This is a genomic window from Mycobacterium sp. NGS57, from assembly GCF_059812405.1.
In genome coordinates this window covers 1-222212 of record NZ_JCALCP010000004.1, presented here as the reverse complement: position 1 = coordinate 222212, position 222212 = coordinate 1, and the positions used below count along the sequence as shown (strand labels likewise).

General features: G+C 67.5%; 224 protein-coding genes, 2 tRNA genes, 4 pseudogenes and 1 riboswitch (1 of these 231 running past the window's edge). Of the genes and pseudogenes, 129 read left to right on the top strand and 101 right to left on the bottom strand.

The features are described 5' to 3' along the window. A protein-coding gene (locus AC5Y43_RS09935; RefSeq protein WP_008263949.1) for an NUDIX hydrolase crosses the window boundary here: on the top strand, nucleotides 1-417 show its 3' portion. The gene continues 15 nt to the left of window position 1, outside the view; the window shows 417 of its 432 coding nt (coding positions 16-432); its start codon lies off the left edge, out of view; it ends in the stop codon at nucleotides 415-417. Between the two features lie 7 nt (nucleotides 418-424). Here the strand turns inward: AC5Y43_RS09935 and AC5Y43_RS09930 are convergent, their stop codons facing one another. Next, nucleotides 425-1993 (bottom strand): hypothetical protein, encoded by a 1569-nt coding sequence (locus AC5Y43_RS09930; RefSeq protein ID WP_224097130.1) that lies wholly within the window; start codon nucleotides 1991-1993, stop codon nucleotides 425-427. 264 nt (nucleotides 1994-2257) lie between these two features. Between AC5Y43_RS09930 and AC5Y43_RS09925 the strand changes: the two genes are divergently transcribed. After that, a complete protein-coding gene (locus tag AC5Y43_RS09925) occupies nucleotides 2258-2704 on the top strand; it encodes a DUF6188 family protein (protein WP_014710938.1) in 447 nt (148 codons plus the stop codon). A 28-nt stretch (nucleotides 2705-2732) separates the two neighbouring features. On the opposite strand, the gene AC5Y43_RS09920 is transcribed toward AC5Y43_RS09925, so the two are convergent. Then, the gene (locus tag AC5Y43_RS09920; RefSeq protein ID WP_014710939.1) at nucleotides 2733-3629 is read right to left on the bottom strand and encodes an alpha/beta fold hydrolase; all 897 of its coding nucleotides are present in this window, start codon (nucleotides 3627-3629) and stop codon (nucleotides 2733-2735) included. Beyond that, nucleotides 3626-6712: an MMPL/RND family transporter gene (locus AC5Y43_RS09915; protein ID WP_024636820.1), complete on the bottom strand. Its 3087-nt coding sequence runs from the start codon at nucleotides 6710-6712 to the stop codon at nucleotides 3626-3628. Before AC5Y43_RS09915 ends, AC5Y43_RS09920 begins: the two co-directional genes overlap by 4 nt. 796 nt (nucleotides 6713-7508) lie before the next feature. Between AC5Y43_RS09915 and AC5Y43_RS09910 the strand changes: the two genes are divergently transcribed. Next, nucleotides 7509-8144 carry a TetR/AcrR family transcriptional regulator gene (locus AC5Y43_RS09910; RefSeq protein WP_014710941.1) on the top strand — a complete coding sequence of 212 codons (636 nt, stop codon included), beginning with the start codon at nucleotides 7509-7511 and terminating at the stop codon, nucleotides 8142-8144. A gap of 58 nt (nucleotides 8145-8202) precedes the next feature. On the opposite strand, the gene AC5Y43_RS09905 is transcribed toward AC5Y43_RS09910, so the two are convergent. Beyond that, nucleotides 8203-9396 (bottom strand): cytochrome P450, encoded by a 1194-nt coding sequence (locus AC5Y43_RS09905; RefSeq protein WP_014710942.1) that lies wholly within the window; start codon nucleotides 9394-9396, stop codon nucleotides 8203-8205. 83 nt (nucleotides 9397-9479) lie between these two features. On the opposite strand from AC5Y43_RS09905, the gene AC5Y43_RS09900 reads away from it, so the two are divergent. Then, nucleotides 9480-10061 (top strand): TetR/AcrR family transcriptional regulator, encoded by a 582-nt coding sequence (locus tag AC5Y43_RS09900; protein ID WP_014710943.1) that lies wholly within the window; start codon nucleotides 9480-9482, stop codon nucleotides 10059-10061. A 57-nt stretch (nucleotides 10062-10118) separates the two neighbouring features. On the opposite strand, the gene AC5Y43_RS09895 is transcribed toward AC5Y43_RS09900, so the two are convergent. Beyond that, nucleotides 10119-10430 (bottom strand): hypothetical protein, encoded by a 312-nt coding sequence (locus AC5Y43_RS09895; protein ID WP_131806047.1) that lies wholly within the window; start codon nucleotides 10428-10430, stop codon nucleotides 10119-10121. Nucleotides 10431-10489: 59 nt separating this feature from the next. Beyond that, on the bottom strand, nucleotides 10490-11863 hold the full coding sequence (locus tag AC5Y43_RS09890) for a rolling circle replication-associated protein (RefSeq protein ID WP_224097131.1): 1374 nt from the start codon (nucleotides 11861-11863) through the stop codon (nucleotides 10490-10492). 302 nt (nucleotides 11864-12165) lie between these two features. Here AC5Y43_RS09890 and AC5Y43_RS09885 point away from each other — a divergent pair. Then, a tRNA-Phe gene (locus tag AC5Y43_RS09885) sits at nucleotides 12166-12233 on the top strand. 76 nt (nucleotides 12234-12309) lie between these two features. Here AC5Y43_RS09885 and AC5Y43_RS09880 read toward each other — a convergent pair. Continuing rightward, nucleotides 12310-12759, bottom strand: a complete 450-nt coding sequence (locus AC5Y43_RS09880) for a DUF5994 family protein (RefSeq protein WP_499971917.1) — start codon at nucleotides 12757-12759, stop codon at nucleotides 12310-12312. 199 nt (nucleotides 12760-12958) lie between these two features. Here AC5Y43_RS09880 and AC5Y43_RS09875 point away from each other — a divergent pair, with 199 nt between their 5' ends. The 3 genes from AC5Y43_RS09875 (at nucleotide 12959) to AC5Y43_RS09865 (ending at nucleotide 15375) form a co-directional block, all read left to right on the top strand. Next, nucleotides 12959-13183: a hypothetical protein gene (locus tag AC5Y43_RS09875; RefSeq protein WP_499972220.1), complete on the top strand. Its 225-nt coding sequence runs from the start codon at nucleotides 12959-12961 to the stop codon at nucleotides 13181-13183. 575 nt (nucleotides 13184-13758) lie between these two features. After that, nucleotides 13759-15036, top strand: coding sequence for a DEAD/DEAH box helicase (locus tag AC5Y43_RS09870; RefSeq protein ID WP_499972219.1), 1278 nt, complete (start codon nucleotides 13759-13761; stop codon nucleotides 15034-15036). Nucleotides 15037-15171: 135 nt separating this feature from the next. Continuing rightward, on the top strand, nucleotides 15172-15375 hold the full coding sequence (locus AC5Y43_RS09865; protein ID WP_499971916.1) for a cold-shock protein: 204 nt from the start codon (nucleotides 15172-15174) through the stop codon (nucleotides 15373-15375). A 95-nt stretch (nucleotides 15376-15470) separates the two neighbouring features. Here the strand turns inward: AC5Y43_RS09865 and AC5Y43_RS09860 are convergent, their stop codons facing one another. The 3 genes from AC5Y43_RS09860 to AC5Y43_RS09850 form a co-directional block, all read right to left on the bottom strand. Beyond that, nucleotides 15471-15698: a hypothetical protein gene (locus AC5Y43_RS09860; RefSeq protein ID WP_499971915.1), complete on the bottom strand. Its 228-nt coding sequence runs from the start codon at nucleotides 15696-15698 to the stop codon at nucleotides 15471-15473. A 372-nt stretch (nucleotides 15699-16070) separates the two neighbouring features. Further along, the gene (locus AC5Y43_RS09855; RefSeq protein WP_499971914.1) at nucleotides 16071-16523 is read right to left on the bottom strand and encodes a tautomerase family protein; all 453 of its coding nucleotides are present in this window, start codon (nucleotides 16521-16523) and stop codon (nucleotides 16071-16073) included. A 46-nt stretch (nucleotides 16524-16569) separates the two neighbouring features. Next, nucleotides 16570-18297 (bottom strand): CocE/NonD family hydrolase, encoded by a 1728-nt coding sequence (locus AC5Y43_RS09850; RefSeq protein WP_499971913.1) that lies wholly within the window; start codon nucleotides 18295-18297, stop codon nucleotides 16570-16572. 61 nt (nucleotides 18298-18358) lie between these two features. Between AC5Y43_RS09850 and AC5Y43_RS09845 the strand changes: the two genes are divergently transcribed. The 3 genes from AC5Y43_RS09845 to AC5Y43_RS09835 are packed head-to-tail and all read left to right on the top strand — an operon-like array spanning nucleotide 18359 to nucleotide 20523. After that, nucleotides 18359-18985, top strand: a complete 627-nt coding sequence (locus AC5Y43_RS09845) for a TetR/AcrR family transcriptional regulator (RefSeq protein ID WP_499971912.1) — start codon at nucleotides 18359-18361, stop codon at nucleotides 18983-18985. A gap of 13 nt (nucleotides 18986-18998) precedes the next feature. Further along, on the top strand, nucleotides 18999-19685 hold the full coding sequence (locus tag AC5Y43_RS09840; RefSeq protein ID WP_499972218.1) for a M15 family metallopeptidase: 687 nt from the start codon (nucleotides 18999-19001) through the stop codon (nucleotides 19683-19685). Nucleotides 19686-19710: 25 nt separating this feature from the next. After that, nucleotides 19711-20523, top strand: a complete 813-nt coding sequence (locus AC5Y43_RS09835) for a methyltransferase domain-containing protein (RefSeq protein ID WP_499971911.1) — start codon at nucleotides 19711-19713, stop codon at nucleotides 20521-20523. Nucleotides 20524-20537: 14 nt separating this feature from the next. On the opposite strand, the gene AC5Y43_RS09830 is transcribed toward AC5Y43_RS09835, so the two are convergent. Further along, on the bottom strand, nucleotides 20538-21362 hold the full coding sequence (locus AC5Y43_RS09830) for an SDR family oxidoreductase (RefSeq protein ID WP_499971909.1): 825 nt from the start codon (nucleotides 21360-21362) through the stop codon (nucleotides 20538-20540). 68 nt (nucleotides 21363-21430) lie between these two features. Between AC5Y43_RS09830 and AC5Y43_RS09825 the strand changes: the two genes are divergently transcribed. The 4 genes from AC5Y43_RS09825 to AC5Y43_RS09810 are packed head-to-tail and all read left to right on the top strand — an operon-like array spanning nucleotide 21431 to nucleotide 25421. Further along, complete coding sequence (locus AC5Y43_RS09825) at nucleotides 21431-23008, top strand: methylmalonyl-CoA mutase family protein (RefSeq protein WP_499971907.1); 1578 nt, start codon at nucleotides 21431-21433, stop codon at nucleotides 23006-23008. After that, on the top strand, nucleotides 23009-23449 hold the full coding sequence (locus AC5Y43_RS09820; RefSeq protein ID WP_499971905.1) for a cobalamin-dependent protein: 441 nt from the start codon (nucleotides 23009-23011) through the stop codon (nucleotides 23447-23449). It begins immediately after the preceding gene. Beyond that, complete coding sequence (locus tag AC5Y43_RS09815; protein ID WP_499971903.1) at nucleotides 23434-24390, top strand: LLM class F420-dependent oxidoreductase; 957 nt, start codon at nucleotides 23434-23436, stop codon at nucleotides 24388-24390. The genes AC5Y43_RS09820 and AC5Y43_RS09815 overlap by 16 nt, the downstream gene beginning before the upstream one ends. Then, nucleotides 24387-25421 carry a CaiB/BaiF CoA transferase family protein gene (locus AC5Y43_RS09810; RefSeq protein WP_499971902.1) on the top strand — a complete coding sequence of 345 codons (1035 nt, stop codon included), beginning with the start codon at nucleotides 24387-24389 and terminating at the stop codon, nucleotides 25419-25421. Before AC5Y43_RS09815 ends, AC5Y43_RS09810 begins: the two co-directional genes overlap by 4 nt. Nucleotides 25422-25618: 197 nt before the next feature. On the opposite strand, the gene AC5Y43_RS09805 is transcribed toward AC5Y43_RS09810, so the two are convergent. The 3 genes from AC5Y43_RS09805 to AC5Y43_RS09795 are packed head-to-tail and all read right to left on the bottom strand — an operon-like array spanning nucleotide 25619 to nucleotide 27559. Next, nucleotides 25619-26884: an amidohydrolase family protein gene (locus AC5Y43_RS09805; RefSeq protein WP_499971900.1), complete on the bottom strand. Its 1266-nt coding sequence runs from the start codon at nucleotides 26882-26884 to the stop codon at nucleotides 25619-25621. Between the two features lie 3 nt (nucleotides 26885-26887). Beyond that, on the bottom strand, nucleotides 26888-27202 hold the full coding sequence (locus AC5Y43_RS09800; protein WP_499971898.1) for a hypothetical protein: 315 nt from the start codon (nucleotides 27200-27202) through the stop codon (nucleotides 26888-26890). A gap of 18 nt (nucleotides 27203-27220) precedes the next feature. Further along, nucleotides 27221-27559: a 2Fe-2S iron-sulfur cluster-binding protein gene (locus AC5Y43_RS09795; RefSeq protein WP_499971896.1), complete on the bottom strand. Its 339-nt coding sequence runs from the start codon at nucleotides 27557-27559 to the stop codon at nucleotides 27221-27223. Between the two features lie 97 nt (nucleotides 27560-27656). Between AC5Y43_RS09795 and AC5Y43_RS09790 the strand changes: the two genes are divergently transcribed. The 4 genes from AC5Y43_RS09790 (at nucleotide 27657) to AC5Y43_RS09775 (ending at nucleotide 31898) form a co-directional block, all read left to right on the top strand. Then, on the top strand, nucleotides 27657-29060 hold the full coding sequence (locus AC5Y43_RS09790; protein ID WP_499971894.1) for a class I adenylate-forming enzyme family protein: 1404 nt from the start codon (nucleotides 27657-27659) through the stop codon (nucleotides 29058-29060). Then, entirely contained in the window at nucleotides 29038-29943 is a 906-nt protein-coding gene (locus AC5Y43_RS09785) for an acyl-CoA dehydrogenase family protein (RefSeq protein ID WP_499971892.1), read from the top strand. Before AC5Y43_RS09790 ends, AC5Y43_RS09785 begins: the two co-directional genes overlap by 23 nt. Then, nucleotides 29930-31012: an acyl-CoA dehydrogenase family protein gene (locus AC5Y43_RS09780; RefSeq protein WP_499971890.1), complete on the top strand. Its 1083-nt coding sequence runs from the start codon at nucleotides 29930-29932 to the stop codon at nucleotides 31010-31012. Before AC5Y43_RS09785 ends, AC5Y43_RS09780 begins: the two co-directional genes overlap by 14 nt. 118 nt (nucleotides 31013-31130) lie before the next feature. After that, nucleotides 31131-31898, top strand: coding sequence for an enoyl-CoA hydratase/isomerase family protein (locus AC5Y43_RS09775; protein ID WP_499971889.1), 768 nt, complete (start codon nucleotides 31131-31133; stop codon nucleotides 31896-31898). Nucleotides 31899-31911: 13 nt separating this feature from the next. On the opposite strand, the gene AC5Y43_RS09770 is transcribed toward AC5Y43_RS09775, so the two are convergent. After that, a complete protein-coding gene (locus AC5Y43_RS09770) occupies nucleotides 31912-32763 on the bottom strand; it encodes a proline iminopeptidase-family hydrolase (protein ID WP_499972217.1) in 852 nt (283 codons plus the stop codon). Between the two features lie 195 nt (nucleotides 32764-32958). Here AC5Y43_RS09770 and AC5Y43_RS09765 point away from each other — a divergent pair, with 195 nt between their 5' ends. The 4 genes from AC5Y43_RS09765 (at nucleotide 32959) to AC5Y43_RS09750 (ending at nucleotide 36909) form a co-directional block, all read left to right on the top strand. Further along, nucleotides 32959-34098: a thiolase family protein gene (locus AC5Y43_RS09765; protein WP_499971888.1), complete on the top strand. Its 1140-nt coding sequence runs from the start codon at nucleotides 32959-32961 to the stop codon at nucleotides 34096-34098. 7 nt (nucleotides 34099-34105) lie between these two features. Further along, entirely contained in the window at nucleotides 34106-34978 is an 873-nt protein-coding gene (locus AC5Y43_RS09760) for an ArgK/MeaB family GTPase (protein WP_499971887.1), read from the top strand. A 58-nt stretch (nucleotides 34979-35036) separates the two neighbouring features. Beyond that, nucleotides 35037-35408 (top strand): nuclear transport factor 2 family protein, encoded by a 372-nt coding sequence (locus tag AC5Y43_RS09755; RefSeq protein WP_499971885.1) that lies wholly within the window; start codon nucleotides 35037-35039, stop codon nucleotides 35406-35408. Between the two features lie 112 nt (nucleotides 35409-35520). After that, nucleotides 35521-36909 (top strand): pyridoxal phosphate-dependent decarboxylase family protein, encoded by a 1389-nt coding sequence (locus AC5Y43_RS09750; protein WP_499971883.1) that lies wholly within the window; start codon nucleotides 35521-35523, stop codon nucleotides 36907-36909. On the opposite strand, the gene AC5Y43_RS09745 is transcribed toward AC5Y43_RS09750, so the two are convergent. From AC5Y43_RS09745 to AC5Y43_RS09735, 3 genes are all read right to left on the bottom strand, one after another. Continuing rightward, nucleotides 36910-37866: a dipeptidase gene (locus tag AC5Y43_RS09745; protein WP_499971881.1), complete on the bottom strand. Its 957-nt coding sequence runs from the start codon at nucleotides 37864-37866 to the stop codon at nucleotides 36910-36912. Between the two features lie 71 nt (nucleotides 37867-37937). Beyond that, a complete protein-coding gene (locus tag AC5Y43_RS09740) occupies nucleotides 37938-39563 on the bottom strand; it encodes an FAD-binding protein (protein ID WP_499971879.1) in 1626 nt (541 codons plus the stop codon). 26 nt (nucleotides 39564-39589) lie between these two features. Further along, nucleotides 39590-40267: an IclR family transcriptional regulator gene (locus tag AC5Y43_RS09735; RefSeq protein ID WP_499971877.1), complete on the bottom strand. Its 678-nt coding sequence runs from the start codon at nucleotides 40265-40267 to the stop codon at nucleotides 39590-39592. 136 nt (nucleotides 40268-40403) lie between these two features. Between AC5Y43_RS09735 and AC5Y43_RS09730 the strand changes: the two genes are divergently transcribed. From AC5Y43_RS09730 to AC5Y43_RS09695, 8 genes and pseudogenes are all read left to right on the top strand, one after another. After that, a complete protein-coding gene (locus AC5Y43_RS09730; RefSeq protein ID WP_499971876.1) occupies nucleotides 40404-41267 on the top strand; it encodes an alpha/beta fold hydrolase in 864 nt (287 codons plus the stop codon). After that, nucleotides 41267-42991 (top strand): bifunctional 3-(3-hydroxy-phenyl)propionate/3-hydroxycinnamic acid hydroxylase, encoded by a 1725-nt coding sequence (locus AC5Y43_RS09725; RefSeq protein ID WP_499971874.1) that lies wholly within the window; start codon nucleotides 41267-41269, stop codon nucleotides 42989-42991. Before AC5Y43_RS09730 ends, AC5Y43_RS09725 begins: the two co-directional genes overlap by 1 nt. Continuing rightward, the gene (locus tag AC5Y43_RS09720; RefSeq protein WP_499971873.1) at nucleotides 42939-43856 is read left to right on the top strand and encodes a 3-carboxyethylcatechol 2,3-dioxygenase; all 918 of its coding nucleotides are present in this window, start codon (nucleotides 42939-42941) and stop codon (nucleotides 43854-43856) included. Before AC5Y43_RS09725 ends, AC5Y43_RS09720 begins: the two co-directional genes overlap by 53 nt. Beyond that, nucleotides 43853-45590 (top strand): annotated as a pseudogene (locus AC5Y43_RS09715) (FAD-binding protein). The gene AC5Y43_RS09720 and the pseudogene AC5Y43_RS09715 overlap by 4 nt, the downstream one beginning before the upstream one ends. Beyond that, nucleotides 45587-46903, top strand: coding sequence for an LLM class flavin-dependent oxidoreductase (locus AC5Y43_RS09710; protein ID WP_499971871.1), 1317 nt, complete (start codon nucleotides 45587-45589; stop codon nucleotides 46901-46903). The pseudogene AC5Y43_RS09715 and the gene AC5Y43_RS09710 overlap by 4 nt, the downstream one beginning before the upstream one ends. A gap of 30 nt (nucleotides 46904-46933) precedes the next feature. Continuing rightward, the gene (locus AC5Y43_RS09705) at nucleotides 46934-47761 is read left to right on the top strand and encodes a coniferyl-alcohol dehydrogenase (RefSeq protein ID WP_499971870.1); all 828 of its coding nucleotides are present in this window, start codon (nucleotides 46934-46936) and stop codon (nucleotides 47759-47761) included. After that, nucleotides 47749-48741, top strand: coding sequence for a cyclase family protein (locus tag AC5Y43_RS09700; protein ID WP_499971869.1), 993 nt, complete (start codon nucleotides 47749-47751; stop codon nucleotides 48739-48741). Before AC5Y43_RS09705 ends, AC5Y43_RS09700 begins: the two co-directional genes overlap by 13 nt. Further along, nucleotides 48741-49571: an alpha/beta fold hydrolase gene (locus AC5Y43_RS09695; protein ID WP_499971867.1), complete on the top strand. Its 831-nt coding sequence runs from the start codon at nucleotides 48741-48743 to the stop codon at nucleotides 49569-49571. Before AC5Y43_RS09700 ends, AC5Y43_RS09695 begins: the two co-directional genes overlap by 1 nt. Here the strand turns inward: AC5Y43_RS09695 and AC5Y43_RS09690 are convergent. Next, on the bottom strand, nucleotides 49568-51160 hold the full coding sequence (locus tag AC5Y43_RS09690) for a multicopper oxidase family protein (RefSeq protein WP_499971865.1): 1593 nt from the start codon (nucleotides 51158-51160) through the stop codon (nucleotides 49568-49570). The genes AC5Y43_RS09695 and AC5Y43_RS09690 overlap by 4 nt on opposite strands. A gap of 313 nt (nucleotides 51161-51473) precedes the next feature. Further along, complete coding sequence (locus tag AC5Y43_RS09685; RefSeq protein ID WP_499971863.1) at nucleotides 51474-52229, bottom strand: SDR family oxidoreductase; 756 nt, start codon at nucleotides 52227-52229, stop codon at nucleotides 51474-51476. A 149-nt stretch (nucleotides 52230-52378) separates the two neighbouring features. Between AC5Y43_RS09685 and AC5Y43_RS09680 the strand changes: the two genes are divergently transcribed. Continuing rightward, nucleotides 52379-53200 carry an SDR family NAD(P)-dependent oxidoreductase gene (locus AC5Y43_RS09680; RefSeq protein WP_499971861.1) on the top strand — a complete coding sequence of 274 codons (822 nt, stop codon included), beginning with the start codon at nucleotides 52379-52381 and terminating at the stop codon, nucleotides 53198-53200. A 3-nt stretch (nucleotides 53201-53203) separates the two neighbouring features. Here the strand turns inward: AC5Y43_RS09680 and AC5Y43_RS09675 are convergent, their stop codons facing one another. Together AC5Y43_RS09675 and AC5Y43_RS09670 are read right to left on the bottom strand one after the other, a co-directional pair. Further along, on the bottom strand, nucleotides 53204-53599 hold the full coding sequence (locus AC5Y43_RS09675) for a type II toxin-antitoxin system VapC family toxin (RefSeq protein WP_499971859.1): 396 nt from the start codon (nucleotides 53597-53599) through the stop codon (nucleotides 53204-53206). Beyond that, the gene (locus AC5Y43_RS09670; RefSeq protein ID WP_499971857.1) at nucleotides 53586-53831 is read right to left on the bottom strand and encodes a FitA-like ribbon-helix-helix domain-containing protein; all 246 of its coding nucleotides are present in this window, start codon (nucleotides 53829-53831) and stop codon (nucleotides 53586-53588) included. The genes AC5Y43_RS09675 and AC5Y43_RS09670 overlap by 14 nt, the downstream gene beginning before the upstream one ends. Nucleotides 53832-53941: 110 nt before the next feature. Between AC5Y43_RS09670 and AC5Y43_RS09665 the strand changes: the two genes are divergently transcribed. The 8 genes and pseudogenes from AC5Y43_RS09665 to AC5Y43_RS09630 form a co-directional block, all read left to right on the top strand. Next, nucleotides 53942-54607, top strand: coding sequence for a TetR/AcrR family transcriptional regulator (locus tag AC5Y43_RS09665; protein WP_499971855.1), 666 nt, complete (start codon nucleotides 53942-53944; stop codon nucleotides 54605-54607). A gap of 11 nt (nucleotides 54608-54618) precedes the next feature. Next, nucleotides 54619-54813, top strand: a complete 195-nt coding sequence (locus AC5Y43_RS09660) for a ferredoxin (protein WP_067327441.1) — start codon at nucleotides 54619-54621, stop codon at nucleotides 54811-54813. Between the two features lies 1 nt (nucleotide 54814). Next, entirely contained in the window at nucleotides 54815-56056 is a 1242-nt protein-coding gene (locus tag AC5Y43_RS09655; protein ID WP_499971854.1) for a cytochrome P450, read from the top strand. Nucleotides 56057-56216: 160 nt separating this feature from the next. Next, nucleotides 56217-57278, top strand: a complete 1062-nt coding sequence (locus AC5Y43_RS09650; RefSeq protein WP_499972215.1) for an amidohydrolase family protein — start codon at nucleotides 56217-56219, stop codon at nucleotides 57276-57278. Nucleotides 57279-57349: 71 nt separating this feature from the next. Then, entirely contained in the window at nucleotides 57350-58537 is a 1188-nt protein-coding gene (locus AC5Y43_RS09645; protein WP_499972214.1) for a M24 family metallopeptidase, read from the top strand. After that, entirely contained in the window at nucleotides 58527-59648 is a 1122-nt protein-coding gene (locus tag AC5Y43_RS09640) for a M24 family metallopeptidase (RefSeq protein WP_499971852.1), read from the top strand. Before AC5Y43_RS09645 ends, AC5Y43_RS09640 begins: the two co-directional genes overlap by 11 nt. Beyond that, complete coding sequence (locus AC5Y43_RS09635; protein WP_499971851.1) at nucleotides 59645-62089, top strand: CaiB/BaiF CoA-transferase family protein; 2445 nt, start codon at nucleotides 59645-59647, stop codon at nucleotides 62087-62089. Before AC5Y43_RS09640 ends, AC5Y43_RS09635 begins: the two co-directional genes overlap by 4 nt. A gap of 306 nt (nucleotides 62090-62395) precedes the next feature. Then, nucleotides 62396-63037: pseudogene (locus AC5Y43_RS09630) on the top strand (PPE domain-containing protein); the annotation flags it as partial. A gap of 718 nt (nucleotides 63038-63755) precedes the next feature. Here AC5Y43_RS09630 and AC5Y43_RS09625 read toward each other — a convergent pair. From AC5Y43_RS09625 to AC5Y43_RS09610, 4 genes are all read right to left on the bottom strand, one after another. Continuing rightward, nucleotides 63756-64589: an SDR family NAD(P)-dependent oxidoreductase gene (locus tag AC5Y43_RS09625; RefSeq protein ID WP_499971850.1), complete on the bottom strand. Its 834-nt coding sequence runs from the start codon at nucleotides 64587-64589 to the stop codon at nucleotides 63756-63758. 11 nt (nucleotides 64590-64600) lie between these two features. After that, nucleotides 64601-65440, bottom strand: a complete 840-nt coding sequence (locus AC5Y43_RS09620) for a mycofactocin-coupled SDR family oxidoreductase (protein WP_499971848.1) — start codon at nucleotides 65438-65440, stop codon at nucleotides 64601-64603. A 37-nt stretch (nucleotides 65441-65477) separates the two neighbouring features. Beyond that, a complete protein-coding gene (locus tag AC5Y43_RS09615) occupies nucleotides 65478-66680 on the bottom strand; it encodes a cytochrome P450 (protein ID WP_499971846.1) in 1203 nt (400 codons plus the stop codon). A gap of 212 nt (nucleotides 66681-66892) precedes the next feature. Next, complete coding sequence (locus AC5Y43_RS09610) at nucleotides 66893-67543, bottom strand: TetR/AcrR family transcriptional regulator (RefSeq protein ID WP_499971844.1); 651 nt, start codon at nucleotides 67541-67543, stop codon at nucleotides 66893-66895. A gap of 219 nt (nucleotides 67544-67762) precedes the next feature. On the opposite strand from AC5Y43_RS09610, the gene AC5Y43_RS09605 reads away from it, so the two are divergent. Then, nucleotides 67763-68938 (top strand): acyl-CoA dehydrogenase family protein, encoded by a 1176-nt coding sequence (locus AC5Y43_RS09605; RefSeq protein ID WP_499971843.1) that lies wholly within the window; start codon nucleotides 67763-67765, stop codon nucleotides 68936-68938. Here AC5Y43_RS09605 and AC5Y43_RS09600 read toward each other — a convergent pair. From AC5Y43_RS09600 to AC5Y43_RS09565, 8 genes are read right to left on the bottom strand one after another with little or no spacing between them, the layout of a single operon-like run. Continuing rightward, nucleotides 68935-69198: a DUF4190 domain-containing protein gene (locus tag AC5Y43_RS09600; RefSeq protein WP_499971841.1), complete on the bottom strand. Its 264-nt coding sequence runs from the start codon at nucleotides 69196-69198 to the stop codon at nucleotides 68935-68937. The two genes, AC5Y43_RS09605 and AC5Y43_RS09600, sit on opposite strands and share 4 nt — an antisense overlap. 7 nt (nucleotides 69199-69205) lie before the next feature. Further along, nucleotides 69206-69988 carry an acyl-CoA dehydrogenase family protein gene (locus AC5Y43_RS09595; RefSeq protein ID WP_499972213.1) on the bottom strand — a complete coding sequence of 261 codons (783 nt, stop codon included), beginning with the start codon at nucleotides 69986-69988 and terminating at the stop codon, nucleotides 69206-69208. 25 nt (nucleotides 69989-70013) lie between these two features. Beyond that, nucleotides 70014-71111, bottom strand: a complete 1098-nt coding sequence (locus tag AC5Y43_RS09590) for an acyl-CoA dehydrogenase family protein (RefSeq protein WP_499971839.1) — start codon at nucleotides 71109-71111, stop codon at nucleotides 70014-70016. Beyond that, nucleotides 71108-71530 carry a nuclear transport factor 2 family protein gene (locus AC5Y43_RS09585; RefSeq protein WP_499971837.1) on the bottom strand — a complete coding sequence of 141 codons (423 nt, stop codon included), beginning with the start codon at nucleotides 71528-71530 and terminating at the stop codon, nucleotides 71108-71110. The genes AC5Y43_RS09590 and AC5Y43_RS09585 overlap by 4 nt, the downstream gene beginning before the upstream one ends. Then, complete coding sequence (locus AC5Y43_RS09580; RefSeq protein WP_499971835.1) at nucleotides 71514-72782, bottom strand: metal-dependent hydrolase family protein; 1269 nt, start codon at nucleotides 72780-72782, stop codon at nucleotides 71514-71516. Before AC5Y43_RS09580 ends, AC5Y43_RS09585 begins: the two co-directional genes overlap by 17 nt. A 2-nt stretch (nucleotides 72783-72784) precedes the next feature. Next, nucleotides 72785-73108, bottom strand: coding sequence for a hypothetical protein (locus AC5Y43_RS09575; protein WP_499971833.1), 324 nt, complete (start codon nucleotides 73106-73108; stop codon nucleotides 72785-72787). Further along, complete coding sequence (locus tag AC5Y43_RS09570; RefSeq protein WP_499971831.1) at nucleotides 73092-74369, bottom strand: aromatic ring-hydroxylating oxygenase subunit alpha; 1278 nt, start codon at nucleotides 74367-74369, stop codon at nucleotides 73092-73094. Before AC5Y43_RS09570 ends, AC5Y43_RS09575 begins: the two co-directional genes overlap by 17 nt. Before the next feature lie 4 nt (nucleotides 74370-74373). Further along, complete coding sequence (locus tag AC5Y43_RS09565) at nucleotides 74374-74889, bottom strand: carboxymuconolactone decarboxylase family protein (protein WP_499971829.1); 516 nt, start codon at nucleotides 74887-74889, stop codon at nucleotides 74374-74376. A gap of 399 nt (nucleotides 74890-75288) precedes the next feature. Here AC5Y43_RS09565 and AC5Y43_RS09560 point away from each other — a divergent pair, with 399 nt between their 5' ends. From AC5Y43_RS09560 to AC5Y43_RS09515, 10 genes are all read left to right on the top strand, one after another. Further along, complete coding sequence (locus tag AC5Y43_RS09560; protein ID WP_499971827.1) at nucleotides 75289-76587, top strand: amidohydrolase family protein; 1299 nt, start codon at nucleotides 75289-75291, stop codon at nucleotides 76585-76587. Between the two features lie 109 nt (nucleotides 76588-76696). Continuing rightward, the gene (locus AC5Y43_RS09555) at nucleotides 76697-77863 is read left to right on the top strand and encodes an acyl-CoA dehydrogenase family protein (protein WP_499972212.1); all 1167 of its coding nucleotides are present in this window, start codon (nucleotides 76697-76699) and stop codon (nucleotides 77861-77863) included. Next, nucleotides 77863-78624 (top strand): SDR family NAD(P)-dependent oxidoreductase, encoded by a 762-nt coding sequence (locus AC5Y43_RS09550; RefSeq protein WP_499971826.1) that lies wholly within the window; start codon nucleotides 77863-77865, stop codon nucleotides 78622-78624. The genes AC5Y43_RS09555 and AC5Y43_RS09550 overlap by 1 nt, the downstream gene beginning before the upstream one ends. Further along, nucleotides 78621-79448 (top strand): enoyl-CoA hydratase/isomerase family protein, encoded by an 828-nt coding sequence (locus AC5Y43_RS09545; RefSeq protein ID WP_499971824.1) that lies wholly within the window; start codon nucleotides 78621-78623, stop codon nucleotides 79446-79448. The genes AC5Y43_RS09550 and AC5Y43_RS09545 overlap by 4 nt, the downstream gene beginning before the upstream one ends. Continuing rightward, a complete protein-coding gene (locus AC5Y43_RS09540) occupies nucleotides 79441-80586 on the top strand; it encodes a thiolase family protein (protein WP_499971822.1) in 1146 nt (381 codons plus the stop codon). The genes AC5Y43_RS09545 and AC5Y43_RS09540 overlap by 8 nt, the downstream gene beginning before the upstream one ends. 105 nt (nucleotides 80587-80691) lie before the next feature. Further along, the gene (locus tag AC5Y43_RS09535; protein ID WP_499971820.1) at nucleotides 80692-81309 is read left to right on the top strand and encodes a TetR/AcrR family transcriptional regulator; all 618 of its coding nucleotides are present in this window, start codon (nucleotides 80692-80694) and stop codon (nucleotides 81307-81309) included. After that, entirely contained in the window at nucleotides 81306-81842 is a 537-nt protein-coding gene (locus AC5Y43_RS09530; protein WP_499971818.1) for a hypothetical protein, read from the top strand. Before AC5Y43_RS09535 ends, AC5Y43_RS09530 begins: the two co-directional genes overlap by 4 nt. A gap of 97 nt (nucleotides 81843-81939) precedes the next feature. Beyond that, the gene (locus AC5Y43_RS09525) at nucleotides 81940-83220 is read left to right on the top strand and encodes a cytochrome P450 (RefSeq protein ID WP_499971816.1); all 1281 of its coding nucleotides are present in this window, start codon (nucleotides 81940-81942) and stop codon (nucleotides 83218-83220) included. Then, nucleotides 83217-83411, top strand: coding sequence for a ferredoxin (locus AC5Y43_RS09520; protein WP_499971814.1), 195 nt, complete (start codon nucleotides 83217-83219; stop codon nucleotides 83409-83411). The genes AC5Y43_RS09525 and AC5Y43_RS09520 overlap by 4 nt, the downstream gene beginning before the upstream one ends. A gap of 14 nt (nucleotides 83412-83425) precedes the next feature. Beyond that, nucleotides 83426-83710 (top strand): DUF1330 domain-containing protein, encoded by a 285-nt coding sequence (locus tag AC5Y43_RS09515; protein WP_499971812.1) that lies wholly within the window; start codon nucleotides 83426-83428, stop codon nucleotides 83708-83710. 23 nt (nucleotides 83711-83733) lie between these two features. Here AC5Y43_RS09515 and AC5Y43_RS09510 read toward each other — a convergent pair whose 3' ends face one another. From AC5Y43_RS09510 to AC5Y43_RS09485, 6 genes are all read right to left on the bottom strand, one after another. Then, nucleotides 83734-83925 (bottom strand): ferredoxin, encoded by a 192-nt coding sequence (locus AC5Y43_RS09510; protein WP_499971810.1) that lies wholly within the window; start codon nucleotides 83923-83925, stop codon nucleotides 83734-83736. After that, nucleotides 83922-85124, bottom strand: a complete 1203-nt coding sequence (locus AC5Y43_RS09505; RefSeq protein ID WP_499971808.1) for a cytochrome P450 — start codon at nucleotides 85122-85124, stop codon at nucleotides 83922-83924. The genes AC5Y43_RS09510 and AC5Y43_RS09505 overlap by 4 nt, the downstream gene beginning before the upstream one ends. A gap of 107 nt (nucleotides 85125-85231) precedes the next feature. Continuing rightward, on the bottom strand, nucleotides 85232-86053 hold the full coding sequence (locus tag AC5Y43_RS09500) for an NAD(P)-dependent oxidoreductase (protein ID WP_499971806.1): 822 nt from the start codon (nucleotides 86051-86053) through the stop codon (nucleotides 85232-85234). Beyond that, entirely contained in the window at nucleotides 86050-86865 is an 816-nt protein-coding gene (locus tag AC5Y43_RS09495) for an NAD(P)-dependent oxidoreductase (RefSeq protein WP_499971804.1), read from the bottom strand. The genes AC5Y43_RS09500 and AC5Y43_RS09495 overlap by 4 nt, the downstream gene beginning before the upstream one ends. Then, nucleotides 86862-87779: an alpha/beta hydrolase gene (locus tag AC5Y43_RS09490; RefSeq protein ID WP_499971802.1), complete on the bottom strand. Its 918-nt coding sequence runs from the start codon at nucleotides 87777-87779 to the stop codon at nucleotides 86862-86864. The genes AC5Y43_RS09495 and AC5Y43_RS09490 overlap by 4 nt, the downstream gene beginning before the upstream one ends. Next, on the bottom strand, nucleotides 87776-89485 hold the full coding sequence (locus AC5Y43_RS09485) for a thiolase C-terminal domain-containing protein (protein WP_499971800.1): 1710 nt from the start codon (nucleotides 89483-89485) through the stop codon (nucleotides 87776-87778). Before AC5Y43_RS09485 ends, AC5Y43_RS09490 begins: the two co-directional genes overlap by 4 nt. Nucleotides 89486-89555: 70 nt before the next feature. Here AC5Y43_RS09485 and AC5Y43_RS09480 point away from each other — a divergent pair, with 70 nt between their 5' ends. Genes AC5Y43_RS09480 through AC5Y43_RS09470 form a run of 3 tightly spaced genes read left to right on the top strand, consistent with a single transcriptional unit; the run spans nucleotide 89556 to nucleotide 92200 of the window. Continuing rightward, the gene (locus tag AC5Y43_RS09480; RefSeq protein ID WP_499971798.1) at nucleotides 89556-90476 is read left to right on the top strand and encodes an NAD-dependent epimerase/dehydratase family protein; all 921 of its coding nucleotides are present in this window, start codon (nucleotides 89556-89558) and stop codon (nucleotides 90474-90476) included. A gap of 11 nt (nucleotides 90477-90487) precedes the next feature. Further along, nucleotides 90488-91231, top strand: a complete 744-nt coding sequence (locus AC5Y43_RS09475) for a hypothetical protein (RefSeq protein WP_499971796.1) — start codon at nucleotides 90488-90490, stop codon at nucleotides 91229-91231. Between the two features lie 12 nt (nucleotides 91232-91243). After that, nucleotides 91244-92200: an LLM class F420-dependent oxidoreductase gene (locus AC5Y43_RS09470; protein WP_499971794.1), complete on the top strand. Its 957-nt coding sequence runs from the start codon at nucleotides 91244-91246 to the stop codon at nucleotides 92198-92200. A gap of 26 nt (nucleotides 92201-92226) precedes the next feature. Here AC5Y43_RS09470 and AC5Y43_RS09465 read toward each other — a convergent pair whose 3' ends face one another. From AC5Y43_RS09465 to AC5Y43_RS09455, 3 genes are read right to left on the bottom strand one after another with little or no spacing between them, the layout of a single operon-like run. Continuing rightward, a complete protein-coding gene (locus AC5Y43_RS09465; protein ID WP_499971792.1) occupies nucleotides 92227-93402 on the bottom strand; it encodes an acyl-CoA dehydrogenase family protein in 1176 nt (391 codons plus the stop codon). A 24-nt stretch (nucleotides 93403-93426) separates the two neighbouring features. Further along, nucleotides 93427-93723 (bottom strand): ferredoxin, encoded by a 297-nt coding sequence (locus tag AC5Y43_RS09460; protein ID WP_499971790.1) that lies wholly within the window; start codon nucleotides 93721-93723, stop codon nucleotides 93427-93429. Continuing rightward, nucleotides 93720-95027: an NADH-ubiquinone oxidoreductase-F iron-sulfur binding region domain-containing protein gene (locus tag AC5Y43_RS09455; RefSeq protein WP_499971788.1), complete on the bottom strand. Its 1308-nt coding sequence runs from the start codon at nucleotides 95025-95027 to the stop codon at nucleotides 93720-93722. Before AC5Y43_RS09455 ends, AC5Y43_RS09460 begins: the two co-directional genes overlap by 4 nt. 36 nt (nucleotides 95028-95063) lie before the next feature. Here AC5Y43_RS09455 and AC5Y43_RS09450 point away from each other — a divergent pair, with 36 nt between their 5' ends. Then, nucleotides 95064-95537, top strand: a complete 474-nt coding sequence (locus tag AC5Y43_RS09450) for a hypothetical protein (protein WP_499971787.1) — start codon at nucleotides 95064-95066, stop codon at nucleotides 95535-95537. Between the two features lie 4 nt (nucleotides 95538-95541). Here the strand turns inward: AC5Y43_RS09450 and AC5Y43_RS09445 are convergent, their stop codons facing one another. The 6 genes from AC5Y43_RS09445 to AC5Y43_RS09420 all read right to left on the bottom strand — a co-directional run bounded on the left by AC5Y43_RS09445 (nucleotide 95542) and on the right by AC5Y43_RS09420 (nucleotide 100594). Continuing rightward, the gene (locus AC5Y43_RS09445; protein WP_499971785.1) at nucleotides 95542-96408 is read right to left on the bottom strand and encodes an alpha/beta fold hydrolase; all 867 of its coding nucleotides are present in this window, start codon (nucleotides 96406-96408) and stop codon (nucleotides 95542-95544) included. 15 nt (nucleotides 96409-96423) lie between these two features. Continuing rightward, nucleotides 96424-96819, bottom strand: a complete 396-nt coding sequence (locus AC5Y43_RS09440; protein WP_499971783.1) for a Rieske (2Fe-2S) protein — start codon at nucleotides 96817-96819, stop codon at nucleotides 96424-96426. A gap of 1 nt (nucleotide 96820) precedes the next feature. After that, entirely contained in the window at nucleotides 96821-97966 is a 1146-nt protein-coding gene (locus tag AC5Y43_RS09435) for an amidohydrolase family protein (protein ID WP_499971782.1), read from the bottom strand. A 36-nt stretch (nucleotides 97967-98002) separates the two neighbouring features. Further along, complete coding sequence (locus tag AC5Y43_RS09430) at nucleotides 98003-99094, bottom strand: amidohydrolase family protein (protein WP_499971780.1); 1092 nt, start codon at nucleotides 99092-99094, stop codon at nucleotides 98003-98005. Nucleotides 99095-99311: 217 nt separating this feature from the next. Continuing rightward, nucleotides 99312-100205: an NAD(P)-dependent oxidoreductase gene (locus AC5Y43_RS09425; RefSeq protein WP_499971778.1), complete on the bottom strand. Its 894-nt coding sequence runs from the start codon at nucleotides 100203-100205 to the stop codon at nucleotides 99312-99314. 8 nt (nucleotides 100206-100213) lie between these two features. Then, complete coding sequence (locus AC5Y43_RS09420) at nucleotides 100214-100594, bottom strand: carboxymuconolactone decarboxylase family protein (RefSeq protein ID WP_499971776.1); 381 nt, start codon at nucleotides 100592-100594, stop codon at nucleotides 100214-100216. A 65-nt stretch (nucleotides 100595-100659) separates the two neighbouring features. On the opposite strand from AC5Y43_RS09420, the gene AC5Y43_RS09415 reads away from it, so the two are divergent. The 6 genes from AC5Y43_RS09415 to AC5Y43_RS09390 all read left to right on the top strand — a co-directional run bounded on the left by AC5Y43_RS09415 (nucleotide 100660) and on the right by AC5Y43_RS09390 (nucleotide 107059). Then, nucleotides 100660-101292 carry a TetR/AcrR family transcriptional regulator gene (locus AC5Y43_RS09415; protein WP_499971774.1) on the top strand — a complete coding sequence of 211 codons (633 nt, stop codon included), beginning with the start codon at nucleotides 100660-100662 and terminating at the stop codon, nucleotides 101290-101292. Between the two features lie 89 nt (nucleotides 101293-101381). Beyond that, complete coding sequence (locus AC5Y43_RS09410; RefSeq protein ID WP_499971773.1) at nucleotides 101382-102728, top strand: hypothetical protein; 1347 nt, start codon at nucleotides 101382-101384, stop codon at nucleotides 102726-102728. Next, on the top strand, nucleotides 102725-104110 hold the full coding sequence (locus AC5Y43_RS09405; RefSeq protein WP_499971771.1) for an acyl-CoA reductase: 1386 nt from the start codon (nucleotides 102725-102727) through the stop codon (nucleotides 104108-104110). Before AC5Y43_RS09410 ends, AC5Y43_RS09405 begins: the two co-directional genes overlap by 4 nt. 61 nt (nucleotides 104111-104171) lie before the next feature. Further along, nucleotides 104172-104825: a nitroreductase family protein gene (locus AC5Y43_RS09400; protein ID WP_499971768.1), complete on the top strand. Its 654-nt coding sequence runs from the start codon at nucleotides 104172-104174 to the stop codon at nucleotides 104823-104825. A 76-nt stretch (nucleotides 104826-104901) separates the two neighbouring features. After that, nucleotides 104902-105900, top strand: coding sequence for an acyl-CoA dehydrogenase family protein (locus AC5Y43_RS09395; protein WP_499971766.1), 999 nt, complete (start codon nucleotides 104902-104904; stop codon nucleotides 105898-105900). Continuing rightward, complete coding sequence (locus AC5Y43_RS09390; protein WP_499971764.1) at nucleotides 105884-107059, top strand: acyl-CoA dehydrogenase family protein; 1176 nt, start codon at nucleotides 105884-105886, stop codon at nucleotides 107057-107059. Before AC5Y43_RS09395 ends, AC5Y43_RS09390 begins: the two co-directional genes overlap by 17 nt. 25 nt (nucleotides 107060-107084) lie before the next feature. On the opposite strand, the gene AC5Y43_RS09385 is transcribed toward AC5Y43_RS09390, so the two are convergent. The 6 genes from AC5Y43_RS09385 to AC5Y43_RS09360 form a co-directional block, all read right to left on the bottom strand. Then, a complete protein-coding gene (locus AC5Y43_RS09385; protein ID WP_499971762.1) occupies nucleotides 107085-107657 on the bottom strand; it encodes an Rv1363c family protein in 573 nt (190 codons plus the stop codon). Continuing rightward, nucleotides 107654-108535: an Rv1363c family protein gene (locus AC5Y43_RS09380; protein WP_499971761.1), complete on the bottom strand. Its 882-nt coding sequence runs from the start codon at nucleotides 108533-108535 to the stop codon at nucleotides 107654-107656. The genes AC5Y43_RS09385 and AC5Y43_RS09380 overlap by 4 nt, the downstream gene beginning before the upstream one ends. A gap of 56 nt (nucleotides 108536-108591) precedes the next feature. After that, nucleotides 108592-108987 (bottom strand): hypothetical protein, encoded by a 396-nt coding sequence (locus tag AC5Y43_RS09375; RefSeq protein WP_499972210.1) that lies wholly within the window; start codon nucleotides 108985-108987, stop codon nucleotides 108592-108594. 125 nt (nucleotides 108988-109112) lie between these two features. Further along, nucleotides 109113-110477: a cytochrome P450 gene (locus AC5Y43_RS09370; RefSeq protein WP_499971759.1), complete on the bottom strand. Its 1365-nt coding sequence runs from the start codon at nucleotides 110475-110477 to the stop codon at nucleotides 109113-109115. 14 nt (nucleotides 110478-110491) lie between these two features. Then, complete coding sequence (locus AC5Y43_RS09365; protein ID WP_499971757.1) at nucleotides 110492-110692, bottom strand: ferredoxin; 201 nt, start codon at nucleotides 110690-110692, stop codon at nucleotides 110492-110494. Nucleotides 110693-110702: 10 nt separating this feature from the next. Continuing rightward, entirely contained in the window at nucleotides 110703-111404 is a 702-nt protein-coding gene (locus AC5Y43_RS09360; protein ID WP_499971754.1) for an SDR family NAD(P)-dependent oxidoreductase, read from the bottom strand. A gap of 297 nt (nucleotides 111405-111701) precedes the next feature. On the opposite strand from AC5Y43_RS09360, the gene AC5Y43_RS09355 reads away from it, so the two are divergent. The 9 genes from AC5Y43_RS09355 to AC5Y43_RS09315 all read left to right on the top strand — a co-directional run bounded on the left by AC5Y43_RS09355 (nucleotide 111702) and on the right by AC5Y43_RS09315 (nucleotide 122885). Continuing rightward, nucleotides 111702-112907: a CaiB/BaiF CoA transferase family protein gene (locus AC5Y43_RS09355; RefSeq protein WP_499971753.1), complete on the top strand. Its 1206-nt coding sequence runs from the start codon at nucleotides 111702-111704 to the stop codon at nucleotides 112905-112907. A 363-nt stretch (nucleotides 112908-113270) separates the two neighbouring features. After that, nucleotides 113271-114086, top strand: a complete 816-nt coding sequence (locus AC5Y43_RS09350; protein WP_499971752.1) for an MlaE family ABC transporter permease — start codon at nucleotides 113271-113273, stop codon at nucleotides 114084-114086. A 21-nt stretch (nucleotides 114087-114107) separates the two neighbouring features. Continuing rightward, nucleotides 114108-114953, top strand: a complete 846-nt coding sequence (locus AC5Y43_RS09345) for an MlaE family ABC transporter permease (protein ID WP_499972209.1) — start codon at nucleotides 114108-114110, stop codon at nucleotides 114951-114953. A 142-nt stretch (nucleotides 114954-115095) separates the two neighbouring features. After that, nucleotides 115096-116250: an MCE family protein gene (locus tag AC5Y43_RS09340; RefSeq protein WP_499972208.1), complete on the top strand. Its 1155-nt coding sequence runs from the start codon at nucleotides 115096-115098 to the stop codon at nucleotides 116248-116250. Further along, nucleotides 116247-117269 (top strand): MCE family protein, encoded by a 1023-nt coding sequence (locus AC5Y43_RS09335; protein ID WP_499971750.1) that lies wholly within the window; start codon nucleotides 116247-116249, stop codon nucleotides 117267-117269. The genes AC5Y43_RS09340 and AC5Y43_RS09335 overlap by 4 nt, the downstream gene beginning before the upstream one ends. Continuing rightward, a complete protein-coding gene (locus AC5Y43_RS09330) occupies nucleotides 117269-118387 on the top strand; it encodes an MCE family protein (protein ID WP_499971748.1) in 1119 nt (372 codons plus the stop codon). Before AC5Y43_RS09335 ends, AC5Y43_RS09330 begins: the two co-directional genes overlap by 1 nt. Further along, nucleotides 118384-119823: an MCE family protein gene (locus AC5Y43_RS09325; RefSeq protein WP_499971746.1), complete on the top strand. Its 1440-nt coding sequence runs from the start codon at nucleotides 118384-118386 to the stop codon at nucleotides 119821-119823. The genes AC5Y43_RS09330 and AC5Y43_RS09325 overlap by 4 nt, the downstream gene beginning before the upstream one ends. Next, a complete protein-coding gene (locus AC5Y43_RS09320) occupies nucleotides 119820-121112 on the top strand; it encodes an MCE family protein (RefSeq protein ID WP_499971744.1) in 1293 nt (430 codons plus the stop codon). Before AC5Y43_RS09325 ends, AC5Y43_RS09320 begins: the two co-directional genes overlap by 4 nt. After that, complete coding sequence (locus AC5Y43_RS09315) at nucleotides 121113-122885, top strand: MCE family protein (protein WP_499971742.1); 1773 nt, start codon at nucleotides 121113-121115, stop codon at nucleotides 122883-122885. Nucleotides 122886-122952: 67 nt separating this feature from the next. On the opposite strand, the gene AC5Y43_RS09310 is transcribed toward AC5Y43_RS09315, so the two are convergent. From AC5Y43_RS09310 to AC5Y43_RS09300, 3 genes are all read right to left on the bottom strand, one after another. Then, nucleotides 122953-123474: an Rv2253/PknI dimerization domain-containing protein gene (locus tag AC5Y43_RS09310; RefSeq protein ID WP_499971740.1), complete on the bottom strand. Its 522-nt coding sequence runs from the start codon at nucleotides 123472-123474 to the stop codon at nucleotides 122953-122955. Nucleotides 123475-123605: 131 nt separating this feature from the next. Further along, nucleotides 123606-124247: an Rv1363c family protein gene (locus tag AC5Y43_RS09305; RefSeq protein ID WP_499971738.1), complete on the bottom strand. Its 642-nt coding sequence runs from the start codon at nucleotides 124245-124247 to the stop codon at nucleotides 123606-123608. Further along, a complete protein-coding gene (locus AC5Y43_RS09300; RefSeq protein WP_499972207.1) occupies nucleotides 124244-125047 on the bottom strand; it encodes an Rv1363c family protein in 804 nt (267 codons plus the stop codon). The genes AC5Y43_RS09305 and AC5Y43_RS09300 overlap by 4 nt, the downstream gene beginning before the upstream one ends. A gap of 216 nt (nucleotides 125048-125263) precedes the next feature. On the opposite strand from AC5Y43_RS09300, the gene AC5Y43_RS09295 reads away from it, so the two are divergent. Beyond that, nucleotides 125264-125659, top strand: coding sequence for a hypothetical protein (locus tag AC5Y43_RS09295; RefSeq protein ID WP_499972205.1), 396 nt, complete (start codon nucleotides 125264-125266; stop codon nucleotides 125657-125659). 3 nt (nucleotides 125660-125662) lie between these two features. Here the strand turns inward: AC5Y43_RS09295 and AC5Y43_RS09290 are convergent, their stop codons facing one another. Continuing rightward, nucleotides 125663-126265: a TetR/AcrR family transcriptional regulator gene (locus AC5Y43_RS09290; RefSeq protein WP_499971736.1), complete on the bottom strand. Its 603-nt coding sequence runs from the start codon at nucleotides 126263-126265 to the stop codon at nucleotides 125663-125665. 110 nt (nucleotides 126266-126375) lie between these two features. On the opposite strand from AC5Y43_RS09290, the gene AC5Y43_RS09285 reads away from it, so the two are divergent. From AC5Y43_RS09285 to AC5Y43_RS09270, 4 genes are read left to right on the top strand one after another with little or no spacing between them, the layout of a single operon-like run. Continuing rightward, nucleotides 126376-127161 (top strand): hypothetical protein, encoded by a 786-nt coding sequence (locus AC5Y43_RS09285; RefSeq protein WP_499971734.1) that lies wholly within the window; start codon nucleotides 126376-126378, stop codon nucleotides 127159-127161. Then, a complete protein-coding gene (locus tag AC5Y43_RS09280) occupies nucleotides 127158-127973 on the top strand; it encodes a hypothetical protein (RefSeq protein WP_499971733.1) in 816 nt (271 codons plus the stop codon). The genes AC5Y43_RS09285 and AC5Y43_RS09280 overlap by 4 nt, the downstream gene beginning before the upstream one ends. After that, on the top strand, nucleotides 127970-128566 hold the full coding sequence (locus tag AC5Y43_RS09275) for a cytochrome c oxidase subunit 3 family protein (protein ID WP_499971731.1): 597 nt from the start codon (nucleotides 127970-127972) through the stop codon (nucleotides 128564-128566). Before AC5Y43_RS09280 ends, AC5Y43_RS09275 begins: the two co-directional genes overlap by 4 nt. A 3-nt stretch (nucleotides 128567-128569) precedes the next feature. Continuing rightward, entirely contained in the window at nucleotides 128570-128851 is a 282-nt protein-coding gene (locus AC5Y43_RS09270) for a cytochrome C oxidase subunit IV family protein (RefSeq protein WP_499971728.1), read from the top strand. A gap of 1 nt (nucleotide 128852) precedes the next feature. Here AC5Y43_RS09270 and AC5Y43_RS09265 read toward each other — a convergent pair whose 3' ends face one another. Beyond that, nucleotides 128853-130148 (bottom strand): cytochrome P450, encoded by a 1296-nt coding sequence (locus tag AC5Y43_RS09265; protein ID WP_499971725.1) that lies wholly within the window; start codon nucleotides 130146-130148, stop codon nucleotides 128853-128855. A gap of 209 nt (nucleotides 130149-130357) precedes the next feature. Here AC5Y43_RS09265 and AC5Y43_RS09260 point away from each other — a divergent pair, with 209 nt between their 5' ends. Next, nucleotides 130358-131068, top strand: coding sequence for a TetR/AcrR family transcriptional regulator (locus AC5Y43_RS09260; protein ID WP_499971722.1), 711 nt, complete (start codon nucleotides 130358-130360; stop codon nucleotides 131066-131068). Here AC5Y43_RS09260 and AC5Y43_RS09255 read toward each other — a convergent pair. Together AC5Y43_RS09255 and AC5Y43_RS09250 are read right to left on the bottom strand one after the other, a co-directional pair. Continuing rightward, entirely contained in the window at nucleotides 130984-131424 is a 441-nt protein-coding gene (locus tag AC5Y43_RS09255) for an Rv2576c family protein (protein ID WP_499971719.1), read from the bottom strand. The genes AC5Y43_RS09260 and AC5Y43_RS09255 overlap by 85 nt on opposite strands. Further along, nucleotides 131421-132185, bottom strand: coding sequence for an enoyl-CoA hydratase/isomerase family protein (locus tag AC5Y43_RS09250; RefSeq protein ID WP_499971717.1), 765 nt, complete (start codon nucleotides 132183-132185; stop codon nucleotides 131421-131423). Before AC5Y43_RS09250 ends, AC5Y43_RS09255 begins: the two co-directional genes overlap by 4 nt. Before the next feature lie 107 nt (nucleotides 132186-132292). Between AC5Y43_RS09250 and AC5Y43_RS09245 the strand changes: the two genes are divergently transcribed. The 4 genes from AC5Y43_RS09245 to AC5Y43_RS09230 all read left to right on the top strand — a co-directional run bounded on the left by AC5Y43_RS09245 (nucleotide 132293) and on the right by AC5Y43_RS09230 (nucleotide 136056). Next, nucleotides 132293-132712, top strand: a complete 420-nt coding sequence (locus AC5Y43_RS09245) for a lipoprotein LpqH (RefSeq protein WP_499971715.1) — start codon at nucleotides 132293-132295, stop codon at nucleotides 132710-132712. Between the two features lie 79 nt (nucleotides 132713-132791). Next, nucleotides 132792-133982, top strand: coding sequence for an amidohydrolase family protein (locus AC5Y43_RS09240; protein ID WP_499971713.1), 1191 nt, complete (start codon nucleotides 132792-132794; stop codon nucleotides 133980-133982). Nucleotides 133983-134014: 32 nt separating this feature from the next. Further along, nucleotides 134015-135436 (top strand): FadD3 family acyl-CoA ligase, encoded by a 1422-nt coding sequence (locus tag AC5Y43_RS09235; protein ID WP_499972204.1) that lies wholly within the window; start codon nucleotides 134015-134017, stop codon nucleotides 135434-135436. After that, nucleotides 135433-136056 carry a fatty-acid--CoA ligase gene (locus AC5Y43_RS09230; protein WP_499971711.1) on the top strand — a complete coding sequence of 208 codons (624 nt, stop codon included), beginning with the start codon at nucleotides 135433-135435 and terminating at the stop codon, nucleotides 136054-136056. The genes AC5Y43_RS09235 and AC5Y43_RS09230 overlap by 4 nt, the downstream gene beginning before the upstream one ends. A 6-nt stretch (nucleotides 136057-136062) precedes the next feature. Here the strand turns inward: AC5Y43_RS09230 and AC5Y43_RS09225 are convergent, their stop codons facing one another. Beyond that, on the bottom strand, nucleotides 136063-137766 hold the full coding sequence (locus AC5Y43_RS09225) for an alpha-keto acid decarboxylase family protein (RefSeq protein ID WP_499972202.1): 1704 nt from the start codon (nucleotides 137764-137766) through the stop codon (nucleotides 136063-136065). A 35-nt stretch (nucleotides 137767-137801) separates the two neighbouring features. Between AC5Y43_RS09225 and AC5Y43_RS09220 the strand changes: the two genes are divergently transcribed. The 4 genes and pseudogenes from AC5Y43_RS09220 (at nucleotide 137802) to AC5Y43_RS09205 (ending at nucleotide 140179) form a co-directional block, all read left to right on the top strand. After that, nucleotides 137802-138245, top strand: coding sequence for an SRPBCC family protein (locus tag AC5Y43_RS09220; RefSeq protein WP_499971709.1), 444 nt, complete (start codon nucleotides 137802-137804; stop codon nucleotides 138243-138245). A gap of 4 nt (nucleotides 138246-138249) precedes the next feature. Continuing rightward, nucleotides 138250-139175 (top strand): annotated as a pseudogene (locus AC5Y43_RS09215) (CaiB/BaiF CoA transferase family protein). 59 nt (nucleotides 139176-139234) lie between these two features. Further along, a complete protein-coding gene (locus AC5Y43_RS09210) occupies nucleotides 139235-139690 on the top strand; it encodes an SRPBCC family protein (RefSeq protein ID WP_499971707.1) in 456 nt (151 codons plus the stop codon). A gap of 45 nt (nucleotides 139691-139735) precedes the next feature. After that, on the top strand, nucleotides 139736-140179 hold the full coding sequence (locus AC5Y43_RS09205; RefSeq protein WP_499971705.1) for an SRPBCC family protein: 444 nt from the start codon (nucleotides 139736-139738) through the stop codon (nucleotides 140177-140179). Here the strand turns inward: AC5Y43_RS09205 and AC5Y43_RS09200 are convergent. Next, on the bottom strand, nucleotides 140172-141362 hold the full coding sequence (locus AC5Y43_RS09200; RefSeq protein ID WP_499971703.1) for a pyridoxal phosphate-dependent aminotransferase: 1191 nt from the start codon (nucleotides 141360-141362) through the stop codon (nucleotides 140172-140174). The two genes, AC5Y43_RS09205 and AC5Y43_RS09200, sit on opposite strands and share 8 nt — an antisense overlap. 96 nt (nucleotides 141363-141458) lie before the next feature. On the opposite strand from AC5Y43_RS09200, the gene AC5Y43_RS09195 reads away from it, so the two are divergent. From AC5Y43_RS09195 to AC5Y43_RS09185, 3 genes are all read left to right on the top strand, one after another. Further along, a complete protein-coding gene (locus AC5Y43_RS09195) occupies nucleotides 141459-141779 on the top strand; it encodes a hypothetical protein (protein WP_499972201.1) in 321 nt (106 codons plus the stop codon). Nucleotides 141780-141964: 185 nt separating this feature from the next. Continuing rightward, nucleotides 141965-143176 carry an acetyl-CoA C-acetyltransferase gene (locus tag AC5Y43_RS09190; RefSeq protein ID WP_499971701.1) on the top strand — a complete coding sequence of 404 codons (1212 nt, stop codon included), beginning with the start codon at nucleotides 141965-141967 and terminating at the stop codon, nucleotides 143174-143176. Between the two features lie 18 nt (nucleotides 143177-143194). Beyond that, entirely contained in the window at nucleotides 143195-145339 is a 2145-nt protein-coding gene (locus AC5Y43_RS09185) for a 3-hydroxyacyl-CoA dehydrogenase NAD-binding domain-containing protein (protein WP_499971699.1), read from the top strand. Between the two features lie 11 nt (nucleotides 145340-145350). Here the strand turns inward: AC5Y43_RS09185 and AC5Y43_RS09180 are convergent, their stop codons facing one another. From AC5Y43_RS09180 to AC5Y43_RS09170, 3 genes are read right to left on the bottom strand one after another with little or no spacing between them, the layout of a single operon-like run. Further along, nucleotides 145351-145947, bottom strand: a complete 597-nt coding sequence (locus AC5Y43_RS09180; RefSeq protein ID WP_499971697.1) for a class I SAM-dependent methyltransferase — start codon at nucleotides 145945-145947, stop codon at nucleotides 145351-145353. A 23-nt stretch (nucleotides 145948-145970) separates the two neighbouring features. Next, nucleotides 145971-146834: an LLM class F420-dependent oxidoreductase gene (locus tag AC5Y43_RS09175; protein WP_499971695.1), complete on the bottom strand. Its 864-nt coding sequence runs from the start codon at nucleotides 146832-146834 to the stop codon at nucleotides 145971-145973. A gap of 31 nt (nucleotides 146835-146865) precedes the next feature. Then, entirely contained in the window at nucleotides 146866-148074 is a 1209-nt protein-coding gene (locus AC5Y43_RS09170; protein WP_499972199.1) for an FAD-dependent monooxygenase, read from the bottom strand. Between the two features lie 52 nt (nucleotides 148075-148126). Between AC5Y43_RS09170 and AC5Y43_RS09165 the strand changes: the two genes are divergently transcribed. Then, nucleotides 148127-149110, top strand: coding sequence for an LLM class F420-dependent oxidoreductase (locus AC5Y43_RS09165; RefSeq protein ID WP_499971693.1), 984 nt, complete (start codon nucleotides 148127-148129; stop codon nucleotides 149108-149110). On the opposite strand, the gene AC5Y43_RS09160 is transcribed toward AC5Y43_RS09165, so the two are convergent. Continuing rightward, complete coding sequence (locus tag AC5Y43_RS09160; RefSeq protein WP_499971691.1) at nucleotides 149107-149400, bottom strand: putative quinol monooxygenase; 294 nt, start codon at nucleotides 149398-149400, stop codon at nucleotides 149107-149109. The genes AC5Y43_RS09165 and AC5Y43_RS09160 overlap by 4 nt on opposite strands. Nucleotides 149401-149576: 176 nt before the next feature. Between AC5Y43_RS09160 and AC5Y43_RS09155 the strand changes: the two genes are divergently transcribed. The 3 genes from AC5Y43_RS09155 to AC5Y43_RS09145 all read left to right on the top strand — a co-directional run bounded on the left by AC5Y43_RS09155 (nucleotide 149577) and on the right by AC5Y43_RS09145 (nucleotide 152205). Continuing rightward, nucleotides 149577-149990: a Zn-ribbon domain-containing OB-fold protein gene (locus tag AC5Y43_RS09155; RefSeq protein WP_499971689.1), complete on the top strand. Its 414-nt coding sequence runs from the start codon at nucleotides 149577-149579 to the stop codon at nucleotides 149988-149990. Nucleotides 149991-150004: 14 nt separating this feature from the next. Beyond that, a complete protein-coding gene (locus tag AC5Y43_RS09150; RefSeq protein WP_499971687.1) occupies nucleotides 150005-151150 on the top strand; it encodes a thiolase family protein in 1146 nt (381 codons plus the stop codon). A gap of 149 nt (nucleotides 151151-151299) precedes the next feature. Further along, nucleotides 151300-152205 carry a type IV toxin-antitoxin system AbiEi family antitoxin gene (locus AC5Y43_RS09145; protein ID WP_499971685.1) on the top strand — a complete coding sequence of 302 codons (906 nt, stop codon included), beginning with the start codon at nucleotides 151300-151302 and terminating at the stop codon, nucleotides 152203-152205. Between the two features lie 39 nt (nucleotides 152206-152244). Here the strand turns inward: AC5Y43_RS09145 and AC5Y43_RS09140 are convergent, their stop codons facing one another. Then, on the bottom strand, nucleotides 152245-153894 hold the full coding sequence (locus tag AC5Y43_RS09140) for a DNA repair helicase XPB (RefSeq protein ID WP_499971683.1): 1650 nt from the start codon (nucleotides 153892-153894) through the stop codon (nucleotides 152245-152247). A gap of 11 nt (nucleotides 153895-153905) precedes the next feature. Further along, nucleotides 153906-156155: a helicase-associated domain-containing protein gene (locus tag AC5Y43_RS09135; RefSeq protein WP_499971681.1), complete on the bottom strand. Its 2250-nt coding sequence runs from the start codon at nucleotides 156153-156155 to the stop codon at nucleotides 153906-153908. A 98-nt stretch (nucleotides 156156-156253) separates the two neighbouring features. On the opposite strand from AC5Y43_RS09135, the gene AC5Y43_RS09130 reads away from it, so the two are divergent. The 4 genes from AC5Y43_RS09130 to AC5Y43_RS09115 are packed head-to-tail and all read left to right on the top strand — an operon-like array spanning nucleotide 156254 to nucleotide 157880. Further along, nucleotides 156254-156454, top strand: coding sequence for a hypothetical protein (locus AC5Y43_RS09130; RefSeq protein ID WP_499971677.1), 201 nt, complete (start codon nucleotides 156254-156256; stop codon nucleotides 156452-156454). Between the two features lie 9 nt (nucleotides 156455-156463). Beyond that, nucleotides 156464-156976 (top strand): cyclic pyranopterin monophosphate synthase MoaC, encoded by a 513-nt coding sequence (gene moaC, locus AC5Y43_RS09125; protein ID WP_499971675.1) that lies wholly within the window; start codon nucleotides 156464-156466, stop codon nucleotides 156974-156976. Then, nucleotides 156976-157458 (top strand): MogA/MoaB family molybdenum cofactor biosynthesis protein, encoded by a 483-nt coding sequence (locus tag AC5Y43_RS09120; RefSeq protein ID WP_499971673.1) that lies wholly within the window; start codon nucleotides 156976-156978, stop codon nucleotides 157456-157458. Before moaC ends, AC5Y43_RS09120 begins: the two co-directional genes overlap by 1 nt. Further along, complete coding sequence (locus AC5Y43_RS09115) at nucleotides 157455-157880, top strand: molybdenum cofactor biosynthesis protein MoaE (protein ID WP_499971671.1); 426 nt, start codon at nucleotides 157455-157457, stop codon at nucleotides 157878-157880. The genes AC5Y43_RS09120 and AC5Y43_RS09115 overlap by 4 nt, the downstream gene beginning before the upstream one ends. Before the next feature lie 9 nt (nucleotides 157881-157889). On the opposite strand, the gene AC5Y43_RS09110 is transcribed toward AC5Y43_RS09115, so the two are convergent. The 4 genes from AC5Y43_RS09110 to AC5Y43_RS09095 form a co-directional block, all read right to left on the bottom strand. Then, on the bottom strand, nucleotides 157890-158717 hold the full coding sequence (locus tag AC5Y43_RS09110; protein ID WP_499971669.1) for a transglycosylase family protein: 828 nt from the start codon (nucleotides 158715-158717) through the stop codon (nucleotides 157890-157892). A gap of 13 nt (nucleotides 158718-158730) precedes the next feature. Beyond that, a riboswitch (cyclic di-AMP (ydaO/yuaA leader) is annotated at nucleotides 158731-158943 on the bottom strand. A 205-nt stretch (nucleotides 158944-159148) separates the two neighbouring features. Further along, complete coding sequence (locus AC5Y43_RS09105) at nucleotides 159149-159427, bottom strand: MoaD/ThiS family protein (protein WP_499971666.1); 279 nt, start codon at nucleotides 159425-159427, stop codon at nucleotides 159149-159151. A gap of 4 nt (nucleotides 159428-159431) precedes the next feature. Then, entirely contained in the window at nucleotides 159432-160505 is a 1074-nt protein-coding gene (gene moaA / locus AC5Y43_RS09100) for a GTP 3',8-cyclase MoaA (protein WP_499971664.1), read from the bottom strand. Next, nucleotides 160502-160906 carry a YccF domain-containing protein gene (locus AC5Y43_RS09095; protein ID WP_499972198.1) on the bottom strand — a complete coding sequence of 135 codons (405 nt, stop codon included), beginning with the start codon at nucleotides 160904-160906 and terminating at the stop codon, nucleotides 160502-160504. Before AC5Y43_RS09095 ends, moaA begins: the two co-directional genes overlap by 4 nt. Before the next feature lie 150 nt (nucleotides 160907-161056). On the opposite strand from AC5Y43_RS09095, the gene AC5Y43_RS09090 reads away from it, so the two are divergent. From AC5Y43_RS09090 to AC5Y43_RS09075, 4 genes are all read left to right on the top strand, one after another. Continuing rightward, complete coding sequence (locus AC5Y43_RS09090; RefSeq protein WP_499971662.1) at nucleotides 161057-161464, top strand: cold-shock protein; 408 nt, start codon at nucleotides 161057-161059, stop codon at nucleotides 161462-161464. Nucleotides 161465-161516: 52 nt separating this feature from the next. Beyond that, on the top strand, nucleotides 161517-161918 hold the full coding sequence (locus AC5Y43_RS09085; RefSeq protein WP_499971660.1) for a limonene-1,2-epoxide hydrolase family protein: 402 nt from the start codon (nucleotides 161517-161519) through the stop codon (nucleotides 161916-161918). Nucleotides 161919-162012: 94 nt separating this feature from the next. Continuing rightward, nucleotides 162013-163941, top strand: a complete 1929-nt coding sequence (locus tag AC5Y43_RS09080) for an acyl-CoA dehydrogenase family protein (protein ID WP_499971658.1) — start codon at nucleotides 162013-162015, stop codon at nucleotides 163939-163941. Between the two features lie 2 nt (nucleotides 163942-163943). Then, nucleotides 163944-164948, top strand: coding sequence for a glutathione S-transferase family protein (locus AC5Y43_RS09075; protein WP_499971656.1), 1005 nt, complete (start codon nucleotides 163944-163946; stop codon nucleotides 164946-164948). Between the two features lie 73 nt (nucleotides 164949-165021). On the opposite strand, the gene AC5Y43_RS09070 is transcribed toward AC5Y43_RS09075, so the two are convergent. Continuing rightward, complete coding sequence (locus AC5Y43_RS09070) at nucleotides 165022-165525, bottom strand: DUF2771 domain-containing protein (protein WP_499971654.1); 504 nt, start codon at nucleotides 165523-165525, stop codon at nucleotides 165022-165024. Beyond that, nucleotides 165522-167222, bottom strand: coding sequence for an MFS transporter (locus AC5Y43_RS09065; protein ID WP_499971652.1), 1701 nt, complete (start codon nucleotides 167220-167222; stop codon nucleotides 165522-165524). The genes AC5Y43_RS09070 and AC5Y43_RS09065 overlap by 4 nt, the downstream gene beginning before the upstream one ends. Before the next feature lie 194 nt (nucleotides 167223-167416). Between AC5Y43_RS09065 and AC5Y43_RS09060 the strand changes: the two genes are divergently transcribed. Further along, nucleotides 167417-168259 carry a DUF3027 domain-containing protein gene (locus AC5Y43_RS09060; protein WP_499971651.1) on the top strand — a complete coding sequence of 281 codons (843 nt, stop codon included), beginning with the start codon at nucleotides 167417-167419 and terminating at the stop codon, nucleotides 168257-168259. Here AC5Y43_RS09060 and AC5Y43_RS09055 read toward each other — a convergent pair. After that, nucleotides 168256-168711, bottom strand: a complete 456-nt coding sequence (locus tag AC5Y43_RS09055) for an SRPBCC family protein (RefSeq protein WP_499971649.1) — start codon at nucleotides 168709-168711, stop codon at nucleotides 168256-168258. The two genes, AC5Y43_RS09060 and AC5Y43_RS09055, sit on opposite strands and share 4 nt — an antisense overlap. Before the next feature lie 22 nt (nucleotides 168712-168733). Next, a complete protein-coding gene (locus tag AC5Y43_RS09050; protein WP_499971647.1) occupies nucleotides 168734-169009 on the bottom strand; it encodes a DUF2530 domain-containing protein in 276 nt (91 codons plus the stop codon). Nucleotides 169010-169131: 122 nt separating this feature from the next. On the opposite strand from AC5Y43_RS09050, the gene AC5Y43_RS09045 reads away from it, so the two are divergent. Genes AC5Y43_RS09045 through AC5Y43_RS09035 form a run of 3 tightly spaced genes read left to right on the top strand, consistent with a single transcriptional unit; the run spans nucleotide 169132 to nucleotide 170662 of the window. Next, the gene (locus tag AC5Y43_RS09045) at nucleotides 169132-169563 is read left to right on the top strand and encodes an Rv0880 family HTH-type transcriptional regulator (RefSeq protein WP_499971645.1); all 432 of its coding nucleotides are present in this window, start codon (nucleotides 169132-169134) and stop codon (nucleotides 169561-169563) included. Continuing rightward, nucleotides 169560-170381 (top strand): TrmH family RNA methyltransferase, encoded by an 822-nt coding sequence (locus tag AC5Y43_RS09040; RefSeq protein WP_499971643.1) that lies wholly within the window; start codon nucleotides 169560-169562, stop codon nucleotides 170379-170381. The genes AC5Y43_RS09045 and AC5Y43_RS09040 overlap by 4 nt, the downstream gene beginning before the upstream one ends. Continuing rightward, entirely contained in the window at nucleotides 170378-170662 is a 285-nt protein-coding gene (locus AC5Y43_RS09035) for a DUF2537 domain-containing protein (RefSeq protein WP_499971641.1), read from the top strand. Before AC5Y43_RS09040 ends, AC5Y43_RS09035 begins: the two co-directional genes overlap by 4 nt. On the opposite strand, the gene sepH is transcribed toward AC5Y43_RS09035, so the two are convergent. Further along, nucleotides 170659-171438: a septation protein SepH gene (gene sepH / locus AC5Y43_RS09030; RefSeq protein ID WP_499971639.1), complete on the bottom strand. Its 780-nt coding sequence runs from the start codon at nucleotides 171436-171438 to the stop codon at nucleotides 170659-170661. The two genes, AC5Y43_RS09035 and sepH, sit on opposite strands and share 4 nt — an antisense overlap. A gap of 106 nt (nucleotides 171439-171544) precedes the next feature. Next, on the bottom strand, nucleotides 171545-172663 hold the full coding sequence (gene serC, locus AC5Y43_RS09025; RefSeq protein WP_499971637.1) for a phosphoserine transaminase: 1119 nt from the start codon (nucleotides 172661-172663) through the stop codon (nucleotides 171545-171547). Nucleotides 172664-172851: 188 nt separating this feature from the next. On the opposite strand from serC, the gene AC5Y43_RS09020 reads away from it, so the two are divergent. Further along, complete coding sequence (locus AC5Y43_RS09020; protein ID WP_499971635.1) at nucleotides 172852-173877, top strand: AurF N-oxygenase family protein; 1026 nt, start codon at nucleotides 172852-172854, stop codon at nucleotides 173875-173877. Nucleotides 173878-173893: 16 nt separating this feature from the next. Next, complete coding sequence (locus tag AC5Y43_RS09015; RefSeq protein WP_499971633.1) at nucleotides 173894-175603, top strand: FAD-dependent oxidoreductase; 1710 nt, start codon at nucleotides 173894-173896, stop codon at nucleotides 175601-175603. On the opposite strand, the gene AC5Y43_RS09010 is transcribed toward AC5Y43_RS09015, so the two are convergent. Both AC5Y43_RS09010 and AC5Y43_RS09005 read right to left on the bottom strand, forming a co-directional pair. After that, complete coding sequence (locus AC5Y43_RS09010; RefSeq protein WP_499971632.1) at nucleotides 175600-176052, bottom strand: VOC family protein; 453 nt, start codon at nucleotides 176050-176052, stop codon at nucleotides 175600-175602. The genes AC5Y43_RS09015 and AC5Y43_RS09010 overlap by 4 nt on opposite strands. Before the next feature lie 135 nt (nucleotides 176053-176187). Beyond that, nucleotides 176188-177309: a citrate synthase 2 gene (locus AC5Y43_RS09005; protein WP_499971630.1), complete on the bottom strand. Its 1122-nt coding sequence runs from the start codon at nucleotides 177307-177309 to the stop codon at nucleotides 176188-176190. A gap of 72 nt (nucleotides 177310-177381) precedes the next feature. Here AC5Y43_RS09005 and pdxH point away from each other — a divergent pair, with 72 nt between their 5' ends. From pdxH to AC5Y43_RS08985, 4 genes are all read left to right on the top strand, one after another. After that, a complete protein-coding gene (gene pdxH, locus AC5Y43_RS09000) occupies nucleotides 177382-178053 on the top strand; it encodes a pyridoxamine 5'-phosphate oxidase (RefSeq protein WP_499971628.1) in 672 nt (223 codons plus the stop codon). 75 nt (nucleotides 178054-178128) lie between these two features. Continuing rightward, nucleotides 178129-178365: a type II toxin-antitoxin system Phd/YefM family antitoxin gene (locus AC5Y43_RS08995; protein WP_499971627.1), complete on the top strand. Its 237-nt coding sequence runs from the start codon at nucleotides 178129-178131 to the stop codon at nucleotides 178363-178365. After that, the gene (locus tag AC5Y43_RS08990; protein ID WP_499971625.1) at nucleotides 178362-178772 is read left to right on the top strand and encodes a type II toxin-antitoxin system VapC family toxin; all 411 of its coding nucleotides are present in this window, start codon (nucleotides 178362-178364) and stop codon (nucleotides 178770-178772) included. The genes AC5Y43_RS08995 and AC5Y43_RS08990 overlap by 4 nt, the downstream gene beginning before the upstream one ends. A gap of 124 nt (nucleotides 178773-178896) precedes the next feature. After that, on the top strand, nucleotides 178897-180192 hold the full coding sequence (locus AC5Y43_RS08985; RefSeq protein ID WP_499971623.1) for a citrate synthase: 1296 nt from the start codon (nucleotides 178897-178899) through the stop codon (nucleotides 180190-180192). Here the strand turns inward: AC5Y43_RS08985 and AC5Y43_RS08980 are convergent. Beyond that, a complete protein-coding gene (locus AC5Y43_RS08980; RefSeq protein WP_499972197.1) occupies nucleotides 180179-181765 on the bottom strand; it encodes a phytoene desaturase family protein in 1587 nt (528 codons plus the stop codon). The two genes, AC5Y43_RS08985 and AC5Y43_RS08980, sit on opposite strands and share 14 nt — an antisense overlap. Then, entirely contained in the window at nucleotides 181762-182025 is a 264-nt protein-coding gene (locus AC5Y43_RS08975) for a DUF2630 family protein (protein ID WP_499971621.1), read from the bottom strand. Before AC5Y43_RS08975 ends, AC5Y43_RS08980 begins: the two co-directional genes overlap by 4 nt. 98 nt (nucleotides 182026-182123) lie before the next feature. Between AC5Y43_RS08975 and arfA the strand changes: the two genes are divergently transcribed. The 4 genes and pseudogenes from arfA to arfC (AC5Y43_RS08955) all read left to right on the top strand — a co-directional run bounded on the left by arfA (nucleotide 182124) and on the right by arfC (AC5Y43_RS08955) (nucleotide 184856). Further along, nucleotides 182124-183107: a channel-forming protein ArfA/OmpATb gene (gene arfA, locus AC5Y43_RS08970; RefSeq protein ID WP_499971619.1), complete on the top strand. Its 984-nt coding sequence runs from the start codon at nucleotides 182124-182126 to the stop codon at nucleotides 183105-183107. A 13-nt stretch (nucleotides 183108-183120) separates the two neighbouring features. Next, nucleotides 183121-183273 (top strand): channel accessory protein ArfB, encoded by a 153-nt coding sequence (arfB, locus tag AC5Y43_RS08965; protein WP_499971617.1) that lies wholly within the window; start codon nucleotides 183121-183123, stop codon nucleotides 183271-183273. Continuing rightward, nucleotides 183270-183359: pseudogene (arfC, locus tag AC5Y43_RS08960) on the top strand (channel accessory protein ArfC); the annotation flags it as partial. The gene arfB and the pseudogene arfC (AC5Y43_RS08960), both read left to right, overlap by 4 nt. A 132-nt stretch (nucleotides 183360-183491) precedes the next feature. Next, nucleotides 183492-184856 (top strand): channel accessory protein ArfC, sunset domain variant, encoded by a 1365-nt coding sequence (gene arfC / locus AC5Y43_RS08955; protein ID WP_499972195.1) that lies wholly within the window; start codon nucleotides 183492-183494, stop codon nucleotides 184854-184856. 18 nt (nucleotides 184857-184874) lie between these two features. Here the strand turns inward: arfC (AC5Y43_RS08955) and AC5Y43_RS08950 are convergent, their stop codons facing one another. The 3 genes from AC5Y43_RS08950 to AC5Y43_RS08940 all read right to left on the bottom strand — a co-directional run bounded on the left by AC5Y43_RS08950 (nucleotide 184875) and on the right by AC5Y43_RS08940 (nucleotide 188506). Next, nucleotides 184875-186215, bottom strand: coding sequence for a sensor histidine kinase (locus tag AC5Y43_RS08950; protein WP_499971615.1), 1341 nt, complete (start codon nucleotides 186213-186215; stop codon nucleotides 184875-184877). A 13-nt stretch (nucleotides 186216-186228) separates the two neighbouring features. Continuing rightward, on the bottom strand, nucleotides 186229-186939 hold the full coding sequence (gene prrA / locus AC5Y43_RS08945; protein ID WP_499963211.1) for a two-component system response regulator PrrA: 711 nt from the start codon (nucleotides 186937-186939) through the stop codon (nucleotides 186229-186231). Between the two features lie 100 nt (nucleotides 186940-187039). Beyond that, a complete protein-coding gene (locus tag AC5Y43_RS08940; RefSeq protein ID WP_499971613.1) occupies nucleotides 187040-188506 on the bottom strand; it encodes a carboxyl transferase domain-containing protein in 1467 nt (488 codons plus the stop codon). A gap of 26 nt (nucleotides 188507-188532) precedes the next feature. On the opposite strand from AC5Y43_RS08940, the gene AC5Y43_RS08935 reads away from it, so the two are divergent. The 7 genes from AC5Y43_RS08935 (at nucleotide 188533) to AC5Y43_RS08905 (ending at nucleotide 195630) form a co-directional block, all read left to right on the top strand. Then, nucleotides 188533-189267 (top strand): enoyl-CoA hydratase, encoded by a 735-nt coding sequence (locus tag AC5Y43_RS08935; protein WP_499971611.1) that lies wholly within the window; start codon nucleotides 188533-188535, stop codon nucleotides 189265-189267. A gap of 5 nt (nucleotides 189268-189272) precedes the next feature. Beyond that, the gene (locus AC5Y43_RS08930) at nucleotides 189273-190391 is read left to right on the top strand and encodes an MBL fold metallo-hydrolase (RefSeq protein ID WP_499971609.1); all 1119 of its coding nucleotides are present in this window, start codon (nucleotides 189273-189275) and stop codon (nucleotides 190389-190391) included. A 21-nt stretch (nucleotides 190392-190412) separates the two neighbouring features. Next, entirely contained in the window at nucleotides 190413-191993 is a 1581-nt protein-coding gene (locus tag AC5Y43_RS08925) for a serine hydrolase (protein WP_499971607.1), read from the top strand. Continuing rightward, nucleotides 191990-194380 (top strand): cation-translocating P-type ATPase, encoded by a 2391-nt coding sequence (locus tag AC5Y43_RS08920; RefSeq protein ID WP_499971605.1) that lies wholly within the window; start codon nucleotides 191990-191992, stop codon nucleotides 194378-194380. The genes AC5Y43_RS08925 and AC5Y43_RS08920 overlap by 4 nt, the downstream gene beginning before the upstream one ends. Nucleotides 194381-194413: 33 nt before the next feature. Then, nucleotides 194414-194596: an antitoxin gene (locus AC5Y43_RS08915; RefSeq protein ID WP_499971604.1), complete on the top strand. Its 183-nt coding sequence runs from the start codon at nucleotides 194414-194416 to the stop codon at nucleotides 194594-194596. A 4-nt stretch (nucleotides 194597-194600) separates the two neighbouring features. Beyond that, nucleotides 194601-195068, top strand: a complete 468-nt coding sequence (locus AC5Y43_RS08910) for a type II toxin-antitoxin system Rv0910 family toxin (RefSeq protein WP_499971602.1) — start codon at nucleotides 194601-194603, stop codon at nucleotides 195066-195068. 127 nt (nucleotides 195069-195195) lie between these two features. Then, nucleotides 195196-195630 (top strand): hypothetical protein, encoded by a 435-nt coding sequence (locus tag AC5Y43_RS08905; protein ID WP_499971601.1) that lies wholly within the window; start codon nucleotides 195196-195198, stop codon nucleotides 195628-195630. A 4-nt stretch (nucleotides 195631-195634) separates the two neighbouring features. On the opposite strand, the gene AC5Y43_RS08900 is transcribed toward AC5Y43_RS08905, so the two are convergent. From AC5Y43_RS08900 to AC5Y43_RS08885, 4 genes are all read right to left on the bottom strand, one after another. Further along, complete coding sequence (locus tag AC5Y43_RS08900) at nucleotides 195635-196123, bottom strand: VOC family protein (RefSeq protein WP_499971599.1); 489 nt, start codon at nucleotides 196121-196123, stop codon at nucleotides 195635-195637. Beyond that, nucleotides 196120-197634: a carotenoid oxygenase family protein gene (locus tag AC5Y43_RS08895; protein WP_499971597.1), complete on the bottom strand. Its 1515-nt coding sequence runs from the start codon at nucleotides 197632-197634 to the stop codon at nucleotides 196120-196122. Before AC5Y43_RS08895 ends, AC5Y43_RS08900 begins: the two co-directional genes overlap by 4 nt. A 2-nt stretch (nucleotides 197635-197636) precedes the next feature. Further along, nucleotides 197637-198872, bottom strand: coding sequence for an acetyl-CoA acetyltransferase (locus tag AC5Y43_RS08890; protein ID WP_499971595.1), 1236 nt, complete (start codon nucleotides 198870-198872; stop codon nucleotides 197637-197639). Between the two features lie 305 nt (nucleotides 198873-199177). After that, nucleotides 199178-199870, bottom strand: coding sequence for a dienelactone hydrolase family protein (locus tag AC5Y43_RS08885; protein ID WP_499971594.1), 693 nt, complete (start codon nucleotides 199868-199870; stop codon nucleotides 199178-199180). 132 nt (nucleotides 199871-200002) lie between these two features. Between AC5Y43_RS08885 and AC5Y43_RS08880 the strand changes: the two genes are divergently transcribed. Continuing rightward, nucleotides 200003-200629 carry a TetR/AcrR family transcriptional regulator gene (locus AC5Y43_RS08880; protein ID WP_499971593.1) on the top strand — a complete coding sequence of 209 codons (627 nt, stop codon included), beginning with the start codon at nucleotides 200003-200005 and terminating at the stop codon, nucleotides 200627-200629. A 1-nt stretch (nucleotide 200630) separates the two neighbouring features. Here AC5Y43_RS08880 and AC5Y43_RS08875 read toward each other — a convergent pair whose 3' ends face one another. Together AC5Y43_RS08875 and AC5Y43_RS08870 are read right to left on the bottom strand one after the other, a co-directional pair. Beyond that, on the bottom strand, nucleotides 200631-202748 hold the full coding sequence (locus AC5Y43_RS08875) for an Rv1355c family protein (protein WP_499971591.1): 2118 nt from the start codon (nucleotides 202746-202748) through the stop codon (nucleotides 200631-200633). 2 nt (nucleotides 202749-202750) lie between these two features. After that, nucleotides 202751-204061, bottom strand: coding sequence for a cytochrome P450 (locus tag AC5Y43_RS08870; protein ID WP_499971590.1), 1311 nt, complete (start codon nucleotides 204059-204061; stop codon nucleotides 202751-202753). A 206-nt stretch (nucleotides 204062-204267) separates the two neighbouring features. Between AC5Y43_RS08870 and AC5Y43_RS08865 the strand changes: the two genes are divergently transcribed. From AC5Y43_RS08865 to AC5Y43_RS08855, 3 genes are all read left to right on the top strand, one after another. After that, entirely contained in the window at nucleotides 204268-205134 is an 867-nt protein-coding gene (locus AC5Y43_RS08865) for a class I SAM-dependent methyltransferase (RefSeq protein WP_499971588.1), read from the top strand. A 179-nt stretch (nucleotides 205135-205313) separates the two neighbouring features. After that, a complete protein-coding gene (locus AC5Y43_RS08860; protein WP_499971587.1) occupies nucleotides 205314-206822 on the top strand; it encodes a glycoside hydrolase family 183 protein in 1509 nt (502 codons plus the stop codon). 81 nt (nucleotides 206823-206903) lie between these two features. After that, a complete protein-coding gene (locus AC5Y43_RS08855; RefSeq protein ID WP_499971585.1) occupies nucleotides 206904-207191 on the top strand; it encodes a hypothetical protein in 288 nt (95 codons plus the stop codon). 238 nt (nucleotides 207192-207429) lie between these two features. Here AC5Y43_RS08855 and AC5Y43_RS08850 read toward each other — a convergent pair. From AC5Y43_RS08850 to AC5Y43_RS08825, 6 genes are all read right to left on the bottom strand, one after another. Beyond that, nucleotides 207430-207502: transfer RNA gene (locus AC5Y43_RS08850), tRNA-Arg, on the bottom strand. A 42-nt stretch (nucleotides 207503-207544) separates the two neighbouring features. After that, entirely contained in the window at nucleotides 207545-208369 is an 825-nt protein-coding gene (locus AC5Y43_RS08845; protein WP_499971584.1) for an LLM class F420-dependent oxidoreductase, read from the bottom strand. Nucleotides 208370-208392: 23 nt separating this feature from the next. Beyond that, nucleotides 208393-209448, bottom strand: a complete 1056-nt coding sequence (locus AC5Y43_RS08840) for a poly-gamma-glutamate hydrolase family protein (RefSeq protein WP_499972194.1) — start codon at nucleotides 209446-209448, stop codon at nucleotides 208393-208395. 67 nt (nucleotides 209449-209515) lie between these two features. Continuing rightward, nucleotides 209516-210742: an Nramp family divalent metal transporter gene (locus AC5Y43_RS08835; RefSeq protein ID WP_499971582.1), complete on the bottom strand. Its 1227-nt coding sequence runs from the start codon at nucleotides 210740-210742 to the stop codon at nucleotides 209516-209518. A gap of 75 nt (nucleotides 210743-210817) precedes the next feature. Beyond that, nucleotides 210818-211894 (bottom strand): NAD(P)H-dependent amine dehydrogenase family protein, encoded by a 1077-nt coding sequence (locus tag AC5Y43_RS08830; RefSeq protein ID WP_499971580.1) that lies wholly within the window; start codon nucleotides 211892-211894, stop codon nucleotides 210818-210820. Between the two features lie 17 nt (nucleotides 211895-211911). Beyond that, the gene (locus tag AC5Y43_RS08825; RefSeq protein ID WP_499971579.1) at nucleotides 211912-212703 is read right to left on the bottom strand and encodes an SDR family oxidoreductase; all 792 of its coding nucleotides are present in this window, start codon (nucleotides 212701-212703) and stop codon (nucleotides 211912-211914) included. A 210-nt stretch (nucleotides 212704-212913) separates the two neighbouring features. Here AC5Y43_RS08825 and pstS point away from each other — a divergent pair, with 210 nt between their 5' ends. From pstS to pstA, 3 genes are read left to right on the top strand one after another with little or no spacing between them, the layout of a single operon-like run. Beyond that, nucleotides 212914-214035, top strand: coding sequence for a phosphate ABC transporter substrate-binding protein PstS (gene pstS / locus AC5Y43_RS08820; RefSeq protein ID WP_499971577.1), 1122 nt, complete (start codon nucleotides 212914-212916; stop codon nucleotides 214033-214035). Between the two features lie 12 nt (nucleotides 214036-214047). Then, nucleotides 214048-215040: a phosphate ABC transporter permease subunit PstC gene (gene pstC / locus AC5Y43_RS08815; RefSeq protein WP_499971574.1), complete on the top strand. Its 993-nt coding sequence runs from the start codon at nucleotides 214048-214050 to the stop codon at nucleotides 215038-215040. Continuing rightward, nucleotides 215037-215948 carry a phosphate ABC transporter permease PstA gene (gene pstA, locus AC5Y43_RS08810; protein ID WP_499971572.1) on the top strand — a complete coding sequence of 304 codons (912 nt, stop codon included), beginning with the start codon at nucleotides 215037-215039 and terminating at the stop codon, nucleotides 215946-215948. Before pstC ends, pstA begins: the two co-directional genes overlap by 4 nt. 18 nt (nucleotides 215949-215966) lie before the next feature. On the opposite strand, the gene ku is transcribed toward pstA, so the two are convergent. Together ku and AC5Y43_RS08800 are read right to left on the bottom strand one after the other, a co-directional pair. Next, nucleotides 215967-216896, bottom strand: coding sequence for a non-homologous end joining protein Ku (gene ku, locus AC5Y43_RS08805; protein WP_499971570.1), 930 nt, complete (start codon nucleotides 216894-216896; stop codon nucleotides 215967-215969). Between the two features lie 74 nt (nucleotides 216897-216970). After that, nucleotides 216971-217888 carry a carbohydrate kinase family protein gene (locus tag AC5Y43_RS08800; protein ID WP_499972193.1) on the bottom strand — a complete coding sequence of 306 codons (918 nt, stop codon included), beginning with the start codon at nucleotides 217886-217888 and terminating at the stop codon, nucleotides 216971-216973. 47 nt (nucleotides 217889-217935) lie between these two features. On the opposite strand from AC5Y43_RS08800, the gene AC5Y43_RS08795 reads away from it, so the two are divergent. Both AC5Y43_RS08795 and AC5Y43_RS08790 read left to right on the top strand, forming a co-directional pair. Further along, nucleotides 217936-220203 (top strand): ATP-dependent DNA ligase, encoded by a 2268-nt coding sequence (locus tag AC5Y43_RS08795; protein WP_499971568.1) that lies wholly within the window; start codon nucleotides 217936-217938, stop codon nucleotides 220201-220203. Beyond that, entirely contained in the window at nucleotides 220200-222143 is a 1944-nt protein-coding gene (locus AC5Y43_RS08790) for a fumarylacetoacetate hydrolase family protein (RefSeq protein ID WP_499971566.1), read from the top strand. Before AC5Y43_RS08795 ends, AC5Y43_RS08790 begins: the two co-directional genes overlap by 4 nt. The last annotated feature ends 69 nt before the right edge of the window (nucleotides 222144-222212 follow it).

Below are 222212 nucleotides of genomic sequence, written 5' to 3'. Positions count from 1 at the left end.
AAGCACTCGGTCAGTGTCGCCGGCATCGTAGTGCGTGACGATGATCGCGTTCTCGTGATCAGGCGGGACGACAACGGCCACTGGGAAGCCCCTGGTGGTGTACTCGAACTAGGCGAATCTTTTGAGGACGGTGTTCGGCGCGAAGTCCTTGAGGAAACCGGATTGACGGTGAAGGTAGAACGTCTCACCGGCGTTTACAAGAACCTGACCCATGGGATTGTCGCTCTGGTCTACCGCTGCCATCCGGCCGATGGGGACACTCACCCCACTGCGGAAGCCCGCGAGGTTCGTTGGATGACAAGGGAGGAAGTTCAGTCAGCGATGAATCCTGCATTCGCGGTGCGTGTACTGGACGCGTTCGACGAAGAAACTCATTCGCGGGTCCATGACGGCGTCAACCTCGTGTCGGGCTGCTAGGGGTCCACTACACGCTGTCCGGATGTAATCCGAACAGTGCTTGATAGAACACTGCTCGCTTTGGGGGCGCTGGCTCGACCTCGCCCGGACGAGCCTGCACGCATCCCAGGAACGCACTAGACGACGGCGCATTCGCCGGTTTGTTCCGGACGATAAGTTTCGTGAACGCTTCGATGTACTCGAGCGCCGCTCGGATGAGGGTGAAACCGGTTGTCGCAAGGTCGGCCACCATTGACGAACCGGTAAAGGGCGAAACAGGTTCGGTCTGCCACACTCCCAGCGCGTCGTAGTGGTGCTGAGTCATCTCATTGTCGGCACCGAGGGCTAACTCGGGAATCACACTGAGATTCAGCGCCACGTTCATCGTGTTGCCGTAGCTGCGGCCAGGGTGGGTGTCGACGGCAAGAACGCCATCGTGGATGTGATTCCTCAACTGCTTGCAGAGCCACGCATACACCCGCAGGCGCGTCACGTCACCCAAAAGTGACTGGTCGTACTGCGTTCGCACTTCCTTGTCGATGAAGGTCCGCGAGTCGAGTGATCCCCGAGCCTTTTTCCGATCAACTGACGGGTCGACCATCGCTTGGTAAGCACGCCCGAAAATATCGAAAACTGCTGCAAGATAGAGTAATTCACGGTCAAAAGCTTCAGCGGTAGCCTCGGCAACATCTTCGTTCCGCTTCCCGTCCAGCGGGTTCGACAGCGCGGCCAGCAGATCGTCGAACGCGCGCGCTGCACGTCTCAGGCGGATGCGAACCGACGTGAATGCCTCTGCGGCCTCAGGTCCACCTTTAGCGGCAGCCGCAAACATTGAAGCGGCATCGAAGTATGGCAATCCGCTGACCGTGCCCCAGTCGTAAAGATTGACGATGGTCGCAGTCGACTCCGTCGTCTCCCAGCTTCCGCCACCCACCAACATGCCGCGCTCGACCGTCACAACCGGATTGCTAGTCACCCGCAAGTAGTGACCGATGAGTGGTACAGCCGCGTCGGGTGTCACGCTGACGACCACATCGTTGTCGGCGACATCTGTTCGTCCCGCAGTGGGGGCGGTGGTGACGATGGCATCGATGCCAACAGCCCCGGCGGCGGCAGCATAGGCAGCTGCACGATGTCGCTGATCGAGCGTCAACGGGGGGAGGCCGTCCGGCGCATCGTGCTCATCGAGCTGCTGGTACGCGGCGAAGAACCGAGCCTTGGACCAGGCACGGTAGCTCTCGCCACGAGCGGTGCTGACGGAGAACTCGGCCGCGTCGCAGAACTTGCCTGCGTCAGCTACGTTCGTGAAATTGACGGTGTGGCAAGGCGGTTCATCGAGCAACTCGGTCCACCCGCTCGGAGCTTCCGTTGCCGCCGGGATCAATAGGTGCACCTCGATCTCGTCGCGCGTCAGGAACCCGGTGATGTAGCCCTCCTCCGGCGGCTCCGCGATGGTCCCGACATCAATGCCCAGCCGCACCGGGCGCGTTGCCGGCCTCAATGGGTACAGAGGCTCCAACTTCGAGTCTCTCGTCGGCGGCCGAACGTAGCGCATGAAGCGCCAGTTGGGCCGGCCGGATGGGATGGTGATCGCCATATTGGGATGGTCGCACTTGGGGATGACAACTCAGATCGGTCCGTAGTGTTCGCATTCCGACGACTGCATGCATACGGCAGGTCAACCGACCGCAGCCACACCAGAGCCGCACGGCAGGGGAGGCGCGCGAGCGCATTGATCGAGGTTTGCAGCGCATTCTTGATGCATGGAACGCCCGCGATAGCGCATAGGAATACTAATAGTATCGTTGCGCTACTATCGGTAGCATAGATGGGACTCACCGACGCGTCGAAGGGGGCGGTTATGCACACGCAATGGATTGAGCAATGCACCGTTCAGCGAGTCTCGCTGCACGAAGGGCTCATACTCGACCTCGACGGTTACAACGAATTGGTGATTTCCCGACCGCTGCGACTGACCCTCCCGCCGGCAGGAGCCTGGCCGTCGGATGAAGTGTTGATCGACCCCATCAACCTTTCGCCCGAGGAGCGGCCACTGTTGGACCTTGCCGGAGCGATCTGCACGCGCGCCTGGTGCGACGACGACGGGGCCTTACATCTCTGTTTCTCCCCCGGCCACCGCATCGACGTCGACCCGGATGTAGCGGCGACCTCGTGGGAACTCTATGGCAAGTGTCACGGATACGTGGCGTGTCTGCCGCGAGGTCGCGTCCGAGCGATTCGGCACGACCTTCCTGTCGACGAGAATGACTCAGACGCAACACAACCCAAAGCCATGGCACATCAGTAGCCCGGGTGGCTGAAGACTCGCTGGATGCTTATGTCAGGGTCCTCATGGCGCGGTCGAGGAAGTCGGTAACCGCGGCGGTGAACGCGTCGTTGTTGTCGCCGGCAACCATGTGACCGGTGCCGGTGACGTCCGTCGTTTCGGCGTGCCTGACGAGCTGGCGGAATTCGCTGACGGTTTCCTGGGAGACTACGTCTGAAAGTGCCCCGCGTACCAACAGCGTTGGGGCCGTGATTCGACGTGCTCCTTCGGCGAGGAATCCGCTGATGGCGTCGAACTCCTCGCTGCCCGTCATGAGATTGCCTTGGAGGACATCGAAGTTGGAGCTGATGAAGGCCGGGTCCCAGCGCCAGATCCATCGGCCATCGCTACGTTGGCGCAGAACCTTGTGCAGGCCGTCGAGATTTTCGGGTCGCGCGCGGCGTGGGTTGTATTCGGCGATGACATCGGCGGCATCATTGAGCGTGCCGAATCCGTCGGGGTGTCCGGCCATGAATGACAGGATGCGACGGGCCCCATGAAATTCCATTCGCGGGGTGATGTCGACCAGGACAACGGCTGCCCAGAGGTCGGGTGGGGCCAGCAGATGGGTAGCGAGGATGATCAGCCCACCCAGCGACGCGCCGACGACGGCGGGGGGACTGTCGGCGCTGACGTGTCCTCGTACCGAGATCAGATCGGACACAAACCGTTCGATGTCATATTGTCCGCTCGGGTCCCAGTCGCTGTCGCCGTGACCTCGTGTGTCGTAGGCGACGACGGTGTAGCCGTGGGAATAGAGTCGACGGGCGGTGGTGGCCCACGCGTGACGGTTCTGGCCGCCGCCATGGAGCAGCAACACGACGGGGTGAGTCGCGGCGTGCCGGTAGCAATCGGCCACGAGAGTGATCCCGTCGCTGGTGCGGATGCGCTCTCGGCCAATTGTCATGTGGTCCGGTGTGGTCGGCCGTTGTGAGTCGAGGATTTCCGTTGCGGCCACCAGCTGGCCTCGCGCAGGAGCGTAGCGATCGCGGGCACCGTGAGGGTGCGAACGACGAAGGTGTCGAGTAGTAGGCCGCAGCCGACGATGAATCCGACTTGGATCATGATTCCGACAGAGCCGACCATCAGGCCGAACATACTCGCGGCGAAGATGAGCCCGGCTGAGGTGATGACTGAACCGGTGTTTGCGACCGTGCGTAGCACGCCGACGCGAATGTTGTGAGCGGATTCTTCGCGTAACCGCGAGATCAGCAGCATGTTGTAGTCGGCGCCGACGGCGACCAGGATGATGAACGCCACAAGCGGTACGGGCCAGGCGATTTCCTTACCCAGGCCGTATTGGAAGACGAGCGTCCCAATGCCCAGTGCCGCGCCATAGTTGAGTACGACCGTACCGAGGAGGTAGAGCGGGGCCAGCAAGGCACGCAGGAGAAGGACAAGGATCACTCCGACGATGACGAGCGTGGCGATCGCCAGCAGATGAAAGTCGGCCGACAGCAGGCGCTGAATATCGGAGTTGACGGCGGGGAAACCGGCCATCGATATCGTGGCGTTGGCCAGGGAGGTGTTCGGGCGTGCGGCCCCGGCAACTTCGGTGATTTTCTGAGCGAGATCCATCGCTTGGCTGCTGTAGGGGTTGTAGCTCGATTCGATCGCGAAGCGGGCGGTCTTGCCATCGGCCGACATAAAATGTTTTGCCACATCGGCGAACTGGCGATTCTCGAAGGTGTTGGCGGGCAGGTAAAAGCCGCTGGCGTTGTCCGAACCGGCGCTGGACCGCGCGGAATTTTGTAATTGGGTGGCGACCTGACTCATGCCGGACAACATTTCGATGTTGCTGTCGGCAAGGGTGTGCACGCCGGTGGCCAGGGCTTGTGCACCCGACGCGAGCTGGCTGATGCCGTTTTGGAGGCGGCGGATATTGCCGGCCATGTCGGCGGGATCGCCGAGTGCTCCGAAAGCCTTGTTCAGCGAGGTGACCGTGCTCTGCAGATCTGCTACGGTGCCCGCCGCATTGTCGCTGCCCGGCTGGTACATGTCGCCCAGGTTGGCGAGCTGGCTGAAAAAGCCGCCATCGCGCAAGGTCACCAGAATCTGCACCTGATCGCGGATCTGGGCACACTCGGGTGTGGTGGCACACCACGGGGAGGTGTTGAGCGCACCAACCAGCGGATCGATCGTGGCGATCGCGTTTTGGGCTTGTTGAGCTTCTTGACGCAGTCCCGGCCCGGTTCGGATCGCTTGATCGATGGTTGGTGTGGTAGCCGAAAGTTGCTGCAGCAGAGGGCGAAAGTGTTGAAATTGCGATCCGCTGGACTGGGCTTGGGTAAGGACCGCGGTCAGCGGTGTCAATGCCGTGCGCAGGGTGGTGTCAAGTTGCGCCAGGCCGCCGGCGAGTTGGTCGGCGCCACTGGTGAGTTTGGCCAGGTCGTCCTTATGGGCGTCTCCCTTGGCGACCGCGCCGGCCATCTTGTTGCCGATCTGGCCGTTTTGCCACGAGAGCTGTGCCTGATCGAGGCGTGCACCGGTGGGCCGAGTGACACCGGAAACCTTGGTGACGCCCGGCAATTGCGACACTCGAGACGCCATTTCATCTAGGTCGGCTAGGCCTTTACTGGTGCGCATATCTGTGGGTGATTCGACGACCATGAACTGTGTGATGACGATATCTTTGCGGAAATGCCTATCCAGCAAGCGATAGCCCTCATTGCTGGTGGTCGTCGCCGGCTGTCCTTGCCGATCGTCGTAGCTGATGTGCATAGTCAGCGCGACAGCCGCGAGGCCTAATACAAGTGCCAGGCTGGCGGCCAGCAGTGGGGCGGGTCGGCGGACCACGGCCACGGCGATCCAGTTCCAGTATCGGCGCGTGCGGTCAGCTTTGGGTTCGCCAATGCCATGTTTCGCGGCAAGCGCCAATACCGGAGGAAACAACGTTACTGTAGCTGCGACTCCGACAAAGACAGCGATCGCGCACGCCGGGCCTAATGCGCTAAATACGCTCAGCTTCGCAAAGACCAAGGATAGAAACGCAAACGCCACAGTCGCGGCGGAAGCCATGATCACCCGCCCGATGGTGGCGGTTGCGTTAATCACAGCCAGGTCAGCCGAAATCATCTGGCGGCGCTGCTCGTGATACCGGCTGATCAGAAACACGGAATAATCGGTGCCGGCACCCAACAAGATGGCAGTCATGAACGCAATCGTGAATTGCGACACCGGCATTCCTGATTCGCCCAGCGCCGAGAGCACCCCGCGCCCGACCGCCAGGCTCACACCGATCACGAGCAATGGCAGCAACGCGGTAACTAGTGACCGATAGATGACCAGCAAAATCACCGCGATCAGACCGGCTGTCACGATGGAGATGCCAATCAAATCCTGCTCAGCCGAATCGATTAGATCGCTGAATGTCGCGGGAGGTCCGGTTACACGAACGATCGTGGACGTACCGCTAAACGACTCGGCGACAATAGCGCGCACCGCCCGAACGGATTCCGCCGCTCTAGGATCGCCGAGCGTGCCAGCTACCCCGACCGGCACATACCACGCCTTGCCATCCTGGCTCATCGCCTGACCCGCAGTAACGGGGTCGGCTAACAGATCCTGAACCAGTCGCACGTGCTGGGAGTCGGCACGCAACCGCGAAACCATCGTTTTGTAGCGCTGACGCACCGGCGCAGTCAGGCCCGTCGGGTCCTCGAATGCAACAAAGACGGTGGTCTTGGACCCCTGCTCGCCGAATGCCGTGCCCATCCGGTCAACCGTCTGCAGCGATGGAGCATCAGGGGGGACCAGATTCACCGACTGCTGTTTCACAACGGTTTCCAGCTGGGGGAACAGCATCGCCAGGACGCCGGCGGTCACCACCCACGCCCCGATGACCAGCACCTTATGTCGGATGCTGAACCCCGCCAGGCGAGCTAGTCGATCACTGTATGCGCCCTCGCCCGCCGCGACCTTGCGAAGTTGCTCCCGAACTGGGCGACTCAGCGTCGCCACCCCCGAGGAAACCCACCCGTTGTCCGCCATCCCCCACCTCCGTTATCCCAAAAGAAACTAACGGTGTCGGAACAGTACCGCTAGTACCCTTTCGCTTCGTCGCCGAAACCGCGACAGGCGTGCACCCGTCGACCGCTACCGCACTACTCACCTGGATTGGCCCGAGAGCACCCCGCAGGCGACGGACCAGCATTTCGCGCCTGGCGCGACGTGCCCCTCGGCGCGCAGGTTGATTGACCGTGACGACGCACCGTCGCCGAAATTCTGAAAGGTTCATGAACGCCGCAGACGAAAAGCCAGCCGGGAAGTTAGCCTGGTGGGATCGTCGTGCACGTGGTTGTACATTTCCCGGTTCATCAAATTGTCGTCCAGGTATGAGCAGTAGCGAGGCGGGTAATGCCGAGGACGAACGCGGTCTTGGTCCGGCGGCGTTCGGTGGATGTCACTGGTAATGGTGCGGCCGCTGAGCCTGAAACCGCGAGCCGCACTCATCCACACTTGGGTCCTGGTTAGCGCAAGCAGCGCATTCATCGCAGAACGCCATCCTCGGCGTGTGCGAGTCCCTGCCGCACAAGTTGGGAGGGTTCGTGGGATGGCCTCATGAACCGACATGCCAGCCGTGCATTGGTGGCCTTTTGGACCACGGGTTGTTCGAGCCGTTGCCTGATCACGAATCCCCCTACTACGCACAAACCCCTACGAATAACTGTACTATTGGTAGCGCTATGCTACCAACAGTAGCGTTAGTTGGGTAGTGGCTGGATCAATCGCCAATGCAGATGCGATTCGGTGCGGGCCAGGTATGCGTAGGGTTTACGGTGACCATATGGAGCGCGACGGTTTTGACATGCCGGTCGACGACGATGTCGATCCGCGCCTGGTGCGCTCCCGGACCCGGCTATTAGATGCAGCCACCAAACTCCTCAGCGCCGGCGGGATTGAAGCCGTCACCATAGACGCGGTCACCAAGGCCTCTAAAGTTGCGCGCACGACCCTCTATCGCCACTTCAGCAGCTCCACTCAACTACTGGCCGCCACATTTGAACGGCTGCTGCCGCAGGTTCACCTTCCGCCGGCGACGGGATCGTTGCGCGACCAACTCATCGAACTGTTGAGCCGACAGGCCACGCTGTTCCAGGAGGCGCCGCTGCACGTCACCACACTGGCTTGGGTCGCGCTTGGCCCAACATCAAACAGCACTCAGGAGACCTACGATCGGCACGCGCTGCGGACCCGGATCATCGAGCAGTATCGCCAGCCGTTCGATCTACTTTTGCAAAGCCCCGAAGCCTGCGCCGACCTCGATGAATTCGACCCCGAGCTGATCCTGTGCCAACTCGTGGGGCCGGTCGCCTTCGCGCGCCTCACCGGGCTGCGTGCCATCGATCGTCAAGACTGTGAGCGCATCGTCGATGACTTCCTCGCCGCGCACCGCCGCAAGGTCGACGAGCCCGCATCGTAGTGATCCCGCTCCGCGGGAATGGCGCCGCCCCAGCCGCTCTGCCTGACGCGCAGTTCGGCTAATTTGCCGACCACGAGATAGGCAAAGACATATAGCCCCGGATGAGGCCCGACCGCAGGCGCTGCGCGTTCTCTAGGTCGACTTCCCAGTTGGGCACTCGGGCCAGCAGGGCGCGCAACGCTATCCGGGCCTCCATCCGCGCTAATGACGCACCGAGACAGAAGTGGATACCTCGGCCGAACGCCACTTGATGTTCGGGTTTGCGCCCGATATCGAACACGTCGGGATCAGCAAACACTCGTTCGTCACGGTTAGCCGAGCCGAACAACAGCAGCACTGAATCACCGACGGACATCGTGACGCCATGCAGCGTGACGTCGCGGGTCAGAGTTCGTGAAAGTCCTTGCACCGGTGAGTCATACCGGAGGAGCTCCTCAACTGCGGGACCAAGCAAGTTGTCATCGGCGACTAGTCGTCGGCGAATGTCGGGATCGCTCGCAAGCACTACTGCGGCGTTGCTGAGCAGGTTCGAGGTGGTCTCATGGCCTGCGATGAGCAGCAACAGGCAAAAGCCAAGGAGGTCCTCGTCAGTAAGACGCTTTCCGTCGATCTCGGCGGACACCAAGGCCGACATCAAGTCGCCGCGCGGTTCGCGTCGACGCTCGGCGAGGAAGTCGGTGAAGTAGGCATAGACGGCCGCAGCCGCGGCCAGCCCCTCGCCCATCTCACCGCGCGCCGGATTGGACTGGACCATCGTGGTTGACCACTGCCGAAACTGTGCGCGGTCCTCGCGAGGAATGCCGAGCAAATCAGCGATCACCATGGCCGGCAGGACGGCGGCAAAGTCGGCGGCAAAGTCAACCGACCCTGCGCCCCGGTCAAGGCAATCTGATAAATCCTCCGCCAGGTCCTCAATCCCACTACTTAACGCCGCGATGCGCCGCGGGGTGAACGCCTTGCTTACCAACGCGCGCAGCTGATCGTGTCGCGGGGGATCCATCAAAATCATCATGGGCAAGAACGATGCGTGGAAATCTGAGCCCGGTGGAGTTGGAAATATGCCGTCCACGGATGAGTAGGTGTGATGGTCAAGCAGCGCGCTGACGACATCTTCGTGGCGACTGAAAACCCACGTGTTGGAATCGGCTGCGCGATACAGCGGGGCTTTGTCGCGCAGCTGCCGGTAGATGGGGTAGAGATCGTCCTGAATCGTCGCATCGAACGGGTCGTAGCGAAGTTGCACCGTCGTCATCTGAGCTCCTACCGCTGTGAATCTAATTATACGGCTGTCTAATCCAGTAGTTTAGACTGTAAGTCCAACCGAGAGGAGCGTCAATGCGCGAGGTTCCGCGAAAAATTGCCGACCGCCTGCCGCCGGCGGCGGCACTTTTCGCAGACCGCGGGCTCAACGACACCAAGATCGAAGACGTCGCCGCCACCACCGGCATCGCCAAGGCCACCCTTTACTACTACTTCGCCGGCAAAGAGGAAATACTCGCCTTCCTCCTCGAAGACGTCCTACAGCAAGTCGCGCACGAGGTCGCCGCAGTCGTGGAGGCAGAAGGCTCCGCCGCTCAGCGCCTGCACGCAGTCATCAGTGCCCAGCTGCGCGTGATGGCACAGAGACCCGCCGTCTGCCGCGCTCTCATCGGGGAACTGGGCCGCGCCGCCCGCATGCCCGTCATCGCCGACATGATCAGCGCCGCATACTTCGCACCCGTCGAGACGTTACTTCGCGCTGGCGCCGGCGACGGCTCACTCGTGACCCTCGACAACCCAGCAGTTGCCGCGATCGCGCTATTCGGTGCCGTCACGACCAGCGCACTGACCTACCTAGTGCTTGACGATGCGCTCGACGAAGATCGAATTGCCAGAACAATTCACGACCTCGTTTTTGTCGGTTTACGACCGCGCTAGCCGTCCCCCGCACCGCGTGGACGGTAGTGCGCAGCTGAGCATGGCCCGCGACTCGGACTATCCGGAGCATCCAGGCGACGCGGGGTCGTCGGAGTGAGCTACAGACAGCGCGTGACGCAGCGGATGAAGTACGGCTGGCCCACCCGTATGCACCGCCAGCCGCAGCTGCTCAATGACTGTGTGCACCTGACGTCGCTCTTCAGTGTCGGAAAGTCCGAATTCATAAAGCTCCCAACGATATTTATGATCCTCCAGCCGCAGGAGTAGCTCGTTGATCACGTTGTCCAGGTCCATCTGCTCAGCGGCCAATTCCTGATGATTCCTCGGCCGCTCACCATCCGGCAGGCGCGGCGACAGTTCGATGGTCACGTGCTAAGCGTATGTAGCCGGTTGCTGCAATGCGACGGTCAGAGGTGAATTGCGTTAGATCACTTACGGCCCGCGAGTTGTTCGTCGCGCACCGCCTTCGCCCGATCCGCCGATAACGCTGCCGCGAGCTGGGATGCGAACGCTGGTCCGTCGTTCACAAGGGCGTAGCCACCCGCGAAGCCGCCTTGGCGGCAGAGAAGTCGCCTCCGACAGACGTTGCGGTGGCGTACTTTGCCAGTCTTGGAGTTTGTTCGTTGAACTGCGACGCGGGTCATTCGCGGAACGAGTGCGGTGGGGAAGCAGTGGGTGCAATCGCTATGAATGGCCTGTGAGCGAGACCACCGACGGATGATCCTTCGGGCCGTCAGGTATGCGTCCTGGGCGATCTCAACGACTGCGGTTGCTCGTTCCAACCCGTGGACCCCCCAAAAGCGACCCGGTCCGCGGCCCGGCCGCCGCCAGGCCTCCGGAACGATGTGCTGGTATTCCTTGTCGCCCAATCTATTCGGTGATGAGTGCTTCGTGAAGTAGATCGCCAAGCGTTTGGGGTCGCAAGCACGCAATCCGTTGAGGCTGTCGATAGCCGTACCGGCGCGCAAGTGGCGTGTGCGTTGTTCAGGGTCGGGATGGGCGACGACTTCCGCCCATTCCTGCGACAACCATTCGCTGAACCTACGGCCTGATCGACCGACGGTATACGGGGGAGCCATCCATAGGTGAATGTGTGGTGCGCCGCGGCGTTGAAATTCCATCTTCCAGATGTAGCGCGCTGGTTCACCCCATTCGCGCTGAAATCGTTTGCGCCACAGCATCATATGTCGCTTTACGCTGGCTCCATCGGGTGCGACCGATTCCCAGTCGCCGGGGTAGGTCAGCGTGACCATCGCGGGTACCCGTCCGCTTTCCACCATCGGCGTGTAGTCCAGCTCGGCGAAGGTGCGGCACATCGCCGCACGCGACTTGCGGGACCATTCGGTGATCGCACGGCCCGACGGGTCAGGCACATCACGACCGGCCTTTATGCGGTCTACCTCGCCCGCTACGTCCTGCATGTGCTGGCCCACGGTCCGCTCAGATGCCTTCTCCGCGCGAACGGGATTGGTCCAGCCGAGACGGACGACGCCCGGGCCGATCGTGATCCGGAATCGCCCGCACTCAGGTTCGACATCCAGCCGGTCCCGTCCATGCGCCCATGGTTCGGCCGGTTCGAACAGCGCCGCTGCCGAGGCCACCATGTTGGGCCTCGGGAACCGCAGCCCCAAGGCATCCGAGGCCGACAGTTCCGCATCAACAATGCCGTCGACGGTGTCGCGGACACTTTTGGCGCATATAACAAGCCCGTTGGTCCCAGCCGGAACACGGTCTACGCCGCTCCCGCCGTCCGACCGACCGCTACCGCTCTCGCGCCCTGCGGCCTTGCCGGCCTCGGGCACTCGCGGTCTACCGGCGTCCGCCGCTCCGTCCGTGTTCCGGCTGGCCGTTCGGGTTGTGTCCGGCCGAAGGGTGAGTCGCTCCGCAATCGAGCTCGTTGAATGCGCGCTCGACCTCGTGATGCCGGGCATCGGGTACCTGCTCCCCGGGAGCCCCCAGCGCGCATCACTGAGTGACGGGCGATGAAGGGTCCCTTGTCGGGAGTGCTGTCACCGTGTCCGGTCTGTGTCCGATCGCCGGACGAGCAGCCTGCGTCAGACGCGCTCAGCGCGGCGTATTTGACGTATGGGAGTCATTAAACCGCAGGCCAGCGGCCGTTCCATCCACCTGAAAAGCGGAAGGTCGGCGGTTCGATCCCGCCCCTGGCCACCAAGATCGGGCTGTCGGCCGCCGGGTGCGGTCAAAGCCGCCTAGCCAATTTGCAGCGACCACTTAACAGCGAGCGCGGCTAGAGGCCGCAAGCACGCTCGCGCTGTTGTTGGGCGGCCCGCAGGATGCAGCCCGCGGTGAGAAATGCAGGCTTGTCGCGGTCCGCCGCCGCGACGGGCAGGTTTGCCGCGCAGCGCATCACCATCAGGGCGAGCGCGCTGTGGGTCGCATACGAGATGACCAGCAGGTTGACGCAAGCGTCGGTGCCCCCAAGGGTCATGACGTGCTGGAGCTTGCGCTCCCAGCCGGGCCAGTTGAGGTCGGGGGGTCGCTGCAGCGGCGACCAGTTGACGTTGATGGAAGCGATTTCGCCGAGTAGGGGCGTCAGGGTCGCGACGAGGTTCGGCAATTCATTGGTGATGCGATCGGCGCGCGGCCACCATGCGCCGTCGATGTCGTGGCCGAGCTCGCTGGCCACCGACAACCGGATGGGATTGGCCTGGCGGCGGACCCCGATCGGATAAGTCATCGCGGGCGGTTCCTTCCACGATCGGCTCGTCTGGAAAACATGTTTGCCCGTGTGCGAGTCGCGGTGGACCAGCGCTGAAAACGAAGCGGTTCACGTCAGAGGCTACGCCACCCGGCATCGCGGTTATGCGTCTGGCAGCGAAGGGCCGGAATCGGGGGTAGCGTGGCGGTCACACATATGAGAACAGGCGGGCAAAACCATAGCCATTCACAACGCCGGCGACGCATCGCAGATTCATCCGTCGAAGATCCGGCTCGGCGACATCATCGGCACGACGCACCCCATCGGCCTGCGCTACGCGGTCAAACTGATCAGCGAGCCGCACACGACTCCCCGACGCTGGACATTCTTCGGTCGCGACGACGACGGCTTGCAGCACACCACCACGTTCGGGGAAGACGACCTGGTCCGCCGCTACGGCTAGATCCCGCATCGGTTGCGGGCCAAGAGTTTTCGCGGCGGTAAGCCGCTCCGGCTTTACGAGCGCTGCCGCGCGGACCGGGCGTCCCTATCGGGCCGGTCCGAAAATGTCGGGTATTCAACCGGTTTTGCCGAGGTGTCGCGCGAAGCGACATGTTCCGGCGCGTCGGGGTGCGAGAACAGGTTCGAGTTGTCCATTGGGATGTCCTAACGATGGATGAGGTCGGCCGGCACGCACTGTTGATGGACGCACGGACGACGATCGAATCGCACGCTCAGCTCTTTCGTAATGCGTTGACAATTCGCGATGACCGCTAGGGCGGTTCGACATCGACTGTACAGGCCGCACGGACGTCGCCGCCGGGCCCCGGCCCGACCGACGGGCGGAACGACCTCGACGGGCTGCTATGCTGTTGGCAATGTTGGCCGTCTGAGTCGATGGCCAGCGCGTCGTGAAATTCTTCCCAGACTTTTATCGCGGCGATCGATTTTGCCCTCCGGCAATCTCGCCAACCTGTGCCGACCGACCGCGCGCGTGCCGTCGCCGGCTCGGCGCAACGGATTCTGAAAGACATCAAAGTGAATACTGGCAAGACCTTTGCCGATCTCGGCGTGGCCGAACCACTCATCGGAGTGCTCGCCGCCCGCGGGGTCACCCATCCGTTCCCCATCCAGATCGCGACCCTGCCCGACACGCTCGCCGGCCGCGACGTCCTCGGCCGCGGTAAGACGGGAAGCGGCAAGACGCTCGCCTTTTCCATTCCCATGGTCAGCAGGCTGGCCGGATATCCACGCCGAGCGTCCCGGCCGTCCGGTCTGGTTCTGGCCCCCACCCGGGAGCTGGCCACCCAGATCACCGCGACGCTGCAACCGTTGGCTGCCGCCAACGGCCTGCGCGTGGCCACGATTTTCGGCGGCGTACCGCAGGCCAGGCAGGTGGCGGCGTTGAAGTCTGGCGTCGACATCGTCGTGGCCTGCCCCGGCCGGCTCGAAGACCTGATGAAGCAGCGCCTGATCAGTCTCGACGCGATCGCGGTCACGGTGATCGACGAAGCCGACCACATGGCCGATCTCGGCTTCCTTCCGGGTGTCACCCGCATCCTGGCGGCCACGCCGGGCGGCGGCCAGCGGCTGCTGTTCTCGGCGACCCTCGACAACGGCGTCGACAAGCTCGTCGATCGCTTCCTGCGCAACGCGGTGCTGCACTCTGTCGACGGCTCCAACTCGCCGGTGTCCGAGATGACCCACCACGTGTTCCACGTCTCCGGGGTGCAGGCCAAGAACGAGCTGGTGCACCGGCTGGCCTCCGGCAGCGGCCGCCGAATCCTGTTCATGCGCACCAAGCATCAAGCGCGCAAACTCGCCAGGCAGCTCACCGAATCCGGTGTGCCGGCAGTCGATCTGCACGGCAACCTCTCGCAACCCGCGCGGGACCGGAACCTCGCCGCTTTCACCACGGGCGACGCCCGGGTGTTGGTGGCCACCGACATCGCCGCGCGTGGGGTGCATGTCGACGGCATCGAATTGGTCGTGCACATCGACCCGCCGGCCGAGCACAAGGCCTACCTGCACCGCTCCGGACGAACCGCCCGGGCCGGCAACGCCGGTGACGTCGTGACCGTGGTCCTGCCGGAGCAGCGCAAGGACACCCACACGCTGATGCGCCGCGCGGGCATCCGGGTCACTCCCCAGGAGGTCACGGTCGACTCGGCCGCCGTACATGCGGTGGTCGGCGAACTGGCGCCGTATCGGGCCCCGGCACCGAAGAAACCGGCCGAATCAAACCCGTTGCCGCGGCCCGGCCGCACGGGTTCCGGCCGCGGGCGTGGCCGGCGTCCGGGACGGGTAAAGCGCTGATCACCCAGCGCCACAACGGATTTCAGCGGCCTTTGGAGGCTCTCGGTGCCTTTCGCCGGGACGCCTAGGCCGTGCTACCCTGATCGCGCGGATGTTTTTGGTACATCCGCATTTTGAATGAGAGAAAGTAATCAAATGGCACAGGGAACTGTGAAATGGTTCAACGGTGAGAAGGGCTTCGGCTTCATCACCCCCGACGACGGCGCGAAGGATGTCTTCGTCCACTACTCCGAGATCCAGGGCAGCGGCTACCGCACGCTCGAGGAGAACCAGCGTGTTCAGTTCGAGGTTGAGCAGGGCGCTAAAGGGCTCCAGGCGGTAGGGGTCACCGCCGTCTAGGAACCTCACCTACGCCGAAGTGGGCTGGTGCGGTCGCGCACCAGCCCACTGGAGTTTCCCAACTTTTGTAGAACGTACCGGCCATTGCCGGGCGCTTATAGCCAGCCTTCCTCGCCCAACTCCTGTATTCGCAGCAGTATCTCCCGCTCGACTCCGTCGCGGCCCTCGAAGAGGGCGTAGCCCAAGCCGGCCAGGTAGCCGCAGATGAACGAGTCCCGCTGGGAGGTGCTGATGTCCTCCGCGTCGAGCACCATCGAAACGGCCTGCAATATGTCGCGGGCGCTCTGTGTCGAGATCGCGCCCAGCATGTCTTCGAGTTTCATGCGCCCCCCTTCCCCAGCTCCTTGATAGTACTTAGGTTACGGAACGAGTTGTCCAAGCCACGGGAAATTCGACCCGTGCCCCAATACCCTTTGTCGCGAATGGCTAAACCACGTGTAAGCCTGACCGCTGGTCATCCTCCCGGGGAAAGGGAGATCTCGACCAGCAAAGGACGTCGCCGTGGACTATCAACGAGCGCCGCGGGTGTCAAACCGTCAGTGCGACAGGAATTTTCGCTGGCGTCAAACTGTTGCGGCAATCGTCGATCGCACCCTCAAACGCAAGAGCCGGCGCGTTCGGCCCTTGGCTCCGACCGCCGCGAGAATCGACATTTTCGACGAGCGTCATCGGGCGTGGCGGGCGCGTGATCCGTCTCAGGCCGGACCGTCGTCCGGCATGTCCTCTGCCACAAGGCCTTTCACCTGCCGGTAATAGATCACCCGGCCGCCGCCGGCCCAATTGCCCTCGGGGATCTCGTGGATAAGCGTCCAGACATGAAACGCGCGTGAACCCTGTGACTCGATGCCCGCCGCGGCGCAGACCGCCGCGTGCACGTCGGCAACGAGCTGCTCCTTGCGCTGCCGGTCCAGCGCTCCGCCGAACACGGTCAGGTCGACCCGAAACCGAGGCGCGCCCGGCCCCCGACCACCGACCGAGAGCTCGTCGGCCTCCGTCGGATGCAGGTACACCCACGTGTTGTCCCGCAAGAAGGGCGTGTCCGGAGCGCGTTCGGCGCGAAGCAGCACGGTCACCAGCTCGTCGCTCAGCCGGTTCAGGGCCCCGTCGTCCAGCGAGCCACGCACGAACGTCAGGTCGATCATCGGCATCGCCAGACCATCTCCTCCGAAAAGCGCCGGGTCGCTAGCCGATCGGCTATCCGGGGCGACGATACCCGAGCGCCGGGAGCAGCAGCCGCGACGACGAGCGCACCGTGTTGAGGCTGCTGGTCCCGACGCCGGCATGGCGGAAGTTCATGATCGCGGGGACCGACGGGTCCTGATCGTCGCTGGCGAGCACCAGGCGAATGCGGTGCCCGGCGTTGAACCGTCGAGCGTTGGGGACCAACGGGATTCGGTACTCGACGTCCTCGCCCGGCGGCACCGCCTGCGGCCGGCGGCAGGGCAGCACCGGCGCGCCGGGACGGCTGGCCGCCTCGTCGACCTCGCGCAAGCTGGCGCGCAGCCAGCCGGCGGTCACGGCGGTGGCTTCGCCGTCGGGGGCGACGTCCTGCAACGTCGCCATCCATGCGGTATCGATCGCGGTCGCCGAGGCGACCAACCGCAACTCGACGTCTCCGGCCACGTCGAGGTCCTCGCCGAGTGGCCCGCTGGTCCACGTCAGCATCGACGGCGGATCGATCGGGCTCGCCTTGGCCCGCCCCAGCCCCGAGCCCAGGACCATGAATTCGCGCGCGCCCGGCTCGCCCTCGTCCTCGCCGAGGGCGCCGTCGGCGCGCAGCGCGAGTTCGCGGTGCGGGATTTGCGCCGGTGGCCACGAGTCGGCGGTGCGCCATTCGTCGGCCCCGGGCAGGAAGTAACGGATCGGTGGCCCGTCGGTGATTCCGGTGTCGCGGCCCTTCAGCCAGTGGTCGTACCAGGCCAGTGCCTCGGTGTGCATGCTTTCCCAGGGCCAGGTCAGGCCGAACTCGCCCAGCATGCCCATCCGCACACATGCGTTGTCGGACAGCCCTTTCCACGTCGCGAACGTCGAGGGAAGGTGCAGCGGCACGTTCTGCCAGTCGCAGCCCAGATACACCGGGATGTCGATTTCCTTCAGCAACGGCAGCAGGTTTCGCTCCTCCCACCATGCGTCGCGGGTGGGGTGCTTGACGGCGGCCTCCTCCCACAACTCGTCCCAGGGGTGCGGGTTGTGCGGCAGCCGGAGCAACTGGCGCAGCATGGTCACCGCGGCCTCGCCGTTGGCGGTTTCGAATTTCTTGTGCACCCGTGGGCTTTTCAGCACGCGGCGGGCCAGGCCGACCGGCTTGCTGCGCCACAGCTTGTCGCTGCGCGCGGAGGTCAGGCCCATCATCGCGAGGAACGGCGTCACGAACGACGAACTCAGCAGGCCGTGGTGGCTCGCCCCTTCGTAGAGGTCCGCGGTCACGGCCAGCGGAAAGATCGCCTTGAGGTGGGGCGGCCGCTCGACGGCGGCCTCGAGCTGGGTCATCGCGAAGTAGCTGATGCCGATCATCCCGACGTTGCCATCGCACCAGGGCTGGCCCGCGACCCATTCGACCAGGTCGTAGACGTCGCGGCGTTCCTGAGCGTCGAAGAAGGTGAAGGTGCCCTCCGAACCGCAGGTGCCGCGCAAATTGGCGATCACGTGGGCGTAGCCGCGCGGCACCCAGAAGTCCGTCACTCCGGCCTCGATGAACCCGGCCGGCGCGCCGAGATCCTGCATCTGGCGGGGGTAGGGCGAGGCGGCGAGCAGCGCGGGGAATCGCCCGTCGGTGTCGGGCCGATGGACGTCGGCCAAGAGCGTTGTGCCGTCACGGACCGCGATCGCGGTGTTGATGTCGCACCGCGACGCGTGCCGCGGCTCGCTGAGGTTGCGGTACTGCCGTCCGGTGGTCTGCGGACCATTCAGCGTGCTCACCATAGTTTCACGTTACGTTGAAACTAGTCTCAACGCAAGATGAAATTTCACGCTATGCTGAGGCGTGGCGAAACGAACCATCACCCCGGGGCCGCGCGACGAGCGGGGCGTGCTGGCGGCGCGCATCCTGGCTGCGGCGCGCGACGAATTCGCCGAACACGGTTGGTCCGGCACGGCGATTCGGGCGGTCGCCCGGTCCGCGGACGTCGACCCGGCGCTGATCTACCACTACTTCGGCTCCAAGGATGGTCTGCTCGACGCGGCGACCGCGCCACCCCAGAAATGGCTCGACTCGGTCACCAAGACGTGGGGCACGCCGAAGGCCGATCTCGGCAGGCAACTGATCCGCAACGTGCTGGACGCCTGGGCCGACCAGGACGTCGGCCCCGTCCTGCGCGCGGTGGTGCTCACCGCCGCGCACGAGCCGAGGACCCGCGAAAAGCTCCGGCTGATCGTCGAGCGGGGCCTGATCGGCGAGTCCACCCTCGGCGGCGACGAGGGCGAGCGGTTGCGGCGTAGCGGCCTGATCGCCAGCCAGCTGATCGGGTTCGCGTTGTTGCGCTATGTGTGGAAGATCGAGCCGATCGCGTCGATGCCCGACGACGAGGTGGTGGCGGCGCTGGCGCCCAACTTGCAGCGCTACGTCGACGGCGACGTCGACGTGGTTTGCACCGGCGAACCGCCACAATGAGCGGATGCGTCGGATGCGCGCGGTCCTCGCGCTCGCGGTAGGTGTGGTCGCGTTCGTCGGCGCCGCGGTCGCGCGGGCCGACCCCTACGTGCCGCCGGTGAGCGACGCGGCGCGCACGGCCGGATTCGTCGACATCCGCACCGTGGTCCCCGACGCCATCGTCGACCTGCGGTATGCGACCACCAACAACTTCACCCACACGCAGTTGTATCCCTCCGACGCCCGCTGCCTGGTCCATCAGGACCTGGCTCCGGGGCTGGCGGCCGCCGCGACGGCGCTGCGCCCGCAGGGCCACGTGCTGGTGTTCTGGGACTGCTACCGGCCCCACGACGTTCAGGTCAAGATGTTCAGCGTCGTCCCCAACCCCGCGTGGGTGGCCCGCCCCGGCGCCTACGCGCACAGCCACGAGTCGGGGCGCTCGGTCGACGTGACATTCACCACCGTGCAGCCGCCGTGCCCGTCCCAGCGGCAGGTCAACGGGCTGTGCCTGGCCGACATGGGTACCGACTTCGACGACTTCACCTCGCGTGCAACGGCATTCGCCACCCAGGGGGTGACCGCCGACGAGCAGGCGAACCGCGCCCGGCTGCGGGATGCGATGAAGTACGGCGGGCTGGCCCCGTACTCGGGGGAGTGGTGGCATTTCGACGGCCCGGGCGCGGCCGTCGACCGCCCGATCCTCGACGTCCCGGTCGACTAGGGCCTTTCACCTAGGCTTACCGACCGTGAACGACGCTCGCCCGGCCAAGTACACGCACGGCCATCACGAGTCGGTGCTGCGCAGCCATCAGCGACGCACGGTGCACGACTCCGCGGCCTACCTGCTGCCCCACCTGAAGCCAGGTTTGTCGCTGCTGGACATCGGCTGCGGGCCCGGCACCATCACCGCCGACCTCGCCGCCCGCGTCGCGCCCGGCACAGTCGTGGCGGTCGACCGATCCGGCGACGTCCTCGACGTGGCCCGCGCCGAAATCAACCGGCGCAACCTGACCAACGTCACGTTCGCGACCGCCGACGTGCACCGGCTCGACTTCCCCGATGACGCGTTCGACGTCGTCCATGCCCACCAGGTGCTACAGCACGTCGCCGATCCGGTGCGCGCGCTGCGCGAGATGCGCCGGGTGTGCCGGCCGGGCGGGATCGTCGCCGCGCGCGACGCCGACTACGCCGGCTTCATCTGGTTCCCGCGGATTCCCGCGCTGGACCGGTGGCTTGACCTGTACCGGCAGGCGGCGCGCGCCAACGGCGGCGAACCCGACGCCGGCCGGCGGCTGCTGTCGTGGGCGCTGCAGGCGGGCTTCGACGATGTCACCCCGACGGGCAGCGTCTGGTGCTACGCGACGGACACGACCCGCGAATGGTGGGGCGGCATGTGGGCGGACCGGATCCTTCATTCGGACCTGGCCCGCGACCTGCTGGACCCGGGTCTGGCCACGGTCGCGCAACTCGACGGGGTCTCCGCCGCCTGGCGTGCCTGGGCGGCGGCCCCGGACGGCTGGCTGTCGATCCCGCACGGCGAAATCCTCTGCCGCGCATAGGTCACGGCGGTCGCTCAGTCCAGGAACAGGTCGGGGATCGGCTGGTCGCCGCCGCCGTACTTGGACAGGTCCGCGACGCCGGCGGACTGCAGCACCGCGGCGTCGATATGGCAGGCGCCGGTGGCCTCCCGCGACGGCCGGGTGATGATCTCGACGGCGGCGTCGGCCATGATTTCCGGGCTGCGTGACGACGCGGCCAGGCGGTCACCGTCGGCCATGTTCGCGACGGCGGCGGTCGCGATATAGGTCTGCGGCCAGAGGCAATTCACCGCGATGCCATCGTCGGCGAATTCGGCCGCCCAGCCCAGCGACAGCAAGGTCATCCCGTACTTGGACAGCGTGTAGGAGGGATGGGCGCCGAGCCAGCGTGGATTCATGTTGACCGGCGGCGAGATGGTGAGTACATGCGGGTTGGCCGACGCGCGCAGGTAGGGCAGACACGCCTTCGTCAGCAGGAACGTGCCGCGGATGTTGACCTCCTGCATCAGGTCGAACCTTTTGGCCGACAGCTCGCCGGTCGGCTGCGTGGCGATCGCGCTGGCGTTGTTCACGCACACGTCGATGCCGCCGAACCGTTGCACCGCGGCCTCGACCAGGCGCTGCACGTCCTCTTCGTTGCGCACATCGCCGACGACCGCCAGGGCCTTGCCGCCGGCGGCTTCGACGTCGGCGGCCGCCGTGTGCACGGTCCCCGGCAGGCGGGGATGCGGGGTGTCGGTCTTGGCCAGCAGCACCACGTTGGCGCCCTGCCTGGCGGCCGCCACGCCGATCGCGAGGCCGATGCCGCGGCTGCCGCCGGAGATGACGACGGTGCGGTCGGCGAGCATACGGTTGGGCATTGGTCTCCTTTTGCCTGGTCAGAGTGCGGTATTGGCATTCTCTTTTTTTGCAAGTACGTTATCAGTCGATGGACAACGCTGCTCAGACACCGTCGGGTATCCCGCTGCAGCCCGTGTACGGACCAGGGGATATAGCCGCCGAACCGCCGCCGCCGGGGGAATATCCCTTCACCCGGGGCAACTTCGCGTCCGGCTACCGGGGCAAGTTGTGGACCTTCCGGCAGTACTCCGGCTTCGGCACCGCCGAGGAATCCAACCGCCGGTACCGGTACCTGCTCGAACAGGGCGGGACGGGGCTGTCGGTGGCGCTGGACCTGCCCACCCAGTGCGGATACGACTCCGACGATCCCGACTTCGGGGAGGAGGTCGGCCGGGTCGGCGTCGCGGTGGACACCCTCGCCGACTTCGAGATCCTGTTCGACGGGATCCCGCTGGACAAGCTCAGCACCAGCATGACGATCAACGGAACGGCGGCGATCCTGCTGGCGTTCTACGTCGCCGCCGCCGAGAAGAAGGGGATTCCGCGGGCCAAGCTCACCGGAACCATCCAGAACGACATCCTCAAGGAATACGCGTCGCGCGGGACTTGGATCTGGCCGCCCGAGCCGTCGCTGCGGCTGATCGCCGACACCATCGAGTTCTGCGCGGCCGAGGTCCCCAGGTTCAACGCGATCTCGGTGGCCGGCGCGCACTTCCGCGACGCCGGGGCCAACGCGGTGCAAGAGATGGCGTTCACCCTGGCCGACGGCGTCACCTATTGCGACACCGTGGTCGAACGCGGCCGGATGACGATCGACCAGTTCGCTCCGCAGATCTCGTTCTTCTTCTACACCCACGGCGACTTCTTCGAGGAAGTCGCGAAATACCGTGCGGGGCGGCGCCGTTGGGCGACGATCGTGCAGGAACGCTACGGGGCGAAGACGGCCAAGGCCGCAATGTTCCGCTTCGGCTGCGTGTGCGGCGGCGCGTCACTGTACGGGCCGCAGGCCCACAACAACATCGTCCGGGTGGCGTACGAGGCCATGGCCGCCGTATTGGGCGGGGTCCAGTCGATGTTCACCGCGGCCTGGGACGAGCCGTTCGCCCTGCCCACCGAGGAAACCACGACGCTGGCGCTGCGCACTCAGCAGATCTTGGCGCACGAAACCGGCGTGGCCAGCGTCGCCGACCCGCTGGGCGGCTCCTACTTCGTGGAGGCGCTGACCGACGCCACCGAGGCGCGCATCGTCGAGATCATGTCCGACCTCGAGCGGCACGGCGGCATGGTCCAAGCCATCGAGGACGGGTATCTGCAGGGCCTGATCGCCGACGAGGCCTTCCGCATGCACAAGGACGTCGAAGCGGGCACCCGCCCCGTCGTCGGGGTCAACCGATTCGTCTCCGAAGAGCCCGAGCCCGACGTCGTCACCTACGAGCTCGACGCCGAGGGGCGCGATCTGCAGCTCAAGCGTCTGTCCAAGGTCAAGTCCGAAAGGGATTCGGCCGCAGTCAAATCCGCACTCGCCGAGCTGTCCCGCGCCGCCGAAGGAACCGACAACCTGATGCACAAGCTGATCGACTGCGCCAACGCCTACTGCACGATCGGGGAAATGGTCTCCGCGCTCAAAGGGGTGTGGGGCGAATTCCAGCAACCGGTGGTGTTCTAGATGGCCGTTCGGATTCTGGTCGCCAAGCCCGGGCTCGACGGGCACGACCGCGGCGCCAAGATCGTGGCCCGGAGCCTGCGCGACGCCGGCTTCGAGGTGATCTACACCGGCATCCGGCAGCGCATCGAGGACATCGCATCGATCGCCGTCCAGGAAGACGTGGCCGTCGTCGGCCTGAGCATCCTGTCCGGGGCGCACGTGACGCTCACCGCGCGCACCATCGAGGCGCTGCGCGCCGCCGACGCCGCCGACATCGCCGTCGTCGTCGGCGGCACGATCCCGCACGCCGACGTGCCCAAGCTGATCTCCGCGGGTGCCGCCGCGGTGTTTCCCACCGGGACGCCGCTCGACACGCTCGTGCGCGAGATCCGCGCCATCACCGGAACGGCGGAATCATCCGAGAACGAACCAGCCCAGGAGGAACCTTGCGCGTCGGAGTAATGATCGGCGCCGAGCGGGGCGACATGGCCCGCAAGGTGAGCAAGCTGGCCTCCGATATCGAATGGGCCGAATCCGCGGGCCTGGACACCGCGTGGATGCCCCAGGTGCCCAACGACTTCGACTGCCTGACCATGGTGTCGCTGATGGCCGCGCACAGCTCGCGCATCGAGCTGGGCACCGCGGTGGTGCCGTTGCAGGCCCAGCATCCGATCGCCCTCGCCCGCCAGGCGCTCTCCACGCACGCGGTGGCCGGCGGGCGGCTGGCGCTGGGCGTCGGACCGTCGCACCACTGGATCATCCGGGACATGCTGGGTCTGCCCTATGACAAGCCCGCCGCCTACACCCGCGACTATCTGCAGGTCCTCAACGCCGCGATCGCCGGGCCCGGATCCGTTGACGTCGAGAACGATTCATTCACCGTGCACAACCCGCTGGCGATCGGGGCCGATGCGCCGATGCCGGTCCTGGTCGCCGCGCTCGGGCCGGTGATGCTGCAGCTCGCCGGTGAACTCGCCGACGGCACCGTGCTGTGGATGGCCGACGAGCGCGCGGTCGGTGACCACATCGCGCCGAAGATCACCAAGGCCGCCGCCGACGCCGGGCGCCCCGCGCCGCGGATCGTCGCCGGCATCCCGGTATGCCTTTGTGCCCCCGCGCAAGTCGACGAGGCCAAGGAGCGGGCCAACCGCATCCTGGGCGAGGCCGAGGTGTCGCCCAACTACCAGCGCCTGCTCGAACGCGGCGACGCCCGCGACGTCGGCGACCTGTGTGCCGCCGGCGACCAGGAGCAGATCCTCGCCCGGATGCGCCGCTTCGCCGACGCCGGGGTGACCGATCTGTCGGTGCGGCTGCTGCCGATCGGCGACAACCGCGACGAACTCGTCGCCTCCAAGCGCCGCACCCGCGAGATGATCGCCGAGCTGGCAAAGGAATTGCGGTGACGGCCGTCGGGCCGTTGGCGGGAATCCGGATCCTCGAGGTCGGCACCATGCTCGCCGGGCCGTACGCCACGATGCTGCTCGCCGACCTCGGCGCCGAGGTCACCAAGATCGAGCCGCGCGGCGGCGAGATTTCTCGGGGGGTCGGGGCAAGCTACTTCGCGAGCCTCAACCGCAACAAGTCCAGCATCTTCCTGGACCTGAGTTCCGAAGCCGGACAAGGGCGGTTGGGCGAGCTCGTCGCGGATTCGCATGCGCTGCTGGTGAACCTCAAACCGTCGGCGATCCGTCGGCTGGGGCTCACCTACGAGCAGCTGCGGTGCCACAACGAGCGGATCGTCTGCGTGGCGATCACCGGCTTCGGCCTGTACGGCGGCGACGATCCGGCTTTCGACTACGTAGTCCAGGCCGGCGTCGGCACCGCTGCGCTGACCGGCGACCCGGACGGCCCGCCGACGCTGCCCGGCTACTCGTCGGCGGACAACTCCACCGGAATGTGCGCGGCGCTGGGGCTTTTGGCCAAGATCATCTCCGGCACCGGCGGGCAGGTGGACGTCTCGTTGCGCGACGTCATGCTCTCGCAGCTCAACTATCACGCGTCGGCGTACCTCAACAACGGCGTCGAGCCGCAGCGCCGGCCGTACGGGGCGCACTCGTATTACGTTCCGGCGCAGCTTTTCCCGACGTCCGACGGGTATCTGGCGCTGTTCATCACGCATGACGGATTCTGGAAATCGTTTGCCGCGGAAGCGGGCATCGGCGGATTCGAGACGATGGCCGAGCGAGTCGCCCGACGCGACGAAGTGCTGGCCGTTGTCACCGCGATGCTGGCGACCGACACCGCCGCCGGCTGGGAAGGGCGACTGCGTCCACTCGGGGTGCCGGCCGCCGCCGTCCGCACGCTGCCCGAGGCGCTGAAGGCGACCCCGGACGTGGTGGTGACCGCGGGCGAATTCCGCCTCGTCGGCACTCCCATCCACGTGTCCGGCTATGAGCCCGAATACCGCCCGCCACCGGAGCTGCCCGAGGGTTGAGCGGCTGACGCGCGGCCACAGCGAGCGTTCGCTTGTGAGTGTGAATCCCTGGCTTTGGCTGTGAATGCTGGGCGGAAAAATCGGCAGAACGCCGCCCCCAGCACACTCTCGAAGCCAAGGATTCACAATGAAAGCCGTGACCTCACCATGGCCACGGTCGCAGCGGTTCGTCAAAGCCGTCGGTGGCTGACCGGGCGCTACGTCAGCTTGGCCAGCTGCTTTTCCTGATAGCGCCGCGCCCACTCGGCGCGCGGACGAATCGACACGTCCACGTCGCTTGCCGTGGCGCGCAGCGCTTTAACGGTCGCTTGGTCGCGCGGCGTGTGGGCGAACGGGTCCCAGCCGAAGAACCGGCAGGAGTTCTGCCAGGTGATCTTGTTGATGTCGGTGTCGTCGGCCCCCGCGGCGGTGAGCTCGGCCAGCACCTGCTCGGGCGCGTCGGGCCAGAAGCAGTCCGAGTGCGGGTAGTCGCACTCCCAGGCGATGATGTCGATGCCGATCTCGTGACGCAGCTTCAGCGAGGTCTTGTCGGTGACGTAGCACGCCAGCGAGTGTTCCCGGAACACGTCGCTGGGCAGCTTGTCGCCGAAGTCGCGTCGCAACCACTTCTGGTTGGTGTAGTGGCGGTCGCTGCGATCCAGATAGAAAGGAATCCAACCGATTCCGCCCTCGGAGAACGCGAACTTCAGATCGGGATAGTTACGCATCGCGGGGCCCCACAACAGGTCCTGGGCGCACATCGCCGAAACCTGGGTGGCGAGGATGATCAGGTTGTCGATCGGCGCGTCGGGCGCCATGCTGATCGCCCCGAACCCGGTGCCGATGTGCAGACACATCACCACGTTCTGCTCGCACAACGTGCGAAACACCGGACCCCAATAGCCGTCGTCGTGGTAGCTCGGAAGCCCTTCCAGGTGCGGCAATTCCGGCATCGTCACCGCGCGGCAGCCCTTGGCCGCGACCCGGCGGATCTCGGCGCACATGGCCTCCGGATTCCACGTCGGCAGGATGGCGATGGGGATGAATCGGCCCGGATACGAGCCGGCCCACTCGTCGATGTGCCAGTCGTTGTAGGCCGACACCATCACCAGCGTCGCCTCCTCGCGGTGCATGTTGAGGTGGCGCGCGGAGAAGCCGGTGAACGTCGGAAAGCACATCGACGCCAGAATGCCGTTGCGGTTCATGTCCCGGACGCGCTCATGGACGTCATAGACACCGGGGCGCATCTCGGCGAAACCCGCTGGGTCACGGCCCCATTCCTCGGCCGGCCACGACACCACGGCGTTCAGTCCGCTGACGCCTTGCGGGCGGCCCTGGTACATCCACTGGTCGACGCCCTTGTCGTCGGTCACGACGATCGGGGCCTCGTCCTTGTACCTGGCGGGCACGTGGCGCAGGAACATGTCCGGCGGCTCGACGACGTGGTCGTCGATGCTCACCAGGATCAGGTCGTCGACATTCATGGGTCAGCTCCCGCACTCGGTGGTGGTCTCGAGCAGTCGTGGTACGGGTGCCGGATCCAACTGCAGCGCATCGGACATGTGCAGCTGGCCGGCGTTGGCGATCATGTTGTCCAGGACGGCCTGCAGGTCGTCGCCCTCGATCTCGTAGATCGCGACATACGGTCCCTTCCCGTCGACCGGGCGCAACCGCCGCGCCGAGACGAACCCGTCGAGCGCCACGAGCTCACCCAGGTGGACCTCGTCGTACCACGTGTTGTATTCCTGCTCGCGCTCGGGCGAACTGGGGCGACTTTCCACCAGGATGATGCCCTTGGCCATCAGCGCGCCTCTCGTCGGCTACTCGTAGCGCACCGTGACCGAAGGGGTGTCGGGTACGCCCTGGCACGTCAGAATGTAGCCCTCTTCCACCTCGTCGGGATCCAGGGCGTCGTTGACCCGCATGGTCGCGTGACCCTCGACGAGTTTGGCCATGCAGGTGCCACAGTTGCCGGCCTCGCAGTTGAACGGCGGCTCCAGGCCCGCCCGTCGCGCGCTCTCCAACAGGGTCTCGCCGGGGACCTGCGGCACCGACGCCTTCTTGCGGTCCAGGTGGATCGTCACCGTGCCGACCTCGGCACCGTTCGATGCGGGATCTGTCACCCGTGGAGTCTCCTCGGTGGTCTCGGTGACCGTCACTTGACCGCCCCCTTCCCGTACTTGCATTCTTCAGTATAGAGAATACTATTCTCACAAAGCGATAGGGACTTCTCAAGGCGCTTGGAAGGAACGGGACGTGACCGAGCCGGCGGCGCTCGTGTTCGAGGAGCGGCGATTCAGCCTGCCCGACCTCGACGCGCTGGCCGACGGGATGGCCGCGACCCTGGCAAAACGAGGCGTCAGCGCGGGTCAGCGGGTCGCGGTCATGGCGTCCAACCGGCCGGAGTTCGTGGCCGTCCTACTGGCGATCTGGCGGCTGGGCGCCACCGCCGTCCTGATCAGCCCGGCGTGGAAGCGCGACGAGGTCGATCACGCGCTTGGTCTCGCCGATCCCGCACACGCGGTGGGGGACCATCCGGTGCTGGCCGGCCTGATGCCCATGCTGCACCTGGACGAACCCATTACGCCTGGAACCTCGGTATCGCGCCCCCTGCCGCCGCGGGCCGACGCCGTACTGGTGTTCAGCTCGGGCACCACCGGTCTGCCCAAGGCCGTCCGGCACACCCATGCGGCGCTGGACGAGGCCGTGGGGCACTGGCGTACCGCGCTCGAGCTGACGCGCCGCGACCGGATTCAGGTCGCCACGCCGCCGTCGCACATCCTCGGCCTCCTGAACATCCTCACGGCGCTGCGGACCGGCGCGTGGATGCGCCTGCACTCGCGCTTCGACATCGACCGGATGCTGCAGCACATCGAAAGCGACCGCGTCACAGTCGAAATGGCGGTTGCGCCCATCGCGCTGGCCATTGCGTCGCACCCCGGGCTCGAGTCCTACGACCTCTCGTCGCTGCGCTTCATCATGTGGGGGGCGACACCGGTCAGCCCACATGTCGCCGAGACGGTGACCCGGCGGACCGGCGTCGGCTGGATTCCCGCCTACGGCACCACGGAATTGCCCGTCATCGCATGTAATCCGCTGCAGGGGGCCCGGCTCGACTCGGTCGGGCGCGCGGTGCCCGGCGTGGACGTGCGGGTCGTCTCGCTGGAGAGCGGCCGGCCGGTCGGCCCGGGCGAGGTCGGCGAAATCCAGGCCCGATCGACGTCGCTCATGGCCGGCTACCTCCCGGACGACGCGACCGCCGAGGCCATCAGCGACGGCTGGTATCGCACGGGCGACGTCGGCTGGCTGGACAACGACGGCTGGCTGCGGATCACCGACCGTCTCAAAGAGATGATCAAAGTGCGCGGCTTCCAGGTCGCGCCGGCCGAAATCGAAACCGTGCTGCACGGTCATCCCGCCGTCAAAGACTGCGCGGTGTTCGGCGTGCCCGACGGGATCAACGGCGAGGCGATCCTCGCCGCCGTCGCGGTGACGGCCCCCGTCAGCGCGGGCGACCTTACCGCGCTGGTGGACGAGAAGCTAGCGTCCTACAAACACCTGAGCCGCGTCGTATTCGTGGACGACATACCGCGCCTGCCCTCGGGCAAGGTGCTGCGCCGAGTTTTGAAGGAGACCTATGGATGTACGTCTGACGCCTGAACAGCAGCAACTTCGCGACGCCGCTGCCAAGCTGTCCGACGACCTCGGGCCGGGGGCGGTTCAGGAGCTCGACGACGACGGCCGGATCGCGCGTCTTGACCGGCAGATCGAGGCGACGGGGTGGCGGTCGCTGCGCTCCGACGGCGCCTCGGGCGTCGAAGTCGCCATCGTCGCAGAGGAATTCGGGCGCCGGCTCGTCGACGCGCCGTTCCTGGGACCGGTGTTGGCCGACGACCTGGCCCGCCATGTCGGTGCCGAGGGCGCCGGCGCGACGGTGGCGGTGGACGACCGCGTCATCGACGCCCGGTGCGCCCGGCGCGCCCTGTCGCTCTCGGGTGCCACGGTCCTGGCGGCCGACGTCGACGCCGTGCGCGCCGGAGCCGACCTGACCCGCGCCGAGGCCGACATCACGGGAACCGCAACGACTCTCGGTGAGGTGTCTGCCGGCGTCGCCGCCCGGTGGCTGGCGCTCGCTCTGGTCGCCACGTCGGCGGACCTGGTCGGCGTCGCCCGCGGCGCCCACGCCCTCGCCTGCGACTACGCCAAAATCCGCGAACAGTACGGCAATGCGATCGGGTCCTATCAGGCCGTCGCGCACCTGCTGGCCGAAAGCCTTGCGCTGATTGAAGGTTCGGTGAGCGTGTCGCGGCACGCCGCGTGGGCGGTCGACGAGCTGGAACCGGGCGAGGCCATCCGGGCCGCACAGGTCGCCAAGGTCTACTGCGCGCGCGCCGCGCGCACCGTCTGCGAGACCGCCGTCCAGGTGCACGGCGGCATCGGCAATACCTGGGAGTGCCTGGCTCACGTCTACCTGCGCCGCGCGCTGACGTCGACCGAGCTGTGGCCCGTGACGCTGAAGGAGATCGACTTTGGACTTTCGTGACTCACCCGACGAGGCCGCCTTCCGGGAGCGGCTGCGCTCGTGGCTTTCGGTGCACGCCAAGGAATATTCCGGCTCGGGAGACGAATACTGGCTGCGCATGGCCGACTGGCACCGTGCCCTGTACGACAACGGTTTCTTCGGACTGTCCTGGCCCCGCGACTACGGCGGGCAAGACCTGCCGCCCGTGTACGACGTCATCGTGGACGAGGAACTGGTCCGCGCCGGCGCCCCGCCACGTCCCAGTGTGGGCTACCTGGTCTTCGGCATCGGGCGGCACGGCAGCGACGAACTGCGCAAGCGTTTTCTGCCGGGCATCATCAGCGGCAGCGAGCGATGGTGTCAGGGCTTCAGCGAACCCGGCGCCGGCTCGGACCTGGCGTCGCTGACCACCACCGCCACCCGCGAGGGCGACAACTACGTCGTGCACGGGCACAAGATCTGGACGAGCTACTCCGATGTCGCCGACCGGTGCCTGCTGCTGGCCCGCACAGATCCCGAGGCGAAACGCCACCGCGGTCTGTCGGCGTTCGTGCTCGACATGAAACAGCCCGGCGTGCAACAGCGCCCGTTGCGAATGATGAACGGGGTCACCAACGAATTCGGCCAGGTGTTCTTCGACGGCGCGACGGTGCCGGCGGACCGAATGGTCGGCGCCCCGGGCGAAGGCTGGGCCGTCGCCATGACCGTCGTCGGGCACGAGCGCGAACCGTCGACGCTGGGCTACGCCGCCAGGTACGGCAAGCTGGTCCGAAATCTCTACCAGCGCAGCGAAGGTGAGATCCCCGAAGAGCTCGCGTGGGCGGCGGTCCAGTCGGAAATGCTGACGCATCACGTCCGGCGTCGCCTGTCCGAGCAGCTCGACGGCGTCTCCCACGGCCCGGAAGGATCGCTCGACAAGCTGCTGATGACCTGGGTCGAGCAGTCGGTCGGGCACGCCGCCCTCGCGGTCACCGGGACCCGCGATCCGGACCTGCTCAGCGCCTATCTGTACAGCCGCGCGCAGAGCGTGATGGGCGGGACCTCGCAGATACAGAAGAACATCGTCGCTTCACGCATCTTGGGGTTTTAGGAGTGATCGCGAACGCGGGCGAAGCCCGGGTGAAGCGGGTCACGACCAATAAGGAGGAGTGATCGCGAACGCGGGCGAAGCCCGGGTGAAACGGGTCACGACCATCGAAGGAGTCTGAATGTACGACATGCCAGCCGAAATCGACGTCCGCGCCGACGGTCCGCTGCGGATCATCACGCTGAACCGGCCGGACGACCTCAACGCGGTCAACGACAACCTGCACGTCGGGCTCGCGCGGTTGTGGCAGCGGTTGACCGACGACGCCACGGCCCGCGCCGCGGTGGTCACCGGGGCCGGCAAGGCCTTTTCGGCCGGCGGCGATTTCGCCTACCTCAAGGAGCTGTCCGAAGACGCCGACCTGCGCGCCAAGACCATCCGGGACGGGCGCGAGATCGTGCTGGGCATGGCGCGGTGCCGAATCCCGGTGGTGGCGGCCGTCAATGGGCCGGCCGTCGGGCTCGGCTGCAGCCTGGTCGCACTCAGCGACATCGTCTACATCGCCAAGGACGCCTTCCTCGCCGATCCGCACGTGCAGGTCGGGTTGGTGGCCGCCGACGGCGGACCGCTGACCTGGCCGCTGCACATCAGCCTGTTGCTGGCCAAGGAGTACGCGCTGACGGGCACCCGGATCAAGGCCGAGCGCGCCGTCGAACTCGGGCTGGCCAACCACGTGGTGGCCGACCCGGTCGCCGAGGCAATCGCCTGCGCCAAAAAGATTCTGGAGCTGCCCCAGCAGGCCGTCGAGAGCACCAAGCGGGTGCTCAACATCCACCTGGAGCGCGCGGTGCTGGCCAGCCTGGACTATGCGCTGTCCGCCGAGCACCAGTCGTTCACGACCGAGGACTTCCGGACGATCGTCACCAAGCTGAACGAGGGCAAGAACTGACCGCTGAGGTCCGTCAAAGATCGTTGGCCCGCAGGAACTCTCGCATCACTCGATCGAAACGCTGCGGCTCCTCAATGAATGGCATGTGAGCGCTCGACTCGAACAGCTCGAACCGCGAGCCCGGTATGCGCCGGTGGATGTCCCACGCGTGCTCGGGCACACACTCGTCGTAGCGGCCCGCAAGGACCAGCGTGGGCAGTGAGATCTCCACCAGCCGGTCGAGTACGTCCCAGTCGCGGATGGTCCCGACGATGTGAAAGTCGCTGGGGCCGAACATCGTTTCGAAGATCTCCGCACCCATGCCGCGGAAGGCGTCCGCGAGTTCCTCGGGCCAGGGCAGGACGCGGCACAGGTACGTCTCGTTCCAGGTGCGGACGGCGGCCTGGTATTCGGCCGAGTACGTGGTGCCGGCCGCCTCGTGCCGGTCGATGGCGGATTGCGTCGCCGGGTCCAGCTCGGACTTCAACCGCCCCACCATGTTCGCGAATTCGGGTATCGAGGCGATGCTGTTCGAGATGGTGAGGCTGGCGGCCGAGGAGGGCGCGTCCAGGATGTACTGCTGCGCGAGCATCCCGCCCCACGAATTGCCGAAGATGTGAAAGCGGTTGAGGCCCAATTCCTTCACCACGGCGGCCATCTCGGCCACCGAGCGCTCCATCGTCCACAGCGCGGTGTCCGACGGACATTCGGAATTTCCACATCCGAGCTGGTCCCAGAAGATGACCTCGCGCTCGTTCGCCAACCGCTCCAGCGAGCTCAGGTAGTTGTGCGGCAGACCCGGACCCCCGTGGACCACGAGCAGGGGGAGGCCGCCCCGGTCGCCGACCCGCTTGAACCACACCCTGCCGCCCGGGACCGCGATCATTCCGTGAGTCATTGCGGCGGTGCCTCCTGATTGATTGGCGAGCAGACGCAGAATCGCACGAACCGGCGCGCCGGGGCGCGATTCTGCGTCTGCTCGCGAGCCTGGCTCAGCGATGCACTTGTTGCAACTCATACTCTCGGAATGAGAGAATAGGATTCTCGTATAGCGAAGTGTTCGACGAACTGGAGAAGACCCGTGCCTGAAGCCGTCATCGTGTCCGCCCTGCGCACCCCCATCGGCACCGCCCGCAAGGGCACGCTGCGCGACACCAGCGCTTTCGACCTCGCGCACCACGTGGTCGCCGAGGCGGCGAAGGACCTGGACCCGGCGCAGGTCGACGACGTGATCCTGGGTGAGGGGCTCTACGGCGGCGGGGTGGTCGCGCGCCATGCGGCCATCACGGCGGGGCTGCCCCAGGTCCCGGGCCTGGCCAACAATCGGCACTGCGCGGCGGGTCAGGCGGCGGTGCAGAGCGCGGCCGCGAGCGTGCGGGCGGGAATGGATCAGCTCGTCATCGCCGGCGGTGTGAACTCCGCGTCCACGTCGCCGCGATCGCGCATGCAGGCCGACGGCGAATGGGTTGACTGGTTCCCGCCGACCCACCCGGACCGCCCCGACGCGCCGAACATGGACATGTCGATCACGGTGGGCTGGAACGCCGCGGTCAAGGCGGGCGTGAGCCGCGAGGAGATGGACGCGTGGGCGCTGCGGTCGCACCGCAACGCGATCGCCGCGATCGACGAGGGCCGCTTCAAGGAGGAGATCGTGCCGATCGAGACGCCGCACGGGCTGTTCTCGGTCGACGAGCATCCGCGCCGCGACACCACCCTGGAGAAGCTGGCGGGCCTGAAGCCGCTGCACCCGGAAATCGAGGGCTTCTCCATCACCGCCGGCAACGCGTGCGGCGCCAACGACGGCGCGGCCGTGCTGACCATCGCCAGCGACGCGCTCGGGCTGCCCGCGCTGGCCACCGTGCGGTCCTGGGCGTCGGTCGGCGTCGACCCCGCGATCACCGGTCTGGCGCCGGTGGAGGCCATACCGAAAGCGCTTGCCCGCGCCGGGCTTTCGACCTCGGACGTGGACCTGTTCGAAATCAACGAGGCCTTCGCCGCGATGTGCGTGGCCACCATCAAGCTGCTCGACCTCGACCCCGACAAGGTCAACGTCAGCGGCAGCGGCTGCGGGCTGGGGCACCCGGTGGCGGCGACCGGAGCCCGGATGCTGGTCACCCTGGTGCACGAATTGCGCCGCCGCGGCGGCGGAATCGCCGTTGCGGCCATGTGCGCCGGCGGTGGAATGGGTTCGGCGACGGTCATCGAGGTCGCTGCGCCATAATGCGCAAATGACGATCGCCGACCTGATTGCGCGAGCGCGCAACGGATCTCCGCGCGCGGCGGGTCGGCTACTCAGCCTGGTCGAGGGCGACAGCCGCGACGAGGTGCTGTCGAGCATCGGGTCTGCGCTCGATGTCCGGGTAATCGGCATCACCGGGCCGCCGGGCGCGGGTAAGTCGACGACGGTGGGTGCCCTGGTCGGTGCCTACCGGGAGCGCGGGTGCCGGGTGGCCGTGCTGGCGGTGGATCCCTCGTCGCCGTTCAGTGGCGGCGCGCTGCTGGGCGATCGGATCCGAATGACCGCGCACATCAACGACTCCGAGGTGCTCATCCGTTCGGTGGCGGCCCGCGGCCACATCGGGGGGCTGGCCGCCGCGGTGCCGGCGGCCATCCGGCTGCTGGGCGCGATCGGCTACGGCGTGATCCTGTTGGAGACCGTCGGGGTGGGGCAGTCGGAGATCGAGATCGCCGCCGTCGCGGACCCGACCGTCGTCGTGCTCAACCCGGGGGCCGGCGACGCGGTGCAGGCCGCCAAGGCCGGCGTCCTGGAGGTCGCCGACATCGTGGCGGTCAACAAGGCCGACCGAGAGGGTGCCGAACAGACGGTGCGTGACCTGCGCGCCGAAACCAAGGCCCCGATCGTCAGTCTCATTGCCGCGCGCGGCGAGGGCTTGGCGGATCTGATGGCCGCCATCGACGATCACCACCGAACCGACAGCCGGGAGCGCCGGCTGGCGCGGGCGCGGGCGCAGATCCTGTCGCTGGCGCAGACCCGGTTGCGGACCAAGCCGGATCTGGACAAGCTCGCCGAGGCGGTGGTCGACGGGCACGACGATCCGTATGCCGCGGCCGAAAAGCTGATCTCTCCAACGTCGGAGTAGGGACCGGGCCGTCGCGACGCCTCTTGCTTTGCTCGACGTCAATGTGTTGCATGAACGCATGACGCGTTCTGCCGACGAACTGGTGACCGAATTCTGCAAAAAGTGGGCCGCACCCGATCCCGACGAGATCGCGGGTTACTTCACCGAAGATGCCGTCTACCACAACATCCCGATGGACCCGGTGCGGGGCCGCGACGCGATACGGGATTTCATCGCCGGGTTCGTCGCGGCATTCGACGGGATCGACTTCAACGTGCACCGGCAGGTCAGCGACGGCGCACTGGTGATGAACGAACGCACCGACGTGATGCGCCGCAAGGACGGCGGGACAATCCCGCTGCCGGTGATGGGCGTCTTCGAGGTGCAGGACGACCGGATCGTCGCGTGGCGCGACTACTTCGACATGGCGACCATCACCAGCGCGTTCTGATCCCTCTCGCCTTGACTTTGCGCCCATCGCGGGCTCTGCTCGCACTTCTCCTGCGTGAGCGCAGCATCAACTGCGACAACCTAATTCGGGCACGCGGTCTAGTCTCTTGAACATGCCCGATCGCACCGCTGGGCTTAACACCGCCGCGCAGCACGCGCACGCGTTCCTCAATAACCTGGATGAACGCCCGGTCGCGGCCCGCGCCGATGCCTCCAGTCTTCGCGAGGCGCTCGGAGGACCCGTGCCCGTGGAGGGCGAGGAGCCCGTCGCCGTCGTCGAGGCGTTGGCGATCGGCGCCGAGGACGGCCTGGTCGCCAGCGCCGGGCCGCGTTACTTCGGCTTCGTCACCGGCGGCGCCTTACCCGCGGCGTTGGCGGCGGACTGGTTGGTCTCGGCATGGGATCAGTGCGCCGCCGTCCATTCGCTGTCGCCGGCGGCCGCCGCCATCGAAGAAGTCACCGCCGCGTGGATACTCGAACTGCTCGGCTTGCCGGCGACGGCGACCGTCGGCTTTGTCACCGGCGGCCAGGCCGCCAACACCACGTGCCTTGCCGCGGCACGGCACGCGGTGCTGGCCCGCATCGGCTGGGACGTCGAAAACGACGGGCTGGTCGGTGCGCCGCCGATACGCATCCTTTGCGGTGAGTACGCGCACGACACCATCGGCACCGCCTTGCGACTGCTCGGACTCGGCGCCAATACGGCCCTGCGGATCGCCGCCGACGACCAGGGCCGGATGAGGCCCGAGGCCCTGCGCGACGCACTCGCGCAGGCGAAGGTCCCCACGATCGTTTGTGCCCAGGCCGGAAACGCGGCCACCGGCACCTTCGATGCTTTCGGGCCCATCGCCGACGCCTGCGCAACTCATAACGCGTGGTTGCACATCGACGGTGCGTTCGGCCTGTGGGCCGCCGCCGCACCGGCGACCCGGCACCTGACCCACGGCGTCGAGCGCGCTGATTCCTGGGCCGTCGATGCCCACAAATGGCTCAACGTCCCCTATGACGCGGGAATGGCAATCGTCGCCGACCCGGAGGCACACGTCGCCGCCATGAGGTTGGCGGGCCCGTACTACGTGCTCGATGCCGGCCAGCGCGACAGCACCGACTACGTGCCCGAAAGTTCACGCCGTGCCCGCGCCGTGCCGGTCTACGCCGCGATCCGATCGCTTGGTCGCGCCGGTATCGCCGACCTGATCGAACGCAACTGCGCGCAGGCCCGGCGCATGGCCGAGCGGTTGGCCGCCATCCCCGGGGCCACGGTCGTCAATGACGTCGTACTCAACCAGGTGCTGGTGCGCCTTCCGGGCGGAGATGACGCCAACCGGGCCGCGCTTGCCGCCATCCAGCGCGAGGGGACCTGCTGGCTGGGTGGCATGACCTGGCAAGGCCAGGTCGTGTTGCGGGTGCCGATCGTGAACTGGTCGACTACCGACGACGATGTCGACCGCTCGGCGGACGCCATAGCGCAAGCGGCACGGGCGACTTCAACGGGCGAATGATCACGCGCACCAGGCCTGTTGCGCGACCCGATGGAAGTTCCCGCCCAGGACGGCGTCGACGTCGGGGGCGCTCCAGCCCCGCCGGCGTAGGTGGTCGTCGAGCCCCAGGAACGTTTCGGGCGGCATCCACTGGATCGGGCCCCAGCGGGTGTAGCTCTCATCGAACAGGTGCGGGTTGCGCGCGAGCTCGTCGAGGAAATCGGCGAAGTCGAACGAGAAGTCGGTGCTGACGCCGACATGGTCGATGCCCACGAGTTCGACCGCGTATTCCAGATGCCGTGCCATCGTGTCCAGGGTGGGGGTGTTGGGCCCCAGAAAGATGCCGACACCGGTGATTCCGATGACGCCGCCGGTGGCGGCGCAGGCGCGAGCCTGATCGTCGGTGATGTTGCGTGGATGATCCCACACCGCGCGCATGCAGGAATGGCTGTAAATGACTGGGCCGCACGATACCTCGCACATGTCGAGACCGGTGCGCGCGCTGCAGTGTGATCCGTCGGGAACGATGCCCACGCGGTTCATCTCGGCAACGATGTCGCGCCCCCAGCCGGTGAGGCCGCCGTCGACCGAATCCAGGCAGCCGCTTCCGGCGCGGTTGGCATGGTTGTAGGTGGGCAGCAGCGTACGCACGCCGAGACCGGCGAACGTGGCCAGATTGTCGAGATCATCGTCGAGCGGGCCGGAGTCTTCCAGGTCGAACGCCACCGCGATCCGGCCGGCGCCGGTGATCGCATCGACGCCGTCGATGTCGTCCGCCAAGTCCATGTCCGGATGGACGACCACCGCGGCGCGGTAGTGCCGCAGGAGCGCGATCGCGTCGTCGAAGGTGTGCGGCGAATACCCGGCGTTCACCGACACAAATGCCCCACCGCCGCGCCGGTAGCGCGCCAAGGGGTCGACTTCGGCGTCCGGCTGCAGCGGCAGACAGGTGTGCTGGTCCCACAGGAGCACCGCCATACACCCCATAGTGCCAACCGTGCGCCTCGACGCGCTCCTCTGCATCGAAAGCGTCGAAGGGGCGCGACCGCCTACTTCAGATCGACCGTCTTTCCGGTGGCGGCGGCGTGGCCGGCACGGTAACCGAACACCATTGCGGGACCGATGGTTCCCCCGGCGCCGCCGTAGGCCCGCCCGGTCGCGCCGGCCATGGCATTGCCGGCGGCGAACAGGCCCGGTATCGGCTCCCCGTTGACGTGCAGGACCCGCCCGTCGGGATCGGTGCGCGGCCCGCCCTTGGTGCCCATCGCCCCGATGGACACCGGCACCGCGTAATAGGGAGCGGCGTCGATCGGGCCGAGGGTCTTCCCGGCGAGCGTGGTGGCGCTGTCGTCGCCCCAGTAGCCGTCGTACGCGCTGGAGCCGCGCCCGAACTCAGCGTCGGCGCCGGCGGCCACCTGCCGGTTCCAGTCGGCGATGGTGCGGGCCAGGCCGTCGGCGTCGATGCCGGTCTTGGCGGCCAGCTCCGCGAGATCCGCCGATTCGCAGAACCAGTCCGGGGCGGGCTGCCCGGGCGCGATGCCGAGAAATCCATAGCGCTGCAGGTGAACTGAGTCGAACACGATCCAGCCGCGGTCGTTGACGTACCCGCCGCGGGGGTCGAGGTAGTGGAACGCGCCGGCCATCGAGTTGTAGTCGCACGCCTCGTTGACGAACCGGCGCCCGGCCGCGTTGACGATGATGCTGCGCGGCCGGGTCCGCTCCAGGCGGACGCTGCGGCTGCGCTGTTTGCCCTCGATGGTGTCGCCCGGGATCTGCACGATCGGCACCCACCAGGCTTCGCCCATGTTGGCCAGGTCAGCGCCGTGCGCCATCGCCATGCGCAGCCCGTCGCCGGTGTTGTTGGGCGGCGATACCGACCCGTGCATCGGGCCACGTAAAAAGGCTTGCACCAGAGCGGGATCCCACTCGAAGCCACCGGTGCCCAGGATGACGCCGCGGCGGGCGCGCACGCCGATGGCTCCGTCCGGCAGCGCGACGCGCACCCCGGTGACCTCGCCGTGCTCGGCAACGAGCTGCTCGCCGCGCGCATTCACCCGCGGTGTCACGCCGGCATCGAGCAGTCCCTTGAGCAGGCCCGCGATCAGGGCGGTGCCGGCGACGCACAGGTGGCTGGTTCGCTCATCGATCGCCGCGTGCAGGCGGGCCCTGGTCTCCGCGTCGAAACCGACGTTGGACCAGTCGGCGGGAAACGACGTGATGCGCGTGCCCCACTCGCCCAAAGCGGTCAGGTCGAAGGGCGCGGCGCTGAGCGAGCGGCCCCCGCCCGGTTGTCCGCCGGGCAGCTCCGGCTGGTAGTCGGGGAAGCCGGTGGCGATCTCGAAGCGCAATCCGCTGTGGGCCTCGACGAAGTCGAGCATCGCGGCTCCGGTGCGCACGAACGTGTCGACCAGGGCGTCGTCCATCGAACCCAGCGACTGCGCGCGCAGATACCGCAGCGCGTCAGCCACAGTCAATTCCCCTGCGGGAGAACGGTTGTGGGCCGGAATCCAGGCGATGCCGCCCGACACCGCGGTGGTCCCCCCGACGGTCGCGGCCCTCTCGAAGACCTCCACTGAAGCCCCAGCGGCCGCCGCGGCCAGTGCGGCGGTCAGCGCGGCGGCGCCGCTACCGAGCACGACGACGTCGACTTCGTGGTCCCAGTGGTCCCCAGGCATGGACTGGTATCCCTTCGGCTCGATGGCTAGCTCAGGAGTTCGGACAACTGCTTCGCGGCGTTGACGACCGCGTCCTTGCCGCGCATCACGACGTCCTCCCGATGGGAGATGAGGTTGATGCACGTCGGGGGGGAGGGCGCTTGGCGGCGAACCCCCACCGCCAGACCGTAGGTGTTCGGCTCGATCTCCCCGTACGTCACCACCCACCCGCGCTCGCGCGTGCGCGCGACCAGCTCGCGCTCCCCGGGTCGCGGCGGCATGCTCGCGAGCAAGGCGATCCCGGCGGCGCCGCGGTCCAGCGGATACCGGCTGCCCTCGTGAAAGGACAGTTGATAAGCGACGTGGCTGGGCACGATCACCGCGATCGCCACCTGCTGGTCACCCTCGGCGACGAGCAGCGACACGGTGGTGCCGAGTTCGTCGGCCAGCGCGCGCAGCGTCGGCAGGCTCAGCAAACGCACGTTGCGATCGAACGACGCGCCGAGCACGGCAAGGCCGGCGGCTGGGCGGTAGCGCCCGTCTTCTCCCTTGGCCACCAAGCGGAATTGGGCCAACGTCGACAGCAACCGATAGGCGATGGTGCGATGCACCCCGACCTGGTCGGCCAGCTGTTGCACGGTCATCCCGCTGGGGGAGTCGGCCACCATCTGCAGCGCCGTGAGTCCCCTGGCCAGCGTCTGAGAACCCGTTCCGGAACCGGTCACAGCCTTGACATACCTGGACGCGAGCGCGAAGCTCTATATATAACGCACATTAGCGTGCGATATTAGCACATCATCGAGACAACGAAAACACCAATTTCCCCCAGCTTTTCAAGCGTCTGGAGGCCAGAGAGAAACCGTGGCGGAGTTCGAGAGCATCTGGAGCGACCTCCAGGGCGTCGCGTTTGAGCAGGGCTACCTCGAGGCGGGCGGAGTGCGCACGCGCTACCTGCGCGCCGGCGATCCGGGCAAGCCGGTCCTGGTGTTGTTGCACGGATCTGGCGGCCACGCCGAGGCCTACGTCCGAAACCTGGCCGCGCACGGGGAGCACTTCTGGACGTGGTCGATCGACATGCTCGGCCACGGCTACACCGACAAGCCCGGCCACCCGCTGGAGGTTCGCCACTACGTCGAGCACCTGATGGCCGTGTTGCGCACCATCGGCGTCGACCGCGCCTCCGTAAGCGGTGAATCGCTCGGGGGCTGGGTGGCCGCGCGCGCCGCCGTCGATCACCCCGACGTGGTCGAGCGGCTTGTCCTCAACACCGCCGGCGGCTCCCAGGCCGACCCGGTGGTGATGCAGCGGATCATCACGCTGTCCATGGCGGCAGCCGAGGACCCGACGTGGGAGACGGTGCAGGCGCGGATCAAGTGGCTGATGGCCGACAAGTCCAAGGACTACGACGACCTGGTCGCCAGCCGCCAACGGGTGTACCGCCAACCGGGCTTCGTCGCGGCGATGCGCGACATTATGGCGTTGCAGGATACCGAGATTCGCGCACGAAACCTCCTCGGCCCCGACGAGTACGGCGCCATCACCGCCCCCACTCTGGTGCTGTGGACCAGCGATGACCCGACCGCCGACGTGACCGAGGGCCGCCGCATCGCCTCGATGATCCCCGGCGCGCGGTTCGAGCTGATGCCGGGCTGCGGTCACTGGCCGCAGTACGAGGACGCCAAGACCTTCAACCGCCTGCACCTCGATTTCCTGCTGGGGCGGTGATGAACGCCGCCGGGCAGGTTGCAGAAGTCGAGGCCGTCGACGTTGTCGTCGTCGGCGCCGGCCCGGTCGGCCTGACCCTGGCCAACATCCTTGGCCTGCGAGGCGTGCGGACGCTCGTCGTCGACGAACGCGACTCGCTGATCGACTACCCGCGCGGCGTGGGCCTGGACGACGAGGCGTTGCGCACCTTCCAGTCGATCGGGCTGGTCGAGCGGATCCTGCCGCACACCGTGCCCAACCAGATCCTGCGCTTCGTCGACGCCAAGCGCCGGGTGCTCGCCGAAATGGCGCCGCCCGACGCGCGTTTCGGCTGGCCGAAGCGCAACGGCTTCGTGCAGCCGCTCGTCGATGCCGAATTGCTCTGCGGCCTCGACAGATTCGATCACGTCGAGGTGCGCTGGAACCATCCGATGATCTCGTGCGCGCAAGCCGACGACGCGGTCACCGTCGAATGCGGCACCGACGGCCACACCACCAGCGTGCGCGCGCGCTACGTCGTCGGGTGCGACGGCGGGCGCAGCATGACCCGCCGCATGATGGGGGTGTCCTTCGACGGGACGACGTCGTCGACGCGCTGGCTGGTGGTCGACATCGCCAACGATCCGCTGGGCCATCCGAACAGCGAGGTAGGCGCCGACCCGGAACGACCGTACGCGTCGATCTCGATCGCACACGGAATTCGCCGGTTCGAGTTCATGATTCACGCCGACGAGACCGACGAGCAGGCCGAGGATCCGGCGTTTTTGGAGCGGATGCTGGCGCGGATGGTTCCACGCCCCGATCGGGTCGACGTGATCCGGCGCCGGGTCTACACGCATCACTCGCGGATCGCCGGCGCGTTCCGCAGCGGGCGGCTGCTCCTGGCCGGAGACGCGGCCCATCTGATGCCGGTGTGGCAGGGGCAGGGCTACAACAGCGGCATCCGGGACGCGGCCAACCTGGGCTGGAAGCTCGCGGCGGTGGTGTCCGGCCGCGCCGACGACCGCTTGCTGGACACCTATGACATCGAGCGACGCAAGCACGCCCGGGCGATGATCGACCTCTCCACCATGGTGGGCCGGGTGATCTCCCCCACCGACCGCCGCATCGCCACCGCGCGCGACCTGCTGGTGCGGTCGGCGTCAATCGTGCCTTCCCTGAAGCGATACGTGCTGGAGATGCGGTTCAAGCCGATGCCGCGCTACGAGCAGGGCGCCGTCGTGCACGCCCTGGGCACCGGAAGCCCCGGGAATGCCGAATCACCGGTGGGGACCCTGTTCATCCAGCCGCGGGTGGACACCCGCACCGAGCGCGACGTGCTGCTGGACGATGTGCTGGGCGACTGGTTCGCGGTGCTGTGCTGGAACAACAACCCGCGCAAGATCCTCGGCGAGGAGGCGTTCGCGAACTGGAAAGCGGTGGGGGCGCGTTTTATTGCGCTGCGGCCGCTGACGCAGCTGCACTGGGCCGGCCACGATGATCCCGACGTCGTGGTGGTCGGCGACCGCGGCGGCGCCGTCAAATCGTGGTTCGACACTCACGCGGAGTCGGTGCTGTTCCTGCGGCCGGACCGGTGCATCGCGGGTGCCTGCATCGCCCAGCTCGCACCCGAGCTGAGCGCCACGGTGCTCGACACCCTCACCCTGACGCCGGGAGGGGGTGATCGTCAAAGTGTCACTGGCTCTGTGCTGTATGTCGCACAGCCCGCTGCTGAATCTTCCGGGGCCGTCGCGGGACCTGCTTGACGACATCGAGGGCGCGATCGCGCGGGCACGCGACTTCGTCGCGGACTACGACCCGGAGCTCGTCGTCATTTTCTCGCCCGACCACTACAACGGGTTCTTCTACAGGGTGATGCCACCATTCTGTATCGGCATGCGCGCCAACGGTGTTGGCGACTACGGCACCCATTCCGGACCGCTCGACGTGGCCGAGGGCCTCGCGGCCGACTGCGCGGCTGCCATCCTCGACGCCGGTGTCGACATCGCGGTGTCGGCGGGCATGGACGTCGACCACGGCACCGTGCAGCCGCTGGAGAAGCTATTCGGCGACGCCACCGCGCGCCCGGTGATCCCGATCTTCATCAACGCGATCGGAGTGCCCCTGGGCCCGTTGCGTCGCTGCCGCGCACTGGGAACCGCCGTGGGCGCCTACCTGTCCACCCTGGACAAGCGCGTGCTGCTGGTGGGATCCGGCGGTCTGTCGCACAGCCCGCCGGTTCCGGCATTGGCGACGGCGCCCCCGGCGGTGCTGGAACGGATCGTGCACGGACAGCCGATGACGCCGGAACAACGGCAGGCCCGCCAGGAAGCCGTCATCGACGCGGCCAAGAATTTCGCCGACGGCAATAGCGAACTGCAACCCCTCAACCCGGCGTGGGACCACCGGTTGCTCGAGATCGTCGACGACGGAAAGCTCGCCGACCTCGACCAGTGGTCGAACGCCTTCGTGACCTACGAAGGCGGCAGCTCGGCGCACGAGATCAGGACGTGGGTGGCGGCTTTCGCGGCGCTGCAAAGCACCGGCCCGTATCGGACGTCGCTGCGCTATTACAAGCCGGCCGCCGAGTTGATCGCCGGGTTCGCCATCCGAACGGCGGTGCCGATATGAGCGCAGGCTTCGACCACGAGGTCGACGTGCTCATCGTCGGGTCCGGCGGCGGCGGGATGTCGGCCGCGCTGACGGTGCACGCGTCCGGCCTGGACGCGTTGGTGGTGGAGAAATCGTCTCACTTCGGCGGCTCCACGGCGCTTTCCGGCGGCGGCATCTGGGTGCCTGGGGCGCCTGCGCAGCGCCGAGAGGGCTACGCCCCCTCGCCCGAAGGCGTCATCGAGTACCTCCTGAAGATCACCGAGGGCCTGGTCAGTGAGGCGCGGATTCGGCAGTACGTGGAGACCGCGCCGCAGATGCTTGAATTCCTCGAAAACCTCTCGGGCTGGCTCGAATTCGTCTGGAAGCCCGGCTATGCCGACTACTACCCGGAATTGCCGGGCGGATCCGAACTGGGCAGCACGATCAACGTGCCGCCCATCGACCTGCGCAAGCTCGGCGACGACGAGCAACAATTGCTGCAACCCCTGGCCCTTGCTCCCAAGGGAATCTGGCTGGGCCCCAAGGAGCTGCGCAGCTTCTACCGGATCAGGCAGTCGTGGGCGGGCAAAGGGGTCCTGCTGAAACTGATCTCGCGGATGGTCCGGGCCAGGGTGTTCGGCGAACGGATGGCCGCGATCGGACAGTCACTGGCTGCCCGGCTCCGGCTGGCCATGCGGGAACAGGGGATCCCGCTGTGGCTGGGCTCGCCGATGGCGGAGCTGCTCACCGACGCCGACGGGTCGGTGACCGGCGCGGTGGTGGAAAAAGACGGCGGGCCGCAGCGGATCCGCGCACGCCACGCGGTCATCCTGGCCTCCGGCGGCTTCGACCACGACCTGGCCTGGCGCAAGGAGCAGCTGCCCGTGGTCGACCAGGACTGGAGCTTCGGCAACCCGGCCGCGACGGGCGACGGCATCCGCGCGGCCGAGAAGGTCGGCGCGGCAACCGAGTTGCTCGACGAGGCATGGTGGTTTCCCGCGATCCAATGGCCCGACGGGCGCATGCAGTTCATGCTGAACGAACGGATGATGCCGGCGCAATTCATCGTCAACGGCGACGGGAAGCGCTTCATCAACGAGGCGGCGCCCTACATGGATTTCGGCCACGCAATGATCGACGGCCAGAAATCCGGGATCACCCACATCCCGTGCTGGCTGATCACCGACCACCGCTCGTGGAATCGCTATGTCGTCGCCGGTCACCTGCCGATACCGAAAATCCCAGGTGCCCCGGTCCCCACCGGACGCAAGGTTCCGCCGGCCTGGCTGGAATCGGGCGTGGTCGCCTCCGCAATGGATTGGAACGAAATGGCGGCCAAGATCGGCGTCCCCGCGCAGCAGCTCGCCGAAACCGCCCGCCGCTTCAACGAACTCGCGCACCGGGGCCACGACGACGACTTCAACCGCGGCGACAGCGTCTACGACAACTACTACGGCGACCCGACCCTGCCCAACCCCAACCTGTATCCGCTGGGCGACCCGCCCTACTACGCGTTCCGCATCGTGCTCGGCGACCTCGGCACCTCGGGGGGCCTGAGCACCGACGAACACGCCCGGGTGCTGCGGCCCGACGGCACCGTGGTGCGGGGACTGTACGCGGTGGGCAACACCGCGGCCCCGGTCATGGGCCGCAGCTACGCCGGCGCGGGGGCGACCATAGGCCCGGCCATGACGTTCGGCTTTGTCGCAGCGAAACACGTTGCAGCCCAGACCGCCAGGCAGACCCTTTAGTTCTCATAGGAGGAAACAATGAAAATCTCGCTGTTCTACGAATTCGCCCTGCCGCGGCCCTGGGCACCCGACGACGAGCACGTCATGCTGCAGGAGTGCCTCGACGAGGTCGAGGCCGCGGACAAGGCCGGCTTCTCCACCGTCTGGCTGACCGAGCACCACTTCCTCGAGGAATACTGTCATTCCACCGCGCCGGAGATCTTCTTGGCCGCGGCCAGTCAGCGGACCAAGAACATCCGGCTGGGGTTCGGCATCATGCACCTGCCGCCCGCCGTCAACCACCCCGCCCGGGTGGCCGAACGCATCGCCACCCTCGACCTGCTCTCCAACGGGCGCGTCGAGTTCGGCACCGGCGAATCCTCCTCCGTCGGTGAGCTCGGTGGATTCAACATCGACCCCGCCGACAAGCGCGCGCAGTGGGAGGAGGCCCTCGAGGTCTCGATCCGCTGCATGATCGAGGAGCCGTTCTCGGGCTTCCAGGGCCAGCACGTCCAGATGCCGGCCCGCAATGTCGTCCCCAAACCGCTGCAAAAGCCGCATCCCCCGGTCTGGGTCGCCTGCACGCGGCCGGCCAGTGTGCAGATGGCCGCCCAAAAGGCCATCGGCGCACTGAGTTTCGCCTACACCGGTCCCGGCCCGCTGACCGAGCGGGTCAACGGCTACTACAAGGAGTTCGAGGAGAACGGCGTCCCGATCACGCCGCGGATCAACCCGAACATCCTGGCCATCGGCGGCGACCTGTCGATGATGGTGGCCAAGAGCGACGACGAAGCACTCAAACGCCTCGGGCAGGGCGGGGGATTCTTCTCGTTCGGGATCATGCACTACTACATGACCGGGGTGCACACCCCCGGGCGCACCGGAGTGTGGAAGCGCTACCTCGAAGAGGTCGAAAAGGACCCCACGCTGGCCTACGGCCCCGGGCGCGGAGCGATCGGGTCCCCCGCCACCGTCCGCGAATTCCTGCGTGGCTACGAGGAGAGCGGCGTCGACGAGATCATCCTGCTGCTCAACCCGCGCAGCCACGAGGGCACCATGGAATCCATCGAGCTGATGGGCAAGGAGGTGCTGCCGGAGTTCATCGAACGCGACGCGAAGGCGGTGGCCGACAAGGCCACCCGGCTGGCGCCCGTCATCGAAAAGGTCGAGGCGCGTAGGCCGGAGTCGACCGCGCCGCAGTTCGACGAAAACTACTCGTTCGGTGGCCTGCCCACGGGCCGGGGCGGTAAGTTCACCGCCAGCGAGATACCCGAAGCCATGGCGGAAATCAACGAGGGTCGCGTCCAGGCGGCGCAGCGTCTCAAGGATCAGCAGGCACAAGAGCAAGGCAAGTGATACCGGAGACCCCCTGAACTAGGGAGAGCGGTGGGACGATTCGACGGGCTGTGGCGCTACGACGGCCGCCGCGCGGTGGTGACCGGATGCGCGTCGGGTATCGGCGAACACGTGGCGCGCCAGCTGGCCGAACTCGGGGCCGACGTCGTCGGGCTGGACAGGCTCCGTCCGTCTTTCGGACTCAACGAGTTTCACGAGCTCGACCTCGCCGACCCCGCCTCGATCGACCGCGCCGCGGCGTCCGTCGACGGGCCGGTTGATGCGCTGTTCAACGTCGCCGGCGTCTCGTCCGGGATCGGCGACCCGCCACTGGTCGTCACCATCAACTTCCTGGGAACGCGGCAGCTCACCGAGGCACTGATCCCGAAGATGGCCGCGGGATCGTCCATCGCGAGTGTGTCCTCGCTCGCGGCCGCCGGCTACCGCGAACATCTGCGGGCCGTGGCCCCGCTGCTCAACACCGCGACCATGCAGGAAGGCATCGACTGGTGTCGCCGACATCCCGAGGCGGTGGGCAGCGGCTACCAGCTCTCCAAGGAAGCGCTCATCCTCTACACCATGCGCAGCGCAACGCCGTTGGGCGCCCGGGGCATCCGCATCAACTGCACCGGCCCCGGGGTCACCGAAACCCCGATCCTCGATCAGTTGCGCGCGGCCTACGGACAGGGCTTCCTCGACGACATTCCCAAGCCCCTGGGCCGGGTCTCCGACCCCATCGAGCAGGCCTCGGTCCTATTGTTTCTGAACAGCCGTGCGGCCAGCTACATCTCGGGTCAGGTGCTGTGGGTCGACGGCGGAAACGTGGGCGCCGCCATCGCCCGTGAACTCGAGGAAGGACGGGCTCCGTGGCCAGTTTGAGCGACTTTCGCAAGGCCGCACGTGACGTCTCCAACTGGGGGCGCTGGGGCGACGACGACGAGCTGGGCACGTTGAACTTCATCACGGCGGACAAGGTCGCCCAGGCCGCCGGCCTGGTGCGGCACGGAAAAGTGTTTCCGCTCGGCGTCGACTTCGGCGCGTCGGGGCCGCAGGGCGCCTTCGAGTTCCGGCACAACCCCGTGCACGTCATGACGGTGGACGGCGGCGACGTGCGCACACTGGCGAAGTACGGCCCGGAGTGGGCACGAAACCCGTTGGCCAAGCAGCTGAGTGGATACATGACGGCCGACAACCCGTTCCGCTTCAACGACGACATGATCATCATGCCGCTGCAGGCGGCCAGCCAGTGGGACGCGCTGTCGCACGTCTACTACGACGACCAGCTCTACAACGGCTTCCCCGCGGACTCGGTGACCAGCATGGGGGCGTTCCACTGCGGCATCGACAAGGTCGACGTCAAGGGCATCACGTCGCGGGGCGTGCTGCTCGACCTGGTTCGGCATCGTCGCGCGGAGGTCTTTCTCGAAGCCGGGAACCCCATCACCCCCGAGGAACTCGACGACGTCGTTCACGCGCAGGGGGTGACGGTCGGACGCGGCGACGTCGTGCTGATCCGGACCGGTTGGTGGGCAAGGTTTCTGCAGACCGGAAACAAAACTGAGGGCTACTCGGGGCTGGACTGGCGATGCGCCTCGTGGCTGCACGATCACGAGGTCGCGGCGGTCGCGGCCGACAATCTCCAGGTCGAAGACCTGGTATCCGGCGTCGAGGGGATAACGTTCCCCCTGCACCTGTTGTGCCTGCGCGACATGGGGATGATCTTCGGCGAGTACTGGGACCTCACCGCGCTGGCCGAGGACTGCGCGGCCGACGGCGTCTACGAGTTCCAGCTCGTTGCGCCGCCGTTGAGAGTCGTTGGCGCCGTGGGTTCTCCGGTGAATCCGATCGCGATCAAGTGATGGGGATTCAGCGCAAGACCACGCTGGTCGACGGCCTGACCACCAGTTATCTCGAGGCCGGCGACGGCGACCCCGTGGTGCTGCTGCATGGCGGCGAGTTCGGCGGCAGCGCCGAACTGGGCTGGGAACGCAACATCGCAGCGCTCGCCGCCCGCCACCGGGTGCTGGCACCCGACCAGCTCGGATTCGGGCAGTCGGCGAAGGTGATCGACTTCGTCGACGGCCGCGGCATGCGGATTCGGCATGTGGCGCGTCTCTGCGAGGAGCTCGGCATCGACTCGGCACACTTCGTCGGCAATTCGATGGGCGCCATCAACCTGCTCACCGACATCACCTCGGACGCACCGCTGTTGCCGATCCGCTCGTTGGTGCTCATCTGCGGCGGCGGCGAGATCCAGCAGAACCGGCATTTCGACGCGCTACAGCAGTACGACGCGACTCTGCCGGCGATGCGGTGCATCGTCGAGGCGCTGTTCCACGACCCGGGCTACCCCGCCGACGAGGGCTACGTGCGGCGCCGCTACGAGTCGAGCACCGCGCCAGGCGCGTGGGAGGCCGTGGCGGCGGCGCGTTTTCGCCGCCCCGGCGCGACGCCTTCGGCGACGCCGTCGAGCACGCGGGCCTACGAGCGCATCGGTGTGCCGACGCTCGTCGTCGAGGGCGGAGACGACAAGCTGCTGCCCGCCGGGTGGGCCGCGTCGATCGCCGAGCAGATCGACGGCGGGCGCTCGGTGGTGGTGGGTGACGCCGGCCACTGCCCCCAGATCGAGCAGTCGTCAACGGTCAACGAGCGGCTACTCGACTTCTTCGCGACCGATGTCAAGGCTTAGAAAACGTAGTCCAGCCGGGTCTGCATCCCGGCCTCCTGGTGATAGGTGTTGTGGCAGTGCAACATCCACAGACCGGGGTTGTCGGCGACCAGCACGGCACGCAGCCTCTGCCTGGGCAACACGATAACCGTGTCCTTGCGCGCGCCGGGGCTGCCGTCGGCCTTGATCACCTGGAAAGTATGGCCGTGCAGGTGGATTGGGTGATACATCGTCGTCGGATTGTCGAAGGTGATGGTCGATCTCTCACCGTGCCGGATATGCAACGGATCCGCCTTGCTGCTGTAGGCCTTGCCGTTGATCGTCCAGTTGTACTGCATCATGTTGCCGCCCAGCACCACCGGCAGCTCGACACCCGGCTGCGGGCGGCCGAGGTTGACCGGCGTTGTGGCCGTGAACATTTCCACCGTCCCCACCCGCTGGTTGAGCTGGTCCGGTTGAAAGTCCGCGTCGGGTGCGGTTCCGGCCCCGGTCGACAGCAGCGCGCGCGCCAGGGCGTTCTTCCCTTCGGCGAGGGCGACCAGCGGGAACACCCCGTCGGCGGCGGTAACCATGACGTCGTAGCGTTCGGCCATGCCGATGAGCAGGGCGTCGACCCGGGTGGGCACCACGGGATAGCCGTCGGTGTGGGTGACGGTCATCGAGTGGCCGGCCAGCGCGACGCGAAATGCCGTGTCGGAGCCGGTGTTGATGAAGCGGATCCTGATCCGCTGGCCCGGCTTGGCGTTGAAGGTGGTGGGCGCCGCCGGAATTCGGCCGTTGATCAGGTAGTACGGGTAGCCGATGTCACCGGCGTCGCCGCCGAGCAGTTCGCTTTTGCCGGGCATTCCCGACATCCCGGATGCCTCGGTGGTCGGGGTGGTCGAGGTCGTCGCGGTTGTCGGGTTCGTGGTCGTAGGGGCGGGCGCCGGCGGCATGCTCGGCTTGTTCGGACTGGTGAGTTCGTTGTAGAGCTGCTGCGGGCTCTTTCCGACACCGTCGGTCCAATCATCGAGGACGACGATCCATTCGGTGTCGTAGTCGTCCTCGGTCGGATCGTCGACGATGAGCGGCAGATACAGACCCATATCGGCGTCGAGACCGGTGTGCGGGTGGGCCCAATACGTGCCCGAATTCGGCACCGAGAAGCGGTAAGTGAAGTCCTGCCCGGCCGGAATATTCGGTGTGGCGGGCGCGGCGCCGTCCATGTCGTTGCGCAACGCGATGCCGTGCCAATGCACCGACGTCGGGTGGTCCAGCCGATTCGAGACGGCGACGACGACCTCGTCACCGATCTTGGCCCGGATCGGCAGTCCCGGAATGGTGTTGCCGTAGGCCAACGTACGGACGATCGGGCCGCCGAGATCGACCTGCGACTGCTGGGGTGTCAGGCTGACGTTCACCGTGCGGCCGCTGTGCGGCCGGGCCGCCTCGGCCGTGGCGATGGCGGCGGCCAGCTGCGCGGAGGCGCCCGATGCCTGGGACCTCGATTGGCCGCAGGCGGTCAGCGCCAGTCCGCCGGCCAATCCACCGGCAAAGCCGGCGGCCAGGAAGCCGCGCCGGGTGAGCCGCGCCCGGTCGAAGGGGTCCCCGCTTGCGGGTTGAGCAGGCATTCAACGCTCCTCGTCTCCGGTCGGTTCGCCCCCGCGCCTTATACCGTGCAGTGCCGTTGGCCGGATGGCAAGGACCGGCACGGCCAAACATCGAAGAGGTTATGCATTGCGTCGACGCGAAGTGCGCCCGAGATGCCCTCGCGCACAGTGGCGTCGGTCCAACTCGCGACGGCATCGCCCTCGGCCCCGTCGAGAGCGCGCCACTACAACGATGGCGGCGATCCGCAGCGCCCGGCGAAGCCGGGCTTGCGATCGCCACTACAACGATGGCGGCGACCCGCAGCGCCCGGCGAAGCCGGGCTTGCGATCGCCACTAGGCGTTCCGCGAGGCCAACCAATCGTTGAAGCGGGTGGGGTAAATCGTCGGATCCTCGCCGTCGATGGGAACGATGGTGTGCTCGTCGAGCCGCGTGCCGAAATACCGGGCGTCGGGGTCACCGACCACCCGACGTGGATCGCCGGATGCGGCAAGGGCCGCGCGGATGAACTCGTCCATGCCCCGCTTTTCCGGGCCGGCGATGTTCGTGTAGCCGTTGGTGGGATCGCTGATCGTCGCGCCCGCGACCGCCGTGGCGACGTCCTTGGCGGCGATGGGCTGGAACGCCCCTTGCGGCAGGCGGACCGTGTCACCCTCGGTGGCCGAATCGGCGATGGCGCTGACGAATTCGAAGAACTGGGTTGCCCGCACGATCGAATACGGGACCCCCGATTCCTCGATCAACTTCTCCTGGGCGATCTTGGCCCGCATGTAGCCGCTGTCCGGGGCGCGGTCGGCACCGACGATCGAGAGCGCGACGTGGTGCCGCACGCCGGCCGCTTCCTCGGCGGCGAGCAGGTTCTGGGTCGACGCCATGAAGAAGTGCAGCACGGGCTCGTCCTCGAACGAGGGGGAGTTGGACACATCCACCACCGTGTGCACGCCCGCCACCGCTTCGGCGAGGCCTTCACCGGTGACGCTGTTGACACCCGAGCGCGGTGAGGCCGAAACCGCCTCGTGCCCAAGCTGCGCCAGGTTGGCGATGACCTGCGAGCCGATGAGTCCGGTGCCGCCGACGACCAGAATTTTCACTATCGAGCCTCCCGAGTTTGCGATGACTGGCCACCCCAGCATCGTCCCCGGCGCGCCGGCAATGGAACCCGGGTGGTACTGCGATACGGCGAACGCCAGCTTAAATCAACTGCTTGACTTAACGGAGGCGCCACCGATTAACTCGTCGTGTGGTCAACGAACTCGCGGGCAAAGTAGCGATCGTCACCGGCGGCGCGTCCGGCCTGGGACGCGGCATGGTCGAGCGATTTGTCGCCGAGGGCGCCCGCGTCGTCGTCGCCGACGTCGAGACCGACGCCGGTGAAGCCCTGGCCGCGGGACTGGGCCCAAACGCGTGTTTCCGGCGCACCGACGTGTCCGATCCCGAACAGGTCGGCGCGCTGGTGGCCGCGGCCGTCGAGACGTTCGGAGGCTTGCACGTGATGGTCAACAACGCCGGGGTCTCGAGCAAGATGCATCGCCGGTTCTTCGACGACGACCTGACCGATTTTCACCGCGTCATGGGGGTCAACGTCCTGGGCGTGATGGCGGGCACCCGAGAAGCCGGGCGGCACATGGCCGAACACGGTGGGGGATCGATCATCAACGTGACCTCGATCGGCGGGATCCAGGCCGGCGCCGGCGTGATGACGTACCGCGCGTCCAAGGCCGCCGTCATCCAGTTCACCAAATGCGCGGCAATCGAATTCGCGCACTACGAAGTTCGGGTCAACGCCATCGCGCCGGGCAACATCCCGACGCCGATCGTGTCGAAGTCGGCGCTGGACATGGATCCCGAGCAGCTCGTGCGGTTCGAGGCGCAGATTCGCCAGACGATGCGGGAGGACCGCCCGCTGAAGCGCGAGGGCACCCCCGACGACATCGCCGAGGCGGCGCTGTATTTCGCGACCGACCGGTCCCGCTACGTCACCGGGACGGTGCTGCCGGTGGACGGCGGGACGGTCGCCGGCAAGCCGATCCGCCGACGCAGTGACTCACGTCCGGCTAACTGACCATCAGTGGCCGATGACCTCAATCCGGCAACTCGGCCCATCCGCACGCGCCAGACGAGCGTCGAGCGTCAGGAGCGTCGCATCGAACGCTTCAGCCAATGCGACGTAGAACGCGTCCCAGCCTCGTACCGAGTCGCGCAGTTCCCATGTGCGCTCTAGCAGCCAACGGTGGCCGAATCTTTCGCCGGGCCAATCGCGCAGATCGGCTACTGCCTGCGCGGCGGCTGTGCCGTCCAATTGTCCGCGCAAGTGCTGAGCGCGGATGACGCCCATCACCTCAACGTCGATCACGTGGGGAGCCACCTGGTCGATGTCGCTTGCCAGGCGGGCCGCGATCTCACCTGACCGCGGAGTATCCGCGACGACTTCAAATAGGCACGATGCGTCAACGATCAGCATCGGGCCACTCGCCCCGCCACTCGTCCAACGTCGCGAGCACATCAGCCGTTGCTACAGCCGACGGGCGCCGGCCAGTGCGCGCCAACCACTGCGCGACTGACGGCCGCGCGGCCAACCGGGCGGCGTGCTGGCGAAGTAATTCGGGAACCGTGATTCCCTCTTCCGCTGCGCGCCGCACCAATGCCGCGTAGACCTCGTCGTCGAGGTCTCGGATCTGGATCGTCTTAGGCATGATCGCATCGTAACATGCATGGATGCACCACTACATGCGTTGTCGATGCAGGTGGCCTCCTTTTAAATCAAGCGCTTGACTTAATCCGCCCCGCGGGGTTGACTAGCCCAATGACCACCGCAGGCCGGGCCGTCCGCACCGAACGGGCCAGCTCCACCCAGGAGGCGATCCTGGTGGCGGCCGAGCGGCTTTATGCCGAACACGGCATGTTCGCGGTGTCGAACCGGCAGGTCAGCGAGGCCGCCGGCCAGGGCAACAACGCGGCCGTGGGTTACCACTTCGGCACCAAGGCCGACCTGGTGCGCGCCATCGAGCAGAAGCACCGCGGCCCCGTCGAGCAGCTGCGTGAACAGATGGTGGCCGAGCTGCTGAACTCCGGCGGTCCCGTTCAGATGCGCGACTGGGTGGCCTGCCTGGTGCGCCCGTTGACCGACCATCTGGCCGACCTCGGAAATCCCACCTGGTACGCGCGCTTCGCGGCGCAGGCGATGACCGACCCGGCCTACTACAACATCATCGTCAAGGGGGCGCTGAGCTCGCCGTCGCTGGTGCAGGTCGTCGACGGAGTCAACAGCTGCCTGCCCAACCTGCCGGCCGAGGTCCGTTTCGAACGCAACATCATGGCCCGCAACCTGCTGATGCACACCTGCGCCGACCGGGAACGCGCGTTGGTGGCGGGTTCATCGATGCACCAATCGTCCTGGCGGGCTGCCGCTTCCGGCCTCATCGACGCGATCGTGGGCCTGTGGCTGGCGCCCGTGACGCCGTACGAGTAAGGGGTCCGCAGGTGAAAGTGACTGTTGACCAGAACATTTGCGCATCCTCGGGCAACTGCGTCATGAACGCGCCCGAGGTGTTCGACCAGCGCGACGACGACGGCGTGGTCGTCTTGCTCAACCCGAATCCCACGGCCGAGCAGGCCGAGGGCGCGCGCCGCGCGGCGGCGGCGTGCCCCGCCCTGGCCATCCACATCGAGGAATGACATGTCGGAAACGTTGACGAGCACCGCGACCACCGAAGCCGAGGTCCCGGAGTATCCGATGGCCAGGCAGGCGGGCTGCCCCTTCGCCCCGCCGCCGGACGTCATGGCGCTTGCCGAAGCCAGGCCGCTGTCGCGGGTCCGGATCTGGGACGGCAGCACCCCGTGGCTCATCACCGGCTACGAGCAAGTGCGCGAGCTGTTTTCGGATTCCCGGGTCAGCGTCGACGACCGGACGCCGGGGTTCCCGCACTGGAACGCGGGCATGCTGTCGACCGTTCACAAGCGGCCGCGCTCGGTCTTCACCTCCGACGGCGAGGAGCACACCCGATTCCGGCGGATGTTGTCGAAGCCCTTCACCTTCAAACGCGTGGAAGCGTTGCGGCCGACCATCCAGCAGATCACCGACGACCACATCGACGCGATACTCGCCGGACCGCAACCCGCCGACGTCGTCACCGCGCTGGCGCTGCCGGTCCCGTCGCTGGTGATCAGCCAGCTGCTCGGGGTGCCCTACGAGGACGCCGACATGTTCCAGCACCATGCCAACGTCGGCCTGGCGCGCTACGCGACGGGGGAGGACACCGTCAAGGGCGCGATGACGCTGCACAAGTACCTGACCCAGCTCGTCGAGGCCAAGATGGAGAACCCCGGTGAGGACGCGGTTTCCGACCTGGCCGAGCGCGTCAAGGCCGGCGAGCTCAGCGTGAAAGAGGCCGCGCAGTTGGGCACCGGGCTGCTGATCGCCGGGCACGAGACGACCTCGAACATGATCGGACTCGGCGTGCTGGCGCTGCTGGAAAATCCCGACCAACTGGCCGTCATCCGCGACGCCGAAGACCCCAAGATCGTCGCCAACGCGGTCGAGGAGCTGTTGCGCTACCTCAGCATCATCCAGAACGGCCAGCGCCGCGTGGCCCTCGAAGACATCGCCATCGCGGGCGAGGACATCAAGGCCGGCGAGGGCATCATCATCGACCTGGCCCCGGCCAACTGGGATCGGCACGCCTTCACCGAGCCCGATCGCCTGTACGTGCACCGGTCGGGCGCGGACCGCAACGTCGCGTTCGGCTACGGCCGCCACCAATGCGTCGGGCAGCAGCTGGCCCGCGCGGAGCTGCAAATCGTCTTCCGGACGTTGTTGCGCCGCATCCCGACGCTGGCGTTGGCCATCCCGATCGACGAGGTGCCGTTCAAGGACGACAGGTTGGCGTACGGCGTCTACGAATTGCCGGTGACCTGGTGACGCAAGCTGACTACTCTCGAAGAAGCCGAGCCCGAATGGAGGGTCAAAGATGACGACTCAGACAAGCACCGTTTCGCTCTATCCGCCGGGAGGCTTTGGCGCACCGAAGGATCGGCGCGGGCACGCCAGCGGCAGCAACGTGGGACTGCCGGAAGGCACCGTGGTCTTCTCGGCCGACAACCACATCTCGCTGGCCGCCGACATCTTCTACGAGCGCTTCCCAGACGAGCTCAAGGAGAAGGCCCCGCGGATCTGGTACGAGGAGGGCGCCTATCAGGTCGGGCGCAAGGGGCAGTCGTTCCTGCCGGGTGACTTCAGCGCGGTGCTGATGCAGTACGACGACCTGCCCGGCGCCGCCAGCACCAACATCGAGGCCCGCATCCAGGAGCTGCACGACGACGGTGTCGACAAGGAACTGGCGTTCCCCAACGCGGTGCTGGCGCTTTTCCACTACCCCGACAAGAAGCTTCGCGAACTCGCGTTCCGCATCTACAACGAGTACATCGCGGAGCTGCAGGAGCGCTCCGACGGCCACTTCTACGGCGCCGGGCTGATCAACTGGTGGGACCCGGAGGGCACGCGGCGAACGTTGGACGAGCTGAAATCGTTGGGGCTCAAGACGTTCCTGTTGCCGCTGAATCCCGGCAAGGACGACGACGGCAACATCATCGACTACGGCAGCGCCGCGATGAAGCCGGTCTGGGACGAGATCGAGGCCGCCGGGCTCCCGGTCACCCACCACATCGGTGAAACCCCGCCGAAAACGCCGTGCCAGTTCAACAGCGTGGTTGTCGGCATGATGATCAACATCGACGGCTTCCGCGAACAATTCGCCAAGTACCTGTTCACCGGAATTCTCGACGACCACCCGGGGCTGCGGATCGGCTGGTTCGAGGGCGGGATCTCGTGGGTCCCCTGGGCGTTGCAGGACGCCGAACACCTGGTTGCCTCGTACCAGCACATGTTCAACCGCCCGCTACAGCACGACGTGCGCTACTACTGGGACACCCACATGAGCGCCTCGTTCATGGTCGACCCGTTGGGCCTGCAGCTGATCGACAAGATCGGGGTGGGCAAGGTGATGTGGTCCAGCGACTACCCACACAACGAGAGCACCTACGGCTACTCGGAGAAGTCGCTGGCCGCCGTCGTCGAGGCCCTCGGGCCGGCGGACGCGGCGCGGGTCGTCAGCGGCAACATCACGGAATTCCTTGGCTTGTGACGACTTTCGCTCAGCCCGCCGGTACCACCAGTAATGCTCTGGTGATCCCCGACGCACCCGACCTGGCGCGCATGCGCCGCGAGACGGGGGCGCGATTGCGCTCGGCGATGGCCGAACGCGGCGTCGACGCGATGGTCCTGCTGGGCAACAACGCGGTGGTGTACGCGACGGGAACCAGTTGGCCGCTCGGCGATGCCGGGCTGTCCTACGTCGAGCGGCCGGTGGCGGTGGTGCTCGCGGGCGACGATTCGCCGCACCTGTTCCTGCCGTTTCGTGAAGGTGCCTCGCTGGAGTCGGACCTGCCGGCCGATCACCTGCACGGGCCGGTCTACCTCGAATTCGACGAGGGCGTAGAGAATTTCGCCCGCGCGCTGGCCGACCTGATCCCCGCCGGGGCGAAGGTCGCGGTCGATGAATACACCGGCGCCATGTCGCGCGCCCACACGTCGTTGTTCCCCGGCGGCGCCCCCGCCGACGCCGGCGCCGTCGTCGCCGCCGCCAAGGCGGTCAAGACACCCGACGAGCTGTCGTGTATGCGTACCGCCATCCGGATCACCGATCAGGCGATGGTCGACGTCTACCAGGCGCTGGCTCCCGGCATCCGCCAGATCGACTTGTCGGCGCGCTTTTTGCGCCGTGCGTTCGAACTGGGCGCCACGGCCAGCATGCTGGAACCGATCTGGCAGGTGATGCCGCCGAGCAAGGCCGAAGGCGTGTGGACCACACACGGCGACCTGGCGCTGCCGCTGCTGAGCACCGAACGCGAACTCGCCCAGGGTGACGTGCTGTGGACCGACGTCAGCATCACCTACCAGGGCTACTGTTCGGACTTCGGGCGCACCTGGATCGTCGGCCGGGATCCGTCGCCGCGCCAGCAGGCGCAGTTCGACAAGTGGTTCGAGATCATGACCGCCGTGCTGGACGTCGCCAAGGCGGGCGCCACCGCCGCGGATCTCGGGCGCGCCGCGATCAAGGCCAACGGCGGCACCAAGCCGTGGCTGCCGCACTTCTACCTCGGCCACGGCATCGGCGTCAACGCCGCCGAAATGCCCATGATCGGAACGGATCTCGGCCAGGAGTTCGACGAGAACTTCGTCCTGCAATCCGGGATGGTGCTGGTTCTCGAGCCGGTGGTCTGGGAGGACGGCACCGGCGGCTACCGCAGCGAAGAGGTTTTGGTGATCACCGACGACGGCTGGATTAAATTGACCGACTACCCGTACGACCCCTATGGCTCCCATGTCTCCCATGTCAGTTGAAGTTTGCCCTGACAGTCGCGCGCTGCGCTCCGGGCGCCGGCAACGGGCGCTCGAGCAGATGGCGGCGCGCGACCTCGACGTCCTGGTCCTGGGCCGGCAGGCCAACGTCCGGTACATCACCGGCGCACCCCAGCTGTGGGTCGCCGGGACCCGGCCGTTCGGCCCGACCTGCGTGCTGGTGCGCGAAACCGGCGCGATACATCTGCTCAGCACCTGGGACGAGGGCGTCCCCGACGACATCCCCCACCAAAACCTGTACGGCATCTCGTGGAATCCGATGAACACCATCGCGGCGCTGCAGCGCATCGACGGCGCGGCCACCGCACGCCGCGTCGGAACCGACGCGCTATCACCGGCTTTCGCTCAGCTGCTGCCGACGGCGTTCCCGAACGCCGAGCTGGTCGACGGGGAGCTGGCCATGCGCGCCGCGCGGCGCATCAAGACGGCCGAGGAGGTGCAGTCCCTGCGGGAGGCGATCGCGGTCGCCGAAACCGGGCTGGCCGCCGCGGTGTCCGAGCTGCGGCCCGGGGTCAGCGAACAGCTGCTGGCCGGGGTGCTGCTGGAAGCGGTGGCGGCCGGCGGCGTGAGCACCCCGTCGAATCAGGATGTCGCGTGGGTGACGTCGCGCGAGCACCCGTGGCGGGTCAGTCGGCCCGGTCGCGACCGGCGCGTGGGCGAGGGCGACCTGGTGGCCTTTTCGGCCGGGGTGCTGGCGGGCGGTTACGTCGGCGAGGTGGGACGGACGTGGCCGGTGGGCAACACCGGCTCCGCCGGCCTCTACCGGCGCTGGGATGACTTGTGGGCCAATCTATTAGCGGCGTGTCGGCCCGGCGCCGCGTCCGACGAGCTGCTGTCCGCCTACGCCGCGGTGGGGGAGCCCGCGCCGCCGATGCCGGTGGCCCGCGGCCTGGGCATGGGGTTCGACCCGCCGGTCGTCTCCCAGCACCTTCCCCGAAGCGCGGCCGCCGAGCGACTGGAGCCCGGGATGGCGCTGGCCGTGACGGGCTACGTCTGGGAGCAGGGCATCGGTGCGGTGTTCGGCCGGGAGGCGGTGTTGATCAACGCCGACGGCCCGGAAGTGCTGACCTCGAGCCCGTCATGGCGGGCGTGACCGGAGGGCGTGTCGATCCACCCCTGACCGGCTACGCGGTGGTCGACCTGTCCACCGGCATTGCGGGCGCCTACTGCACGAAACTCCTCGCCGACGGCGGTGCCGACGTCGTCAAAGTCGAAGCGCCGGAGGGTGATTCGCTGCGGCGATGGTCGTCCTCGGGCGCCGCCATCCCCGCCGGCGCCGACGGCGCGCTGTTCAGCTATCTGTCCGGCTCCAAGCACAGCGTGGTCGCCGACCCCGACGCCGGCGACGACCTCGAGCTGGTCAACCGATTACTGGCCGCGGCTGACGCCGTGGTCTGGACCCGCGGTTCGAGACTGGCCGAACACGAGCGATTTACCCCCGCCACGATCCACCGTGACCACCCCCACCTCACCGTCGTCTCGATCACGCCGTTCGGCCTGGAGGGGCCCTGGAAAGACCGGGCGGCAACCGAATTCACGCTGCAGGCGTGGTCGGGCGGGATCGTCGGACTGGGACGCGGACTGCCCGAACGGGCGCCCGTCTTCGTCGGCGGGCGCGTCGGCGAGTACATGGCGGGGGCCTACGCGAGCGCGGCGACCATGGCGTCGCGCTTCGGCCGTGGCGACTCGGCGCAGGGGCAACGCGGGGAACTCATCGACCTGTCGGTACTGGAGACCCAAATCCTTTGCCTGACTTATTACCCGGTTACCTACTTCGAAATGCTCGGCCGGCCCTGGCGAGACGCGCGCCGGCTCACGGTGCCGGGTGTGGCCCAGGCAAAAGACGGCCTGGTCGACCTCGGCTGCGGCACCGCGCAGCAGTGGTTCGACCTGTGTGCGATGGTCGGCCATCCGGAGTGGATCGACGAGGAGTCGCCGCTGACGATCACCGAACAGGCCAACGTCCATGCCGAAGACATCTACGCCTGGGTGGAGGCCAACCTCGTCGACGAGATCCGCGATCTCGCAACGGCATTCCGGATTCCCAACGCCCCGGTCGCCAACGGCGCCACCATCGCCTTTCTCGACCACTTCGCCGAACGCGGTTCCTTTGTGCGCAATCCCCGCGGCGACTTCCACCAGCCCGGCCACCCCTACCGCATGCGGCCCGCGCAGCTGCGCCCACCGGGACCCGCGCCGCGATTGGGCGAACACACCGCGCTGCACCGGGACAGGCCGGCGTCGCCACGCCCCGCGCCGACGGGCTCGGGCTCGCCGAAACGGTTGCCGTTCAGCGGGCTTCGGGTATTGGACATGACGACGTTTTGGGCGGGGCCGAGCTGCACGCACTTTCTGGCCATGCTCGGCGCCGAGGTCATCCACCTGGAATCCGCCCGCCGCCCGGACGGCACCCGGCTCATCGCCGGGATACCGGTGAGCGAAAAGCAATGGTGGGACAAGTCGCCGATCTTCGCGGCGCTGAACACCAACAAGAAGGGCCTGGCGCTGGACCTGCAGAACCCGCGGGGGCGGGGGTTGTTACTGCGACTCATCGCGACGTGCGACGTGATCGTGGAGAACTTCACCCCCAGGGTGCTGGACCAGATCGGGCTGGATTTCGCGGCGGTGCAAGCGGTTCGGCCCGACGCGGTGATGCTGCGCATGCCCGGGTTCGGCCTCGACGGGCCGTGGCGCGACAACCCGGCGTTCGCGTACGCGATCGAGTCCGCGTCGGGCCTGAGCTGGCTGACCGGCTACCCCGACCGCCCCCCGTACGAGCCGTATTCGATCGGCGACCCCAACGCCGGTGTGCACGCGCTCAACGCTGTGCTGCTGGCCCTGGAGCACCGCCGCCGCACCGGGCAGGGGGTGCTGGTCGAGGCGGCGATGGTCGACGCGGCGCTGAGCATCTCCGCCGAGCAGATCATCGAGTACACCGCCTACGGCGCGGTCCTGCAGCGCGCCGGCAACCGGGGACCGACAGCGGCGCCGCAGAACGTCTACCGCACCGCCGACGTCGACGAATTCGGCCGGCTCGACAGCTGGGTCGCGATCGCGGTGGAAGCCGACAGTCAGTGGGAACGCCTGCGCGAGGCGCTGGGATCACCCTCGTGGGCAGCGGATCCCACACTGGCAACCGAGGCGGGGCGGCGCGCGCAGCAGGACCTGGTCGACGAACGGCTGGCCACGTGGTGTCAGCAGCGCAGCGCCGACGACGTCGTTGCGGCCCTCTGGAGCGCCGGCGTGCCGGTGGGCAAGGTGCTGCAGCCCCACCGCCAGACCGAGCTGGAGCAACTCGCGTATCGGAACTTCTTCGAGGAAGTCGACCACCCGCTGAGCGGCCGGGCAAAACTCAGCACCGTGCCGATGCGGCTCTCCGGCGGCCCGGGTCTGTTCCACGCCGATCCCGCCCCCACGTTGGGCCAGCACAACCACGAGTTGCTGTCCGGGCTCGGTTTGAGCCCGGCCGAGATCGCGGCCCTCGAAGCCGACGGCATCATCGGCACCGCACCCGCGTGGCACGCGGCGACCTGACGCGCACCGCACGGATCGCGCACGTCGCCGTTTGACTTGCGCGGAGTTTCTTGCCGGGCCCGGTTTCGCGGCGTTTGCGACGGTTTGTCCGCCAATGCAATAACTTCCGGTTTCGATCGGGCGGCAATTACCGTCAAAATCGGCACCATTAACCAATTTTTCAATGTCGCGAATACGTAAATGACGTCCGCGCAAAATGCTGACAATTCGACACGACTCTCATAAAGTCCTTGTCGTCATGGTGCGTAATTGCCGGCCGAACACCGCGAATTTCTTGGCGGAATCCAATCGGAAAGGACGGGCGTGATGAGTTTCTTGACGTCGTCGCCGGAGGTCAATTCGGCGCAGATGTATTCCGGCGCCGGCTCGGAGCCGATGCTGACCGCCGCGGCGGCCTGGGACGGGCTGGCCGGTGAGCTGGGGTCGGCGGCGGACTCGTTTTCGTCGGTGACCTCGGGTCTGGTGAGTTCGTCGTGGCAGGGGCCGGCGTCGCAGGCGATGACGGCCGCGGCCGCCCCGTATGCGCAGTGGCTCACCGTCGCGGCGACCCAGGCCGGAGGGGTGGCCACCCAGGTCAAGGCCGTCGTCTCCGCGTTCGAGGCCGCGCGTGCGGCGGTGGTGCATCCGCTCACGGTGGTGGCCAATCGCGATCAGCTGGTGTCGCTGGTGGTCTCGAATCTGTTCGGCTTCAACGCCCCCGCAATCGCGGAGAAGGAGGCCGAATACGAACAGATGTGGGCCCAGGACGTGGCGGCGATGGTGGGCTATCACGGCGGGGCGTCGGCCGCCGCCGCGCAGCTGACGCCCTGGCAGCAGGCGCTGCAGGGCCTGCCGGGCCAGGTGGCGGCCGCGGCAGGCGTTAACCCGGCGGCCACCGCCGTCGAGTACGGGCTGATCGCGTCCCTCGTTTCGGTGACCATCATCAGCGGCACCAAGGCGATGGGCTCGCAGCTGTCGACTACGTTCGGCGCGGTCGCAACCTCCATGTCCACCGGCACCGCGGCGGTCGCAAAGGCAGCGACGAGGGCGGCGACGAGGGCGGCCGGGGAGATGGCCAAGGCCGCCGCGCCCGCGGTCCGCGCCCTCACCTCCACTCCGGCGGGAGCCGCCATGGAAGCTGCCGTCAGAGAGGTTGGGACCACGGTGGGCGGCGCCGTCACGACCGTCGTGCACGCGGTCGACGGCGCCGCCACGGCCGTGGTGCACGCGGTCGACGGCGCGGCCACGGCGGTCGGGCAGGCGGCCGACGGCGTGGTGGCCCAGGGGGTCGTGGCGCTCGCCGGCAATCCGACCGCGTTTGTCGACGCGATCAGCGCGGTCTCGGCCAATCCGACCATCTTCAACGACGTCGTGACGTTGCTCGCGGGCAATCCGGCGGTGCTGAACAACCTGGTGACGGCGGTCGCGGGCAATCACGCGCTATTGGCGAGCGCGTTGAACTTATTGCAGAATCCCGCGGTATTCAACGACATATCGACGCTGTTGCTGAACAATCCGGCTTTGGTGCAAGACCTGGTGAACCTGGCGCAGAGCAATCCGGCGCTGGTGCAGGAACTGATGTCGGTATTTACGCAGTTGCCGCCGGGCCTGCAGGAGCAGCTGGAGCAGTTGGCCGCGCAGTTGGCGACCCAGGACGGGCTGGTTCCGCCGCCTAGCGAATAGGCCGCTAGTGCCGCCACCCCTCGGTGGCCTGCTCGTCGAACGTCCGGTCGATCCGCTCGAACCGGCGCTTGACCGAGCCGCGGGCCGCCTCGTGCGGCAGGATATACAGGCGGTTCGCCAGGATCGCATCGGCCGTCAGCCGGGCGACGTCGTCGACGCCGACGCTGTCGTCCTGCGCCGGCAGGCCGAAGTCGCCTGCGGCATCGGGCGCCGAGGCCAGCCCGTAGTCGGCGCCCCGGATGCGTTCCGAGTTGGACACCAGCTTCGTCTCGACCACCATCGGGCACAGCACCGACACACCGATGCCGCTGTCCTTGACCTCGCGGGCCAGCGTCTCGGCCAGGCCGACAACGCCATACTTGGCAACGCCGTACGCGCCGAGCCCGGCGTTGGGCACCAGCCCGGCGAACGACGCGGTGAACGCGATGTGGCCACCCGTGCCCTGCTCGAGCAGCCGCGGCACGAACGCCTCGACGGCGTGGATCGAACCCCACAGATCGATGTCGATCACCCAGCGCCAGTCGTCGTGCGTCATCTGCGCGATGGGGCCGGCGACGACGATGCCCGCGTTGGAAAACACGACGTCGACCTGGCCGAGGAGGCGGAATGCCTCGTCGGCCAGGTGCATCATCTCCTCGACATGGCGGACGTCGCACTGCACGCCGTGCGCATCGAAGCCCTCCCCGCGCAATTCCGCCACGGCCCGTTCCAGCGCGGGCTGATCGACGTCGGCGAGCACGAGCCGCGCACCGCGGCGGGCGAACTCGGTGGCGGTGGCCAGACCGATGCCGCTCGCTCCGCCGGTCACCACCGCCGCGCGCCCTGCAAATCCGTCCATGGGACGGAACCCTATTTCAGGCAGCTACCCGCATCGACGGGCAGGGTAACCCCGGTGACGTAGCGCGCCTCGTCGGAGGCGAAGAACAACACCGCGTTGCTGATGTCCTCGGCGTCGACCCACGGAACGGGCAGGGTGTGGAACATCTGGCAGATCGGGGCCATGTCCTCGGGGCCCGGGTTCTCCAGGTCGGGCCGGAACATCTTCCAGGTGCCCTCGTTCATGATCATCCCGGTGCTGACGTGCGTGGGATGCACGGAGTTCACGCGAATGTTGTGCTGCCCCAACTCGACAGCGAACGAACGCATCAGGCCCACCACGCCATGCTTGGCGGCGACGTAGTTGCCGCAGTGCGGGTAGGCCTTCAACCCGCCCACCGAGCTGGTGAGGATGATCGACCCGCCGTTGCCGCCCTTGATGAGGTGTGGCACACCGGCTTTCACCGTCTTCCACACGCCGGACAGGTTCACGTCGATCATTTCCTGCCAGTCGTGCTCGCTGCACTGGTCCAGGGTGTCGCCGCCGTTGCCGATGCCGGCGTTGGCCACGATGATGTCCAGCCGCCCCAGTTCCTCGACGCCGGCGTCCACCGCGGCCTTCAGCGCGTCATAGTCACGCACGTCTACCTCGGCGGTGTAGATCCGGCGATTGAGGCCCTTGACCAGGTCTGCGGTCTCGGCCAGCTCCTCCGGCGTCGCCGGCGGGATGGGGGAGGTCTCCACGATGCGCTTGCAGACGTCGATCGCGATGATGTCGGCGCCTTCCTGGGCCAAACGCACCGCGTGGCTGCGCCCCTGGCCGTGCGCCGCCCCGGTGATGAAAGCGACTTTGCCCTCAACACGTCCAGTCATGACTACCTCTCTGATTTCGGTTGTGATCGGCTGCGCCTCAACGGAGAACAGCCGGCATTGTCTCCCATCCCCGCACCGTCGAAGTCGGGGAGAGCTTGGCCTCGGCGAGGTCGACGTCCCACTCGGGGAAGCGCTTGAGGATCTCCTCGAGCGCGATGCGGCCCTCCAGGCGCGCCAGCGCCGACCCTAGGCAGTAGTGCGTGCCGACGCTGAAGGTCAGGTGTTGGTGCGTCTCACGCCGGATGTCGAAAACGTCTCCGTCCGGCGGGAATTGGCGGTGATCGCGGTTGGCGGCGCCGATCAGCATCATCATGACGCTGCCCTCGGGCACCCGCTGGCCGTAGTACTCGATGTCTCGGGTGACGTAGCGCGAGACGTGCGGGGCCGGTGGCTCGAAACGCAGCAGCTCCTCGATGGCAGCGGGAATCAGCGACCGGTCCTCCAGCAGGGCGCGCCGCTGATCGGGATGCTCGGACAGCACCTTTCCGGTCCAGCCGATCAACCGCGTCGTGGTCTCGTTGCCGGCGCCGGACACCACGCTGACATAGGTGAGGAGTTCGTCGCGGGTGAGCCTGCGAACGGTCCCCGTCTCGTCCTCGAACTCGGCATTGAGGAGTTCGGTCATGATGTCGTCGGAGGGGTGCTCGGCGCGCCAATCGATGAATTGGCCGAAGAACTCGGGGTTGACCATGCCCTCGGCGCTGGTATCCATCGGCTTGCCGGCCTCGGTGCGCATCTGGGCGTTCGCGAAATCGCGTGCGGCTTCTTGATCTTCCTCGGGAACCCCGAGCAACATGCCGATCACCCGCATGGGCATCTGCGCGCCGAGGTCGGCGACGAAGTCGAACCGGTCCGCTCCGATCAGCGGATCCAAACTGCGCGCGCAGAATTCGCGGATCTTGGGCTCGAGCTCGTTGATCTTGCGCGGGGTGAACATTCGCGAGAGCAACTTGCGGTGGATGTCATGGATCGGTGGATCCTCGAAGATGACGGTGCCGGGCGGAATGTCGATATTGGCCTTGATGATTTCCAGGATCGCGCCCTTGGCCGAGCTGAAGGTCTGGTAGTCGACCAACGCGTCGTCGACGTCGTTGAAGCGGCTCAGGGCGTAGAAGTCGTGTTCGGTGTTGTGATACAGCGGCGACTCTTCGCGCAGCCGGGCAAACATCGGATAAGGGTCGGCGTTGAGCCCCACGTCGTACGGGTCGAAGTAGACTTCGCTGGCCGCGCTGACTGTCACGGGTAATCAATCGCCTCTCGCCGGGTCCGCGCTCGCCCGGAATCGCGGATCGTGCCGCTTGTGAACTCTGTCATCGGCACCAACAGGTGTCAACGACGAATCCGTTTCGGCTAGGTCTGGTTCTAGATATTAGAGAATACGATTCTCGCGAGGCAACTAGCGTGCGCTATTTGCTCAGCTCGTTGACGGTGGGGGAGCGGATCCGGACCGTGTCAGGCGACGAATCCGCGCGAGCAGAAGTCCCACACCTCGTCGGCGGTGATGGGGTGGACCGTGGCGTCGTCGGAGCCGCCGCTGGACTGCGCGATGAACATGACGGTCTGCATGGTCATGGCGGCCGCCCGCTTCGGGTTGACCTCGGTGCGCAGCTTTCCGGCGGTGCTTGCGGCCTCCATGAGTTCGGTGAGCAATGCCAGCAGTGGAGCGTGGGCGATCTTGACTTCGGCCGGATGCGTGACCAGCAATCGCGGCGCAAAGTCGGTGAACAAGGGCCGCTTGGCCGTCGGGTCGGGTCGCGACGCCTCGTACAACAGCTCCACGGCAACCTGCAGGCGCTCCAGTGGGTCGCTGTGACTTTCGGTGGCGGCGCGGATCTGGTCGGCCGACCGGCTCAGCGCGTCCTCGAACAGGGCGAGCAGCAACTCGTGCTTGCCGTCGAACTGCAGATAGAAGCTGCGCAACGACTGTCGGGACCGGTCCACGACCTCCTGGACGGTGAAGTCGGTGCTGCCCTTTTCGATGATGATCGCCTGCGCGGCGTCGAGGAAGCGCTGAACGCGCTGAGCCGCTCGGAGTTTCGCGGTCTTGATGGATCGCTCGACAGCGCGTTGTTTCCAGGCCGGCTCTTCGCTCGGGCTGGTCACGGGCGGCTCGGACGGTTGCCGCGTGCGGAGAACATGGTTGGACTCTACCGGAGAACGCCGTGCCATCGGTGCGCTCGACCCCCTATGGACGCCGTGTCGGAGATTGTAACTTTCTCACGACGAGAATACTATTCTCTTACACGTGTGTATGGAAGCGGAATCTGCAAGAGCAGAGCGCGCCGTCCCGGAGAATCCGGAAACCACCCTGCAGGGAGTGCCGTGCAGCTGACCTTTGACGCCGATGTCGAGGCGTTCCGCGCCGAGTTCGTGGCGTTCTTGGACGCGCACCTGCCGTCCGAGGGCGAGGCGGTCGAGCGGCCGCGGTCGAGCTCGCACATTCCGGAGTGGGCCCGGCGCTGGCAACGGCTGCTGTTCGACAGCGGATGGCTGTTGCCCGGCAACCCGCCCGAATTCGGTGGCCGCAACGCGACGCTGTTGCAGCAGTACGTGTACTTGGAGGAGCTGGGGCGGCGGCGCATCTATCAGAGTTTCAATCCCCAGGGCGTGGGAATCATTGCGGCGTCGTTGTTGACGTTCGGCACCCCGGAACAAAAGCGGCGGTGGGCCGTGCCGATCCTACGGGCCGAGATCACCGCGTCGCTGGGGATGAGCGAACCCGGTGCGGGCTCGGACCTGGCGTCGCTGAAGACACGGGCGGTGCTTGACGGAGACCACTTCGTCGTAAACGGACAGAAGGTGTGGACGTCGGGAGCCCACGACGCCGACGTGCTGTTGGCCTTCGTGCGCACCGACCCCGAGGCCCCAAAGCACAAGGGCATCAGCGCTTTACTGATACCGACCGACGCCCCCGGCGTAGTCTGCCGCCCGTTCGCGTCGGTGTCCGACAGCGAGGACGTCGATTTCAACGAGGTGTTTTTCACCGACGCCCGGGTGCCGGCCGAGAATCTGGTCGGCGAGCTCAACGCGGGCTGGCGGGTGGCCACCGGTTCGCTGGGTCACGAACGCGCGATGCTGTGGCTGGACTACGCCGAGATGTTGCACGCGATGACGGTCGATTTCGGTCCGTCGGGAATGGTGCAGCGCGATCACTACGCGACCCTGGTCATGGACTGTTACGCGCTGCGGCTGATGGGGTCGGCCACGCTGGCCCGTGCCGCCCGCGGGGAAGAAGACGTGCCGGCCCAGTCGGTGCTCAAGCTGCTGGGCTCGGAGGCGCTGCAGCGCGCCTGCGAGAACGCGCTGAACGCGGCAGGCGCAGAGGGGCTCGGGTACCACGAGGTGACCGCCCCGTTCGCGCCGCTGAACCTGGACAGCCACTACCGCAGCTGGTTCGATCGCTACGCGCGGACTTTCGCCGCGACCATCGCCGGCGGGACCTCCGAGATCCAACGGAACATCATCGCCGAGCGGGTGCTCGGCCTGCCCCGCAACTAGCGGGCGTCCGACCACGCGTAGTAGCCGATCGCGACGAGCCCCGCCGCGATGGACACCGCCCCTAATACCATGCCCGCCAATGCGATTCGCGGATTGTTCGCCTCGCCGCGCTGCGCGCGACGGCGGCCGATGTCGCCGGTGATCACCGCGGCGATGCCGAATGGCACGCCGATCAGCAGCCAGCAGGTGAGCAGCGCGACCATGCCCACCAGCAGCGAAGCGACGCCGACCTCGTTTCGGGGCGCACCGGGCTCACTCATCGCGGCGCTACAGCTCGGCCACGCGGGGTGCAAATCCCCTGTCGCGCAGGGTGACCCCCGCCTCATGGGTGAGTTCACGCGCACTGCCGAGCAGGCCGTCGAGCACCAGCGACCGTTTGACGTGGTGGTGCAGCGCGTGCTCGGCGGTGAACCCGATGCCGCCCAGGACCTGCTGGCAGTGGCGCGCGGCGGTCAGTGCGGCCTCCCCGGCCGCGGCCTTGGCCAGCAATGAAGCCAGCCCGTCGTCGTCGGGGTGGCTGGCGGCGACGTTCAGGGTCGCCTCGGCTCCGTCGATGGCAACGAGCGTTTCGGCCAGCCGATGCCGGATCGCCTGAAACGAGCTGATGTGTTTGCCGAATTGGACACGATCCAGGGCGTGCCGGCGCGCCAGGGACAGCATCGCGCGGCCGGTGCCGACCAACCACCACCCCACGGCGCGCCTGCCCGCGGCCAGGGGAACCGGATCACCTTCTGGCACTCGGTGTATCGGTAGGTCGTCGAGCGCGTGGCCGGCCCGGTCGTCGCGCTCCCAGACCACCCACGATCCGCCTGCGAACGGTAGCGGGACAGTCCCCCCGGGCGCATCTCCCATCGCGCACAGGACCACATCGTTGAGCACCGGCGCGTGCGCACCCGTCTCTCCGAGCAGGCGGAACACCAAAGGGATGGCGATATCCGGTATTTCGTCCAGCATGTCGCGCCAGCCGAGATCGGTCAGCGCCGCGTCGAGCTTGCCGCCGGAGGCCGGCAAGGATTCCGTCATCGTGGTGCGCAGCGAGTCGGCCAGCATGAGCAACGCCTCGGGGTCCACGGCCTCACTCCTTCCCGAGGTCGAGCAACCGGCGGGCGATGATATTGCGCTGAATCTCGGCGGTGCCACCGTAGATGGTCGACGAGCGCGAGTACAGGTATTCCGAACGCCACGGTGTGTCTTCCAGCTCCAGCGTCCCGGGCAACAGGTCGCGGACCGTGTCGTAGAGCCGTTGCTCGGCGGTGGCCAGCAGGACCTTGTCGATGGAGGTGTCCGGCCCCAGCCGCGCGCCCTCACGCAGCCGGTGCTGGGTGTCACGCGATCGGCAGCGCAGCGTGTGCAGCGCCAGATAGGCCGAGCCCAGGGCAGATTCGTCGGCGCCGCGCGCTGCTGAAGTTTCCTTGATGAGTTCGTCGAACCGGGAGTACAGGTAGGCGATGCGCTGCCAGAAGCAGGTCGAGCGCTCATACGGCAGCAGATCCATCGCGAGCCGCCAGCCGTCACCCGGGCGGCCGAGCATCCGGCTCGCCGGGATCACCACGTCGTCGTAGTAGACCTCGCAGAACTCGTCGACGCCGTGCATCGTGCGCAGCGGCCGGATGGTGATGCCCGGGGTGTCGAGGTCGACGAAGAACGCGGTGATCCCGTCATGGCCGGGCCCGGTGCGGGTGAGCAGGACGCACCGGGTCGAGAACTGGGCGAAGCTGGTCCAGACCTTCTGCCCGTTGACGATCCAGTTGTCGCCGTCCGGGACCGCGCGGGTGGTCAGCGACGCCAGGTCGCTGCCGGAGCCCGGCTCGGAAAAGCCTTGGCACCATTGCTCTTCTCCACGCAGCAGGCGCGGCACCATTTCGGCGGCGAGTTCTGCGGGGGCGTAGTCGATCATCGTCGGGGTGAGGACTTCGAGCATCGAATACGGTCCGGGCTCGGCCAGCCGGCGACCGACCACCTCTTCGCCGACGATCGCGCGAAGCACGGCGGGCCCGCCCAGCCCACCGACGTCGACGGGCCAGCCGTAGCGCATCCAATCTGCGTCGTACAGCGCCCGGCTGATCCGGGCGAATTGCCGCATGTGGCCCTCCAGCGAGTGGTCGGGCCCGGGCGTTAAGTCGTTCTCGTCGAGCCAGTTTCGCAGGCCCGCCCGGAAGTCCTCAACATTCACGGCGTGGGACGGCCCACGGCGTGTGGGCGGCCGGAGTCGTGCACGCCGCTGCGGCGGATGAACGTCATGGCACGGGTCTTCAGCCGCCAGCCGTCGGCCGTGCGCGAGTAGGTGTCGCGGTAGTAGCCGATCCGCATGTCATGCGTGGAGCCGTCGATGAAGCACAACGGCTGGGTGCCGCTCGCCGAATCGCCGTCGAGGTTTTCGACCAGGGCCGTCCCGGTGAGGAACAGGCCCTTGGGGGCCGCGGCCACCAGTTCAGGGAATCTGTCCAGCTGGTAGGTGGAACCGAAGGCGCTGTAGGTGCCGTCGGGGGTGAACACGCCGATCAGGCCGTCGATGTCCTCCTGGGTGATGGTCACCGCGTAGCGGGCGAGCAGCTGCTGGATCTCGACCAGGTCTTCAGTACTGCTTGGCATAGACCTTGCCGCCTTTCATGACGAAGCTGACGTTTCGGGTAACGGTGATGTCTTCCAACGGGTTTCCCGGCACAGCGATGATATCGGCGAGCTGGCCCGCCGCCAGCCGGCCGCGATCGGTCGAGTTGATGAGCTCGGCCGCGGTGGTGGTCGCCGCCCGTAGCACCGCCAGCGGCGGCATGCCCCACTCGACCAGCGTGACGAGTTCGTCGGCATTTTTGCCGTGCGGGATCGCCGGCGCGTCGGTACCGACCGCGATCTTCACCCCGGCCTCGTAGGCGGCCTTGATCGATGTCTTCGCCCGGGGGAACATCTCGGCGGCCTTGTCCTGCAACTCCTTCGGAGCGCGCGACACGTCCATCGCCTCGGCGAGCCTGCGGGTGGTCACCAGGAAGCGGTCGTTGTCGACCAGCATCTGGATCGCCTCGTCGTCCATGAGGAACCCGTGTTCGATGCAGTCGATACCGCACGCGACCGCGTGCTTGACCGCTTCCGCTCCATGGGTGTGCGCGGCGACGCGCAACCCCCGCCGGTGCGCCTCGTCGACGATCGCGCGCAGCTCCTCGTCGGAATAGTGTTGTGCACCAGCCTCACCGGTCAACGACATCACGCCGCCGGAGACGCACACCTTGATCAATTCGGCGCCGTGCTTGATCTGGTAGCGCACCGCTTTACGGATCTCGTCGACCCCGTTGGCGATGCCCTCTTCGACCGTGAGCTCGAGTGCACCGGGCATGAACGCGGCGAACATCGTCGGGTCCAGGTGCCCGCCGGTGGGCGTGATGGCGTGGCCGGCCGGGACGATTCGCGGTCCGTCGATCCATCCCGCGTCGATGGCCTTGCCAAGTGCGACGTCGAGCAGGTAGCCACCGGTCTTGACGAACAGGCCCAGGTTGCGCACGGTGGTGAATCCCGCGCGCAAGGTGCGTCGGGCGTTGCCGACGGCGCGTAGCACCCGCGTCGGCGGGTCGTCCTGCACCTGGGACAGCCCGGGCGTCTCGCCGCGGCCGCCCATCAGGAGGTTGACCTCCATGTCCATCAGCCCGGGCAGCAGGATCTGGTCACCGAGATCGATGACGGTGTCGTCTGGGCCCTTTGGGGCCGCTGTGCCCGAACCGCCGACTTCGGCGATCCGGTCGCCCTCGATGCGCAGGATGCCGGGCGAGCGGATCTCACCGGCGTCGATGTCGAGCAGCCCGGCGGCCTTGAGCGTCAGCTGCGTTGAGCCGCTTGCGCGAGGAGCGCCGGGCACAGCTAGATCACCGGTTCCCGGATCAGCTCGACCCAAGCCGCGCCGCTGTCGGGCACGCGCGGCTGCTTCCACGCCTCGATCGGAAACGACACCATGACCAGCGACTGCATGATGTGCATCAGGGTACGTGCGTCGTCGGGCAGATCGTCGAGCGGGAACTTGTCGCAGTACGCGATCGCGTCATCGAGCAACGGGAACGCGGCGTCGTAGAACTCCTGCAGCTGGGCCATCGTCGAGGCGAGCCGCTTGGCGTACCGCTCGGGCTCGGTTGCCAGGTCCCAATCCAAATGAGGCTCGAGGGCCGCGAATTCAGACGGTAGCGCCATTGCGCTGGTACTCCTTCACGTAGTCACTGGTGGTCTTGTGGAGGTGACGGATCAAGACTTCCTGGTCGCACAGCAGGAATTCCTTGACGGCGCGGGTGCCGATCATGGTCTGGGTCGCTTCCAGGGTGTTGGCGTCCTGCAGCGCGTACTCCTTGAACGTCACGGCGGCCAACTCCTGGGCCAGGCGCTCCCGCGCGTTGCGCGGCGGGACGAAGTACAGCGTGGACTCGAAGATGTGCTTGTCCACCGCGGTGGGCCAGTAGTGGTAGGTCAAAAACCAGCCCGGCTCCCAGATCAGCAGCATGAAGTTCGGGTAGAAGAGCCACGAGTCGATGCCCCACTGCTTCACCCGCTTCACGTTGACACCCGGTGGCAGCTCGAGATTCTCGATGATCTCGGGCTTGTCCCACGGACCGAACAATCCGCTGCGCAACACCTGGTCCATCGGCTTGACCATGGACATGTCAGTGGGCGGCGCCTGGCCGCCCCAGGTCGACTGCAGGTTGTGCGGACCGGCCACCTCATAGTGCAGCGCCTCGTAGCCGAACTTTTGGATCTTGGCGGCTTCTTCCTTGGTGTACTGCCCCTGGTGCAGGATCGGCGCGTGGTAGAACTCGATGAACGCGTCGATGAACAGCTTCCAGTTGCTGCCGACCTCGGCCCGGTAGGAGTATTCCTCCGTCATCTCGGCGAAGGGGTAGCCCTCGATGCTCTTGGCCAGCGGTCCGAGGTAGTCGGTGAGCGGCGCCGCGTTGTCGTCGAAATTGATGAAGATGAAGCCTTCCCATACCTCGCAGCGCACCGGCACGAGGCCGTAGTCGCCCTTGTCGACGTTGAAGAACTCCTCTTCCTGCTGGATGAAGGTCAGCTCACCGTCGAGGCTGTAGCGCCAGGCGTGGTACTTGCAGGTGAACTGCCGGCAGGTGCCTGAGGTCTCCTCGTTGGGAAAGTCGTTCCACACCAGCTTGTTTCCGCGGTGACGGCACACGTTGTGGTACGCCTTGACGGACCCGTCCTTGGTCTTGACGATGATCACCGACGTGCCGGGACCCGCCGAGGGAAGTTCACGGGTGAAGTAGCTACCGGTGCGCGGCAGCCGATTGACCCTCCCGACGTTGAGCCACATGCGCTTGAAGACCGCCTCGCGCTCGGCCTCGAAGAATTCCTGGTCGATCGAGTCGGTGTAGTCGACCGGCGCGGTGCCCAGTTCGGGATAGTTTTCTGTCCAGCTGCCGGCGGCTGGCTTGGGGAAGTGGGGCAAGGCTCTAACCTTTCTCGTTCTCAAGCTGGATACCAAAAGTGTTGAAGGCCATGGCCAGCAGCGCGTAGCAGCCGACCGTGAACACGAAATCCATGCGTTGCTGGTCATCGAGTCGCTCACCCAGGGCCGCCCAGGTACGGTCGGACAACTCCGACTTCTCGTCCAACTCGTCGACCCCGGTGATCACCGCTTGGTCGAACTCGTCCAGAGCCTCCCCACGGCGCACCGCCGCGATCTGGTCGTCGGTGATGCCCTCGTCTTTGGCCATCGAGACGTGGTGGGACCACTCGTAGGCGCACTGGCGACGATGCGCCACCCGCAGGATGGCCAGTTCCCGGATGCGAGCCGGCAGCGTTGACGACGTCAACAAATGGACGTTGAAGCGAAGAAACGCCTTGGCCAGCGCCGGGTGGTGCGCCAGCGTGGACAGCGCGTTGTTGGTCTCCGCGCCCCGCATCGCCGAGAGCGCCTGCCGGGTAGCCTCGTCCCACCGGTCGGCGGGGAGCGGCCGCACGCGCATCGGTAGTGTCCTCTCGGTGAAAGAGAATGAGATTCTCATTTACAACCAACAGACTGGCATGAAACGCTCGCCCGGTCAATGCCGGCGGGCCCGGCGGGTGCGAGCGCGGCCGGCGTCGGGTTCATCCCCCCGCCGGAAGAGCTGCATGCACGGAAAACGCGGAAGGCGTCGTCGCGCCGACCTGCCGGGCGCGGGTCTACCTCACCGCATTGCCGTCCGGGGGGCTGGCGATGCGGCTGAGCACTTGGCCGCTGGTCAGGCGGGTGCGGCTTGCCGCGGCAATCGCTGGATGTTGATTCTCGCTTGACGAGAAGATAGTTTTCATTTTAGTGATCTTGGCACGGGAGAGCGATTCGCCGAGGCTGTAAAAATCCGGTGGATCCGATGGAAGGGACGGCCATGAACAAAGAAGACATGATCCTGATCAGCGTCGACGACCACACCGTCGAGCCGCCGGACATGTTCAAGAACCACCTGGCGAAGAAGTACCTCGACGACGCCCCGCGGCTGGTGCACAACCCCGACGGCTCGGACATGTGGAAGTTCCGCGACACCGTCATCCCGAACGTGGCGCTCAACGCCGTCGCCGGCCGGCCCAAGGAGGAGTACGGCATCGAGCCGACCGGGCTCGACGAGATCCGGCCGGGTTGCTACAACGTCGACGAGCGCGTCAAGGACATGAACGCCGGCGGCATCCTGGCCTCGATCTGCTTCCCGTCGTTCCCCGGCTTCGCCGGGCGCCTGTTCGCCACCGACGACAACGACTTCTCGATCGCGCTCGTGCAGGCCTACAACGACTGGCACATCGACGAGTGGTGCGGCGCCTACCCGGCGCGATTCATCCCGATGGCGATCCCGGTGATCTGGGACGCCGAGGCGTGCGCCGCCGAGGTGCGCCGGGTGTCCAAGAAGGGCGTGCACGCGCTGACGTTCACCGAGAACCCGGCCGCGATGGGATATCCCAGCTTCCACGACGAATACTGGAACCCGCTGTGGAAAGCGTTGGTGGAGACCGACACCGTGATGAACGTGCATATCGGTTCCTCGGGGCGGTTGGCCATCACCGCGCCGGATGCGCCGATGGACGTGATGATCACGCTGCAGCCGATGAACATCGTGCAGGCGGCCGCGGACCTGTTGTGGTCGCGGCCGATCAAGGAGTACCCGGACCTCAAGATCGCGCTCTCCGAGGGCGGAACGGGCTGGATCCCCTACTTCCTGGAGCGTGCGGACCGGACCTACGAGATGCACTCCGCCTGGACGCACCAGGACTTCAAGGGCAAGCTGCCCAGCGAGGTCTTCCGCGACCACTTCCTGACCTGCTTCATCAGCGACAAGGTGGGGGTGGCGCTGCGCAACGAGATCGGCATCGACAACATCTGCTGGGAAGCCGACTACCCGCACAGCGACTCGATGTGGCCGGGCGCGCCCGAGGAACTGTGGGATGTGTTGTCCCTCAACAACGTTCCCGATGACGAAATCAACAAGATGACCTACGAGAACGCCATGCGGTGGTACTCGTTCGACCCGTTCACGCACATCTCACGGGAACAGGCGACCGTCGGTGCGCTGCGCAAAGCCGCCGAGGGGCACGACGTGTCCATCAGGGCGCAGGGCCACGACAAGGACAGCCGGGGCGGCTCGTCCTTCGCGGACTTCGCGGCCAACGCGAAGGCGCTTTCGGGCAACAAGGACTAAGGCGCCGCCCGCGCCCCGCGAGAAGACGCAGAATCGCATCGCCCGGCGGGCAATCATGCGATTCTGCGTCTCCTCGCGCTGAAGAAGGAAGGTGCCACCAGTGGGTGGAATGAATTTCGAGCTGACCGAGGACCAGGAGCTGATCCGCCGGTCGGTCGCCGAGTTGGCCCGCAAGTTCGACGACCAGTACTGGATGGAAAAAGACCAGGCGCACGAATTCCCGACCGAGTTCTACAAGGCCATCGCCGACGGCGGCTGGCTGGGCATGACGATTCCCACCGAGTACGGCGGTCACGGCCTCGGGATCACCGAGGCCACCATCCTGCTCGAGGAGGTCGCCAAATCCGGCGGCGCCATGAACGCGGCCAGTTCCATTCACCTGTCGATCTTCGGCATGCAACCGGTGGTGGTGCATGGCTCCGACGAGCTCAAGGCGCGCACCCTGCCCTCCGTCGCGACCGGGGAGGTGCACGTCTGCTTCGGGGTCACCGAACCCGGCGCCGGGCTCGACACGTCGCGCATCACCACGTTCGCCAAACGCGACGGCGACCGCTACATCGTCAACGGCCGCAAGGTGTGGATCTCCAAGGCCATGGAATCCGACAAGATCCTGCTGCTGACGCGCACCCAAAGCTACGAGGAAGTCACCAAGAAGACCGACGGGATGACGCTGTTCATCACCCACCTCGACCGCAGCAGGGTCGACGTCCGCCCGATCCGCAAGATGGGCCGCAACGCCGTTAGCTCCAACGAGCTGTTCATCGACAACCTCGAGGTGCCGGTCGAAGACCGAATCGGCGAGGAGGGCAAGGGATTTCAGTACATCCTCGACGGCCTGAACCCCGAGCGGATGCTGATCGCCGCCGAGGCACTCGGCATCGGTCGGGTGGCGCTGGACAAGGCGGTCAAGTACGGCAACGAGCGCGAGGTCTTCGGCCGGCCCATCGGCATGAACCAGGGCCTGCAGTTCCCGCTCGCGGACTCGCTGGCCCGGCTCGACGCCGCCGAGCTGATGTTGCGCAAAGCCACGTGGCTGTACGACAACGGCAAACCCTGTGGGCGCGAAGCCAATACCGCCAAATACCTGTGCGCCGACGCCGGTTTCACCGCCGCGGACCGGGCGCTGCAGACCCACGGCGGCATGGGCTATGCGGAGGAGTACCACATCACGCGCTACTTCCGTGAGGCCCGGCTGATGAAGATCGCGCCCGTCAGCCAGGAGATGATCCTGAATTTCCTGGGCGCCAACGTCCTGAAGTTGCCGAGGAGCTACTGATGACCAATCCGCTGTTCGACCTCACCGGCCGCTCGGCGCTGGTGACCGGGGCCGGCAGCGGAATCGGGGCGGCGGTCGCGCGGGCGCTGGCCGCCGCCGGCGCCGCCGTGCTCGTCAGCGACGTCGATGGCGACGCGGCTTCGGCTGTCGCCCAAGCGATTTGCGACAACGGCGGCAAGGCCGACGGCATCGCCCTGGACGTCCGCGACCGCCAGACGGCCGAGGCCGCGGCCGGGCGCGCCGCGGGGCTCACCGAAGGGACGCTGCACATCCTGGTCAACAACGCCGGGGTGACGGCGCCGGCGATGTTCGCCGACCTCACCGACGAGAGCTTCCACCGGGTCCTCGACATCCACCTGATGGGCGCGTTTCACTGCACCCAGGCCGCGCTCGGCCTGCTGCCCCACGACGGCACCGGCCGCATCATCAACGTCGTCTCGTCGGCCGGGATCACCGGCACCCTGGGCCAGGTGAACTACTCCGCCGCCAAGGCCAGCATCATCGGGTTCACCAAGTCGTTGGCGCGCGAGATGGCACGCAACAACATCCTCGTCAACGCGCTGGCGCCGCTCGCGGCCACCCGCATGACCGAGACCATCCGCACCAACGAAAGGTTCGCCGCCAATATGATGACCCGAATCCCGTTGAAGCGCTGGGCAGAACCCGACGAGGTCGCCGGCGCGTTCGTCTTCCTGGCCTCCGACGCCGCCTCGTACATCACCGGGCAGGTGCTGCCGGTCGACGGCGGCATGGTGATGTGACGTCCTCCGCTGAGACCGACGAGCCGGTCCTGCTGTCCGAGGACCGCGACGGCGTTCGGACGCTGACCCTCAACCGACCGCGCCGCAAGAACGCCATCAACCCCGGGCTATGGATCGCGCTGCGGGACGCGCTCGACGACGCCGGCCGCGACCGCGGCGTGCGGGCACTGGTGATCACCGGCGCGGGCGGCAGCTTTTGTTCCGGCGCCGACATCTCGGTGCCCGACGACGTCCACCCTAAACACAAGCTGCAGCGGCTGACCGATGTCGCGCTGGCGTTGCACGAGCTTCCGATCCCGACCGTCGCCAAGGTGACCGGTGTCGCCGTCGGCGCCGGATGGAACCTGGCGCTGGGTTGCGATTTGGTGGTCGCGACCCCGGAATCCACGTTCTGCCAGATCTTTTCCGCGCGGGGCCTGTCGGTCGACCTCGGCGGATCCTGGCTGTTACCGAAACTCGTCGGCCTGCAACAGGCAAAACGGCTGGCGCTGCTCGCCGAGAAGATCGATGCCGCCGAGGCCCAGGCCCTCAACCTGGTCACGTGGATGGTGTCCGGGGCGGAGATCGACGAGTTCGTCGACGACCTCGCCGACCGGCTGGCTGCCGGCCCGCCCATCGCGCTCGCCCAGACCAAGGCCCTGCTGAACGAGGGCGCCGACCGCACCATGCGCGACGCGCTGGCCAACGAGGCCCGCGCCCAGGTCGGCAATTTCGCGACCGCGGACGCCGCGGCCGCCTATGCCGCCTTCGCCGAGAAACGCGAGCCGTCGTTTACTGGTCGGTGGGCGGTTCCAAGACCCAGTGATCGGAGCAAGGATGCGTGAGACAGTCATCGTCGAGGCCGTACGGACGGCCGTGGGTAAGCGCAACGGGGGATTGTCCGGCATGCACGCCGCCGACCTGTCCGCGGTCGTGCTCAACGAACTGCTGGAACGCGCCGGCGTCGGCCCGGAGATCGTCGACGACGTGATCTGGGGCTGCGTGTCCCAGGTGGGCGACCAGTCCAGCAACATCGGGCGCTACGCGGTCCTGGCCGCGGGCTGGCCGGAAACCATCCCCGGGACCACGGTCAACCGGGCGTGCGGCTCCAGTCAGCAGGCGCTCGACTTCGCCGTGCAGGCGGTGATGTCGGGTCAGCAGGATGTCGTCGTCGCCGGCGGCGTCGAGGTGATGAGCCGCGTCCCGCTGGGCTCGGCCAGGGCAACCGGCATGCCCTACGGGCCGAAAGTCCTTGCGCGCTATGACGATTTCTCCTTCAACCAGGGCCTGTCGGCGGAGATGATCGCCAAGAAGTGGGGATTCTCCCGCGGCTGTCTCGACGAATACTCGGCCCAGTCCCACGAGCGGGCGGCCGCCGCCCAGGACGCCGGCGCTTTCACCGATCAGATCGTGCCCGTGTTCACCGACGACGGCACCGTCGTGGCCGACGAGGGCATACGGCGCGGCACGACCGTCGAAAAGCTGGCGGGGCTCAAGCCCGCGTTCGCCGAGGACGGCGTGATCCACGCGGGCAACTCCTCCCAGATCTCCGACGGCGCGGCGGCGCTGCTGGTGACCACCTCGGAGCTGGCAATCGAGTTGGGATTGACGCCGCTGGTGCGCTACCGGGCAGGCGCCGTCACCGGCGCGGATCCGGTGCTGATGCTCACCGGCCCCATTCCGGCGACCGAGAAGGTGCTGGCCAAGGCAGGCGTCTCGCTCGCCGACGTCGGGGTCTTCGAGGTCAACGAGGCGTTCGCGCCGGTCCCGCTGGCGTGGCTGGCCGAGACCGGGGCCGACCCGGGCGTGGTCAACCCGCTGGGCGGCGCCATCGCGCTGGGGCACCCGCTGGGCGCCTCCGGCGCGGTCCTGATGACGCGCATGGCGCATCACATGCGCGCCAACGGGATTCGCTACGGCCTGCAGACCATGTGCGAAGGCGGCGGCACGGCCAACGCCACGCTGGTCGAGCTCGTCTCCTGACACCAGCCGCAAAACGGCGCCCGGTGAGACCCTTGTCACCGCAGCCAAACCAACCTACTGTGTGTTCACTAGGTTGGTTTAGTCCGCCGATCGACAAGGAGCCCGGTGGCCGTCGCACGCCGATACGACACGCTTCTCGCCAAAGGTGAGGACCGCAAGCAGCGGATCCTCGACGTCGCGCAACGCATGCTGACGCGCAACGGCTGGCGCAACACCACCCTCGCCCAGATCGCCGGCGAGGCCGGGGTCACCCCGGCCGGGCTGCTGCACCACTTCGAATCCAAGGAGCAGCTGCTGCACGCGGTGCTGGACGCGCGCGACCTCGACGACGACTCCCACGCCGACCGCGCCGGCGATCTCCTGGTGGAGATCGCCCGGGTCGCCGATCGCTTCAATCGGGCGCCCGAACTGGTGGGCACCTTCACGGTGCTGCTGGTCGAGAACATCCTCCCGGACGCGCCGCTGCACGACCGGATGCTGTCGCGGCAGCAGGAAGCGATCGACATCGTCGCCGAGCTGATCCGGCGCGGACAGGCCGACGGCCGCTACCGCACCGACGTAGACCCCACCGTCAAGGCGCTGGAAATTCTCGCCTTTGTCCACGGAATGGAAACGATATGGTTGCTCGACCCTTCGATACCTCTCGGCGATGTGTTCAAGGAGTACGCGGAGGCATTGGCCCGGGACTTCGCGACGGCGGGGACGGCCGGGACGAAGACATGAGGTACCGGCTCGACGTCGTGGCCACCAGCGTCCTCGACGTGGTGCGGTTCGCGGGCGGCTGGCTCTTCGACCGCTCGATGGCCGGGTGGGACGTCACCGTGCTGCTGACCGACGAGGACGACCGTCCCGACCCCCGGCCGCTGCAGATCCTCGGCGCCCGCACCGTCGACCTCGAGGACGCCCTGGAGGCGGTGGGGTCGCGCCCCCGCCCCCAGGCGCTGGCCGCGGCGGCGGATCTGTTCGGCTGTGACTCGCGGGTGCGTCGCGGCGTCCTGCAGGCGCTCGATCAGGGGGCGACGGAGGTCACGCTGTGGGGCGAGGCCTGGCCCGCCGAGCTCGACGACAGCCTCGGTCTGGTGCAGCACCGGCTGAGCGGGGCCGCCAAGATCTTCAAGGCCCGGGCGCTCGCGGCCGCCCTGGGCGTCGAGGGGATGCCGCCCGGGTCGATCGCCCACCCCGATTCGTTGGAGACCTTCCGGAGCGGGCTACTGGCGTGGCCGTCGGTCGCGGCCGATCTGGTGCCCGCGGGCTAGTCACCCCCCCTTCGTTGACGCCCGCGAGACCGTGTGAAAATGTAATACTCATCTGCGAGAGGCACGTTCTCACTAGCCGAGATTCGAGGAGCAGGAGATGGCGAACGAATTCTCCGAGTTGGACTTCTTCCGCGGCAGCGAGCTGATCGAGGACCCGTACCCCTACTACGAGGCGCTGCGCGCGCAGTGCCCCGTCACGCGCGAAAACCACCATGGGGTCACCATGGTGACCGGCTGGGACGAGGCGTGCGCGGTGCTCAACGACGCCGACACGTGGTCCTCGTGCATCTCGGTGACGGGGCCGTTTCCCGGGTTTCCGGTGAGCCTGGAAGGTTTGGGAGGGGGAGACATCACCGAGCTGATCGAGCAGCACCGTGACGAGCTCCCCTTCAGTGACCAGTTGCCCACGCTCGATCCGCCGACCCACACCAACCACCGTTCCCTGATGATGCGGCTGATCACCCCCAAGCGCCTCAAGGAGAACGAGGACGCCATGTGGGCGCTCGCCGACCAGGCACTCGACGATTTCCTGGCGCCCGGGCGCGGCGAATGGATCAAAGGCTTCGCCGGGCCGTTCACGCTGCTGGTCATCGCCGACCTGCTCGGGGTGCCGATGGAGGACCGCGACAAGTTCGTCAAGGGCATCGCTGAGCACGCGGGCGGCGGCATCGGAGGCACCAAGGGATCGCTGGCGCACAGCCCGCTGGAATTCCTCTACGGCCTGTTCTCCGACTACGTCCGCGACCGCCGCCGCGAGCCCCGCGGCGACGTGCTGACCGGCCTGGCGACGGCCACCTACCCGGACGGTTCGATACCCGAGGTCGAAGACGTGGCCCGCGTCGCCAGCAACGTCTTCTCGGCGGGCCAGGAGACCACCGTGCGGCTGCTCGGTGCCGCCTTGCAGACCATCGGGGAGAACCCCGAAATTCAGGAGCAGTTGCGCACGGACCGCAGCCTGATCCCCAACTTCATCGAGGAGTCGCTGCGCCACGAGAGCCCGGTCAAGGGTGACTTCCGGATGAACCGGGTGCCCGTCAGCGTCGGCGGGGTGGACCTACCGGCCGGCACCACCGTGATGATCGTGCAGGCGGCCGCCAACCGGGACCCGCGCCGCTTCGACGACCCCGCCACCTTCGATCCGGCACGCAAGAACGCGCGCCAGCACATCTCGTTCGGGCGGGGGATCCACAGCTGCCCCGGCGCGCCGCTGGCGCGCGCCGAGACCCGGGTCGCGATCGAGCGGCTGCTGGACCGCACCTCCGACATCAGGATCGACGAGCGCATGCACGGCCCGGCGAATGACCGCCGCTACCAATACGTTCCGACGTACATCCTGCGCGGCCTAACCGAGCTGCACCTGGAGTTCACGCTCTCATGAGAGTCTGGGTTGACGATCAGTGCTGCCGCGGCCACGGCGTGTGTGTGACGTTGTGCCCGGAGGTGTTCACCCTGACCGAAGACGGTTACTCGGTGGCGATCGACACCGATGTGCCGCCGGAGTTCGAGGCTGCGACCCGCGAGGCCATCCAGTGCTGCCCGGAGCAGGCAATCAGCGAGAAACCCAGCTAGCAAAGGAGATTCGAGTGCCCAAAGGCTACGTCATCCTCACCGAGGCCATCAAGGATCCCGAGGGCATGAAGGCCTACGCCCAGGCGGCGGGGGCGGCCATGGGCGGCGTCAAGGTCCTCGCGGTGGACACCGAACCCGCGGTCCTCGAGGGCGGCTGGCACGGCGACCAGACCGTGGTGCTGGAATTCGAATCGGTCGACGCGGCCCGCGCCTGGTACGAGTCGGAGGCCTACCAGAACGCGGCGAAGCTCCGGCAGGCCGCGGCCGACTGCAACGCGGTCATCCTCGGCGGTTTCTGAACCGCTTCGCCGGAACCGAACCGCTAGTCCGTGATCGACAGCGCCTGCCGGGGGCATTGACGGACAGCGTCGCGCACGTCCTTCTCGGTTTCCGGCGTGATCTCCGGCTTGAGAATTGTCAACACGTCATCTTCACCGAGATCGAAGACCTCCGCATTGATGCCCATGCATACCCCATTGGCTTCGCACAGCCCGCGATCGACTTCGACCCTCATGACAGCACCCTCACCGGTACGTGTTTCCATCCCGCGACGTTCTGCATCCGGACGCGTTCGCATGCCGCCCAGTCCACTTCGTAGCGCGGCATGAAATCGAGCAGCTTGTCCAGCGCGATCGCACTCTCCATCCGGGCCAGCGCGGCGCCCAGGCAGCTGTGAATTCCATAGCCGAATCCCATGTTCTGCGCTTCGGTCCGGTCGCGGTCGATGTCGAACTTGTCGGGATCCGTCCAGACCTCGGGGTCACGGTTGGCCGCGCCGTTGATGAGGAATATCGGCTTTCCGGCCGGAATGGTGACGCCGTGCAGGTGAACGTCTTTCATCGAGCGACGGACCTGGTATTGCGACGGCGCCTCGTAGCGCAGTAGCTCCTCGACCGCGGCGGGGATCTTGCTGCGGTCGTCCAGCAGCTTCTGCCACTGCTCGGGGAAACGGGCGAACACAACCGGCGCGTTGCCCACCAGCTTGGTGACGGTCTCGGCGCCGGCGCCGCCCAACAACGTTGCGAAGCCGGCTATTTCGAGGTCGTCCAGCTTCCGCGTTTCCCCGTTCTCGCAGTCCATCTCCGCCTCGATGAGCTTGGTGAACAGGTCGTCGCGCGGCTCGGCTCGGCGTTGCGTCACGAGGTCGTAGTAGAGCATCGCGGTGTTGATGTTGGCCTGCATGCCCCTCTCGCCGACCTCGACCTGGCCCGGTTCGCGGGTCAATCCCTCGTCGATCCAGTGGCGCACCTGCTGCGCGTGCTCCTCGGGCACGCCCAGCATGGCCGTGATCACCTCGACCGGGAACGGGCCGGAGAAGTCCTGCACCACGTCGAACCGGTCCGGATCGGCCGCCGAGAGGCACTTGTCGATCTTCTCGGTCACCATCTGCCGCTGCGATTCGATGGCCCGGGGGGTGAAGACCTTGTTGAGCAGGCTACGCATGTGGCGATGGTCGGGGGGATCCATGAAGATGATCGACTGCGGCGGCCGTTCGCCGGAGCGCACCATCGACAAGTCGATGCCGTAGGCCGACGAATAGGTTTCGAAGTCCTTCAGCCCCGCCGCCACGTCCTCGTGCCGAGTCAGCGCATAGAAGTCGTATTCCTCGCTGTAGTAGACCGGTGTCTCTTCCTGCATGCGCCGGTAGGTATCCCAGGCGCCGTTGAAAAACTCCTGGGAAAACGGATCGAACACGATCCCGGATCTGGTCACTGCATCCTCCTCGGCAGCGGGCTGACAACCGTTACAGCGGATTGCCTGACTGTAACGCTAACGGTAGCGGTTTCATGACGGGGCGAAAAGACCAAAACGCTGCCATCTCAGACCTTCCCGCCGCTATGTGTCACCGGGCCGGCGACCTTGATGACGTCGTCCAGGGCGCCGAGGCCGCTGCCCAGTGCCGCGGCGATGTCGCGCGCGACGGCCACGTCTTTGCCGACGAATTCACCGGCCACCTCGGTGAACGACGCGACCGAACCCCGGGCCGCGACGATGTCCAGCACGCGGCTGGCCGCGCTGCCGTGCGGCAGCGCGCGCAGCAGGGTCGACTCCGGCACGCCGAGCCGCTCTCCCAAGCGGACTGCCTCCGTCAGCAGCCCGATGTGACCGGCGAACAAGGCGTTGTTGACCAGCTTCACCTTCTGGCCGGCGCCGACCGGCCCGACGTGCAGGATCGGATCGCCGTAGCAGCTCAGCACCGGTCGCAGCCGTGCCACCGTGTCGTCGGCGCCGCCCACAAACAGCGTCAGCCTGCCCGCCGCGACGTCGTGCGGGCCACCGCTGACCGGCGCGTCGACGACGCCGATAGGCCCGATATGACCGGTGCGGGTTGCGATGGCCTCGATCGTCCTCGGGCTGGCGGTGGTGTGCGCCACCAGCGTCGCGCCCGCCGGCATCGCGGACAGCAGGGCGCCATCGAGGCACACCTGGCGCAGCTGCGCGTCGGTGAACACGCAGACCACCACGACGTCGGCCCCGGTGGCGGCCCCGGCCGCGTCGGCAACCGCGCGGGCGCCCAGGCCCTCGAGGTCGCGGCGCGCCCCGTGCGTCCGCCCGAGCGCCCGCACGTCGTGTCCGGCCTCGACGAGGCGGGTCACCATCGGGCGCCCCATCCGGCCCGCGCCGATGAACCCGACCCTCATCGCGCGTGTCCCATCAGACCCAGTGTCGCGTCGGCCGCGTCGAGCACCGCACCGCCGCGGGCCGCGGCCCGCTCGGCGAGTTCGGCGATCAACCGGACATCTTTTTGCAGCAGCGTTCCCGCCAGGCCGGCGAGGCGTCCCAGGCCGCCGGCCCCGCCAACCGCGTTGAGCGCGAAGCTGTTTCCGCTGCCGCGCGAGACGACCTCGACGAGCCGATCCGCGGAGACGCCCAGCGACTCCGCCAGCGACAGGGCGGTCGCCGCCGTGCCCAGGTTGGCGGTGAACAGCAGGTTGTTGAGCAGTTTTGTGGTTTGTCCGGTTCCCACCTCGCCGAGGTGAACGACGGGATCGCCGTAGGTCTCGAAGACCGGACGGCAGCGCGCGACGACGTCGGCGTCGCCACCGACCATCACCAGCAGACGCCCTTCGGACGCCGCCGCGCCGCCGCCGCTCACCGGCGCATCGACGACCGAAACACCTTTGTCCTCGGCTTTTTTCGCGAGCTCGCGGCAGGTGTCGGGGTGCACGGTGCTGTGCACCGCGATGATGCTGCCCGGCTTCATCGCCGTCAGCAGGCCGCCCTCGCCCCCGGTGATCTCCTCGACGTCGGCGTCGCCGACGACGCACAGGCAGACCAGATCGCTGGATGCGGCGAGTTCGGCCGGCGACCCGGCGACGGCGGCCGGGGTGTCGGCGAACGGTTCGAGGGCCGCGGGCCTGCGGGCCCACAGCGTCGTCTGGTAGCCGCCCCCGGCGATCCGCCTCGCCATGGGGCCGCCCTGGCTGCCCAGCCCGATGAATCCGACCTTCACCCTGTCTCCAGATCGCCTTCTGCGGCTTCGCTTTCAGCGGGGTTCACGCGGGCGCCCACGCAGTCGCTCGCGAACGCAAGGATCTCCGCGTGGTAGTCCGGGGCGCTGTAGCCGAGGCTGATGTTGTGTCCCGCGCCCGCTTGCCGGTGGACGGTGAACCGCGGCGAGCCGGAGAACAGGGCCGCGATTTCCGCCAGCGCCGAATCGTCGGTCTGCCAGACCCTTTCGTGCTCGGCGATGCTGAAGTGCACCGGGACGCGAATGGCGGGGGCGAGCGCGGGGAAGGTTTGGCGGGCCCAATCCGACACCATCTGGTCCTCGTAGGAGGGGGCGGTCGGGGAAACGGTGGCCCCGTTGAGGACCTCGGGCGGATACAGGTGCTCCGGGTGCCACAACAGCTCGCGCAAACCCGCCGGGCGCCGTTCCCGGGTCGCCGTTTTCAGGATGTCGCGGGCCGCGGGATGGTAGTGCCGGCCGGTGCCCACCAACTCGATACCCAGCAGATCGGCGCCGCGCTCGTCGGCGGCCATCCGCATCGCCAGTTCGCACCCGCCCGAATGGCCCATCACGAACAGCCCGGCGCCCCGGGGCTTTTGCCGCAGGATGCGATCCACCGCGCCGTAGGCGAGGTCGACGCGCTGTGCGGGGTCGGCCATCGCCTCGGGATACGGGGCGGAACTGCCGTAGCCGGGCCGATCGAGCGCGACCACGGTGAATCCCGCTGCCGCGCCGGCCCTCAACAACGAGAACGACGGGTGGCCCGGGCAGTCGAAGTAGACCGCGGTGGTGCCCCCGCCGTGGATGGCCACGATCACCGCACGAGGGCCCCGGGGGCCGTCGGCATCCGTGGCCTCGGCGACCAGCGCCGACATCGGCACGCCGTCGACGATCACCAGCCGGGGCCGAACGCTCATGTGTCCGCCCGCAACAGCAGGACCCCGCTGGGGGTGAGGCCCCCGCTGCTGACCACGCCGACGCGGGCGCCGGCGACCTGCCGGTCGCCGGCCTCGCCCCGCAACTGGCTGATGGCCTCGTGCAGCAGACCCATGCCGTGGGTACGGCCATGCGACAGCTGCCCGCCGTGCGTGTTGAGCGGCAGCAGCCCGTCGCGGGCGATGTTCTTGCCGCCGTCGAGAAACTCCTTGGCCTCCCCGATCCCGCAAAAACCAAGCGCCTCAATCCAAGACAGGCAGTTCATGGTGAACCCGTCGTACAGCTCGGCGACGTCGACGTCGCCGGGCCGCAGCGAGGTGCGCGTCCACACGTGCGCGGCCTGGCCCAGCACCTGCGGCTCATGGGTCAGGGTGCTCTGGTCCCAGTCGATGCGTTCGATGATCTGCGTGCCCACCGCCTCCACCAGAACCGGCGGCTTGGCCAGGTCGCGCGCGGCGTCGACGGCGGAGACGATCACGGCGATCGCGCCGTCGCACGGCACGTCGCAGTCGTAAAGCCCGAACGGGGTGGTGATGGGGCGTGCGTTGAGGTAGTCGTCCATCGTCATCGGCGTGCGGTAGATCGCCGACGGGTTCAGCTCGGCGTTGGCGCGCTGGTTCAGCGCGATCCAGCCCAGTGTCTCCTTGGTGGTGCCGTAACGGTGAAAGTGCCGCTGCGCGTTCATCGCCAGGGTGTGCGCGGCCGATGTGGCACCGAACGGGAACTGCCAACTCGCGGTGCGGCCCATCGAGGGAACGATCTTGCCCTGCTTCATCAGCTCGCCGTGGGTGGCTTCCCACAGCGTCCGGAAGCACAGCACGTGACGCGCCAGGCCGCAGGCGACCGCGAACATCGCGGCGATCACCGAGCCGCCCGGGCCGAACGTTTCCATGGCGCCGTTGTGCCACGTCGGGCGAATGCCCAGCGCGCCCTCCAGGGCGGTGACGCCGCCCTCGCCGAAGCCGGCGACATTGATCGCGCCGGGGTAGGTCGACAGCCCGTCGATGTCGGCGTAGGTCAGGCCGGCGTCGGCGATGGCCGCCTCGCACGCCTGCACCGTCAGCGCCAGCGGCGGCTGCATCAACCGGCGCCCGATCGGCGACATGCCGATCCCGGTGAGCGCGACCTTGTCCTCGAACTTCTCCTCGGTCAGCATGGGCCGGACGTGTTCGCCGATGCGCTCCGGCGCGATCTCGTCGGCGGGCAACCGACCGGGTTCGGCATCGGGAACCGGCCGGAACAGCGGCAGCCAGACGTCGTCGATCTGCTCGAACGTGACCTGCACCTGCTGGCCCAGCTCGAGCCGATCGGGCTCGGCGTCGACGATGTTGGTGGTCAGCCGGACCCGCGGATCTTCGGCGATCGCCACCTCGGCGACCACGTACGGCGCCGGCATCCCGGGCAGGCTGAACCGCTCGTTGAGCGTGAACCCGGCCAGCGTGGCCCTGCCGGAGACGGCCCGCACGCCCATGTCTTGGGAGCGGCAGTACCGGCACACCGGGGCCGGCGGATGGATCAGGGACCGGCAGCTCGCGCACTCCTGGAACCGCAGCGTGCCGTCGGCCCCCGACGTCCAGAAGAACTCGTTGTCCAGTGTGATCTGGGGCAGCGGTCGTCCCGGTGCTGCGGACACGTCACCTCCGGAGGCCGGCTGGCTCGCCAGGAGCCAAAATGATGGTAGGCCCATTATACAAATCGGAGAATTACGTTATCATCCGCAAGCAGGCACGATCCAGGCCGTCGACCGGGAGGGCTGGTTGCTCGACGCACAGAAAATCCTCATCACCGGGGCGACGGGCAAGATCGCGTTTCCCATCGCCCGGACCCTGGCGGCGGCGGGCAACGAGGTGTGGGGCGCCGCGCGGTTGAAGGATCCCGCGGCCCGGGAACGACTCGTCGGCGCGGGCATCAAACCCGTCCCTCTGGACATCGGATCGGGCGACTTCGCCGATCTTCCGCGCGATTTCGACTACGTCTTTCACGCGGCCGTCGACCCGGGCACCGACGACTGGGGCCGCTGCGTCGAAACCAACGCACAGATGTCGGGCGAGTTGCTCTACCACTGCCGCGCCGCCAAGGGTTTCGTGTTCTGTTCGACCGGCTCGATTTACGCCTACCAGGGACGGCGACCGCTGACCGAGACCGACCCCCCGGGGGCGCCGCTGCGCGCGAATTACAGCTTCTCCAAGGTTGCGGCGGAGGCCGTCTGCACGTGGATCGCCCGGCACCATCGGATTCCGCTGACCATCATCCGGATCTGTTCGACGTACGGCCCCGAGGGCGGCGCGCCCGCCGACCGTTTGGATGCGATGCTGGCGGGCAAGCCGATTCGGCTGCATCCCGACAAGCCGAACAACTACAACCCGATCTATGAGGACGACTACGTGGACCTCGGCATCCGCGCCATGGAGGTCGCCGCGGTGCCGCCGGTCGTGGTGAACTGGGCCGGCAGCGAAACGGTCAGCGTCGAGGAGTACTGCGCGTTCATGGGTCAGCTTGTCGGGGTCGAGCCGACGTTCGAATATTCGGCCGACGCGCACACCCCGCTGTGGCCGGACGTCACCCACATGCACGACGTCCTGGGCGACACGAAAGTTCCGTGGCGAGAAGGCTTCCGGCGCATGATCGCGGCCCGCCATCCCGAAATCCCGCTGCCCCAACATGATCAACGACCTTAAGGACGTATGCGATGCAGCTTCCCGGAACGCCGTCGGACGACGTCGCCGCGGTCCTTGCCACCGGGCGCGGCGAGATCACCACGCTATTCGTGTCCATGGCCACTCGCCATCCCGACGGGACCGACGCCGCTTACCTGCGCTGGCACACCCTTGACCACCGCCCCGAGCAACACCGGCTGGCCGCGGTGCGCGCCTCGTTGCGGTTGGTGTCCACGCCCGCTTGCCGCGCGGCGCGTCCCGTCACCGACGGACCGTTGGACGCGGTCGACCACGTGATGACGTACTTCTTCAGCGATGCGGCCGGGCTACGCGGGTTCAACGAGCTGTCCACCGCACTCGGCGACGCCGGCCGCAAGCTGCCGCTGCTACCGCCGGTGGAGCGAGGCGTCTACGAGGTGCGCAGCAAGGTGGCCGCGGCGCGGGTCAAGGTGGGGTCGGATGTGCTGCCCTGGCTGCCGGTGCGGGGTGCGTTCGTGTTGGTCGAGCGGGGAGCGGTGGCGCCGAACCCGCTCGCCGAGGTGCCCGGCGTCGCCGGTGTGTGGTCCGCCGTGTCCCGGCACGTCAGCGCGGATCTGGCGAGCGCGCAAGGGGGACAGTCGATCACGTACTGCTTCCTCGACGACGACCCCGTCGCCACCACCGAACGGCTGCGCCCCGCGCTGGCGGCCCGCTGGGACGATACCGGCGTCGAACCCCTTTTTGCCGCACCATTTTTCGCGGTGTTGCCCTACGAGTGGGACCGGTATGTGCCCTAGGGGGCGGGCCGCATGCGCGTAGGCCAGATGGTGGGCTCCGACAAGGAACGCCCGCGCGGTGACCGACTACCCGGGTTGGTCGCCGACGCCGTGGCCGCCGAACGCGCGGGATTCACGTCGTTCTGGATGCCGCAGGTCCCCGGCTACCTCGACGCGATCACGGCCGTCACCTTGATCGGGCAGGCCACCGAGCGCATCGAAATCGGGACGGCGGTCGTCCCGATCCAGACCCGCCATCCGATGATCATGGCGCAGCAGGCGCTGACCACCCAGATCGCGTGCGGCGGGCGGTTCACGCTCGGCATCGGTCCCTCGCACCATTGGATCGTCAACGGCCAGCTGGGATTGCCCTACGATCGGCCGGCGCGATTGATGGGCGATTATCTCGACGTCCTCGCCGCCTCCTTCGCCGGGCCGGGGACCGTCGACGTCGACAACCGCAGCTATTGCGTGCACTCGCCAGTGGATGTCACTGACGCACACGGGGTTCCGATCCTGTTGTCCGCGCTCGGGCCGACGATGCTGCAACTCGCGGGCGAGCGGGCCGGCGGCACCATCCTGTGGATGGCCGACGAGCGGGCGATCGGCGACCACGTCGCCCCGCGCATCACCGAGGCGGCCGTCCGGGCCGGGCGGCCCGCGCCGCGGATCGTCGCCGGTGTTCCGGTCGCGCTCTGCTCGAACGCCGAGACCGACGCCGCCCGCGCATACGCCGGCGAGGTGCTCGGGCACGCGGAGTTCTCCCCGAATTACGTGCGACTGCTGGAGCACGGCGACGCTGACGACGTCGGCGACACCATGGCGGCCGGCGACGAGGCGGCGGTCCTGTCGCGGTTGCGTCGCTACCGCGACGCGGGCGCCACCGACCTGGCGGCGCGAATTGTCCCGTTGGGCAAGGACGCAACCGAACGCGCCGCGTCGCGGCTGCGGACCCAGGAATTCCTGTCGTCGCTGTGTCCCGATTTGTGACGACGTCACGGACCGCTTGAGCGTGATCAGCGCGACGGCAGGCCCAGCACCCGCTGGGCGATGATGTTGCGCTGGATCTCCGAGGTGCCGCCCGCGATCGTGCCAGCATAGGAGCTGATGTAGCGGCTGAACCAGCTGGCGGTGAAAATGCCTGGCGCGTAGGGGTTGTACGGGGCCGTCAGCGCCTTGTCGCGCAGCCCCTCGGGCCCGGACGCGTCCAGCGCATGCCGCAGCGCGTTCTGTTCGGCCTCCGAACCGAGGACCTTCAACACGGACAGGCCCGCCACATCCACGTCCCCGCGGGCCGCCCGGCCCAACGCCGCCGATCCGAGCAGCCGCAGCGCGCAGTGGTCCATCACGATGGTGGCGTAGCGGTCCCGGTTCATCGCGCCCGCCGGCCGGTAGTCCTCGAGCAGCTGCTCGAGCCGGTTCGCGAAGGCCATCCACATCAGGGTGCGCTCGTGCCCCAGCGAGCCGTTGGCGACGCGCCACCCGCCGTGCAGCGGGCCCACCAGGTTGTCCGCCGGCACTCGCACGTCGGTGAAGAAGACCTCGTTGAAGTCCAGGTCGTCGCGGTCGTAGACCGACGGGAACGGTCGGCACACCACGCCGGGGGTGTCGGTGGGGATGAGCAGCGCGCTGATTCCCTTGTGCTTGGGGGCGTTCGGGTCGGTGCGCACGAACGTGAGGATGACGTCGGCGTCGTGGGCGCCGGAGGTCCACACCTTCTGCCCGTTGACCACGAAGTCGTCACCGACCAAATCGGCTCTGGTCGACAGCCCGGCCAGATCGGAGCCGGCCCCGGGCTCGCTCATGCCCAGCGACGCGGTCAGCTCGGCCCGCAGGATCGGAACCGCCCAACGCCGCTTCTGTTCGTCGGTGCCGAAGGACAGCAGCGACGCGGCGATGATGCCGACGCCCTGGGGGTTGAAGCAGTGGTAGATGCGGCGCCGCGACAGCTCCTCGCGATGCACGAACTGCTGCAGGATGTTGGCGTTGCGGCCGCCGAATTCCGGTGGATTTCCCGGCAAGAGCCAGCCGTGGTCGAACTGCAGCCGCTGCCAGCGGCGCGACCACTCGGGCACGTGCGACGTCGAGGAGGGCCGTTCGGTGGCCTGCGCCTCCGGGGGCAGGTGTTCGGCGAGAAAGCTGACGAACTCGGCGCGGAAGGCTTCTACCTCGGGGTCAAAGGTGAGTTGCACGGCCCGGCCCGAAGCAAGGGCCGCTCAACGCGTGAATCCCCACTCCGCCTCGTTCTCTTCGGTTTTGAGGTGCTCGGCCGGATCCTCCGCGTCGGTCAGCGGCAGCTGCCGGGCGCGAGAGGTCCGGTCGCCGATCTCGGCGATGGCATGCACCGGGCAGTCCAGCAGAGCGCGCATGACGTCGTCGCGATCCTCCTCGGCGACGGTGCCGTCCCCGATCACGCAGGCGTAGCCCCAGTCGTCGAGCGAGAAGTACTTCGGTGCGTGCTTGGCGCAGATGCCGAAGCCGTCGCAAACCGTGCGGTCCAACCGAATCTTCATGCGTGCCTCACCGGTTCGGCCTCGTAGGGACGGTCGGCGCGGAACGCGCCGCGGGCGCAGTCCGGGCAGCCGCCACCAAGGTGCACGGCGACGTCGTCCGGGAACTGATCGAGCAGGCTGGCGGCCACATTGGTGGCGGCGTCCAGCGTCGCGCACGCGCCACGCCCGCGCAGCACCACCGACCAGCGACGCAATCGGTCGACGTCTTCCGTCGTCGCGAAGCCGTCGCGCAGCGCGCCGGCCACGGCGGCCATCGCCGCCGTCCCGTTGAAGCACGAGCCGCATTGGCCGGCGTTTTCCCGGTCGAAGTAGGCCAGCACCGATGCCGCCACGGCGACCGGGCAGTCGTCGGTGATCACCGAGATCGCGCCACAGCCCAGGCCACTGCCGAGGCCCCGCATCGTCTCGTGGTCCAGCGTGGTCTCCAGCACCGTGCGGTTGAGCAGGCCCGCGAAATAGCCGCCCAGCAGCGCCCCGCGCACCTGGTCGGGTGAAACTCCGTGCAGGGCAAGTAGTTCGGTGAACGGCAGGCCGTGCGGAAGCTCGTAGAGCACCGGCGGCCGCCCGGCGCCGGTGATGGTGGCCAAAAACGTCCCGGTCGACAGGGCCGTGCCCTGGGCGCGAAACGCCGCCGAGCCGTGGCGCTGCAGGTAGGGCAGGTTGGCCAGGGTCTCGACGTTGCTCACCAGCGTGGGGTAGTCGCCGACGCCCGCCTCGAACGGGCGCGGCGGCTTGTCCGTCGGCTTGGCCGGGCCGCCGTTGATCGCGCGGACCGCCGCGGTTTCCTCGCCGGCCACGTACCCGGGCTGCACGCTCAGCAACTCGATCGCGAGACCACCGAGCGCGCCGGGATCGAGCTCGGCGAGCGCGGTTTCGACGCTGTGCACCGATTCCGCGTCGGATACGTAGACGTAGGCGCGGTCGGCGGCGACGATCGCGGTGGCAAGCCGCAGCCCGTCCAGAATCAGGTGCGGCCGGTTGCGCAGCAGCCACCGGTCCTTGATCGACGCGGGTTCGCCCTCCTCGCCGTTGGCGACCACGACCGCGCCGGCGGCCAGGCGACCGTTGTCGCGCACCGCCCGCAACTTGACCGCCAGCGGGAAGGCCGCGCCGCCGCGGCCGACCAGTCCGCTGGATTCGACCTCGCTCAGCAATGCGTCGGGGTCGGCGAGCGGGCGGTATCCGCCGAGCCGCCGATATGCCGCTAAGTCCTCCGGGGTGTGGCCGGGCTGCTCGGGCAGTAGCCGGGCCTGGCACCCGGCCGGTGTGGCGGTCCTGATACCGGTGGATTGCGTGATGCTCACGGCCGGCCCGCCGTCGTCTTGGTTAAGCTGGCGCGCATGCGAACTGCGGTGGTGCGCATCAATGTCGACCCGCCGGGCGCGTGCACGCCGGAGCAGCTACGCGAGGGCGTGGCCGCGCTCCTCGGGCTCGCCGGCGACGCGGGCGCCGGCGTGGTGGACAACGACCTCGCGGCGCGGCCCGCCGGCCGCCGCGAAGTCGAATTGCTGATCCCGGCCGAGGACGGCGACATCGCCACGAGGGTCGCAATCGAGCTGTGCGCCAAAGCGTTCGGTGCGACCCCGGTTCCGGGCGTGGTCACATTCATCAGCCGGGGAACCGATGACGACGCCCACGGCGTGCTGTCCGGGTTCGGCCTCACCGGCGACATCGTGCGGATCCCCGACGACGACGGCTTCGACGTCGTGTACGTGACGCTGCGCGAGGAAGACCTCGAACGCGTTCCGGAAAGCCGCGTCCACACGGCCCTCGAGTCGTCGCTCAACTGCGAGGTCCACATCCGCACGGGGTAGCCCATCACGAGCCCAGGAACTCGAGGATCGCCGGCGCCGCCTGCACCCAGGTGTCGAACATGTTGAAGTGCTGCACCCTGCCCGCGGCGCGATCTTCCGACGCGCGCTCCCAGGCGTCCTCCGGCCAGGGTGGGTCGATCAGCTTCGACCCCTTGATCAGGCAATTGACCTCCAGCGACGTGCGCTTGGGGTGGTCCATGTCGTTCTCGCCGCCACGAATGATCAACGTGGGGACCGTGATCCGGTCGAACATCTCGTCCTCGACGCCCGGAATCGTCTGGCCCGGCTTGGAAACGAACGCGTTGAGCCAGCGCAGCATGACCTTGAGGAATTCGTCGCGGTCGAAGTCGAGGAAGCGCTGCTTGTTGTCCGGGTTCTCTTCGATGCGCTCCCGCCACTCCGACACCTTGACCACGCCGTCCATCCCGGTGCCGCGCACCGCGAGAATGCTCGGGACGATGTAGAAGGAGCCGAGCACGAACGTGCCGTAGATGCCGCCGACGATGTTCCACACCACGAGCTTGGTGACCATCTCGGGGTAGAGCATCGTCGTCAGCATGGAATCCCTTGCGCCCCCGGAACCCCCGGCGAGAATGCAGCGTTCGAAGCCCAGCCCCGTCACCAGCTTGTGCAGCGTCTCGGCGCGCATGTGCGATTCGCTTTGTCCGTAGAACTGCACGTCGGAGGCGCCGCAATTGGGGCGGTCCCACAGCAGCACCCGGTAACCACCGGCCACCAGCGCGTCGGCCAGCGGGCGTAGGCCCGGGATCTCCATGCTGAACCGGCCGCCCGGCGTCAGGGCGATGAGATCGCCCGAGTCGCCGAGGATCTCGTAGACGACGTTTCCCCCGTTGATCTCGATTGAAGGCACCCGATTCTCCTGTGGTTAGGCCTGTACCAAAACGTCGTTGCCGACAACGCGCACCGGATAGGTACGGATGCTCCATTCGGGCTTGACCGCGGTCGTGCCGGTCGCCAGCTCGAAACCCCATTGATGCCAGGGGCAGTAGATGAACTCCAGGTCGCGCACCATGACCGAGTCGCCCGGAGCGGTCTCGTCCACGATCGTGCGTCCCCGGGGGCGGCCCGAACACAGCGGCCCACCCTGGTGCGGACAGTAGTTCGCGATGGCGTAGAAGGTGCCGTTGACGTTGTAGACGCCCACGCCGTGCCGGCCGATCGGCACCAACTTGTGTGTGCCCGGCGGGATTTCGTCTACCGTCGCGACGACGTGCTCACGGCCCTGGGCGAGGCGGGGCCGCTTCGGGGTGTGGTCCGACAATTCAGAGCACCCGAACCTGTCCCTCGAGCACCGGAACCGTCTCCGGCAGGTGATAGGTCGCGATGCCGTTCTTGTACATCACCGCATCCCGTGCCGCCTTGGGAAGGTGCTTGACCAGCCAGCGCGGGTCGTCGAAGGTCCAGTGCGGGTAGTCCGAGGAGTACAGCAGGATCTTGTCGCACTCCATCCATTCCAGCGCGCGGGTCAGCTCGGTCTTGTCCTCGGGATAGTCCAGCGGCTGCGTGGTGAACTTGATGTGTTCCTTGACGTACTCCGACGGCTTGCGCTTGATCTCCATGCGCGACTTGCGCGCCTCATAAATCGAGTCCATCCGCCACATCAGCGGCAGGATCCAGGTGAACGCGTGCTCGACAAACACGATCCGCAGCGTCGGGAACCGGTCGAAGAGACCGTCGAACACCATGCTCATCACCTGGTTGGCGGCCAGCAGCGAGTAGGTGACCATGAAGTCGTGGTTGTAGCTGGGGAAGCCCACCGGCGGCGTTGGCAGCATCTCGTAGCAGCTGCGCGACAGGTGGCAGCTCACCACGATGTCGTGCTTGGTGGCCGCCGCCCAGATGGGGTCGTATTTCGGGTGGCCCCACGACGGCCGCGGCTCGGCCTTGACCAGGATCTGGGCCATGTACGGGTGCCCGGCCCACTTCTCGATCTGGTCGACCGCGCCCTCGGGATCCTCGATCGCGACGCAGATCGATCCGCGCCAGCGCTCGTGCCAGTTGTTGTGGCTGTCCAGCCAATGGTTGGCCTGCCAGTCGTTGAGCGCGCTGCAGTACGCCTGGTGGGCCTCCCCGATCCGCGGTGTGCGCCCCGCGGGTTCCAGAATCGCGATGTCTGAGCCCGCCTCCATGATCAGCTGGCGAAAAGCCATGTCCGGATCGCTGCCGGGGAATTCGCCGTCCGGCGGGAAGGTGTCGGTGCGCATCGCGAAGGCGTGCGCGTAGTCCGGGGCGTCGTAGTAGATCAGCTCGCCGACCCGGTGGTCCAGGAAGAATTTGCTGCGCCACGGTTCGGGGATGTACGGGGCGATCTCGCCGCGCTTGGGGACCGGGTGCACGTCGGAGTCGACGCACCGGACGGCGATCCGCTCGGCAGCGGGGACCCGCTCGTGGGTGTGGGTGAGCGTCATCTCGACCTCCTCAGTGTCCCTTTCCTCATTCTGCGACTAGCCCGCGGCGAGGTCGACCGCAATGTCGATCCCGTACAGGTCGGCCGCGTTGCGCCAGCACAGCTTGTCGCGCTGCTCGGGGGACAGCGAACCGGGCAGCTTGCGGATGTCACCGCACTGCCAGTGCGGGTAGCTGGATCCGAACATCACCATGTCCTGCTTGCCGGTGAAGCCGAACCACTCGCCGGCGAAGTCCGCGTCCGGGGGACCGTCGAGGCTGCCCTGGACGAAGTACACATGGCCCGGCAGGTAGTCGCTGGGGATGCGGGGCGCCCACGGCGTCTGCTCCAGGTGGGGCCGGCCGAACGTGTCCATCCGCCACATGAACGGCGTCACGAAGTCGGCGGCGCCGTCGGCCCACACGAACTTCAGCGCCGGGAACCGCTCGAACACGCCCTCGGCGATCATGTTCATCAGGTGATACAGGTAATTCAGCGCCATGAAGCCGACGTATTGCTCGTAGGTCTGGGTGTGCCCGGACGGCGTGGGGGGGAACCCGATTCCCTCGCCGGTCTCGATGTGTACCGCCACCGGCAGGTTGGCCTCGGCGGCGGCCTCCCACAGCGGCCAGAACTGCGGTTTGCCGTACAGCTCACGGGATTGCAGCGGGACGCCGATCTGCACCACCCGCGGGTGTGCGCGCCACTTTTGGATCTCGCGCAGCGCGCCGGCGACGTCGTCGGGGTTGACCCGGATCGTGCCGCGGAATCGGTCGCCGAATTCGCCGGAGTCCAGCCAGCGCGACACCATCATCTCGTTGTGAGCGGCGTGCAGCGCGCTGCCCAGGTGACGGTCCGGCATGATGCCGCGGCCCATCGGGTGCAGGATCGCCACGTCGACGCCGCGCTTCGAAAACAGCTCGTCGGCAACGAATTCCGGGTCCGACCCCGGATAGCGGCGGTCGGGGCCCTCGGTGTTGGGCGCGTACTCGCCGCCCGGCGCGCCGTACCAGTCCATCTCGTAGTCGGGGAAACCGCGGCTTTTGAACGGCTCACGCAAAAACGAGCGCAGGTCCTTGTTGGACCGACAGAAGATGTGCACGCTGGCGTCGATCACCGGCGTGCGCGTTCCGTCCGCGTGTTCGATCACGAAAGCCACCCTTCGGCCCCGGCAACCAGAGCAACCCCGGCCGGGCCATATGATAGATAATCTAACATTCTCGCCGGGGGCCGATCAATGGATTTTCGGTAAGCGTTTCGGTTACTCATCGCGCCTGGTAGTCGTGGGTTTTATGGATAAAAATGCAAGTGCGGTTCTTTTCTATGGATAATAGCATTCTCAGCACTTGTCGGGATGCCGCCGCGGGTTAACGAGCGGGCCGGCCCACGGTCACGCCGGCGGCGTTCTCGAGCGGTTTGACGACCGTCGTGAAGTCCGACTCCGGGCCTTGGTCGCGCGCCGTGGCCTCCCACGCGGCGGCGATCGCCTCGGCGATATGCGCCGGCACGCCGAGCGCGTGTGCCTCGTCGAGATAGAGCCGCACATCCTTGACCATCAGCCCGGTGGCGAAGCCGTAGTCGAAGGTACGCGGCAGGATGGCGCGCGGGAACTTGTCGCGGCTCGCGCTGGTGCCGCCGGATCCCGCGTTGAGCACGTCGATCATCACCTCGGGATCCAAGCCGGCCTTGACGCCCATGACGATCACTTCCGCGGTGGCGGCCAGGACGTTGGCGGCCAGCATGTTGTTGGCGAGCTTCATCGTCTGGGCCGCCCCGGCCTGTGCGCCGACGTAGAAGGGCCTGCCGAGCGTCTCGAGTGTGGTTCGTATGGCGTCGAATTCGTGGCGGGGCCCCGACACCATGAGCGCGAGCGTTCCTTTTTCGGCCCCGCCGACGCCGCCGCTGACCGGGCTGTCGATCGCCACGATGTTTTGCTGCGCGAGCAACTCATGGATTCGCGTCGCCGTCCGGCTGCCGACGGTGGACAGGTCCAGGTAGCGCTTGACCCGTGAGCCTCCGATCACGCCGTCGGCACCCGTTGCCACCTGAAGCGACGCGGCCGGCGACGGGAGGCTGGCCATGACCGTTTCGGCGCGGTCGGCGACCTCCCTCGGCGAGGACGCCGCGCGCGCTCCCAGCGCCACCAGTCGATCGAGCGCCGCACCGCGCGTGTCGAAGGCGACGACGTCGTGTTGCGCCCCGATGAGCCGAATCGCCATGGGAAAGCCCATGTTTCCCAGGCCGACGAAGCCGATCTCCATCGCGTGCCCTAGCCCTCGTCCACTTCGGCGAACGCCTCGCCCGCGATGCGAAAGCTGTCGACCGCGGCCGGCACACCGGCGTAAATGGCGACCTGCAAAAGAACTTCGCGGATCTCGTCGCGACTGACGCCGTTGGTCAGCGCCGCCTTGACGTGCGTGCGCAATTCGTTAGGGCGGTTGAGAGCCGAGATCATCGCCAGGTTGAGCATGCTGCGCGTCTTGAGCGGAAGCCCCTCGCGCCCCCACACCGCGCCCCAGCAGTACTCGGTGACGAGATCCTGCAGGGGCCTGGTGAAGTCGTTCGCGGTCGCCAGGGCGTGGTTGACGTAATCCTCGCCCAGCACCGCCGAGCGGATCTCGAGTCCTCGTTCGTATGTTTCGCGATCCACTGCTCATCTCCTTTGCGTGGGGCACTGCGCCTAAATATCTATACGGTACTGTATATTTTTGTCTCGTGGCGACGACGACCCGGCGTGGACGACCGACCCAGGCCGACGCCAAGAAGCTGCATCAGAAGTTGCGCAAGGCGGCGGTGGCGGTCTTCGTCAAGCACGGCTATGACGCGACCACCATGGAGGCGATCGCCCAAGCCGCCGGCATCACGCGGCGAACGCTCTACGCCCGCTATCCGGACAAACGCGCCGTGTTTGTCGATGTCATCCCCTGGGCGCTCACCCGGCGGACCGAACCCGACTCGAGCGACGATGTCGACGACGGCGATCTGCGCTCTGCCCTCGTCGTCATCGGCCGCGCCGGGCTCAAGCGTGCCACCGATCCCGACGTCGTGGCTCTGACCCGTATCGCCATGAACGAATCCGCCAGGTTCCCTGAGTTTGCGATCAGCGCCCACTCCATGACCTGGTCGCCGCGCCACCGCCAGGTCATGGACGTGCTCCGCCGGCACCAGGGCGCCGGGACCATCGACGTGGACGATCTCGAGCTGGCCGCCGGCCACTTCATCGGGATGATCGAACATCTGCCCGCCCGGCTGGCCGGTTGCGGGATCTACCGCAGTGCCGAAGAGGAGGAGCGTCACGTGCAACACGCCGTCGATCTCTTCCTGCGCGGCATTCTCAACCGCCGCTAATCGCGGCTGGCCACTGATGCGAAATTAATATACGGTGGTGTGTACTTAATTGATCGCCTCGTCGGCGATGCGGCAACCGGGAGCCACGGATGACATCTGCGACCGAACGTCTCATCTCTCTGGTCGGGGCGAAGGATTGCTTCGACATCGCGCCCGCCGAGTTGCTTCCCGTGCAACTGGAAGCGGCCGATGAGCGGCTGCAGAGCCAGGCTGAGAGCATTCCGCTGTTGGCCAACCGCGCGGAGTCGGGCGGGGTCAGCGAGATCAGGCGACCGACCGACCTGGTGCCGTTGTTGTTCGCGCACACCACCTACAAGACCTACGCGCAAGGTTGGCTCACCGAACGGCGGTGGGACCGCATGGGCAAATGGCTGGCGACGGTATCCACGCGTCCGGTGGATGACCTCGACACCAACGGAGTGGAGACGCTCGACGACTGGCTCAAGCGACTGGAATCCGTCGGCCACTACCTGTCGTGCTCCAGCGGAACCACGGGCAGGCCGGCCATGCTGTCGGGCACCGAAGGCGACATCGAACTCTCCGCAACGATCAACATCGAGGCCCTGCTGTGGGCCACCGGGCTCACCCGCGGCGAGGACCGCAAATTCCTCGGTCTGGGCCCGCAATTCGCGGCCCCGCGGGAGGACGCGATTCGGCAGGCCATGGTCGATTGCTTCTCTTCGCGGTACCCGCCCTACCAATTCGGCGACGGCGAACCGCTGACGGTGGGGTCGATGGTCGACATGATCACGTTGCGCCGCAAGCTGACTGACGGCAGCGCACGGCCCAGCGAGATCGCGGAGTTCGAACGCATCGCCACACAGCGGGCGGCCGACATGGACGCCTCGGCCAAGAAAGCCGTCGAGGCGGTGGTCAAAGCCCGCGCGCTGCCCCTCCTGGCTACCGGTATGTTCGCGACGCTGTACCAGATCGCGGAAGGCATCCGCGCCAAGGATCATGGCGGCGACGACTTCAACCCGAACAATGCCATGATGGTCGCCGGCGGGCTCAAAGGCGCTGCGCTGCCGGAAAATTACCGCGAATACGTGCTGGAAACGTTCAATGTGTCAGCGGACCGGCTTTATCACGCCTACAGCATGCGCGAGATCAACGCCACGTTCCCGCTGTGCCGCGCCGAGCGTTACCACATCTCGCCCTGGGTGCTCATGCTGCCGCTGGATACCAGTGGCGAACACCTGCTCGATGTCGGCGGCGGCGAGATCGAATCCAGGGCAGCGTTTTTCGACATCTCGATCGAGGGCCGCTGGGGCGGTGTGATCAGCGGCGACCGGGTCAGCGTCAGTTTCGCGAAATGCGGGTGCGGGCATCAGGGCCCCACCGTCGGGCGCGACATCACCCGGTATGCGGATCTGCCCGGAGGGGACAAGATCACCTGCGCCGGCAGCATCGACGCCTACGTGCGGGGGATCGCATGACGACCCTCGCGGCACCGCATTTTGTCCAGGGGACGCTCGTCGAGGGCGGCGCGGTCCGTCACCGATCCCGCGATCTGGGATCTGATTTCACCACGCCCACAATCGATCTCGATACTCTTGTGTTGCCGCGGGCGCAGCTGCCGCCGCTGCTGGACGTCAAACTCGACGAGATCATCGACTTCCTGGTGGAAACCGGCGAGCGCCTGCACCTGGACCGCAACCCCCACCTACAGCAGTGCCTGGAGTTGATCGCGGCCACCAACCCGTTGCCGCGAAGGGTGGTGGAAAACCTCTACCGGCAGGCGCCGTACTACCTGACCAGGCCGCTGCTGGAGAGCATGGTCGACTCGAACTTCGCCAATCGCGCCGCGCTCGACGGGTGGGTCGAGCGGGTCGACGGGTACGGCAACAAGGGGGCGATCCGTGCCTTTCCGCCGCGCATGGTGCACATGCTGGCGGGCAACGCCCCGTCGGGATGCGTGGCTTCGATCGCACAGGGAGCTCTGGTCAAGGCGGTCAACCTGTTCAAGATGCCCTCGAGCGATCCGTTCACCACGGTCGCGGTGCTACGCACGATGGCGGAAATCGACCCGAAACACCCTGTCGTACGGTCGATGTCGGCGGTGTACTGGCAGGGCGGCGACGCCGCGGTCGAACGCGTCCTGTACCGGCCGCAGTACTTCGACAGGATCGTCGCCTGGGGCGGTGGCGAGGCGATCGACAATGTGATCCAGTACCTGGGGCCGGGAATCCAGTTGATCTCGTTCGACCCGAAATCCTCGATCTCGCTGATCGGCCGCGAGGCGTTCGACTCTGAGGAGAGCGCCGCGGAGGCGGCCGAGCATTTGGCCGCCGACACCACGGTGTTCAACCAAGAGGCGTGCCTGGCCAGTCGCTACGCATTCGTGGAAGGCGCACGGGCCCAGGTTGAATCGTTCTGCGCCACGCTGGCCGGGCGCCTCGGCGTCGACCGTGACTTCGCGTCGGCGGTGAGCCCGCCGCTGTCGCGGGAGCTGCGCGATGAGATCCAGGTGATGGAGGCGATGGGCGATCTCCAGCTGTGGGGCGGCTTCGACGGCCGCGGCCTGGTGATCCTTTCCGACCGGCCCGTCGAGTTTCAGCCCACCAACAAGACATCGAACGTGGTGCGGGTGGACTCCCTCGGCGACGCCGTCCGCTACGTCAACGTCGCCACCCAAACCATCGGCGTCTACCCCTACGAGCGCAAGGCGCAGCTGCGGGACCGACTGGCTAGCGCGGGGGCTCAACGCCTGTGCCGCTTGGGAACTGCCAACGCTCACGTGCTCGGCAGTCCGCACGACGCGATGTATCCGCTGCAGCGATTCGTGCACTGGATGGGCGACGACGACGTCGCGTTGTGAGCTCCCGCGCCGCGCCGCGATATGTTCCACGCACAGGATGCCGACGCCGAAGGGAGCGACGATGGCGCGAGCAACCAGCGACGTCTGGGAAGTGATGTCGACGGCGCGGACGATCCGGCGCCTCACCGACGAGCCCGTCGACGACGCGACCCTGGCGCGCTGCCTCGAGGCGGCCCGGTGGGCCCCCTCGGGCGCCAACGCGCAGGGCTGGCGATTCGTCGTGTTGCGCTCCGCCGAGCAGCGGGCGGTCGTGGCCAGGGCCGCCGCTCACGCGCTGGAGGTGATCGAGCCGGTCTACGGGATGAGCCGGCCCGCCGCCGACGACAACAGCCGCCGCGCCCGCACCTACCGCGCGACCTACGAATTGCACGACCGGGCGGGCGAATTCACCTCGGTTCTGTTCGCCCAGCAGCACTACCCGACGGCATCCGAGTTACTGCTGGGCGGGTCGATCTTTCCCGGGATGCAGAACTTCCTGCTGGCCGCGCGCGCCCAGGGCCTGGGGGCATGCCTCACCAGCTGGGCCTCCTACGGCGGCGAACGGCTGCTGCGGGAGGCCGTCGGCGTGCCCGACGACTGGATGGTCGCCGGCCACGTCGTCGTCGGATGGCCCAAGGGCAACCACGGGCCGCTGCGCCGCCGGCCGCTGGCCGAGTTCGTCAACCTCGACCGCTGGGACCAGCCGGCAGACGGGCTGGTCCCGGGTACTCCATAGCCGCTTTTCGAGATTATTACTTCCGCGATGGAGAATGTTATTCTCGCGGAGGCGGTGACGACAGGAGGCGGCTCGGATGCTGTTGGAGTTCGATGCTGATCAGCGGCTGTGGCAGCAGACCGTTCGCGACGCCGTCGCCAAGCAGTGCCCGCCGTCGCTGGTGCGCAGCGTGGCCGAGGACGGCGTCGACCCCAGCCCGCTCTGGAAGTCCTACGTCGACCAGGGCTGGACGGAGCTGAACGATCCCGGCAGTGCCGTGGAACTGGCCATCGTGCTCGAGGAGTTGGGCCGCGCCACCGACCCCACGCCGTTCTTGGCGACGCTGAGCCAATTCGCGCCGCTGGCCGCCGACCGGTTCGACCCGCACGAGTCGGGCACGGCCGTGCACAGCGGGGTGGCGGCGCACCGCGACGCCGACGGCTGGGTGCTGCACGGCACGGCACGGCACGTCCTCGACGGCGACCGCGTCGACCAGCTGGCCGTGTCGACCGACGCCGGCGTGTTCCTCGTCGCGGCCAACCAGGTGTCCGCGCGCCGCTCGGCGGTGTTCGACCCCGTCCTGCACGTCGCCGACCTGTCCTTCGCCGACGTGCGGGTGCCTGATAGCGCCCGGCTCGCCTCCGACGCCGAGCGCGCGCACCACATGGCGTTGACGGGTATGGCGATCACGATGGTCGGCGCCTGCCAGCGCATCCTGGACCTGGTCCTCGACCACGTCCGCAACCGGCAGCAATTCGGTGTGCCGATCGGCTCGTTCCAGGCCGTCCAGCACAAGGCCGCCGACATGCACGTCGCGGTGGAACGCGCCCGCGCGCTGGCCTACTTCGCCGCGTTGACGATCGCCGCCGACGATCCGCGCCGGCGGCTGGCGGCCGCGATGGCCAAGGCATCGGCGGGGGAGTGCCAGTCGCTCGTATTCCGGCACGGCTTACAGCTTTTCGGCGCGATGGGATTCACCTGGGAGAACGACCTGCAGTTCGCGCTCAAGCGGGCCAAGGCGGGCGAGCTCATGCTCGGCGGCGCCGCGGAGCACCGGGCGCGGATCGCGGAGGAATACCGTGCAGCTGACTTTTGATTCCGACGTCGAGGCGTTCCGGGCGGAATTCGCGGCGTTCCTCGACGAAAACCTGCCCGACGCAAGCGAAACGCTGGAGCGGCCCCGCTCGGTCTCCCACATGCCGCAGTGGGCCCGGCGCTGGCAGCGGCTGCTGTTCGACAACGGCTGGCTGCTGCCCGCCCAGCCACCGGAATACGGCGGCCGCAACGCGACGGTCATCCAGCAGTTCGTGTACCTCGAGGAGCTCAGCCGCCGGCGGATCTATCACAGCTTCAACCCGCAGGGCGTGAATATCGTTGGCGCGTCGCTGTTGTCGTTCGGGAGCGACGAACAGAAGCGGCGCTGGGCGGTACCGATCCTGCGCGCCGAGATCACCGCCTCACTCGGGATGAGCGAACCCAGCGCCGGCTCCGACCTGGCGTCGCTGCGTACCCGCGCGGTGCGCGACGGCGATCACTTCGTGGTCAACGGGCAGAAGGTGTGGACCTCGGGCGCCCACGACGCCGACGTCTTGTTGACCTTTGTCCGCACCAACCCGGATGCGCCGAAGCACAAGGGAATCAGCGCGCTGATCATCCCCACCGACACGCCCGGTCTGGTGCGCCGGCCGTTCCCGTCCATCTGCGGCGCCGACGACCTGGACTTCAACGAGGTGTTCTTCACCGACGTGCGGGTGCCGGCGGAGAACCTGGTCGGCGAGCTCGACCAGGGCTGGCGGGTGGCCAACGGGTCGCTGGGCCACGAACGCACCATGATGTGGCTGGGCTTCGCCGATCGCCTCGAGAACATGATCGACGACTTTCGTCCCGGCACCGAGGTCGAGCGCGAACAGTACGCCAGCACCATCATGGACAGGCAGGCGCTGCGCCTGCTGGGCTCGGCGGCCCTGGCCCGCGCCGCGCGCGGCGAAGACGACGTGGCCGCGATCTCGGTGCTCAAGCTGCTCGGCTCCGAGGCCGAGCTGCGTGGCATGGACCTCGCGCTGACCTCTGCGGGATCCGATGGGCTCGTCCACCCGGGCCAGACCGGGCCATACGCGCACATGAACCTCGACCACTACTTCGCCAGCTGGTTCGAGCGTTACGCCCGAAGCTTTTCCGGCACGATCGCCGGCGGCACCTCGGAGATTCAGCGCAACATCATCGCCCAGCGCGTGCTGGGCCTCCCGCGCGGCTAGTTTTCCTGCGACTGCTCGCCGACGCCTAAACGGGGTCGAAGTTGGTGATCAGCCAGCTGCCGCTGACCCGGGTCAAACTCACCCGCACGCTGCTGGAGGCCATCGCGGGGTCGGGGTTGTCCTTGCTCGTGGTGCTCTGGTCGACGAGCACCAGGACGACGGCCGAATCCGGGTTTAATTCCTGAACGGCGGCCGCCACCACCCGAGCGTTGGTTTTCAGCGACCTTTGTTTGGCCGCCGGAGTCACGATCTGCTCGGTGAACAGGTTGTAGTTCTTCAGGAAATCGCCGGAGAGGTGTGACTTGGCGGCGGCGAAGTCCTTGTCGAGGGAATCGGGAGAGTAGGACAGCAGCGCGACCGTTCCGTCGGTCGCCGCGGTAGTGACCGCGGTCGCGACGCCGGGGTCGGTTTGTTTGTCCGGCCGGTACTGCTTGAAGTACAGCCACGTCGCGGCGGCGCCGGAAAGCAGCAGCAGCACAATCAGAATCACGGGAACGGCTTGCACCTTGCGCCGGGCGCGTGGCGCGCTACTTTCGCTGTGGTCGGTTTGTTCGGCAGACTCGTCGACGGTGTCGATGCTGGGCTCGTCCTCGCTCATGGAATGAACTCCACATTGGACATCTTGTATTGCCCGCCGTCGTCTTTGACGGTCACCTTGAGCCGCCAATTGCGTGGTTCGTCTTTGGCCCCCGCGGCGTTGGTGATGTGCGATGTCGCCGCGACGAGAACCGAGGCGAAATCCCCGTTGATGGCTTGCACGGCCGCCGCATTCACGGTTCCCTGGGTGACCACCTTCGACTGCTCGACGACGGTCGCGAAATCTTTTGCGCGCGCCTGAAAGTCGTCCCGGAACTGTCCAGTCGAGCTGTCGATCACCCGCTGGACGTCCTCCTTGGCCTTGTTGCAGTCCATGGAAAACAGGTTGACGACCCCCTGCCTGGCCCCCGCGATGATGCTCGCGGTGCGTTGTTTGCGCTCGGTGGTTTCATGGTGGTTCCACATCATGTATCCGCTCGCCCCCAAAAAGGCGCAGATAAGGATGATGACGGCCGCTTTCCACACCACGGACAACGGGGGCAACCGCAGGCGTCGCCGCGAGCGAGCCGACGTAGATTCCGACTCGACGTCTTCGGGAGCTTCGTCGGAGACTTCTTCCTCGGACTCGGCTTCCTCGGACTCGGCTTCGTCGGTGTCGGTTGCCTCGACGGTGTCGGAGATCTCGTCGCCGGTCTTCGCCTCGTCCGTCTCGGTTGCGTCATCGACGGCGTCCGGCGCCTCTTCGGACCTCTCGGTCTCGGTCTCTGCCTCGGCGGCGGCCAGCGCTTCCCGCCGGAGCCGGGCGGCACGGGCGCGGGCGCGCGCCGCGGCGGCCAGCGCTTCGGCCTCGGCTGCCTCGGCCTCGGCTTCCTCCAGTAACGCATCGACGTCGGCTTTCGGTGTGGCCGAATCTTGCGGCGCCTTCTTGGCCTCAGCCATCGTGCTTGCTGCCCGTCGCCCTCGTGATCGACCGACCCCCCGTACCTCTCACGCGGCTACCATCGCACGAGCGAGAACGGCCAACTGTTGGTGCCCCCCGGTCCGCCACCGCAGCCGGTGTCAAACGTCGAGTCGACCTGACCCGCCAGCGTCACCGCGTCCCACGAGTAGACGTCGTGCGAGGGAAAGAACTGGACCACGCAGCGCACGCCATCGGGCACATCAACGGCCAGAGTGTAGCGGCCGTTGGCCAGGTGAGCTATTCCCCGGTAGACCGTCGCTTGCCCATTGGGCTGCGGAGTTGCGTACACCTGCAGGCATCCCGGCGTTGGCTGGACGCATGGATTGATCGACCAAACCCAGAGGTGGCCGGGATCCCGGTCCGTGTCCAGCCGATAGTTGGCATACAGCATGTCCGCGTGCGCGGTCGGCGTCATAGTCAGCGCGGCCATGGCAAGCGCCGCAAGGCTGATTGCGAAAGTCTTCACCGATGCGTCTCCCTCTCTGCGCACGTGCCTGGCCCAAATATAAGGCGATGCCATGCCGAACAGGCCTACTCGGAAAAATTATGAGCCGCTCAGTCGATGACGGCGGCTTCCCTGCGTTCGGTGATCGGCCTGGCGAGCTCTTGCTCGTCGCAGATGCGTTGGAGCTTTTCGAGCGTCTCGTCCAGTCCGGCTCCGACCTTGCGGCCGGGCGTGAATGTGGCCGGCAACTTACGCATGCCCTGGATGACACCTATCGTCTCGTAGTGGACGGTCCCCTCAGGATCGCACTTGTAGTCGGGCATCCGGTCGAGAACCGCGGTGAGCATGGATTTGAACACGGTGCGTGCCACATTCGACCCGATGCACCGGTGGACCCCAAGCCCAAAGCTGAAGTGCCGGTTGCCTTTGCGGTCGAGGATTATCCTGTCCGGGTCGTGGAACAACGCTGGGTCGCGGTTGGCCATCGCCCACGAAATCCATAGCCGCTCGCCCTCTTTGAACTGGGTGCCGTCGAGTTCGGTGTCGTCGGCGAACGTCCTGCCGTCCCCGGACGCCGGGGTGAAGAAGCGCAGGAACTCTTCGGTTGCGGGGTCGAGCAGAGTTTTGCGCTCATCGCTGAGCAGCTGCCGTTGCTCAGGGTGTTCCGAAAGCCATTCCAGCGAGTGGGCGGTCAGGGCGGTCGTGGTGTCGAAACCACCGCCGATGACCAACCCGAGGTTGCCGAGGATTTCCAGCTCCGGTGCGGGCTCACCATCGATGCGCATCTCGAGCAGACCGTTCACGATCCCGGGCCTCGGATTCGCGCGGATCTCGATCATGTTGTTGACCATGTCGAGCCCCATCTCCCGGTGCATCGCGGTGACCCGCTCGATGTCGGGGGAGTGCTCGGGCGTGTAGACCGCCGCATGCACCGGCTCGCTGTACATCTTCCACTTCTTCAACGGGATGCCGAGCATGGCCAGGGTGAATACGGCGGGCACGATGTTGGCGAGGTCGTCGACGAAGTCGATGCTGCCACCCTCGATCTTCTCGTCGAGGCAGGCGCGCGTCACGTCGTCGATGAAGGGCTCCCACCGCTTGATCGCGGCCGGGGACAGATAGGGGTTGAGCACGGTCCGGTAGGTGCGGTGCTCGGGGTCGTCCATTTCCAGGATGCCGCCGCGAACCGCGCTGACGCGGCTGGCCGTGGGGATCGAAATGCCTTTGTAGCCACGGCGTTCGTTGTGGATGTCGTGGTCGTTGGAGACCGCGGGGCAGCGAGCCAGCTCGAAGACCTCGTGGCTACCGGCCGCCACCCAGTGCCCGCCGTAGGTTTCGCTCCACGCCATCGGGCAGCGGGCGTGCATCTCCTCGGTGACGGCCTTGAACTTCGATCGGTACTCCGCGGAGTGCCGGTCGAAGTCATACCGGTTTCGCTTGCGGTCGTTGTCGCTGACGACGTCATCGACGGTCAAGGCGCTGTCTCCCTCTAGCTTTCGTTCGTGATGATGATGGCCTGCTCGGGGCACGATTGGGCGGCCTCGCGAACCTGATCCTCCCGATCGGCCGGCACCACTTCGTCGATCGCCGACGATGTGCCGTCGATGTCGCTGAGCCGGAAGGATTCCGGCGCGATCATCGAGCAGAGGGTGTGGCCCTGGCAGCGTTCGGGATCAACCCAGACCTTCACGATGACTCCTTTACGTGTTTCTGCCGCCGTTGACACCCAAGATCTGACCGGTGATGTAGCCGGCCTCCTCGGAGATCAGGAAGGCGCACGCCGCGGCGATGTCTTCCGGCCGGCCGATCCGGCGCACCGGGGTCCGGGCGATGGTCTCCTCGATGTCGCCGAGGAAGCCCTTTTGTTCGGCGGCGCGCAGCATCGGGGTGTCGATGAACCCCGGGGGCACCGCGTTGACGGTGATGCCGCTGGGCCCGTATTCCAGTGCCAGCGATTTGGTGAGCCCATTGACCGCCGACTTGGCCGCCACGTAGTGGCTCATGTAGGGCGCGCCGGAGTGCGTGCTCGACGACGAGATGTTGACGATCCGTCCCCACCCGGCCTCGACCATGTCGGGCAGCACCGCCTGGACCATGTGGAAGACGCCGTGCAAGTTGACGTCGATCACCCGCTGCCAGTCCTCGAAGGTGATGTTGTTGAAGCGCTTGAAGCCGTCCAGGCCGGCGGCGTTGACCAGAACCGTCACCGGGCCCAGCCGGGCGCGGATCGCGGAGAGCGCGGCATCCACCTGCGATCGGACGGTGACGTCGGCGGTGAAGGTGAAGTCGGCGTCCGATGGCCTGAGGTCGATCGTGGCGACGTCGAGGCCGTCGGCGCGCAGGCGTTGCGCGACGGCTTGACCGATGCCGGATCCGCCACCGGTGACAACGGCGGTCTTCACGATCGCGACACCAGGCTGGCGTCGTCTCCAAACGGGGCCGTCTCAGTCACAAAGAATCTCCCTTGCAATTATGAGAACCTTACTCTCGTCGCCGAGCCGCGTGCAACACGGTCGCCAAACCGCTTTCGGCCTGCGCGGAGAGGACCGTCCCGTGGCCGGCGGAGCCCTAACGCCGCTGGTAGACGGGCCGTCTCGGTTCTTGAGAGTTTCTTGAATTATCGAGAGGCGAATGTAAGATTCGCCGGTGAGGAGAATGAAGTTATCGTGACGGGCACCACATCAGGGGGAGGACCAGGCATGAGGCCGCTCGAGGGCATCCGTGTCCTGGAAGTCGCGATGTACGGCTTCGTCCCGTCGGCGGGCGCGGTGCTGACCGAATGGGGAGCCGACGTGGTCAAGGTCGAGCACGCCGTGACCGGCGACCCGCAGCGCGGGCTGCGCCAGACCGGCATGCTGCGCGTGGACGGTGACCCCAACCCCAACATCGAGCATGCCAACCGCGGCAAGCGCAGCATCGGGCTCGACATGTCGGTGCCCGAGGGCAAAGAGGTGCTCTATGAGCTGGCCCGCCGGTCCGATGTCTTTCTGACCAGCTTCCTGCCCGATGCCCGGCGCAAGTTCGGCATCGACGTCGACGACATCCGGGCGGTGAACCCGAAGATCGTCTACGCGCGGGGAAGCGCCCTCGGCCCGCGCGGCGAGGAGGCCACCAAGGGCGGCTACGACATGACCGCCTTCTGGTGCCGGGCCGGGACCGCCGCCACCATCACCCCGGCGGGGATGCCCGGCATGATCGCGCCGCCCGGACCGGCCTACGGCGACACCATCTCCGGCACCAATCTCGCCGGTGGCATCGCGGCGGCGCTGCTGAAGCGCGAGCGCACAGGCGAGCCGTCGGTCGTCGACGTGTCGCTGTTGGGCAGCGGCCTGTGGTCGATGGGACACACGGTCGCGTTGACCAAACACCTGGGGCAGCGGCTGGAATCGCCGCCGCCGGGTGTGCACGGGGCGCCGAACAATCCGTTGGTCGGGCTCTACACCACTTCCGACGGCCGCTACATCTCCTTCGTGATGATGCAGCCCACCAAGTTCTGGGCCGATGTGTGCCGGCACGTCGACCTGCCCGAGCTTGCCGATGATCCCCGCTTCGCCACAGTCGAGACGATCGCCGCCAATACCGCGGAGGCGGTCGGGATCTTGACCAAGGTGATCGCAACCCGCACGCTTGCCGAGTGGAGCGAACGGTTCGCCACGCTCGCCGGACCATGGGCGCCTGTCCAAGACACCTTGCAGGCCGTCGACGACGCGCAGATCCGCGCGAACGAGTACCTGGTTCGCGCAGGCGAACTCGACCTGGTCGCCAACCCGGTCCAGTTCGATGTCAGCGCGCCGCACACCGGCCCGGCGCCCGGATTCGCCGAGCAGACCGACGAGATCCTGATGGAGATCGGGCTCGATTGGGACCGCATCATCGAACTCAAGACGGCCGGCGCCGTCACTTGAGTACTGCGGGGACCGGAGCCGTCCGAAACGCCCGACCCGAACCTGGCCCGTCACCCGATGGCCTCGCCGATAACGGTTGTGCATTTTCTGCTCCGACGAGACGCGGTATGAGTCATAATCGCCGGACGCTTCGAGACTTGGGGCCCCTCGTTTCGGAGCGTCAACTCACGCGACGAACGGAGGTCCTGGCGTGAGGATGGTAGCGGTTGTCACGCCTGAGCCGGATGCCGGAATGTGGCTGCCCGCTATGCATTTCAGTGACGCTGGCAGACCGCCGCGTCCGTCGGCCCAACCGAATCCGCAACGCCCGGCCCACAAAAACGAGACTGCCGGTCTGAAAAGTGTTGGGAGGGGCTGACGCTGATGGCGGTTAAGCGAGCCGGCCCGGAGCGGTGGACTGGCGGCATCTTCTTGGGGCGCGGCGCGAAGCCCATGCAGGCGGTCGGGGGACTGTTCGCGATGTCGGCCGACGCGATCAAATTCGTGTTTCGCCGCCCCTTTCAGTGGCGCGAGTTCCTGGAACAGTCGTGGTTTATTTCGAGGGTCGCGCTGGCGCCCACGTTGCTGGTGGCCATTCCGTTCACCGTCCTGGTCAGCTTCACGCTCAACATCCTGTTGCGCGAACTGGGCGCCGCGGACCTGTCCGGGGCGGGGGCTGCTTTCGGTGCGGTGACCCAGGTCGGCCCGATCGTCACGGTGTTGATCGTGGCCGGTGCGGGTTCCACGGCGATGTGCGCGGATCTGGGGTCGCGAACGATCCGCGAGGAGATCGACGCGATGGAGGTGCTGGGCATCAACCCGGTGCAGCGCCTGGTGACCCCGCGCATGCTCGCCTCCGGCCTGGTGGCGCTGTTGCTCAACAGCCTGGTCGTCATCATCGGCATCGTGGGCGGCTACATCTTTTCGGTCTTCGTCCAAGACGTCAATCCGGGCGCGTTCGCCGCGGGCATCACCCTGCTGACCGGCGTGCCCGAGGTGATCATTTCGTGCGTAAAGGCAGCGCTTTTCGGCCTGATCGCCGGATTGGTCGCGTGCTACCGGGGGCTGACGGTATCGGGCGGCGCGAAGGCCGTCGGCAACGCCGTCAATGAGACGGTCGTGTACGCGTTCATGTCGCTGTTCGTCGTGAATGTCGTTGTGACGGCTATCGGCATCCGAATGTCGTCCAAGGGTCACTGAGGGGGTGCAGGACAGACCGTGATCACGCTACGCGCGACCTATCCGCGCCTGACGCGACAACTCGACAAGCCCGTCGGCGCTTTGAGCCGGATCGGCGACCACACGCTGTTCTACGGCAAGGCGCTCGCCGGGGTTCCCTTCGCGGTCCGCCACTACCGGCGGGAAGTCATCCGCCTGATCGCCGAGATCAGCATGGGCGCAGGGACTTTGGCCATGATCGGTGGCACGCTGTGTATCGTCGGCTTTTTGACGCTGGCCGCGGGCGGAACTCTCGCGGTGCAGGGCTATAGCTCGCTGGGCAATATCGGCATCGAGGCGCTGACCGGATTTTTATCCGCCTTCATCAACGTTCGCATCGCGGCGCCCATCGTCGCGGGCATCGGCCTGGCGGCCACCTTCGGCGCCGGCGTGACCGCGCAGTTGGGTGCCATGCGGATCAACGAGGAGATCGACGCGCTGGAATCCATGGCTATCCGGCCGATTTCATATCTGGTGAGCACCCGGATCGCGGCGGGGATGATGGCGATCACGCCGCTGTATTCCGTCGCCGTCATCCTGTCGTTCATGGCCAGTCAGTTCACCACGGTGGTGCTCTTCGGCCAATCAAGCGGCCTGTATCAGCACTACTTTTCGACATTCTTGAACCCGATCGACTTGTTGTGGTCGTTCTTGCAGGCCGTCCTGATGGCCATCACGATCTTGTTGATCCACACCTATTTCGGTTACTTTGCTTCGGGCGGACCGGCCGGTGTGGGCGTCGCGACCGGTAACGCGGTGCGAACCTCGTTGATCGTGGTCGTGTCGGTGACGCTGCTCGTCTCGCTGTCCATATACGGCACCAACGGCAACTTCAACCTGTCGGGCTAGGGAGGGTGGTGACAGGACAGTGACGCGCAATCTCGGGCCGGGCCCCATCCACCGATCCGAAACCACCAGCGCCGCAAAGCCCGTCGCGGCGTCACCCGGGCGCCACTTCGGCGCGCAGTCCTATGCACGCCCGCTGGCAGGGTTGGCGACCATCGTCCTGATCGGCGTCATCGTCTACGTCGCGGTGGGCCTGTTCCAGGGCTCGTTCACCCAGAGCGTCCCCGTCACCGTCTACGCGCAACGCGCCGGCCTGGTGATGAACCCCGATGCCAAGGTGAAGATGCGCGGCGTCCAGGTGGGCAGGGTCTCCTCGATCGAATCGCTGCCGAACGGCGAAGCGGCCATTCACTTGGCCATGGACCCCTCGCAATTGCACTTCATTCCGGCCAACGTGCTCGTCGACATCGCGTCGTCGACGGTTTTCGGTGCGAAGTCCATCCAGCTGGTAGATCCTGCCCAACCGTCGGCGCAGCGGCTGCACGGCGGCCAGACGCTGCAGGGCCAGCACGTCATGGTCGAAATCAACACGGTGTTCCAGCAATTGGTGTCGGTGCTGAGCCACATCGACCCGCCGAAGCTCAACGAGTCACTGGGTGCGCTGGCACAGGCGTTCAGCGGGCGGGGACCACAGCTGGGCCAGTCGCTGAGTGACCTGGATTCGTTTCTTGCCAGGCTGGAGCCGAGCCTTCCCGCCTTCAGGCATGACCTTGCCGTCTTGCCGGCGGTGTCCAACGCCTACGCGGACGCGGCGCCGAATTTGGTGAAGACCGCCGCGAACGCGACGCGGATCAGCAAGACGATTGTCGATGAGCAGCACAACCTGGATGCGTTGCTGATCAGCGCGATCGGCCTGGCGGACATCGGTAACGACGTCTTGTCGGCGAACCGCGGACCGCTGACGAACGTGATGCACCTGCTCGTGCCGACCACCGATCTGACCAACGAGTACGCCCCGGCGCTCAACTGCGCGTTGGCCGGTCTCGTACAGATATCGCACGGGGCGCCGTTGTCGGAACCGAGCATCAACATCTCGGCGAGTCTCACGTGGGGCGCCGAGCGTTATCGGTATCCGACGAACCTGCCCAAGGTTGCGGCGACGGGCGGCCCGCGGTGCGTGGGTCTTCCGAAGATTCCGTTCAACACGGCTCCGCCGCAATTGATCGCCGACATCGGCGCCAACCCCGTGAACTATGGAAACCCGCAACTGTTGCTCAACTTCGACATCCTCAAGGAGTTGTTGTACGGACCGATCGCCGGCCCACCGCGCAACCCCGCTCAGATCGGACAACAAGGATGAGAACGCGCGCAACGCTAATCAAGTTCGGCATCTTTGCGGTCGTGATGGCGATGCTGACCGCCTTCCTGTTCTTCATCTTCGGCGAATACCGGACGGGTTCGACGAGCGGGTATTCGGCGGTGTTCACCGACGTGTCGCGTCTCAAGCCCGGGGAGTCGGTGCGGGTCGCCGGAATCCGGGTGGGCACGATCGATAGCGTTTCGCTGCAGCCGGATAAGAAAGTTGTGGTGAAGTTCGACGCCGACCGCAGCGTCGTCCTCACCGAGGGCACCAGGGCGGCGGTGCGCTACCTCAACCTGGTGGGCGATCGCTACCTCGAACTCGTCGATGGTCCGGGCTCGACCAAGCACCTGCCGGCCGGGGGTCAGATTCCGGTGAGCCGCACCGCGCCGGCGCTGGACCTCGATCTGCTGCTCGGCGGACTGAAACCCGTTACCCAGGGCCTGAATGCGCGCGATGTCAACGCGCTCACCTCAGGATTGCTGCAGGTTTTCCAGGGGCAGGGCGGCACTCTCGAGTCACTGTTCGCCAAGACGACGTCGTTTTCGAACGCCTTGGCCGACAACGATCAAACCGTGCAGCAACTGATCGACAACCTCAACACCGTGATCGGCACGGTTTCCAAGGAGGGCAACAAGTTTTCCGGCGCGATCGATCGCCTCGAGCAGCTTGTCAGCGGCCTGTCGGATGACCGCGACACCATCGGGACCGCCATTGACGCCCTGGACAGGGGAACCGCCTCGCTGGCGGATCTGCTGGCGCAGGCCCGCCCGCCGCTGTCCGGCACGGTAGCCCAGTTGAATCGGCTGGCGCCGATCCTCGATGGCGACAAGGACCGCATCGACGCCGCGATCGCCAAGGCGCCGAAGAACTACCGAAAGCTGGTCCGTCTCGGCGTGAACGGCGCCACCATCCCGTACTACCTCTGCCAATTCGGGCTCCGCGGCACGGACCTTCAGGGCAAGACCGTGCGCGCCAACATCTTTAGGTCAGACGCAGGAAGGTGCACGGAACCCTGATGCTCAAGTATCGCGGAGCTGGGCTCATCAAAGCCGGATTCATCGGCGTCTTCCTGGCGGTGATGGTCATCCTGGTGGGCCTGTCGCCCGACCGATTCGTCGCATGGGCGACGATGGTCAGGTACCAGGCGCTGTTCACCGAAGCCGGCGGCCTCGCGGTCGGCAACCCCGTCATCGTGTCGGGGATGAAGGTCGGCACGGTGTCGGATGTGAAGCTGCGCCACGGCGATGCCCTGGTGACGTTCGCGATGAAGGGCAACGTCCTGCTCGGGTCGGAGACGTCCGCGCACATCCGCACCGGCACGTTGCTCGGCGAACGGATGCTGACGGTGGAGTCCGCCGGCGCCGGCACGATGCATCCGATGGCCCTGATCCCCGTCTCGCGCACGTCGTCGCCGTATTCGTTGACCGAAGCGGTCAGTGACCTGACGACGGACACGGCCGGCACCAACACGGCGGCGCTGAATCAATCGTTGGACACCCTGGCGGCGACGCTCGATCAGATCGCGCCCCAAATGGGGCCGGCCTTCGATGCGCTCACCCGGTTATCGCGCACCCTCAACAGTCGTAACAAGAACCTGGGCGAGCTCTTCAAGAGCGCCGGCGACGTCACCGGGATACTCTCCGAGCGCAGCCAGCAGGTCAACAAGCTCATCCTGAACTCCGACTCCCTGCTCGAAATCCTGGTAGCGCGGCGACAGGAGATCGTGGACCTGCTGGCCAACACCTCGGCGGTCGCCAAGCAGCTGACGACGTTGGTGCACGAGAACGAGAGCACGTTGGCACCGACGCTGGAGAGATTGAATTCGGTGACAGCGATGCTGGAGAAGAACCGCGACAACATCGCCAAAGCGATGGCGGGCCTCAAGAAATTCCAGATCACGGTCGGTGAGGCGATCTCCGGTATGTACGCCTACCAGGCATTCGCCCCGAACTTCCTTGTCCCGCAACTCTTCCAGGAGTTGTTCGACTACCTCTGGGGATTCCGCACCTTCGACACGTCCAAGGGTCCGGGCTACCCGTCGCCGGTACCTCGGGCACTGACCCCCTGGCCGTACAACCTCATTCCACAGTGCCCTGGCTGCACGTCGGGCGGACGGATCGGAGGATCACAATGACAGTGACCTCCCGGATCTCCCGGATCCCCCGAAAGAGGCTGGCGGCCGTGGCGGCGGTCGCCCTCGTCGGGCTCCTCATTGCCGGCGCCGCCGTGGTCGTTCGTAACACGTTCTTCGGCCAGAAGACGATCACCGCCTACTTCACCACCGCCACCGCGATCTATCCCCATGACGAGGTGCGGGTGTCGGGCGTCAAAGTCGGCAACATCAAGTCGATTCAGCCGCAGGGCACACAGGCCAAGATGATCCTCAAGGTCGACCACGACGTGCCGATTCCGGCGGACGCGAAGGCCGTCATCGTCGCGCCGAATCTAGTGGCCGCCCGGTACGTCCAGCTCTCGCCGGCGTACCGCGACAGTGGGCCGGTCATGCGCGACGGGGCCGTCATACCGGTGGAACGCACCGCGGTGCCGGTCGAGTGGGACGAGGTCAAAACCCAGTTGATGCGGCTGGCAACGGATCTGGGACCCAAGAGCGGGGTATCGGGCACATCCGTGGGTCGGTTCATCGACAGCGCGGCCAACGCGCTCGACGGCAACGGCGACAAGCTGCGACAAACTCTCGGTCAATTGTCAGGCGTCGGCCGGATCCTCGCCAACGGCAGCGGCAACATCGTCGACATCATCAAGAATCTGCAGACGTTCGTCGGCGCGCTGCGCGACAGCAACGTGCAGATCGAGCAGTTCAACGGTCGCCTCGCGACGCTCACCAGCGTGGTCGACGACAGCAAATCCGACCTGGACGCGGCGCTGACCGATCTGTCCACGGCGGTCGGCGAGGTGCAGCGCTTCATCGCGGGAACGCGCAACCAGACCAGCGAACAGATTGCCCGGCTGGCCGATGTCACGCAGAACCTGGTCGACCATCACATGGATCTGGAGAACGTACTGCACGCGGCGCCGAACGCGTTCGGCAACTTCTTCAACGACTACAACGCCGACACCGGAACCATCGTCGGCGGATTCGGGCTCATGAACATGGCGAATCCCACCTGGGGAGGCCAAGTTCTGCTGGGTGTACCGGGATGCACGCAAATGGGCGCCGTCGACAACATCACCGCGGTCGAAACGGGCAAGCTGTGCTCCCTGTTCCTCGGTCCCGGGCTGCGAGTGACCAACTTCAACAACTCGCCGATTCCCCTCAACCCGTTCATATCCAAGTCGATTGACCCGTCGAAGGTTCTCTACACCGAACCGCGCCTGGCGCCCGGCGGCGAGGGCCCGAAGCCCGCAGCACCGGAGATCCCGCCCGCTGTGTCGGCCTATACCGGCCTGCCGGGTGATCCGGTGGGACCGCCGGGTTCGGTGCCGCCGGGGCGGATACCGGGCGCGGCGATGCCGCTGCCGCCGCCACCGTCGACACCGATGCCACCGCCACCGCCGCCCGCGTCGAACTTGTCGGACATGCTGCTCCCGACCGACGGGCCACAACAGTGATCGCCCGGGTTGCGGCTCGGCGGCTGTTCGTCGTCGGCTGTTGCGTGGTGTTGACGTCGACGGGATGCGCGTTCCACGGCCTGAATTCACTGCCCCTTCCGGGCGCGGTCGGACGCGGGCCGGGGGCGAACATCTACCACGTCGAACTTCCGAATGTCGGCACGATGGAGTCGAATTCGCCGGTGATGATCAACGACGTCGTCGTCGGCAGCGTCGGCGCGATGCGGGTGAAAGGCTGGCACGCCGACGTCGAGATCTCGGTCAAGCGCGATGTGGTGGTCCCGGCCAACGTGGTAGCCGTCGTCGGTCAGACCAGCCTGCTGGGCTCGATGCACGTGGAGCTCAATACGCCGCTGGGCCAGCAGGGCAGCGGGCGGCTGCAGCCCGGGGCCACGATTCCGCACAGCCGGTCATCGGCCTACCCGTCGACCGAGCAGACGCTGTCGTCGCTGGGGGCGGTCGTCAACGGCGGGGGACTGGGACAGATCGGCGAGGTCATCCACAATTTCTCCGCCGCCCTGTCCGGGCGCGAGGGCGCCGTGCGTGATCTGATCACCCGCCTCGACACGTTCGTGGGAACGCTGGACGACCAGCGGGACAACCTCGTCGCCTCCATCCAGGCGCTGAACCGGCTCGCCGGCACATTCGCCGACCAACGCGACGTTCTCACCCAGGCGCTGCAGAAGCTACCGGCCGCGCTCGAGGTGCTGGTCAAGGAGCGGCCGCGGCTGACGGCCGCCTTGGATCACCTGCGCGTGTTCAGCAACACCGCCACCCGGCTGGCCAACGACGTCCAGGCCGACCTGGTCAAGAACCTCAAAAACCTGGAACCGACCCTCAAAGCGCTCGCCGACGTCGGACCGGACTTCGGCGGGGCCATCGCGGCCTCGTTCGTGTTCCCGTTCACCCAGAACTTCGTCGACCGGGCGGTCCGAGGCGACTTCTTCAACCTGCATTTCGATTTCGACTTGACGATCCCACGGCTCAAGAAGGGATTGATGCTCGGAACTCACTGGGGGCAGCTGGACATGCCCGTACCGCCGGTGCCGGGGGACCCGTATCGCCTCAACTACACACTCGATCCTTTGCATAACCCGCTGAGGCCACCGTGGATCGATCCCAACGCATTGCCGCTGCCCCCTCCTCCGCCGGGTGCGGTACCGCAACCGGGACCGGGGAATTACGGACCGCTGCCCGGGCCTCCCCCCGGCGCGAGTCCGTCGCCCGATGCAGGTCTTGGTCAAGCGCCACCGCCGGCAGAGGCACCTGCGGCGGAAGGCGGCGGATAGATGCTGACACGCTTCGTTCGGATCCAGCTGGCGATTTTCACGGTCGTCGGGACCCTCGGCGTGATCGCGATGGTCCTCTTCTATATTCAGGCGCCGACCCTGCTGGGCATCGGCCGGATGACGGTGACGCTGGAGCTGCCGGCCACCGGCGGCCTGTACCGCTTTTCCAACGTGACCTACCGAGGTGTTCAGCTCGGCAAGGTCACCGCGGTGGGTTTGACGCCGACCGGCGCGAAAGCGACGCTGTCGCTGAGCACTTCACCGAAGGTCCCCGCGGACCTGACGGCGGCGGTGCTCAGTGTCTCCGCGGTGGGTGAACAGTACGTGGACTTGCAGCCCAAAACCGATTCGCCGCCCTACCTGCACGACGGCTCGGTTATCGCCGTGCGCGACACGACAATTCCGCAGCCGGTCGGGCCGATGCTCGAACAGGTCAATGCCTTGGTCCAGAGCATCCCGAAGACCAAACTCGGCCAATTGCTCGACGAGTCCTTTGAGGGCTTCAACGGCACGGGTTACGACTTGGGGTCACTGATCGATTCCTCGAAGACCTTGTCCCGCGACGCCAACGGCGTGGTCGATCGCACCCGCGCCCTCACCGAAGACACCGGGCCGCTGCTGGATACGCAGGCGCGAACCACCGATTCGATCAGGACGTGGGCGCGCAGCTTCGCCGGCATCTCGGATACGTTGGTGGACAACGATTCCCATTTCCGCACCATCTTGCAAAAAGGTCCTGACACGGCGGACGAAGCGTCACGGCTTCTCGAACAAATCAAACCGACGCTGCCGGTGTTGCTTGCCAACCTGACCACGATCGGGCAGATCGGCATCACCTACCACCCTTCGATCGAGCAGCTGTTGGTGTTGCTGCCGTCGGGGGTCGCTATCGAGCAGGCCGCTCAGGGTGAAAACCATCCCGACGGCAGGGCTTACGGCGACTTCGCGGCCACGGTCGACGACCCGCCGATTTGCACGGTTGGCTTCATGCCACCCAACACCTGGCGATCCCCGGAAGACCTCACCGACATCGACACACCCGACGGGTTGTACTGCAAACTCCCGCAGGATTCACCGATCGCTGTGCGCGGTGCGCGCAACTATCCCTGCATGGGTCACCCGGGCAAGCGCGCGCCGACCGTCGAAATCTGCAACAGCGACCAGCCATACATGCCGCTGGCGATGCGCCAGCACACCCTCGGCCCCTATCCGCTGGATCCGAATCTGCTGTCCCAGGGTGTTCCGCCCGATGACCGGATCACCTCCAATGACAGGATCTTCGGCCCGGTCGAGGGAACGCCGCTGCCGCCGGGGGCGGTGCCGCGCGGCAGCCCGGCGGGTCCGCGGGGAGAAAATCCGCCGCCCGGCACGCTGGGAGCCGCCGTTCCGCCGGTGCCGTCGTCGGGACCAGCGCTCGCGCCGATGTCGCCAATGTCGGCGGACATTCCGGCTTTTGCGCCCCTCGATGTCGCTGCACCGAGCGAACTTCCGGCGCCGCCACCACCGCTGATACCACCGGCGCTGCTGCCACCGCCAGCGCTGCTGCCGCCACCACCGGCGCCCGCAGCACCGGATCAGGTTGACGGTGGACAGCCCCAGGCCGCGCCAAGCTCGTACGGAGCCAACACATCCAAGCCCGCGCCGTCGGTCGCGGTGGCAAAGTACGATCCGCATACCGGTCGTTATGTCGGTCCGGACGGTAAGTTGTACCAGCAGTCGGATCTCGTTGCTCCGAAAGCGCCGAAGACGTGGAAGGACATGATTCCCACCTGAATCCGCCCTGAGGCGGAGCGGCCCAGGGGCGGCGGGGCGACGCTACGAGAAACCTACGACCACTGGGTCAGGAGAGCTGGTCCAGACGCAACGGCATCGTGATATCCAGCCACTGGTTTTGCCCGCAGGCACCGCTTGGGCCGACTGTCTTGTCCTTGCCCGAGAGGACCCGCGACCCGAGTTGCCATCCACCATTGTCGTTTACCGGGAAGAAAAAGAAGGTCTGCTGCCCGGGAAACGCGGTGCCGTCCTCGCATCGCTCCCAGTTCGGCACTTCGTGTTTCACCTTCCACATCTCCCCGTCGTTCATGTAAAGGGGCGCGCTCCATCCGTGGTCGCTGGTCACCGTGCCATGGCATTCCTGGGTCGAGTCGCATGTCGAGGTGATAGTCCATACTTGGTAGATCGTCGGTTGGCCGAAATACTGATCGTTTCTCTGGGCATAGTCGCCAATCGACGTGGCGCGGAAGGTCCCGTTGAGGGCCACGTCTTCCTTGGTTATTGCCTGGGCTGTGGAGGCGGTGCTCAAACCGCCGAATGCACTGGCAGCCAACAGGCTTGCTGTGGCGAGTGTTTTGACTGAACGCATCAGGTGCTCCTCGAAGCGCGTAATCCGAGAGTGCCTGTGGCACCTTATCGCCGTCGGTTGCGGCGCCCTCGAGCGATGACGTTACACCGCTTGCGCCCACCAGGTAACGGTTGGGACAAGATCTGCCGTGCTCACCCGGATGGGTCGAATTTCGCGATCAGCCAGGACCCGTCGACTTTTGTCAGTGTGACCAGAATGCTGCTTTGCGTCTTGTCGGGTTCTTTCTTTTGCGCGCTTGCGGTGGTCTGGTCGACGAAAACCAGCACGACTGCCGAATCGGGATGCAGTTCCGAGACTGCGGCCCGGATCACCTTGGCGGTTGCCGTCAGTTGTCCCTGCTGCGCCGTCGGCGCGACGGCGGCGTCGGTGAATTTGCTGTAATAGTCAAGGAAGTCGCCGGTGAGATGCGACTTCGCGTTGTCGAAATCGCGGTTCAAATGGTCGTAGGAATATGACAACACCGCCACGGCGCCATCTGACGCCGCCTGGATTGCCCTGCGCGCCGCCGCGTCGCCGACCTGCTGATCCGGCCGGTACAGGATGAAGTACACGCCGGCGGCGACTCCCATGGCGGCAACAACCAACGTTGTCGCGACGATCGAACGCCACCCTGCCAAATACCGGCGGGCCCGGCGCCGAATCGCGGGCAGCCGGCGTAAGCGTGCCGGTTCCTCGTTGACGGGCGGCGCTCCGCGCTCGTCGGCGTGTGAATTCTCCACGGCGTCAATCGCCTCGTCGGCGCCGTCCCGCGACGAGCCGTGTTCGGACGTCATCGCAGGAAATCAACTTTCGACATCTTGAGTTGGCCGCCGTCGCGGTCCATATTCACGCTGAGCCGAAACAAAGCCGGTGGCGGTTTGGCGTCATCCGGCCCAAAGGGGTTGGTTTTCGCCGCCACAAGCACGACTCCCGAATTGTCGCTCAACGACTCGACGGCGACGGCTTCGATGCTGACCTTGATACCGACCTTCGTTTCCTCGGCCTTCTTGACTATCAGGGTCGACAGCACAGATAGCTGGTTCTTCTGGTCGCCGGTGGAGGCGTCGATCGTGCGCTGGACATCCTCCTTGGCATGCTCGGGGTCAATCGACATCAGTGCCGTGATCCCTTGCCGGGCGGCTGCACTGAACTCCGCGGCGAGTTGGCGGTTATGGACCGCGGTGTGGTGCTGCCACAGCATGTAGCCGGTCGCGGCCACAGAGGCCGATAAGAGCACGGCGCCGACGCCGGCGGCCACTGTTTTCCGTTTTGGACGCCGGAGCGACTCCGGGCCCCGCAGCCGTTTCGGACGTCGGACCCGTAGCCGCTGCCGGGTCCACTTAGCGGGGCGCCGGTCGACATCTCGGACGTCGTCCGCGCCCCCGGTTTCGGCGGCCTCGCGCAGCATCGAGAGGCGCGCCCGAGCCGCCTCGGCGCGCGCTTCGGCCTTGGCAACTTCGTCTTCGGCGTCCACTCCCGAGGCGGGCGCTACGGCACTGGAACGTAGCGCCGAGCGCGACTGGGGCCCATCGGGATCGGTCCCGGCCGACCGGTCATCACCATGGTCGGCGTCGGGGCCCTCCGGATCGTGCACGGAGAAGCAGCTTATCACTTCAGCATGGGCCGGCCGTTGCCATCGCGGGGCTCCCTTGGTGGCTTTCACGTGCGGAAACGCTCGCTCAGCGCGGACGGGTACGAAGGCATCGGGTGCGGTCGACACCGGCTGCTGGCTGGCCCAAATGATCTTCTCCAACCAGGAGAATTTTACTTCCGGGTATGGCAAAGTAATTGGGTGCGATTCATCGTGGCAATGGCTGCCGCGTTGCTCGGCGCCCTGCTCAGCGTCACCGTGCTGGCGGCGCCGCCATCGTCGGCCGGCCCGACCGTCTGCGACTACCCCGCCTGCACCCCGGGCATCTTGTCGCATCGGGTCTTGGGCGCGCCGTGTGATAACACCACCTACTACGTCTTTGGTGTCGACGACAGTGTCGTTCCGCCCGCAGCGCAGCCCGGGCGCCTGATGTTCTGCGGCTCGCCGAGGAGATATCAGCCTCGATGGTTCCGGTCGCCGCCGATGGCGGGGGTCAAGGACGAAAACGCCGACTGCACCAATTATCTGAATTACGTCGCGCAGGCCCCCGATGGTTTGTTCCTGATCTGTATCGCGCACGACGGCATATCGAGTTGGGTCCGCGCCGACACGTAGCAGTCAGTTGGGCGCCTCCCGAGGCAGGCCGAGCAGGCGTCGGCTCAAATCGGTAACCCGTTCGAACAACGTGGCATCGTCGACGTCGGCGACCAGCGGGTGCATGACGGCGCTGCTGACGGCGCCGGAGAACATGGCGGCCTCGATCCGCCCGTCCAGACCCACATCGCTCAGCAGCACCTGGTACAGACGGTCCATGAACAGCTGGAACGGCTTGTGCTCGGCCAGCAGCCGGACCACGACGGGATCGAATTGCAGCGTGCGCACCAACCGCCGGTCGCGGACGGCCATCTCAATCACGCGCACCAACAAGGCATCTCGCGCTTGAGGCCCGTCGTCGTATGCCTCGGCCTCCTCGAGCGCCGGCTCGAGGCGGCCGAGTTCGCGCTCGGTGACGGCGATGACGATCTGCTCTTTGGTTCGGAACTGATGGTAGACAGCGGCTTTCGTTACGCCGACGGCATCGGCGATCATCTGCAGCGACGTTCCGCTGACGCCGTGCGTGGCGAACAGATCCAGCGCGGCATCGAGGACCCGCGTCCGGGCCGCGCTGTGCTCGATCAGCCAGAATTGCCGATCGTCGGCAGGCTGCCGTGCTGTTCCCACGCACCGAGAGTAGACGACGCTATTGACCGTGGCTAGCCGATCGGCTAGCTTCGCTGACTAGCCGAGTGTTGGCGCATTTACGTGCGGGGTCCATGCGGGAAGGAACACCGATGTCCGATGTCGTCGGAAACGATGCAGGCAGTCGCCAATCGGCGCGAACCGCGCTGCGGCGCATCGACGGTGAGCTCATCCTGCTGTGGACGCTGCCCGTGACGGTGATCATCTGGATCGCCGCCTTTTTCCTGTTTCCGGCTTTCAATCCGCCGATGTCGCCCGCGCTGTCGGCAGATCAGGTGGCTGCGTTCTATCGCGATCCGGCGCACCTTCCGGAGATCCGGTACAGCATGATCGTGTTCAACTGGTTCGGCGTGTGCCTGGTGCCGATCCTGGCGTTGATCGTGTTGCAGATCCGCAGGATGGCGCACCGGACGCCGATCTTCTCCTACGCCATGCTGGGCTGCGTGGCCGGCGGTCCGACACTGTTTCTCGTCGCCAACGTCTGCTGGCTGCTGGCCGCATTCCGCCCGGAACGCAGCCCCGAGCTGACCCAGTTGCTCAACGACTTCGCCTGGATGACCTTCACGATTTTGGTGCCGTTTCTGATCGGACAGAGCGTGATCCTGGCGCTGGCAATCTATTTCGACGATCAACCGCGTCCGGTATTCAACCGCTGGGTGGCCCACTTCAACCTTCTGGTGGCCGCCGCTCTGGTGCCCGCCGCCTTCGTCGGTGTGTCACTATCCGGCCCGCTGGCGTGGGACGGCTTCCTGTCCTTCTGGGTGAAAAACGTCGCCATCGCGGTCTGGATCGTGGTGATGGGCATGGTGCTGGGACGGGCCATCTATCGGGAGCGTGCCGAGAACGCCGGGCGCCCAGGGGAACTGGTCAACGCGTGAGCGCTGTGATCACACCGCCGACCTCGCCCGCCACGCCGCCCCCGGGACCACTGCATCGCCGAGTCGGCTGGCACCTGTGGCACGGCCCCAAGCGGGAGCTCTGGCTGGCCTGGGCGGTACTCGTCGTGTTCTACAACCTTTTCTTTCCGATGTTCTTCATCGTGGCGCAGGTTCAGCCGCCGCCGCAGCCCACCTGGGACCTCGCGACGCAGGTGCACTGGTTCTCCGAACGCCGCCTGGGGATACCGTTCGGTTTCGGCGTGATCTTCGCCATCAGCGGCATGATAGCGATCAACAATGCGCTCATCGCGTATTCGATGCGGCGAATGTCGGTCAGCCGCGCGTTCGGGTATTCCTACCTGCTCATCTACTCCTTCAGCGCCGTCCCCGGCATGCTGCTGCTCAACATCGCGCTGATCGTCGGAACGCTGCGACCGGAGCGCAACCCCGAAGCCGTCGGCTGGCTCTACGACTTCGCCTTCCTGTCCTTCGACGGAACGATGGGGGTGTTCCTGATCGGTTCGCTGATCTGGATGGTCGCGATTCTGCTCGACAAGAACAGGGTGTTCCCCAAGTGGTTCGGTTACCTCAACCTGTGCAACGCGCTGACCGAGGTCGTCGTGGCACCGTGCTGGATCTTCCGGCGCGGCGTGCTGGCATGGAACGGCCAGATCGCCTGGTGGCTGGACATGGTCGTATTCGGCATCTACCAAGTCACGTTCATCGTCATGCTCTTTCGCATGATCCAGCGCGAGGACTTTGGTACCGGCGCACTGCCCCGCCCGGCGCGGCACACGGCGGTTGCACAGTGACCGACGTAGCCGAAAAGGGCGGCCGCAACAGGTTCGTGCCCGGACAGCCCGACATGTGGGCCTTCGTGTTGTTCGAAACCTTGGTGTTCACCGCGTATTTCGGCTTCTACCTGTTCTACCGCGCCCGCAGCCCGGAGCTCTTCCTGTACTCCCAGGCCCAGCTCGACCTGCGGATCGGGGTCTTCAACACGCTGGTCTTGCTGCTGAGCTCCTGGTCGGTGGCGCGGTGTGTTCAGTCCGCCCGCGCCGAAGCGTTCCGGGCTGCACTGCGCGACGTGTACGTCACGGCCGCATTCGCCGCAGTTTTCCTGTTCTTCAAGGTGTTCGAATGGACCCGGCTGGTCCGCGCCGGACGCGGCTTGGACAGCAACGACTTTTTCACCTACTACTTCTTTCTAACCGGGATTCACTTCGTGCACCTGCTGATCGGCTTCGTCGCCCTCGGCGTCATCGTCTATCAAATCCGCGGGGCGGCACGAAAAGCTCAGGGATCACAGGGATCCCAGGAGCTCGTCGAAACATGCGCCACCTACTGGCACACCGTCGACTTCCTCTGGGTGCTCATCTTCGCGCTGCTCTACGTGGTGAGGTGATCGGTGGTCAAGTTCAACAAGAGGTTATTGGTCGTGTGGGCCGTCCTCGCGGCGCTCACGCTGGGCTATCTCTGGATCGACCACGCGGCGGATGGATCGCTGCAGCCGAGTGCGGTGGTCACGGCGAGCGTGATCGTGATCGCACTGATCAAGGTGCGCATCATCTTTCGCGAGTTCATGGAAGTCCGCCAAGCCCCGATCTTGCTATGCCGCCTCACCGACGCATGGGTGGTGATCATGGCCGTGGCCATGCTCGGCTGCTACTTCGTCGGCAGGACGATCTGACTCAGGCCACGGGCGCGACAATGTCGGCGGTCGTGAACGACAGGTGTAGCTCGCTCAAACCGCGCAAGATGTACGTCGGCTCGTAGTTGTAGCGACGTCCGGAGCTCGGACCGTGGTGGGCCTCGTCGATCTCGATGCGCGACATCCGGTCCAGAAGGCGCTCGATTGAGACACGGCCTTCGACGCGGGCGAGCGGCGCCCCGGGGCACGAGTGCACACCGCGGGCAAAGGCCATGTGCTCGCGCACGTTCTTGCGGTTGATGTCGAATTCGTGCGGATTCTCGAACCGGCGCGGGTCGCGATTGGCGGCACCGGGCAAGATCATCACCACGGTGCCGGCGGGGATGTCGACACCGCCGATGTTCGTCGCCCTGCGGGCCAGCCGCGAGTCGCTCTTGACCGGGCTTTCCATGCGCAGGGATTCTTCGATGAAGTTCGGGATCAGGCTGCGGTCGTCACGTAACCGCTGTTGGATGTCCGGCCGGTCGCCTATCACCTGCAGCGCAACACCGAGCAGCTTGGCGGTGGTCTCCTGCCCGGCGGCAAAAAGGAACGTGGCCGATCGGACCACCTCGATGACCGGGGGCGTCGACCCGTCGGGATACTTCGCTCCCGCCAGCGAGGTCAGCACGTCGTTGCGCGGTTCGCGGCGGCGGTCCTCAATGTAGGAGCAGAACTTGTCGTCGAGCCACTCCAGCGGGTTGATGCCGACCGATTCGTGGTCCAGGGCGCCCACCCGCGTGTCGGGACGATCGGCGCCCAGAACGACGCGGAACTCCTTGTGGTCGTCCTCGGGGACACCGAGCAGGTCGGCGATCACCAACGTGGCGAAGGGCTTCGAGTATTCGGCGATGAACTCGCACTCACCGTTGTGCAGGAACTCGTCGAGCTGGCGGTCGGCGAGGCGCCACATGAACTCCTCGTTCTGCTTCAGCCGGCTCGGGGTCAGCAGCTTGGCCAGCACCGATCGGGCACGTGTGTGCTCCGGGGGATCCATGGTGACCATGTGCTCGAACATCGGAAATTGACTGCGGTGCGCATCGATCTGGGCGCTGATGTCGTTGCCCTCGGGTTGGAACGGCAGCGGGGGAAACGGACCGCCCAGCGCGACGATGTTCGAGAACGTCTCGGGGTCCTTGTAGACCGCGCTGGCCTCCTCATAGCCGGTGATGGCGACGACCCCGTAGTGCGGCAGGCGGAGCACCGGGTTTTGACTGCGCAGGTAGTCGAAGTAGGGATGCGGATCGGGGACCAAGGACTGATCGGTGAAGAAGTCGATCGAGTCGTAGCTGCTCATCGGATTGCATCTCCTGGGCTGGGTTTACCGGTGGTGTTCGGCGGCAGCGGTGTCGCCGCCCGATGTCGAGATCGAGAAATCTGCTGAGCACCTGCTTAGCATGGCGGTAATGTCGTGGTCAAGGCCGCGAGGCCGTACCACGATACGATCCGTGTGGCCGGCACACTGCGACGAGAGTCACGGGCGCGACGAGAGTATGGAGTGAAGGCATGACACCTACTTCCGTGGCCCGCAGGATCGGGGCGCCGGACGCGAAGAATCGTGGCCTGTTGCTCGACGCGGCCGAGCGGCTGATGCTCGAGGAGGGCTACGCCGCCGTTACCTCGCGTCGGCTCGCCGGCCGCGCGGGGCTGAAACCCCAACTCGTGCACTACTACTTCCGCACCATGGACGAGCTGTTCCTCGAGGTGTTCCGCCGCCGCGCCGAAGAGGGTCTCGCCGTGCAGGCGCACGTGCTGCAATCGTCGCAACCCCTGTGGGCGCTGTGGAGATTCGGCACCGACCCCGGATTCACCCGCATCTCGATGGAGTTCATGGCGCTGGCCAACCACCGCAAGGAGATGCGCGCCGAAATTGCCTACTACGCCGAGCGTTTCCGCGAGGAACAACGCCAGGCGGTGACGGCCGCGCTGCAGCGCTACGGGGTCAAGCCCGGAGACGTGCCGCCGGTGGTCTGGACGGTCCTGATGACCAGCCTGTCGCGGTTTCTGGTGCTCGAGCGGGCGGTCGGCATCTCCGGCGGTCACGCCGAAACCCTGGAGCTGGTGGAAAATTACCTGCGCCGCCTCGAAGGCGAACCACAGCCCGTCGCGGATATACCGGAGGCCTGGGTGGTTCACCAGTGCCGCAGTGAGCAAAGCACGCCTTTGGGTCCGTCCTTGGATACGACGACGGCTCCGTCTACCGCCAATTCGCAATGAAGGTTGGGCGTCCCGGGTTCCGTGCCCGTGCTCGCCACGACCATCGCATACACCTCGGGTTTCGACAGGTCCAGCTCGTAAGTCCACGGCTGGCCCGGCACCAGGTCGACGTCGACGTGTGGTGTGAACGAGTAGGGGTTGTGGCTGTAGTCGGCAAAAATTGCCGGCTCATGGTCCAGGTAATAGATGTCGGTGTAGATGGGATTCTGGGCGGTCACCGTGTACTTGACGTGATGCATGACCGGATCGTCGGCATGGGCCCGTCCGCTCCCCGTCAGCGCACCCGCCACTATCAACAGCGAAGCCACCGACGCGATGGAGCCGGCGCGTATCACCGTCTTCGATCTGATGGTCATGATGCTCCTCCGGCCGCCGGGCGCGGTGTGGCGTTGCGGTTCATCACCCGTTCTGCGGCCTGCCAGTGCGGGTCGGCAACCCATAGCCGTGCAAAGGATGCTATCGCCTCATCAGGAGAAACTCCGCGGATTACGCGCTTTATCTCCGCCGCTGGGCGGCGGGCCAGCGACCTCGCGACAGGTCGCCATCCCTCATCAGGCGAGTCGAAGACGTCGCGGGGCAAGACTTGGTCCACCAAGCCGATTCGCTCGGCGTCAAAGGCGCTGAGTGCGGTTCCCGAACCGGCCAACAGCAGCGCCTTGCTCTTTCCGACCAGCGCGGCCAGCCGCTCGGCGCCACCCCAGGCCGGCATGATCTCCAACTGCACTTGGTTGAACGCGATCTTGATGTCGTCGGCCGCCACCCGGATGTCGGCGGCGACAGCGACTTCGGCGCCGCCGCCGAATGCGTGGCCGTTGAGTGCGGCGATGACGGGCGCGGGGAAGTCTGCCAACTGGTCGCAGATGGACCGCATCCGCCGTGCCATCGCTGCGGCGTCCGCCTCGGTCCGCAGCGCACTCAATTCCTTGAGGTCACCGCCCGATACGAAAGCGCGATCTCCGGCGCCCTTGATCACCAGTGCGTCGGCGCCCGCCGCTGCGTCGATTGCCTTCTCCAGCTGGTCCATGGTGTCCGGCGCGATGGCATTGCGCGCGTGGGGGCGATCGATGGTCAGCACCGCCAACCCCGGAACGAGGCTGTCGATCTCTAGGTCCACCATGCTCAATCGCTCCTCGGCAAGAGCCCGATATTGGCATTCTCTTTTCGCGAGAATAACATCATCGCTGCAGGCTCAAGAACTCTCACGGCGAGGATGGAGGTGACTCGGTGCGGAGCCGAATCGTGGCCGCCGCTGTGGCCCTCACCGTTGCCCTGCTCGGGGCATGCACGTCGCGGCCGCCGACCCAACTCTCCAGCACGGCATCGGCCACCGTGAACGGCAACGAGCGAAGCTTTCACATCGTCAAGTGCAGTCAGCTCGAGTGGACGCGGACGATCGACATCGGCAGTGATTTTGCCGGAGCCAAGCTCGTCGTCGACGAGAGTGCACAACCGGCGGTAGCCGAGTCTGTCCACATCCGGAACCTGGGTGGGTTCAGCGGGATGTACTCCCGGGGTGGCGGCGGCAACGCCGACCTGAGCATGACTGGTGACAAGTTCACCATCAGCGGCACCGCCGCCGGCCATACGACCGACAAATCCAATGAACCGGCTACCGCCACGTTCAAAATCGTTGTGACGTGCTGACCGCTTCCGGGCAGGGGGGCCGCGTTGCAGTCTGACCCGAGAGAGAATACTATTCTCACAAATCGCGAAGGAGGATCTCATGGGCCAGTTGTCACACCGGGAAGACGTTCCGTTTCCGATCTTTGACGCAGATAACCATCTCTACGAGCCGCCGGAGGCGCTGACCAAGTTCCTGCCCAAGCAGTACAAGGACTTCGTCCAGTACGTGCAGATCAACGGGCGGACGAAGATCGCGATCCGCGGGCACATCAGCAACTACATCCCCAACCCGACCTTCGAGGTCGTCGCCCGGCCGGGTGCCTGGGAGGAGTACTTCAAGTACGGCAACCCGGACGGCAAGAGCAAGCGCGAGCTGTTCGGTGAGCCGATGCGGGCGATCCCGGCGTTCTTCGAGCCCGGCCCCCGCTTGGAGAAGATGAACGAGCTGGGCCTGGACCGCACGTTGATGTTCCCGACACTGGCCAGCCTGCTCGAGGAACGGCTGCGCGACGACCCGGTCGCCATCCACGTCCTGATCCACGCGCTGAACGAGTGGCTCGACGAGGTCTGGGGGTTCAACTACCAGAACCGGATCTTCACCACCCCCGTCATCACCCTGCCGATCGTCGAGAAGGCGATCGAGGAACTGGAGTGGGCGGTCAAGCGCGGTGCGCGGTGCATCCTGGTCCGCCCGGCGCCGGTCCCCGGCTTCCGTGGTCCGCGTTCGTTCGCGACGCCCGAGTTCGACCCGTTCTGGGAGCGGGTTGTCGAGCACGACGTGCTGGTCGGCATGCACTCGTCCGACAGCGGCTATTCCCGGTACACCTCCGAATGGGACGGCGCCGAGCAGGAGATGCTGCCGTTCCAGACCAACGCGATGGGCATCCTCAACGAGTGGCGCCCAATCCAGGACGCGGTGGGATCGTGGGTGATTCACGGCGCGCTGTACCGCCACCCGAAGCTGAAGGTCGCGATCGTCGAGGCCGGTTCGAAGTGGATGACGCCGCTGCTGGACGGCCTGGCCGAGGTCTTCCGGAAGGCCCCGGAGGTTTTCCCCAGCGACCCCGTCGAGATGGTCAAGAACCGGATCCACGTGAGCCCGTTCTTCGAGGACGGCATCGACGACCTGGTCAACCTCGTCGGCGTGGACCAGGTGCTGTACGGCTCGGACTGGCCGCACCCGGAAGGGCTGGCGGAGCCGACGTTCTACGTCAACGCGCTGTCGCATCTGTCCGTCGACGACCAGGCCAAGATCATGGGCGGCAACCTCGGTCGACTCGTCACGGTGTGACGCGCCGGCCGAGCTGGCAGACCATCCCCGAGATGGTCTTGAGCGCGGCGGACCGCTTTGGCGACGCGGAAGCGATCGTCGACGGTCCGCTGCGCCTCACCTTCACCGAAGCTGTCGAGCGAATACGTTGCGCGGCAGGCGCGTTCGCCGACCTCGGCATCGGCAAGGGCGAACGGGTCGCCATCTGGGGACCCAACTCCGCGGAGTGGATCATCGCGGCGTTCGGGTTGCTCACCGCGGGCGGCGTGCTGGTGCCGGTCAACACCCGGTTCAAGACGGAAGAAGCCGGCGACATCATCGCGCGCAGCGGCGCGAAGGCCGTCTTGGTGCAGAAGGGCTTCCTGGGCAATGACTACTCCGACTACACCCCGCCCGCGGGGATACCGGTCATCGACCTGAAGTCCGACTTCCTTTCCGGCGGTTCCCCGTTCGAGCGCGCAGTGGACGGTGCCGACGTCTCGGACGTCATCTTCACCTCGGGCACGACGGGCCGCCCCAAGGGCGCGATGATGAATCATCGGCAGACGTTGCGAATGTACGAGGAGTGGGCGACGCTCGCCGATCTGCGCGAGGGTGACCGCTACCTGCAGATCAACCCGTACTTCCACACGTTCGGCCTGAAGGCGGGGCTCATCACGTCATTTTTGCGCGGCGCGACGATGCTGCCGGTCGCGGTGTTCGACGTCGATGCGGTGGTGAATCTCATTGAACGCGAAAGCATCACGATGCTCCCCGGTCCGCCGACGCTGTACCACTCGTTGCTGACGGTGCGCGACAAGGCCAAGCTGTCGACGTTGCGGGCGGGCGTGACCGGCGCCGCCGACATCCCCGTCGAACTGGTCCGCCGCATCCACAGCGAATTGCCGTTCCAGACGTTGATGACCGGTTACGGGCTCACCGAGGCCGGCAACGTGACGCTGTCGCGGCCCGGCGATTCGTTCGAGGACGTCGCCACCACGGCGGGCCTGCCCTGCGAGGGCGTCGAGGTGCGCATCGCCGACGACGGCGAGGTGCTGGCCCGCGGGTACGGCGTCATGCAGGGCTATCTCGACGATCCCGCCGGGACCGCCGAGGCGATCGACGCCGACGGCTGGCTGCACACCGGAGATCTGGGCAACCTCGACGACGCGGGCCGCCTGCGCATCGTCGGCCGCAAGAAGGACATGTTCATCGTCGGCGGATTCAACGCGTATCCGGCCGAGATCGAAGGTTTCCTGATGGACCACCCCGCCGTCGCGCAGGCGGCGGTGATCGGTATCCCCGACGAGAGGCTCGGCCAAGTCGGCAAGGCGTTCGTGGTCCGCAAGGGCCCCAATGACACCGTCGAGGCTGACGAATTGATCGGCTGGTGCCGGGACCGCATGGCCGGGTTCAAAGTGCCGCGCGCGGTACAGTTCCTTGATTCACTCCCACTCAACGCGACGGGGAAAGTGATGAAGGACCAGCTTCGATGAGTACCGGCGACATCCACTCGATGGTGATCGCGTCGGATTATCGCGTCCCGGATCCCACCCGGGTGTGGCCGCTGCTCGAGCGCAGTCAGGCGGCGCTCGCGGACATCGGCGCACACCACGTGCTGGTGTACACGTCCACCCACGACTACGGGCGCGTGCTGGTGATGATCGGGGTGCACAGCCGCGAGCCCATCGTGGAACTGCTGCGCTCGCGGGTCTTCTTCGATTGGTTCGACGAAGCCGGCGTCGAGGACATCCCGGGCGTCTTCGCCGGCGAGATCGTCGACCGGTTTGTTCCCCAGCCGCCGCCGGCCCCGGGGGCGCCCGGCGTCGTGGTATCCGCGATCGCGTCCGTCGACGACGTCTCCGCCCTGACCGCGGAAGTCGGATCGGCGATGGACAGGTTCACCACGGCCGGCATCCGAAAGACGTGGGTTTTCCAGGCTTTTGACGATGAGCACGAGGTTCTGATCCTGCAGGAGTTTCCCGACGAGGAAAGCGCGCGGCAGTGGATCGACCATCCCGACGCCGCCGCGCAATGGCTGTCGGGGGCCGGCGTCGGCGCCTACCCGCCGCTGTTCGTCGGCCGGTTCTTCGACATGATGCGCATCGAGGGATAGGCGCTTTCAGCGCCGCGGGCGGGCTCCGGGTGACATGGATCCGACGAGCTCGCCCAAGAGGCGCGGGATCTCCAACCGCGGCAACACCACCTCGACGAACACCATCCGGTCCCGGTGCTCGGCGGCCGCGGTGAGCGCGTCGTCGAGTTCGCCGTAGGTCTGCGCCCGGAACGAGAGGTGGTCGGTCACCCCCAACGCGTTGGGGACCTCGGTCCACTTCCAGCTCACAATGTCGTTGTAGGGGGCCGTTTCTCCGTGAATCGCCCGCTCCACGGTGTAGCCGTCGTTGTTGACCACCACGATCACCGGGGACAACCCTTCGCGCGAAAAAATGCCGAGTTCCTGGACGGTCAACTGCGCGGCCCCGTCGCCGATCAACAGCACCGTCCTGCGTTCCGGGCGTGCCACCGCCGCCCCGAGCGCCGCGGGCAGCGTGTAACCGATTGAGCCCCACAGTGGTTGGCCGATGAACGTGACGCCCTGCGGCAACCGGTGATCCGCCATGCCGTAGAACGAGGTGCCCTGGTCGGCGAGGACCACGTTGCCCGGGGTGAGCGCCGCGCACAGCCGGTCCCACAGCATCCGTTGGGTCAGGGGTTGATCGCGCGGCGGTGCCGGCGGCAGGGGAGCGGCCGGCGGCGACGCCACCGGCGGCGACGTGATCCCGCGCCGGACTAGGACCGTGGCCAGCGCCTCCAGGGCGGCGCCCATCTCCAGCGGCGCGAAAACCTCGCCGGCGACACTGCTTTGGTATTGGCCGACGTCGATGGTCCGCGCCGGATCGACCCGCTGGCTGAAGAAGCCGCTGACCATGTCGGTGAACACCACCCCCGCGGTCAGCAGCACCGGCGCGTCCTCGATCGCCGCGCGCACCCGATCGGCGCTGGCCGCGCCCGCGTAGATTCCCAAAAAGTTCGGGGAGCTCTCGTCGAGGAGGCTCTTTCCCCACATCAACGTGGCGTGCGGCACCACGTCGGCCGCCAGCAAGGCCTCGAGCTCCTTGACGGCCTGCAGGCGGTGCACCAGCAGGTCGGCCAGCACGGTCAACTGGTGCTCGCCGATCAGCTCCGTGGCGGCCTCGACGAACAGCGACAGCGCCCGGGGGCTGGTGCCGCCGCGGTAGCGGGGCAGCGGCGCGTCCGGCGGCTCGGTGGGGAAGCGCGCCACGTCGGTGGACAGCAGGATATAGCCGGGCCGCTTGTGTTCGCGCACCTCGGACAGCACCCGGTCGATCTCTCTGCACGCCGTCGCCGGCATGAGATTGGCTTGGGCGCAGGTGATTTCGCGGCCGATCCGGAAGAAGTGCTCGAAATCTCCGTCGCCGAGCGAATGGTGCAGGGCGCGCCTGGTGCCCTGCGCGTCCTTCGACGGGCCACCCACGATGTGCACGACGGGCACGTGCTCGGCGTAGCTGCCGGCGATCGCGTTGGCGGCGGAGAGCTCGCCAACGCCGAATGTCGTTACCACGGCGGACATTCCGCGCAGCCGGCCGTACCCGTCGGCCGCGTAACCGGCATTGAGCTCGTTCGCGCTGCCCACCCAGCGGATGGCGGGGTGGGCGACGATGTGGTCCAGAAACGCCAGGTTGTAGTCGCCGGGGACGCCGAAGATCTCGGAGACACCGAGTTCGGCGAGGCGGTCCAGCAGGTAGTCGCCGACGGTGTAGACGGGATCAGTCACAAACACGACGGTACGCCCGGGCGAAACCATTCCGGCCGACACGGCAGTTCAGTATCGTGCGGGCCATGGCAATCAAGGAATCCCGTGACATCGTCATCGAAGCCAGTCCCGAGGAGATTTTGGACGTCATCGCCGACTTCGAAGCGATGCCCGAATGGTCGGACCCCCACCAGAGCGCCGAGATCCTCGAGACCGGGGCCGACGGGCGGCCCAGCAAGGTCAAGATGAAGGTCAGGACGGCGGGCATCACCGACGAACAGGTGGTGGCCTACACCTGGAGTGGCAACGACGTGAGCTGGACGCTGGTCAGCTCCGGGCAGCAGAAGTCGCAGGACGGCAAGTACACCTTGGTCCCCAAGGGGGATTCCACCCTGGTCAAGATGGAGATCACCGTCGACCCGAACGTTCCGCTGCCCGGCTTCGTGCTGAAGCGCGCCGTCAAGGGGACGATCGATTCGGCCACCAAGGCGCTGCGCGAGCGGGTGCTGCAGGTGAAGAAGGGCAACTGACGCGGTGACCGGCGCGGGGCCGCTGGCCGGGGTGCGGGTGATCGAACTCGGCGGCATCGGGCCCGGCCCGCACGCCGGGATGATGCTCGCCGACCTGGGTGCCGGCGAAGGCTGGGGGCACCTCCCGCTTGCGGGGGACGGTCCCGACGACTGCGCGGCGGTCAATCCGCGGCTGATCTTCGCGCGCATCACCGGCTGGGGCCAGGACGGGCCGGTGGCGCAGACCGCGGGCCACGACATCAACTACCTGTCGCAGACCGGGGCGCTCTCGGCGCTGGGCTATCGGGATCGGCCGCCGATGCCGCCGCTGAACCTGGTCGCCGATTTCGGCGGCGGGTCGATGCTGGTGCTGCTGGGTATCGCGGTCGCGCTCTACGAACGCGAGCGCTCGGGCAAGGGTCAGGTCATCGACGCGGCGATGGTCGACGGGGTCAGCCTGCTCGCCCAGATGATGTGGACCATGAAGTCGACGGGCGCGCCGCGCGACGAGCGTGAGTCGTTCCTGCTCGACGGTGGCGCGCCGTTCTACCGGTTCTATGAGACCTCCGACGGCAAGTACGTGGCCGTCGGCGCCATCGAGCCGCAATTCTTCGCGGCGCTGCTGGACGGCCTGGGCCTGTCGCCCGACACGGTACCCGGCCAGCTCGACATCGGTTCGTACCCAACGATGTACGGCGTCTTCGCGGCCCGGTTCGCCAGCCGGACCCGCGACGAGTGGGCCGAAATCTTCGCGGGCACCGATGCCTGCGCGACCCCGGTGCTGAGCTGGGCCGAAGCCGCCACCAACGATCATCTGAACGCGCGGTCGACGGTGATCACCGCGCAGGCGTCGAACAGGCCGCGCCCGCGCCGCGTTTCTCCCGGACGCCGGCAGGCCGGGTCGAACCGCCGCCGGCGACGACCACGTCGCTCACCGAAATCGGCTGGTAGTTAAGAATATACGGCGAAAAGCCACGCGCGCGCAGGCCGTTGGGGTTAGTTTGTCCCCAGTGGCCGTAAAAGCATCACGGGAATTTGTCGTCGACGCGCCGCCAGAAGTGGTCATGGACGCGTTGACAGATGTCGGCCTGTTGTCGTCATGGTCGCCGCTGCACAGACAGGTCGAAGTGATCGACCGTTATCCCGACGGTCGACCGCACCATGTCAGGGCCACGATCAAGATCCTGGGACTCGTCGACAAAGAGGTCCTGGAATATCACTGGGGTCCCGACTGGGTCGTCTACGACGCCAAGGGGACCGCCCAGCAGCATGGCCAGCACATCGAGTACAACATCAAACCCGAGGGTGTCGACCAGACGCGGGTGCGTTTCGACATCACCGTCGAACCGGCAGGGCCCATCCCGGGTTTCGTCGTCAAGCGGGCGACCGAAAAAGTTCTCGACTCCTCGGTGAAGGGGCTGACCGACCTCGTGTTGGGTGGCGCGGATTCGGGCAGGCCTAGTTGACCTTTATAGGTTCCGGGCGCGTGCTGGATTGCTAATTTTGTAGCAGTGGCCGTACAAGCATCGTCGGAAATCGTCATCGACGCGCCCCCGGAAGCGATCATGGAGGCGCTCGCCGACATCGACGCCGTGCCGTCGTGGTCGTCGGTGCACAAGCGCGTCGAAGTCGTCGATAAGCATCCCGACGGGCGACCGCACCACGTGAAGGTCACCATCTCGGTGACCGGCATTCACGACACCGAACTGCTCGAATACCACTGGGGCCCCGACTGGATGGTGTGGGATGCGCACAAGACGGCTCAACAGCGCGGCCAGCATGGCGAGTACACGCTGACCCGGGAGGGTGAGGACAGGACCAGGGTGCGGTTCGTGATCACCGTCGAGCCCTGGGCGCCGCTGCCCGAGTTCTGGGTCAGGCGGGCCCGCAAGAAGATCCTGCAGGCCGCGCTCGAGGGGCTGCGCGAGCGCGTCATGGGCGGTTCGCCTACGTAGCGGACCCGTTCCGCAGCGCACCCAGCCGCCTGATCGCCTCGTCGAGGGTGTCGTCGCGCTTGCAAAATGTGAAGCGCACCAAGTGATTCCACACGTCCAAGTTCGGCGCCGCCGGGTCGCAGAACGCGGACATCGGGATCGCCGCCACCCCTACCTTTTCCGGCAGTGCCGCACAGAACGCGGTGCTGTCGTCGTAGCCGAGCGGGCGCGGATCGGCGCACAAAAAGTAGCTGCCGTCGCTGTCGTGCACGGCAAAGCCGATCTCGGTCAGTCCCGCGGCCAGCCGGTCGCGCCTGGTCTGCAACGAGCGGCGCAGGCCGGCCACCCAGGCGTCCTCGGTGTCCAGCGCGAGGGCCACCGCGGGCTGGAACGGCGCGCCGCCGACGTAGCTCAGATACTGTTTGGCGGCACGGATCCCCGCGACGAGTTGCGCTGGGCCGCAAGCCCATCCGATCTTCCACCCGGTGCAGTTGAACATCTTGGCCGCGCTGGAGATCGTGATGGTGCGCTCGGCCATGCCGTCGAAGCCGGCCAGCGGCAGGTGCTTCCTGCCCCCGGGACCGTCGAACACCAGGTGTTCGTACACCTCGTCGGTGATCACCAACAGGTCGGCGGCCACGGCGATCTCGGCGACGGCCGCCAGCTCCGTCGCGGTGAGCACGGCGCCGGTGGGGTTGTGTGGGGAGTTGACGATCAGCGCGCGGGTCCGGGGCGTCACCGCCCGGCGCAGGGCATCGGCGTCGAGCGCGAAGCCGCGCCCGTCGGGGACCAGCGGCACCGCGACGCGGTGCGCACCGGCCATGGCCACCACCGGGGAGTAGGAGTCGTAGAAGGGTTCGATGAGGACCACCTCGGCGCCCGGCTCGACCAGGCCGAACACCGCCGCCGCGATGGCCTCGGTGGCGCCGACGGTCACCAGCACCTCGGCGTCGGGGTCGTACTCGATGCCGAAATGGCGGCGACGGTGCCCGGCGATGGCCTCGCGCAGCGGCGCGATGCCTATCCCGGGCGGGTACTGGTTGGCGCCGGCGGCGATGGCGTCCTGGGCGGCCTTCAGCATGGCGGGCGGTCCGTCCTCGTCGGGAAAACCCTGGCCGAGGTTCACCGCACCGATCCGCGCGGCGAGCGCCGACATCTCGGCGAACACCGTCGTGGCGTAGGGCCGCAGTCGCGACACCGTCATGGGCGTTGAGCTTAAGGGGCCGGCAGCTGTCACGTCGCTGCTGGGCGCGGGTCTGTTCTTATAGCCAATAGCTGGGCTTTTGTGGTAATTGTGGGCATGCGCTTTAGCCATGTCCGCGCGGCGGTCGGTGTCCTGTTCGTTGCCCCGCTTGCGCTGATCGGGACGCCGTCGGCCCTCGCTGACACGGGCGTCAACGGTTACGTTCAATGCCTGGGCGGCGACGCGAAGCCCCCGCCGCCGGGGGTAGACGCAGACGTGTGGTTCCCCAGTGTCCACGTGATGGCGACGGAATTCGATTCCGGTGTCCCCGCGGCCCAGATAATTCAGAAACTTGAAGTCATGGGGGTCCCGCCGAACGACGCCGTCAAACGCGTGCAGTGCTTCCAGGCCAACCAACCGCGCGGGGCAGGTCACTGACGGGGTTTGCTGCCCTCGAGGTTGATCGCCTTCCTTCCGGAACAAACTGACCCACTGATGCCGTTCGCGAGTGCGTCCGGGCGCTGAACCGCGCCCACTGCTCCCAACCAACAGGTTGGACGGGCGCTTTGTTAGGGTGCTGGGAAGACGGACCGAAACCCCCACCTTGTGAACAGGAAGCCGACATGTCCGAAGAAGCCTTTGTCTACGAGGCCATCCGCACCCCGCGCGGCAAGCAGAAAAACGGGTCGCTGACCGAGGTCAAGCCATTGAACCTGGTCGTCGGCCTCATCGAGGAGTTGCGCAAGCGCCACCCGGACCTCGACGAGAACCTGATCAGCGACGTCATCCTGGGTTGCGTCTCACCCGTCGGGGACCAGGGCGGCGACATCGCGCGCACCGCGGTGATCGCAGCCGGCATGCCCGACACCGTCGGCGGCGTGCAGCTCAACCGCTTCTGCGCCTCCGGCCTCGAGGCCGTCAACACCGCCGCGCAAAAGGTCCGCTCCGGCTGGGACGACCTGGTGCTCGCCGGCGGCGTGGAGTCGATGAGCCGCGTCCCGATGGGCTCCGATGGCGGAGCGATGATGGCCGACCCGGCCACCTCCTACGACGCGTACATCGTCCCGCAGGGCATCGGCGCGGACCTGATCGCGACCATCGAGGGCTTCTCCCGCGAGGACGTGGACGCCTACGCGCTGCGCTCGCAGGAATTGGCGGCCGCCGCATGGTCGGGCGGTTACTTCGCCAAGTCGGTGGTGCCGGTCCGCGACCAGAACGGCCTGCTGATCCTCGACCACGACGAGCACATGCGACCCGACACCACCAAGGAGGGACTGGGCAAGCTGAAGCCCGCCTTCGAGGGTTTGGCCGCGATGGCCGGCTTCGACGACGTGGCGCTGCAGAAGTACCACTGGGTCGAGAAGATCAACCACGTCCACACCGGGGGCAACAGCTCGGGCATCGTCGACGGCGCCGCGCTGGTGCTGATCGGTAACGAGAAGGCTGGCGCATCGCAGGGCCTGACGCCCCGCGCCCGCATCGTCGCCACCGCGACCACCGGCGCCGACCCGACCATCATGCTCACCGGCCCCACGCCGGCCACCCAGAAGGTGCTCGACCGGGCCGGGCTGACCGTCGACGACATCGACCTGTTCGAGCTGAACGAGGCGTTCGCGTCGGTCGTTCTGAAGTTCCAGAAGGACCTGGACATCCCCGACGAAAAACTCAACGTCAATGGCGGGGCCATCGCGATGGGCCACCCGCTGGGCGCCACCGGCGCCATGATCCTGGGCACCATGGTCGACGAGCTCGAGCGCCGCAACGCCCGCCGCGCGGTGGTCACACTGTGCATCGGCGGCGGCATGGGCGTGGCCACCATCATCGAGCGAGTCTGAGGATCTGAGGAAAAAGTCATGGCAGAGAACACCATTCAGTGGGACAAGGACGGCGAAGGCATCGTCACGTTGACGTTGGACGACCCGACCGGGTCGGCCAACGTGATGAACGAGCACTACAAAGAGTCCATGCACAAGGCGGTCGAACGTCTTGTCGCCGAAAAGGACTCGGTCACCGGGGTGGTGATCACCAGCGCCAAGAAGACGTTTTTCGCCGGTGGTGACCTGAAGGGCATGATCACCGCCGGCCCGGAGAACGCCGGCGAGGTATTCGCCGAGGTCGAGGACATCAAGCGCGACCTGCGCACGCTGGAGACCCTGGGCAAGCCGGTGGTGGCCGCCATCAACGGCGCGGCGCTGGGCGGCGGCCTGGAGATCGCGCTGGCCTGTCACCACCGCATCGTCGCCGACGTCAAGGGCGTCCAGATCGGGCTGCCCGAGGCCACATTGGGTCTGCTGCCCGGCGGCGGCGGCGTCACCCGCACCGTGCGGATGCTGGGCATCCAGAACGCGTTCGTCAACGTGCTGAGCCAGGGCACCCGCTTCAAGCCGGCCGCGGCCAAGGACAATGGCCTCGTCGACGAGATCGTCGGCAGCGTCGAGGAACTGGTGCCGAGAGCGAAGGCTTGGATCAAGGCCAACCCCGAGGCGCACACCCAGCCGTGGGACGTCAAGGGCCACAAGATTCCCGGCGGCACCCCGTCGTCACCGGCGCTCGCGGCGATCCTGCCGTCGTTCCCGTCGCTGCTGCGCAAACAACTCAAGGGTGCGCCCATGCCGGCGCCGAGGGCCATCCTGGCCGCCGCGGTCGAGGGCGCGCAGGTCGACTTCGACACCGCCAGCCGCATCGAGAGCCGGTACTTCACCTCGCTGGTCACCGGCCAGGTCGCCAAGAACATGATCCAGGCGTTCTTCTTCGACCTGCAGACCATCAACGGTGGCGGATCGCGGCCCGACGGGATCGAGCCGGTCAAGATCAACAAGATCGGGGTGCTCGGCGCCGGCATGATGGGCGCCGGCATCGCTTACGTCTCGGCCAAGGCCGGCTACGACGTGGTGCTTAAGGACGTCTCGCCGGAGGCGGCGCAGAAGGGCAAAGGTTACGCCGAGAAGCTGGAGGCCAAGGCGCTCGAGCGCGGGCGCACCACGCAGGAGAAGAGCGACGCGCTGCTGGCACGCATCACCCCGACCGGCGACGCCGCCGATTTGAAGGGTGTGGACTTCGTCATCGAGGCGGTCTTCGAGAACCAGGACCTCAAGCACCAGGTGTTCCAGGAGATCGAGGACGTCGTCGAGCCCAACGCGGTGCTGGGGTCCAACACCTCGACGCTGCCGATCACCGGTCTGGCAACCGGCGTCAAGCGCCAAGAGGACTTCATCGGGATCCACTTCTTCTCGCCGGTCGACAAGATGCCGCTGGTCGAAATCATCAAGGGCGAGAAGACATCCGACGAGGCGCTGGCCCGCGTGTTCGACTACACGCTGGCCATCGGCAAGACCCCGATCGTGGTCAATGACAGCCGCGGCTTTTTCACCAGCCGCGTCATCGGCACCTTCGTCAACGAGGCGCTGGCGATGCTCGGCGAGGGCGTGGAGCCGGCCAGCATCGAGCACGCGGGGTCGCAGGCCGGTTACCCGGCACCGCCGCTGCAGCTGTCCGACGAGCTCAACCTCGAGCTGATGCATAAGATCGCGGTCGCCACCCGCAAGGGCGTCGAGGATGCCGGCGGCACCTACGAGCCGCATCCGGCGGAAGCGGTGGTGGAGAAGATGATCGAGATCGGGCGGTCAAGCCGCTTGAAGGGCGCCGGGTTCTACGAGTACCCCGACGGCAAGCGGTCCGGATTGTGGCCCGGGCTGCGCGAGACGTTCAAGTCCGGCTCGTCGGAGCCGCCGCTGCAGGACATGATCGACCGGATGCTGTTCGCCGAGGCGCTCGAGACGCAGAAGTGCCTAGACGAGGGCGTGCTGACGTCGACCGCCGACGCCAACATCGGGTCGATCATGGGCATCGGCTTCCCGCCGTGGACCGGCGGCAGCGCGCAGTTCATCGTCGGCTACGAGGGGCCGGCCGGCATCGGCAAGGAGGCCTTCGTGGCGCGTGCCAAGGAACTGGCCGCCAAGTACGGCGACCGCTTCCTGCCGCCGAAGTCGCTGGGGTAGGCCGCGCCCCGTCAGGCGCTGCGCTGGAAGAGGTAGTAGCGCACCGGGGTCTTTTCGCGGTCGAGCTCGCGCTCGCTGCCGGTGGACAACAGGGTCCAGCCCGAGGTGAACCGCCGTTCCATCTCGGCGGGCTCGACGCCGCGCACGCCGAGCCTCCCGCCCGGCAGGAACGCAACGACGAGCAGCCGCGCGTCGGGCGCGGCGACGGCGCTGACCTCGCGGACGTAGGCGTCGCGATCGCCGTCGCTCATGTTGTGCAGGCAACCGTTGTCGACGATGAGCGAGAAGCCGGCGCCGATGCCCTCCTGGCTGAGGCGCGTGACGTCGGCGTGGACGAAGTCGACCGTCAGGTTGGCCGCCTTGGCGCGGGCCTTGCCGAGCGCCTTGGGCACATAGTCGACGCCGGTGACCTTCCAGCCGTGCTGCGCCAGGTATATCGACGCGTCTCCGGTACCGCACCCCAGGTCGAGGGCCACCCCCGGGGACAGCGGCGGCGTTTCGGGGGTTCCCTCGACCAAGTCCCGCAGGTTCTGCGCGATCGGGTGACCGTCCCACGGGGTGAAGCCGATGCGGTAGAAGATCCGGAAGAGGGTGTGCTTGGACGCCATGCCCTAACGATATGCGGCCGTCGTCACCCGTTGACGGCCGCGGCGATTCGGCGCCATTGCTCGCGCGGGAACTCCCTCGGGTCGGCCGTCAGCACCTGCACGCAGACGTGGTCGGCGCCGGCCGCGTGATGCTCGGCGACCCGGCGCAGGATGGCGGCCTCGTCTCCCCAGGCGATGATCGCGTCGAAGAGCCGATCGCTCACCTGCTCCAGATCGTCTTGGGTGAACCCGCTGCGCAGCAGGTTGTTGGCGTAGTTCGGCAGCGCCAGATACGCCCGGAGCCAGTCGGTTCCGGCGCGGCGCGCCTCGTCGGCGTCGTCGGTCAGGATCACGGTCTGCTCGGGCAGCAGCAACGGACCCTCGCCCAAAGTCGAACGGGCGGAAGCGGTGTGGTCGGGGGTGACGAGGTATGGGTGGGCGCCGCGGGCCCGTGTCGCCGACAGGGTCAGCATCTTGGGGCCGAGCGCGGCAAGCACCCGCGCTTCGCGGGGCACCGGTTGCGGCGCGGCGTCCAGTCCGTCCAGGAATGCCGCCGTCGCCGCCAGCGGCTTGCGGTAGCGTCCGGGCTCACCGGCATCGATGAGCGGCGCATGGCTGACACCGATGCCCAGCAGGAAGCGGTCGCCGTGCTCGGCGGTCAGCGCGGCGTGGGACGCGGCGACGTCGCCGGGGGAGTGCATCCACAGGTTCAGGATCCCGGTGGCGACCACGGTCCGCCTGGTCGCGGCGAGTAAGCGACCCACCGCATCGAGCACCGGCCCGCCCACGTCCGGAATCCACAGCGCCGTGAACCCAAGCTCGTCCAATTCGGCTGCGGCATCAGCGCTTTCGGATGCGTCGCCGTAGTGCAGTTGACTACTCCAGATGCCCACTCCGGCAAGCTCCATCGACGATCTCCCTTCGAGGCGTCCCGGGCTGTCACACCTCGGCGTCGCTGTAGTCGGGCACCGGCATCGATTCGTGCATGCGCAAGCCCTTGGTGTTCAGCTTCGCCAGCGCCCGGGAGAGCGAGCCGGGCATCACTGAGACTAGCTGGACCCCGCGGGTCAGCGCCCAAACCCCCGCCCGGGAGCCGGGGATGAGGCTTTTGGCGGCGCTGCGAGCGAAGGAGCGGCTGAGGTGCACCGGCTCGCGCATCTGCAGCTCGTAGGCGGCGAACGCCCGTAGGTGATCCCCGGCGGCGCGGGCCAATTCGCCGGCCAGCACGTAGGCGCCCAGGACCGCGAGGCTGGTGCTGCCGCCGACCGCCGGGCCGGGGCAGTACCCGGCATCCCCGACGAGGGTTACCCGCCGCCGCGACCACCGGTCCATGCGCAGCTGGCTGATCGCATCGAAGTAGAACGCGGGCGTGTCGGCCACCTCCTCCAGCCAGCGGTCCACCTGAGGGTGCATGCTCACGAAAGCGTCGCGCAGTAACTCCTTCTGCCGCAACGAATCCCGATGGTCGTAGCCGAATTCGCCGTCAGTGCGGAACATGAAGACCGCGCGAGCATCGTCCAAATGGTCCGCGGTGTAGATCGCGGCGAGCCGGCCCACCCCGATGTGGCCGACCATCTCGCCGGGCCTGGCCAACGCCCGCGGCGCCGAGACCACCGCCAGGTAGCCGCCCAGGAACCGGGTCAGGCCGGCCTCTTCGCCGAAGACCAGGCGCCGCACGTTGGAGTGCAGCCCGTCGGCACCGACGATGACGTCGAACCGGCGGGCGGGCGAGTGCTCGAACGTCACTTCGCCGTCGTGCTCGATCGCGGTGATGGAGTCGCCGAAGAGGTATTCGACGTCGTCGCGGCCGGCGTCGTAATAGATCTCGCTGAGATCGTCGCGCATGATCTCGACGTGGTGGTCCGACGCGATGCCGACGAGCTTGGTCAGGTCGACCTCGGTGGGCCGCGGCCGGCCTTCCCGCTGCATCGTCAGGCGGTCGGTTCCGGTGGCGAGTGTCTCGATGCGGGGCAACACGCCCATCTTCGCCGAGATCTCCATTGCCGGCCGGAACAGGTCGACGGCGTGGCCGCCGGTCTTGCGCAGTGCGGGCGCCCGCTCGACGACGGTGACCTCGAAGCCGTGCCGGGCCAGCCAGTACGCCAGCACCGGTCCGGCGATGCTGGCGCCGGAGACGAGAATCCGCATCACGGCCTCCTCGAACTTACTTAGCATCGTCACCCGGCTAGAGTCCCAGGCTATGCGCTTTGGTCTCTTCATTCCGCAGGGCTGGCGAATGGATCTCGTCGGCATCGAACCCGAGCAGCACTGGGCGGTGATGCGCGACCTGGCCACCTACGCGGACAACAGCGCGTGGGACTCGCTGTGGGTCTACGACCACTTCCACACGGTCCCGATGCCCACAGGCGAGGCCACCCACGAGGCCTGGTCTTTGATGGCGGCGTACGCGGCGACGACGTCGCGGATCAGGCTCGGCCAGATGTGCACGGCGATGAGCTATCGCAATCCGGTGTACCTGGCCAAGGTGGCCGCGACCGCCGACATCATTTCCGGCGGCCGGATCCAGATGGGCATCGGCGGCGGTTGGTACGAACACGAGTGGCGCGCTTATGGTTACGGGTTCCCGTCGGCCAAGGTGCGGCTGGGGCGGTTGGACGAAGGCGTCCAGATCATGCGCGACGCCTGGCGCGACGGCAAAGTCAGTTTCGACGGCGAGCACTACCAGGTCGATGGGGCCATCGTCGCCCCGAAGCCGTTGCAGGACAACGGCATACCGCTGTGGATCGCCGGCGGCGGGGAGAAGGTGACCCTGCGCATCGCCGCGAAGTACGCGCAGTACACCAACTTCACGCCCGAACCCGAGGCGTTCGCCCACAAATCGCAGGTGCTGGCGCAGCATTGCCGCGACGCGGGCACCGACTTCGACGCGATCGTGCGCTCGGCCAATTTCACCGCCGTCGTCGCGGCGTCCGAGGCCGACGTCAAAGACCGGCTGCGGCGGGTCCGCGACCGGCTGGCCGGCCATGTGCCTGAGGCCCTGGCGGATTCGATGACGACCGGCATGCCGGACTCGGCGACGGGCACGACCGAGCAGGTGGTGGAGCGGCTGGCCAAGATTCGCGGCCTCGGCTGCGAATACGCGATCTGCTATTTCCCGGAGGCCGCCTACGACCGTTCGGGCATCGAGTTGTTCGAACGCGAGGTCATTCCGGCACTGAGCTAGATGTCGGTGGTGACATACCGGGTCTTGACGGGAGGAGCGGCCAGCAGGGGAGGCAGCTGAGTGAGCTTTCCTTCGCCGGCCCGAAATGCGCGATAGGCCTCGTCGTGTTCGACGGTGTCCCAGAGTTCGTAGATGACCCAGTGCGCCTCGTCGGCCTCGTCGACGAGCACGTCGGTTCGCAGATTCCCGTCGAAGGCCCGAGTGTCTTGCAGCGCCCGGCCCATCACCTCGCGCCCCGCGGCGACCTCGTCGGGCTTGAATCTGAGCTCGAGTATCACCGTGACTGGCATCATCGTCTCCTCGATCGTCGAGTGGGTCGCTCATCAGCCTCACATACGGGTCCGGGAGGGCTGGCGAGTGGCCCGCGCGCAGCGAGAACGCAATTTCCACTTTTGTCGAATGCTGTTGTACCTTTCAGGGAGCGCGTTGCTTTTCCCGGACCGCGGACGATCGCTGGAGGATCCCCATGCAGAAGGCACTCGCCCCTGAAATCTCCACCTGGCCCGACGAGGACCCCCAGCTGATCGGGAGTCGCTGCGGTGCCTGCGGTGCCACGACGTTCCCGGTGCAGCAGTGGTGCCCGCGCTGCAGCGGCGGCGAGATGACCGAACAGCTGTTGCCGCGCCGCGGCACCCTGGTGGCCTGGACCACCCAGGGCTTCCCGCCGGGGGCCCCTTACGCCGGTCCGGCCGGCAAGGACTTCGTGCCGTTCGGCGTGGGGCTGGTCCAGCTCGACGACATCATCCGCGTCGAGGGCCGGCTGACCGAAAACGACCCCGCCAAGCTGCAGTTCGGTCAGGAGGTCGAGCTGACCATGGTGCCGCTCACCACCGACGACGAGGGCGCCGAGGTCATGACGTTCGCATTCCGGCCGGTCTAAAGAGAGAGGTTGAGATGACCAACGACGTCGCCATCATCGGTGTGGGCCTGCACCCCTTCGGCCGGTTCGAGAAGACCGCGATGCAGATGGGTGCCGAGGCCATCCAGTCCGCGCTGACCGACGCCGGTGTGAACTGGAAGGACATACAGTTCGGCTTCGGCGGCAGCCACGAGGTGTCCAACCCTGACGCGGTGACCCGCCTGGTCGGGCTGACCGGCATCACGTTCACCAACGTGTTCAATGCCTGCGCCACCGCCGCCAGCGCCATCCAGCAGACCGCCGACACCATCCGGCTGGGCAAGTACGACATCGGCATCGCGATCGGGCTGGACAAGCACCCGCGCGGCGCGTTCACCGACGACCCCGCCAAGCTCGCGCTGCCGCAGTGGTACGCCCAGAACGGGCAGTTCGTCACCACCAAGTTCTTCGGAATGAAGGCCAACAAATACCTCCACGACCACAACATCTCCCAGGCCACGCTGGCCAAGGTCGCGGCCAAGAACTTCCGCAACGGCGCGCTGAACCCGAATGCGTTCCGCCGCAAGCCGATCAGCGAGGAAGAGATCCTCAACTCGAACGTCCTCAACTACCCGCTGACCCAATACATGTTCTGCGCGCCCGACGAAGGTGCCGCGGCCGTGGTGATGTGCCGCGCCGACATCGCGCACAAGTACACGGACAAGCCGGTCTACGTGCGGGCGTGCGAGATCCGCACCCGCACGTACGGCGCGTACGAAGTGCACGCCACGTCTGCCCCGCTGGACGAGGACGCCTCGCCGACGGTGTACGCGTCCAAGGCGGCCTACGAGGCGGCGGGCATCGGGCCCGAGGATGTCGACGTTGCGCAGCTGCAGGACACCGATGCCGGCAACGAGGTCATTCACATGGCCGAGACGGGCCTGTGCGCCGACGGCGAGCAGGAGAAGCTGCTGGCCGACGGCGCCACCGAGATCCACGGTTCGATGCCGGTCAACACCGACGGTGGGCTGATCGCCAACGGCGAGCCCATCGGCGCGTCCGGGCTGCGGCAGATGCACGAGCTGGTGCGCCAGCTGCGGGGCGAGGCGGGCGAGCGCCAGGTGCCCGGCAACCCACGCGTCGGTTTGGCCCAGGTTTACGGAGCTCCCGGCACCGCGTCGGCGACGATCCTGTCGCTGTAGCTAGTTACCGCGAGCAGACGCAAAAGCCCCCGAAACAACGGCGTTTCGGGGGCTTTTGCGTCTGCTCACCGTGCACAGTTGCGCGCTTGTCCCCATGTCGGACGCGGCCGACTACCGTCTTGCGGGACCGGCGCGCATCGTGGCGGGCCGTGGACATTGAAAGCGTGCTGCGGTCGCAGGGCGGCCTAGCGACCACTGCCGCGCTCTTGGCCGTGATCACCCGTAAGCAGCTTGCCGGATTTGTCAAGGCGGGCAGACTAATTCGGGTACGCCATGGGGTCTACGCAGTGAGTCAACCGGACGTGCTGGGCCAACTTGCCGCACTGGATCTGGTGGCCGATCAGCCGATTGTCGCCTGCATGAGTACCGCCGCGGCGTTGTACGGCTTCGACACCGAGACCGCATCCCGGGTGCACATTCTTGACCCAGGTGTTCGGATGCGACCGTCCTCGGGTCTCATAGTGCATCAACGAATCGGCGCTCCGCTGCGGCGGGTGAAAGGGCGACTTGCGACGGCACCCGCATGGACGGCAATCGAAGTCGCGAGGACGTTGCGGCGACCGCGCGCCTTGGCGACGCTCGATGCCGCACTACACCTTGGCGCTTGTACGACAGGCGAATTTCTCGAGGTAATCCGCGAACACCGAGGCCGCCGGGGCATCGTCAAGGTCCGGGAATTGATCGGCTACGCCAACGGTCTCGCCGAGTCGCCGATGGAGAGTGAGGCGCGACTGGTGTTCATCGACTACCGAGTGCCCATGCCGGAGCTCCAATACAGCATCGTTGACCGTTACGGCAGGGTCTGGCGCGTCGACTTCGCCTGGCCGGACGCGATGCTCGTCGCCGAGTACGACAGCCTCGAGTGGCACCTGAGCCGAGAGGCCCTGCTGCATGACAGGCTGAAAATCGCCCGGCTGCAGGAATGCGGCTGGACCAGCATCCCAATGACCGTCGACGACATACGGCACGATCCGGTCGGCCTGGTAGACCGCATCAACACCCACCTGTTGAGTGGCGCGAGCAGACGCAAAAGCCCCTCGAAACTGCCGTTTTGAGGGGCTTTTGCGTCTGCTCGCGCTGGATGGCGGCTCGCGCTAAATCGCCGGGCCCAGCAGGTCGTCGGCGTCGCGGATGATGTAGCCGTAGCCCTGCTCGGCCAGGAAGCGCTGGCGGTGTGCCGCGTAGTCGGCGTCCAGGCTGTCGCGGGCCACCACCGAATAGAAGATCGCGCCGCCGCCGTCGGCCTTGGGCCGCAGCAGCCGGCCCAACCGCTGGGCCTCCTCCTGACGCGACCCGAACGTGCCCGAAACCTGCACCGCCACAGAGGCTTCCGGCAAGTCGATGGAGAAGTTGGCGACCTTGGACACCACCAGGGTGGACACCTCGCCGCTGCGGAAGGCGTCGAACAACGCCTCCCGCTCCTTGGTGCGGGTGGAGCCCTGGATGACCGGGGCGTCCAGTTCGGCGCCGAGCTCGTCGAGCTGGTCGAGGTAGGCGCCGATCACCAGGGTCTGCTCGCCGGGGTGCTTGTCCAGAATCGACTTCACCACAGCGATTTTGGTGTGCACCGTCGAGCACAGCCGGTAGCGCTCCTCGGGCTCGGCAGTCGCATACATCATGCGCTCGTTGTCGGTCATGGTGACGCGCACCTCGACGCACTCCGCCGGCGCGATCCAGCCCTGCGCCTCGATGTCCTTCCACGGCGCGTCATAGCGTTTCGGGCCGATCAGGGAGAACACGTCGCCCTCGCGGCCGTCCTCGCGGATCAACGTGGCGGTCAGGCCGAGGCGTCGCTTGGACTGCAGGTCGGCGGTCATCCGGAACACGGGGGCCGGCAGCAGATGCACTTCGTCGTAGATGATCAGCCCCCAGTCGCGGCTGTCGAAGAGCTCCAGATGCCGGTATTCGCCCTTGGTGCGGCGGGTGATCATCTGATACGTCGAGATGGTGACCGGCCGAATCTCCTTGCGCTCACCGGAGTATTCGCCGATCTCGTCCTCGGTCAGCGAAGTGCGCGCGACCAGCTCGCGTTTCCATTGCCGCGCGGCGACGATGTTGGTGACCAGGATCAGCGTCGTCGCACCGGCTTTCGCCATCGCGGCCGCGCCGACGAGCGTCTTGCCGGCACCGCAGGGAAGTACCACCACCCCGGAGCCGCCCGCCCAGAACGAGTCGGCGGCCAGCTGCTGGTAGTCGCGCAGGTGCCAGCCGTCCTGGGCCAGGCTGATCGGATGCGCCTCGCCGTCGACGTAACCGGCGAGGTCCTCGGCGGGCCAGCCGATCTTGAGCAGCATCTGCTTGACCCGGCCCCGTTCGCTGGGGTGGACGACGACGGTGTCGTCGTCGATGCGCGCGCCCAGCATCGGCGCGATCTTCTTGTTGCGCAGCACCTCCTCGAGCACGGCGCGATCCACGCTTACCAGCGTCAGGCCGTGCGCCGGGTGCTTGACCAGCTGCAGCCGGCCGTAGCGGGCCATGGTGTCGACGATGTCGACCAGCAGCGGCTGGGGCACCGCGTAGCGGGAGAAGCTGACCAGGGCGTCGACGACCTGCTCGGCGTCGTGGCCCGCGGCGCGCGCGTTCCACAGCGCCAGCGGCGTGATCCGGTAGGTGTGCACGTGCTCGGGCGCGCGTTCCAGCTCGGCGAACGGCGCGATGGCCGCGCGCGCGGCGCCGGCCAGCTCGTGGTCGACCTCGAGCAGCACCGTCTTGTCGGACTGCACGATCAACGGTCCGTCGGTCATACGCCCATTATTCAGTCGCCCGCCGACAGTACCGACGTGATGCGGTGGATGGCGAAGTCACGCATCCGCCCCGACGCCGAATCCCAGGCCACCAGTTGGCCGCCCCGTATCGTGATCGGGGACACCACCCGCTGGGTGGCCACGCCGGCGGCGTCGAGATAGCCGATCACCAGCGTGTCCTGGTCCCTGGCCGCACGCTGCAACAACGACATGGTGACCGCGGGGTCGACGCGGATGTTGCCGAACGGCGCGGCGGTCACCTTGCGCAGCACCGAGACGACGGCGTTCAGCGTCTCGCTGCCGGGCCTCGGCAGGGGGCGGTAGGGCCGCCGCTGCTGCGGTGTGGGCACCCTGGCCCCGCGGGGCCGGACGTCGACGATGGAGCCGGTGGAATCCTCGGCGGCCGGGGCGAAGCCCGCGCCGCGCAACGCCACGAGCACCTCGGCGATAGGCGCGGGCGACACCGCCACCGTCGGCGCCAGCGCCCGCAACTGCAGCTCCTCGGCGGCCGCCACCGCCTGGGCCAGCAGCGCGGGGTCCTCGCAGCGCACGAACGACGCGGCCATGCCGATGCGGAGCTGGCCGTGGCGGCGGGCGACGTCGTCGATGAGGTAGGCAAGCCCTTGCGGCACCGGGGTTTTCGAGTGCTTGGCGAAAAGATCGTGCATCCAGTCGCGGGTCTTGCCGATGTCGAGTGCGTGACGGATCGACTGCTCGCTGATGCGGTAGACCATCGCCGTGCCGGCCGACTCGACGGTGGCGACCGTGCCCAGATCCTCGGCAAGGTCGCGCCGCAGCGGCCCGGGCACCACGACCGTCAGATCGGCCTGCACCAGAAAGTGGTCGATGGGCGCGGGCATCGACCGCGTCATCGCCTGCACCGCGCTCTCCGGGTCGGCAGGGTCGTCGAGCAGCGCTCGGGCGGGCGTGCTGATGGCCCCGCGGCCCACCAGGCCCAGTGCGTGGCTTTCGGCCAGCAGATCGGTCAGCGGTTGCGGCTGCAGCCTCCTGGCCCAGCGCGGCCGCCGCCAGATCAGCGCCGCCGAGGCGGTTACCGCGTCGACGCCGGCACCGGGTGGTAGCTCGGCGAGCATGTTCAGCAGCAGCCGGCGATCCAACGGTGCGGCCGTCGAGTACAACGAATCAGTAAGGGCGCCATAGGGTTTGGCGTCGGGACTGCGGGTGCCGATCAAGGCTGGACGGACCGGCAGGTCGAGCCAGGTGCCGGCCAGCAGGTGCCAGCGTTCGGCGGGGGACAGTCCGGCGAACCGTTCGATGGCCAGTGTCGGCGCCCAATACGGTCCGTCGCCGTAGGCGGGCTCCGGGTCGGGCGTGCCGCTGGCGATCAGGCCGGCCGCGGCCGCGACCTCCAGGATCAGGCCCAGCCGCGGCTCTTCGATTCCGGTCGTTTTCGCCAGCCGCTTGACGTCACGAATGCCCAGCCCGCCGCTGCGCAACTCGGAAACGGGAGCGGCGCCCAGGGTTTGGAGCAGCACGTCGATCTCGCGCAGCAGGTCGATGACGGCACCTGCCGCCACCGCGTCGACGTCGGCGGCGGTAGTCGTCGACACGACCGGGTCGGGAGCAGTCAGGCGCATGGGACCGGGGTCCTCACCGCGCAGTACCTGCCCCACGTGGCGGGGCAGGATCACGGTCTCGGCGTCGACGCGTCGCAGCAGGCCCATCGCCAGCAACTGCGGCACCGGGCGATCCGCCGGGGCGCCCGGCGCGGCGTCGCGGGTGCGCCCCATCGGCGAACCCTCGAGCAGTTTGTCCAGCACGTCGAGTTGCGCGCCGTCGAGGCCGTCGATGAGACCGGCGATCTCCTCGCCCGTGCGTGAGCTGTCCTCGAGGGTGACCTGTCCCGGATGCCAGGGGAGCGCCGTACCGGCGTCGGCGGCCACCCGGACCGCGGCCTCGCCCCATACCAGGGCGCGTTGGCGCAGGTCGTCCAGGGCGCCGGCGACGTCGGCCTCGGGGGCCCGGTCACCGATGAGCGCGAGCAGCTTGGCGGTGGGCACCGGGGCGGAGTCGGCCTGCAGCACCAGCAGCGCGTCGAGCACCGCGAGCCGCAGGAAGTCGAGATCGTCGGTGGCGGCCTTGACCGACTGGCGCGCCTGAGCTCGCGCGGCCAGCGCCGCGATGCTGCCGGGCGGCGGCTGCGCGAGGTCCGGACGTAGTTCCAGCAGTCGGATCAGCCGCTCGTCGGGCAAGTCGGCCAGCCAGGACCCCAGCGGGATATCCGGGGTGTTGTCGGTCATTGCTGACCAGCGTAAAGCAGTCGGTGGACGCGACGGACACGGTCGCGACCGGCGGCCTCGCGGCACCTGTGCCCGCGCGACCTGTCAGAATGGACCTCGTGGCTGACACTGCTGAGGGCAAGGCGCGCAAGACCAAGTACGTCGACAACGGCTGGCCGACGACGGACCCGGACGACCACGCCGTGAGTGAGCTGGTGACCGACCGGACGGGTGCGTTGTCACCCTTCGGCGAGCTGGTGTTTCCGCTGCCCGCAACCGACCTGCCCTACCTCCACCCGGTTACCGTCGTCAATCGGTAGGCCCCCCGGATGGCCAGGGCCTCGGCGGCCGCCAAAGCCTCCCGGGAATCCGGGTCGGGCTCGCTCTCGCATCTCGACGAACGCGGAGCCGCGCACATGGTCGACGTCACCGAAAAAAGCGCCACCAAACGCACCGCCGTCGCCGCGGGTGCCCTGCGCACCTCGCCGCAGGTGGTGGCGCTGATCTCGTCCGGCGGCCTGCCCAAGGGCGACGCGCTGGCCACCGCACGGGTGGCGGGCATTCTGGCGGCAAAGCGCACCAGCGACCTGATCCCGCTCTGCCATCAGCTCGCGCTCACCGGGGTCGACGTCGATTTCGCCGTCGGCGAGTCGGATATCGAGATCACCGCCACCGTGCGCAGCACCGACCGCACCGGCGTCGAGATGGAGGCACTGACCGCCGTCTCCGTGGCGGGCCTCACGCTGTACGACATGATCAAAGCCGTCGACCCGGCCGCGCGCATCGATGACGTTCGGGTGCTGCGCAAGCAGGGCGGCAAGACCGGAAATTGGGAGCGATGATGGGCACGCGATCCGCACGAGTGATCATCGCTTCGACCCGCGCGGCCGCCGGCGTATACGAGGACCGGTGCGGGCCGATCATCGCGGAATGGCTTGAGCAGCGAGGGTTTTCACCCGTCCAGACCGACGTGGTCGCCGATGGCGGGGGCGTCGGCCAGGCCCTGCGCGGCGCGCTGGACGCCGAAGTCGACCTGATCCTGACCTCGGGCGGCACCGGTATCTCGCCCACCGACGGCACCCCGGACCAGACCGTGGCGGTGCTCGACTACATGATCCCGGGGCTGGCCGACGCCATCCGGCGCTCCGGGCTGCCCAAGGTGCCGACGTCGGTGCTGTCGCGCGGCGTGTGCGGCGTGGCCGGCCGGACGCTGGTCGTCAACCTGCCCGGCTCGCCGGGCGGCGTGCGCGACGGGCTCGGAGTGCTCGCCGACGTGCTCGACCACGCGCTCGACCAACTCGCCGGCGGGGATCACCAGCGATGACGCGCGTCCTGCGCGCCGCGGTGACCGAAGAGCCGATCGTGTTGGCGGAGCACGAGGAGTTGGTGGGCCACCAGTCGGCCGGAGCCGTCGTGGGATTCGTCGGCATGATTCGCGATCACGACGACGGCCGCCGGGTGGTGCGGCTGGAGTATTCCGCGCACCCGTCGGCCGCCGATGTCCTGGCGCAGGTGGTGGCGGAGGTCGCCGTCGAGGCCGACGGGGTGCGCGCCGTCGCGGCCAGTCACCGGATCGGCGCGCTGCACATCGGCGAGGCGGCGCTGGTGGCCGCGGTCGCCGCCGACCATCGGCGGGCGGCGTTCGACACGTGCGCCCGCCTGGTCGACACCATCAAGGCGCGGCTACCGGTGTGGAAGCACCAGTTCTTCGACGACGGAACCGAAGAATGGGTGGGCTCGGCCTGAGCCTTGCCCTTACGACGGCTGAGCGAGGGCGTCGAGCGCGTCGTTGCCGTGGATGTTGGAGCCCCGGATCGCGTCCCACAATTGCCCGGTGTAGCCGACGTTCGACACCTGCCGCGGGGCGTCCGCCGGGGCCGGGTCGGCCGGAGGTGCGGGGGGCAGGGCGTCCGCCGGCGGCGCCAGATCGGCCGGAGGCGCCGGGGGCACATCCGCGGGCGGCGGGACGTCCGCGGGGGGCGCCGGGGGCAGCACATCGGCCGGGGGAGCCGGCGGCAGCGCGTCGGCGGGAGGCGCAGGCTGACCAAACGACGTCAGCAGCACCGGCGGTGCCGGGTCAGCCGGTGGCGGTGGCGGCGGGGGAGCGTCCGGCGGAGGTGCGTCGGCCGGCGGCGGTGCCAGCGGCCCACCGTTCAGCCAGGGTGCGTCCAGCGGCGCATCCATCCCCGCCGGTACGGGCGCGGGGACATCGCGCGGCGTGGCGCCCGACAGCGGACCGCCGCACACCGGCCAGGCGCCGCGGCCCTGGGTGGCGAGCACCCGCTCGGCGACCGCGATCTGCTGTTCCTTGGTGGCCAGTTCGGCCGACGGGGCGTACTGGCCACCGCCGTGCGAGGCCCAGGTGCTCGAGCTGAACTGCACGCCGCCGTGGTACCCGTTGCCGGTGTTGATGCCCCAGTTGCCGCCGGACTCGCAACGGGCTACCTGATCCCATTCGCCGTCGGTGGCCGCGGCGGCCTGGCCCGCCAGGGCGATGCTGCCGCCACCAAGAACCGCGCCCGTGAAGGCGATCTTGGCGACGCTGATGTTGGAAGTCGTGGGCTTGCGATGCCGTCCACTCATACGCGCCGAAATATTCCTCTCTCGTAACGCGCCTGCGAGGTCAGCTGTCGGGTTCGGGTTGGAGAGGCTACCCGGCCTCCGCCGCGCTCCGCATGGAGCCGACGTCGGCTTCACCCCAAGGGGCCGCGAGCGGCCCCGGTCCGATCACGGTGGACCGGTGGGTCCCCCGTCTCCATCCAGTTACGGTTTCCCTCGCCTACTGGATGGAGCTCGGCGCGGTAGGTAAGGGAGGAACGCCATCGGAAGCTTGGCGAGCCCCCGCAGACGCTAGCGGGTTCTGTTGGTCACGTCACGTCTTTGAAAACCGGGCGTTTCGCCTACGGTCGTCTCCGAAAAGCCCAGGAACGCCAAGGGTTTTCGCAGGTCATCGCGGCCGATATCGGAGCGTGACTATGCCGTTATCGTTCCGTTACGTGAGTTATCTCACAGTTTCAGCCGCCGGCGAAGGGGGGCAGCACATCGAGCGTTTCCCCGGCCCGCAACGCGGTGGTCTCGTCGCGCACGGCGATGCCGTCGCGCAGGTAGGAGCATCGGCTCAACACGGTGGCCAGCCGGGATCCCCGGACCGCGAGCCGCTCGACCAACTCGGCCACCGTCGTGCCGGGACGGACCACCAGCGCCTCGGCGTCGGTTCCGGCGGCCGCGCGCGCAGCGGCGAAGTAACGGACGGTCACCTGAATCCCCGTCGCCTCGACGGGTGCTTGACCCATGGGACTAGCCACCGATCGCGCTCATCGGGCGGGTGGGCTGAATGAAGTTGGGGTCGTTGATGCCGTGCCCGGCGGGCTTGCCCCACATCGCGACGCGCCACGCCGTCTCGATCGCATCGTCGTCGGCGTCGCCGCGCAGCAGTCCGCGCAGGTCCGTCTCCTCGGTAGAGAACAGGCAGCTGCGGATCTGGCCGTCCGCGGTGAGCCGGGTGCGATCGCAGGACGAGCAGAACGCGTGCGACACCGACGCGATGACACCGAACTTTCCGCTCGGCGTGCCCGGACCGGTGTCGACGAGCCACAGCTCGGCCGGGGCCGAACCGCGCGGCTCCGGGTCGGGCCGCAACCGGAAGTGCGGGCGCAGCGCGGCCAGCACGTCGTCGGCCGTCAGCGCGGCCCCGCGACGCCACGCATGCTCGGCGTCCAGCGGCATCTGCTCGATGACCCGCAGCTGGTAGGCGTGCTCGAGGCAGAACCGCAACAGGCCGACGACATCCTCGCGTCCGGTGGTGGGATCGAGCACCGCGTTCACCTTGACCGGTGTCAGGCCCGCCTGGTGGGCCGCCACCAGGCCGTCCATCACGTCGGCGAGCCGGTCGCGGCGGGTGATGGCCGCGAAGTGGTCCGGGTCGATGGTGTCCATCGACACGTTGACCCGGTCCAGACCCGCCTCGACCAGGCCGGCCGCCCGGCGCGCGAGCCCGACTCCGTTGGTGGTCAACGAGATCTCGGGTCGGGGCCGCAGGCCGGCCGCCGCGGCGACCACCTCTTCGAGGTGGCGGGACAGCAGGGGCTCGCCGCCGGTGAACCGCACGCTGGTGATGCCCAAACGGGTGACGGCGATGCGCATCAGCCTGGCCAGCTCGTCGGGCCGCAACAATTTTTCCCCGGGCAGCCAGTCCAGTCCCTCGGCCGGCATGCAGTAGCTACAGCGCAGGTTGCAGCGATCGGTCAGCGACACCCGCAGGTCGGTGGCCGCCCGCCCGTAGGTGTCCAGCAGGGGGCCGGAGGTCGGCATCTCCGGAGCGACCGCGTCGTTGGTGCGGACGGTGGGCACACCCAATGCGATCAGTGTCATGCGGGCACCGGTGCAGATCGGGTCGGGGAGCCGGCGGGGACGATCTCTTTGCCTAACGGCATCAGCGACACCGGGATCAATTTCAGGTTGGCCAGCGCGAGCGGGATGCCGACGATCGTGAGCGCCATCGTCACCGCGCTCACCAGATGACCGATCGCCAGCCATACCCCAAACAGCACCACCCAGATGACGTTTCCGATCAGGGCGCCGGTCCCGGCGGTCGGCTTGTCGACGATCGTGCGGCCGAACGGCCACAACGCGTAGGAGGCAATGCGCAGCGAGGCAAAACCGAACGGGATGGTGACGATGAGCAGGAAACTGACGAGCGCGGCCAGCAGGTATCCGGCGGCCAGCCACAGGCCGCCGAACACCAGCCAAATTACGTTCAAGATCAGGCGCATATCTTCTCCCAGGATACCGAGTAACGAGTAACGGGGGTGCTCGTCGGGCGGCCATCCGAGTAGGATCAGGATCCAACATGCGTCCTGCGCAGGCGGGACGCATATTGCGTTGCCCATCCTAGTGATCCATCAGACAAGCAGGTGAGACCAGTGCCGACCGGCAAGGTTAAGTGGTACGACGCCGAAAAGGGGTTCGGCTTCTTGTCGCAGGAGGACGGCGAGGACGTCTACGTCCGCTCGTCGGCGTTGCCCGCCGGGGTCGAGGGGCTCAAATCCGGGCAGCGCGTGGAGTTCGGCGTGGCGTCGGGCCGGCGCGGGCCGCAGGCGCTGAGCCTCAAGCTGATCGATCCGCCGCCCACCCTGGCCAAGACGCGCCGTGAGGCGCCCGCCGAGCACAAACACAGCCCCGACGAGCTGCACGGAATGGTCGAGGACATGATCACGCTGCTGGAGGGTGCGGTGCAGCCGGAGTTGCGCAAAGGCCGCTACCCGGATCGCAAGACCGCCCGCCGGGTATCCGAGGTGGTCAAAGCGGTGGCCCGGGAGCTCGACTCTTAACAATCCGGCCTAGGCTGAGGCGAGGATCGGCTGCTCGAGGAGGGTTGCGATCGTGAGTGATTCAGCGGAGTCGGTGGTCCTAAAGTTCCTTGCCGCCAACCTCCGGTCCGATTTGGACGAATTGGTCGCCTTCTTCAGTGACGACGCCGTTTACACCGATGGCCCGAGGGGAGTCCATCGCGGCATCGACGCGATCAGAGCCGAATTCGAAGAGATAGTGAAGATCGTTCCGAGCACCGCGATCGATATCAGGACACTCGTCGCGAACGGCGGCACGGTCATCGTCGAGCGAGTGGACAACTTCGAAATCGGAGGCACAGCCTTCGGATTGGAGGTCGTGGGGGTGTTCGAGGTCGACGACAACGGCCGGATCGACCGCTGGCGCGATTACTATGACTTGCAGTCCATCGCACAACAAACCGGGCTCACGGCGTCGGGCCGGCCGGCTGACTGACTCGTGACCGCGCAATCTGCAGGCAACGACGCGGTGACGCCGCCGCATACGGGGTACTCACCCCTCGCAACTGTCGTGTAGCAAGGAGGCGGCGATGGCACAGCAAGCGCAGGTCACCGAGGAGCAAGCCAGGGCGCTGGCCGAGGAATCCCGCGAAAGCGCTTGGGACAAACCATCATTCGCCAAAGAATTGTTCCTTGGTCATTTCCCGTTGGACCTCATCCACCCGTTCCCCAAACCGGCGGAGGCCGACGAGGCGCGCACCCGCGCCTTCCTCGACAAGCTGCGGGAGTTCCTCGACACCGTCGACGGCAGCACCATCGAACGTGATGCCCTGATCCCCGACGAATACGTGAAGGGCCTGGCCGAGCTGGGCTGCTTCGGCATGAAGATCCCCACCGAATACGGCGGGCTGGGGATGTCGCAGGTCGCCTACAACCGGGCGCTGGTGATGGTCGCCTCGGTTCACCCCAGTCTCGGCGCGTTGTTGTCGGCCCACCAGTCGATCGGGGTGCCCGAACCCCTCAAACTCGCGGGCAGCCCCGAACAGAAGCGGAAGTTCTTGCCGCGCTGCGCCGCCGGCGCCATCTCGGCGTTTCTCCTCACCGAACCCGACGTCGGCTCCGACCCGGCGCGGCTGGCCTCGACGGCGACGCCGGTCGAGGACGGCGGGGCCTACGAGCTCGAGGGCGTGAAGCTGTGGACCACCAACGGCGTGGTGGCCGAACTGCTGGTGGTCATGGCCCGGGTGCCCAAGAGCGACGGGCATCGCGGCGGCGTCAGCGCATTCGTCGTCGAGGCCGATTCGCCCGGAATCACCGTTGAGCGGCGCAACAAGTTCATGGGGTTGCGCGGCATCGAGAACGGCGTGACGAGGCTGCACCGGGTGCGGGTGCCGGCCGAAAACCTGATCGGCCGGGAGGGCGATGGCCTCAAGATCGCGTTGACCACGCTCAACGCCGGGCGGCTGTCGATCCCCGCGAGCGCGACGGGTTCGGCCAAGTGGGCGTTGAAGATCGCCCGCCAATGGTCCGGCGAGCGGGTGCAGTGGGGCAAGCCGCTGGCCAAGCACGAAGCGGTGGCACAGAAGATCTCGTTCATCGCCGCGACCACGTACGCGCTCGATTCGGTGCTCGAGCTGTCGGCGCAGATGGCCGACGAAGGCCGCAACGACATCAGGATCGAGGCGGCGCTGGCCAAACTGTGGTCCAGCGAGATGGCCTGCGTCGTCGCCGACGAGCTCTTGCAGATCCGCGGCGGGCGGGGTTATGAGACCGCGGAGTCGCTGGCCGCGCGCGGGGAGCGGGCGGTACCGACCGAGCAGGTGGCGCGCGACCTGCGGATCAACCGCATCTTCGAGGGATCGAGCGAGATCATGAGGTTGCTCATCGCGAGGGAGGCTGTCGATGCCCACCTGTCCGCGGCCGGCGACCTCGCCAAGCCCGACACGGGGTTGCGGCAAAAGGCGGCCGCGGCCGTCGGCGCCAGCGGGTTCTACGCAAAGTGGTTGCCGCAGTTGGTATTCGGCGAGGGACAGCGACCCACGGCGTATCACGAGTTCGGTCCCCTGGCATCGCACCTGCGGTTCGTCGAGCGCTCCACCCGCAAGCTGGCGCGGAACACCTTCTACGGAATGGCGCGCTGGCAGGCCAAACTCGAACAACGGCAAGGGTTTTTGGGGCGCATCGTCGACATCGGCGCCGAGCTGTTCGCGATGTCGGCGGCATGCGTGCGCGCCGAGGGGCAGCGGTCCGCCGACGCGGACGTCGGGCAACAGGCCTACGAATTGGCCGAGACGTTCTGCCGGCAAGCCACCCTGCGGGTCGAAGCACTCTTCCAGGCGCTGTGGACCAACACCGACAGCGACGACGTTCGGCTGACCCGCGACGTGCTGGAGGGCCGCTACGCCTGGCTGGAGGAGGGGATCGTCGACCAGTCGGAGGGCACCGGGCCGTGGATCGCCCACTGGGAACCGGGGGAGTCCACCGAGCCCAACCTGGCCCGACGGTTCCTGGGCGCATAGACATGGCCACCTACGTCGCCGGCGCGGGCGAATTCACCCGCGACACCAACTACATCACCACCCGGATCACCGCCGACGGGCGCGACGGCTATCCGGTCGAGCCCGGACGGTATCGCCTTGTCGTGGCCCGCGCGTGCCCGTGGGCCAACCGCGCGATCATCGTGCGGCGGTTGCTGGGCCTGGAAGACGTGCTGTCCATTGGGTTTTGCGGTCCAACCCACGACGAGCGCAGCTGGACGTTCGACCTCGACCCCGGCGGCGTCGACCCGGTGCTGAAGATCCCGCGGCTGCAGGACGCGTACTTCAAGCGCTTCCCCGACTACCCCAAGGGCGTCACGGTCCCGGCGATCGTCGACGTGCCCACCGGCGCGGTGGTCACCAACGATTTCGCGCAGATGACGCTGGATCTGTCCACCGAGTGGAGCGCCCATCACCGCGACGGCGCCCCCCGGCTATATCCCGAACCGCTGCGCGCCGAGATCGACGAGGTGAGCCGAAGGATCTACACCGAGATCAACAACGGCGTCTACCGCTGCGGGTTCGCCGGCACGCAGCAGGCCTACGAAGCGGCCTACGATCGGCTGTTCACCGCGCTGGACTGGGTGAGCGACCGCCTGGCCGGGCAGCGATACCTGGTGGGGGACACCATCACCGAGGCAGACGTGCGGCTGTTCACCACGCTGGCCCGCTTCGACCCCGTCTACCACGGGCACTTCAAGTGCAATCGAAGCAAACTGTCCGAAATGCCGGTGTTGTGGGCCTATGCGCGTGACCTGTTCCAGACACCGGGTTTCGGCGACACGGTCGACTTCGTCCAGATCAAGCAGCACTACTACATCGTGCACGCCGACATCAACCCGACGCGCATCGTGCCCAAGGGCCCGGACCTGTCCGGCTGGCTGACCTCACACGGGCGGGAAGCATTGGGCGGCAGGCCATTCGGGGACGGGACCCCGCCCGGGCCGCCCGTCGACGGTGAGCGAGTGCCAGCCGGCCACGGAGCCTAGCTTCTCGCGCCCGACGTCGACTTGTTGCGCGTATCCACGCTGTTTCGGCGCAACAACTCGACGTTCGGGAGAGTCAGGACGTCAGGCGCACCGACCATTCCGCGTGCGGGTAAGGGCGCACGGTCGGGGGATCGTCGGGTTTGCCGGCCTCCACCACCAACGTCAGCAGTTGCACGACGATCCCGGCCAGCCGCCCACGTTGCGGGTCGACCGACGGAATGGTGACCGCGAGGCGGGTGCCGGGCCGGAAGATGGTCTCGGCGGTGTTGGCGGGGTCCTCGTACAGTTGCAGCAGCCGCCAGGGGGCGCGGGAGATGGCTTCGGGAACCGAAAGTTGCACCGGATAGCGCTCATTGAACGGCAGTTCGCCCTGTGTCTGCGGTGTCTGGCAGTCGTTGAGGTTGAGCACATCGCAGTACTGGTACGGCCCCACCCTGGTCAGGTGCCCGTGCGAATAGGCGCTGATCTCGGGCCGCTGCGGACCGGTCGGCCGCACCAGCAGCCACGCGCCCACCCCGCCCGCCAGACACGCGACGGCCACCACGGCCGCGACGAGCGCGACCACGCCGCGTTTCACTCCGGCACCGCCGCGGGCCTGCCGACGCGGCGGCGCATCCCCTCCTGCTCGACCATGACGGGCCGATTGCCGCCGAGACCGGGGATCAACGAGTCGCCGCGGAAGCTTACGAGGGTCTGGGCCAAACCCAGGATGAGCAGGGCGGTGACCGCGGTGAAGCCCACCCACAGTTCCGTGTACACGAGGACGCCCAGCGCCCCGCCGAGCACCCACGCCAACTGCAGCGTCGACTCCGAACGCCCGAAGCCCGACGCCCGCGATTCCTCGGGTAGGTCGTGTTGCAAGGAGGCGTCCAGCGAGGCCTTGGCGATCGCGCTGGACCCCGAGGTGACCAGGGTGGCGATCGCGGCCACCAGCAGGTTGCCCGCCACGGACGCCGCCAACGCAACCGCGCACACCGCCACCGTGCAGCGCACCACCAGCACCGCCGGCCTACCCAACTTCAGCCGCGCGCTGGTGAAGTTGCCCGCGAAGTTACCGATCGCGGCCGCGGCGCCGATCATGCCCAGCATGCCCAGCTGGACCCATCCGCTGGCATCGTGCGCCTTGGCGACGAACGCCGGGTACAAGAACAGGAAGCCGACCATCACCTTGATGGTGCAATTGCCCCATAGCGAGGTGATGATGTTGCGGCCCAATGGTTGTCGAATTGTCCCGCCGGCCTTCTTGATCCCGTCGGGACGATTTCGCGGCGGGTGGTCGCCGTCGCGCCGGTAGCTCAGCGTGGCCGGCACCTCACCGGCGGTCACCTCGACCCAGCGCGGGATCCGCATGGACAGCAGGGCGCCGGCGATCGTGACGGCGACGACGACCAACAATGCCCCCGGCAGCTTGAACAAGTGGGTGCAGACGAACTCGACGCCGCCGGCGATGGCACCGCCGGCGATGGTGCCGCCCAGTAGGCCGAAGACCGTCAGCCGGGAATTGACCCGCACGAGGTCGATGGTCGGCGGCATCACCCGCGGCGTCACCGCGCTGCGCAGCACGCTGAACGACTTCGAGAACACCATCATCGCCAGCGCGCACGGATAGAGCACCCACGACGGGAAGCTGCCGGTGGCGCCGTCGTAGTTCATGATCAGCAGCACCGCCAGCGCGGTGCGCAACGCGAACGACAGCGCCAGCGCGACGCGCCGGCCATGCTGCAGCCGGTCGAGCGCCGGACCGATCAGCGGCGCGATCACCGCGAACGGCGCGATCGTGATCAACAGGTACAGCGCCACTTTCGATTTGCTTTCGCCGCTGGCCGCGGCGAAGAACAGCGTGTTGGCCAGCGCGACGGCCATCGCAGCGTCGACCGCGAAGTTGGCCACCGTTGGCCACGTCAGCGCCGTCAGGCCGGACTTGTCGGCGCCGTCGGCGGTGGCGGCGCGCTGCACCATCCAGTACATGCGCGAACCCATTTCGCGGCTGCGCATCGCGGCGGCGCGGGTGACGGTGATGCGTTCGCTGGAGGCGGTCGCCCGTGGGGACTCGGCGCGGTTGCGGTCCGGGTCTGTGCGCTCGCCAAGCGGCGGGAGATAGCGGTTGGCGCTCGGTGTGGTGGGCCGGGGACGCGGCCGGCGACGGTCGGCGCCGTCGGCGGGGTAGTTCGCCATGCCGGGATGCTGTGGGCCTGATCCCCTGGCGTCCGGGCGGGCCCCGCGACCCGGGTTGGAGGCAACCCGACCCCGGTCATCACGCCGCCGTCCAGACACGAATCAATTCTGTCCTATGCCGGCAGGCAACAGGGTGTGGCTCGCCAACCTACTATGGAGTCGCACTGGTCGGATGGTGGCGACCCGCAGCGCCCGGCAACGCCGCGCTTGCGATCGCCACCGGGCCTGATGGTGGCGACCCGCAGCGCCCGGCAACGCCGCGCTTGCGATCGCCACCGAAGAGAGGGGACAGCGTGACCGGACCCACCGAAGGGTCGACCGAACCCGCCGCGACGGCCGTGGCGGAGTGGCCCGGCGAGCTGGCGACCGTTCTCACCGGCGCGGCCGATCTGGCCCGGGCCGCTGTCGAGGAGTTCGCCGGCCCGGATGCCGTCGGGGACTACCTGGGCGTCGGCTTCGAAGATCCGACCGCCGCCACCCACCGGTTCCTCGCGCACCTGCCCGGCTACCAGGGGTGGCAGTGGGCCGCCGTCGTCGCCGCCTATCCCGGTGCCGACCACGCGACGATCAGCGAAGTGGTGCTGATCCCGGGGCCGACGGCGTTGCTGGCCCCGGGGTGGCTGCCCTGGGACCAGCGGGTGCGGCCCGGAGACCTGAGCCCCGGGGATCTGCTGGCGCCCGCGGCGGACGACCCACGCTTGGTGCCCGGCTACGCCGCCAGCGGCGACCCCCAGGTCGACGAGACCGCCGCCGAGATCGGCTTCGGCCGGCGCTGGGTGATGGGCGCCTGGGGCCGCGCCGACGCGGCCGAGCGCTGGCACACCGGGGATTACGGTCCCGAATCGGCGATGGCCCGCTCGACCAAACGCGTGTGCCGCGATTGCGGGTTCTTCCTGCCGCTGGCCGGATCGCTGGGCGCGATGTTCGGGGTCTGCGGCAACGAGCTGTCGGCCGACGGGCACATCGTCGACAAGCAGTACGGCTGCGGCGCCCATTCCGACACCCCGGCACCGGCCGGCACCGGCTCGCCCATGTACGAGCCCTACGACGACGGGGTGCTCGACGTGGCGGAGGCCCCGCCGGCCGAGGCTGCGCCGGCGACGCCCGACACCGAGGCCACCGAGGCGCCGGACTAGCCGCTCTCGGCGGCGGCCTTGATCCGCGCCAGCGAGGTGTTCATGCCGTCGAGCAATTCGCGTTCGAAGTTCTCCGTGCCGCCGAGGAATGCGTTCACCGTCAGGCTGGAAACCGCGCTGACGCCGTTCTCGGCGTGCCGGCTCTCGATCAGCCGTGTGCCCTGACCGTTGGGCTCGAGCTCGTAGCTCCAGATGGTGCCGTTGGCGTCGACCCGGAACGCCAGTCGTTGCTCGGGGACGACCTCGACCACCGTGCAGGTGGTGGGCCAGAACATGCGGTTGCGGCGGTTGAGGTTGAGGGTGCGGGTGCCGGGGCGCAGCGGGCCGAAGGGCCGCATCCAGCGGCACTGCGGGCTCCACTGGGGCATCCGCCGGAAATCCGATATCAGCGCCCAGACCTTCGAGACCGGAGCCTCGATGTCGACGTGCGTCTGGAGTAGCGGGGCGGCCATTGTTCCTCCCGGGTCGGCGATTTCAGTTGCGGTCGAGGTAGGTTTCCAGCCCGGTCTGCGCCCCGCGGGCGCCGCGGCGGGCGGCGGCGAGCTGCAACACGAAGATGCTCGTGCCGATCACCCCGACGCCCACTCCGCCCAGCGTCACCGGGCGCCAGCCTTGCAGGGCGGGCACGAGGAACGCGACGGCCGCGGCGATCAGCCAGCCCACGAAGCCGACCACGACGACGGGCCACACCTCGAGCAGCGCGGGCGGCAGCGGCGGCGCCTCGCGGGGTGGACCGGGTTCGACAGACATCGCGATCAACATAACGCGGTGACGACGAGCGCCGGAACCTGCCCGAGTGCGGGCAACGATTCGCAGTGTGTCGTTGGCCGCTTCGTGACCCGAGTTTCTTTTGTTCCGTGTAACCTCGCGCCATGCCTGACAGCGACGCCCGGCTGGCCAGCGACCTGTCGCTGGCTGTCATGCGGTTGGCCCGCCAGCTTCGGTTTCGTAATCCGTCCTCGCCGGTGTCGCTGTCCCAGCTATCGGCCCTGGCGACCCTCGTCAACGAGGGGGCCATGACCCCCGGCGCGCTGGCGGTCCGCGAGCGCGTGCGGCCCCCGTCGATGACGCGGGTGATCGCCTCGCTGGCCGAGATGGGTCTCGTCGACCGCACCCCGCACCCCGTCGACGGACGGCAGGTGCTGGTCTCGGTGTCCGAGGCCGGCGCGGAGCTGGTTAAGGCGAACCGTCGCGCGCGCCAGGAGTGGTTGGCCAAGCGCCTCGCGACGATGGGCGGCGACCAGCGCGACACCCTGCGCGAGGCCGCTGATTTGATGCTGGCCCTGGTCGACGAAAGCCCGTGAGCGACCGCGTCAATGTTCAGGACGTCACCGATCCCGACGATCCCCGCCTCGACGACTTCCGCGACCTCAACAGCGTCGACCGCCGTCCCGACCTGCCCACCGGCAAGGGCCTGGTGATCGCCGAGGGTGTGCTGGTCGTGCAGCGCATGCTGGCGTCCCGGTTCACCCCGCACGCCCTGCTGGGCACCGACCGCAGGCTCGCCGAACTCGCCGACGACCTGGCCGGTGCCGAGGCGCCGTTCTACCGGACGACGCCCGAGGTGATGGCCAAGGTGGTCGGCTTCCACCTCAACCGAGGCGTGCTGGCGGCCGCGAGACGGGTGCCGGAACCCGGCGTGGCACAGGTCGTCGACGGCGCCCGGACCGTCGCGGTGCTCGAAGGCGTCAACGATCACGAGAATCTCGGCTCGATCTTTCGCAACGCGGCGGGGCTGGGCGTTGATGCGGTGGTGTTCGGCAGCGGCTGCGCGGACCCGCTGTACCGCCGCGCCGTCCGGGTGTCGATGGGCCACGCGTTGCTGGTGCCGTACGCGCGAGCGACCAACTGGCCCAAGGACATTGCGCTGTTGAAGGACAGCGGATTTCGGGTGCTGGCGATGACGCCGGGACGCGACGCTTGCCCGCTGGCCGAAGCAATGGCCGGCGCCGCCGACGACCGCATCGCGGTGGTGGTCGGAGCCGAGGGGCCCGGGTTGACGCCGGCGACGCTGCGGCTCGCCGATGTGCGGGTGCGTATCCCGATGTCGCGCGGCACCGACTCGCTCAACGTGGCGACGGCGGCGGCGCTGGCGTTCTACGAGAGGGATCGGCTCGCGTGACCGACGAGCGCGATTCTCGGCCCTGGGCAACGGGTTTGACGGTCTCGGCGTTCGTCGCCGCGGTGATCGGGGTCGCCGTCGTCGTGCTCAGCCTCGGGCTGATCCGGGTGCATCCGCTGCTGGCGGTCGGCCTCAACGTCGTGGCGGCGGGCGGTCTGGCGCCGACCCTGTGGGGCTGGCGGCGCACCTCGGTGCTGCGCTGGTTCGTACTGGGGGCGGCCGTCGGGGTGGCCGGAGCCTGGGTGGCGTTGCTCGCGCTGATGGTGTCCGGGAACTACTAGCGCTGCCCGCTCGAGCGCACGCCGAGCAGCACGTCCTCCCAGGCGGGGATCACCGGCTTGCCGCGTCGGGTGTGCGCCGGCTGTTCCGCCGGCGCCGGCGCCGGCGCCGCGCCTTCATCGCGTGAAGCGGGCGCGGCCTCGACTTCGAACTCGAGGTGGGCAACCTTCGCGAGCGGCCGCAGCGGACGCTCGAAGTTCGGGTCGATGAGCTCGCTGGCCGGATCGTCGACGGCGGTGACCGTCCCGCCGTGGGCACCGGGGGTGAAGCAGAAGTGCGCGATGTTGTCGGAGCGCCCGGCCTTCCACGCCAGCTGCACCGTCCAGCGGTTGTCCTCGTTGCGCCAGGCGTCCCAGCTGAGCCGCTCGTGGTCGAGGCCCCGCGCCACCAGCGCGCCGCTGACGGTCTCCAGCAGGGTCAGCACGGACGGCCCGTCGACGAGCACCGGGTGCGCGGCCGTGGCCAGCTCCGCCGCGCGGAAACGTTCCAGCAGGACCGGGTTCGCGAATCGGCGGATCCGGGCGATGTCGGACCCCGACGCCGCGGCAACCTGCTCGACCGATGCGCCGGCACGGATACGCGCCTGAATTTCCTTGGGGCTCAACAGGTTCACGACTTCGATGTCGAGCTGCGGCTGCTCCGGGGGCGACGATTCGGCGCGCACGGCGGCGCGGAGTCGCTCGTCAGCCACCAGCTTGAACCGCTCCGCGGGGTCACCACCCTCGCAGATGATGTGTTCGCCGTTGTCGTCGAGACCGACCACTTTGAGTTCCCGCATGGCTTCTCCTCGCAGGCTCCGTGCCGTTCAGCAAACGGACCCGTCAGGGCGCACTCTAGTGCAGCTAACGGCGGTAACCCGCTCTGACACGCGGGTGGATTTGCCGTTACAACCGCTCGACCACCCAGTCGACGCACCGGGTCAGGGCGCTGACGTCGTCGGGGTCGACCGCGGGGAACATCGCGACCCGCAATTGGTTGCGGCCCAGCTTGCGGTACGGCTCGGTGTCGACGATGCCGTTGGCGCGCAGGGTCTTGGCGACGGCGGCCGCGTCGACATCGTCGGCGAGGTCGATCGTGCCCACCACCTGCGAACGCGACGCGGGGTCGGTGACGAACGGCGTGGTGTAGGGGCGTTCCTCGGCCCAGGAGTACAACCGCTGCGACGAGTCCGCCGTGCGCTTGACCGCCCAGTCGAGGCCGCCGTTGCCCAGCATCCAGTCGAGCTGTTCGGCCATCAGGGCCAGGGTGCCTATCGCCGGGGTGTTGTAGGTCTGGTTCTTCAGGCTGTTTTCCACCGCGATCGGCAGCGACAGGAAGTCGGGGACCCAGCGACCGGACGCGGCGATCGACTCGACGCGGGCCAGCGCCGCGGGGCTCATGATCGCCAGCCACAGCCCGCCGTCGCCGGCAAAGTTCTTTTGGGGGGAGAAGTAGTACACGTCGGCCTGGGTGATGTCGACCGGCAGGCCGCCGGCGCCCGACGTCGCGTCGATCAGGACCAGCGCGTCGCCCGCGTCGGCGGGGCGGCGGACGGGCACCGCGACGCCGGTCGACGTCTCGTTGTGGGCCCACGCGATCGCGTCGACCGAGGGGTCGGCCTGCGGCTCGGGAGCGGTGCCCGGATCCGATTTGATGACGACCGGGTCGCCGACGAACGGGTTCTTGGCGACCGCCGAGGCGAACTTGGAGCTGAACTCTCCGTAGGAGAGGTGCAGCGACCGCTGGTCGATCAGCCCGAACGCGGCGGCGTCCCAGAATGCGGTCGCGCCGCCGTTGCCGAGGATGACCTCGTAGCCGTCGGGCACCGAGAACAGCTCGGTCACTCCCGACCGCACCCGGCCCACCAGGTCCTTGACCGGTGCCTGGCGGTGCGAGGTGCCGAACAGCGGCGCGGCGGTGGTGGTCAGTGCCTTCAACTGCTCGGGTCGCACCTTGGAGGGGCCGGAACCGAAGCGGCCGTCGCGGGGTTTGAGGTCGGCGGGAATCTCGAGCTGGTCAGCCATATCGACCAGCGTAGTGAGCGGTTTCGGGGCGGTGACGGGGCGGCCCGTGGCTGTGAGACGCGCCACACCCGTCCAGTGACCACCGGTCAGGCCACAGTGGCTGGTGCGGGTCTGGAAAATATCCGGTACCTGCGGTACTGTCTGGACATAGCACATCCAAATGTAAACCTCGTTGGGGAGGCTTTTGTATGGCCAGGACGCGAATGGTTCGACGTTGGCGCCGCAACATGGAAGTGCGCGACGACGCCGAGTACGTCGACATGCTTGCCACACTGTCCGAGGGGTCGGTGCGGCGTAACTTCAATCCCTATACCGATATCGACTGGGACGCACCGGAATTCGCTGTGACGGAGAACGATCCACGGTGGATCCTGCCGCAGACCGATCCGCTTGGGCGCCATCCCTGGTATCAGGCCCAGTCCGACGAGCGCAAGATCAAGATCGGCATGTGGCGCCAGGCCAACGTCGCCAAGGTCGGATTGCACTTCGAGTCGATCCTGATCCGGGGCCTGATGAACTACACGTTCTGGGTGCCCAACGGGTCCCCGGAATACCGGTACTGCCTGCACGAATCGGTCGAAGAGTGCAACCACACCATGATGTTCCAGGAGATGGTCAACCGGGTTGGGGCCGACGTGCCGGGCATGTCCCGGATGCTGCGCTGGATCTCGCCGTTGGTTCCGTTGGTCGCCGGCCCATTGCCGGTGGCGTTCTTCATCGGGGTGCTGGCGGGCGAGGAGCCCATCGACCACACGCAGAAAAACGTGCTGCGCGAAGGCAAGTCGCTGCACCCGATCATGGAGCGGGTGATGGCGATCCACGTGGCCGAGGAGGCCCGCCATATTTCGTTCGCCCACGAGTTCCTCCGCAAGCGGGTGCCGGAATTGACCAAGCGGCAGCGCTTCTGGACCGCGCTGTACCTGCCGCTGACGATGAAGGTGCTGTGCCGGGCGATCGTGGTGCCGCCCAAGGCATTTTGGCGGGAGTTCGACATCCCGCGCGAGGTGAAGAAGGAGCTCTTCTTCCGGTCGCCGGAATCGCGTAAGTGGCTCCGCGACATGTTTGGTGACGTGCGGATGCTGGCGTATGACACCGGCCTGATGGAAACGCGCTCCGCGCGGCTGATGTGGCGGATCTGCAAGATCGACGGCAAGCCCTCGCGCTACCGCAGCGAGCCACAGCGCCAACACCTGGCGCCCGTCCCGGCCGCATAGGACTTCTCGGGGTCATATGCCGCACGTTATTACCCAGTCGTGCTGCAACGACGGGTCCTGTGTCTTCGCCTGCCCGGTGAACTGCATTCACCCGACGCCGGACGAGCCGGGCTTCGCGACGTCGGAGATGCTCTACATCGACCCGGTGGCCTGCGTGGACTGCGGCGCGTGCGTCAGCGCGTGCCCGGTCGGCGCGATCGCGCCCGACACCAAGCTGGATCCCAAGCAGCTGCCGTTCGTGGAGATCAACGCGTCCTTCTACCCGGAGCGACCCGCCGGCGTGAAGCTGCCGCCGACCTCCAAGCTGGCACCGGTGATCCCCGCCGCCGAGGTCCGCGCCCGCCGCACGCCGTTGACCGTGGCCATCGTGGGATCCGGGCCGGCGGCGATGTATGCGGCCGACGAACTGCTGACCCAGCACGGGGTGCGGGTCAACGTCTTCGAAAAGCTGCCTACCCCTTACGGATTGGTGCGGGCCGGCGTGGCGCCCGATCACCAGAACACCAAGCGGGTCACCCGGCTTTTCGACCGGGTCTCCCGTCACCGCCACTTCCGGTTCTACCTCAACGTCGAGATCGGCAAGCACCTGAGCCACGCCGATCTTCTGGCGCACCATCACGCCGTGCTGTACGCGGTCGGCGCCCCCGATGATCGCCGGCTCGACATCGCCGGCATGGGCCTGCCGGGCACCGGCACCGCCACCGAGTTGGTCGCGTGGATCAACGGCCATCCCGACTTCACCGATCTGCCGGTCGATCTCGGCCACGAACGCGCGGTGATCATCGGCAACGGCAATGTCGCCCTCGACGTGGCCCGGGTGCTCACGGCGGACCCCGACGACCTGGCTCGCACCGACATCGCCGACCATGCCCTCGACGCCTTGCGGCGCTCGGCGGTGCGCGAAGTGGTGATCGCCGCCCGCGGCGGGCCGGCCCGCTCGGCGTTCACGCTGCCCGAATTGATCGGCCTCACCGGCGCCTCCGAGGTCGTGCTCGACGCCGGCGACCATGAGCGGGTGGTCAGCGATCTGGCGGAAGCCTCCGATCCGCTGACCAAGTCCAAGCTGGAGCTCCTGAGCAAACTGGGCGACGGCCCGGTGCCCGCGACTCGCCCCCGAGTCCGGTTCGCCTATCGACTCACCCCCGAGCGCGTGCTGGGTGAGCGGCGCGCGACCGGCGTGGAGTTTTCGGTCACCGGCACTTTGCAAACAAGGAGAGAGACGCGCCGACTCGAGGCGGGCCTGGTGCTGACGTCGATCGGATACCGCGGCAAGGGGATTCGCGACCTACCGTTCGACGAGTCGTCAGCGGTGGTTCCCAACGAGAGCGGCCGGGTCCTCGACCCCGACTCGCGCCGGCCGGTGCCCGGCGCCTATGTCGCGGGATGGATCAAGCGCGGGCCGACGGGGTTCATCGGCACCAACAAGTCCTGCTCTCTCGAAACCGTCCAGGCCGTCGTGGCCGATTTCAACGCCGGCCGGTTGACCGATCCGGCGGCCAAGCCGGGGGGCCTGGACGAACTGGTGCACGCGCGCCAGCCCGACGTCGTCGACTCCGAGGGATGGCGCGCGATCGACGCCGCGGAAATCGCGCGCGGCGGCCACGGCCCTCAGGGCGGACGTCCGCGCAACAAATTCACTCTCGTCGCGGACATGCTCGCCGTCGCGGCCACCGCCCCGCCGGCGCCGCGACCGCGACGCCGGCTGCTGGCCCGGCTGCGCGGCTAACCCCGCCCGGCCATAGCGGCTTCGATCTCCTCCATGCTGACCTCGCGCACCGGCTGACCCAGCGACCAGTGGTGGCCGAAGGGATCGGCGACCACGCCGTAACGGTCTCCCCAGAATTGGTCCGCCAGCGGCCCCACCACGGTGGCGCCCGCGTCCAGCGCCTGTTGGAACTTGGCGTCGACGTCGGTGACCGTCAGGTGGATGGTGACCGGGGTCCCGCCAAGGGACCTGGGCGTCGTCGATTTGCCGCCACACGTTTCCGGAAAGTCGTCGTTGAGCATCACTGTGAAACCGTTGATGCGCAGCGCGGCGTGGATCAGCTTGCCGTCGGGACCGGGAACGCGCCCCAACTCGACGGCGTCGAAAGCCTCGACGTAGAAGTCGATCGCCGCGGCGGCGTCGTCGACAACGAGGTGCGGGGACAGGGCGGGTTCGACGTTGATGGCCATGGGGGTCCTTACCTTTCTGTCGGCCCCGGGCCGGTCGTGGCCCGGGCTCATCGGTATTGACCGCGCGCACGACGAAAAGTCATCGCGCGGGATCATTCAACCGGGGGGCACCGACAAGCCGTGCCAGAGACCGATTCAGGCGCTGGTGAGGACTCGATTCCACCCCTCGACGGCTTCCGGGCTGCGGGGGCCCGGTCCCACGTAGATGGCCGACGGGCGGACCAGTTTGCCCAGCCGCTTCTGCTCGAGGATGTGGGCACACCAGCCCGCGGTGCGCCCACAGGTGAACATGGCCGGCATCATGTTCGCCGGCACGCGGGCGAAGTCGAGGATGACCGCGGCCCAGAACTCGACGTTGGTCTCGATGGCCCGGTCCGGACGCCGCTCGCGCAACTCGGCCAGCGCGGCCTGCTCGAGCGCGACCGCGACCTCATGGCGCGGGGCGCCGAGGCGTTCGGCGGCCGCGCGCAACACGCGCGCCCGCGGGTCCTCGGCGCGGTACACGCGGTGGCCGAAGCCCATCAGCTTGTCGCCGCGGTCCAGGATTCCCTTGACCAGCCCGCGGGCGTCGCCCGTGCGCTCGACCTCCTCGATCATCGGCAGCACGCGCGCGGGCGCCCCGCCGTGCAGCGGGCCGCTCATCGCCCCGATCGCACCCGACAGGGATGCGGCCACGTCCGCTCCGGTCGAGGCGATCACCCGAGCGGTGAACGTGGAGGCATTCATTCCGTGCTCGGCGGCCGACACCCAGTACGCGTCAATCGCCTCGACGTGCCTCGGGTCCGGCTCGCCCTGCCAGCGGGTCATGAAACGCGCTGTGACGGTGGAGCATTCGTCGATGACGCGCTGCGGCACGGCCGGCTGATAGATACCGCGCGCCGACTGCGCGACGTAGGACAGGGCCATCACCGAGGCCCGGGCCAGCTGATCGCGGGCGGTGGTTTCGTCGGTGTCCAGCAGCGGCTTGTAGCCCCAGATGGGCGCCAGCATCGCCAGCCCGGCCTGCACGTCGACCCGCACGTCGCCGGTGTGGATCGGCAGCGGGAACGGCTCGGCGGGCGGCAGCCCGCGCCCGAACTGGCCGTCGACCAGCAACGCCCACACGTCGCCGAACGTGACCTGCTGGGTCACCAGGTCTTCGATGTCGACGCCGCGGTAGCGCAGCGCGCCGCCGTCTTTATCCGGTTCGGCAATTTCGGTGGTGAAAGCCACCACGCCCTCTAGGCCGGGGACAAAGTTTTCGGGGACAACAGTCATGGGAAAAATTCTCGCACCCCGCCTCCGGGCCAACGCTACCGGCCGGTAAGAACCGCCGGTAGCGTTGGCGCAATGGCAGGACCGAGCCCCGTACCCGGCGACGAACACCTGCAGAAACTGCGCGTGGAATACGGATCCGCCGAAAAGGACGGCAGCCCCGACCTGGACGCGGACTGGCTGGTCGACGGATGGCTGGCGCTGTTCCGCAAGTGGCTCGGCGAGGCCGAACGCGCCGGTGTGGCCGAGCCCAACGCCATGGTGCTGGCCACCGCCGCCGAGGGCAGGCCGGTCAGCCGATCGGTGTTGTGCAAGAGCGCCGACGAGACCGGGATCACGTTCTTCACCAACTACGAGTCGGCCAAGGGGCTCGAACTGGCGGCGACGCCCTACGCGTCGGCCACCTTCCCCTGGTATCAACTGGGTCGGCAGGTGCACGTCCGGGGTCCGGTGAGCAGGGTCGATCCGCAGGTCACCCGGGACTACTGGGCCAAACGGCCACGCGGCTCACAACTGGGTGCGTGGGCGTCGCACCAATCGCGTCCCATCGCGTCGCGCGCGGCGCTGCTGGACCAGCTCGAGGAGGTCACCGCGCGCTTCGCCGACTCGGAGCGCGTCCCGGTGCCACCCAACTGGGGTGGCTACCGCATCGCACCCGAGGTGGTCGAATTCTGGCAGGGGCGAGAAAACCGGGTGCACAACCGGATTCGGGTCGCCGGCGGACGGGTGGAGCGCCTGCAACCCTAGCCGCGAAACGCCCCGGAGCAAGTTCTGACTAGTCGCACTGGTCAGAATAGTTGCGAGCACCCTACATTGGTATGGGTGGAGACAGTAGTCACGAGTACCGAGGCCAAGGCGAAGTTGAACGCGCTGCTCGCAAAGGTCGAACGCACCGGCGAATCGGTGACGATTACCAATCACGGACGTCCGGTCGCGGTGCTGTCGCCGGTGCAGAAGCGCCCACGCCGGTTCGGCCAGCTTCCCGGGCTCGTCGTGCCCGGTGAGTTTGACGAGCCCTTGCCCGAAACGGAAATTGCTGCGTGGGAAGGTGATTCGTGACCGTGGGAATCCCACCCGCTGCGGTCCTGCTGGATACCAATGCGCTGCTTTGGTTGGTCAGCGCGCCTGACAAGCTCGCGGCCCCGGCGCGCGAGTTGCTTTCCGATCCGGCAACAGAGGTGGCTGTATCGGCAGCCTCAGCGTGGGAGATCGCGACCAAGACTCGCCTCGGCCGCCTCGACGGCGACGCGCTGCTGTCCGCGTGGTCGGATGTGTTGGCTGACATGGGTGCATCTGAACTTCCCATTGACGCCGCCGATGCGATCCTCGCCGGGCGCTTGCGGTGGGACCACCGAGACCCGTTCGACCGCGTGATCGTGGCCCAGGCCGCCCGCCGAAACCTAACCATCGCCACCAGCGACAGCCGCATTCTCGAGGCAGCGCTCACCGCGACTCTGAAAACCTGAACCGCTTGGAGATCTCGGACCGATGACCCGACCCCGGGCAGGCACGTCGTCCCGATAACGACTACCTTCAGCTATAAGCACCGAGTCAGGGCAGCCATACCAGCCAGAGCGCAAAGGGGTTCTCGTGGCCGACACCGACGACACCGCCACCCTGAAGTACCCGGGGGGCGAGATCGACCTGCAGATCGCCCAAGCCACCGAAGGGGCCGACGGGATCGCGCTCGGCTCGCTGTTGTCCAAGACCGGGTACACGACGTTCGACAACGGCTTCGTCAACACCGCCTCGTGCAAGAGCTCTATCACCTACATCGACGGCGACGCCGGCATCTTGCGCTACCGCGGCTACCCGATCGAGCAGCTCGCCGAGAAGTCGACCTTCATCGAGGTCAGCTACCTGCTGATCTACGGCGAGTTGCCGACCAAGCCCCAACTCGACGAGTTCACCCACCGGATCCAGCGGCACACCATGCTGCACGAGGATCTCAAGCGCTTCTTCGACGGCTTTCCGCCCAACGCCCACCCGATGCCGGTGCTGTCCAGCGTGGTGAACGCGCTGAGCTCCTACTACCCGGATGCGCTGGACCCGATGGACAACGGTCAGGTCGAGCTGTCGACCACGCGGCTGCTGGCGAAGCTGCCCACGATCGCCGCCTACGCCTACAAGAAGTCGATCGGGCAGCCGTTCCTCTACCCGGACAACTCGCTGAGCCTGGTGGAGAACTTCCTGCGGATGACGTTCGGGCTGCCGGCCGAGCCGTACCACGCCGACCCCGAAATCGTGCGGGCCCTGGACATGCTGTTCATCCTGCACGCCGACCACGAGCAGAACTGTTCGACGTCGACGGTGCGGTTGGTGGGCTCGTCGCGGGCGAACCTGTTCACCTCCATTTCCGGGGGCATCAACGCGCTGTGGGGTCCGCTGCACGGCGGCGCCAACCAGGCGGTGCTGGAGATGCTCGAGCAGATCCGTGAGAGCGACGACGACGTCGGCGAATTCGTGCGCAAGGTGAAGAACCGCGAGGCGGGCGTCAAGCTGATGGGCTTCGGGCACCGGGTCTACAAGAACTACGACCCCCGGGCGCGGATCGTCAAGGAACAGGCCGACAAGATCCTGGCCAAGCTTGGCGGCGACGACGACTTGCTGGGCATCGCCAAGGAACTCGAGGAAGCCGCGCTCACCGACGACTACTTCGTCGAACGCAAGCTCTACCCCAACGTCGACTTCTACACCGGCCTGATCTACCGAGCCCTCGGATTCCCGACCCGGATGTTCACCGTGCTGTTCGCGTTGGGCCGGCTGCCCGGCTGGATCGCGCACTGGCGGGAGATGCACGACGAGGGCGACAGCAAGATCGGCCGTCCGCGCCAGATCTACACCGGGTACACCGAACGCGACTACGCCATCATTAACGAGCGTTGAGCGACTCCAGCACGGCCATCGCGGCGTTGTGGCCGCCGATGCCCGACACCGCCCCACCGCGGCGGGCACCCGAGCCGCACAACATGATTCGCTCGTGCGCGGTGGCGACCCCCCATCGCCGCGCCGGGCTGTCCAGCGGGTCGTCGCCATCGGCGAACGGCCACGACAGCCCGCCGTGGAAGATGTTTCCCGCGGTCATCCCCAGCTTGCGGTGCAGGTCGAGCGTGGTGGTCGTCTCGAGGCACGGACGGCCGAGGGCGTCGCTCATCAGGACGTCCTGAATCGGTTCGGCCAGAACTGAATTCAGCGACGCCAGCACCGCGTCGGTCAGCCGGTCGCGCAGCGCGCCGGTGTAGGTGCCGTCGAATAGCGAGTGCGGGGTGTGCAGGCCGAACACCGTCATCGTGTGGGCGCCCGAGGCGCGCAGCGGGGCCGACAGAATGCCCGGGTCGGTCAGCGAATGGCAATAGGCTTCGCAGGGAAGCGGATTGGGGATCTGGCCGGAGGCCGCCTGGGAATAGCCCGCGTCCAGTTGGTTCCAGGTCTCGTTGACGTGAAACGTGCCGGCGAATGCCTGTTCGGCGGTGACGCCTGCGTCGCGCAACCGGGGTAGCCGCCGCAGCACCATGTTGACCTTCACCTGCGCGCCGGGGGCCGGTGGCGCCGGTCGCTCGCCCAGCAGACCGGCCAAAACCGTTGGCGTGACCCCGGCGAGGACGTACCGACCCTGCACGGCGCGCTCGTTGTCGCCGAGGCGGTAGCGCACCAGCCCGCCCGGGTCGACAGCGAAAACATCTGCGCCGGTGACTATTTCGGCGCCATGGCGCGCAGCGGCGGCGGCCAGTGCGGAGGTCACCGCTCCCATCCCGCCGACGGGCACGTCCCAGTCTCCGGTTCCCCCTCCGAGCACGTGATACAGGAAGCAGACGTTCTGGTTCAGCGCGGGGTCGTCGAGGCGGGCGAAGGTGCCGATCAGCGCGTCGGTCGCGATGACCCCACGCACCAGGTCGTTGCTCACCGCGCCGGCGATGGCGTGGCCGATCGGCTCGTCGACCATGGCCCGCCACGCGGTCGCCGCGCCGGGATCGCCGCCGTCGATGACGTGCCGGCGGGCCTGATCGCGGGTGCGCAGCGGCTCGAGCAGCGTCGGCCAGAGCTTTCCGGTCACCAGGCGGCAGCGCTGGTAGAACGCGGCGAAACCGTGCTCGTCGCCGGCGGCCCCGACGGCGGCGAACGTATCGGGACGCCCGACGAGCAGTCCGCGCCGGCCGCCGGTAGCGGGGTCCGGGGTGTAGGACGAATACGGCCGGCCGGCCAGCCGCACGTCGGCACCCAGGTCGTCGACGATGCGCGAGGGCAGCAAACTTACCAGGTAGGAGTACCGCGACACCCGGACGCCGACCCCGTCGAACGCCTGCGCCGACACCGCGGCGCCACCCACGTGCCCCAGCCGCTCCAGCAACCGCACCCGAAGGCCCGCCCGGGCCAGATAACCGGCCGCGACCAGCCCGTTGTGGCCGCCGCCTATGACTATGGCGTCGAAGGCGTCGGGGTCGGCCGCGCGCCCGTTCAGCTCAGGTAACCCTCGACCTGGTCGGGCGCCCGCACCTCGGCCTCGCGCGGGTCACCGCCGCTTTCGCGCAGTGCCCGGCGCTGACGCAGCAGGTCCCAGCATTGGTCGAGTTCGACCTCCACCCGACGCAGGTGATCCTGCTCCTCGGAGGTGCCGATGTCGCCGCGCTGCAGCCGCTCGCGCAGGGACTTTTCCTCGGCGACCAGCCCGCGGATGTATGCCAGGGTTTCGCTGTCGGTTGGTTTGTTGCCGTTGCCCATCGCTCCAGTGTGCCCGACTTGACGGGTGCCGCGGCGCCGACTCGGTAGGCTGCATATCGCCTGCACGACGGGCAAGTCTCGGAGAGGAAAACGAGGGGATGGCAACAGCGGGGGTGGGCTCGGGTTTGCGGCAGGACGCCGCAGGCGTCGATGCGCTGCGGGCTGCGGAGCCGCCTCGGCGGCCGGCGGGCCCGCCCTGGCTGATTGCTGTGGTGGTCATTCCATTGTTGATCGCGACGATCGGCTCCGCCGGGCTGGATCGACAGCCGTCAGCCGCCGGACCGTCCGATGCGGTCGCGACGCTGGCGCCGACGGGCAAGCCCGGGGTTTCCACGTTGTCCCTGGCGCCGCTGTCAATCGCTCGCAGCGGCAACGATTTTACGCTCAGCGGGGAGCTTCCCGACGACTCCGCCAAGGCCGCCTTGCTGAAGGCGCTCAATGGCTCACTGCCGCCAGGCGTCAACGTCGTCGACGAGCTGCACATCAACCCCAACGTCGATGCGCTCGATTTCTCAAAGGCCGCACCAATTTTCAAGGACGGCTCCTCGATGCCCGACTTCAGCCTGACCGTCTACGGAAACACGATCACCCTGGCGGGCACCGCCGCATCCCAGGCCCAGAAGGACACCGTCAGCCAGGAGGCGGTACGCACCTGGTCCAACCTGAACGTCGTTGACAAGCTTGCGGTTAACGCGCCGGTACCGGCGCCGCCGGGCGGGCCGTGCGCCGACCTGCAAGCGGCGATCAATGCCGCGACGGGTGGGCCGATTACCTTCGGCAACGATGGCCTGAGCCTGACACCGGCCGACACGCAGATGCTGACCCAGGTGTCGGACAGGCTCAGGGCATGCCCGACCGCGCACGCGACGATCAACGGCTACACCGATACATCCGGCACCGAGGCGGTCAACCTTCCGCTGAGCAGCCAGCGGGCCCAACGGGTTGCCGACTTCCTTGTTGCCCACGGCGTTGCCGCTTCCCAGTTGGTGGTCAAGGGGCTCGGGTCGGTCAACCCGGTGGCCCCCAATGACACGCCCGATGGTCGCGCCAAGAATCGCCGCGTCGAAATCGTTGTCAGTTAAGGAGATCCGGCACATGGATTTCGTGATCCAGTGGTTGTGGTACCTGCTCGCGTTTCTCGTGGGCTCGGCCGTCGCCCGGGTGGTCGCCAACATCTTGAACAAGCGGGTCACCGTGGAAGAAGTTCCCGTCGTTTCGGCCGGGCGTGAGATTGGCGGGCAGCGATGAACTACGTGCACTGGTGGCTTTTCGCCGTGTCCTTTGTGACCGGGCTGGGGTTGACGCTCGCGCTGACGCTGCGCCGGGTCAAACGCCAGGTGCCGGTCGAGGTGCGCCCGAACGGCTCCGCCGCTGAGGCGGGTGAAGTGCGTGTGCCGCCCACGACGAAGGTTCCGCCGCCGTACGAGTTCTTCGTGACCGGCCCGGCCGAAGACGAGCGCCCGACCATGGTCGTCCCCGTCGAGCCCGAACCGTCGACGACGCAGTTCCCGGCCGAGATGGAGCCGGTGGCGACGGAACTCCCCGTCGAGCAGGAGTCGGCGCCCACGGAGACCACCCTCGAGCAGGAGCCGCAGCCGGCCGAATCTCGCGTTGTGCATGATTTGTTGACGACCAGGATTCCCGTCGAACAGGAACTGCCGACGCCGGAAATCCCCGACGAGCCCGAGCCGACGGTGACGGAGGTTTCCGGCGAGCAGGAGACACCGCCGACGGAGACCACCCTCGAGCAGGAGTCGCAGCCGGCCGAATCTCGCGTTGTGCATGATTTGTTGACGACCAGGATTCCCGTCGAACAGGAACTCCCGACGCCGGAAATGCCCGATGAGCCGGAGGCGTTGGAGGAGGAAGTCCCCGACGAACCGGAAGCTGTAGCGACGGAGGTTCCCGTCGAGCCGGAGCAGGTGGAGGCCGAGGCTGCGGTCCAGTCGGAGGAGGAGGCGGAGGACGCTGCCGAGCCGCTGGAGGCGGAAGTCCCCGACGAGTCGGAGGCGGTCGAGGTGGAGGTCGCTGCCGAGCCGGAGCCGGAGGCGCCGGTCGAGCCCGAGCCGGTCGGGCCGGAGCCGGTAAAGACGGAGATCGCTGCCGAGCCGGAGCCGTCTGCGATGGCGTTCCCGGCCGAGCAAGAGTTCGAGACGACCGAGATCCCCGTCGAGCAGGAGTTGCCGACGATGGAGATCCCCGTCATCGATCAGCCGACAACCGCGATCCCCGTCGAGCAAGACTTTGACACGATCAACATCCCCGTCGCCGACGAGGACGCGACGGCTGCCGTCGCGAAACAGCCTCCCCGAAGCAGGTTTTCATTCCTCAGGCGATTCCGGCCGAAGAAGGCGCCGGCCGCCGAAGAGCCGACGGCGGTTAAGCGCCCCGCCGCGAAGAAGGCGCCGCCGCGGAAGGCCCGCCCACCCTCCCAACCCGCCAAAAAGATTCCGGGCGCGCGCAAAGTGCCGCCGAGGAAACTCCCGCCCGGCAAGAAGGTGCCGCCGCGAAAGGCGCCACCCGCCAAGGGTCGGCCCGCCAAGAAGGCCGTCCAGCGTCCCCCGATGAAGCGGATGCCGGCCGCCAACGAGGCGCCCACGGGAAGGATGCCGGTCTTGCCGTACGAGCCCTACGGTCCGGGTTCGGCTCGCGCCACCCCGGACGGCGGCGGACCGGCGGGATGGCTGGTGAAGGGCCGTTCGGACACCCGGCTCTACTACACCCCCGACGATCCGACCTACGACCCGACCGTGGCCCAGGTCTGGTTCAAGGACGAGGAATCGGCTGTGCGGGCGCATTTCACGCCGTGGCGCAAGAGCTCCCGGAAGTGACTCCTCGGCGATAGGCCGCTAGTGCGGGGCCGGGATGCGCAGCAGCAGCCGCGCGCCGCCCAGCGGGCCGTCCTCGAGCGAAGCCGTTCCGCCGTGCAGGTGGGCCTGCTGGGCCACCAGGGCCAAGCCCAGGCCCGACCCCGAATGCGAGGCCGTCGACCCGCGGGAGAACCGCTCGAACACCACCTCGCGCTCCGCCTCCGGAATCCCGCTGCCGTTGTCGTCGACCGCGATCTCCACCCCGGCTCGCGAGCTGACTGCCGACAGCTGAACCCGCGTCGCGCCACCGTGTTTGACCGCGTTGGCGATCGCGTTGTCCACGGCGAGGCGCAGTCCCGCGGGCAGCCCCACGATGATGCAGGTGGGCGATGGCACCAGAGAAACATCGAGGTCGGGGTAGACCCACATGGCGTCGTGCGCGGCGCGGTCGAGTAGCTCGGTGATGTCGACGGGCACGTGATCGTCGGAGGTCGACAGCTCGCCCTGGGCCAGCCGCTCCAGGGCGGTCAGGGTGGCCTCGATCCGCGACTGGGTGCGGATGACGTCGTTGAGCACTTCCTTGCGTTGGTCGTCGGGCAGATCCAGCGTGGACAGCACCTCGAGGTTGGTCCGCATCGCGGTCAACGGCGTGCGCAACTCGTGGGAGGACACCGCGGCGAAGTCGCGCGCCGAGGCGAGCGCCTCTTTGGTGCGGTTCTGCTCGTCCCAGATGCGTTGCAGCATGCCCCGCATCGCCTCGGCGATTTCGATGGCCTCGGTCGCGCCGTGCACTTCGACCCGCGGCGCCTCGTCGCCCGCGTCGATCAGCCGCGTCTGCTGGGCGAGCTGTTTGAACGGGCGCACCGCGAACGCGGCCAGCAGCCAGCCGAACACGGCCGCCGCGCCGATGGCAAACCCGCAAATCAGCAAAACCCGGCGATGCAGGTTGTTGGTCTCGGCGATGGTGGTGTCATACGTCGCACCCACGGCAAGCGAGGACGGCTCCGGGCCGGGGATCTCCACCGTGCGCACCCGGTAGCGCACCCCGCGGATGTAGGTATCGGCGTAGTCGGCGCCCAGCTTCGGCAGGGTGACGTCGGAATTGGACTTGACCTGGTCGCCGCGCCGGATCGTCATGATGGCGTCGCGGTTGTTGGGCGAACGGGGGATTTCGTCCAGGCCGCGCGGCAGGAAGGGGATCGCGAAACCCGCGGCCTCGTCGAGGCGGCGGTCCAGGCGCTCCTTGCGGTCGTTGGTGATTCCCACCCACACCACGATGCCCACGATGAGCACGGGGATCGCGGCGCCGATGGCCGTCGCCACCACCACGCGGGTCCGTAGCGAAGGCGTACGGGCGAAGATCCGGGACAGGAAATTCATAGCCGCTTCATGATCACTGCATTCGCAGCACGAACCCTACTCCGCGAACGGTGTGCAGCAGGCGGGGGCCGCCGTTGGCCTCCAGCTTGCGGCGCAGGTATCCGATGAACACGTCGACGACGTTGGTGTCGGCGGCAAAGTCGTATCCCCACACCAACTCCAGCAGCTGCGCGCGGGACAGCACAGCGGTCTTGTGCTCGGCCAGCACCGCGAGCAGATCGAACTCCCGCTTGGTCAGGTCGACGTCGACGCCGTTGACCCGCGCCCGCCGGCCGGGGATGTCCACCTCGAGCGGACCGACGGTGATGGTTTCCGACGACGACGTCGCGGTGGCGCCGCGGCGGCGCAGCAGCGCCTTCACCCTCGCGACCAACTCGGCCAGCACGAACGGCTTGACCAGGTAGTCGTCGGCGCCGGCCTCCAGGCCCGCCACCCGGTCGTCGACCGAACTGCGCGCCGAGAGCACACAGACCGGCACGTCGTTGTCCATGGCCCGGAGCGCCGTGACGACGCTGACACCGTCCAGGACGGGCATGTTGATGTCGAGCACGATCGCGTCGGGGCGCGTCTCGGTGGCGCTGCGCAGCGCCTCGGCGCCGTCGACCGCCGTCGACACCTCGAATCCGGACAGGCGCAAACCACGTTCCAGCGAGGCGAGCACGTCGGAGTCGTCGTCGACGACCAAAACCCGGGGCGAGGTGGGACCAGTGTCCATGCGGCCCATTTTGCCGGATAGTCGCGCATCGGGGTGGGAGGCGCGAGCACTGCGCGAGGAGACGCAGAATCGCACAAAACCCGCGATTTTGCTGCGAGTCTGCCTCTGCTCAGCGCAAACCGACGTGGCGGTAGCGGCGCAACCGCGCCGCGAGCCGGTCGCCGGCGGGTACCTCGCGCAGCGCGTGCACCTCGGCGGCGATGGCGGCCGCCAATCGCCGAGCGAACTCGACCGGTTCGTCGGCGGCGTCGGGATGCTCGCGCACCACGGCATCGACGATTCCGGACGCCAGCAGGTCGGCCGACCGAATGCCTTGGGCCGCAGCGAGTTCGGCGGCGTGGTCGGTGTCGCGGTAGACGATGGCGCTGGCGCCCTCCGGCGGCAGCGGCGCCAGCCAGCCGTGCAGCGCGGCCAGCACGCGATCGGCGGGCACCATCGCCAGCGCCGGGCCGCCGCTGCCCTGGCCCAGCAGTACCGACACCGTCGGGGTATCGAGCGTGACGAGCTCGGCCACGCATTGCGCGATCTGGCCGGCCAGCCCTCCCTCCTCGGCCTCGGCCGACAGCGCAGGCCCGGCGGCGTCGATGAGCAGGACCAGCGGCAAGCGCAGCCCGGCGGCCAGCGCCATGCCGCGCCGGGCCTCGCGTAGCGCCGCGGGCCCGACGAGCCCTCCCGCGACGCGCTGCTGGCCGAGGACCACGGCGGGCTGTCCGTTGAACCGGGCCAGTGCCAGCAGCGTGGTCGCCGCTTCGGACAACAGCACGCAGTCGGTGGCGCCGTGGCGCAGCAGATGGGCGACACCGGGGCGGTCCGGCCGCCGCGACGCGACCACGGACTCCCACGCCGGCGCTGTGCCTTCTCGGGCGGCCGGTTCCGGCGCCGGCGACGGGGTCAGCGGCCCGGGCGGGTCGGCGATGACCCGCAGCGCCCGATCCAGCGTTTCGCGTAGCGCGTCGAGCGCGACGACGGCGTCGATCACCGCGTGCCGGTGCAGGTTCTCCGCGGTCTGGATGCCGGCCGGGAAGGGTTCGCCGTAGAGCAGCTCGTACACGCGCGGGCCGAGGAAGCCGATCAGCGCGCCCGGCTCGGCGAGGGTGACATGGCCCAGCGAGCCCCACGAGGCGAACACCCCGCCGGTGGTCGGGTGGCGCAGGTAGACCAGGTAGGGCAGGTGCGCCCGCCTGTGCAGGGTGACGGCCGCGGCGATCTTCACCATCTGCAGGAACGCGACCGTGCCCTCCTGCATGCGGGTGCCGCCCGAGCAGGGCGACGCCAGCAGGGGCAGCCCCTCGGCGGTGGCGCGTTCCACCGCGGCGGTGATCCGTTCGGCCGCGGCCACCCCGATCGACCCGCCCAGGAAGTCGAACTCGCAGACCACCACCGCCACCCGGCGCCCGAAGATGCGGCCCTCGCCGGTCAGCACCGCTTCGTCGCGGCCGGTGGCGGCTCGCGCGCCGGCCAGCTCCCGCGCGTAGGACTCGGACACCGGGAGTGCCATCGGATCGGTGTCCCAGCTGACGAAGGAGCCCTCGTCGAGCACGGCCTCGCGCAGCTGTTCGGTCGTGATACGAGTCACCAACCGACCATATATAAGCTGGGCGGATGATCGGTGTGACCCAGACCGAAGCCGTGATGACCATCGAGCTGCAGCGCCCCGAGCGCCGCAATGCCCTGAATTCCCAGCTCGTCGACGAGCTGCGGGAGGCGATCCAGAAGGCCGGCGCCGACGGGTCGACCCGCGCGATGGTGCTGACGGGGCAGGGCACGGTGTTCTGCGCGGGCGCGGACCTGTCCGGGGACGCCTTCGCCGCCGACTATCCCGACCGGCTCATCGAGCTGCACAAGGTCATGGACGCGGCCCCGGTGCCGGTGATCGGCTTCATCAACGGCCCCGCCATCGGTGCCGGTCTGCAGCTGGCCATGCAATGCGATCTGCGTGTCGCCGTGGCCGACGCGTTTTTCCAGTTTCCGACGTCGAAATACGGCCTGGCCCTTGACAACTGGAGCATCCGCAGGCTGTCCACGCTGGTCGGCCACGGGCGGGCCCGCGCGATGCTGCTGGCCGCGGACAAGCTCACCGCCGACGTGGCGCTGCAGACCGGGATGGTCAACCGCATCGGGGCGCTGGCCGACGCGCAGGCCTGGGCCACCGAGATCGCGGGCCTGGCCCCGCTGGCGATACAGCACGCCAAGCGGGTGCTCAACGACGACGGCTCCATCGAGGAGGCCTGGCCCGAGCACAAGGAGCTCTTCGACAAGGCCTGGGCCAGCCAGGACGTCATCGAAGCGCAGGTCGCGCGCGTGGAGAAGCGGCCACCGAAATTCCTGGGAGCCTGACGACCATGCCGCGGGGGGCGCTGCGACTGGCCGCGGGCACGGCGTCGCTGGCGGCGGGCGGTTGGTTGTTGCGCGCGCTGCACGGCACGCCGGCCGCCCTCGGTGCGACGTCCGCCTCGATCCGCGCGGTGACGGAAGCGTCGCCGCACTACTCCGACGGCGTCTTCGTCAATCTCGATCCCGCCACGCTGTACAAGATGGATCGCGAGCAGCTGCAGCTGATCGTGTACGAGCTGCTGGGCGGGCGCGGCGGCAGCCGGCCGAAGGTGCCGATCCCGCTGGCCGCGCCGGAAATCTTCGACCGCGAGCCCAGCCGGCTCGCCGTGAGCTGGTTCGGCCACTCGACGGCGCTGCTCGAGATCGACGGCTACCGCGTGCTGACCGACCCGGTGTGGAGCGACCGATGCTCGCCGTCGGACATCGTCGGGCCCCAGCGGCTGCATCCGCCGCCGGTGCAACTGGATGGGCTGCCCGCCGTCGACGCGGTGGTGATCAGCCACGACCACTACGACCACCTCGACCTCGACACCGTCCTGGCGCTGGCGCACACCCAGCGGGCCCCGTTCTTCGTGCCGCTCGGCGTCGGCGCCCACCTGCGCGCGTGGGGAATTCCCGAACACCGCATCGTCGAACTCGACTGGAATCAGGGCACCAAGCTCGACGAGCTCACCGTGATCTGCAAGCCCGCGCGGCACTTTTCGGGCCGCTTCTTCGACCGCAACAACACGCTGTGGGCGTCCTGGGTTTTTTGCGGCCCGCAGCATCGCGCCTACTTCGGCGGCGACACCGGCTACACCAAGAGCTTCGCGGAGATCGGGGCCGACCACGGCCCGTTCGACCTGACCCTGCTGCCCATCGGCGCCTACAACACGGCGTGGCCGGATATCCACATGAACCCCGAAGAGGCGGTGCGCGCCCATCTGGACATCACCGATGCGGGGTCGGGACTGCTGGTGCCCATCCACTGGGGGACCTTCCGGCTGGCGCCCCACCCGTGGGCCGAGCCCGTCGAGCGCCTGCTGGCCGCGGCGGACCCCGCGCGGGTCGAGGTGGCGGTGCCGGCACCCGGACAACGCATCGACCCCGCCGCGCCCCGCAGATTCAACCCGTGGTGGCGGCTCTAGCTGACGTTAGAGTTGGCGGCCATGACGAAACGCGCGGTGGCGGCCCTGGCGGCGGCCTTGCTTGCGCTGACGGGTTGCAGGTCCGAGCCGTCGGCGTCCGGCCCGGCGCCCGGTGCGCCCCCCAACGAGGTGTCGGGCCTGGCGATCCCCGCCGGACGCATCGACGACGCGGTTGGAAAGCTCGACGGGCTGGTCGGCGACCTGATGAAGAGCACCGGCATCCCCGGCATGGCCGTCGCCGTCGTGCACGGTGGAAAAACGTTATACGCCAAAGGTTTCGGCGTCCGGGATGCCGGCAAGGGCGACGCTGCGGACAATAAAGTCGGCGCCGACACCGTCTTCCAGTTGGCCTCGGTGTCCAAGTCGGTCGGTGCGACGGTGGTCGCGCACGAGGTCACCGACAACGTCATCGGCTGGGATACCCCCGTGGTGTCCCGGCTGCCGTGGTTCGCGCTGGGTGACCCGTATGTCACCGGCCACCTGACCGTCGCCGACCTGTATGCGCACCGTTCGGGGCTGCCCGACCACGCCGGTGACAAGCTGGAGGACCTGGGTTACGACCGTCGCCAGGTGCTCGAACGCCTGAAGTACCTGCCGCTCAACCCGTTTCGCAGCAGCTACGCCTACACCAATTTCGGGGTTACCGCCGCGGCCGAGACGGTGGCGGCCGCCGCGGCCAAGCCGTGGGACCAGCTATCGGACGAGGCGCTGTACCGCCCGCTGGGGATGGCCGCCACGAGTTCGCGCTTCGCCGACTTCCTGGCCAGGGCCGACCGCGCCGTCAGCCACGTCAAGGTCGGCGACAGATGGGAGCCGCGCTTCCAGCGGAACCCGGATCCGCAGACGCCCGCGGGTGGGGTGAGTTCGTCGGTCAACGACATGGCGCGCTGGCTGAACATGCTGCTGGGCAACGGAACTTACAACGGCCGGCGCATCGCTTCCCCGGAAGCGCTGCTGCCCGCCACCACCGCGCAGGTCGTTTCAGTGCCGGCGACGACGCCGAAGGCGCGATCGGGCTTCTACGGATACGGTTTCAACGTGTCGGTGACCTCGTCGGGGCGCACCCAGTACAGCCATTCCGGCGCCTTTTCCCTGGGCGCCGCGACCAACTTCGTGGTGATGCCGTCGGAGGACGTGGGCATCATCGCGCTCACCAACGCCGCACCCATCGGCGTGCCGGAAACCCTGACCGCGGAATTCATGGATCTGCTGCAGTACGGGCAGATTCGCGAAAACTGGGCCGAGCTGTACAAGCAGGCGATCGGCTGGATGAACAACCCAGAAGGTTCGCTGGTCGGCAAGTCGCCCCCGGCCAACCCGGCTCCGCCCAGGCCGCTCGGTGAGTACGCCGGCGTCTACGCCAGCGACTACTGGGGTCCGGCCGTGGTGGCCGAACACGATGGCGCGCTGCAGTTGTCGCTGGGGCCGAGAAGTCAGACGTTCACCCTGGCGCACTGGGACGGCGACACCTTCACCTTCGCGCTGACGAACGAAAACGCCCCGCCCGGAACCATTTCCAAGGCCACCTTTTCCGGATCACCGGCCTCCGCGCTCAACCTCGAGTACTTCGACTCCGACAAGCTGGGAACCTTCACCCGATGACAGCGGGCCTGAGCGATGCCGAGGTGGCCCAACGGATAGCCGACGGCAAGAGCAACGCCGTCCCGCAACGCGCGACCCGCAGCATCACGGCGATCGTCCGGGCCAACGTGTTCACCCGGATCAACGCGATCCTGGGCGCATTGCTGCTGATCGTGCTGACAACCGGCTCGGCGATCAACGGCCTGTTCGGCCTGCTCATCGTCGCCAACAGCGTCATCGGCATGGTCCAGGAGATCAGGGCCAAGCAGACGCTGGACACGCTGGCGATCATCGGGCAGGCGAAACCGTTGGTGCGCAGGCGATCCGGGACCCGGACACTGCCGCCGGACGAGGTCGTGCTCGACGACATCATCGAGCTCGGCCCCGGCGATCAGATCGTCGTCGACGGCGACGTCGTCGAGGAGGACAACCTCGAGGTCGACGAGTCGCTGCTGACCGGCGAGGCGGACCCGATCACCAAAGCCCCGGGCGACGCGGTGATGTCGGGCAGCTTCGTCGTCACCGGCACCGGCGCCTACCGCGCGACCAAAGTCGGTCCGCAGGCCTATGCCGCCAAGCTCGCCGAGGAGGCGAGCAAGTTCACGCTGGTGAAATCCGAACTGCGCAACGGGATCAACCGGATTCTGCAGTTCGTCACCTACCTGTTGGTGCCCGCCGGCCTGCTGACGATCTACACGCAGTTCTTCACCACTCATGCGGGATGGCGGCAGTCCGTGCTGCGGACGGTCGGCGCGCTGGTGCCCATGGTGCCCGAAGGCCTGGTGCTGCTGACGTCGGTGGCGTTCGCGGTCGGGGTCGTCCGGTTGGGCCAACGGCAATGCCTGGTGCAGGAACTGCCCGCCATCGAGGGCTTGGCGCGGGTCGACATGGTGTGCGCCGACAAGACCGGCACGCTGACCGAAAGCGGGATGCGGGTGTCGGACGTCCAAGAGCTGGCCGCGCACCCGGAAACGGTCGCCGACGCGCTGGCCGCCCTGGCGGCGGCCGACGCGCGGCCCAACGCGAGCATGCGGGCGATCGCCGAGACCTTCGGCCGGCCACCCGATTGGATGCCCACCGCCACTGCGCCTTTCAAGTCCGCCACCAAGTGGAGCGGGGTGTCTTTCGGCGCTCACGGCGATTGGGTGATCGGCGCGCCCGACGTACTGCTGGAGCCCGCGTCGGAGGCCGCCGAACGGGCGGAGCGGATCGGCGCCCAGGGGTTGCGGGTCCTGCTATTGGGTCGCGCCGAGGTGCCGGTGGATCACCCGGACGCGCCCGGCGCGGTCGCCCCGGTCGCGCTGGTGGTGCTCGAGCAGAAGGTGCGGCCCGACGCCCGCGACACGCTGAACTACTTCGCGGCCCAGGGTGTTTCGGTCAAGGTGATCTCCGGCGACAACGCGGTGTCGGTGGGCGCGGTCGCCGGCAAGCTGGGCCTGCACGGCGATACCCTGGACGCGCGCCGGCTGCCGGCCGACCCGGCGCGCCTGGCCGACACCCTGGAGAGCGCCACCACCTTCGGGCGGGTGCGGCCGGACCAGAAGCGGGCCATCGTGCGCGCGCTGCAATCGCGTGGCCACAGCGTGGCGATGACCGGCGACGGCGTCAACGACGTGCTGGCCCTCAAGGACGCCGACATCGGCGTCGCGATGGGGGCCGGCAGCCCGGCGTCGCGCGCGGTTGCGCAGATCGTCTTGCTGGACAACAGGTTTGCCACGCTGCCGTATGTCGTCGGCGAGGGCAGGCGGGTGATCGGCAACATCGAGCGGGTCGCCAGCCTGTTTTTGACCAAGACGGTGTACTCGGTGCTGCTGGCGCTGTTCGTGGGCATCGAGTGCCTGTTCTCCAAACCGCTCGGGGTGGACCCCCTGCTGTATCCGTTTCAGCCGATCCACGTGACGATCGCGGCATGGTTCACGATCGGGATCCCGTCGTTCATCCTGTCGCTGGCGCCAAACACCGAACGCGCCTACCCGGGCTTCGTGCGCCGCGTGTTGACGTCGGCGCTGCCGTCCGGGCTCGTCGTCGGCATCGCGACATTCGTTTCCTACCTGGTTGCCTACCACGGCCGCCACGCGCCGTTTCGGCAACAGGACCAGGCGTCGACGGCGGCGCTGATCACGTTGTTGGTGTGCGCGCTATGGGTGCTCGCGGTGGCGGCGCGCCCCTACCAATGGTGGCGGGTGGCGCTGGTCGTCGCCTCCGGCCTGGCGTACGTGGTGATCTTCAGCCTGCCGCTGGCGCAACAGAAGTTCCTGCTCGACCCGTCGAACGTGGCGGTCACCTCGATCGCGCTGGGCATCGGCTTGGTGGGCGCCGCCGCGATCGAGGCAACGTGGTGGATCCGGGCCAGGGCGCTGGGTGTGCAGCCGCGACTGTGGCGCGGGCCGGCGCAGGTCGCAAAGTAGGATTCCGGGGAATCCTCGGGGAAGGACAGCAACATGGGATTCCTGGACAAAGCGAAAGATCTGTTGTCGCAGAACGCCGACAAGGTCGGGATGGCGATCGACAAGGCCGGTGAATTCGTCGACGACAAGACGCAGGGCAAGTACTCCGACACCATCCACAAGGTGCAGGAAGAGGCCAAGAAGGCTGCCTCGGCCGAGGGGGAGCCGCAGGGCTGAACGCATGGCAAAACTCTCCGGATCCATCGACGTTCCGCTGCCCCCGGAGGTGGCGTGGAAGTACGCCTCCGACCTGTCCCGGTACAACCAATGGCTGACCATCCATCGGGTCTGGCGCAGCACGTTGCCCGACGACATCGACAAGGGGACGGTCGTCGAGTCGATCGTCGAGGTCAAGGGCATGTACAACCGGATCAGGTGGACTGTGGTGCGCTACAAGCCGCCGGAAGGCATGACGCTCAACGGCGATGGCGTCGGCGGGGTCAAGGTCAAGCTGATCGCCAAGGTGCAGCCCAAGGACGACGGCTCCGTGGTCAGCTTCGACGTGCACCTCGGTGGTCCGGCCCTGTTCGGTCCGATCGGGATGATCGTCGCCGCCGCGCTGCGCGGCGACATCAATCAATCGCTGCAGAATTTCGTCACCGTGTTCACCAAGCCCGATCCCGGTATGAACGGGCATCGCGGCCGCTGATCACCTCGGCCGATGAGTTTTCGGGTCGGCGCCAGCCGGCGGGGGACCGGCGCGGCGGGTGGTCACATACGCCCTCGGCCCGCGAGGGACGCACGGGCGACGGCCCAGGTCGGCTAATCTCGCAATCATGATGTGGCGGCCGCGTCCTGGTTGGTTGGTGGCGTTTTTCGCGCTGCTCATCTCGGCCAGCACGTGGCTGCCGTGGCTGACGACGGCGGTCAACGGCGGGGGCTGGGCCAGCGCGATCGGGGGCACGCACGGCAACCTGGAACTACCGAGGGGATTCGGCGCGGGACAGCTCATCGTGTTGCTGTCCTCGACGCTGCTGGTGGCCGGGGCGATGGTGGGCCGCGGCCTGTCTGTGCGACTCGCTTCGGTTGCGGCGCTGGTGGTTTCGCTGCTGATCGCGGGGCTCACGGTGTGGTACTACAACCTCAACGTCAACCCGCAGGTATCTGCCGAATACGGCCTCTACGTCGGTGCCGTGGGCGCGGCCTGCGCGGTGGCGTGCTCGGTCGCGGCGGTAATCGCCGCGCTGGCTTCCGGCCGGACGGGCCGGTGAGGTCTCACGCCGACGGGAACTCGTGCCGGCCCGACGTGCCGCTGCCCTCGGGCTCGTTGACGCCGAACACGAAGGGCGCGAGCACGACTTCGCGGCCGTCCGGGTCGCGATAGGTGACCGCGCCGGTCGCCGCCCAGTACGGGTGCTGCGCCACCGGGTCCAGGCCGGCGGCACGAAGGCGTTCGGTGGCCGCCCGCTGCGCCTGCTGATCGGGAAAATACAGGCACAGCTGCTCGTGCTGGTCGTCGGCGACGGGCTCGGCCGACTCGACGATCTCGAGCGTCAGGTTCCAGCTGGGCAGGCCGAAGATGGCACCGTTGCTGCCGTAGCTGGCCTCGAAGGTCTCGTAGAGCGGCAGCCCCACCAGCTCGCGGTAGAACCGCACCGTTTCCGCGAAGTTCGATGTGCGCCGGGCAAAGCGGATGGCGCCGATCGACGCCAACTGCGCGGGCCAATGCGTATTACGGCGCCCCGAACTCGGGTACACGGTCACAGCCCGATCGCGCCGGCCGCCGACTCCGCGGTGTGCCAGCGCCGCAGCTGGCTCCCGGAAGCCCAGGTGGCATGCGTGCCGCTGGAAATACGTTCCGGCAGTTGAAGTTTGCACACCGGGCCGTCGCCGATGCGGGCGGCGTCGAAGACCAAGCAGTAGGAGGCGTCGGCGTTCATGTCGGTGGTGAGGGTGACCAGGTAGCCGTCGTCCTCACCGGTCGCGCCGACCCGTGGCGCCATCGCGGTCTCGCTCCCGTAGACGCCGTCGCCGAACGCGATGGACTCCTGGCCGCCCGTGAGCACGTCGTGCTTGACCAGGCCGTCGAACAAAAACCAGCCCGGCTTGCCGGTCGCGGCGTAGGTGTAGCGGTGGCCGCGCGTGGCGTAGTCGGGATTGATGGCGCCGAACTCGGTGATGGACTCCGAGAGCCGCTGCTCTTTCACCGCACCGGTGACCAGGTTAAATCGCCACCGGTGCAACCGGGTCTGCAGGCGATCCAGCGCCAGGAAGCGAAAAAGCTTGTCCCACTTCGTTCCCCCGGCGTCCAGCGGCTGGGGGTCGCCCTCGAAGAAGCCGTCGAGCACGATCTCGTCGCCGTCTTCGTAGGCGTTGACGAAATGCAGCACGAAGGTCGGGTCCGCCTCGAACCAGCGGATGTCCTCGGTTGCGCCCCGGCGCGGCAGCACCGCGAAGCGCGACGGGATGTCGGGGTAGAACCGCGGCAGGTGTACGTCGTGCTCGAGCAGCCGCGGATCCCAGAACAACGGGAAATCGTTGAGAACCACGTAGTTTTCGGTGAACGCCATGTCGTGCGGCAACCGCGGCCCGGGCAGCGGGACGTCGACGTAGTGCACCAGGTCGTCGCTTTCGTCGACCACGCCGTAGCGCAGGTACGGTTCCTGCTTGCTGTAGTTGAAGAACAGCAGCTCGCCGGTTTTGCCGTCGACCTTCGCGTGCGCCGACACGCCCCAGTCGACGGGGAATCGCCCGTTCCAGCTCGCCTTGCCGATCGTGTCGGCCGAGTACGGGTCGACCCGGTACAGGTCGCCGCACTGGTAGAAGCTGGTGAGCGCGACGCCCCGGTGGACGATGACGTCGGTGCTCGACGCGTCCTTCATCCGGGTGCGGGCGCCCCAGCCCCGTTCCCGTTTGGCCAGCTGAACGGGCTCGGCCAGTCCGGGCCACAGCGGCTCGCCGGCCTCGTTCTCCGCCAGGAATCCGTCCGTGCGGACAAAGCGGTTGCGGTAGAAGGCTTTTCCGTCGCGGAAGCCGACCACGTGCACCATGCCGTCACCGTCGAACGGGTGATAGGTCTGGAAGGCCGGGTGCAGCGGGTTCTCGGTGTTGCGCAGGTAGACGCCGTCGAGATCGTGGGGGATTTCGCCTTCGACGGCGATCAGGTCGTCGGCGTCCCACTCGGTGGTCTGGGGCTGCCAGGGGCCGGTGCGGTAGGGATGGTCGTCGTCCTCGGGCAGGGTGGACAGGAACTTGCCGACGATCTGAACATCCATGGTCACGAACCCTCGGTTGCGCCCACGACGAAGCTGACGGTGGTGGCGGTGCTGCCGCCGAAGTTCAGGGTGCCGAACCGCCGCGCGTCCTCGACCTGGTAGTCGCCGGCGCCGCCGCTGACCTGCCTGGCCGCATCGAGCAGCATCCGCACGCCGGAAGCCCCCACGGGGTGGCCGCCGCCGATCAGCCCGCCGCTGGGATTGATCGGCAGCCGGCCGCCGATCTCAAGCTCGCCGTTTTCGATGGCCTTCCACGACTCGCCCGGTCCGGTCAGCCCGATGTGGTCGATGGCCAGGTATTCGCTGGGGGTGAAGCAGTCGTGCACCTCGAACCCGTCGAGGTCGTCGAGGGTCATCCGGGCGCGGCGCAGGGCGTCGAGGACGGCCGAGCGCACATGCGGCAGCACATAATTCTCCCGGGGATCGTCGCGGACGCGGTCCAGCTTCTGGCGCAGGCCCAGCCCGACGGTGCGATGTCCCCAGCCGTCGATGCGGCCCATCGGCCGCGCGTCGGGGTGGTCGCGCAGGTAGGTGTCGTTGACCAGAACCAGGCCCGCGCCGCCGTCGGTCATCTGGCTGCAGTCGAAGCGGCGCAGCCGGCCCTCGGTGACCGGGTTGGCCGCGTCGTCGTCGGTGATGGGATCGGGGACCGTCCACCCGCGCGTCTGGGCGCGGGGGTTGCGCCGCGCGTTGGCGAAGTTCAGTTGCGCGATGGCCCGCAGGTGTGTGTCGTCCAGGCCGAAGCGCCGGTCGTACTCGTCGGCGATCTCGGCGAACATCGACGGCCACAGGTAGCGAGCGCCGTCGCCCTCGTGTCCAGTCCACGCGGCGGCACCAAGGTGCTGGGCGGCGGTGTCACCGGGGACGGTCTTCTCCAGCTCGATCCCCACCACCAGCGCCGTGTCGTACGCGCCGGAGCGCAAGTCGGCGATCGCCGACAGCGCCGCCACGCTGCCCGACGCGCACGCGGCCTCGTGCCGCGAGGCCGGGGTATCCCAGAGCCCGTCGCAGACCGTGGCCGGCATGGCGCCCAGGTGGCCCTGGCGGGCGAACATCTCGCCGAACGCATTGCCGACGTGCACGACGCCGATCTCGCCGGGGCCCACCTTCGCCGCGGCGAGCGTGCCCTCGACGACCTCAGCGGTCAACGACGCGAAGTCGAGGCCCTCTTTGGCGAGGTTGCGGGCGAAATCGCTTTGGTAGCCGCCCAGTATCCACACGCCCGTCGAGCCGTCCATAGGGGCACGGTACTCCTGGGTGACATGGCGGTTTGCCCGTATCCGCGAGGCGATCGGATTGCCGTAGCGGGCCCGAAAGCGAGGGCGGCCCCGTCGGCTCTCGGGCTGAACCGACGGGACCTAGACGAGCGCGAAGGCCGGCCGACGCGCTCGCCTCTGTTGCAACATTGCCGCCGACGGCCATCGACAAACATGTTGCTCGGCCGCCCACCCAAGCTGCGGGGCCGGGTGGTGCCCGCCGGGGCGCATCGGCCCCGGTTCGCCGGCGGGTTGTCGGCCACCCAAACCCGTTGTCGGCCAACATGTTAAGTGAGGTGCTCGGCGAAAAAGGTGAGGATCCGCTGCCACGCGCCTTCGGCCTCGGCTTCCGAGTAACCCATGTTCGCGATGGTGCGAACCACCGCAGGGTTGCGGTCGTCGTTCATGAAGCCGTGGCCCACATTGGGGTACTCCTTGACGTCTCGCGGCACGTCAGCGTCGGTGAGCACGGCTCCGAGTCTGGCGGTGCCGGGCGCGACGAAGCGGTCGTCGCCGCCGAAACTCGCCACGACCGGGCACGATTGCTGTAGCGCTTCGACGTTGCTGGCCATCAGCCCGTAGTCCGGTGCGGTCGCGTCGAACAGCCCGAGGGGCGCCAGTTGCAGGCAGAATCCCGCGCCCATGCAGAAGCCGACCAGCCCCACTTTGCCGGTGCACCGGTCGTTGGCGACGAGGTGGTTGCGGGAGGCGACGAGGTCGTCGTAGGCGGCCCCGGTGCTGGTGAAATGTGCGCGAACGGTGCTGATGAGGCAGTTGAATTTGGGGCTGCGCCAGTAGAGGTCCGGCGCCAGTGCCAGGTAGCCCTCGCGGGCCACGCGGTCGGTGATGCGTCTCAAGTCCGCGGTGACACCGAGGGCGTCGTGCACGACGACGACGGCAGGCCACGGGCCGTCGCCGTCGGGGATCGCGAGGTAGCCGGGGAGGTAACCGTCAGGAGCCAGGTAGGTGATATCTGGCAAGGCGACTCACCCTCGTTGTGGTGGTAGGGAGGCGCAAGCGCGCAGGACGGCGATGCAATCGTATTGCCACACCATATGTGCGTAGTGTACCGCCATACAAATGTAAGGCCCGGCGCGGCATATCCTCGACGAATGGACCGCCCGCGGTTGTTTGCTTACGAGCCGCCACCGCGGCCAGAGCCGTCACGCGAAGAGCGGATACGCGACGCTGCGCTGCAGAGTTTCGCCGCCCACGGGTTTGCGGCGACCTCGCTGGGGAAGGTGGCCAAGGCCGCGGGTGTGTCGACCGGGTTGGTCCAGCACTACTTCGGTACCAAGGCCGCGCTGGTCACCGCCGTCGATCAGTACGTGCTGCAGACCCTCAGCGATGGATTGGAGTCAGCGGAGTTGCCCGGGCTGCCGGCCGATGCGCTCGCCGAGGCCGGGAATCGCCTGACCGCGCTCATGGCCGAAAACCCGCTCGTCATGGACTACCTGGGGCGCGCTCTCGCCGAACGCGCCGCCGTCGCATCGGTGATCTTCGACGGGCTCATCGGCATCAGCACCGCGCAGCGCGACCATTTCGCCGAGCACGGCCTGACCCGCCCCGACCTCGACGCCGAATGGGCGGTGCTCAACCCGCTGATCCTGCGGGTCGGAGCGCTGATCCTGCGCCCGCACATCGAGCGATACCTGGGCAAGCCGCTTTTCGATGACCAGGAATTGCACCGCTGGGACCAGGCCGTCACCGCCCTCATCCAGAAGGGCCAATTTCGCTGAGTCAGCGTCGCCGGATGTCGACCCGGCTCAGGCTGCGGCGGCTGGCCACCGACGCCGGCGGCGCCACGGTGAGCCGCAATACCAGCACAACGGATTCGTCCGGACGCGTCGCGGCAAGGCGCACGAAATCGCTTTGCTGCTGGTGCAATTCGTCGGCGAAGGCAGCCGACATCTCGTGCAGATCGGATCTGGTTTGCGCGTGCAGGAAGACCGGTGACAGCGGCTGGACGCTCAGGCCTTCCCGCTGGGCCAGGATCCACACCGCCTCGACCGCCGACCCGCCCAGGGCGTAGTCGCGAAGGTCGCGTCCGGTCACGGTGATGACCGCCAGCGCGGAGCTGGTGAGCACGCGGTCTCGCATGTCGTCGCCCAGCGCGCTTCCGGCTTTCCATTCGGCAAGCCGCGCCATGACCTCCGGGCGGCGCAACACCCCGAGCAGTGCCAGGTCGCCGGCGTCGAGTTCGAGGGTGTGCACGTCGATACCGGTGTCGGGGTCGCGATCCCCGGGCCAGCGCAGTTCCGAGACCATCTCCGCGTGCAGGCGCGGTGTCAGGTACCGAATGCGGTCGGCCTCGGCGAAAATCGCTGCGGCAGTGGCCAGCTCGTCCTGTTGGGTGAGTAGGTGCAGGCGCGCCCCCTCGCGGTCGGCGGCGGCGGTGAGCAACTCGATCGTGTCGGTGCGCAGTGGTTGCGGCGTGCCGTGGTGGCGGTTGGTCGCGCGGGCCAGCATCGGTCCGTACAGATCGGCGAGGGCGGGGTCGTCGCCGCCGTCGAACTGCATCGTCGCCCGCAGGGGGGATCCGTTGGCGTCCTCGGCGAAGCTCACCGGGCCGAGCATCCGCCGGGCGGCGGCGGCGATCCTGACGTTGAACATCGCCGCGCCCAACGCGACGGCGCTGCCCCGGAAACCGGAGTCCATGGTCGAAGTGTGCTCGGGCGCAACGCTGATCGTGATCTGGGTGGGTTCCGCGACGATATGCCACGGCTGGGAGTTTCCGCCGGAGGGCGCGCGCATCGCGGCGACGACGATAGTGTCGGCGACCGGCTCCGGGGTGCGCTGGGCCGCGGTCGCCGGGCCGGGCTGCGCCATGTCGGGTTCCTCGAGTCGGTCGAGCGCGCTGCCGATGTCGATGCGGCACCGACCGGATTTCAGGTCTTCGCCCAGCCCGATCCGGCGCACGGCTTCGGCCAGTGCCGAGGCGCCCACGACGACGTCGGAGGCCATTTGGGGCCAGGTCGACAGCGACCGGTCGATCTCGATCAGCGACGCCGCCGCCCGGGGCGACAGGCGTTCGGCCTCGAGGTGACGCAGCATGTGGGGGATCTTTTCGCGGCTGCTCATGCCGGGCAGCAGCGCGATGTCCAGTTGACCGAGCCCCCCGTGCAGTATCGGGCGCTCGGGTTCGTGATCGAAGCGTTCGACATCGACGATGCCGCGGTCGCTGGTGGCCATCAGCACGGGGACGCGCCGGGCGCGGGCGCCGATGCGCAGCAACGCCTTCATGTCGAGCGAGTCGCACTCTTCGACGACGATGTCCAGTCCGTCCAGGAACGCCTCGACGGTGTCGGCGGTGAGCCCGGCGTCGAACACATCGACCGGGAGGTAGGGGTCGAGTTCGGCGATTCTGCGCGCCGCCACGTGGGCTTTATTGAGCCCGAGGTCAAACACGGTGGCGGGCACGCGATTCAGATTCGACAGCTCGAGGTGATCGAAGTCGGCAAGCCGCAGCCGGCCGGCGAGTCCCTGGGCGGCCAGGGTGTGGGCGATGACGTGGCCGACGCTGAGACCGGCGACCCCGATGTTGAGCTTGCCCAGCCGTTCCTGCTCCCGGGTGGTGATGTTGTTTCGGTTGCGATCGAGCCGCAGCGCCCGGAAACCGTTGGGGCCCAACACCGCGACGACGCTGCGCCGCCATGGGTAGTAGGCCCACTTGGGTGGTTCGTCCAACAGGTCGGGGCCGGGCGGCGGGCGCAGGGCGCGCAGGCCCGAACGTTGCGCGTCGAAGTGGTCCAGGAACTCCACTCTGGGGTCGGCCCGCAATTGTTCCAGCTCGGCACGGTCGGCGGCCTCGTCGACGTCGAGAATCCGCGCCCGATAGGCAGTGGTGTCCGTTGGCATGGCTAGCGACGCCTCCGGACGCGGGCACGGATCGGGGCGCCGGCAATCATGGTGAAATGCAGCGCGAGCGGGAATTCGCCGTCGAGAGAGCGGATTTCGGCTCCGCGCACGATTGTCGCCAAGGCGAGCGTAATTTCCAGCATCGCGAAATGATCGCCGATGCACGAGCGCGGCCCGCCGCCGAACGGGATGTACTGCCAGCGGTCGAGGGCCTTGAAATTCTCCGGACCGAACCGAGCGGGATCGAACGTGAGCGGATCGTCCCACAGCCGCGGATCGCGTTGCACGGCCATTCTTCCGACGACCAGCATGGTGCCTTTCGGCACCCGGTAGCCGCCGACTTCGACGTCCTGGCAGGCCATTCGGGTTCCGGTCGGCGCAGGCGGGCACAGGCGCAGTGACTCCCGTATCACCTGCACGGTGTACTCCAGCCGTGGAATGTCGTCGGGTGTGAGCGGCCGGTCCGGCAGGGCCGCGACTTCCGCGGCGACGCGGTCCTGGAATTCGGGGTGGCGCCCCAGCTCCCACAGCGCGTGGGTCAACGTCGTCGCGGTGGTGTCGTGGCCGGCGAACAGGAAGATGATCAGCTCGTCGCAAATCTCCGCGTCGGACAACCGTTTTCCCGTTTCGGGATCCTCCGCGGCGATGAGCGCGTGGACGAGCGGTGCGACCCTTTCCGGATCGGCGCGACACTCGCGCAGGATGTCGTTCGTCAGGCGGTGGAGTCTAGCGCTCGCCGCTCGGGCGCGGTGGCGCGCGGGGGTCGGCAGCCAGCGCGGGGCGCGCAACGGGCGGGTGGCCCGCCGGATCGCGTACGTCAACGCGACCCGCAGTGGCTCCGCGACGTCGTCGGCGCGCTGCTCCAGGTCGAGCCCGAGCACCGAGCGCCCCAATGCGCGCAACGTGAGGGTGCGGCACTCGGCGTCCAGGTCGATTTCGGAGTCGTCGGCCCACTCTTCGCGCACCGCCTGCGCCGCCTGCGCCATATGTCCGCCGAATTCGCCGACGCGCTTTTTGGTGAACACCGGTTGCAGCGTGCGCCGGCGTGCCTTCCACGGGTCGTAGGGCAGGAGGGCCAGGTTGGCGCCGATGATCCGGCGCATCTGATCGAACACGGGCGTCGTCTTGTCCACCGAGGCGTCTTTGGTGCTCAAGATGTCGCGAATGGCACCCGGCGACGTTGCCAGCACCATGGGCGGCATCAACCAGCGCGGCCCCAGGGTGAACAAGGTCACCGGGCCGCCGGCGTCACGCAGCCGCTCCATCCCCGTGCTGAATTCCTTCACCGCCCGCAGGCGCTGACGAAAAGCCATGGGGTTCACCGGCGGGAGAGGTAGCGATTTCAGTGCATCGAAACCGCCCCCGACTGGCGCCTGAACCACGTCTGCCTCCTGGGATTGGCGGCGCCGCCGTCGAACAAGGCCGCGCGGGTGGAAGCTTACCGACCGCCGTGCGCGACAAAAGCTCTCGCGCTGACATGATCATGGGCGAAACGCTGGCTCTCAAGAGAGGTTGCTCGGTGACAATTCGGCCGATGTGGCGGGTGCCCGGGATCGTCCTGCGCGAGCGGCTGCACCGCGCGGGGCGCGAGCGAACTCCGGAACCGATGGTCATGGACGACCCGGAGTCGGTCGCCCAGTTCCACACCGGCGGCGGATCCAACCCGGGCATGCGGGCGGTGTACGACCTGTGCGCGCGCGGCCTCGACGCGCTGCTGCCGGCCGGCGGGCGGCTGCTGGACCTCGGCGTGGGTTCGGGCCGGGCGCTGAGCGCCGTCCTGCGCCGGCGCCCCGACGTTCGGGCGACCGCGGTGGATCTGGCGCCCAACATGCTGCGCACGGCGCGCGAGCTGTTCGACGCCGAAGGCCTTGCCGAGCGCGTCGACCTGGTTCAGGCCGACATCACGGCGCTGCCCGAGCGGCTTGCAAACGGGGCATGGGACGCGATTTCGTGCATGTGGACGCTGCATCAACTGCCGGACTCCCGCGTGTTGCGCGGTGCCCTGGGCCAAATCGCCGCCGTGCAGCGCCGCAGCGGAGCGGCGGTCTGGATCTCGGACTTCCAGCGCCTGCGGGACCCGGCGGCCTGCCCCAACATGTTGGAGTGCGTCGATCCGGACTCGCCGGCGATCCTGCGCCAGGATGCGATCGCGAGCGAGGCGGCGGCGTTCACCATCGCGGAGCTGCGCAACGAATTCGCGGCCAGCGGACTTCAGGGCATGCAATCGGGCCATTCCCGGCCGCTGCCGTACCTGCAGGCGTATTGGATGTTCGGCGCGCGCGGCAAACCCAGCCCCGTCACCGGCGCGCGCCCCGCGACGCTGCCCGCGGACGCCCGCCGCGAGGCCGCTTTGCTGCGCTGGGGGTTCACGGCCAAGCCGTTCTGAGTTGGGGTTCGTGACCAGCGCCGACGCCCCGAATCGGCGGGGTACCGCTGCGTTGCGACACGGTCACGGATGCATACCTATCCGCAGATCACTGGTCACACCAGCCACGCGAATCACTATCGTCACATAGGCCAACCGCGGACGTCAATGCGACGGCCCGCCCCTGGAAAGGTGTGACCTTGACGGCGATTTTCCGAGCCCTGTCGCTACCGGTGGTGTCGGTGACCGCCGTCGGCTTTCTCGTGGCGATGGGCCCGGCTCCATCGGCGAACGCCACACCTTGCGGCGCCCCCGAAGCAAACGTGGATCCGCCGGCCGCGCCGCCGGCGATGCCCGCGCCGCAGCCGGTCGTGCAGCCACCTACCGGGCGCCGGCCCTCGCATACGAATGACAAGGCGCCGCTGCCGAAGTTGGGTCCGCTGATCTCGTCCTTTTTGAAGCCGGGTGCGGGGGGTCAGCGCTACGCAGCGCCGGTGCAACCGCAAGCGGGCGTCGTTCCGCCACCCGGGCCCAATCCGCCCGTGCCGGGCGTGCCGCAGCAGGGTCCGAACGCGGCCCCGCTGCACCCCAACGGGGCCGCGGTTCCGCCGCAGCCGGCGCCCCAACCGGCTCCGCAACCGGAGCCGCCGCCGCCCGCCACGATCGCCGGGGCGCCCACGTCGCTGGTGGACTGGGTGACCGGGACCGACGGCCCGAACAAGACCCTGCAGCGCTTCGGTATCTCCGGGACGGACCTCGGGATCGCCTGGGACAACGGCGATCCCGCCAACCACCAGGTCCTGATGGCCTTCGGTGACACGTTCGGCTATTGCAAGGTCAAGGGCCAGCAATGGCGATACAACGTGCTGTTCCGCAGTTCCGACCGCGATCTGTCCCGCGGAATCCACATCGCCGACGGCGTGCCCAACGACCGATACTCGGGCTCGCCGGTGTGGACGACCGGCCTGTCCAAGCAGGTCGTCAACACCATCCACAAGGCGCCGCACGAGACAGGCATCATCCCGACCGCCGCCATCTCCCTCGGCCGAACCCAGTACATGAGCTACATGTCCATCAGGCAGTGGGGACGCGACGGGGAGTGGCAGACGAACTACTCGGCGATCGCGAGATCCGTTGACAACGGCCAGAACTGGGGGATCTTCCCCAGCACCATTCGCACCGCGTCGGCGGATGCGATCCCGGGGGTCGGGTTCACTCCCGGCAACGAGAATTTCCAGATGGGCGCGTTCATGAAGGGTAACGACGGTTACCTCTATCAGTTCGGGACCCCGTCGGGGCGCGGCGGCGCGGCGTTCCTGTCCCGGGTCCCCCCGAACTATCTGCCGGACCTGTCCAAGTACCAGTACTGGAACGGCGACAACGGCGGGCACTGGGTCGCGGCCAATCCCGGTGCGGCGACGCCGCTTTGGCCGGGCCCGGTGGGGGAGATGTCGGCCCAGTACAACAGCTACCTCAAGCAGTACCTGGTGCTCTACACCAACGGCGGCAGCAACGACGTGGTGGCGCGCACCGCCCCGACCCCGACGGGGCCGTGGAGTGGGGAGCAACCGCTGGTGTCGTCGTTCCAGATGCCCGGCGGCATCTATGCGCCGATGATCCACCCGTGGTCGTCGGGCCGGGACCTGTACTTCAACCTGTCGCTGTGGTCGGCCTACGACGTGATGCTGATGCACACGGTGCTGCCGTAGGGCTCGCCTGGCGCATGGCCCGGCAAGTGAAGTAGTGGACTACGCGTGCCCGCGCGTGGTGATCACGGAAACCATGGACATATGAACCTGAACCTTGCGCCGCCGGCCCAGGCGACCTGCGTCGGCGAATGGGACAACATCGGCGGACTGCTCAGGGCATTCGACGGCCCCGAGTGGAGAATCCAGCACGGCGCCGGCCGCGGGCGCCGCGCCGATATCGCGATATCAGTGATCGGCCTGCAATACGCGGACGGGCACGCCTTGCGCGAGATCATCATCGACTGCCCCGAGACCCCGATCATGGCGCCGGAAGAGGCGCGGAAGTTGGCCATCGCGTTGCTCGCAGCGGCCGACGCGGCCGAGGGCTGACGTTGGACGGCGGTTCGCTTCGTCAAGGATCAACCGACACAGCTGTCAAGCATCAGCCGAAACAGCACACCTGGCCGCCCGCTGGGCCGCCGCTCAGCCCGGCTATCGATTGTGAAGCGTGGGCGTCGATTGTGAAGCGTTGGCGGTATCCGGGCCGAAATTTCGCCCTACATTCACTCCCGAGGCCGTGAGTTCACAGTAGATGCGGGGGCGTCGCCGAGAAAGTGCACCGAGAAAGTGCCCCCGGCAGGATTCGAACCTGCGACACCGGCTTTAGGAGAGCCGTGCTCTATCCCCTGAGCTACGAGGGCGGACGGGCCGAGCTTACCGGGAGTGACCGCACGGTGACCCGGTCACCGCAGCTCCGCGATGACTTTCGCGAACGCGTCGAGGTTGTTGTCCTGCACGGTGAAGGAGGTCAGGCCGTACTTGTCGCGCAGCCCGCGCAGCGTGTCGGCCATCTCGGCCGGTGACCCGGTGAGCACCGACGGCATGGACAGCAACTGCTCGTCGGACAGCCCCGGCGCGTAGTCCCGCGTCATCCTCAGGTCGGGGGTGGACTCGTCCTCGCGTGGCATCGCCGTGATGACCATGTTCAGCTCCAGCGAGTCGAACCGCGCCCCGGCGGCGGTGCGGACGAACTCGATGCGCTCGGCCAGCGGGTCGTCGACGTCGCGCACCCGGGCGCCGGTCAGCCCGATGATGTCGGCGTGCTTGGCGGCCAGCGTCAGGACCCGGTCGCCGTTGCCTGCGATGAGGATCGGCGCCGTGGGGTGATGCTCCTTGAGGTAGGTGGTCATGTGTTCGAGGTGGTCGACGCGGGCGCCGGCACTGGGGTAGGGGAGCTCGGCGGCTTCGAACTCTTCCCGGACGTAGCCGGTGCCGAGCCCGATCTCGAGGCGGCCGCCGCTGAGCAGGTCCAGGGCATGCAGGTCCCGGCTGAGCAGGGCCGGCTTGTAGAAAGCGGCGTTGAGCACATACATGCTCAGCTTCATCCGCGTGGTCACCATCGCGACCGCGGTCAGCGTCGGGGACGGCGCCGCCGCACCGAGATGGTCGGGCACGCAAAGGATGTCGTACCCGAGGTCTTCGGCCCGCCTCACCTTCTCCACCAGCCGCTCGCGCGACTTGAAGAAACGCATGCTCATCGAGAAGCGAAAATCTTTGGCCACCAACAACCTCCGTTCGACGGATAGAACACTTACCAGGAACGGGCAGCGGCCGCCAGGCATCGCACCAGGGCGGTGGTGACCGGCGACAGGCCGTCGTTACCCGGCAGCGGGCTGCGGGGGCTGATCCCCCGGACGCGGACCGACAGCTCCAGCTGCGCCCCGCCGTCGCGCACCCGGTTCACGGGATTGTCAGGATGCAGGCCCCGCAGTTCCGGCGGGATGGCGTCGAGGTCGGTGATCACCTGATAGCCGGTCAGCCGGATGTGCCGGGCCAGGTGGGCCGCCAGCGCGCGGTTGCGTCCCCCGGCGAGCAGCTGCGTGCCGCGCCCGACGCGGCCGTAGCCGTGCAGCGAGACGGCGACGTCGACGTGATCGAGAAACTCGGCCAGCCGCGCCGATTCGTCCGGGTGGTAGCGGGCCGACGGCAGGTGGTGAGGGTAGCGGTCGGGATGGCGCAGCGCGTAAACCGACGCGCCGGCGGCCGCGGCGGCGCGTTCGGCGATGACGTCGGTCATCTCCTCCAGGCCGCCGCCGTGGATGGCCAGAAAGCCGAAGCGCGAGCGCAGCCGGCTCTCCTCGGCCACTCCGGGTTCGCGCAGCAACGCCGAAAGTGATTGCGGCGCCGCGCTTGTCGCCGTACGCGGGCGGGGCCAACGCGCAGGATCCCAGCGGCGCAAGAAGTCGATCCATCGTTGCGGCAGCCCGTGGTGCAGTGCGCCGTCGATGATCTTGGGCAGATAACCCGGTCGGGGTGGTCCCGGGGTCACCCGGTGGTCGATGTAGACCCAGGCGGGCGACGGGCCGTCGCCGGTGTGCACGGTCAGCCCGTCGCGCCGGTAGCGCACCGGCACGCCCTCGGCGCTGTCCAGCGCGGCCAGGTCGTCGTCGGAGATTTGCCAGAGCACCCCGTGCACCTGGTTGCCGTCGAACGGCTCGACGGTGGCCACGCCGCGCTGGTTGATCAGCCAGTCGTGGTCGGCGAGCACCGCCGGGCGCGGATCCGCGGCGTCGGGGCAGCGCAGCGCCATCTGCCTGACACAGAGATTCGACCCATACGCGAAATAGGGGTGCCGGCGCGCCCGCACCCCCGCAGAAGTTCCACGGATGACGACGCTGACCATCCTGCCGTATCGGGCGAGTTCCTTGCGGAGCTCAGGCCGCGATGGTCAGCCAGATCAGGATCACGTTGAGCAAGCTGACCAGCACCGCGACCGCCCACCCCATGACCGTCGTGACAGGGTGGTTGGCGTCGCTTCCCATCACCTCGCGGTCACTGGTCAGCCGGATCAATGGAAGCACCGCGAACGGAATGCCGAAGGACAGGACGACCTGCGATAACACCAGCGCGCGGGTCGGGTCGAAGCCGAGCGCCAGGATCGCCACCGCGGGGCACAGGGTGACCAGGCGGCGCAGCAGCATGGGCACCGAACGATGGAGCAATCCCTGCATGATCATGGCGCCGGCGTAGGCGCCCACCGACGACGACGCCAAGCCGGATGCCAGCAGCCCGACCGCAAACAGGACCGCGATCGCCGCCCCCAGCGTGTTGTGAATCGCGGTGTAGGCGCCGTCGATGGACGCGGTTTCGTGATTACCCTGCAGGTTGATCGCGGCCACCAGCAGCATCGCCGCGTTCACCGTCCCGGCCACCGCCATGGCCAGCACGACGTCCACCCGGGTCACCCGCAGCAACCAGCGCCGCTCCTGGCCGGCCTCGGGGTGCCCGTGCCGATCCAGGACCAGGCCCGAGTGCATGTACACCGCGTGCGGCATCACGGTCGCACCGAGGATGGCCGCAGCCAGCAGCACGCTTTCGGGGCCCTGGAAACGGGGCAGCAGGCCGCCCAGGACCGCGCCGGGCGGTGGTGTGGCGACGAAGAAGCTGGCCGCAAAGCCCACGGCGATGACGAGCAGCAGACCCGTGATCACCCGCTCGAAAAGAAGCTGCCCGCGGCGGTCTTTGATCGCGAGCAGCAGCAACGAGATGGCACCGGTGATGATCCCGCCGAGTGGCAACGGCAGGCCGAACAGGATGCGCAGGGCGATCGCCCCGCCGATCACCTCGGCCACATCCGTCGCGATGGCAACGATTTCGGCTTGCGCCCAGAAGGTCAGCCGGATCGGCCGGCTCATCCGTTTGCCGATCGCCGCGGGCAGTGAGCGCCCGGTCACCAGCCCCAGCTTGGCCGACAGGTATTGAACCAGCCCCGCCATCACGTTGGCGAAGACGATGACCCACAGCAGCAGGTAGCCGAATTGCGTGCCGGAGCTGACGTTGGCCGCGACGTTGCCGGGGTCGACGTACGCGATCGCCGCGACGAACGCCGGCCCGAGCAGGTACCAGCTCCCTCTGAGCGATGCCTGGGTGCCCTGCGCCAACGTTGTCGACTCTCGTTTCAGCTGGTTTTAGCGACCGAATACGAAAGTTAGGTTAGCCGAATGTTGTGGTGACGATCAGCCCGGCAGGTAGAGCCCGCGGCCGGGGACCAAAGGTAGGTCGAGGGTCGTCACGATGCCAGGCGGGGCGGCCACCACCGCGGGAATCGCGTTGACGACCCGCATCGCGGTGGCGACCAGCCCGGCGTGATTGTGGTCGCCGGCGCGGCTGCCCAGACAGATGTCCACGGCGTAGCTGGGTTCGCCGGTGATCTCGATGCGGTAGGAGCCGCCGGGCTGGGCCGGCTGCGGCCAGTCGGGGCACAAGTCCTCGCGCAACCGGGTGACGTGTTCCAGGACGACGACGGGATCGCCGTTGACCATGCCGAACACCTCGAACCGCAGCGCCGCGGCGCTGCCCTTGGGGATGTGCCCCGAGGCGATGTCGAAGTCCTCCGGCGCCGGCACCCGGACGTAGGTCTGGGTGACCTCGTCGAGCTCGACACCCAGTCCCGCGGCCAGTTGCCGCACCACCGATCCCCAGGCCAGGCTCAGCACGCCGGGCTGCAACAGCATGGGGATCTCGTCGAGGGGTTTGCCGAACCCCATCACGTCGAACATGACCGCGGCGCTGTCGTAGGTGGCGTAGTCCACGATCTCCATGCACCGGATCTGCTGGATGTTCTGGCAGGTGCCGGCCAAGGCCATGGGCAGCAGGTCGTTGGCGAAACCCGGGTCGATGCCGTTGACGTACAGGCTCGAATTGCCCTTCCGCGCCGCATCTTCCAGTGGCGAGATGAGGTTTTCCGGGATCACCTGCCAGGGGTATTGGAGGAAGACGGGCCCGCTGCCGACGATGTTGATTCCGGCGGACAGCACGCGGCGGTAGTCCTCGAGCGCCTCGGGCAGCCGGTTGTCGGCCAGCGCGTTGTAGACCGCGCATTGCGGGCCGGTGGCCAGCACGGCGTCCAGGTCGGTGGTGGCCAGCACGCCCGTCGAATCCGTAAGCCCGGCAAGCTCGGCCGCGTCCTTCCCGGCCTTGGCTTCCGACGACACCCACACGCCGGTGAGCTCGAACGCCGGGTTGGTGATCAGCGCTTTGAGCGCGTGGACGCCGACATTGCCGGTGCCCAACTGGACGACGGGGATGGGCATGGCTGGCTCCTCGGGTCTCACAGGTCGGGGACGGGAATGTCGAGGTTGGGGAACGTGAGGCCGCCGTCGACCTCCAGCGTCTTGCCGGTCAGGAAGCTGCCGGCCGGGGATGCCAAATAGACTGCGGCAGCGGCGATGTCGACGGGGTCACCGAGCCGGCGCATCGGCGTCACCTTCTCCATCGGCGCCCGCAGCTCCTCGTTGGAGGCCACCACGTCCAGCGCGGAGGTGAGGATCGAGCCCGGTGCGATGGCGTTGACCCGAATCCGCGGGCACAGGTCCAGCGCGGACAGGCGGGTGTAATGGGACAGCGCGGCTTTGGCCGTGCCATAGGCGGCGAAGCCGCGCCCGGCCAGCCTGCCCATGGTGGACGTGATGTTGATGATGCTGCCGCCACCGGAGTGCTCCAGCATCAACGGCGCGGCCGCAACGGTGAGCGCATGCGCGGTGGCGACGTTGAACGTGAACGCGTCCTTGAGGTCCTTGGTCGACGTGGTCAGCAGGGTGTTGGGCATGGTCCCGCCGACGTTGTTGACGACGATGTCTAGTTTTCCGAAGGCCTCGACGGCCTGACCGGCCAGCTGCGCCGTCGACTCCGGATGGGCGAGGTCGGCGGCGACGGCGTGGGCGCGGCGGCCCGTGGCGCGGACCTGCTCGGCGACGGCATCCAGTTGGGATTGGGTGCGCGAGGCGATGACGACATCGGCGCCTGCCTCGGCAAACGCGACCGCGATGGCCGCGCCCAGGCCGCGGCCGCCACCGGTGATGACGGCGACCTTGTCGTCCAGTCGGAACCTGTCCAGGATCATTGCGGCCTTTCTGTTTGCGTCGTCGGCGACACGCTAGCAAACCTCGCCGGCTCCGATAATGGCATTTCTGAAACAGGTTCTAGTTTGTCATATGGGCGGGCCGATGCAAGGGGTTCGCCGATCGCAATTGCCCGAACGCTAACCTTGTTACTGTTAGCTACGTGCCTGCGAGAGATGGCGATGTTTCATCCCTACTGTTAAGGAAGTGAATTGAAACTGAACCGATTTGGCGCTGCACTGAGCATTCTGGCGAGCGGCGCGCTGGTGTTGTCCGGGTGTGGCAGCGACAACAATGCGAACGGTGGAGGTGCTTCGACCGGCGGGTCGGGCGCGTCGACCGGGAAGGTGAGTTGCGGCGGGAAGAAGACGCTGAAGGCCAGCGGCTCGACGGCCCAGGCCAACGCGATGACCCGCTTCGTCAACGCGTTTCAGCAGGCCTGCTCCGGCCAGACACTGGACTACACCGCCAACGGTTCCGGCGCCGGAATCAGCGAATTCAACGGCGGCATCACCGATCTCGGCGGCTCGGATTCGCCGCTCGCGCCCAACGAGTACACGGCCGCCCAGCAGCGCTGCGGCTCCCCGGCGTGGAACCTGCCGGTGGTGTTCGGTCCGATTGCGATCACCTACAACGTCAACGGCGTGAGTTCGCTGAGCCTGGACGGTCCGACCGTGGCGAAGATCTTCAACGGCGCCATCACCACCTGGAACGACCCGGCGATCCAGAACCTCAACGCGGGAACCACCCTGCCGTCCGAGCCGATCCACGTGGTCTTCCGCAACGATCAGTCCGGGACCACGGATAACTTCCAGCACTACCTCGACGCGGCCTCCAACGGCGCGTGGGGGAAGGGCGCCGGAAAGACCTTCAACGGCGGCGTCGGTGAGGGCGCCAAGGGCAACGACGGCACCTCGGCCGCCATCAAGGCCACCGAGGGATCGGTCACCTACAACGAGTGGTCGTTCGCCAAGGCCCAGAACCTGAACATGGCCAAGATCGTCACCTCGGCCGGCCCCGATGCCGTCGCGATCAGCACCGACTCGGTCGGCAAGACGATCGCCGGAGCCACCGTCAGCGGGCAGGGCAACGATTTGGTGCTCGACACCAACTCGTTCTACAAGCCGACCCAGGCCGGCTCGTACCCGATCGTGCTGGCGACCTACGAGATCGTGTGCTCGAAGTATCCCGATCCGCAGGTCGGTGCGGCCGTGAAGGCGTTCCTGCAGAGCACCATCGGCGCGGGCCAAAATGGATTGGCGGACAACGGTTACATCCCCATTCCGGATTCGTTCAAGTCGAAGTTGTCGGCATCGGTCAATGCGATCGGCTGATCCCGGGATGTCATGACCCGAGGAGGCATCGCCAGTTCGTCGACCCGAAATCCGCCTGGGCTGAAGGCGACTGACACGCGCAAGGCGCGCCGCGGCGACCGGCTGTTCAAGTTGGTCGCCGCGGCCGCCGGCACCACGATCGTGATCGCGATCGTGCTGATCGCGGTGTTTTTGTTGGTGCGTGCCGTCCCGTCGCTGCGGGCGAACCACGCGAACTTTTTCACCAGCGCCGAATTCAACACCACCAAGGCCACCCACCTGGAATTCGGCATCCGTGACTTGTTCATGGTCACGGTGCTGAGTTCGCTCAGCGCGCTGGTGCTGGCGGTACCGATCGCGGTCGGGATCGCGGTATTTCTCACCCAATACGCGCCCAAGCGGCTCGCGCGGCCGTTCGGTGCGATGGTCGACCTGCTGGCCGCGGTGCCGTCGATCATCTTCGGGCTGTGGGGAATTTTCGTGTTGGCGCCCGAACTCGAACCGGTTGCGACGTTTCTCAATCGCAACCTGGGCTGGTTTTTCCTGTTCAAGCAGGGCAACGTGTCCCTGGCCGGCGGTGGCACCATCTTCACCGCCAGCATCGTCTTGTCGGTGATGATCCTGCCGATCATCACGTCGGTATCGCGCGAAGTGTTCCGGCAGACCCCACAAATCCAGATGGAGGCGGCGCAGGCGCTGGGTGCCACGAAGTGGGAGGTGGTGCGCATGACCGTGCTGCCGTTCGGCCGTAGCGGCGTGATCGCGGCGTCCATGCTGGGGCTGGGCCGCGCCCTGGGCGAGACCGTGGCCGTGCTGATCATCCTGCGGTCGGCCGCCCGCGCCGGCAGCTGGTCTCTCTTCGACGGCGGCTACACGTTCGCTTCGAAGATCGCTTCCGCCGCAGCCGAATTCAGCGAACCGCTGCCCACCGGCGCCTACATCTCCGCCGGATTCGCCCTGTTCGTCCTGACGTTCATCGTCAATGCGACCGCTCGCGCGATCGCGGGCGGGAAGGTCAACACATGACCGCCTCGAGCGTCGATGCGTTCGACCTGCCGGTCAAACCGGAGCCGTTCCGTCCGTTGAGCCTGCGGCGGCGGCTCACGAACAGCGCGGCGACCACGTTCTTCGTCGCCTCGTTCGCCGTGGCCCTGGTACCGCTGATCTGGGTGCTGGGGGTTGTGGTCGCGCGCGGATGGTACGCGGTCACCCGGTCGGGCTGGTGGACCCACTCACTGCGCGGCGTGCTGCCCGAGGAGTTCGCCGGCGGCGTGTACCACGCGCTGTACGGGACCATGGTGCAGGCGGGCGTTGCCACCGTTTTGTCCGTGCCGCTGGGCCTGATGACCGCGGTGTTCTTGGTGGAATACGGGTCGGGCCGGCTGGTGCGGGTGACGACCTTCATGGTCGACGTGCTCGCCGGGGTGCCCTCGATCGTGGCGGCGCTGTTCATCTTCAGCCTCTGGATCGCCACGTTGGGCTTCCAGCAGAGCGCCTTTGCCGTGGCGCTTTCGTTGGTCTTGCTGATGTTGCCGGTGGTGGTGCGCTCCACCGAGGAAATGCTCAGGCTGGTGCCCGACGACCTGCGCGAAGCCAGCTTTGCGCTGGGCGTTTCCAAGTGGCGAACCATTGTGCGGATCGTCATCCCGATCGCGATGCCCGGCATCGTCTCCGGGGTCCTGCTCTCGGTAGCGCGCGTCATCGGCGAGACCGCGCCGGTGCTGGTGCTGGTGGGCTACAGCCGCTCCATCAACGTCGACATCTTCCACGGCAACATGGCCTCGCTGCCGCTGCTGATCTACACCGAGCTGACCAATCCCGAGCGCGCGGGCTTCCTGCGGATCTGGGGTGCCGCGCTGAGCCTGATCATCATCGTGGCGGTGATCAACCTGCTGGCCGCGTTGTTCCGCTTCCTGGCGACTCGGCGGCGCTGAGCTCTTTTCGGGGCAGGGCTAGGACTTTGAACCGGTCTTGGAGCGGGCCTTTTTGGCCGGTGCCTTTTTTGCGCTGGACTTTTTTGCGGGCGCCTTCTTTGCCGGTGCCTTCTTGGCCGATGCCTTTGCGGCCGGTGCCTTATTGGTCGGGCCGCCACCCGAGCGCGCCTTGACGCTGGCCTCCAGTTTGGCCAGCAGGTCGGAGACGTCTTCGGTCTCGTCGAGTTCCTTGGGCCGCTCTTCAGCGGTGAACGCCTCGCCGCCTTCGAGTTTGGCCTGGACCAACTCGTGCAGCTGCTCCTGGTAGTTGTCGTGGTAGCGGTCGGGGTTGAAGTCCTCGGCCATCGACTCCACCACCTGCCCGGCCATCTTGAGCTCCGCAGGCTTGATGTCGACCTTCTTGTCCAGCACCGGAAAATCGGGATCGCGAATCTCGTCGGGCCACAACAGGGTGTGGATAACCATCACGTCGCGCTTGCCAAAGTCCTTGACGCGCAACGCGGCCAGCCGGGTCTTGTTGCGCAGCGTGAAATGCACGATCGCCATCCGGTCGGTCTCGGCGAGCGTCTTGGCCAGCAGCACATAGGATTTGGATGATTTGGAATCGGGCTCGAGGAAGTAGCTGCGGTCGAACAGCATCGGGTCGACTTCCTCGGCCGGGACGAACTCGAGCACCTCGATCTCACGGCTGCGTTCTTCGGGCAGTGTCGCGATGTCGTCGTCGGTGATCACGACCATTTGACCGTCGTCGGACTCGTAGGCGCGCACGATGTCGCGGTATTCGACGACCTCGCCGTCCTTTTCACACACGCGTTGGTAGCGGATGCGGCCATGGTCCTTGGCGTGCACCTGATGGAACTTGATGTCGTGGTCCTCGGTGGCGCTGTACACCTTGACCGGGACGTTGACCAGCCCGAACGCGATCGAACCCTTCCAGATGGAGCGCATGTGCATCAGTATGCCCATACTGTTGGCCGTCTAACAGCATGCGGGGCCGCCGGGTGTTTGCTGGCTCCGCAAAACTAAGGCCGTGAGTCCGATCGATTCCGCATTGCGGCGCGGTCGGGTAGGTCGGCACCGGCTCGGCCGATCGTCAGCGCCGACGACCGGCCTGCGCGTTCCAGCGCCGCCGTCAGCGCATCGAGTCCGATCCGGCCCAGGGCGTCTCGCCGGTCGGCGCCCAACAGCCCCTGCTCCCAGAGGGTGTCGAGTAGGCCGACCATGAACGCGTCGCCCGCGCCGACGGTGTCCACCACCCGAACCGGCCGGGCGGCTACCCGGGCCTCACCGGCCGCGCACAGCGCCATCGCGCCACGTGAGCCCATCGTCACCACGACGACGGCGGGTCCCGCCGCCAACCAAGCCCGGGCGGTCCACTCCGGGTCGTGGCCGGGATCGATCCAGCGCAGGTCGTCGTCGCTGGCCTTGACGATGTCGCTGCGCTCGACGAGCTGGACGATGCGGTCGCGGGCCAGGCCCCGGTCGGCGATGAGCGACGGGCGCACATTCGGGTCGAAACTGATCGTGGCCGATACCCGATAGGCGTCGAGCAGCGCCGCGACCGCCAGGCAGCCGGGCTCGCGAACGGCCGCGATCGATCCGGTGTGCACGAGCAGCGGCGGTGCTACTTCGGGCGTGCCGGAAAGCTGCCACTGCAGGTCGAACGTGTAGGTTGCCGACCCGTCGTCGGCGATCGTCACCACGGCGGTCGGCGTGCGGTCGGCCGAGGCGCTGCCCGGAGCCAGCTGCGCGCCTGAGGATTTCACGTAATCCGCGATCCGGCGACCCCGTTCGTCGTCACCGATGTGGGTCAAGAAGTCGACGTCGCGGCCCAGCCTGGCCAGCCCGACGGCGACGTTGAGCGGGCTGCCGCCGACATGCTCGGCGCGGCCGTCGAGGGTGTCGATCAGCGCCTCGCCGATCACCAGCCCGCGCACCACGGTGTTGACGGTACCGGCGCGCCAACGCAAACAACTAAGTTGACGTTATGGGTGCGACACCGCAGGCACGGGTCAAGCTGACCAACGCCGACAAGGTGCTCTATCCCGCGACGGGCACCACCAAGGCCGATATTTTTGACTACTACACCCGCATCGCCGAGGTGATGCTGCCACACATCGCCGGGCGCGCGGCCACCCGCAAGCGGTGGCCTAACGGCGTCGAGCAGGAGTCCTTCTTCGAAAAGCAGCTGGCATCCTCGGCGCCCGACTGGCTGCCGCGGGCCAGCGTCACCCACCGGTCCGGCACGACGACGTATCCGATCATCGACAGCACCGACGGGCTGGCCTGGATCGCGCAGCAGGCGGCGCTGGAGGTCCATGTGCCGCAGTGGCGGTTCGTCGCCGAGTGGACCCGAAGCCGGGCCGAAGAACTCAAGCCCGGCCCGGCAACCCGATTGGTGTTCGATCTGGACCCCGGCGAAGGGGTGACGATGCCGCAGCTGTGCGAGGTCGCCCACGCCGTTCGGGAGCTGATCACCGGCATCGGGCTGACGCTGTTCCCGCTCACCAGCGGCAGCAAGGGGCTGCACCTCTACGCGCCGCTGGACGACCCGGTAAGCAGCAACGGCGCCACCGTGCTGGCCAAACGTGTTGCGCAGCAACTGGAACAGACGATGCCCAAACTGGTCACCGCGACCATGACCAAGAGCCTGCGGGCCGGCAAGGTGTTCCTGGACTGGAGCCAGAACAACGGGTCGAAGACCACCATCGCGCCGTATTCGCTGCGCGGGCGCGAGCACCCGACGGTTGCGGCCCCACGCACCTGGGCGGAACTGGAAGACCCCGAACTGCGGCAACTGCGCTACGACGAGGTGCTCGACCGCGTGGCCCGCGACGGGGACCTGCTGGACGCGCTGGATTCCGACGCTCCGATCAGCGATCGGCTGGCCAAATACCGCAGCATGCGGGACGCCTCGAAAACCCCCGAGCCGGTACCGGATGCAAAACCCACTGCGGGGCACGGTAATACATTCGTCATCCAGGAACACCATGCCCGCCGGCTGCACTACGATTTCCGGCTGGAGCGTGACGGCGTGCTGGTGTCGTGGGCGGTGCCTAAAAACCTGCCGGAGACTACGGCCGTCAACCACCTGGCGGTGCACACCGAGGACCACCCGCTGGAATACGGCAGCTTCGAGGGCGTCATCCCCAAGGGCGAGTACGGTGCCGGCCGGGTGGTCATCTGGGACGCCGGCACCTACGACACCGAGAAGTTCGACGAGGACGAGGTAATCGTCAACCTGCACGGCAGCCGAATCTCGGGGCGCTACGCGCTGATTCAAACCAACGGTGACCAATGGCTGGCGCACCGGATGAAGGACCAGAAGGTCTTCGAGTTCGACACGATCACCCCGATGCTCGCCTCGGAGGGTCCGGTGTCGGCCCTCAAGGCCGGTCAGTGGGCATTCGAAGGCAAGTGGGACGGCTACCGGCTGCTGGTGGAGGCCGATCACGGTACGGTGCGGGTACGGTCGCGGCGCGGCCGCGAGGTCACCAAGGAATACCCCGAATTGCGTTCACTGGCAGCCGATCTGGCCGACCATCACGCGGTACTGGACGGCGAGGCCGTCGTCCTGGACAAGCACGGGGTGCCCAGCTTCCACGCGATGCAGAACCGGGGCCGCGGCAGCCACGTGGAGTACTGGGCGTTCGACCTGCTCTACCTCGACGGCCGCTCGCTGCTGCGGGCGCGCTACTCCGACCGGCGCAAGTTGCTGGAAACCCTCGCGGGCGCAGGCGATCTGATCGTTCGCGAGCTGCTGCCCGGCGACGGGGCGGCCGCGCTCGAGCACTCGCTCGACCAGGGCTGGGAGGGCGTGGTCGCCAAGAAACGTGACTCCACCTATCAGCCGGGACGGCGTTCGGCGTCATGGATCAAGGACAAGCACTGGAACACCCAAGAAGTCGTCATCGGCGGCTGGAAGGCGGGGGAAGGGGGGCGCACCAGCGGCATCGGCTCGCTGCTGATGGGCATCCCGGGCGGCGGCGGGCTGCGCTTCGCGGGGCGGGTGGGCACCGGCTTCACCGAACGCGACCTCGCGAGCCTGAAGAAGACGCTGGCGCCGCTGCACACCGAGCAGTCCCCGTTCGACCCGCCACTGCCCAGGAGCGAGGCGCGGGGCGTGACGTACGTCGAGCCGGTCCTGGTCGGCGAGGTGCGCTACAGCGAATGGACCCCGGATGAGCGCCTGCGCCAATCGAGTTGGCGTGGATTGCGGCCGGACAAGAAACCCAGTGAGGTGGTACGCGAATGAGATGGGTGACCTACCGAGACTCGTCGGCCGGCGAACGCACCGGAGTGCTGTCCGATGACTCCATCCACGCGACGCCTCCGGGCGTAACGCTGCTCGAACTGATCGCCCGCGGCGCCGACGGGCTGCGGGCGGCCGGCGAGGACGCATTGCGTGCGCCGGCGTCGGTCGCGCGACTCGACGAGGTGACGCTGCTCGCGCCGATTCCGCGCCCGCCGTCGATTCGCGACTCGCTGTGCTTCCTGGATCACATGCGCAACTGCCAGGCGGCGCTGGGCGCCGGCCGCGCGCTCGCCGACACCTGGTACCGCATCCCTGCCTTCTACTTCGCCTGCCCGGCAACGGTTTTGGGTCCCTACGAGGATGCCCCATCCGCGCCCGGGAGCGCCTGGCAGGACTTCGAATTGGAGATCGCGGCGGTCATCGGCGCCACCGGCCGGGACCTGACCGTCGAGCAGGCCGAAGCCGCCATCATCGGCTACACCATTTTCAACGACTGGTCCGCGCGCGACCTGCAGCAGCTGGAGAGCCAACTCGCGATCGGGCAGGGCAAGGGCAAGGACAGCGGGGTCACGCTGGGCCCGTACCTGGTCACCCCCGACGAGCTCGAGCCCTACTGCCGCGACGGCCGGCTCGACCTGCGGGTGACCGCCCTGGTGAACGACCGCGTAATCGGTTCCGGATCGACCGCCCAGATGGACTGGACCTTCGGTGAGGTCATCTCGTATGTCTCGCGCGGCGTGACGCTGGCGCCCGGCGACGTCATCGGCTCCGGGACCGTGCCGACCTGCACGCTCGTCGAGCACCTCAATCCCGCCGCGTTGGAATCATTTCCGGGCTGGCTGCGCGACGGCGACGTCGTCACGCTGCAAGTCGAGGGCCTCGGGGAGACCCGGCAAACCGTGCGCGCCAGCGCCGCCCCGCACCCGTTGCCCGCGCGACCCAACCCGGACGCCGCCCCCGCCCCGGCCCGGGTCAACCGGGCGCCGGCGCAGGTGCCCTACACCCGCGGCCTGCACGAGGTCGCCGACCGGGTATGGGCGTGGACCCTGCCCGACGGCGGCTACGGATGGAGCAACGCCGGGCTGATCGCCGGCGACGGCGCCTCGCTGCTCGTGGACACCCTGTTCGACCTGGCGCTGACCCGCGAAATGCTGGCGGCGATGCGGCCCATCACCTCGTCCGCGCCGATCACCGACGCGCTGATCACCCATTCCAACGGCGACCACACCCACGGCAACCAACTGCTCGACGCGTCGGTGCGCATCCTCGCCGCCCGGGGCACCGCCGACGAGATCGCGCACGGGATGGCGCCCGAGATGCTGGCCATGGCGCAGACCGCCAACCTGGGTCCGGTCGCGACCCCGTACACGCGGGATCGCTTCGGGCACTTCGACTTCAGTGGCATCACCCTGCGCAACGCCGACCAGACCTTCGAGCGCGACCTCACGGTCGAGGTTGGTGGGCGGCGCATCGACCTGCTGAACCTGGGCCCCGCCCACACCGCCGCGGACTCGGTGGTGCACGTGCCCGACGCGGGCGTCCTGTTCGGCGGCGACCTGCTGTTCATCGGTTGCACCCCGATCGTGTGGGCCGGCCCCATCGGCAACTGGATCGCGGCGTGCGACGCGATGATCGCGCTGGACGCCCCCACCGTGGTCCCCGGCCACGGCCCGGTCACCGACCCGGACGGGATCCGCGCGGTGCGCAGCTATCTCGCACACGTCGCCGAGCAGGCCGAGGCCGCCCACCGCAGGGGACTGTCGTGGGCCGAGGCCGCCGACACCATCGACCTCGGCGAGTACGCGACGTGGCTGGACGCCGAGCGCGTCGTCGTCAACGTCTACCAGCGTTACCGCGAACTCGACCCCGACACACCGCAATTGGAAGTCATGGCGCTGCTGGTGATGCAGGCCGAGTGGCTGGCCAAACACTCTCCATGACCGCGAAAGTGCAACTGGCAACGCGTTTCCGGGCTGTTGCGAAATTGACGGTTAGGCGGAGCGGGTTGC

Coding starts and splice junctions, on each gene's coding strand:
- AC5Y43_RS09305 (WP_499971738.1), bottom strand. CDS start 124,247: ATGACGTCCGAACACGGCTCGTCGCGGGACGGCGCCGACGAGGCGATT.
- AC5Y43_RS09805 (WP_499971900.1), bottom strand. CDS start 26,884: ATGAATGTCGACGACCTGATCCTGGTGAGCATCGACGACCACGTCGTC.
- AC5Y43_RS09665 (WP_499971855.1), top strand. CDS start 53,942: ATGACCACCGCAGGCCGGGCCGTCCGCACCGAACGGGCCAGCTCCACC.
- AC5Y43_RS09355 (WP_499971753.1), top strand. CDS start 111,702: ATGAGGCCGCTCGAGGGCATCCGTGTCCTGGAAGTCGCGATGTACGGC.
- AC5Y43_RS09435 (WP_499971782.1), bottom strand. CDS start 97,966: ATGACGCTCACCCACACCCACGAGCGGGTCCCCGCTGCCGAGCGGATC.
- AC5Y43_RS09475 (WP_499971796.1), top strand. CDS start 90,488: ATGCAGCTTCCCGGAACGCCGTCGGACGACGTCGCCGCGGTCCTTGCC.
- AC5Y43_RS09830 (WP_499971909.1), bottom strand. CDS start 21,362: ATGCCCAACCGTATGCTCGCCGACCGCACCGTCGTCATCTCCGGCGGC.
- AC5Y43_RS09225 (WP_499972202.1), bottom strand. CDS start 137,766: ATGGTTTCGCCCGGGCGTACCGTCGTGTTTGTGACTGATCCCGTCTAC.
- AC5Y43_RS08930 (WP_499971609.1), top strand. CDS start 189,273: ATGCCGCGGGGGGCGCTGCGACTGGCCGCGGGCACGGCGTCGCTGGCG.
- AC5Y43_RS09925 (WP_014710938.1), top strand. CDS start 2,258: ATGCACACGCAATGGATTGAGCAATGCACCGTTCAGCGAGTCTCGCTG.
- AC5Y43_RS09285 (WP_499971734.1), top strand. CDS start 126,376: ATGTCCGATGTCGTCGGAAACGATGCAGGCAGTCGCCAATCGGCGCGA.
- AC5Y43_RS08905 (WP_499971601.1), top strand. CDS start 195,196: ATGATGTGGCGGCCGCGTCCTGGTTGGTTGGTGGCGTTTTTCGCGCTG.
- AC5Y43_RS09745 (WP_499971881.1), bottom strand. CDS start 37,866: ATGGCGGTGCTCCTGTGGGACCAGCACACCTGTCTGCCGCTGCAGCCG.
- AC5Y43_RS08825 (WP_499971579.1), bottom strand. CDS start 212,703: ATGATCCTGGACAGGTTCCGACTGGACGACAAGGTCGCCGTCATCACC.
- AC5Y43_RS09655 (WP_499971854.1), top strand. CDS start 54,815: ATGTCGGAAACGTTGACGAGCACCGCGACCACCGAAGCCGAGGTCCCG.
- AC5Y43_RS09315 (WP_499971742.1), top strand. CDS start 121,113: ATGCTGACACGCTTCGTTCGGATCCAGCTGGCGATTTTCACGGTCGTC.
- AC5Y43_RS09155 (WP_499971689.1), top strand. CDS start 149,577: ATGCAGAAGGCACTCGCCCCTGAAATCTCCACCTGGCCCGACGAGGAC.
- AC5Y43_RS09575 (WP_499971833.1), bottom strand. CDS start 73,108: ATGGCGCTACCGTCTGAATTCGCGGCCCTCGAGCCTCATTTGGATTGG.
- AC5Y43_RS09045 (WP_499971645.1), top strand. CDS start 169,132: ATGCCTGACAGCGACGCCCGGCTGGCCAGCGACCTGTCGCTGGCTGTC.
- AC5Y43_RS09645 (WP_499972214.1), top strand. CDS start 57,350: ATGCGCCGCGAGACGGGGGCGCGATTGCGCTCGGCGATGGCCGAACGC.
- AC5Y43_RS09185 (WP_499971699.1), top strand. CDS start 143,195: ATGGCAGAGAACACCATTCAGTGGGACAAGGACGGCGAAGGCATCGTC.
- AC5Y43_RS09540 (WP_499971822.1), top strand. CDS start 79,441: ATGCGTGAGACAGTCATCGTCGAGGCCGTACGGACGGCCGTGGGTAAG.
- AC5Y43_RS09240 (WP_499971713.1), top strand. CDS start 132,792: ATGGGCCAGTTGTCACACCGGGAAGACGTTCCGTTTCCGATCTTTGAC.
- ku (WP_499971570.1), bottom strand. CDS start 216,896: ATGCGCTCCATCTGGAAGGGTTCGATCGCGTTCGGGCTGGTCAACGTC.
- AC5Y43_RS09020 (WP_499971635.1), top strand. CDS start 172,852: ATGGCCAGGACGCGAATGGTTCGACGTTGGCGCCGCAACATGGAAGTG.
- AC5Y43_RS09880 (WP_499971917.1), bottom strand. CDS start 12,759: ATGACTTATCCGATCGGGGTCCGCCGCCAGGCCAATCCCATCCGGTTG.
- AC5Y43_RS09720 (WP_499971873.1), top strand. CDS start 42,939: ATGTCGCACAGCCCGCTGCTGAATCTTCCGGGGCCGTCGCGGGACCTG.
- AC5Y43_RS08975 (WP_499971621.1), bottom strand. CDS start 182,025: ATGGGCAACGGCAACAAACCAACCGACAGCGAAACCCTGGCATACATC.
- moaC (WP_499971675.1), top strand. CDS start 156,464: ATGGCCAGGGCCTCGGCGGCCGCCAAAGCCTCCCGGGAATCCGGGTCG.
- AC5Y43_RS09175 (WP_499971695.1), bottom strand. CDS start 146,834: ATGGAGCTTGCCGGAGTGGGCATCTGGAGTAGTCAACTGCACTACGGC.
- AC5Y43_RS09710 (WP_499971871.1), top strand. CDS start 45,587: ATGAAAATCTCGCTGTTCTACGAATTCGCCCTGCCGCGGCCCTGGGCA.
- AC5Y43_RS08830 (WP_499971580.1), bottom strand. CDS start 211,894: ATGCCCATCCCCGTCGTCCAGTTGGGCACCGGCAATGTCGGCGTCCAC.
- AC5Y43_RS09560 (WP_499971827.1), top strand. CDS start 75,289: ATGAACAAAGAAGACATGATCCTGATCAGCGTCGACGACCACACCGTC.
- AC5Y43_RS09105 (WP_499971666.1), bottom strand. CDS start 159,427: ATGGGTCAAGCACCCGTCGAGGCGACGGGGATTCAGGTGACCGTCCGT.
- AC5Y43_RS09485 (WP_499971800.1), bottom strand. CDS start 89,485: ATGGGCCTACCATCATTTTGGCTCCTGGCGAGCCAGCCGGCCTCCGGA.
- AC5Y43_RS09520 (WP_499971814.1), top strand. CDS start 83,217: ATGAGAGTCTGGGTTGACGATCAGTGCTGCCGCGGCCACGGCGTGTGT.
- AC5Y43_RS09670 (WP_499971857.1), bottom strand. CDS start 53,831: ATGCCTAAGACGATCCAGATCCGAGACCTCGACGACGAGGTCTACGCG.
- AC5Y43_RS09585 (WP_499971837.1), bottom strand. CDS start 71,530: ATGCCAAGCAGTACTGAAGACCTGGTCGAGATCCAGCAGCTGCTCGCC.
- AC5Y43_RS09690 (WP_499971865.1), bottom strand. CDS start 51,160: ATGCCTGCTCAACCCGCAAGCGGGGACCCCTTCGACCGGGCGCGGCTC.
- AC5Y43_RS09530 (WP_499971818.1), top strand. CDS start 81,306: ATGAGGTACCGGCTCGACGTCGTGGCCACCAGCGTCCTCGACGTGGTG.
- AC5Y43_RS08875 (WP_499971591.1), bottom strand. CDS start 202,748: ATGCCAACGGACACCACTGCCTATCGGGCGCGGATTCTCGACGTCGAC.
- AC5Y43_RS09375 (WP_499972210.1), bottom strand. CDS start 108,987: ATGGCCGCGCTGACTATGACGCCGACCGCGCACGCGGACATGCTGTAT.
- AC5Y43_RS08870 (WP_499971590.1), bottom strand. CDS start 204,061: ATGGCTTTTCGTCAGCGCCTGCGGGCGGTGAAGGAATTCAGCACGGGG.
- AC5Y43_RS09840 (WP_499972218.1), top strand. CDS start 18,999: ATGCGCGCGGTCCTCGCGCTCGCGGTAGGTGTGGTCGCGTTCGTCGGC.
- AC5Y43_RS09080 (WP_499971658.1), top strand. CDS start 162,013: ATGGCACAGCAAGCGCAGGTCACCGAGGAGCAAGCCAGGGCGCTGGCC.
- AC5Y43_RS09055 (WP_499971649.1), bottom strand. CDS start 168,711: ATGGCCGCCCCGCTACTCCAGACGCACGTCGACATCGAGGCTCCGGTC.
- pdxH (WP_499971628.1), top strand. CDS start 177,382: ATGGCAGGACCGAGCCCCGTACCCGGCGACGAACACCTGCAGAAACTG.
- AC5Y43_RS08880 (WP_499971593.1), top strand. CDS start 200,003: ATGGACCGCCCGCGGTTGTTTGCTTACGAGCCGCCACCGCGGCCAGAG.
- AC5Y43_RS09595 (WP_499972213.1), bottom strand. CDS start 69,988: ATGCTGGCCGACTCGCTGCGCACCACGATGACGGAATCCTTGCCGGCC.
- AC5Y43_RS09165 (WP_499971693.1), top strand. CDS start 148,127: ATGCGCTTTGGTCTCTTCATTCCGCAGGGCTGGCGAATGGATCTCGTC.
- AC5Y43_RS09620 (WP_499971848.1), bottom strand. CDS start 65,440: ATGACTGGACGTGTTGAGGGCAAAGTCGCTTTCATCACCGGGGCGGCG.
- AC5Y43_RS09190 (WP_499971701.1), top strand. CDS start 141,965: ATGTCCGAAGAAGCCTTTGTCTACGAGGCCATCCGCACCCCGCGCGGC.
- AC5Y43_RS09775 (WP_499971889.1), top strand. CDS start 31,131: ATGTACGACATGCCAGCCGAAATCGACGTCCGCGCCGACGGTCCGCTG.
- arfB (WP_499971617.1), top strand. CDS start 183,121: ATGGATTTCGTGATCCAGTGGTTGTGGTACCTGCTCGCGTTTCTCGTG.
- AC5Y43_RS09150 (WP_499971687.1), top strand. CDS start 150,005: ATGACCAACGACGTCGCCATCATCGGTGTGGGCCTGCACCCCTTCGGC.
- AC5Y43_RS09335 (WP_499971750.1), top strand. CDS start 116,247: ATGAGAACGCGCGCAACGCTAATCAAGTTCGGCATCTTTGCGGTCGTG.
- AC5Y43_RS09050 (WP_499971647.1), bottom strand. CDS start 169,009: ATGTCTGTCGAACCCGGTCCACCCCGCGAGGCGCCGCCGCTGCCGCCC.
- AC5Y43_RS09905 (WP_014710942.1), bottom strand. CDS start 9,396: ATGACGACGGTGCAACTTCGCTACGACCCGTTCGATGCGACGATTCAG.
- AC5Y43_RS09865 (WP_499971916.1), top strand. CDS start 15,172: ATGGCACAGGGAACTGTGAAATGGTTCAACGGTGAGAAGGGCTTCGGC.
- AC5Y43_RS09410 (WP_499971773.1), top strand. CDS start 101,382: ATGACATCTGCGACCGAACGTCTCATCTCTCTGGTCGGGGCGAAGGAT.
- AC5Y43_RS09075 (WP_499971656.1), top strand. CDS start 163,944: ATGGCCACCTACGTCGCCGGCGCGGGCGAATTCACCCGCGACACCAAC.
- AC5Y43_RS09395 (WP_499971766.1), top strand. CDS start 104,902: ATGCTGTTGGAGTTCGATGCTGATCAGCGGCTGTGGCAGCAGACCGTT.
- AC5Y43_RS09110 (WP_499971669.1), bottom strand. CDS start 158,717: ATGAGTGGACGGCATCGCAAGCCCACGACTTCCAACATCAGCGTCGCC.
- AC5Y43_RS09900 (WP_014710943.1), top strand. CDS start 9,480: ATGCGCGAGGTTCCGCGAAAAATTGCCGACCGCCTGCCGCCGGCGGCG.
- AC5Y43_RS09230 (WP_499971711.1), top strand. CDS start 135,433: ATGAGTACCGGCGACATCCACTCGATGGTGATCGCGTCGGATTATCGC.
- AC5Y43_RS09820 (WP_499971905.1), top strand. CDS start 23,009: ATGGCCGTTCGGATTCTGGTCGCCAAGCCCGGGCTCGACGGGCACGAC.
- AC5Y43_RS08920 (WP_499971605.1), top strand. CDS start 191,990: ATGACAGCGGGCCTGAGCGATGCCGAGGTGGCCCAACGGATAGCCGAC.
- sepH (WP_499971639.1), bottom strand. CDS start 171,438: ATGCGGGAACTCAAAGTGGTCGGTCTCGACGACAACGGCGAACACATC.
- AC5Y43_RS09200 (WP_499971703.1), bottom strand. CDS start 141,362: ATGACGGTGTCGCGACTGCGGCCCTACGCCACGACGGTGTTCGCCGAG.
- AC5Y43_RS08795 (WP_499971568.1), top strand. CDS start 217,936: ATGGGTGCGACACCGCAGGCACGGGTCAAGCTGACCAACGCCGACAAG.
- AC5Y43_RS08915 (WP_499971604.1), top strand. CDS start 194,414: ATGGGATTCCTGGACAAAGCGAAAGATCTGTTGTCGCAGAACGCCGAC.
- AC5Y43_RS09135 (WP_499971681.1), bottom strand. CDS start 156,155: ATGACCGACAACACCCCGGATATCCCGCTGGGGTCCTGGCTGGCCGAC.
- AC5Y43_RS09825 (WP_499971907.1), top strand. CDS start 21,431: ATGGACAACGCTGCTCAGACACCGTCGGGTATCCCGCTGCAGCCCGTG.
- serC (WP_499971637.1), bottom strand. CDS start 172,663: ATGGCTGACCAGCTCGAGATTCCCGCCGACCTCAAACCCCGCGACGGC.
- AC5Y43_RS09510 (WP_499971810.1), bottom strand. CDS start 83,925: ATGAGGGTCGAAGTCGATCGCGGGCTGTGCGAAGCCAATGGGGTATGC.
- AC5Y43_RS08910 (WP_499971602.1), top strand. CDS start 194,601: ATGGCAAAACTCTCCGGATCCATCGACGTTCCGCTGCCCCCGGAGGTG.
- arfA (WP_499971619.1), top strand. CDS start 182,124: ATGGCAACAGCGGGGGTGGGCTCGGGTTTGCGGCAGGACGCCGCAGGC.
- AC5Y43_RS09550 (WP_499971826.1), top strand. CDS start 77,863: ATGACCAATCCGCTGTTCGACCTCACCGGCCGCTCGGCGCTGGTGACC.
- pstC (WP_499971574.1), top strand. CDS start 214,048: ATGACCCGAGGAGGCATCGCCAGTTCGTCGACCCGAAATCCGCCTGGG.
- AC5Y43_RS09310 (WP_499971740.1), bottom strand. CDS start 123,474: ATGCGTTCAGTCAAAACACTCGCCACAGCAAGCCTGTTGGCTGCCAGT.
- AC5Y43_RS09450 (WP_499971787.1), top strand. CDS start 95,064: ATGCGAACTGCGGTGGTGCGCATCAATGTCGACCCGCCGGGCGCGTGC.
- AC5Y43_RS09740 (WP_499971879.1), bottom strand. CDS start 39,563: ATGCCTGGGGACCACTGGGACCACGAAGTCGACGTCGTCGTGCTCGGT.
- AC5Y43_RS09785 (WP_499971892.1), top strand. CDS start 29,038: ATGGATGTACGTCTGACGCCTGAACAGCAGCAACTTCGCGACGCCGCT.
- AC5Y43_RS09095 (WP_499972198.1), bottom strand. CDS start 160,906: ATGCGCCTGATCTTGAACGTAATTTGGCTGGTGTTCGGCGGCCTGTGG.
- AC5Y43_RS09760 (WP_499971887.1), top strand. CDS start 34,106: ATGACGATCGCCGACCTGATTGCGCGAGCGCGCAACGGATCTCCGCGC.
- AC5Y43_RS09330 (WP_499971748.1), top strand. CDS start 117,269: ATGCTCAAGTATCGCGGAGCTGGGCTCATCAAAGCCGGATTCATCGGC.
- AC5Y43_RS09160 (WP_499971691.1), bottom strand. CDS start 149,400: ATGCCAGTCACGGTGATACTCGAGCTCAGATTCAAGCCCGACGAGGTC.
- AC5Y43_RS09640 (WP_499971852.1), top strand. CDS start 58,527: ATGTCAGTTGAAGTTTGCCCTGACAGTCGCGCGCTGCGCTCCGGGCGC.
- AC5Y43_RS09600 (WP_499971841.1), bottom strand. CDS start 69,198: ATGAGTGAGCCCGGTGCGCCCCGAAACGAGGTCGGCGTCGCTTCGCTG.
- AC5Y43_RS09120 (WP_499971673.1), top strand. CDS start 156,976: ATGGGCACGCGATCCGCACGAGTGATCATCGCTTCGACCCGCGCGGCC.
- AC5Y43_RS09010 (WP_499971632.1), bottom strand. CDS start 176,052: ATGGCCATCAACGTCGAACCCGCCCTGTCCCCGCACCTCGTTGTCGAC.
- AC5Y43_RS08935 (WP_499971611.1), top strand. CDS start 188,533: ATGATCGGTGTGACCCAGACCGAAGCCGTGATGACCATCGAGCTGCAG.
- AC5Y43_RS09770 (WP_499972217.1), bottom strand. CDS start 32,763: ATGATCGCGGTCCCGGGCGGCAGGGTGTGGTTCAAGCGGGTCGGCGAC.
- AC5Y43_RS09140 (WP_499971683.1), bottom strand. CDS start 153,894: ATGACCGACGGACCGTTGATCGTGCAGTCCGACAAGACGGTGCTGCTC.
- AC5Y43_RS09170 (WP_499972199.1), bottom strand. CDS start 148,074: ATGCGGATTCTCGTCTCCGGCGCCAGCATCGCCGGACCGGTGCTGGCG.
- AC5Y43_RS09850 (WP_499971913.1), bottom strand. CDS start 18,297: ATGGTGAGCACGCTGAATGGTCCGCAGACCACCGGACGGCAGTACCGC.
- AC5Y43_RS09565 (WP_499971829.1), bottom strand. CDS start 74,889: ATGCGCGTGCGGCCGCTCCCCGCCGACCGGTGGGACGAGGCTACCCGG.
- AC5Y43_RS09220 (WP_499971709.1), top strand. CDS start 137,802: ATGGCAATCAAGGAATCCCGTGACATCGTCATCGAAGCCAGTCCCGAG.
- arfC (WP_499972195.1), top strand. CDS start 183,492: ATGGTCGTCCCCGTCGAGCCCGAACCGTCGACGACGCAGTTCCCGGCC.
- pstA (WP_499971572.1), top strand. CDS start 215,037: ATGACCGCCTCGAGCGTCGATGCGTTCGACCTGCCGGTCAAACCGGAG.
- AC5Y43_RS09525 (WP_499971816.1), top strand. CDS start 81,940: ATGGCGAACGAATTCTCCGAGTTGGACTTCTTCCGCGGCAGCGAGCTG.
- AC5Y43_RS09195 (WP_499972201.1), top strand. CDS start 141,459: ATGCGCTTTAGCCATGTCCGCGCGGCGGTCGGTGTCCTGTTCGTTGCC.
- AC5Y43_RS09625 (WP_499971850.1), bottom strand. CDS start 64,589: ATGGACGGATTTGCAGGGCGCGCGGCGGTGGTGACCGGCGGAGCGAGC.
- AC5Y43_RS09385 (WP_499971762.1), bottom strand. CDS start 107,657: ATGAGCGAGGACGAGCCCAGCATCGACACCGTCGACGAGTCTGCCGAA.
- AC5Y43_RS09380 (WP_499971761.1), bottom strand. CDS start 108,535: ATGGCTGAGGCCAAGAAGGCGCCGCAAGATTCGGCCACACCGAAAGCC.
- AC5Y43_RS09915 (WP_024636820.1), bottom strand. CDS start 6,712: ATGGCGGACAACGGGTGGGTTTCCTCGGGGGTGGCGACGCTGAGTCGC.
- AC5Y43_RS09500 (WP_499971806.1), bottom strand. CDS start 86,053: ATGAGGGTCGGGTTCATCGGCGCGGGCCGGATGGGGCGCCCGATGGTG.
- AC5Y43_RS09695 (WP_499971867.1), top strand. CDS start 48,741: ATGGGGATTCAGCGCAAGACCACGCTGGTCGACGGCCTGACCACCAGT.
- AC5Y43_RS08895 (WP_499971597.1), bottom strand. CDS start 197,634: ATGGATGTTCAGATCGTCGGCAAGTTCCTGTCCACCCTGCCCGAGGAC.
- AC5Y43_RS09725 (WP_499971874.1), top strand. CDS start 41,267: ATGAACGCCGCCGGGCAGGTTGCAGAAGTCGAGGCCGTCGACGTTGTC.
- AC5Y43_RS09470 (WP_499971794.1), top strand. CDS start 91,244: ATGCGCGTAGGCCAGATGGTGGGCTCCGACAAGGAACGCCCGCGCGGT.
- AC5Y43_RS09015 (WP_499971633.1), top strand. CDS start 173,894: ATGCCGCACGTTATTACCCAGTCGTGCTGCAACGACGGGTCCTGTGTC.
- AC5Y43_RS09250 (WP_499971717.1), bottom strand. CDS start 132,185: ATGGTGGACCTAGAGATCGACAGCCTCGTTCCGGGGTTGGCGGTGCTG.
- AC5Y43_RS09235 (WP_499972204.1), top strand. CDS start 134,015: ATGGTCTTGAGCGCGGCGGACCGCTTTGGCGACGCGGAAGCGATCGTC.
- AC5Y43_RS09930 (WP_224097130.1), bottom strand. CDS start 1,993: ATGGCGATCACCATCCCATCCGGCCGGCCCAACTGGCGCTTCATGCGC.
- AC5Y43_RS09005 (WP_499971630.1), bottom strand. CDS start 177,309: ATGACTGTTGTCCCCGAAAACTTTGTCCCCGGCCTAGAGGGCGTGGTG.
- AC5Y43_RS09295 (WP_499972205.1), top strand. CDS start 125,264: ATGGCTGCCGCGTTGCTCGGCGCCCTGCTCAGCGTCACCGTGCTGGCG.
- AC5Y43_RS09115 (WP_499971671.1), top strand. CDS start 157,455: ATGACGCGCGTCCTGCGCGCCGCGGTGACCGAAGAGCCGATCGTGTTG.
- AC5Y43_RS09920 (WP_014710939.1), bottom strand. CDS start 3,629: ATGACAATTGGCCGAGAGCGCATCCGCACCAGCGACGGGATCACTCTC.
- AC5Y43_RS09255 (WP_499971719.1), bottom strand. CDS start 131,424: ATGACCATCAGATCGAAGACGGTGATACGCGCCGGCTCCATCGCGTCG.
- prrA (WP_499963211.1), bottom strand. CDS start 186,939: ATGGGCCGCATGGACACTGGTCCCACCTCGCCCCGGGTTTTGGTCGTC.
- AC5Y43_RS09400 (WP_499971768.1), top strand. CDS start 104,172: ATGGCGCGAGCAACCAGCGACGTCTGGGAAGTGATGTCGACGGCGCGG.
- AC5Y43_RS09750 (WP_499971883.1), top strand. CDS start 35,521: ATGCCCGATCGCACCGCTGGGCTTAACACCGCCGCGCAGCACGCGCAC.
- AC5Y43_RS08855 (WP_499971585.1), top strand. CDS start 206,904: ATGAACCTGAACCTTGCGCCGCCGGCCCAGGCGACCTGCGTCGGCGAA.
- AC5Y43_RS09425 (WP_499971778.1), bottom strand. CDS start 100,205: ATGGAGATCGGCTTCGTCGGCCTGGGAAACATGGGCTTTCCCATGGCG.
- AC5Y43_RS09860 (WP_499971915.1), bottom strand. CDS start 15,698: ATGAAACTCGAAGACATGCTGGGCGCGATCTCGACACAGAGCGCCCGC.
- AC5Y43_RS09460 (WP_499971790.1), bottom strand. CDS start 93,723: ATGAAGATTCGGTTGGACCGCACGGTTTGCGACGGCTTCGGCATCTGC.
- AC5Y43_RS09325 (WP_499971746.1), top strand. CDS start 118,384: ATGACAGTGACCTCCCGGATCTCCCGGATCCCCCGAAAGAGGCTGGCG.
- AC5Y43_RS09180 (WP_499971697.1), bottom strand. CDS start 145,947: ATGGCGTCCAAGCACACCCTCTTCCGGATCTTCTACCGCATCGGCTTC.
- AC5Y43_RS09800 (WP_499971898.1), bottom strand. CDS start 27,202: ATGGCCAAGGGCATCATCCTGGTGGAAAGTCGCCCCAGTTCGCCCGAG.
- moaA (WP_499971664.1), bottom strand. CDS start 160,505: ATGACACTGATCGCATTGGGTGTGCCCACCGTCCGCACCAACGACGCG.
- AC5Y43_RS09910 (WP_014710941.1), top strand. CDS start 7,509: ATGGAGCGCGACGGTTTTGACATGCCGGTCGACGACGATGTCGATCCG.
- AC5Y43_RS09265 (WP_499971725.1), bottom strand. CDS start 130,148: ATGAGCAGCTACGACTCGATCGACTTCTTCACCGATCAGTCCTTGGTC.
- AC5Y43_RS09855 (WP_499971914.1), bottom strand. CDS start 16,523: ATGCCGATGATCGACCTGACGTTCGTGCGTGGCTCGCTGGACGACGGG.
- AC5Y43_RS09350 (WP_499971752.1), top strand. CDS start 113,271: ATGGCGGTTAAGCGAGCCGGCCCGGAGCGGTGGACTGGCGGCATCTTC.
- AC5Y43_RS09555 (WP_499972212.1), top strand. CDS start 76,697: ATGAATTTCGAGCTGACCGAGGACCAGGAGCTGATCCGCCGGTCGGTC.
- AC5Y43_RS09260 (WP_499971722.1), top strand. CDS start 130,358: ATGACACCTACTTCCGTGGCCCGCAGGATCGGGGCGCCGGACGCGAAG.
- AC5Y43_RS09675 (WP_499971859.1), bottom strand. CDS start 53,599: ATGCTGATCGTTGACGCATCGTGCCTATTTGAAGTCGTCGCGGATACT.
- AC5Y43_RS09755 (WP_499971885.1), top strand. CDS start 35,037: ATGACGCGTTCTGCCGACGAACTGGTGACCGAATTCTGCAAAAAGTGG.
- AC5Y43_RS09405 (WP_499971771.1), top strand. CDS start 102,725: ATGACGACCCTCGCGGCACCGCATTTTGTCCAGGGGACGCTCGTCGAG.
- AC5Y43_RS09490 (WP_499971802.1), bottom strand. CDS start 87,779: ATGAGCGTTCGGCCCCGGCTGGTGATCGTCGACGGCGTGCCGATGTCG.
- AC5Y43_RS08925 (WP_499971607.1), top strand. CDS start 190,413: ATGACGAAACGCGCGGTGGCGGCCCTGGCGGCGGCCTTGCTTGCGCTG.
- AC5Y43_RS08790 (WP_499971566.1), top strand. CDS start 220,200: ATGAGATGGGTGACCTACCGAGACTCGTCGGCCGGCGAACGCACCGGA.
- AC5Y43_RS08950 (WP_499971615.1), bottom strand. CDS start 186,215: ATGAATTTCCTGTCCCGGATCTTCGCCCGTACGCCTTCGCTACGGACC.
- AC5Y43_RS08890 (WP_499971595.1), bottom strand. CDS start 198,872: ATGGACGGCTCGACGGGCGTGTGGATACTGGGCGGCTACCAAAGCGAT.